Source organism: Microbulbifer maximicatervae (SeqCode) (assembly GCF_052467385.1).
Window position 1 is genome coordinate 1,325,172 of the sequence record NZ_CP174311.1, and the last position, 230,686, is coordinate 1,555,857.

Consider the following 230,686-nt stretch of genomic DNA (forward strand, 5'->3'; position numbering starts at 1 on the left):
CAGTGGGAAGGCCAGGGCCACTATCAATGCCCAGGTTGGGCCCAACCAGTCATCCCCGGAAAGTTTGGTCAGTATCAATGTCGGAATAATGACATTGAAGGCGATATTGCTGAGAAACCCTTCCTTTTTAGGCTTCTCGGGAGATGTCGTGGTCGAATTCGTTTCGGTCATACTCAATTCCGGTGATAATGCCCGCTGGAAACTGATGGGGCTGATAGCCCGTTCAATTTCCCCGCTGACAAAACTACTGTCAGACTTCGGCCCTGGCGAGTCACCTGTGAGTGACTGCTAGTTCGGGCCTTATCCCTGAAAACGCCGAGTGCCGCATAGACAGCGCAATAGGGCGATTGTTCCTGAAAAGACGGATATGGCGATCTTTTTCATCGTCGAACTGAGTGAGAGCCTGTTGTTGAAGACCCTTTCAGCCGATTTGAATACAGACCTGGTAGATCTGCACTGCCACAGTACCGCGTCTGACGGTATTTTAAGTCCTGCGCAGCTGGTGTCGAGAGCGAAATCCCAAGGTGTGACGATGCTCGCCCTGACCGACCACGATACGGTGGATGGTGTGCCTGAGGCTCAACAGGAAGGTGACTGTTTGGGCGTAGATGTAGTTGCGGGGATTGAGTTCTCCAGTCTTTGGGGGCGCAGACCCGTACATATTGTAGGCCTGAACATCAATCCCGAATCGGGGCCTCTGCAAGAAGCCATTCAGCTGCGTGAGCAGTTGCGCGAGGAACGGGCAGAGCGTATCGCGGAGAAGCTGGAAAAGCGCGGTTTTAGCGGTGCCTTGGAGGGTGGGCGTGCCCTGGCGGGCGACTCGGTACTGGGTAGGCCCCATTTCGCACGATGGCTGGTGGAAGCTGGGCATATAGACGATACCGGTAAGGCGTTTAAGCGTTACCTGGGGGCTGGCAAAGTAGGAGATGTGAGAGTTGAGTGGCCCCAGTTGAGTGAGACCATCGCCACTATTCACAGTGCTGGTGGTTATGCGGTATTAGCCCACCCGCTTAAGTACGGATTGACGCGCACCCAGTTATTGCGACTGCTGGGAGCTTTTCTTGAAGAAAATGGGGATGCGGTAGAGCTGCTGTGCGGTCGGCAAAACCCGACACAGACCCGAGAGTTAAAGAAATTGTTACTCTCGGCTGCGGAAGCAGCGGGCAAGTCGATGCCATATTGCTCTCTTGGCAGCGATTTTCACCAGCCGGAGCAGCCCTGGCGTGAATTGGGTTGTGTCAGGTTGCCCGCAGACGTCGAGCCGGTGTGGAATCTGTGGCACACTCTGCACCGGGAACAGCGGGGTCACGTTTCGCTGCCCTGATTCCGGCTTGTGAATTGGGGGCCATCGCCCGGCTTTAAGCCTGGTGGATGGCAGTGAGGTATTTTCAATCGGTAAGGCTTTTGGGGGGCTTTGTGGCGCAGTTTTTTCAGATTCATCCGGATAATCCTCAAGGCCGCCTGATCACTCAGGCAGCAGAGATCGTCGCCCAAGGGGGCGTTATTGTTTTTCCCACCGATTCAGCTTACGCCATAGGCTGTCGACTGGGAGAGAAGCTGGCGGTTGAGCGCATTCGAGGAGTGCGCCAGCTGGACAAGCAGCACAACTTCACATTGATGTGCCGAGACCTATCGGAGCTGGCGACCTATGCCAAGGTCGACAACCAGATGTTTAGGCTGTTAAAGAATCATACGCCGGGTTCCTATACCTTTATTATGCCGGCGACCGCCGAAGTGCCGCGCAGGTTAATTCATCCGAAGCGCAAGACCATCGGTATTCGCGTGCCGGATAATCCCATCGCCCTGGCCCTGATTGAAGAATTGGGCGAGCCGTTGATGAGCTGTAGCCTGATTATGCCCGGCGAAGAACAGCCCCTAACCGAACCTTACGATATCCGCGATACCCTGGAGCACCAGGTGGAATTGGTTATCGATGGCGGTTTCTGCGGGTTGGAGCCCACCACCGTGATCGACCTGACGGGTGATGAGCCCCAACTGATTCGTCAGGGATGTGGGGCAACTGACGAAATACTCGGCTGAAAGCTGCGGCGCCGTGTATAATCGCGCGTTTGCACGATTGAGGGTGGGGCAGGGTGTCCAGTGATGAGTTACTAGCAGAGGTCGAGGAGCAAGTGCTGGCCGAGGTTGCGGCGAGCGATGATGAAGCTCCTGCCCAGGCTGGCGATGCGGAATCGCAGGGCCAGGACTCGGATGAGGATTCCCCCCTGGCTTTGGTGCAGGGCGAAATCTTTAACGACCTCCCGCAGGATCTCTTTATTCCACCAGATGCTTTGGAAGTTGTTCTGGAGGCTTTCGAGGGGCCTCTGGATCTCCTGCTATACCTGATTCGCCGCCAAAACCTGGATATTCTCGAGATCAACGTCTCCGACATTACCCATCAATATATGGCGTATGTGGAGATGATGACGGCAATTCGCTTTGACTTGGCCGCCGAGTATCTGGTAATGGCCGCTATGTTGGCGGAAATAAAGTCGCGGATGCTGTTGCCGCGACCGCCTGAAGCGGAGGAGGAAGAAGGCGAGGACCCCCGGGCGGCTCTGATTCGCCGTTTGCAGGAGTATGAGCGTTTCAAAACTGCAGCTGAGGATCTCGATGAAATCCCCCGTGTTGGCCGGGATGTCCATCAGGCCAATGCAGAGGCTCCCGATCGCAGTATCACACGCCCCGACCCTGAAATTGACTTGAAAGAAGTCCTGGTCGCCTTGGCTGATGTGCTGCGGCGTGCGGATATGTTTGAGAGCCATCAGGTTGAGCGGGAGAAGTTGTCCACCCGCGAGCGTATGACCCAGGTGCTGGATAAGATCCGCCACGGCCAGTTTGTGCCCTTTGTCAGCCTGTTTACCGTTGAGGAGGGTCGCCTCGGTGTCGTAGTGACCTTCCTAGCAGTGATGGAGCTGGTAAAAGAGTCTCTGGTGGAGCTGGTGCAGAATGAAGCATTTGGCCCGATCCACGTGCGAGCTCGCGCTGCTACCCACAGCAGTGAAAGCGAAGACGGTGCTGATAGCGAGCTTGAGGATCAGACTCTCGAAGAGGTTGAAGATCCAGAGGACGCTGTAGAGGCCTCGGATAAAGCGTCGGAAATGTATTCGAGTTAGAAAATAGAAGATGACAATCGCCCCCGAATTACTGCGCAAAATCGTCGAAGGCGCCCTGTTGGCTGCTGGTCAGCCTCTCAGTGAAGAAAAACTGTTGTCTTTGCTGGACGAGGAAGAGCAACCCTCCAAGACTACCCTGAGAGATGTGCTTGAAGAAATCGCCCAGAGTTGTGCTGACCGAGGGTTTGAACTGAAGAAAGTCGCGAGTGGTTGGCGTTTTCAAGTGCCGGAAGACCTGGCTCCATGGGTGAATCGGCTGTGGGAGGAAAAGGCGCAACGGTATTCCCGTGCAACCTTGGAGACCCTCGCCATTATCGCTTATCGACAGCCGGTAACCCGTGGTGATATCGAGGATATCCGCGGCGTTGCGGTGAGTTCGCATATTGTTAAAACCCTGCTGGAGCGCGGTTGGATTAAAGTTGTGGGGCAGCGGGACGTGCCCGGTAAGCCGTCTCTCTACGCAACAACCCGGGAGTTTCTCGATTATTTTAATTTGAGCACCCTGGATGATTTGCCGACTCTGGCGGAGATCCGCGATATCGAGAGTCTGAATCAGATTCTGGAGCAGGAAGGTTTGCCTCCAGAGCCGGTTCCCGAGGAGGGAGAGTCCGAGGTGGACAATGGTGCTTTGGAAGATTCTGAGTCAGGGCAAGACACCGAGGCAGAATCCTCTACTGAAGCCCCTGCGGCTGAACACGAAGATATAGACGATGCCCTGGTAGAGGCTTTGGCTGAGGAAGTTGCTGCTGAAGCATCAGACGCCGAGACCGAGACCGAGACCGAGACCGAGACCGAGTCTGAGCCCGGAGTAGATGCCGATGCAGTGCCCGCCGAGACGGATGCAGAGGAAGATCCAGTGGAAACTGCGGCAGCAGAGATCCAGTGGGAAATGGAGCAGGAAGACTCTGAAGGTAATTCGGAGTTGGATGTAAATGTTGATCTAAGTGAAGAGAGTGAACTTCACAGTGATGAGGGAAGCAGCGCTGAATCGCTGCAAGCAGAAGAAGAGAGCGAGAACTCTCTAACGGCAACGTTACCACCCAGCAGTATGTTTGCCGAAGACGACACAGCTGAAGAGGTCGCCGAGGAGTCGGTGGAGGCAAATGCTGATGTCGATGAAGATTCCAAAGAAGTAGTACAAGTGGAAAGCACCACCCCATGAGTGATGGTACCCCGCCAGCAGGCGAGAAATTACAGAAAGTATTAGCGCGCACCGGCCTCGGTTCGCGCCGTGAAATGGAGCGCGCAATTGATGCGGGCCGCGTAACCGTAAATGGAAAAGTGGCGGAGCTTGGCGAGCGCGTAACTGACGCGGATCATATCGAGTTTGATGGTAGCCGGCTGCCTTCGGCAGAGCAGAATCGCTGCCGGGTAATACTCTACAACAAGCCGGTTGGAGAAATATGCTCCCGCCATGACCCGGAAGGCCGCCCGACGGTCTACGATCGCCTGCCGAGACTGAAAACCGGCCGCTGGATTTCTGTTGGGCGTTTGGATTTCAACACCAGTGGTTTGCTGCTGTTTACCAATAGCGGAGAGCTGGCCAATAAATTAATGCATCCCTCCTCGGTAATCGACCGCGAATACTTGGTTCGAATCCAGGGTGATGTGGATGAGGAAATGAGGCGGCGTCTGCTCAAGGGCGTGTTGTTGGATGATGGGTCGGCGCGCTTTACCGACATCGTAGAGAGTGGCGGTGAAGGTAAAAACCGCTGGTTCTACTGCGTAGTGATGGAGGGCCGCAACCGCGAGGTGCGTCGTCTGTGGGAGTCCCAGGGGGTTAGAGTTAGCCGCTTGAAGCGTGTGCGCTACGGCAGCGTCTTTATTCCCTCCCATGTGCGCGTCGGGCAGTGGATTGAGATGGAGCCCCGCGAGATCGATGACCTCTGCGTAACGGCGGGAATGCCGAAACTGGGCCAGCGCCCATTGACCCAGGGTGAGAAACAAAATCTGGAGCGCCAGCGCAGGAAGTTGCGCAAGTCACCGGCGCCAGCCGCGCGACGCAATCGACCGAAGTCGGTTTAAACAGAAAAAGCCCGCAAATTGCGGGCTTTTTTGTATTTCAGTAATCGCTACTGTTAATTGCTGAGTGTTACTGCTGGTTCTCCGGTGTTTCTCCAGCTTCCTCTTCATTCTGGTCTCGCAGCTCACTGGGGACACCCTGAGGGCCGTCACCCATTGCATCATCCACATCGGACGGAATATCTGAAACTGAATCGGTGGAGGTTCCGTCGGAGGTGCTATTTTCAGGTGCTGTTTCAACCAGGTTTTTTAGTTTTTCCAATCCTTGTTCATAAGACTCTCCCACCATTTTTTTCACTGCCAGGCCCATCCAGCGTTCTCTGGGGCCACCGCCGGTATCGCTGTGGAAGTTCCAGGTAAGAAGGGTGCCGCCATCCTTTGGTTCCAGTTGGAATTCTGCCGTGGCCTGGCTGCCATCACCAAAATTCAGTTTGGTGGCGACTAAAGAATCTCTCTTGCTGGCGAAGATAGTTTGACTGCCGCTTCCGGCTTTGGAGTTTTCGCCGCGCCAACTCATTTTGGCGCCGACGCCTTCCTGGGGACCGCTGTACTCATAGAGTACCGAGGGGTCGATGTGGCGCCATGGGGACCACTCGTTGAATTTGTGGAAATTATTAACGTAGGGGAAAACCACTTGTGGCGGTTTGTTGATAAATACGCTGCGATGAACAGTGACTTCGCGTGGGAATAAGTATCCCGCGAGCACGAGAATTACCAGGGCAATAAGAATATAAATAATCCAGCGCATAGCGGGTTCCTTTGCTATTTGCGGGTGCAAGGAAGCAACCGCCAGAAAACTCTGGCGGTAGAGATGCTTATATTAGCTGCTGCGATGCTTAATCGTCGGCAATATGTAGCAGGGGGAGCTTAATCTCAACACACAGGCCCGCATCCCGGCTGTTTTTGGCGCTGATTCTTCCCTGGTGATGCAGGATGGTGCGCTGGGCTATAGCGAGTCCCAGTCCAAAGCCACCACTTTCCCGGGTGCGTGCACTATCTGTGCGATAGAAGGGGCGGAAAATAGCCTCCAATTCCTCATCTGCCACGCCGGAACCTGAGTCAATGACTGAGATGGTACAGGATTCTGAGGATTCTTTAATCGACACCTTGACCCGGCCGTGCTCGGGACTGTACTTGATTGCGTTGCGCAGGATGTTCTCCAGGGCAGCGGTCAGGGAGCTGCCCCGGGTTGCGACAAGGAGCTCTTCCCCTTCGGAGCGAATTTCAAAGGATAGGTCTTTGTCAGCAGCTTCGCTGTGGAGGTCTTCCGCCAGGGCGCTTATCAGGGCATTTACTTCCACTACGTCATCCAGGGGGCGCTGCTCCTGGCTGCTAATAGGAAGTGATAGCACGTCGGCAATAATATCTTCCAGGTAGTCCGCTGCCTTGCCGATTTTATCCAGTTCTGTGTCGAGCCCGTTTATTTGCTTTTGGCGGGCGATGGCCAGTGCCACTTGCAGGCGCGCTAGTGGCGAGCGCAGTTCGTGGGAGACATCCTTGATCAGGCGGCGCTGCTCGGACATCGATTCTTGAAGCTGGGCGGTCATGGAGTCGAAGTCCAGGGCCAGGTCAGTCAGTTCATCATTTCGAGACTTTAGGGACGGGGTCACGCGGTAGTCCAGTTCGCCGGCAGCGACGCGCTTGGTGGCGGCGCTCAGCTGTTCCAGTGGGCGGCTCAGGTAGCGGGCCAGCCAGTAGCAGGCTAGACCCGAGGCAATCATGGAGAGCAGCAACATCGGCCAGAAATTGCGCCACAGGAAGCGCAGCAATAGGCCTTCCTTGCTATCCCCAGCAACGACGACGATACGCAGGGGGTCTCCGGTGCGCAGCGGCAGGAAGAAGCCTACAGTGGGCTTGTTATTTACCAGTTTGTGAGCTTCGCGATTGCGGTAATCAAGACTGTCGATCAACGAGCCCATATTTGATGGCACTTCGCGACCGAGGATGTCGTTGCCTTGTTGATCAACCGCATAAACCCGCCGTTTGACTTTTTTGGGGGCTTTCTCGAGCCAGTGCTGGAACTGTTCGGGACCGTGACGGCGGGCGATTCGCATATTTCGCATGACCTCGCGAAATAGGGCGGGGCCCTCCCAGCGTTCCTCTTGTCGGGGATCGCCGAATTCACCGAAGTGGGTAATGTAAATGGCGGCTACAACCATCACCATGGCGGTGATCCAGGCCCCAAAGAACATTTTCCAGAAGAGACTGCGCATCGTGGAAAACCTATTGCTTGCTCTGGGTGAGCATATATCCGGCACCTCGGATATTGATAATTAGGTCGCGGCTGGCACCTTTATCCGCGAGCTTCTTGCGAATGTTACTGACATGGACATCGATGGAGCGGTCGTAGGGCATCAGCTTACGGCCAAGGGCACTTTCAGTGAGAACCTCTTTGCCAACCACTTCGCCGGCATGCTGAACCAGTACCTTGAGCACGGCGAACTCTGCGCCAGTCAGAGCCAAAGCCTGATCGTTCCAATAACCCTGATGCTCTGCAGGCAGTAGTCGAATCTGGCCGCTGCTAAGAGTGTCGTCGCTCTCTTCAGCTTCGACTCGGCCGCGGCGGAGTACTGCGCGCAGTCGGGCCGCCAATTCCCTGGGATTGCAGGGTTTGGGCAGGTAGTCGTCGGCACCCATTTCCAGGCCGACGATACGATCCACAGTGTCCCCCTTTGCAGTAAGCATCAAAACCGGTAGGGAGCGGCTTGCTGCTGACGCCTCCTCCCTAAGTTTGCGCAGTACTTCAAAGCCATTGTGAACGGGCAGCATGACGTCCAGAACCAGAGCGTCAAAGCTCTCGCTCTGGGCGAGCTCTAGTCCCCGGCCACCATCATTGGCTGCGGTTACCTGAAAACCCTCTCCGGTAAGGTACTCCCTTAGCAAGTCGGTGAGTTCGGTGTCATCGTCGATTAAAAGGATGCGGCTCATGGCGTTCTCTCAGTTTCTGTGTGGCCATTATATGCAAAGCGCTGGCGCTGGTTACCGCTGGCGATAGGGCTTTTTACCGTTCTTAACAAATGTTTACCGGTGTTTTCCCCCGTTTACACAAGCTGGGCTTACTATGTAGTCACTGAACGCGAACATGAGGACGTAGGAATGAAACACTGGAAACAAGCAATGGGAAGCTTGGCCTTGGTAGGTGTTCTGGTTGCCCCTGCGGCACTTGCTTTCGGCGGTGGTGAAGGTGGTCAGGGGCGTGGATTTGAATATATGGTCCGCCAGCTTGAGTTGACCGAAGGCCAGCAGGCACAGTTAAAGGCCAACCGGGAGAGCAACCGCGAGGCGAGAATGGCACAGCGCGAGCAAATGATCGAGCTGCGCAAGGAATTAAATGCGGCGATTGAGTCGGGCGCTGACCAGGCGACACTGGATCAATTGGGCGAAGAGCTAGGCAAGCTAAAGCTTCAGGAGATGCAGAACCGCAACGAAATGAAAGAACAGTTTAAGGCCATTCTGACTGATGAGCAGAAGGCCAAGCTAGAGCAGCTAAAGAGTGAGCGCAAAGCGCGCCAAATGAAACGGCGCGATGAAAGCTCTGCAAGCCAGGATTCAGAGTCCTAGGCCCCCCAACCAAAGACTCCTTGTGCGATCCGCTGGGTGCACCCTTCCCCAAGGCCCAGCAGGTTCATAACCCTTAGCCCCCGCTGCCCCGGGGGCATTTTTCTTTATTCCTGCCGAAACCTGATCAGATAGGTAACTTGCTGAGCCCGGTTATTGCTGGGAGAATACGCCGCCTTGTAATTTAGTATGTAGCGGCCCGGATTGGGCGGAGAGGGTTGACTGTGAGTAAAATCGGCTTGTTCTATGGCAGTGATGAGGGTAATACCGAGTCTGTAGCTTTGCGCATCCGCGCCCGCCTTGGCGAAGACAATGTAGACCTGTTTGATATTGCCGATGTCACCCAGTTGGATATTGCTAATTATCAGTATCTTATCTTTGGAATCCCTACCTGGGACTTTGGTCAGATTCAATCTGACTGGGAAGAGTTCTGGGAGGATGTGCAGGAAATCGATTTTAGCGGAAAGACCGTCGCTTTATTTGGCCTGGGAGACCAATTTGGGTACGGCGACTATTTCCTGGATGCGATGGGCATGCTCCACGATGTTATTGTGGAAAAAGGAGCCACTATAGTCGGTCACTGGTCCACTGAAGGCTACGAGTATGAAGCCTCAAAAGCTGAAGTCGAAGGTGGAGCAAAGTTTGTCGGCCTGGCTATTGATGAAGACCAGCAGGAAGAGATGACCACAGAGCGGCTGAATCGCTGGTGTCTGCAAATAGCTGAAGAGCTTGCCCTTGATAGTGATGTTCTTGAGTTGGATGACTGATTCGTTATGAAAAGCTCTCTGTTGTTCAGCGAGTTTTGGCCCTGGCTGGCAGAGCATACAAATTGCATCGTCAGGGCCGGAAGTAGTGATTCGGTAGTATACGATGATGATGACTACCACTGGCGCTTCACCGCTGAAGATGCCCGTACCAAGTTGGTTCAGGTAATGCGCGGTAAACGACCCGTCGCCGAGCTGTTTATTGAGCCTGAACATATAGCCGCTGTGCGTATTTCTCCCGGGGAGCGGGGAGAGTACAACTTTGACCTGGTAGCAGAAGTCCAGGGGCGCGAGCAGGTTGTTTATTACTTTGTTCTGACTCACTCACTGGAAGATGTGGATACGAAACAAAATCCCTCCTCAGCCGCTCTCCATTAAAAACCTCTAAATGTTGTGGAAGTTATACTAGTCAGCCCTGTATAACTTCCGGATTAAATTTCCAATTTAAATTCTATCCCTCTCTTTTATTTCCCTTCACAACCATTAATTTGAAAATTTTTTTATAGTCGGTGCATTTTGTAAGCTGTATTCATTATAAAAAGCGCTTGTTGTGAGTTCTTAACAAAGGTTTACCACAGTTATCCCCCGTTTACACGGCGCCCACTTACTATGTGCTTACTGAATGCAAACGAGAGGGTTGAACGATGAAAAACTGGAAAACTGTAGTAGGTAGTTTGGCTTTGGCTGGCGTTGTAGCAGTACCAGCCGTTGGCATGGCATGTGATGGTAAAGGACGTATGGATGGTCGCGGCCATGGACCAGAAAAAATTGCTAAAGAGCTGGACCTGACGGAAGCTCAAAAGGATCAACTGAAGGAGCTTCGCGAGTCCAACCGTGAAGGAAAAATAGCTAAGCGCGAAGAAATGCATAAAGCGTATGAAGAGTTGCGTGAAGCAATACGTTCCGGTGCCGATCAGCAGACACTGGAAAGCCTGGGGGCGGAGATTGGCAAACTGGAAGTCGCTAAAATGCAGAGCCGCAACCAGATGCGCACTCAATTTGAGTCTGTATTAACAGATGAGCAGCTCGCCAAGCTGGAAATCCTGAAGGCTGAAAAAAAGGATCGTCATATGAAGAAGTGGAAGGCGTATCGCGATCACGGTTAAGTGGGTAGCCTGCTTGAGGTGACTGAGCAATTGAAAATATGTAGCCCCTAAATTAACTGGGGCTACATTTTAATTGAACTCTTTACCCTTCGCTAGATTGCTTTTCGCTAGCCCCAACACCAATATGTTGATCCAGGAATTCTAATAGTTCTGTATAGAGTTTCATTCTATTTTCTTCGGTATAAAAGCCGTGTCCTTCATTTTTTACAAATAGAGTTTTAATCGGTTTGTTTTCTTTTCTAAACTCCTTTACTAGCATTTCTGCATGCTCAATGGGGGCTCGCTCGTCTTCCTCTCCATGAATCAAGAAAACTGGTAAATTAAGTTTGCCGGCATTGTGTACAGGAGAGTTGACTTTTAGAAACTCCTTATCTTTACTAAGTGTCTTTTTAAGGTAAGCAACGCCGCGATCTCTTCTCTTAATATCCCCTTTTGTGTACATCATCTCCAAATCGTATACGCCTACATAACCTACAGCACATTGGTATAAATCAGGGTTGCGGATAGGATTCATCAGAGCCGAATAACCCCCAAAGCTAGCGCCATAGATGCAAATTCGATCAGGGTCTGCATATCCTTTCCCTATGGCCCAATGAACGGCGTCGGCAATATCTTGTTGAATTTTTCCTCCCCACTCCCTGAGTCCTGCTGAATAAAACCCCTGGCCATAACCAGTGGAACCACGAAAGTTAACTTGAAGTACAAGATATCCATTTTGAGACAGAATTTGTGCATTGCGATCATACCCCCAATAATCACGTGAATGAGGGCCGCCGTGAGGTAATACAACCATAGGGTTTAATTTTTCAGAGCCCTGTGGAAAGGTGAGGTAAACTCCTACTTCTAAATTGTCCTCTGTAGTGAAGCTGCCAGCGAGCATTGGATTGAGCTGGTCGGGTTTTAGCCATTCAGCAGAAGATATTAAAAAATTAACGGATGTTGATTTCAGGTTTACCAAGTAATAGTCGCCTGGCAAGCGATCACCGTATACCTTCATTACACCTAAAGAACCATCGGCGGTGAAGCTTGTAAACGTTACATGAAATCCCTGAAACGCCTGTTTCAATCCTCTAAATAGTGAAGAAAAACTGTCATCCTCATCAAAAAAATGTTCAGTTGGGTAGTCTGGCTGTAGATAAACGCCTAAAGGTTTATATGAGGCTGGGGAATAGATGATATCGTGTATATCTGATCTTTCATGCTGGAAAACCAAAGAGTAGTCTTCAGATCCAGGTTTTAACTTTACTAAGGCTTCGGTTTGAGATTTTTGAGGGATGGTTAAGTAAGATTCGCCGGTGTCTGTGTCAAAACCGACTGGAGTTCCAGATTTTAGCAGAGGAGTTTTAATTCTGTGCCAATCGTTCTTTTCTCTGATAAATAATTGATATTTGTTATTTTTGTCAGTGCCGTCTGCGAAGAGAAGGTTTCCTGCACCGTCAGTGTAAGCGCGCCCGTCAACTTGTGGAAGCCTTGCAATACGCTTTTTCACCCCTGTATATATGTTGAGTTTTGCAACCTCACCCCTGGATTCCTGGTTCCTTGCCCAAGGGTACGTGGAAATTAGTATCTCTTTCTTTTTTTGAGGGAGTGGATCGATAATTTTTGCATGTGCACGAGTAGTTTCAGCTTTTTTGAATAAGGATCCGACTTGGTTCTCGCCTGCAAGATGCCCAAAAATATTCTTCCCGAATGAGCCATCGTAATTAATAGCATAAAGTGAGCCGTAAAAAACAGGAGTCTCCAGAGCTGACTGTCGTGACATTACTTCAGCTACTACTCTTTCATTGTTTGCCCAGTAGAAATCACCGACCTCCTCCTTACCTCTAAAACGTAAAAGACCAGTAATTTTTAGAGGGGTAATAGACATGAATACCAATATACGCTCACCTTCGTGTAATTTTCTCACTGCTAGGTGGGAGCCCGCTGGAGATATTTTCACATCTTCAATATTTGCATGTCGTATGAGATCTTCTAGGGGTGCTGTACTGGAAAATACAAATGTAGGCCAGAGAATTAGAACTAATATTAGTCTGCGCATAAATTCCTCCTTGTAAATTATAAGGATAATTATGCGTTAGATTTAGTGTGGAAAATAGTGGTGAATTAGGGCGGGCCTTTAAAGCCCGCCAGGAGGGGGTTAAATTAATTGGTACGAATGATTAGTTTTTTGCTAAGTCTTTACTTTCCCTATCGGGTTTGTGCTGATCAAACCAATATAGAATCGATGCAACTTTTGCCACTAACTGACTTGGCCTGGCAGCGATACTGTGGGATGCCCCTGGAATGCGAACCATGGCAGCGTCAACGTCATTAAGTTTTAGTGCTTGATAAAACTGTTCTGTTTCTGACATCGGTGTGCGGTAGTCCTCTTCCCCGGTTAAGAGCATGGTGGGAGTGGTAACGTTTCCGACATAGGTGAGCGGTGAGCGACGGCGGTATTCCTCAGGTTTCTCCCAGGGCATCCCTGAGAACCAATAGCTAGTAAAAAACCTCGAATAATCAGCAGTTAAAACGAAGCTCTCCCAGTTGATGACAGGCTTGGCAACAACAGCAGCCCTGAAGCGATCGGTTTTGCCAATAATCCAGGCTGTCAGTGTACCCCCACCACTGCCACCTGTAACAAAAAGCTGCTCTTCATCAATATAACCTTGAGCAATTACTGCATCGACGCCAGAAATCAGGTCGTCGTAATCCTGGCTCGGGTAGTTATGGTGAATTAAGTTGGCAAATTCATGGCCGTAGCTGGTGGAGCCACGGGGGTTAGTGTACAGAACAACATAACCAGCAGCGGCAAATAATTGGACTTCGGCGGCAAATCTGGGGCCGTAATTAGAGAAGGGACCACCGTGAATTTCCAATAGAAGGGGATACTTCTTCTCGGGGTCGAAATTGGGTGGGTAAGCGACCCAGCCCTGAACATCTCGGCCGTCAAAGCTCGATTTGTAGTTGATCTCCTCAATATTTGCCATCTCGCGCAGTGGCATCAGGTCGCCATTGAGCTCGGTGAGTGCCTGGGTTTTGCCGTTGCGCGCTAGAGCCAGTTCGGCGGGATTTTGAGGGGTTGTTTGTGTGTAGGCGATGTCCCCGCGTTTGGAGACTGCAAAATTGGCACCGGAGTATGGGCGTCCCAGCGAAAGGCCTCCAGCGTCGCTGGCCATTAGGGTTTCGCTGGAACCAATTTTCTTGATGGCAATTTTGGTGGAGCCGTGATCGTCGTAGCTATAGGCAATTCGCTTGCTATCGCCCAGCCAGTGGAAGTTGGAGATGCTGCGATCCTTGGCAGTTTTTATTTTACGGGACTCCCCGCTATTGATATCCAGAATGTGCAGAGCATGTTGTTGATATCCGAGCTTTTGATCCTCAAAACCTAAATAGGCCAGCTTCGTACCATCTGGAGACATCTGCGGGTGATGGTCGGGACCATAACGTTCGGTAATTTGCTCGATACTGCCGTTTTTTAGGCTTACCTTGTAAATTTCCGAGTTCATCAGCTCGATTTCGTGATCGGGATGGCGATTGGCTGAGAAGTAAATTGCATCGTTATTTTTACTCCAGGCGAGACTGCTGTGGTGATCGTACTCGCCTTCTGTAAGCTGGCGAGGGGTACCGCCCTCTCGAGGGATCACAAAAACCTGTACATGCCCTTGCTTTAAATAGCCCATGCCATCTGAACGATAAATGCTGCTGTCGATAAACTGTGGTGGCTTAGCCCACTCTGCGCCTTCCGGGGCACTGGGAAGCTTTACTGGCAAAGGTTTGCTTTCCGGTACGAACATAGTGAAAGCTATTTGCTTACCATCCCGTGACCACTGGATATTGGAGGGGGATTTTGGCAGGTGAGTAATCTGCAGATTTTGGCCATTATCTAACCACAGCAGGTGGATCTGCGGGCTGCCACTGCGGGTGCTGATAAAAGCGATGGTCTTCCCGTCTGGGGATAGCTGTGGGGAGTAATCGGAGTAGTCCCCAGAGGTCAGAGGGCGGTGATCTTTGCCATCGGTACCGATACGCCAAAGGTTCGCGCGCTTGCCGTCTTTCATTTTGTTCATTGAGTTGCGGACGTAATAAATACTTTTCCCGTCACTGCTGAACTGAGGGCTACTCGCGTATTCGAGGTTAAATACATCCTCGTAACTAAAATTGGGTAGTTGGTTATCAGCGAGCGCAGGGCTGGCGATAAACATCGCTGCGACAATTTTTATTAGCCGGTTCATGATCTTTAGGCTCCTCCTTCTTGTTTCCTAGAGGATACCTGAGGAAGGGGGGGGTAAAGGGAGTGATCCGTTGACTGGTGTGCTCGATGGGATAATCCGTGATGGAGCAGCAGGATGGCTGACCTGCTACTCCGTTATTTGGCCGAATATACCTGTAAAATTTTGAATTAGTTGGTTGCTAAGTCCTCGCTTTCATTTTCTCTATCGGGTTTGTGTTGATCAAACCAGTAGAGGGTCGAAGCTACTTTAGAGATTCTCTTGCTGGGTCTATCGGAAAAGTTATGGGATGTGTTTGGAAGGCGCACCATAGCCGCCTCTACATCATTTAACTTTAGTGCTTGGTAAAACTGTTCGGTCTCAGATATCGGGGTGCGATAATCGTTTTCTCCGGTCAATAGCATGGTCGGTGTAGTGACATTGCCAATATATGTGAGTGGAGAGCGGCGTCGATACTCCTCGGGGGCCTCCCAAGGCATCCCGGAAAACCAGTAGCGAGTAAATATTTTGGAGTAATCGGCAGTTAGAACAAAGCTCTCCCAATTGATTACCGGTGCGACAACTACCGCAGCCCTGAATCGTTCAGTTTTACCAATAATCCAGGCCGTCAGTGTGCCGCCGGCACTCCCACCTGTGACAAATAATTGATCCTCATCGATATAGCCTTGGGCGATAACTGCATCGACACCTGCCATTAGGTCATCGTAATCCTGGCTAGGGAAGTTGTGATGGATCAGGTTGGCAAACTCATTGCCGTAGCTGGTAGAGCCACGAGGGTTAGTGTAGAGCACGACATAGCCTGCGGCGGCAAATAGTTGCATTTCGGCAGAAAAGCGCGGGCCGTAGTTAGATAGTGGGCCACCGTGAATCTCAAGTAACAGGGGGTATTTATTTTGGGGGTCGAAATTTGGGGGGTAGGCTATCCAGCCCTGGATATTGCGACCATCGAAGCTGGATTTATAGTTGATCTCTTCCACATGGGCCATATTGCGTAGAGGTATCAAATCACTGTTGATCGCCGTGAGAGTTTTTATCTTGCCGCCACGAGAAATTGCAAGTTCTGCGGGAATTTGAGGTGTGGTTTGTGTATAAACTACGTTTCCATGTTTGGAGACAGCAAAATCTGAAAAACTATAGGGCGCGCCTAGTGTCAGTCCACCGGCGTCATCCGCTATCAAGGTTTCCTTTCCGCCAATTTTCTTAATGGCAATTTTGGTTGAGCCATGATCGTCATAGCTGTAAGCAATATGCTTACTGTCAGCGAGCCACTGAAAATCGGAAACGCTACGATCGCTGGCAGTTTTTATTAGCTGGTTTTTTCCACTAGCGAGGCCGATCACTCGCAAAGTGTTTTGGTGGTAGGAAAACCGCTGATCTTCAAAGCCTAAATATGCTAGCTTTTTTCCGTCGGGTGAGATTTGAGGTTGAAAATCGGGGCCAAATCTTTCGGTTACTTGCTCAATATTCCCATCGTCGATATTTACCTTGTAAATTTCTGAATCCAGCAGTTCAATTTCATGATTTGGGTGGCGATTTGCTGAAAAGTAAATGGCCTTATTATTTTTGCCCCAGCTGAGTTGGCTATTGTGCTCGTAGTCCCCACTGGTGAGCTGGCGGGGAGTACCTCCTTCACGGGAAATCATGAAAACCTGTGAATTGCCCTGCTCTAAGTATCCCTGGCCCTCAATGCGATATAAGCTCTTGTCGATAAACTGAGGTGTTTCCTCCCACTCGCCCCCTTCTGGTGGTGTGGGAAGCTCCACTGGCAGCGGTTTGCTCTCGGGCACGAACATGGTGAAGGCGATATGCTGACCATCGTGTGACCACTGGATATTTGATGGGGCTTTGGGTAGATGGGAAATTTGCTCACTTTTACCATTATCCAGCCACAATAAATGTATCTGGGGCTTTCCACTCCTGTCGCTGATAAAGGCAATGGTTTTTCCATTTGGAGATAGATGTGGCGAGTGGTCGTGAAAATCTCCCGAAGTTAAGGGGCGATGATCTTTGCCATCATCGCTGATATACCAGAGGTTTGCCCTTGTGGTATCTGCCATTTTGTTCAGGGAGTTGCGCACGTAATAAATATTTTTATCGTTAGTGCCAAACTGTGGGTCGCTGGCGTACTCCAGGTCGAAAATATCCTCGTAGCTAAAATTGGGTGAATGTTCATTTGTATTTGCGTGGGTGGAAAATGCCGGGCTTGCAATAACTGCCGCAGCGATAAACTTTATAAACCTATCCATGGTCCGTGAGCTCCTTTTTATTATTAGATGCAGCATACCGAAGGGGTGTCAACAGAGGAGATAAATACGCTGAAGTGTAGTATTGAAGGGATAGTCAGTTTATTTGGCGGATAAACCTTTTGGAGTTTTACTTTCTCAAAAAGGAAAGCCGGGGCAGATCAAAATTAAACTTGGTGCTTTCGTCTTTTTTGAGCCTGTAAAATAAGCCAGATTAATCGAAATAGTAGCTATGTTAATACTTTCCGATAAATATCTTTGAGGGTATCAAACTGGTCGATCCCAACCATTTCGTCACACTGTGTGAATAGTAGTTTTTCGGGTTCTAATTCGGTAACCACAATTCTGGTGGGCACGGTACTAATGGGACCTGGGTGTGTATTGGGCTAACGGAACAAAGGGTGACCTACCACTACGATAATAGCGGCTGTATTGAAAAGGAGGTGAACTACGGTACTTGGTGGCTTTAGGTTTCACTCTGCCATGTGTTGGCCGTTTCCTCTACGAAACTTCGATAGCTTCGCGGGCCCTGCGGCAAAAGTGCGGCCTGAGCCTCGAGATCTTCCTGATGGATTGGATGGCCGTTTGTTTTGAACCAGCGATGCATGACCAGAAGATCGAAATTCAGCCACGGAGGCACCATGGTTTCGATGCTGTTGGCAAATTCTTCCGGCGTTAGGTCAGGGTAGATGACGGCGTGACCAAGTGCTATGGACCAGAGTGCGGCGGTTTCATTGCCGTTAGGGGCATCCAAACTCGACAAAAGAAATACTTCGTTCTTCGCCCTTATGTCTAAGAGTGCTGACGCTGCTGCGAGCGCAACATCACGGATATCAATACGTGCAACCGGGTGGGGCCCCAACGGCGTTGCATAAGCACCTGCAGTGATCACATCCTTCTGAACAAGATCATTCTGAGCGAAGTAGGTGGGCCGTAGTATCGTGTGCGCGATCCCACTTGCTCGCAGCGCTGTTTCAATGGCGAATTTTCCACCCGCATGGGGAATCATCGGTGCGCGAACTGCAAGATCGCTCGATAGATAAACGATGTGTCTGGGGGGTGATTCAGCGGCGATCGCCAGTGTGGAGAGGCCTTGATGGGTCTCCTTGGGACTATTTGCGATGAGTAGAAAGATACTCTCAACTCCCTTAAATGCGGACCTCAGGGTGGGAGGGTCGTCCATATCGGCAATGACTGTACCAATATCATCGGGGAGACTTGCGGCATAGGCAGTCGATCGTGTGGCGACCCGGATCTTTGCCCCACTCGCATACAAGATCGGAATGAGGGCCCGGCCGACGTTTCCTGAGCCGCCAAAGATAAGGACAGTCATCGATGTAATCCATTGATGCTCAGGGCCAGACTGCGCAAAAGAATGCGCGAAAAGGTTTGTCGGCGTGCCACCCTACCGGGGCATTCAATGGTAGGAAGAAGCTGTCGCCGGCGTGGAAGGTCTCTTCGCTGTTTGACGTTGTGACCCGTACCGACCCCTCCAGCATACATATCAGCTCGCTCCGACTGAAATCTGTGATATCGCAACGACAAGGGCCGGATATTAATGTGCCGACCTGGATCCTGCCATCACCAGACTCGTATGCCAGATGCCGGGCCTGGTGTGGCTCTAGAGCGCTGAGACTGGTCTCTCTGCAGTCGTCTTCTGAAATATTTGGAAGCGGGCGCACGACTCTCAGCTTAGATGGATCAGTCTCTGCAGGATACTCATCATTGAATAAATTGATAAAGTACTTGCGGTAGTATACCGGCATGTCCCATGCGCAATTAAGGCCTTGCGGGAGGAAAAACGGCTCTCCAGCAGAGATAACTTCTTTGTGTCCTGTTTCGTCGATAATGCCGACGTGGCCCTCGATCAGAAGCATAAACTCAAAGAGTGGATAGGGATTGAGCCCCGTGCTGCTTCCGCCAGAGCAATCCCATGTCCCAGTGCAGAGGCCGTTGCGCTCAAAGGCTTTATACCCTCGCTGGATAGGTGTCGGGCCGGTAAGAAAAAAGGGGGGGATGACAGCCCAGGACTCAAGGCCTTTGCCACTTGGGTTGTGCGGGTCCAACTTGATTACGCTTTTCATGGCGTCTTTCTCGAGGGCTCGAGATGGTGGCAGGAGCCGCGCGACTCGAGAATCAGTGAGCGGTTGGTGGTCGTCGGCGCGATTCACTAAGTATCTCTGCCGCAACTCATTTAGTAGTCTAAACCAACTTGGCGATAGATGTAGCTCTCGATAAATTGTGTCGGCCCGAGCCACCGCGCACGGTCTAGAGCAATGGGGGGCTTGTATTGGCAGAGTTGGTAAATACGCTGAATAGTAATATTCAAGAGGTAGCCAGTTTTTGGCCAGATAAACCTGCAGAAGTTTTGCTGCCCCAGCCATGAAAACTGGGGCCTCGCAAAAGAATACTTTGAGCTTTCGCCCTTTTCGAGCTTCTAGGGGGGCGGATTAATTTAAGTGAGTAGCTCTTTTAAGACTTCCCGATAAATATCTTTGAGGATATCCAGGTGGTCGGCCTCAACCCTTTCGTCCACTTTATGGATAGTGGCATTTACCGGTCCCAGTTCTACGACCTGGGCTCCGGTAGGGGCAATAAAGCGGCCATCGGAAGTGCCGCCGGCGGTCGATAGCTCCGTTTTTTCCCCGGTGATGGTGAGAATTGCCTGCTGGGTTGCCTGAACCAGTGGGCCTGCGGCAGTGAGAAAAGGCAATCCGGATAATTTAAAATTCGCCTCGTACTTGAGGTTGTGCTTATCCAGGATTGCGCGGGCCCGAGTCTCAAGGTCTTCGGCTGTTAATTCAGTGGAAAAACGCCAGTTGCAGAGTAAATCCACTTCGCCGGGAATAACATTGGTTGCGCCGGTGCCGCCATTGATATTGGAAACCTGGAAGCTGGTTGCGGGGAAGAATTCATTCCCCTGGTCCCACTCTTCGGCAGCGAGCTCGGCGAGAGCAGGGGCCAGGGTATGTATCGGATTCTCGGCCAGGTGAGGGTAGGCTACATGGCCTTGGGTGCCGAGAACTTTTAGTTCCAGGCCGAGTGAGCCCCTGCGCCCATTTTTTATAATATCGCCAACCCGTTCACTACTGGATGGCTCGCCGACGATACAGCAGTCAATCTTTTCTCTCTGCTCCTCGAGCCACTCGACAACCTTAACGGTGCCGTTTGTTGCGGGGCCCTCTTCGTCGCTGGTGATCAGAAATGCTATGCGACCAATGTGGTCTGGGTGTGCCGCAATGAACTCCTCACAGGCAACCACCATGGCTGCCAGGGAACCCTTCATGTCCGCCGCACCGCGGCCATATAGAAAACCGTCGCGAATTTCAGGCTCGAACGGGGGGCAGCTCCAGTTTTCTTCTGGGCCTGTGGGTACGACATCGGTGTGTCCGGCAAAGGCGAGCAGGGAGCCTTCACTAGAGCCATCGCGTACTGCCCAAAAATTATCGGTGTCACCTCTGCGCAATTTTGTTACCTGGAATCCTATTTTTTCCAGGCGCTGGATCATAAGGTCCATACACCCCGCATCTTCGGGGGTGACAGAGCGGCGGCGAATCAGGTCGAAAGCGAGTTGGAGGGTGGGAGTCACTTGGGCTTTCCTTGTATAGGGAGATGGGCCGCAAAGAGGCGGCTAGAGGGGTGGGATGCAGCAGTGCGGAACTGAAGTTCCGCACTGTGCAATTTTAATTGCTGTGTAGAGCTTCATTGAGCTCGATAGCACTCTTGTTGGTGAGACATTCCACTGCACCATTAGTGGAGTTACGGCGGAATAGTAAATCGGATTTTCCGGCCAGGTCTCTGGCCTTGATGTGCTCTACCAGCTTGCCGCTGTCATCGAGCAGGGCGATTTTAGTTCCAGCGGTAATGTAGAGCCCAGCTTCTACTGTGCAGCGGTCGCCAAGGGGAATGCCGATGCCGGCATTAGCGCCGAGTAGGCAGTTATCGCCTACCGAGATAACGATATTCCCGCCGCCGGAAAGCGTGCCCATGGTGGAGCTGCTGCCACCGAGATCGGAACCGGCGCCGACAAATACCCCGGCGGAAATACGGCCTTCAATCATGCCGGGCCCTTCGGTGCCAGCATTAAAGTTAACAAAGCCCTCGTGCATGATTGTGGTGCCTTCCCCAAGGTATGCGCCCAGGCGCACTCGAGCGGTGTGTGCGATACGAACCCCAGCCGGTACTACGTAGTTGGTCATTTTGGGGAATTTATCCACGCAGGAGACATCCAGGTACTCACCTTTGAGCCTTGCATCCAGTTGTCGCTGCGGTAATTCCTCGAGATCGATGGCCCCCTGGTTGGTCCAAGCGACATTAACCAGCTTGCCAAAAATACCATCGAGTTTGGTCTCATGGGGTTTTACCAGACGGTGGGATAGAAGATGTAGCTTCAGGTAGGCCTCGGGCACTGACTGCGGGGCTTCGTCAGTAGCCAAAATAACTACTGCGAGTGGTCTTTGGGAATTGGCAAATTGCTGCAGGATTTCCGCCTGGTCAGCGGCGCCTGCACTGTGGAGAGCATCGGCTAATTTCTGTAGCTGGGTGGAGTCCAGAGGCAGGCTGTGATTTCCCTCTGCCACGCCGAGCGTTTCAGTAACCGCGTTAGCGATTTCTGCACTGGGTTTAAACAGGGGTTTGGGATAGTAAACTTCGAGCCAGTCGCCCTTGCTGTTACAGGTGCCGACACCAAAACCGATGCTGTAAATATTGCTCATGGTGGTTATCTCCTAATTCGACTAGCTTTGCAGTTGTTCGAAGGTCGCCTCTTTAAAACCGAAAAGGGTTTCCTTTGAGGTGGTGGTGACCGGGCGTTTGATTAAGGTAGGGGTCGCACTGGCCAGATCTAAGGCGAGTGCATTGTCCATTTCGTTTTTCTGTTCATCGCTCAGTTCACGCCAGCTCGTTGAGCGGCGATTTAGGACCTCTTGCCAGCCAAATTTATCCAGCCATGCTTGAAGGGGGACATCTTCCATGCCGTCTACGCGAAAATCGTGAAAGCGATAATCGACTCCATTTTTCTCCAGCCATTTGCGGGCTTTTTTTACGGTGTCACAGTTTTTAATGCCGTACAGAGTAATCACGGTTACGCCTTTTTGGTTTTCTTGGGGTTTTTACGGTTGGGGTAGCAGGTTGTGCAGATTTCACAGACGGTGCCGTCGCAGCCCCGCGCAGAGCAGAACTCGCGACCGTAGAAAATAATCTGCAGGTGCAATTTATTCCACTTGTCTCTTGGGAACAGTCGCTTCAAGTCTTTTTCCGTCTGGGTGACATTTTTGCCATTCGTCAGGCCCCAGCGCTGGGCCAATCTGTGAATGTGGGTATCGACGGGAAACGCCGGGTGCCCAAAAGCCTGTGACATAACCACGCTCGCCGTCTTGTGTCCGACCCCGGGCAGGGTCTCCAGCGCGGCCATATTCTCGGGCACTTCGCCATGGTATTCGTTGATCAGGATCTGCGAGAGCTTGCTGATGGCTTTGGATTTTTGCGGTGAGAGGCCACAGGGGCGAATGACTTTTTGGATCTCCTCTACTGGGACCTGCGCCATATCCCTGGGGTTGTCTGCCAGCTGCCAGAGCGCAGGGGTTATCTGGTTGACCCGCTCATCGGTGCATTGAGCGGATAGGAGTACCGCAACCAACAGGGTATAGGAGTCTTTGTGATCGAGAGGAACGGGAGTTTCCGGGTAGAGTTCCTCCAGGCGCTGCAAAATATAAGTGACGCGCTCTTGCTTGAGTAGATTTTTTACTGCCATTGTTAAGGTATGCCTGGGCGTGGGGTTCCTGTATGTGCTCGAGTTGTCAGTTGTTCTTGAAAAGTGAGTTGGCCTTACCTGCAAAATGCCTTTATGCGGTGCGCAGCGTCGATGCACTCTTGCAGTGTCGCTACCAGTGCCAGACGCACATACTCGCGACCGGGGTTCAAGCCGATGCTATCGCGGGCGAGAAATGCACCGGGAAGTACCGTGATATTTTGCGCCTCATAGAGTTCCCTAGCAAAACGCTCACCATCCTCGACCTTGGGCCATAGATAAAAGCTTGCCTGTGGCTGTTGTACCTCTAGGCAGCCGTCGAGAATTTCGAGAACTGAAGAAAACTTTTCACTGTAAAGCGCGCGATTCTGGCGGACGTGTTCCTCATCCTGCCAGGCTGCGATCGAAGCATATTGATTGGGCAGCGGCATGGCGCAGCCGTGGTAAGTTCGATAGAGCAAAAACTTTTGCAGCAGATCGGCATCACCGGCGACGAAGCCCGAACGAAGCCCGGGTAGATTAGAGCGCTTTGATAGGCTGTGGAATACTACACAGCGGCGAAAGTCTGTTCGCCCGATTTCCTCACAGGCCTGTAATAGCCCTGTCGGCGGTGATGACTCGTCAAAATACAGCTCCGAATAACACTCATCGGAGGCGATGGTGAAATCGTAGCGATCTGCCTTCTCTATCAGCTGTTTGAAATCTTCAATTTCGAGAAGGGCGCCGGTGGGGTTGCCGGGAGAGCAGAGGTAAAGCAATTCGCATTGCTGCCATACGGATTCCGGCACCGAGGTGAAATCTGGTTTGAATTGGTTTTCTGCCACACAGTTAATAAAGTGCGGCTGCGCCCCGGCGAGAAGGGCCGCGCCCTCATAGATCTGGTAGAAGGGGTTGGGCATCAGGACTTTGCTGCCTGCGGAAACGGTCGCCTGGGCGAATGCAAAAAGTGCTTCTCGGGTCCCGTTGACCGGCAGCACCTGGTTATCTGCGCTCACATTGGAGAGCTGAAAGCGCCGGCTCAGCCAGTCGGCGATCGCCTGCCGCAGGGGCTCTATTCCCTTGGTCAGTGGGTAGGCGGCAAGCTTGTCCAGGTGTCGAACAAGCTCGGCACTGACAAACTCCGGTGGCGCATGCTTGGGCTCACCGATGGATAGTGCAATATGCGGCTTGTCCGCCGCTTGGAGGCCCTCTTTCAGGGCTTGCAGCTTGGTAAATGGATAGGGCTGCAGCTGTTCCAGATTTGGGTTCATGGTCGTGAGCGGGCCTCGGGCTTTTTTTCTGTTAGGCTTCTTGGTTGTTCAGTTCCAGGCAAATGGCTTTTTCCAGTGCGCCGTTGGCCTCGATGTCGGTAAGTGGTGATCCCTCGGCATCGGTAATGTGAAAAATATCTTCGACTCGTTCGCCGAGTGTCGAAATTTTTGCATTGTGCAGGCGCAGATCGTGGGAAATAAAAATTCGCGCGATGCGGGCCAGCAAGCCGGGTCTGTCGGCACTGGTAATTTCCAGGGTGCTGTAATGATCGCCGGGTTCAGTGGAGAGATGAGCCTGGCTTTTCAATTCAAACATTTTAAGACGGCGGGGCGTACGTCGCTGAATGATCTTTGAGTAGTCCTCAACCAGGGCTAATTCCTGCTGTAGTGTGTCGCGAATCTGCGCTAGGCGCTGGGGTTCGTCCAGTAGCGGTTGGCCCGCTTCATCCAGCACGTAAAAAGTATCCAGCGTATAACCGGAGGCAGAATTGTACAGGCGCGCATCGTGAACGTTCAGGTTGAGCATATCCAGCCCGGTAACCGCTGCGGCAAATACGTTGGCTCTATCAGGCGTGTAGACAAAAACCTGGGTAGCGCCATCGTGCTCGCCGGGCCCCGAGTTTCGCGTTAAAACCAGGGTGTCTTTTTGGCTGGTGTCGGGGCTGCTGTGCAGATCGTGGATGGCCGAAGTGTGCCAGGTGATATTGTCAGCGGTCTCGCGAACAAAATAATCATCCCCCATTTGCGCCCAGATATTTTCCACCGAAACTTGCGGAAGTCCCATAGCGTCCAGTTTTTCCATTGCCTGGCAGCGGGTTTCCTCGATGATTTCTTCCCGGTCGATGGGGTTTTCCAGGCCTCGGCGCAGGGCGTGCCGGGTGGCCTGGTAGAGCTGGCGCATCAAGCTGGCCCGCCAGCTGTTCCAGAGCTCCGGGTTGGTGGCATTGATATCTGCGACTGTGAGGGCGTACAGGTAGTCCAGGTGTTCGCGGTCACCCATCTCGCGGGCGAAAGCGTGCACGACTTCGGGATCACTGATGTCCTGCTTCTGTGAAACCTGGCTCATCAATAGATGCTTTTCTACCAGCCAGCAAACCAGACGCCGGTCGCGGGCGGGCAGGTGATGGCGCTGGCAGAATTCCGTCGCATCCACAACGCCCAGCTTGGAGTGGTCGCCACCGCGCCCTTTGGCGATATCGTGGTAGAGGCCGGCGATATACAGCAGTTCCGGTTGGCGCATGCGCTCGAGAATTTCCGCTGCAATCGGGAATTTTTCCCGCGCCTCGGGGCTCCGGAAGCTGCGCATATTGCGCACAACTTGCAAGGTGTGGGCATCCACGGTGTAGATATGGAATAAGTCGTGCTGCATTTGCCCGGTTACCTGCCCAAATTCTGGTAGGTATCGCCCGAGAATGCGGTAGCGGGTCATTCGAGAAAGCTGGGTCGACAAGCCCCGGGGTGAGCGAAGCAGCTGCATAAACAACTGGGTATTTTTCGGATCTGCGCGGAACTGGTCGTCGATCAGGTGTCGGTGTTCGCGAATCAGGCGGATGGTGGAAGCCCGTACTCCGCTAATATCCGGGTTGTTGGCCATCAGCACGAAGATCTCTAGCAGGGCCGAGGGCTCCTGGTTAAATACCTGGGGGTGGGTAACCTCAATATTGCCGTCGCGCAGTTGGAATCGCTCATTTAGCGGAATGACCAGCTGGCTGCCTTTGCGCTGAAGGATGGCTTCGCCGAGATATTGGAGAAGTACATCGTTCAATTCCTGCAGTGCCATCACGATGCGGTAGTAGTTGTGCATAAATTGCTCAACGGCGAGCTGGGTGTCGCTATCTACATAACCAAATTGCTTCGCCAGTTCTCGCTGGTAGTCAAACAGCAGTCGCTCTTCCGCGCGGCCGGCGAGCAGGTGCAAGCCGTAGCGCACACGCCAGAGGAAGGTTTCCCCGGACTGTAATATGGCGAACTCTTCCTCGGTAAAAAATGCCTTTCCCTGCAGTTGCTTCAGGGTGCGCACTTGGAAAAAATATTTGGCAACCCAGGCAATAGTCTGGATATCCCTCAGGCCCCCGGGAGAGTTCTTAATATTGGGCTCAAGAATATATTCAGCAGCCTGCTGATTGCTGTGCCGCTTTTTCTGTTCGGCGAGCTTGGCTTTGAAGAATTCTTCGGTAGGCCATAGCCTTTTGTGTTCCATTTGTGCAGTTAGTTGCTCGCCAACAGTGCTGTCGCCGACAACTGTGCGGGATTCGGTGAGGTTGGTGGCCACGGTGATGTCCTTCGCGGCCAACTCCAGGCACTCCTCGATGTTTCGTACAGAGTGGCCGATATCCAAGCCCAGGTCCCATAAAAAGGCTACCAGGCGCTCTATGTTGTCGATGGTATCCGGGGTTGGGTGATCGCTGGAGAGGATGAGTAAATCGATATCGGAGTGGGGGTGCAGCTCTCCGCGCCCGTATCCGCCCACAGCGAGAAGCCCGATACCGCCCCTCCACTCGAACTGGTGCCAGGCGTAATGCAGAAGGCAGTCCACAAACAGGGCGCGCTCGTGTACCAGTGTGACAACGTCCTCTCCCTCGCGAAAGCGCTCTGCCATTTGCCGTTCGGCTGCGCCGACAGCATCTTTGAATATCTCCAGAGTGGGTTTGTCGCCGGAGCTTAAATCCCTGCGAAAACGAGACTGATCAAAGAAAAACAGGGGGCGTTCAAAGTAGGGAGGGCTGACCGGCTGCATGGGAAGTCCGTTTGGCTCTTGGGCTGCCGCAGGCGGGGCGGCTTGGGTTCGGTTTGCGGAGATTCGCTACTGTGGTGCCGCGAGTATTGCAATTATTCCTCGCGGCACTGTCAGTACGGCTTTAGAAGTTCTCCTCGCTACGCGCTGTGAGTACTTCTACCCCGTCGCTAGTCACTGCCATGGTGTGTTCCCATTGGGCGGAGAGACGGCGGTCCTTGGTTACTGCAGTCCAGCCATCTCCCAACACTCGTGTGGCCGCTTTGCCTGCGTTAATCATGGGTTCAATGGTGAAGGTCATGCCCTCTTTGAGCACTTCACCAGTTCCCGGCTGACCGTAGTGAAGAATTTGTGGGTCTTCATGGAAGACATCGCCGATGCCGTGTCCGCAGAAGTCGCGTACCACTGAGTAATAGTTTTTCTCAGCGTGCTGCTGGATGACGTGGCCAATATCGCCGAGGGTGGTGCCGGGGCGGACAATTTCGATGGCCTTGTACATGCACTCCTGGGTGATTTGTACCAAACGTTCAGCGTGGGCGGCGGGCTTGCCGGCAAAGAACATCTTGCTGGTGTCACCGTACCAGCCATCTTTGATAACGGTCACATCGATATTAATGATGTCGCCCTTCTTGAGAATTTTGCTCTCGGAGGGGATACCGTGACACACCACTTCGTTGACGGAAGTGCATATAGATTTTGGGAAGCCGCGATAACCGAGGCAGGCCGGGATCGCCTTTTGTACCTTCACGATGTGTTCGTGGCAGCGTCGATCCAGTTCTTCGGTAGTGACTCCTGGAACGACATACTCGCCAATCATTTCCAGCACCTCTGCGGCGAGGCGGCCTGCGGTGCGCATCTTGGCGATTTGTTCTGGGGTCTTAATGGCTGAGGTCATGCGTATCCTTTGTTTCTGGGTTGGGGCGGGTAGCGCCCAAGAGGCGGGCTATTGTAGCGGATTGCTGGCTGTAGGACACATTTTGCCGCTATTGGCGCAAGGATGGCCCAGGTGTCCCGCCAATAGCATTGAGGCGTGATCATTTGCGCGAAATCGGTGCCAATTCTTCACTATGAGGTGCACTTGTGGTATAAAGCGCGCCGCCTGGGGATACTCCCTGGGCGAGTAAAAGCCGCACACGCATCGACACATGTGTCTGGGTGCTCTGAAAGGGGTTGACGCATGGGATACGTGGAGGACTAACCCGTATATATAGAGGTTTATTATGCCGCAAGTAAGTATGCGCGATATGCTGCAGGCTGGTGTTCACTTTGGTCACCAGACCCGCTACTGGAACCCGAAGATGGGTCAATTCATCTTTGGTGCCCGCAACAAGATTCACATCATCAACCTTGAGCACACTGTACCGGCTTTCAACGAAGCCCTGCAGATCATCAAGGGCATGACTGCTCAAAAGAAAAAGATTATGTTTGTTGGCACCAAGCGTGCTGCACAGAAGTCTATCAAAGAGCAGGCAGAGCGTTGTGGCCAGCCTTACGTCAGCAACCGCTGGCTGGGTGGTATGCTCACCAACTACAAAACCATCCGCGCTTCCATCAAGCGTTTCCGTGAGCTGGAAGCCCAGTCTCAGGACGGTACTTTCGAGAAGCTGACCAAGAAAGAAGCTCTGATGCGTACCCGTGCCATGGATAAGCTTGAGCGCTCCATCGGTGGTATCAAGGATATGGGTGGCCTGCCTGACGCGATCTTCGTAATCGACGTTGAGCACGAGCGCATTGCTATCCAGGAAGCTAACAAGCTGGGTATCCCCGTAATCGGTGTTGTCGACACCAACAGCGATCCCGCTGGTGTTGATTACGTGATCCCCGGTAACGACGACGCTATCCGCGCAATCAAGCTGTACACCACAGCTGTAGCCGACGCAGTACTTGCTGGCGCTGCAGAAGCTGGTAACACCGTTGCGAAGGACGAGTACGTCGAAGCTAACGATGACGAAGCCGCTGCAGAGTAATTTGCAGGGCTAAGTGGTGTAACACAGTCGTTTTACACTGCGAACTCAAAAAGGGGCCCGAATTACGGCCCCTTTTTTCTAATTTTTAGTGACAGAACCCCGAGGATTGAATCATGGCGATTACCGCGTCTATGGTAAAAGAACTGCGCGAGCGTACCGGCCTGCCGATGATGGAGTGTAAGAAAGCTCTGACGGCTGCTGATGGCGACATCGAAAAGGCGATTGAAGACCTGCGCAAAGCCTCCGGCCTGAAGGCCGCTAAGAAAGCTGGCCGCACCGCTGCTGACGGCGTTGTTGCCGCTAAAGTTGCAGAAGACGGCAGCTACGGCGTACTGGTTGAAGTGAACTCCGAGACTGACTTCGTTGCTCGCGATGAAAACTTCCAGGCGTTTGTTGCCAAGGTTGTGGAGAAGGCATTTGCCGATCGCCAGCAAGACGTAGCTGCCCTGATGGAAGGCGAGCTGGAAACTGCTCGTGAAGCACTGGTTCAGAAAATCGGTGAGAACATCGGCGTGCGTCGTATCGAGCTGGTTGAAGCCCCAGTTGTAGGTGCTTACGTTCACTCCAACAACCGCATCGCTGCCCTGGTAGCTCTGAGCGGTGGAGAGATCGAGCTGGCCAAAGATGTTGCCATGCACGTGACTGCGGTTAACCCGCAGGTGAACAAGCCGGAAGATATGCCTGCTGACGTCCTGGAAAAAGAAAAGGACATCATCAAGGCTCAGCCGGATATGGAAGGCAAGCCGGCTGAAATCGTAGAGAAAATGATGGGTGGCCGCATCAAGAAGTTCCTGAAAGAGAACAGCTTGGTAGAGCAGCCTTTTGTTAAGAACCCGGACGTAAGCATTGGCAAACTGGTTAAAGATGCCGGTGCCGATGTGGTTTCCTTTGTTCGCTACGAAGTGGGTGAAGGTATCGAGAAGGAAGAGGTGGATTTCGCAGCGGAAGTTGCGGCCCAGGTTAAGTCCTCTTCTTAATCGCATATTATTGGGTGCCCTCGGGCGCTCAATCGCAGTGGGGTGCTTCCGCTGGGGTTTCTTACCCACAGTGGAGCACCCCTCTGTGTAAATGACTGAAATTGTTGTAATGTTCAGCGGCAAGGCCTGGCCACTAACAGGTACATTGAAGGGGACTAACGAATGCCCGGTATTAAAGACCGCAAGTATAAGAGAATTTTGTTAAAGCTCAGCGGCGAAGAGCTGATGGGTGATCAGGGTTTCGGTATCAGTCCCAAGGTGCTGGACAAAATGGCCCTGGAGATTGGGCAGCTGGTCGGTATTGGGGTCCAGGTGGGTTTGGTTGTTGGCGGCGGCAACCTGTTCCGTGGGGCTGCGTTGAGCGCTGCAGGTCTCGACCGTGTGACCGGTGATCACATGGGAATGCTGGCCACGGTAATGAACGCCCTGGCACTGCGCGATGCCCTGGAAAGATCTGACATCTCCTCGAGAGTGATGTCTTCGATTCAAATGAGCGGTATTGTCGATCACTACGATCGCCGTGCGGCTATTCGCTACCTGGAGCGTGGCGAAGTTCTGATTTTTGCTGCCGGTACCGGCAACCCTTTCTTTACCACTGATTCTGCAGCTTGTCTGCGCGGTATCGAAATTGAAGCCGAATTGGTTTTGAAGGCGACCAAGGTCGATGGCGTCTACTCTGCTGATCCCAAACTCGACCCGACAGCAACTCGCTATGACCAGTTGACTTACGATGAGGTTCTCGACAAGAAGCTCGGCGTGATGGATTTGACCGCTATCTGCCTGTGTCGCGAACACAATATGCCTGTACGTGTATTCCGCATGGATAAAAGCGGAGCGCTGTTAAATATTGTGGTTGGCGGCGTGGAAGGCACCTTAATTGAAGAGGAAGTGAAATCGTGATTGAAGATATAAAAACAGACGCGAAAGCTCGTATGGGTAAGGCACTTGATGCCCTGGCTGGAAATTTCAACAAGATTCGCACCGGCCGTGCACACCCGAGTATTCTCGATGGCATCCACGTCTCCTATTACGGTTCTGATACTCCGTTATCTCAGGTTGCCAATGTTACTGTTGAGGATGCGCGCACTCTTTCCGTAACTCCCTGGGAGAAAAACCTGGTCCCGGATATCGAAAAGGCCATTATGAAGTCCGATTTGGGCCTCAATCCCAGCACAGCTGGTGCGGTTATCCGTATTCCAATGCCTATGCTGACCGAAGAGACCCGCAAGAACTTCACTCGCCAGGCAAAAAGTGAGGCAGAGACGGCGCGGGTTTCCATTCGCAATATTCGTCGCGATGCGCTGGCGGACGTGAAGTCACTGGTCAAGGACAAGGAAATTTCTGAGGACGATGAGCGTCGCGCAAGTGACGACATTCAGAAAATTACCGATCAGTTTGTCGCTGATGTGGACAAAGCACTGGCAGCGAAAGAAAAAGACCTGATGGAAATTTAATGAGCATCGGTGGTACCGAGCTACATGCTCCCGGCCCACGTCACATCGCCATTATTATGGATGGCAATGGGCGCTGGGCTGCCCGAAAGGGCCTTTCCCCTTCAGCCGGCCACAAGGCCGGTGTCGAGCGTATCCGCGACCTGCTTTCAGCTTGTAAAGCCCGCGGCGTTAAAGCGCTTACTCTGTTCGCCTTCTCCAGCGAGAATTGGCAGCGCCCTCCGAAGGAGGTCGAGCTGCTGATGAGCCTGTTTAATTCCTATTTGCGCAAAGAGGCCCGGCGGATGCGGGAGGAGGGGGTTCGCCTGAGAGTTATTGGTCGACGGGACCGATTCTCTCCTCGCTTGCAGCGCGCTATAGCCGAAGCGGAAGATATCACCCGCGCAGGGACTGAGGGCGACCTGATAATTGCGGCTGATTACGGCGGGCGCTGGGATATTGCCCAGGCGGCCCGTAGATTGGCTCAAGAGGTTGCCGATGGTACGCGCTCCCCAGAGTCGATTACTGAGGATGTACTTGGTAAGTACGTACGGCTTCAAGATCTGCCACCGGTAGACCTTTTGATCCGCTCCAGCGGTGAGCAGCGTATTAGCAACTTTATCCTCTGGCAGGCCGCTTACAGTGAATTCTATTTTACTGATACGCTTTGGCCCGACTTTGACGAAGTCGAACTGGATAAGGCTATCGCAGAATATGAGTTACGTGATCGCCGCTTCGGCGGTCGCGCGGAGGGGGATGACGCGATCGCTCAGGCGTGATCCGGGCAAGTCTGCGGCGCCAGGCTTGCGATACAAATTGGTTGGAAATCTTTGCCGACACGCTCTTGATCTGTACAGAGTATCCAGACAGAGTGGTCAAGTTACTAACAAAGGGGTTTGCGGTGCTAAAACAAAGAATAATTACTGCTTTGGTGCTATTGGCACTGTTTATGGGGGTATTGTTTTTACTTCCAATGCAGTGGTTTTCACTGATATTTGTGGCGGTTATCTTGCTGGCGGGCTGGGAGTGGGCCAACCTCTCGAATTTGAATCGAGCCTTGCGCTTCGTTTTTTTGGCCGCATTAGGGTTAACCCTAATGGTCACGGCTCAATACGTCTTTTCAATGAATTTTGATGATCCAGATATCGATCGCGGCCGCCAGATTCTGGCCGTGGCCTGTGGTTGGTGGGCGCTCGCTTTCTTGTGGGTGCAGAGCTACCCGTCCAGTGCTGCTCTGTGGGGCAACCGGTGGGTACGCGGCCTGATAGGCCTTGTTGTGTTAGTTCCAACCTGGTTGTCACTGGTAGTTTTGCGGGGCTTGGATCACGGAGCCTGGCTGGTTCTTTATGTGGTGGCGATCGTTGCAGCGGCGGATGTCGGTGCTTATTTTGTCGGCCGCAAGTTTGGTAAGCGGAAGCTGGCTAGAGAAGTTAGTCCGGGCAAGTCCTGGGAGGGCTTTTTCGGTGGCTTGGGTGCTTGCTTGATTTTGGCCCTCGTAACTTCCTACCTATTTGAGCTTCCACTGAAAAATACTGTCTTGTTCACTTTTGGTGTCTTGGTTACTGCACTGGCTTCAGTTATTGGGGACCTGGTGGAGAGCATGTTTAAGAGGCACAGAGGGATTAAGGACAGTAGTCATATGTTACCGGGGCACGGTGGCATCCTCGATCGGATAGATAGCCTTTCCGCGGCTCTTCCAGTGTTTACGATGGCCGCACTAGCGAGCGAGCTGCCGAAATACTTGTAGAGGCGTTTCCGCTCCATTTTTGTGTTTTATTCGCTAGCGCCCAGCTTAATGCTGGGCGTGCAATTGTTTGGTGGCAGCAATATTGCTATCAGAGGTACGAAAAGGGCCTATGCAAGTAATTCCCCCGCAACAAATTACCGTTCTCGGCTCCACTGGTTCGATCGGCGTGAGCACTCTGGATGTGTTGGCGCGACACCCGGAAAAATATTCTGTTTTTGCCCTTACCGCCCGTGAAAGGGTTGCCGACCTTGCTCAGCAGTGTCGGCGGTTTAAGCCTCAATATGCTGTTGTTGTCGATGAGGCGCGAGCTGAAGAGTTGCGAGTACTGCTTGGCGATGAAGTGGATACGGAAGTCCTAAGTGGGGTGGAGGGTTTGTGTCGTGTTGCCTCCGATATTCTGGTCGATACAGTCATGGCGGCGATTGTAGGGGCTGCGGGATTGCGCCCAACCTTGGCGGCAGTAGACGCGGGCAAGAAAGTGTTACTGGCGAACAAGGAAGCGCTTGTTATGGCGGGCCCAATATTTCAGAGGGCCTTGAATAAGAGTGGTGCGCAACTGTTGCCGATTGATAGTGAGCACAATGCAATCTTTCAATGTTTGCCATTCCCCTGTGAGGATCTCGGAGCTGCGGGCGTGGAAAAAATACTGCTTACGGGTTCGGGCGGGCCATTTCGCACACGGGCTGCGAATGAGTTGGGGGCGGTGACGCCGGATGAAGCTTGTGCACACCCCAATTGGTCGATGGGCCGGAAGATTTCTGTTGACTCCGCCACAATGATGAATAAAGGGCTCGAATTTATAGAAGCGTGCTATTTGTTTAATGCGCGCCCTGAGCAGATTGAGATAGTCGTGCACCCCCAGAGTATTATTCACTCGATGGTACAGTACCGGGATGGCTCTTTACTGGCGCAGATGGGTAATCCGGATATGCGCACGCCTATTGCCCATGCCCTGGCTTTTCCCCAGCGCATTGATGCAGGGGTGCCGGCTTTGGACCTGATTGCGCAAGGCAGGCTAGATTTTGAGGCCCCGGATTTTAATCGTTTTCCTTGTCTGCGTTTGGCGCGAGAGGCTGTAAATGAGGGAAAAAGTGCTCCAACAGTCTTAAATGCAGCGAATGAAATTGCAGTAGAAGCCTTCTTGGAGGGACGTTTAGCATTTACTGATATTGCATTAGTGATAGAAAAAGTGATGAATAGGGCTCCCGTTGTTGAACTGTCGGGGCTCGAGGCAGTCGAAGCCATTGATTTCAATGCGCGAGAACTGGCCAAGCAGGCGCTTGCCGCCCTCTAAACACATTGCCCGGCGTATAATGGCCGCTAAATTGCGTATGACAAGAAGTTGTAGCTGAGTATGGATCTAATTCAGACGGTAATCTGGGCCTTGGTGGCTCTCGGTGTACTGGTATCTTTCCACGAGTTTGGGCATTTTCTTGTAGCACGTCTATGTGGTGTTAAGGTGCTACGCTTTTCTGTGGGGTTCGGCCGCCGGTTGATCTCCCGCTATGATCGCCACGGTACCGAATTCACTATTTCCGCTATCCCCCTCGGTGGTTACGTAAAAATGCTCGATGAGCGCGAGGGGCCTGTAGCGGCTGAAGAGCTGGATCAGGCGTTTAACCGCAAGAGCGTATGGGCGAGGATGGCGATTGCCGCTGCCGGCCCTGCCGCTAACTTTCTTTTGGCGGTAGTCTTTTTCTGGGCTGTGTTCCTCGGTGGAACAGCGGGCCCCGTTCCTATTGTGAAATCCGTTGAGCCCGGGAGTATTGCTGCGTCGGCAGGCCTTGAGTCCGGGCAGGAAATTGTTGCTGTTGATGGTGAGGCTACCCCCACTTGGCAGGCCCTCAATTGGCGCCTGGCAAACCGCCTGGGTGATAGTGGCACCATAGAATTCTCTGTGCGCTATCCGGATTCCAACCTCGAATACCATATGGTGGCGGATATCAATCGCTGGCTTGCCGGCCGTGAAGTTCCCGATCCGCTCGGGGAGATTGGACTGCAGCTCTGGACTCCACCGGTGAGTATGACTCTTCATAATGTAGTGGAGGGGAGTCCGGCAGCCTCAGCTGGACTCAAGGCTGGAGACAAGATTGTCTCGACCGATGGCCGTGACTTTTCATCTTTTCAAAGCTGGACCGATTATGTGAGAGCCCGCGCTGGTGTTCCAATGGATATCACTGTCGAGCGTGGAGGCGAACCGCTGACGGTGTCCGTAACACCGGCGGAGATCAAGCTGGATAGTGGTGAAACCATAGGGCAGGTCGGAGTGCAGCCGGTATCAGAGACTTGGCCCGATGATCGAGTACGGATTTACCACTATGGGGTGGGCGGCGCTTTAGTAAAGGGCTTGCAGGAGACCTGGGATAAAACAGTCTTTACCCTGAATAGCTTGAAGAAACTATTATTTGGTCAACTTTCGACCAAAAACTTGAGTGGCCCCATTACCATTGCTAAAGTGGCGGGTACTTCCGCGGAAGCGGGATGGCAGTCATTCCTGTCATTGCTGGCGTTGCTCAGTATTAGTCTTGGTGTACTCAATCTGTTGCCTATCCCGGTACTCGATGGTGGTCACCTCCTTTACTACGGTATTGAGGCGATCAAGGGGTCCCCTGTTTCAGAGAGGGTGCAGGTGATTGGTTTACAAGTGGGCATGGCCCTGGTGCTCTGCATTATGGGGCTGGCTCTGTACAACGATATTTTACGTTTGTAGTGCCCTGGATTAACTTTTTTCCGGGCTGATAATGTGAGTGAGATTTTTATACGTGTGAGACGTTTTGTCTTGGCACGATTTTGTTGTGAGTAAAAGCGACTCGGAAGCGGTATGAAGTATTTGCTGAAAGCGATCTTTCTGGGCCTGGTGCTGCCTCTCAGCGCTTTGGCACAGTCGTTCGTTCTCAGCGATATCCGAGTAGACGGGTTACAGCGGGTTTCTGCGGGTACAGTTTTTTCAGCGCTTCCTATTCGGGTAGGCGACGAAGTTGAGCCTGGCGAGATTCAGGATGCAACCCGAGTATTGTTCCGTACAGGTTTTTTTGAAGATATTCAGATTGGCCACGAAAACAGCGTTCTTGTTATTACCGTGAGAGAACGACCGGCTATATCAAAGATAGATATATCAGGAAACAAAGCGATTGCCACTGAGGATCTACTGAAGGCGATGCAGGAATACGGTCTCGCCGAAGGCCAGATCCTAAAGCGTTCGACCCTCAGGGGGTTGACCCAGGAGTTTGAACGCCAGTACGTGGCGCAGGGTCGATATGGCGCCAGTGTTAAAGCGGAGCTCAAGGAGCTGCCGCGCAACCAGGTTGAACTACGGGTTGCTGTTGATGAAGGGGCTGTTGCTGCGATTAAGCATATTAATGTTGTAGGAAATCGTGCCTTTTCTGATAAAGAGCTGGAAGAGATTTTTGAGCTTAAAACTACAGGCTGGCTCTCTTGGTTGCGCAGTGATGATAAGTATTCTAGTGAGAAACTCACTGGTGACTTGGAGCGCTTAAAGTCCTATTACCTGGATCGTGGATATCTTGATTTCCAGATTGATTCGACACAGGTATCTCTAGGGCCGGACAAGAAAAGTGTATTCATTACCGTTAACGTGATTGAGGGTGGTGTTTACACGGTTAGTGAGGTGGAAATTGCTGGAAACCCGATAGTAGCGGAGGAGGAAATCAACCGCCTGCTATTGGTACGAGAAGGTCAGCGGTTCTCCCAAGCGAGGGTGACGACCACTTCAGACTATATTGCTAAACGCTTGGGTAACAAAGGTTACGCTTTTGCCGAAGTGAATGGTGTTCCTGAGGCCAATGAAGAAGAAAGTACAGTAAAAATTACCTTCTTTATTGATCCGGGAAAGCGCACTTATGTGCGACGTATTAGTTTTCGCGGGAACACTCGCACCGCAGATGAAGTCTTGCGGCGTGAACTGCGCCAGATGGAGTCAGCTTTGGCTTCCTCTGCGCGTATAGAACAATCCAAAGTGCGTCTTGAGCGCCTTGGATACTTGAAGGTAGTGAAAGTTGAAACAACTAAGGTGTCCGGCACCTCAGACCGGCCCGATGTTGATTACATGGTAGAGGGGCAACCCTCTGATTCTGGGGGAGCGGGGCGCTAGTTTGCGTTGTAACTCCTGGATTGCGAATAAAAACACCTGGAATTAGTAGATGAAACATTTCCTGAAAGCGGCTTCTCTTAGCCTGGCACTGCCTCTCAGTGCTTTAGCACAGTCATTTGTAGTTGATGACATCCGTGTGGAAGGGCTGCAGCGCGTCTCTGCCGGTACCGTATTCTCAGCTCTCCCTGTGCGAGTAGGGGATGAGGTGGAGACTCTGGAAATCCAGAGTGCCACTCGGGCACTGTTTCGCACAGGTTACTTTGAGGATATTCAAATAGGCCAGGAAAATGGTGTCCTGGTCATTACTGTGCGTGAGCGACCTGCAATTTCCAAGATCGAAATTACGGGCAACAAGGCGATTGCGACAGAAGACCTGTTGAAAGGCATGCAGGATAATGGCCTTTCAGAGGGGCAGATCTTCAAGCGCGCAACCCTAGAGGGGTTGGCTCAGGAGCTGCAGCGTCAATATGTTGCCCAGGGGCGCTATGACGCCAGTGTGAAAACTGAAGTAAAAGAGTTGCCACGCAACCAGGTCGAGCTTCGCGTAATTGTTGATGAAGGCTCAGTAGCCGCGATTAAGCACATCAATATTGTGGGTAACAAAGCGTTCTCCGATGAAGAGCTTGGAGAGATTTTTGAGCTGCAAACCACCGGCTGGTTGTCGTGGCTGCGCAGTGATGACAAGTATTCCCGCGAGAAATTGACCGGCGACCTGGAGCGTCTCGAATCCTATTATCTGGATCGTGGGTACCTGGATTTTAAAATTGACTCCACCCAGGTCTCCTTGAGCCCCGATAAAGAGAGTGTTTTTATTACCGTCAATGTATTTGAGGGCGATGTTTACACCATTAGTGAAGTGGATCTGGCCGGTGATCCTGTAGTTCCTGAGGAAGAAGTTAAGCGTTTGCTACTGGTACGGGAAGGGCAGACCTTCTCCCAGGTTCGGATGACAACAACCTCGGATTATATTACCAAGCGCCTGGGGAATGAGGGTTATACCTTTGCTGAGGTTAATGGTATCCCTGAGCCGAATAAAGAAGAGAAAACGGTAAAAATTACCTTCTTTATCAACCCCGGCAAGCGGGCTTACGTTCGTCGAATTAACTTCCGAGGAAATACTCGCACCACAGATGAGGTTTTGCGCCGCGAGATGCGTCAGATGGAGTCAGCCTCTGCTTCCTCTGCCCGTATAGAGCAGTCTAAAGTCCGTCTTGAACGCCTGGGCTACTTCAAAGAAGTTGAGGTGGAAACCTCAGAGGTACCGGGTACATCCGATCAAATTGACGTTGAATACACGGTTGAAGAGCAGCCTTCAGGGTCTATCGGCGGCACAATTGGTTGGGCCCAGAGTAGTGGCTTGGTACTGGGAGCCAATATCCAGGAAAATAACTGGTTAGGTACCGGTAAATCCGTAGGTATTGGGATGAATGCCTCCACCTACCAGACTTCTGTGAACTTCTCTTACCTTGACCCTTATTTTACACCGGATGGTGTGAGCCGCGGCTTTAATGTCTTCTACACAGAGAATGATTACTCCGAAGTTAACCTTTCTGACTACAACACCACGACTTATGGTGGTGGTGTTAGTTTTGGTTACCCGATGTCGGAAATATCTCGTGTCGGCCTTAATGTGAGCTTTAACCACCTCGAGTTATCTACCGGCTCAGGTACTGTCCAGGAGATTGCATCAAGCCCAAGCCTTCTTGATGGAGTCGCCCTGAAGGGAATTACAGAAGATAACTATGATTTGATTCTGGAAGCTCTTGCAGAAGATGAGACCCTCGATCTTGCGATGGATATTGACGATAGTCAGTTTAATACTACTTTTGACGGATTTATCGATCGCTACGGAGACTCGTTTGACAATGTTGCTTTAACAGCATCCTACGCCCGCTCCACCTTGAACAGAGGAGTTTTAGCGACTCGAGGAGCCTCACAGAATCTCTCTTTGGAATTTACCGTTCCCGGCAGTGACCTCGAATATTACAAGCTGGTTTACACCGGACAGTATTTCCGACCACTGACTAAGAGCCTTACCTTGCGCTTGCGAACCCGATTGGGTTATGGCGATGGATTTGGTGATCTTGATGAGTTGCCTTTCTTTAAGAACTTTTACGCAGGTGGTTTTGGCTCCGTACGCGGATTTGAGCGTAACACTCTAGGCCCTCGTTCCACACCTTATGAATACTATTCGGCTCTTGGCTGTGCCACTGAGGACGGGGAGATTACAGAGTATTGTTATTTTGTCGACGATGATGGCGATTTAGTAGTTAGCTCTTACGATGACGCCGATCCATTTGGCGGTAATATCCTGATTGAAGGTAGTGCAGAGGTAATCTTCCCATTGCCCTTTGTTAAAGATCAGCGTTCCTTACAAACCGCTTTCTTTGTTGACGCGGGTAATGTATTCGATACCAGCTGTGGTGATACCCAAATCAACTGTTACGATGTGGACTTTGGTAAGATGAATGTCTCTGCGGGGATAGGCTTGACCTGGATTACCGGTTTTGGCCCGCTGACATTCAGTTTGGCGAAAGCTCTTAAGAAAAATGATGATGACGATGTGGAAGTATTCCAGTTCACTCTGGGTAACAGCTTCTAAATTTGTCAGATAAAATGAATTAGGCGTATATCAGCGCAATTAAAATAAAATCTATTGGAGAGACCGACGTGCTTAAGAATGTAAAAATTGTTGCAGTATTACTTGCAGGTATGACCTTGTCCGGCGCAGCGCTGGCGCAAACCAAGGTTGCGGTACTTAACCTACAAGCTGCGATCATGAGCACAGATGCAGCGAAAACCAAGGTTAACTCCTTGAAGACCAGTTCTGAATATTCGAAGCTGCAGAGCAGTGCCGAGTCAATTCGTTCTGAACTGCAAAAAATGGCTGAAGATGCCAAGAAAAATAGTGTGACCTGGTCCGATGAGCAAAAGACTGAGTACCAGCGCAAGATGAATTTCCAGCGCTCAGATTTTGAGACAACGGTGAAAAAATTGCGTGCAATGGAAGCTCAAGTGGGTCAAGAGATCCAGGCTTCTATGGGACCAAAGGCCAGAGATGCCCTGGACGCACTGATTAAAGAGCAGAAGCTTGACGTAGTGCTGGATTCCAATACTGCCTACTATGTAAGTCCTAGCGTCGACCTCACAGAGGCTGTTGTTAAGCGTATGAACGCAGCCAAGTAAGTCGATAGTCTTATATGAAAGATAGCTTTTCTCTTGCCCAGTTGGCGCAAGAGCTGGGGGCCGACTTGCGGTTGGCGCCCGGTTCAGATTCCAATCAAAAAGTTCAGGGTTTAAATACACTGCAGGATGCCGGTGCAGAGCACTTGGCTTTCCTCGCAAGCCCTAATTATCGACGCTTTCTGAAAACGACCAAAGCTGCCGCAGTGCTGGTATCGGAAGAGTTTGTTGAAGAGTGCCCGGTAACGGCTTTATGTGTTGCGGACCCCTACTTGGCCTTTGCTCGAGCAACAGCCCTGTTCGATACAACTCCTGAAGCACCTATTGGTATTCACCCCTCTGCAGTGGTTCACCCCACGGCAGAGATTGGTGCTGGTGTCAGTGTGGGGCCCGGCTCTGTGGTCGAGGCCTACGCAAAATTGGAGCCTGGAGCGATTGTTGGTGCTAACTGCTATGTTGGCGAGGGCAGTTTAGTCGGTGCAGGAACACGCCTGTATGCCGGCGTTGTTTTTCATCATAACTGCTCTATCGGTGCACACGGTATTATTCACAGCCAGACGGTTATTGGAGCCGATGGCTTCGGGTTTGCGCCCAATAAAGGCAGCTGGGTGAAAATTCACCAGCTTGGTGGAGTGCAAATTGGCGAAGATGTGGAAATTGGAGCCAATACCTGTATAGACCGTGGGGCTTTGGGCGATACGGTGATTGGGCGAGGAGTCAAGATCGACAATCTGGTCCAAATCGCGCACAATGTGAAGATTGGTGACTACACGGCCATAGCCGGGTGTGCCGTAATTGCCGGTAGTGCTGAGATAGGGAAGCATTGTCTTCTCGGTGGCTGTAGCCGTATTAACGGGCACATAACGATTGCAGATGGCAGTCAGGTGTCGGGTAACACGTTTGTTACTAAGTCGATAAAGGATACTGGTAGCTACTCTGGAGCGCTATCCTTTGCCGATAGTTCTACCTGGCGTCGTAATGCTGTGCGTTTTGGTCAGTTGGATCAAATGGCGCGCAGATTGAAAGATTTGGAAAAACAGGTTCAGGCACTGTCCCAAAAGAGTGGGACAGACGATTGAACTTTAGTTATTAATTAATTTGGCTTTGTTGTTTTCGGGGCGTTTTACGCCCCGAAGTGGTTTCTGGGGGCATTTGGAATGATGGATGTACGTGAAATTCGCGAGTATCTGCCGCACCGTTATCCTTTTTTGTTGGTGGATCGTGTAGTAGAACTCGAAGAAGGGAAGTATATAAAAGGCTATAAAAACATTTCTGGAAATGAAGAAGTTTTTAATGGCCACTTTCCGGAAATGCCTATTTTCCCGGGAGTGATGATTGTTGAAGCCCTGGCTCAGGTCTCGGGAATCCTCGGCTTTAAAACGTTTGGCAAAAAACCGGAAGATGGATATCTGTATCTGTTCGGTGGGGTTGATAAGGCGCGCTTTAAGCGTCAGGTGATCCCAGGTGATCGTCTTGAGCTCGAGTCTGAAGCGGTATCTGTTCGCAGAAATATCTGGAAATTCGCTTGTAAAGCCAGTGTTGATGGCGAGCTGGCAGCTTCTGTTGATATCCTATGTGCCGTCAAAAAGGTTCAGTAATTCTGTAAAGCTCGCTGGAGAGTTAGATTCAGGATTTTCCGGGTAGCCTTTGTTTTTAAGGGTACAGGTTACCCAGTACGATTAATGCCGAGGAGTAGATCCCAGAATGCAGACAAGTATCCACCCTACAGCTATTGTCGACTCTACGGCAGTAATTGGTTCCGGGGTGAGTATTGGTGCTTACACCATTGTTGGAGCCGGCGTAGAGATAGGTGATGGCTGTGATATTGCCTCTCATGTGGTGCTTAGTGGGCCGACCAAACTGGGGAAGAACAACCGAATCTACCAGTTTGCTTCCGTAGGGCAGGATACCCCGGACAAAAAGTATCGTGGTGAAGAGACGACACTCGTTATTGGCGACAATAACGTGATTCGCGAGGGGGTTACGATCCACCGTGGTACCGTTCAGGACCGAGGTGAGACCACTATTGGTGACGAAAACCTGATCATGGCCTATGCCCATATTGGCCACGATAGTGTTGTTGGCAATCACACTATTATGGTGAATAACTGTGGTTTGGCCGGTCATGTTGTTGTTAAGGACTGGGCGATTCTGAGTGGTTATAGTTTGGTTCACCAGAACTGTACTGTGGGAGAGCATGCTTTCCTGGGAATGGGCGCTGCTATCGGTAAAGACGTTCCTGCTTATGTTATGGTTGCCGGAAACCCTGCCGAAGCAAAGACCATTAACTCAGAAGGGCTGCGCAGACGGGGCTTTTCTAGAGAAGATATTGCCCTGATCAATAAAGCTTACAAGACCGTTTATCGTCGCGGTCTTACTATGCAAGAGGCGCTGCAGGCCTTGATGGAGTTGCGCGAACAATCTCCAGTTATTCAGCCGTGGATAGAGTCTTTGCAGTCTTCCACTCGCGGCATTGTTCGCTAATTCACTTCTCTTTGGAGCTGTTTCGTGCGGCTCCGATTGCACTTTATGCAACTCCCATTTAATTCCAACGTAAACAGCTCCCCAAGAGGAGGGATTTAGGCGTGTCAGAAAAAAATAAGCCGATACGAATTGGTGTCGTTGTCGGTGAGGCGTCAGGAGATATCCTCGGTTCTGGTTTGATGGCCGCATTAAAAACTCGGCTTCCCAATGTAGAGTTTGAGGGGATTGCCGGGCCGCGCATGCTGGAACTGGGTGCTAAAAGTTTATTTCCTATGGAGCGGCTGTCGGTAATGGGGCTGGTAGAGCCTTTGAAGCGCCTTCCGGAACTGTTGAAAATCCGCAGATCTCTCCGTCGCCACTTTACTGATAACCCTCCCGATCTATTTATTGGTATAGATTCCCCGGACTTTACATTGACTCTTGAGGCTGCACTCAAGGCTGAGGGTATCCCCACCGTCCATTATGTCAGTCCTTCGGTTTGGGCCTGGCGGCAGGGTCGAATTAAAAAGATTGCGCGGGCTGTCGATCACATGTTGACCCTGCTTCCATTTGAAGCGAATTTCTACCGAGATAACCAAGTACCGGTGACCTTTGTTGGCCACCCTTTGGCTGATGAAATTCCCCTGCAAGTGGATGTTGCCGGCGAACGCAAAGCATTGGGCTTTGAGAAAGACGACCGGGTAATTGCCCTGTTGCCTGGCAGCCGTGGAGGTGAGGTTCGCATGCTGGGGCCGTTGTTTCTGCAGACGGCCCGATGGTGCCACCAGCGTCACTCGGATATTAAATTTGTTATTCCCGCTGCTAACAAGCAGCGTATGGATGAGATTCAAGAGCAGCTAAAAGATTATCCAGAACTCCCTATTACTTTACTTGAGGGGCAATCGAGACGAGCCGTTTCTGCGGCAGACTGTGTGCTCATTGCATCGGGTACAGCAACCCTAGAGACAATGTTGCTTAAAAAGCCCATGGTCGTTACCTACAAGCTGGGTAGATTGACATCTATGATCGTCTCGCGGATGTTGCATACCCCATGGGTTTCGCTGCCAAATTTACTAGCCCAAAAAGAACTGGTACCGGAAATTTTGCAGAATGATGCTATTCCAGAGAATCTTGGTGCGGCGGTGATGCAGTACTTTGAAGATCCGCTTCTTGGGGATCATTTAGAGCGCGAGTTTTTCGAAATGCATCAACAGTTGAGACGCAATGCTTCTGAGCGGGCTGCTGATGCCGTGGTGGGGCTGCTGGAAGCTAAGCCTGAATCTGCCGAGTAGTATAAGTTATGAGTAGTAAAACAGAATTGCCCCCCTATGTTTGCCCTTTCAAGGGTGATTTGATTGCAGGTGTCGATGAGGTTGGGCGCGGCCCCTTAGCTGGTGATGTAGTTGCCGCAGCTGTGATTCTTGATCCTAACAAGCCAATCGCCGGGCTTGCCGACTCCAAAAAGCTGACTGAAAAAAAGCGCGAGCAGTTGTTTGATGAGATTTGTGAGCGAGCGCTCAGTTACTCCATAGCTCGTGCAACAGTTGAGGAAATTGACCAGCTAAATATTTTGCAGGCAAGTTTACTGGCGATGCATCGTGCAGTTGCACAGCTATCCGTGCAGCCTGAATTTGTGTTGGTGGATGGCAATAAAAAACCGAACTGGGATTACCCTTGCGATACCGTTGTAAAGGGCGATGGTCGTGTCGCTGCAATTGGGGCGGCATCTATTTTGGCTAAGGTGACCCGTGATAGGGAAATGGTAGTGCTGGACTCTGAATATCCCGGTTACGGCCTTGCAGGTCATAAAGGGTATCCCACCAAGGCGCATATGGAAGCTTTACAATTGCAGGGTCCCACTCCAATACACCGCACCAGCTTTGCACCGGTAAGGCGCTTGCTAGAAGAAGTTGAGTGATTAACGGCTGTAGCGTTACTTGTCGATTCGCTTGATTCTGGCCCGGGTAATCATCTTGTCTGAGACCTCCTCAATTTCCACCAGGTAATTGAGGATGTACAGGCTGATATTGCCGTCGGGGATACTCTCCAGGTGTTCCATTGCCAGGCCGTTAAAGGTTTTCGGCCCGTCGGTGGGCAGTTCCCAGCCAAGGGTGCGATTAATATCGCGAATAGAAGTGCCGCCCTCGATCATGTACCAGCCATCTTCTATAGCGACTATCTCCTCGTCATCGCTGGGTACTGGACTTGCGGTGAAGTCGCCGACAATTTCCTCCAGCAGATCTTCCAGGGTAACGATACCCATTACCTCTCCGTACTCATCAACTACCAGCCCCATGCGGCGCTTGGTTTTCTGGAAGTTCATCAGCAGTGTGGGGAGTGGTGTTGCCTCGGGTACGAAGTAAGGCTCATCGGTGAAGGAGTTGAGCCGCGCTGCCGTTAAATTTTCTGGTCCGTCGCGCAGTATTTGCGCCGCTTTTCGCAGGTGAAGTATGCCTACTACTCGATTGATGTCACCGCGATATACGGGGAGGCGAGTGTAGGAACTTTCCGCTAGCTGCTGCAGGATCTCTTCGGCGCTGTTTTCCAGGTCAACGCCCATGACTTCATTGCGCGGAATCATGATGTCTTCAACGGTTGCTTGGTCCAGGTCCAGCACGTTGAGCAACATGCCTTTGTGCTTGCTGGGAAGCAGGGCGCCTGATTCGAATACAACGGTTCGGAGTTCTTCGGGGGCCAGGTGTTCCGCTTCGCTATTCGCTTTTGTTTCGACTCCCAACATGCGCGCCAGGCCGTTGGATATGCCACCAATCAACAGCACCAGGGGAGTGAGCAGCCATTGCAGTGGGCGCAAAATAAATGAGGCGGGGAAAGCAATTTTTTCCGGGTGTAGAGCGGCAATAGTCTTTGGCGTGACCTCAGCAAAAATCAGTAGGGCAAGAGTTAAGACTATGGTGGTGAGTATTTCTCCGTATATCTGCGCGAATACTGAGCCGGCGATTACGGATACAAGAACGTTAACGAGATTGTTGCCGATTAGAATTGAGCCGATCAGCTTGTCTGGGCGTGCGAGTAGCTCGGTGGCGCGCTTTGCCCCGCGGTGCCCGCTTTTGGCTTGGTGCCGCAGACGATAGCGGTTAAGCGCCATCATGCTGGTTTCGGAGCTGGAGAAGAAGGCGGATATCAGTATCAATAGGGCCAGCAAACCGAATAGCAGGCCCGTGGGCATCTCGTTCAAGGGAGAACTCTTTTTATTTCCAAGCGGAGATATTGGAACATATTGCCGACCTCCGCAAGCTTTGCAGTCGTATATTCGATTACCCGCGCTGGAGAATGACTTCCATAACCAGCTTACTACCAAAATAGGCAAGTAGTAGGGCGGCGAAAGCGCTTAAGGTCCAACGCACAGCGGTATTGCCTCTCCAGCCCAACCTCCAGTGTCCCCATAGGAGTATGGTGTAGAGAACCCAGGCGACCATAGAGAGGATGGTTTTGTGTATTGGCCCCTCTTCAAACAAATTGCCAACAAAGACGAAACCGGTTAGCAAGGAGGCGGTGAGCAGTAGTTGCCCGAAAGTGATCAGGCCAAACAGCAGTGATTCCATGCTCTGCAATGGTGGCAGAAGACGGGTGGCGCCTACCGGCCTGTGGTTGTGCAGCTGCTGGTTGAGGTAGTAGAGGTAGATCGCCTGAAGGGTAGCCAGGGTCAGCAGCGAATAGGCAGAAATAGACAATAGAGCGTGTACCGCAATGCCGGCAGAGATCTGTTGATGTGGCGTTACGGTGCCCCAAATATGGGATGCGGCAAATTCAGTGGCGGCTCCCACTGGTGCGAAAATAAGAATAAGTAGCGTAAGTGGCCGGCCAACGGCCAGGATCAATAATAGAAAGTTAACTACCCAGGAAATCAGCGAGAGCATTGCCAGCAGGTCAAAGCGATAGCCTTCGGGTGAAAAGAGAACGTGTCCCAGGGATATTCCGTGGGTGACAAGTGCACCCGCCAAAAGGCTGAGAAGCAGTTTGGAATTCGGCTGTTGTTTTCGGGCCAGAGCCGCACCTGCAACTATGGTTGTGGCCAGGTAGAGAGCGATAGCTGTCCAGTGGGCGAAAGCCGCCATGGGTAAATCCGTGTCTTCATTATTGCGTTAGGGCAGGAGTGTGTCATAGCCAGTTGAAACAAGGAAGACTTGCGATATTTCGGCTGTGGCGAGACCTGGGCTATACTGCCGCGCCTCAGAGAGGGAGTTGCAGTTTGCTCCCCCCTAATTTCGCGCCCCTCCGCACTGGGGTTGAGTCCGTAAACGGAGAAATCGAGACGAATTTATGTTCGATAACCTGAGTGACCGCTTATCGGCGGCCTTAAAGAAAGTTACCGGTAAAGCGCGCCTTACGGATGACAATATCCGCGATACTTTGCGCGAAGTGCGCAAGGCGCTGTTGGAGGCGGATGTCGCCCTGCCAGTGGTTAAGGCATTTGTTCAGCAAGTGCGCACCGCTGCGGTAGGACAGAAGGTTAGCAAGGCTCTCAACCCGGGCCAGCAGTTCGTCAAGATTGTTCAGGATGAGCTGGTTAAGGTGATGGGTGCGGCTGCAGAGCCTCTCAACCTCGCCGTGCAACCTCCGGCGGTAATCCTGATGGCGGGCCTTCAGGGCGCTGGTAAAACCACCAGTGTGGCCAAACTGGCCAAATACCTGCAGGAGCGTGAAAAGAAAAAAGTCATGGTGGTGAGTGCGGATGTCTACCGCCCCGCCGCTATCAAACAGCTGGAGACCCTGGCCGGTGAAGTGGGGGCACAGTTTTACCCCTCTACAGCTGAGCAGAAACCGCTGGATATTGCCAAGGGTGCTGTGGACGCTGCCCGCAAACAATTTGCCGATGTGCTGATTGTGGATACTGCCGGTCGACTGCATGTGGACTCCGAGCTGATGGATGAGATCCGTGAGCTGCACAGTGAGTTGGACCCGGCGGAAACCCTGTTCGTGATCGACGCAATGATCGGTCAGGATGCGGTAAATACCGCAAGTGCCTTTAATGATGCACTGCCGCTGACCGGTGTGATTCTCACCAAGGCCGATGGCGATGCCCGTGGTGGTGCCGCTCTCTCCGTGCGTCACGTCACAGGCAAGCCAATTAAGTTTATCGGTGTTGGTGAAAAGACCGACGCCCTGGAAACCTTTCACCCGGATCGTATCGCCTCCCGTATCCTGGGTATGGGTGACATTCTGTCTCTGATTGAAGAAGCAGAGCAGAAGATTGATAAAGAGAAAGCCGAAAAGCTGGTTAAGAAGGTCCAGAAGGGTAAAGGCTTTGACCTGGAAGACTTGCGCGATCAGCTGCAGCAAATGCAAAACATGGGTGGCTTTGGCTCCCTGTTGGAGAAAATGCCCGGCATGGGCGGTGTAGCGCAGGCTGCACAACAGGCCGATATGGGCAAAGAATTTAAGCGTATGGATGCCCTGATTTCCTCCATGACGCCGGCCGAACGCCGCAATCCTGACCTTCTTAACGGTTCGCGCAAGCGCCGCATCGTTGCTGGTTCTGGCACCCAGCTACAGGACTTGAATCGCCTGCTCAAGCAGCACAAGCAGATGGGCAAGATGATGAAGAAGCTCAAAGGCGGCGGCATGGGCAAAATGATGCGCGGCCTCGGCGGCCTGCCCGGTATGGGCGGTGGTATGCCTGGCGGTATGGGCGGTATGCCTGGAGGCCTGCCACCGGGCCTCAAAAAGAAGTAGAGAACCGCAGTTCTCCGGGCGGCTTGGCGACCCTATACAAATCTGGGGTGGTACATTAGAATACGCCGCCTTTCTGCCGGCCCTGCTGCCGGTAAAAAGTTGTTGTGGTGACTGCTTAGTGCGGTTGCCTAGTGTTGAACCTATAGGAAAGTTACATGGTAACCATTCGTTTGGCCCGTGGTGGTGCTAAAAAGCGCCCGTTTTATCATCTGACCGTTACCGACAGCCGCAAATCTCGCGACGGTCGTTTTATTGAGCGTGTTGGTTTCTTCAATCCGGTTGCCCGTGGTCAGGAAGAGCGTCTGCGTGTTGATCGCGAGCGTGTTGATTTCTGGCTGGGTCGTGGCGCGCAGGTTTCTGACCGCGTCGGCAAGCTTCTGAAAGAATCTGCTTAATTTGCGCGTAAGTGGTGCTCCTGTGACAGATAACGGAAAACCTTCCGAAGAGTTGGTCACGGTTGGGCGCGTTACTACCGTTTATGGTGTGCGCGGCTGGGTCAAGGTTCACTCCTATACCGAGCCGATGGACAACATCCTGCAGTTCCCTAATTGGCGCTTGCAGGGGCCGAAAGGTTGGGAAGCTCTCGAAATTGACGCTGGTAAGCGTCACGGCAAGGGCTTGATTGTACATGTGAAAGGCATTGATGACCGCGATTTGGCGGCTCGACTTTGCCAGCGCGATATTGCTGTAGCTCGTGAACTGATGCCTGAGCTTGAGCATGGTGAGTATTACTGGCACCAGCTCGAGGGGTTAAAGGTTGTCAGCCATTTCGATGGCGAAGATCACGACTTTGGTACCGTCGCTCGCATGATGGAAACTGGCGCCAACGATGTAATGGTGGTGCGCGGTGGAGCGGATAAGCGCGAGCGCTTGATTCCCTACCTACCTGATCAGTTTATTACCAATATTGACCTGGAAGTCGGTGTAATAACCGTCGACTGGGACCCGGCTTTTTAAGGCGTAGGAGCGATGACAAAACGAATCGCTCTGGTAAGCATTTTTCCGGAAATGTTTGCCGCATTGACCGAGTATGGCGTCAGTGGACGGGCTGTGAAAGATGGCCTTTTAGAAGTTCGCTGTTGGAATCCTCGGGACTTTACCAGTGACAGGCACCGGACTGTGGACGATCGCCCTTATGGTGGCGGACCGGGAATGGTGATGTTAGCTGAGCCCCTTTACCAGGCTCTCGAGGCTGCTCGAGCTTGGGCTGGTGAAGATGGTGAATCTGTACGCAGTATCTACATGTCTCCCCAGGGTCGACAGCTCGATCAGGGTGGAGTGGAGCAGCTGTCTGCAGCTGGCAACCTGGTGTTGTTGGCGGGGCGCTACGAAGGTGTGGATGAGCGTATCGTCGAATCTATGATCGACGAGGAGTGGTCCATTGGTGACTATGTCCTCAGCGGTGGCGAACTGGCTGCTATGGTGATGGTGGATGCTATTACCCGCTTGATTCCCGGCGCACTTGGACACAACCAATCGGCGGTTGAGGACTCTTTCTCCTCTGGCTTGCTGGACTGCCCACACTACACCCGACCGGAACAATATCGGGGAGTAGCGGTACCGGAAGTTTTGCTTTCCGGCAACCATGAAAGAATACGCCGCTGGCGCCTGAAACAGGCATTGGCGCGCACGCAACAGCGACGCCCGGACTTATTGCAAGGGTTGGCGCTGAGCGATGAGCAGAAGTTGTTGTTGGATGAGATCCAGCGGGAACAGAAGCTCGAAGAAAATTGAGGCCGAATTCGCCGGGAGGCGCGAGTAGTTCGGTGAACTAGCTGAGAAGCTACACAATCTGTATTTGGGAGCGATCCAAATGACTAACAAAATTATCCAGCAGCTGGAGCAGGAACAGCTGAAGAGCGAAGTACCTCCCTTCGCACCGGGCGACACTGTAATCGTTCAGGTAAAAGTAAAAGAGGGCAACCGTGAGCGTCTGCAGGCGTTCGAAGGCGTGGTTATCGGTAAGCGCAACCGTGGTCTGAACTCCTCCTTCACCGTGCGTAAAATTTCCCACGGTGTTGGCGTTGAGCGTACTTTCCAGACTCACAGCCCGATGGTTGACAGCCTCAAGGTTAAGCGTCGCGGTGACGTGCGTCAGGCCAAGCTGTACTACCTCCGCAGCCTGACTGGTAAAGCTGCACGTATCAAAGAGAAGCTCAACTAAGCTCTCCTTGATAGCAGAAAAAGGCCGAAGCGTACGCTTCGGCCTTTTTTGTATGTGGGTTACGAGCAGCTTATTTGGTGTCCCAGATTGGGTCTGCTTGCCTTAACTGACATAAATGGACACGGGCTTGCCCTGGCGCGGGGATACAGTCAATTTCGCTAAAGCGCTCACGTCTTGCGGTGTTTTGCGTAGTCCAAGGTGACTGGATATGTTAAAACGTGCCAATTAGGTTCGCAGCGGCAAAGAGCTGCCATACTGGCTGGAACTGAAGGCCGATGATTAAGTCGAAGCCCAATGAGAATTTAAGGAGCAATTGGTAATGACGCTTATCAAGAAGCCGCTGGCAATCGCTGGCGCGCTACTCAGTCTGGTGGGCTCTGCAGCGTTGGCAGAAGTCGATACCAACGTTGTAAAAACCATCAAGACACGCCTTGAGGCGAGTAATCCCAAAGCAACCTATGGAGAGGTACGGGAGAGTCCAATTGAAGGGCTTTACGAAGTGGATGTCGATGACGGCAACACGACCCTGTTCGTCTCTGCTGATGGCAATCACTTTGTTTACGGCGATCTCTACCAGGTGAAGGCTGGCGGTGTTGCCAACCTTTCCGAGCAGCGTAGAGCGACACGCCGCGCTGCGGTTATGGGCTCCCTTGATACAGAAGATATGATTGTCTTCTCCCCGAAAGGTGAAACCAAGGCAAGCGTTTATGTATTTACCGATGTGGACTGCGGTTACTGCCGCAAGCTGCACCAGGATGTGCCCGAGCTGAATAAGCGCGGTATCGAAGTGCGCTACCTGGCGTTCCCGCGCGGTGGTCTTAACTCCCTGGGATATCGCAAACTGGCAACTGCATGGTGTGCGGAAGACAGCAACAAGACGCTGACTGCACTTAAGAACCGTGAAAACGTGCCTTTGGATGTCTGTAAGACAAACCCGGTGGCAGCTCAATACAAGTTGGGCAACGAGGCTATCGATGTGCGCGGTACGCCGACTATCGTGATGGAAGATGGTCGGGTTGTTCCCGGTTACTTACCACCGGATCGCCTGCTTAAAGAGCTGGGAATCTAAGCCCGGCTGATAGCTAAAAAAACCGGCAGCCGAGAGGCCGCCGGTTTTTGTTTTTAAGCGGGGTTTTTAATTTCTACTTTTCTCGGCTGGGTCATATTCTCCGGCGCGAGGATATCGTTCAGTTCCTCCTCACTCAGTAACCCCTCATCAAGAATTAACTGCTTCACACTGGCTCCGGTAATTAGTGCCTGCTTGGCGATGCGGGTGGCATTTTCATAGCCAATAAACGGGTTTACCGCAGTAATCAGGCCGATACTGTTCTCAACCAGTTGCAGGCAGTGCTCTTCGTTGGCAGTGATGCCGCTCACACAGCGATCCGCAAGCGTGGTCATGGCTTGGGTCATCAGGCGCATGGACTGTAGCAGGTTAAAGGCGATCACTGGCTCCATTACATTGAGCTGCAACTGACCGGATTCAGCAGCCAGGGTAATCGTGAGGTCGTTGCCGATCACCTGGTAGGCGACCTGGTTAACCACTTCGGGAATAACCGGGTTGACCTTGCCGGGCATAATGGATGAGCCGGGTTGCATCGGCGGCAGGTTAATTTCATTGAGGCCAGCGCGAGGGCCGCTGGAAATCAGGCGTAAATCGCTGCAAATTTTCGAGATCTTAACGGCGATGCGTTTCATGACACCGGAGAACATCACGAAGGCGCCCATGTCGGAAGTGGCTTCCACCAGGTTTTCTGCGCAGACAAAATCGATGCCAGAAATTTCTGACAGCGCGTTAACAACCAGCTGGCGATATTCCGGGTCCGTATTAATGCCGGTGCCGATTGCGGTACCACCCATGTTGATCTCTTTGAATAGAGCGACCAGCTCCTTAACTCTGTCGACATCTTCGCGCACAGTGGCGGCGAAGGCGGCAAACTCCTGGCCCAGGGTCATAGGTACCGCATCTTGCAGCTGGGTGCGCCCCATTTTAATTACTGAGGCAAACTCTTTGGCCTTCTTGTCGAACTCAACGCACAAGCTCTCCATGGACTGAACCAGGTCGCTGTAGCTGAGCAGAATGGCCAGGTTTATCGAGGTTGGATAAACATCATTGGTAGATTGCGACAGGTTTACATGGTTGTTGGGGTGTACTTTTTTGTACTCGGCTTTGTTGTGACCGAGTAATTCCAGCGCGCGGTTGGCAATCACCTCATTGGCATTCATATTGGTAGAAGTGCCGGCGCCGCCCTGAATCATATCTACCAAAAATTGATCGTGCAGTTTGCCATCGATAATCTCGTCACAAGCAGTGGCAATGGCATCTTGCAGTTTGGGCTCCAGGTAGCCGAGCTGTCCATTGGCGCTGGCTGCAGCTTTTTTTACCATCGCCAGTGCTTTTACCAGATTGGGGAAGTGATTCAGGGTAATTCCGGTAATCTGGAAGTTTTCCAAAGCACGCAAAGTTTGAATGCCAAAATAGACATCGGCCGGTACTTCGCGCTCACCCAATAGATCTTTCTCCAAGCGGGTTTCTGCACCTGCACTAAAAACCGGCATTGGTTTGAGTGTGTGGAAATCGTTGGTCATCAGTTTCTCTTCTCTTCATCATATGGGCCTGTGTGGGGTGGGGTAATATCCCCACCTCCCGCAAGCCTCGTGTTGGGGTAATTTAGTAATTAATTGGAAAGTATTTTTAGAGTGGTGTCGCAAAGAAACTCTGCGGCCCCTCTGTAGAGGTTGCGCGAATATTCTCGCGAATATTTTTGTTGATCTCTTCGGACTCAGGACCAAAAACACCACATAATTTCAGTGCATTTTTTATGCTGATGTTGCGACCGAGAGATTCGAGAACTACTTTTGTGCAGACGGGCTCACGCCTGTCACTGGCGGATGCTCCCAGCTTTAATCCGGATAGATAGCTGACTCGGCTTTTATAAGTAGGGTATAAAATAGTTTGTGCGATTTCATTGTGAGTCAACGACTCATAGCCGACTAAAAAAATACGATCGGCAAGAAAGAGCAGCATGCCTTTATAGCGGGATTTATACCACTCATCCCTGTCCGGGTAGCGCATTCGTTCGAAGCGCTGAAAGTAATATCCATCACCATCCGACTCAATATGCAGCAGGCTGCGAATAATATGGTCGGAAAAGGTCATAGAATAGTGATATTCAAAATAGAAACCCAAATATTTATCGGCTCGTCCCTGGGATTCCCGCATCAGGATATCAATATCGCGATTGTAGGGCCTGGCTGGGAGACTGTCGGAAGAAGGTACATTGCGCACGCGAACAATTTGGCTGAATTGCTCGTGGGGCATCACGATTTCATGGGGCTCTACACCAAAAAAATGACATATCTTTCCCAGGGTATACTGGGAGGGTTGAGTGTTACCGTTGAGATATTTATTGAACTGGGCACGATTCACCCCAATTCGCCGGCACACCTCGGCTATGGATGGGTAGAAGCTGCACAGAAGGCGGAGGTTTTGCGAAAAATCGTTGCTCATCGGTATTTTGCTTCTGGATAGAGGTTATCCCTTCAATCCCTGTTAATCACTCGGTCCCTTTTAAAAGGCGAAGCCATATGGCTTCGCCAATAGTTCCAGTTTCTATCAGTTGGGGTGGTTGCACTCACCGCACAACGGGCGCTGTAATAGGGTTTTAATTTCCGTATCGGAATAGCCCATTGCCAATAGGTGGTTGAGCTTTACAAAACAGGCTTCGCTGGTCATATCCAGACCACCTATAACACCGGCATCAAGCAGTGCGGAGCCCGCAGCGTATTTACCCAGATCCACCTGGTGCTCCAAACACTGGGACACTGCTACACAAATAGTGCCGAGCTTTGAAGCCTTCTCAAGCTGCTCAGTAAATGCACTGTCGTCAGTCGGCGCATTGCCGGTGCCGTATGTTTCAATAATCAGGCCCTTGGGGCGGCTCTCTAAAATTTTCTCAATCAGTGAGGGAGATATACCGGGAAATAGTTTCAGTAAAATCACTCCGCCATTGGCATTGGTGGGAATCTGAAACTGCGGTTCACCGGTGGGCACCAGCAGGGCGTTGTGGTCGATATTGACCTGGATACCCACTTCCCCGAGGCAGGGGTAATTGGGGCTGCTAAAAGCATCCAGTGAGCCAGAGCTGACCTTTACTGCACGGTTGCCGCGTAGAAGTTTGCCGTTGAAGTAGAGGCAGACCTCCCTGATATCGTCGGACCCGCTTAATAATAGCGCCGCAATTAAGTTGTTATAGGCGTCGCTACGCATCTCCCGCAAGGGAATCTGGGAACCGGTGACGACCACAGGCTTTTCTATGCCTTGCAGGGCAAAGGACAGTGCTGAGGCGGTGTAGGCCATGGTGTCGGTGCCGTGCAACACCAAAAAGCCTGAGTACTGGCTATAGTTGTCGCGTATCAGGCTGGCAATGTGATACCAGTCCTTTGGTCGCATATTGGCGCTATCCAGCAGTGGGTCGAGTGCCTGGAAATCGTATTGTGGAAGCTGGCCGATAACATCTTGTAAGAGGCGGCCCAGAGCGCCTTCCAAGTCGGCGTCAGGCACATAGCCCGATTCGCTTCGGCGCATTCCCAGGGTTCCGCCTGTATAAAGGATTAGGGTTTTCTTCATTACTCGACCACTATCTGAGTCCGGATTCAGTACGCCCCTATTTTGTGCAAAGGCGCGGTGGATGCAATTTCGCAGGTTGCTGTTACCTGATGCTAGTAGATGCTTCTATAGCATCTACTGAGGACGCTGTTGGTTTCAAGAGGTGATTTTGGGTGACAGAAGTTTCGACTCTACTCTAGCTGGAAGCGGTGCCTTTATGGCGCAATTATATTGACTTTTTTACGTTCCGCTCGGTAAGGTTGATGATCTTTTGTCAATTTTATTTGCATTTATTGCGCGACTTCCTGTGGTGGCACTTTCTATGTAATCGGGGTAGATCCCGGTCTGGTTCGCTGCCCTTATAGTTGCGCGGAGGAACATTGTGAGCGCAACAGTGGAAGAGACTGCGGAGGCGGAGGCTCAGGTGGTTGTAAAAAAGGCACCTCGTGCCGTGCGGATCGGTATCTGTGGCTTGGGTACTGTCGGCAGTGGAACGGTGAATGTATTGGCGCGCAATGGGCGGGAAATTGCAGCCCGTTGCGGTCGCGCCCTGGTCATTGAGCAAATAGGTGCGCGCCGCGATAACGCACACTGTGATACCAGCCAGATAAACGTTACCCGGGAAATTTTCGATGTCGCCAATAATCCCAACGTGGATATTTTGGTGGAGCTTATCGGTGGCACCACGGTAGCGAAGGAACTGGTGCGTACAGCGATTGAAAATGGCAAGCATGTTGTCACCGCCAACAAGGCGTTGATTGCCGAACACGGCAATGAGCTGTTTGAGCTGGCCGCAAAGCACAATGTCACCATTGCCTATGAGGCGGCAGTAGCTGGCGGTATTCCTATTATTAAATCCCTGCGCGAAGGATTGGTGGGCAACCAGGTGCAGTGGCTCGCCGGAATTATTAATGGCACCGGCAATTACATCCTCACTGAGATGCGGGAAAAAGGGCGGAGCTTTGATAAAGCTCTGGCCCAGGCCCAAGCATTAGGATATGCAGAAGCGGACCCCACTTTTGATGTGGAAGGTATCGATGCTGCTCACAAGCTGGTGATTATGGCTTCCCTGGCATTTGCTATGCCGCTCGCTTTTGACAAGGTGTACACCGAAGGCATCAGCCGGATCTGTAGTGAAGATATTCGCTACGCCGATGAGCTGGGATACCGTATCAAGCATCTGGGGATTGCGCGTCGCACCGACAAGGGCGTGGAGTTGCGGGTGCACCCGACCTTAATCCCCCAGCGCCGCCTGATCGCCAACGTAAACGGCGTTATGAATGCGGTGCTGGTCAGCGGCGATGCTGTGGGACCAACCCTGTATTACGGCGCTGGTGCGGGCGATGAAGCCACGGCATCGGCAGTGATCGCCGATCTTGTTGATGTGGCCCGCACTCTTGAGGCCAAGCCGGAGCACAGAGTGCCGGCAGCGGGTGTCGCTCTTGCGAACCAAGGGGGAACCCAGGTTCTGCCGGAAGAAGATGTTATTACCAGTTATTACCTGCGTATCGCCGCCCACGACAAGCCCGGTGTTATGTCTCAGGTGGCCACCATTTGCAGTGATCAAGGCATCAGCATCGAGGCTCTGATCCAGCACGAACCGGTTGAAGGTGAGGCACTTGTCCCGGTGGTGATTTTGACCAGCCGGGCCGATGAAGCCAGCCTCCGCCAAGCGGTTGCACAAATAGAGGCGTTGGAAACGGTCGAAGGTGAAGTCGTCAGGATTCGTGTCGAGAGCCTCGGATAAACCTCGCGGGCGCCGAGTGACATAACCCCGGGCTCGGTGCCCCAATCAATAAACTCCCCAGCCAGCGATAAGAGCCAAGAAATACTGTGAAATTTGTCAGCACACGCGGCAGCGCGCCGTCTCTCTCCTTCGCCGATACTGTACTAACAGGTCTTGCCAGCGATGGAGGCCTCTATGTTCCCGAGACTCTGCCGAAGTTTTCTCGCGAGGAAATTGCCTCTATGGCTGGGCTCGATTACGAGCAGCTGGCCTTTCGCATTATCCAGCCGTTTGTGGGGGATGATCTCAGTGATGAAGAGCTGAGCGGTATTATCGGGCGTTCCTACAAGCACTTCCGCCACAAGGCTATTGCCCCGCTGGTGCAGACAGATACCAATGAGTGGGTGCTCGAGTTGTTTCACGGGCCCACCCTGGCATTCAAAGATTTTGCCTTGCAGTTCCTCGGTCAACTCTTTGATCACCTACTGAAAAAGCGCGGTGAAAGAGTGGTGGTTATGGGAGCAACTTCTGGGGATACCGGTTCGGCCGCGATCGAAGGTTGCCGCCATTGCGACAATATCGATATTTTTATTCTGCACCCCCATAACCGTGTGTCTGAAGTCCAGCGACGCCAGATGACCACAGTGCAGTCGGACAACGTATTTAATATCGCTCTCGAAGGTAATTTCGACGATTGCCAGAATATGGTGAAAGCGAGTTTTGCAGATCAATCATTCCTGCCCGATGGACGCCGCCTGGTAGCGGTTAACTCCATTAACTGGGCGCGGATTATGGCGCAGATCGTCTATTACTTTTATGCTGCCCTGCGCCTGGGGGCGCCGGATAAAACCGTTAATTTCTCCGTGCCCACCGGTAATTTTGGCGATATTTTTGCCGGTTACCTCGCGAGGCAGATGGGATTGCCTATCGACCAATTGGTAATTGCGACCAATGCCAACGATATTCTGCATCGTTGCATCAGCGGCAATGACCACACTCCCAAACCTCTGGTGCACAGCTTGTCTCCCAGTATGGATATTATGGTGTCGAGCAACTTTGAGCGATTGCTGTTTGATCTCTACGTTCGCGATGGCGCGACGGTTGCTGAATTGCTGGCGGATCGCAGCCAACCCATGCATTTGAGTGAATCGGCCCTGGGCAAAGCGAGAGAAGTTTTCTTCTCCAGTCGGGTGGATGACAAGCGCACGGTTGAAGTGATCGGTGAGACCTTCAGCTCCTGCGAATATCTGCTCGATCCGCATACAGCTATCGGGGTTGAAGCCGCACGACAGGTGCGTCACTCCACCGAACAGCCCATGGTTTGCTTATCTACCGCACACCCGGCAAAATTCCCCGATGCCGTGGCCCAGGCCCTGCCAAAAAAAGAGATTCCCCTGCCGAGTCATATGCAGGATCTCTGGCAGCGGGAGGAGCGCTTCAAGGTATTGCCCAATAACTTGTCCCAAGTACACGACTATATGGCGACGATGCTGTCAGAAGGCAGTTAATCGGCACACTGTTGTGCAATAAGCGGCAACCGATTAGCTATTAGTTTGCTGAGAAATACATTGAGTACAAAAATTCAGCGACGGCCAGTGGATTTGTCTACTGGCCGTTTTGCTTCTGAAATACCAAAAATATTGCAGCGTGTCCTGTTGGGGCGGGGGATTGTCAGCGAAGAAGCGCTGGATCACAGCCTCTCTCAATTACAGAGCCCACAGAGTATGCGAGGGCTGGAGGCTGCCGTTGCCATGCTGGTGGATGCTATCCACGGGCAAAAGAAAATCCTTATCGTGGGGGATTTCGATGCGGATGGAGCCACCAGTAGCACCTTGGGGGTGTTGGCCCTGGGTGCAATGGGCGCGCCGGGAGTGGAGTACCTGGTGCCGAATCGCTTTGACTTCGGCTACGGGCTGACTCCAGAAATTGTCGAGGTAGCCAAAGATTATCAGCCCGATCTGCTGATCACCGTAGATAACGGTATTAGCAGTATCGAGGGCGTGGCAGCGGCAAAAGCTGCTGGTATGAAAGTGATTGTGACGGATCACCACCTGCCCGGCAGTGAGCTGCCGCAGGCGGATGCCATCGTAAACCCGAACCAGCCGGACTGTGACTTTCCCAGCAAGAACCTCGCCGGAGTGGGGGTGATCTTTTATCTGCTCAGCCGCTTGCGCACGGCCCTACAGCAGAGTGGGTGGTTTGAGCAGAGCGGTATCGCCCCGCCCAATATGGCCGAGTACCTGGATTTGGTCGCCTTGGGTACTGTGGCCGACCTGGTCCCACTGGATCACAACAACCGGATTCTGGTTCATCAGGGCATCGCCCGTATCCGCGCCGGCCGCTGCCGGCCCGGAATTGCCGCCCTGATGGAGGTTGCCGGGCGCGACCAGCGCAGGCTCTCCACCACAGATATTGGTTTTATTTTGGGGCCGCGTATTAATGCGGCTGGCCGTCTCGACGATATCGGCACCGGTATCCGCTGCCTGCTCACCCGCGATCCCAGTGAGGCGCGGGAGCTGGCCGGCGAGCTGGACGCCCTGAACCGGGATCGCAAAGCGATCGAGCAGGGGATGCAGCGGGAAGCAATGGCGGCCCTGGATGAGTTGCGTCTGGAGGGCGAAATTCCCTGGAGTTTGTGTCTGTACGATGCCCACTGGCACCAAGGTGTGGTGGGTATTTTGGCCAGCCGCATCAAAGAGAAATTCCACCGCCCGGTGATCGCATTTGCTGAGGGTGATAACGGCCTGGTGAAGGGCTCTGCGCGTTCGATTCCCGGGCTGCATATTCGCGATGCCCTGAGTGACGTAGCCGCCGCTCATCCGGACCTGATCAGCAAGTTCGGTGGCCACGCCATGGCGGCGGGGCTGAGCCTACCCCAGGAAAACCTGGAGGCTTTCCGCAACGCTTTTGAGCAGGTGGTGCGCAACCGCCTGAATGAAAATCAGCTGCACGCGGTTATCGACTCTGACGGTGAGTTGGAATCTGGGGATTACACTTTGCACACGGCAGCCATGTTGCGCGCTTGTGCGCCCTGGGGACAGGCGTTTCCAGAGCCGGTATTCGACGGTGAATTCCTGTTGCTGCAACAGCGCATTGTCGGCGAGCGCCATTTAAAAATGGTGGTGGCGCCGCCCCAGGCGCCGCAATTAGCGCTGGATGCTATTGCTTTTAATGTGGACACCGAGCAGTGGCCGCAGCCCACGGAAAGAGTGCGCTTGGCTTTTAAGCTCGATGTTAATGAATTTCGCGGGCGGGAATCCCTGCAATTAATGGTGAGCCTGTTAGAAGCGGTATAGGGCGCACTTTGTATTTGGCTGTTGGGAAAAACATGGAGTTTTTTGCAACAGCTCCCAAGTTGTTTGGAAGTAAAAAGTAGTGAAACGTAAACAAGTCCAGGCCGAAGTCTTACTGTTATTAGCCGCTCTCTTCTGGGGCGTTGCCTTTGTGCCGCAAAAGATTGCCATGGCGGATATTGAGCCGCTGGCATTTAACGCATGGCGTTTTATTCTCGGCGGTTTAATCCTGATCCCTATCGTTTACTGGTTGTCCTCCCGTCGCGATGCCCAGCCCGGTGAAGCCGAAGGGCAATCGGTGAATCACACCTGGCGGGCCTGCCTGCCCGGTGGCGCACTGTTGGGTTTTTGGCTGTTTCTAGGCGCGGCACTGCAACAGGTGAGCCTGCTGTATACCACTGCCGGCCGCGCTGGATTTATTACCGGTTTTTATTTACTGCTGGTGCCGGTGATCGGTTTGTCCCTGGGGCATAAAACCAATCGCTGGACCTGGATGGGAATTGGTCTCGCTTTGTTCGGTCTCTATTGGTTGGCGGACTTCAGTGAAGAATCCCAGCTGGTGGGCGACTTAATGGTATTTGCCAGCGCCTTTGTTTTTGCCATCCAGGTATTGACGGCAGATCGACTGGTAAAACGCTACGACGCTTTGCGGCTCGCCTGTATCCAGTTCCTGGTGTGTGGCCTTTTGTCCGCCGTAGCTTCGCTATTTACCGAAGAGGCGACACTGCAATCGGCGATCGATGCGGCTTGGCCTATCGCCTATATGATGATTTTCTCCACGGCACTGGCGTTTACTTTCCAGCTCTTGGCCCAACGCTACGCCGCGCCTTCTCACGCTACCGTAATTATGAGCCTGGAGGCAGTTTTTGCCCTGGCGGCGGGCTGGCTATTCCTCAATGAAATGCTCAATACCACGGAGTTAATTGGCTGTGGTTTGATGCTGGCGGGGATGCTGGTCAGTCATTACGGCAACCACAGCGGTACTCACCACTAGGAATATCAATGGAATTATCGACACTGGCACTCTTTGTTCCCGCAAGCTTCTTTGCCTCGGTCACACCGGGGCTCTGCATGATGCTATCGCTCAGTCTGGGAATTACCCTGGGCGTGCGTCAGACTCTGTGGATGATGGTGGGAGAGTTGATCGGTGTTGCGTCGGTGGCGATTACCTCTGCACTCGGTGCTGCGGTATTGATGGTTCAGTATCCGACTTTATTTCAGCTGTTCAAATACTGCGGGGCCGCCTATTTGGCCTGGATAGGCGTGCAGATGTGGCGCTCCCGGGGGCAGCTGGCTCTGATGGATCAGGGTGATACGGTCGACGCTAGCCGACCATCGCGAAGAGCGCTGGCACTACAGGGTTTTGTTACAGCTGTGGCCAATCCCAAGGGTTGGGCGTTTTTTATTGCGTTATTACCGCCATTTATTAACGATACCAAACCCCTGGTACCCCAGCTCTCAGTCTTGTTGGCGATATTGCTGCTTTTGGAGGCGTTGTGCCTGCTGATTTATGCCAGTGGCGGCCAGGCCCTGAGTCGATTGTTGGAGCGGTCTGAAAATGTGCGTTTGGTTAATCGGATTTCTGGTACTTTGATGCTATCGGTGGGAGCCTGGTTGGCGTTATCCTGACACGGCTATTTATCGCTTTATGGAGGATGTTCTGTGCTGAAAAAACGGTTGTCATTCTTATGGGTATGGGCCCTGATTATCTCGGTGGCGGCTTGCGGCCAGTCGAGGGAGGAGAAAGCGATGGAGAACGAGGTTGAGAACACACCCGGCGCGGTGGAGCCCGAAGTCGCACCCACGCCTCCTGCAGCGACTATGAGGCCAGGGGAAATGGTGTGGATTTACCGCGGCAGTGGCAGCAAGCAGTGTGAAGGGGGTGGTATGACTCTTCAGCAGAGCCAGGCCAAGTTGAGTGACAATGGGGTGAAGGTGCAAGAGTCCCGCTGTGGAGTCCGCACCGACAGGATGTTCCCCGCCGTATGTGGCGCACCCACAGGAGATATCCTGATGCACTTGGTCGGTATGGATGCCCTGGATGCCTCAATTGAGCTGGGATATAGCCCCGCGGAGAAAGTGCAGTATCAGTTTGCTGCCTGTCGGGACAACAGTGCCTGATTTGAAACCTTAAGTGGGGTAATCGTGAATATTTCCCAGGCCGCAGAGAATTCGGGGCTCAGTGCAAAAGCCCTGCGCCACTACGAAAATATTGGCCTGGTGGTGCCCGGCCGCTCTGCTAATGGCTATCGGGATTACTCCACTGCCGATGTTGAAACCCTCTGCTTCGTGCGCCGCGCGCGGGCCTGTGGCTTTACCACTGAGGAGGTCCGGGCGCTGCTGGGGTTGCGGGATAACCCGGAGCGCCACAGCCGCGAGACCAAAGACCTGGTCAATCACAAGCTCGGGCAGCTCGAAGAGCAGTTGCAGACCCTGCTGGGGATGCGCGCAACCTTGCGGGCCTTTGCCGATAGCTGCGCCGGCAATGAGTCCCCAGACTGCGCAATTCTGGAAAAGCTCTCGGGACAGACCGCCTAGTAGAGGATTTGCCGCCATATCAGCCCCTATCTGACTGGAAGGACCCCCGCGCGCTGCGGTAGAATGCGCGCCGCTTTTTATTTTGTCCGGACACCGAAAGTTCATGGAAATCAATCCCCTCATCAATCAATTGAAAGACCTCGAAGAGCGCACCGACGTTCTTAGGGGGTATCTTTGACTACGCCAGCAAGAAAGAACGCCTTACCGAAGTAGAGCTGGAGCTGGCTGAGCCGAGCGTCTGGGACGACCCCAGCCGCGCACAGGAACTGGGGCGCGAGCGCTCCTCCCTGGAAACGGTGGTCAACACCATCGAAAACCTCGACTCCGGCATCGCCGATTGCCGCGAACTGTTGGAAATGGCCGTCGAGGAAAATGATGAGGACTCCGTAGGGGAGGTCTCCACTGAGATCGAAGGTCTCCAGCAGCAGCTGGGGATTCTGGAATTCCGCCGTATGTTCTCCGGCGAGAACGACGAGAACAACGCCTATCTGGATATCCAGGCCGGCTCCGGCGGTACCGAGGCCCAGGACTGGGCGGAAATGATCCTGCGTATGTACCTGCGCTGGGGTGAGGCCCACGGCTTCAAGACCACCCTGGAAGAGGTCTCCGCGGGGGAAGTGGCCGGTATCAAAAGTGCCACTGTGCATTTCGCCGGCGACCACGCGTTCGGATGGCTGCGCACAGAAACCGGTGTACACCGCCTGGTGCGCAAATCGCCGTTTGATTCCGGCAACCGCCGTCACACTTCTTTTAGCTCGGTATTTGTGTCACCGGAAATCGATGACAATATCGAGATTGAAATCGACAAGTCCCAGGTGCGTGAAGACACCTACCGCGCGTCCGGCGCCGGTGGTCAGCACGTGAACAAAACCGATTCTGCGGTGCGTTTGACCCACACAGAATCCGGTATCGTCGTGCAGTGCCAGAGCGAGCGCTCCCAGCACCAGAACCGCGATAAAGCCTGGAAAATGCTGCGCGCAAAAATGTACGAGCAGGAAATGCTCAAGCGCAACGCAGAGAAGCAGGCCATGGAAGACAGCAAGGCCGACATCGGTTGGGGCAGCCAGATCCGCTCTTACGTGTTGGACGACCAGCGTATCAAGGACCTGCGCACCAATGTCCAGACCAGCAACTGCCAGGCAGTACTGGACGGAGACCTGGACCAATTTATCGAAGCCAGCCTAAAAGCCGGCCTCTGATTTAAAGTCTCCACTCTCACCGCGCCCCTCGTCGATGAGGGGCAATATCAATCACAAAACTGATAGATCACCATGACTGATATCCAGCAAGACGAAAACAAACTGATCGCCGAGCGCCGCACCAAGCTTTCCGCTCTGCGCGAGAAGGGCAATGCTTTCCCCAACAGTTTTCGCCGCGAGAACCTCGCTGCCGACCTGCAAGCTGAGTTCGGCGATAAACAGAAAGAGGAGCTGGAAGAACTGGGTAAACGGGCGTGCGTAGCAGGGCGAATCCTGGCTAAACGCGGACCCTTTATGGTGATCCAGGATGTGTCTGACCGCATCCAGCTCTACGCCGATAAAACGGCACAGAAAGATATTAAAGAGCGCTTCGGTGCCTGGGATATCGGCGATATCGTCGGCGTAAAAGGCACTCTGCACAAATCCGGCAAGGGCGACCTCTACGTCAACTGTGAAGAGTACAGCCTGCTGACCAAAGCGCTGCGCCCGCTGCCGGAAAAATTCCACGGCATTGCCGATCAGGAAATGCGTTATCGCCAGCGCTACGTGGACCTGATCGCCACGCCGGAAGCCCGCGAAGTGTTCCGTGTGCGCTCCAAGGTGATCGAGTACATCCGCGATTTCCTCAACGCCCAGCAGTTTATGGAAGTGGAAACGCCCATGCTGCAAGTTATTCCCGGCGGTGCCAGCGCGCGTCCGTTCGTTACCCACCACAATGCGCTGGATATCGATATGTACCTGCGTATTGCCCCGGAGCTGTACCTGAAGCGTCTGGTCGTGGGTGGTTTTGAGCGGGTTTACGAGATCAACCGCAACTTCCGCAACGAGGGCCTATCCACGCGCCACAACCCCGAATTCACCATGCTTGAGTTCTACCAGGCGTACGCGGACTACAACGACCTGATGGACCTCACCGAGAAGATGCTGCGCGGTATCTGTGAAGATGTACTGGGCTCCACCACTGTGGAATACCAGGACAGCAGCTACGACTTCTCCAAGCCGTTCGCGCGTTTGTCTGTGTTCGACTCCATCCTGCACTACAACCCGGAACTCACTGCGGCCGATATCGACAATATCGAATCCGCCCGCGCGGTAGCCGAGAAGCTGGAAATCCCGCTGAAAGATAGCTGGGGCCTGGGTAAGGTACAGATCGAGATCTTCGAGAAGACTGTAGAGCACCGTCTCGACCAGCCGACCTTTATCACTGAGTACCCAACCGAAGTGTCTCCGTTGGCTCGCCGTAACGATGACAATCCGTTTGTCACCGACCGCTTTGAATTCTTCGTAGGCGGCCGCGAGATAGCCAATGGTTTCTCCGAGTTGAACGACGCGGAAGATCAGGCTGAACGCTTCAAAGCCCAGGTTGCGGAGAAAGATGCCGGTGACGACGAAGCCATGCACTACGACGCCGACTATATCCGCGCGCTGGAATACGGCCTGCCGCCCACCGCTGGTGAGGGCATCGGTATCGACCGTCTGGTAATGCTGTTTACCAACTCTCCGTCGATTCGCGACGTACTGCTGTTCCCGCATATGCGCCCTGAAGCGAACGACTAATCGCTTCTCACTGCCGGGTAGTTTTACCTGCCCGGCAGTATTTCCTCCCCCTATGCCGCAGATTTCCTCACTCTGAAACTTCCCTCAGCTCTATCTATCCTTATTCATTGGTGCTCTATCGGGCCTCGAATGATTTGGAGCGGTTGCTGCTATGACACAGGGACAGGCGAAAGAGAAAAGCGCAAGGCAAATATTGGCGCTAACGCTCTGTAGCTTTATCTCCTGTACCGCCGCTGCGCAAAGTTCGGAGCCTGCACCGGCTGCCAGCCTAACTTCCAAAGATCCCGATGACTGGCGCTTCCTCGCCACTCCCTACCTTTTCCTCCCGCTTCGCACTAAAGGGACTTCCACTGTTGCTGACACCAGTGTCGATATAGACCTGGATTTAAGCAAAACCCTGGAGCTCCTCAACGCTGCATTTTCTGTGCGCCTGGAAGCCTGGAAAGGGCGCTTTGGGGTAGTGGCGGATCTCTACTATGTGCATCTCAGATTGGATAAGGGAGCAACCATAACCCCGCCACGAAACCCGCAGCTGGATATCGATGTAGATATTGATGTAGAGGTGGATGCTCGCCAGGGCTGGATAAATGCCCTGGCGGGTTACAGGGTTCTAGAAGGGAACCTGGCTAATAGTGGGCGAAAGTACTTTGTTGATGTGGGAGCGGGTTTGCGCTGGAACCGATTAAAGCAGGAAGTGAAAGCACGAGCGGGAATTAACATAGGCCCCAGGCCCGAATTTAGGAATCGCCTTGGAGGCAAACAGAGTTGGTGGGAACCTACACTATCTGCGCGAGGCGCAATCGGAATTACTGAATGCCTAACCGTTGCTGTACGCACGGAACTGGGAGGCTTTGGCGCTGGGGGTGATGACTTACAGTGGAATCTACTAGCCGGATTCGACTGGCGCGCCTGGAAGACAACCTCACTGCGTTTTGGGTATCAGTATTACAGTATTGATTATTCCGATCGACTCTCTGATGGGCGTTTTGCTTATGATATTACTCAACATGGGCCGTATATAGCGGCGACTTGGCGGTGGTAGTTGAGTGAGTTCAGTTTATGAAGAGACTAAGTTCATTAGAGTCATAAGTTTAAAATCAAAGAGTTAGATATTTATTTGGTGCTTGTGATAGTGGCCATATAGAACGCATTTTTTATTTAGCTCTATGGTCCCATTTGTGTTTACCTTATCGGCTTCATAATTAAAAGTAAATGTGAGGAGCGAATTTACATTTGAAACCGTAGTAAAGATAATAGTGGTTTGGATAGCTATTATATAAATGTTAGATTTGAGGGGTATATATGGAGCTTCCATCGGTCCTAGATATTAAGGATTACTCGGAATTAAATTATTTTGATAAAAAGCAGCTCAAAGAGCTAATTGATGAATGTGAATTTATTATTGATGATCAGTATGATCAGTATGATCAGTATGATCAGTATGATCAGTATGATCAGCTTTCACCAGAGGCCTATTCATGTGTAGAGGGGCTTCTGGAGTACCTTCAGTATAAAGTCGGTGGAGAGGCTGCATTAAAAGCGATAAAGAAAAAGGCTGTCGAGGATGTTCGGCAGTGGATGTATATTCATCCAAAAAATCTAACTCCAGAAGATGATAAAAGAGCTGTCGAAAGTGGGTTAATTGCAATTCGATTGGGGTGTGGATGGGTAGTTGATGCGTATGAGGCTACTACAAATATACCGGGTCACGAAATTGAATGGGCAGCAATATCATCTATGCCAAACGTGATTTGTGAAGACTCAAAGGCGTTTTCTCAGCTTAAATTAAATTTAGGTAGAGAGCTGACAGAGGAGGAAATTATGAGAGTTGTAAGCCTTTCTGAAGGCTTGGTCAATAGTTATATGGCAAATGATGGAAAAATGAGGGAGTGGTGATCTAACAGAGTGGGCCATGCTCAGCTGCTTTACAGTTTTGATCTCCACTCCGGTTCGCAAGCGCATCTGCGGTATGGCGCATGCGCTAACTAGTAAAAATATTCTCATGACATTAAATGATTTAACAGTAAATTTTTCTCATATTAACAAGGGAGACCTTCTATCCGATTGGGAATGGCTTATTGGTAAGGGTAAGTTACCTATAGTTATTACCGCTCTTGGCGATGCGTTTATTCAAAACGTAAAAACCAATGAAGTGGAGTTTTTGAGTACTACACTTTGCCAAGTCGAGTTCATCGCAAAAGATGGAGAAGAGTTTCTCTCAAAATTACAAGACTCTGAATTTGTTAGCGGTTTTATGGGGGCAAAATTTGTACGTAGCTTGATTGAATCAGGTAAGTCACTTTCTAAATATATGATTTACAGCATTAAGATACCTCTATTTCTTGGTGGTGAAATTGACGTAGAAAATTTTGAGATAACTGATATCGAAGTCCACTTCTCAATATCAGGACAATTTCATAAAAAAGTTCAGGGTTTGCCAGAGGGCACTCCAATTGAAAGTGTTACCTTGGCCAAGCCAAAAAGGAAGTCTTGGTGGAAGTTTTAGGGCTAACAAGGTAGTACAATCGACTGCAAAGGTATCATCTAATTGAAATGGTATACGTAGATACAACGATGGATATATCTCAGTATTACGATGAAGCTAAGAAAATAGGAAAGCTAGTAGAGCCCCAGGCACCTTATGTTTTGGCTGTATTAGATTATCCTCCTGAGGAGGATAATCCATCCTCGTGGGTACCCAAAGTTCAAAACGCTTTACTGAATTTCTATAAAGAATTTCCATCTTCAGATGAAGCAGAGAAAGCGCTTAACTTGTACATTCAGGGCGCCATAATGGAAGATAGAGCAGAGCATAACTTACTGGTTAAAATAGGAGCTTCCTGCTTGGTTTTAGGAGTGGCTATCGGATGGGTTATTTGGAGTTAACTTCCTATAACTGGCGCATGCTGTTTCTGATGTTGCGGCTAGACAGCGTGCTCTATGCTCAAGTTTAAATGTCTAGGTAGAGAGTGGAAATAATTAAGTATCCTTTGGCTAAATCTGTACTATTTACAATTTTATATACGATACTGAACATAGTGTCTATCAATGTTCAGTTTATTCCTGGAATAATTACATGGATTTTTTGGGGAGTTGTTGGCCCATTGATAGCCATAGGGGCTGTATGGTTTTATCACTGCAAATCGATGGGTGGAGAAAAGTATTGGGTACAACTGTCCATCGGTACTACCCTGTATTATTTGGCGCTAGGTATAATATCGTTTAATTATATAGGCGGTTTATGGGCGTCGGTGTAGCTTAATAGTTAATTAAGTAATGCAGCCATTAACATAGCATTATACATATTTTGTGAGGTTGCTGCGCTTATTGTTGTTAGTATTTACACAGTCCAGACTGTGTCTGACTGCAATGTTAGTAGTGAACAAATTATCTAAGGTCTTCGAGAATATGGAAATTGATAAAAATGGTGCCCGAAAAAGAGCTGATGAAATTAAGCCTTATCGCTGTAAAAATCTGATAGCTGTTCTCGAGTGCCCGATGGATATGAAGAACATTGGAGCGGTTATTAGAAACGTCAATGCATTAGGCGTTGAAAAAACGTATATTGTTGATCCTCGCAAGCTAATACCCGATGACTGGCAGGAAATGAGAGAAAGGAAATCACTCTCGAAGCCGTCTGTCTCTGCGATCAAATGGAGCTTCGTAAAGCGTTTTGATAGTACCGAGGAATGCCTGGATCATTTGGCGAAAAACAGATTTATCTCGATTGTCACCTCTCCCCATGTAAAAGGAAAAGACAGCTTTATATTGCATGAGGCTGATTACACTCAGCCAAAACTGGCTGTTTGGTTTGGTAACGAATCTAGAGGTATAAGTGATCTTGCAGTCGAGAATAGCGCTTTCTGCGTATCCATTCCAATGTTTGGAATGATTGAAAGCCTGAACCTCGGAACAACTTCTGGAATTGTATTATATGAAGTTACTAAGCAGCGCCGCGAGTACCAGGAAAAGTACAAGAGAGCAAACCGTAGCGACTAATAAAGTGATGAAATTGACGTCCTATTTGTGTGTTTTTTGCACGATGGCTGCATTCTTTTCCTCAAATAGATAAAGAAACTTTCCCCATTGAATAGGCGCCTACCTTTCGGTCGCAATTACTCTTGGGTAACTCATAAAGCAAGCAAAAATTATTTCGTCTTTAAAGTTACCCTCAAAACGAGAAAGTCAAAATTACTTTAATATGAGCAGGATAGAGTTTAAGGAGCTAACTCAAGTGAATCGAGACGAGCTGTTAGCTGTACTCAATAAGGATTCACTTAGGGAGCACTTAATTAAACATGAATACTTTGATGACCAAAGCCTTAATGAGTGGATCAAGTTTAAGTTAGAAGTAGATTCCCTGACTGGGTGCCGTGTTCGACTAATTTACATCGGTGGAGTATTAGCTGGGTGGTGTGGTCTTCAACCTGACGATAGCGGTTTTGAGATGGCTGTTGTCATATCCCAACAGTTTTGGGGTTCTGGGCTCTCGGTATTCAAAACAATGATCGGTTGGGCTAAGGAATTGGGGCATAAGGAAATAGTGTGTCATTTGCTTGACAGTAGGCCGGAATACAGAGCTTTGAAAAGAATATCCAAAACAGTACATAAAGCTGAGCTGTTGGGCCGATGTTTTACGACATACTGTATCGAACTTGATAAATATGTACAGAGTAAATTATAGCTGATCGGTGAATCGTTTCTTTCTTGTTACATGAAAAAATAAGCTATGACTTGGATCTTGGTTTCAGATATTTTTGGTCGTACAAAAGCGTTAGAGCGATTTGCAGCTGATCTTCCTGGTAGTGTAGAGATAGTTGATCTGTATAATTCAGAATTGATGAATTTTGATTGTGAGGTTGAGGCGTATTCATATTTTACATCAAAGGTTGGGCTCGATAAATACGTTGAAAAATTATCAGAGAGAATCGGCGCATCATTTGGTCATGTGAGTTTAGTAGGTTTTAGTATTGGTGCATCGGCCATATGGAGGTTATCTGATCATCAGGTTTGAGTAATGTTTCAGGGTCAATTTTATTTTATAGTTCACAAATTCGCCATTACGCCAAAATTGATCCTATATTTCCTACGCACTTGATATTCCCGGCGATGGAGCCTCATTTTTCTGTATTAGAGGTCATGCAGACGTTGAAGCAGAAAGAGCAAGTGGAGGTCCATCATTCCACTTACCTTCATGGCTTTATGAACCCCGGGGCGCTAGAACAGCTTACGGCTAAGGGTGTTAGCGTACATCTCAATACCCGGCTAGTTAAGGAAGGTGCAATTTACCGTTCTATGAATACTCAAGAAACTTTCAAGGCAGACTTGGTTTATGAATGTGTAGGTATGTCGCCAAATACCGAGTTTCTAAAAACAGAATTACCCGGAGTGTTAGATAAGATGGGATTAATTAAAGTGGACGAATATATGCGGGTTAGAGGTTATTCTAACCTTTATGCGATAGATGATTGCTCTACTATGGATGAAAATAAGCACGGCTATATAGCAAACGTTCAAGGAGGCATCTTAGCGAGCGTTATCATTAATCAAGCCAAAGGTAAAAGGTTAAGCCTTATAAAACACCTAGTTATGCCATTGTTACGCCGACCGGTACAGAGACAGGTGTAGCTCAAATGCCCTTGAGAATCAATTAAGAGGTAGTCTAGAGCTAATTATACCTGCTAGATGCGTATGAGGCGGCATAGGGGGTGTTACTGCCATTAATAGTAGTTTATTTACGTAGGTAGGTTCCCCCGTCTGAGTTGATCACAGAAAACCAGATGGTCTTTTCTTCTTAATTTGCGGTATTGCGTATTTACTTTCTTCAACGTAATGTTTGTGCCGAAAGTATGAGAATGTAAGAAGTGAGCTCCAGCTCGTATGAGTTTCTACTAGGTGCCCGTAAGGGCTGGCGAAGGCCCAAGCTTATGGATGGATCCTTTCGTGTGATGAATATTTTTCATAGGCTGCAATCTCAATGGGAAATTGAGCATAGGTAGGAGGTCTGTATGTTTATAGGAGAGGTGTCAAGAAGGACGAATCTCACTGTAAAGGCGATAAGATTTTATGAGGAAAAAGGCCTCATTGCCGTTCCTAAAAGGCAGGGCAGATATAGAGTCTATACGGCAGAAGATGTTGAAATTCTTACTTTGATCTCAGAAGCTAAAGCACTTGGGGTGACTTTGGCTGAGTTAAAGGATGTTATTCGGTACCATAATGGAGAGGTTGATTGGGCTCGAATCAGTGTCTTTCTGAAGAAAGTAAAAAGAAAAATTGAGGCTGAATTGGAATCACTTTCTAATAAAGCTGAAAAGGTTGATCAATGTATTGCGTCTATAGATTCCTGTCATAAAAGCCTTGACCCTCCCCTTAAGGGGAGACGGTAGACTTTTCATCGTGTTTTTAAGCAATAGTATGACGAGATGAAAAATATCCTACTTTTAAATGGCAATCCAAAGAAGAACAGTTTTGTTAAGCAGTTGAGCGATGTCTATGAGTCTGAAGCAAAGAGACAGGCTAATGTTCGTCGATATAACCTGTCGGAAATGGACTTCAATTCGAATTTAGAGTTTGGGTACGATGATTATCAAGTATTGGAGGATTGTCTATCTGAATTTCAAGAGACTCTTAAATGGGCACAGCATATTGTTGTGGTGTCGCCTATTTGGTGGGGCGGATTGCCAGGAAAGCTCAAAGGCTTGATTGATCGATCTTTTCTTCCCGGAATTACCTTTAAATTTGAGAGTGGTAGTGCAGAACCCATACAGCTTCTTAAAGGCAAAACATCAAGAATAATTTTGACAATGGATGCCCCTATAGAATATTTAGAAGAACAAGCAAAGCCAGTATTAGAGCAGCTTGATCGATTTACTCTTCAATATTGCGGCTTCTCGAAAGCAGAGGTTAATTTATTTGGTTCAATGATTATGTCTGATAAGAATCAACAGGGTTCCTGGTTGAAAGCTGTTAAGGAACTTGGTGCTAGCTGTATATAACCTAGAACAAATCAATCTATGTTAATTACGACTTCCTAACGACAATCAATACGCTTGACGATATCTTATCTTCAATCGGTAGAGATCTAAGAAAGTGTATTTCAGGCAATGTATCTAATTGAGCTGCACTTTCTACCAGATTGATTTCTATCTGGTAGAAAGTGCAACAGCCATTGGGGCTATAGTATCGCTCATTCTTAATCCCGCAGGATGAAAATTGATCATTCGGTTGGTGTTAGAAAATAGTACTCGCTACTCAGTTGTTTAAACCATCATCTATTTCTTTTGAGCAAATTTGTAGATTTACTTACGCCGAATAGATGAATATCTGAGGCGTATTTATGTAGGTTTAAGATCGTCGTGTCCCGATAATTCTCTCTATAATTGGGGCCCCGGTGTAGATTGGCAATACGAAATGAGCCGCAAGGTCAGTATATATGGAAGACAAAAGGGAGATCCGAACCCTCGGTGTAGAGCCACTTTTGAGTATATTTCATACAAATATTTGGCTGATCACACCTCTTATCTCAAGAATCAGGGTAAATTCATATGGACGTCAGGTGTTATAAAGCTTGAAAAGATACATTGGTTGCTTATTACTTCATGTTTAAGCAAGGATATGTCATGAGGCACCTTTGTACTTCAATTGCTTTACTCTCACTCCTAACTCTGAGTGTTAACAGTTATAGTCAGGATACACCGACAGCTCTTGAAGGGCCCTATCTTGGACAGAAACCTCCTGGGTTAACTCCAAAGTTATTCGCTCCTAATCCCTCGAAAGAGTATCGGGATTGGGGTGGCTACTTCACGCCTGATATGCAGGAGTACTACGTTACAAGAAGATATTACCAAAGTGGTGAGTCTTCGAAAGTTGTATTCAAGCTTGAGGGGAATCGTTGGTATGAATCGGAAGTGGCCTGGGGTGGCTCTATCTCGCCTGATGGTCAAACAATGTATTCTAGAAATCGATATAGAGAGCGCACTGACAATGGTTGGTCAGAACCTAAAAGCCTGGGGCCACTATTTGAAGACTTTCGTATCATGCGCCTTACGGCTTCTTCAAAAGGAACCTTTGTATTTGATGAAGTAGGTTCAAATGGAGATGGTATTCTTCGCTATTCGCGTCTGTTAGATGGTAAGCGTGAAGCGCCAAAACCTTTTGGAAAGCAGATAAATACAGGGAAATGGACTGCTCACCCATTTATTGCCCCTGATGAGTCCTACATTATCTGGGATAGTGAAAGAGAGGGTGGATATGGTGATAGCGATATGTACATCAGTTTTCGCCAACAAGATGGCTCATGGGGTGCGGCTATTAACTTCGGTGATAATATCAATACAGAAGGGGAAGATGGTGGTGGATATGTAACGCCCGATGGGAAATACCTTTTTTACTGTCGGCGTTGTACTCCACCGAATTTTGAAATAATGTGGGTAGATGCGAAGTTTATTGAGGCCCTTAGGCCTAAATAAAATTTACACTCAGCTACGCCTAGTTCTCTGTATCTATCATTATTTTGCTAAATTTAAATTCTTTAATGATATTTCCGGTCTTCACGATACATGAAGCCCCGGTTGATCCCGCAGCAACCTGTTAAGTTGTATAGAATCCTTTCACCAAGTAAGAAGGTGAGCGCCACACCAAGTATGTGAGCGTTCACCTTTATGTGTTAGCCTCTATTAGCCACAAACTACCGAAAACTTGAAACAATGTTGATAGAAATCAGGTTAGATAAAGGTTTGTGCAAATAGATATGCGCACCACAAAAGCCTGTTCTTTCTGATAACCTTTTATCTATTTGGAGCGGAAGTTCAGCCTGAGACATTTGTTGTAGAACAGATAGCTAATACCGGAGTTAAAATTAGCTGGAGGGATTGTTCAGTGCGAATAGATGTTCTTTTGGGACTCTATGATCGGTTAAAATCTATACAGGGTGATGTAGATGTCTCAGATATATGGGCTTTGTATCTTTCTATTACTAAAAAAGGAGTGTCTTTTTGACTAAAGGTGAATGCAATTGTGGAGAGATAGCTTATGAGATACAAGAATCCCTCACAGATTTATATATGTGCCACTGTTCAATCTGTCGTCGTTCCACAGGGAGTGGCGCTATTACTGTAGCTATTGTGCCTACCGAGAAGTTTAGTTGGGTTAAAGGTAAGGAGAACCTTAAGTATTGGTCTAAGCCCGGGCATGATTGGCATACAAATTTTTGCGCTACTTGCGGTTCTACTCTGCCCGGAGATAATGATTCTTTAAATACTTACATTCCTGCAGGAAGCTTGGTGGATGGTAACGAGAATCTAAAAGTGGTTCATCATTTATGGGTTGACTCAAAGGCCTCTTGGGAAGTAATAGGTGACGCCGGGAAGCAGCATCCCAAGGGGTTTGAATCTTAAATTATTTAACGTCCTGGTTTATTGCGCTTTGTATTTTTGCTCATTATTACGTGTGTAGTGGCAGGGAGGTTAATTTTGGAGTGAGTTTTGTCTCTGGAACTTGGGAATACAAATCAGTTTTAGGTGTATTACTACTGGGGTGTAAGGAAAGAATACACCGCACTCGAGACACGCTGTGAATACATCCCTGTAAGCTCCTAATCGGCATCCATGCCTCATAGGGTCTCGAGAGCAGTGTATTATTTCCTTCTCCCTTTTTAGTATCTCGGGTGTAATAGCCAGAGAGGAAACTCATTCTTCTGTTCAGGAAATTGCCGAAACAAGCTCATATCCTCTATCTAATGTCCAAATAAAAGCAATTGCGCTGCAGAGTCCAGCAACAGAATAACGTATCCGGATTTCCCATTCCTTTTTCCACAGCCTGGCTAAATAGGCAAGGGGCCATATGGCAAGAATTATGAGTACTTGCCCGGCTTCTACCCCCAGGTTGAAGGCCAAGAGGCTTTGCCAGATATTCGGGGAGTCAACTTGGAGTATTTCATGTAATACAAATGAAAAACCCAGGCCGTGGAGTAGGCCGAGCATGCAGGTGCCGATAAAAATTGTACTTTCGCTGCCTGTGATCTTAGTGTCTTCCCTGTGTAGTGATATCCAGGCCATATAGATTATGGATAGGGCGATACCGGTTTCTACCATAGGTACGAACCAGCTGACTGTGGGAACAAAGCCAAAGAATCCGGCTGAGAGGGTGATACTGTGACCGATGGTAAAGCCGGTAGCGCGCCACAAGAGTAGGGGTAGGCTGAGTGCACCGAGGCTTAGGCAGAGTACAAACAACACGTGGTCCAGCCCCTTCAGGATATGGGCGATGCCCTCCGCCAGAAAAGTCTTCACAGCGTCTATTGAGGAGTGGGTAATCAATAGTGCCTCTTGCATAAGACCGCGTGAGCGAAAGACCTGGGTCTTACCTGGGTTGTAATCCAGTACCAGGTTGGCGGTGTCTTCCTGGTTGGGGAGGCCGGGGTTAAGAGAGCTGGATAGTTGGTATTCTCCAAGGGGAGCTTCCAGAGGGTAGAAGATCTGAATATCAACCAAGGTGTCACCCACATACAGCCTTTGATTGGTGTCTTCAGGTAAGTATTGGTGCAAAAATGCCTGCTGTGCCTCCTCCAGCGTTGCAAAGTCCGGTTCATTTCCTATCCGATACAGGCGCACGGCTTTTACATCGCCTTTTATCTGCTTGTCAGTATTGCGGAGAAAAGTGGCTCTCTCTGCAATATTACCGAGTCCTAGAAGCGCTAGCTCCAGCTGTTGAAAGTCGACATAGTGGACCAAGTCACCTTGATCCAAGGAGTTTTTGGTATATGGGGCGGGTTGTGGGAGTTTGCCTGTATAGGGGTCGCGCCTCAGTCCTGTTTTATCTGCCAGTAAATAGGGCATAGGCACTCTCATATATAGGTTGGCACCACTGGCTGTGTGCTCTATATGGAAAATCCGTACATTGAGGTTGAGAAGGAAATGCGCTTGTGCTTGCCCGCTGATGCTGGATATGAGGAGATATAGAACAATCATCGCGGGCAACTTGAGTGTGCTGTTTTTCATGGCTCTAGCTATTTCTCTATTTTATTCTTACCGTACGGATAGGGGAGTAAATCCAGCGATTTTCCAGTGGTTATCAGACTGGATAATTGCGATATTGGCCCGGGTCTCTTGCGGTCTTTGTTCAAAGTGTCCCCAGCTTCGGTCCTCTACTACCGCTTGCCAACTTGTAATCAACTGGAATCCTTTGTTGCCATTCAGGTTAATTTGACTGGAGTACTCTACTTTTAGATTTGTAATAGCACCGATTGATCCCAAGCTACCACTCGCTGTTTGGGGGCGATAAATTTGTGCCAGATTTGAATAGGTATTTTCGAAGCCTTCATTGGTAATCAGGTTTTTCAGCTTTAATTCCAGATTGATCGGTAGAGGCTCTTTAAATGCGGCTGCAACTTTTAACAGTAGCTGTTCTGTTACTTGGCCCAAGTCCCGTTTTTTAGCGGTTCCAGGGAGGTTTACCCGGTATTCTTCTGGAAGATTGAGGTACAAAGCGCCAGCTGAGATTATTATGGCGGTATAGATAATAGTTGAACCCTTGCGGCCTATAAGTGAGTGTTTTGTGGATAGCGTCAATACAATTATCGTAATAATAAGAAATGAAAATAGGATAGCCATAGGGACCGCCAGGCTAGGGGTTTCTATTACAAGTGGATCGCTATTTGGAGGTCGGTAATCGTATAGGTAGTTGTGCCACTGAATATCAGGAAATGAGGGAATTACATGGGTGGGGAATGGGCCTGTGGGGTCCTGAATAATGGTGGGAACGGAGTTGATTGTATCGGTGAATAGATTCCAGTCTACGGTAACACTCTGGGGCAGTGCATCGATGGAAAATTTTTCCCGGTAGCCAATCATCACTGAGCCCATTTCAATAGTGTCATTCTCTGAAATCTGTGAGTACCCGCTATTATTTGCGCGAAGAAAAACAGTCTCAATGCTGTTCGGCTGTGAGGGTGCTTGATCAATAGAAGTTGGATTTTTATTATTTAGATAGCTGCGTACTGTGTGGTGCAGGAAGGCTTTACTTTCTGGTGTTAATGGTTGCCAAGCATCGAAAGGCTGATTAGTCCACTCCAGTAAGTCCTTGGTGCGCACGAGTATCTCATGGCGTATCTGGCGGGGCTCTACGTAGAGGAAAGACATTAGTGGGTAGCGGTTATGCCGACTAATATTGGTGTTCTTAAAATGTGTATTCCATGGGTCTTTCCAGTCGATAATGAGTGGTTCAGGTTGGGATAGGTAGTGAAAGCCGCTGATAGGTGTTTGCCCGTGGCGACTGGTAAAGCCAATTGTCACGGATGCCAGCTTATCACTGCCGATGGGTGGTTTTAGTTGCAGGTCTGAAAGTCCACCGATTGGATATTTCAGCTGAGTTAAAAGAATCTTTTTATCTGCCGGGAAATCCGGCATTTTTATGCCGGTGCGGGGATCGGTTTGCCCAGCAAAAGGGGAAATTCTAGGTTTTCTCTGGGCTACTCGAATTGAGATGAGTTTGTGCTTAATGCTCTTATTTCCAGAGAGTACTTGAAAATCGAAAGATTGCTGGGTTTTTGCTGATTGTGCCAGTCGATAAATGTCTGCTGTATCTTCAATTCCTGGCCAAAATAGTTTGGCATCGCTTGCTGATATCTCGAATCTAATGTTTAGGATATTTTTTTGTATATCGATCTCCGCGATGTTGTTGGCGGTCTCAGCGCCACTTAAACTGATGAAATCAGCCTTGCTGGTTGTTGATAATGCACTGCTGAATAATATCAGGACCAGGCTGATTAGTATTTTTTTGAATGATAAATAAAATTTCGTTTTGGGAGTCATGTGTTGCTTGAGCAGAGTTGATCAGTTGCACATTATTCGTTTTTGAAGGTGGGTTAATTTAGTCTGGTACTTCAAGATCAGTACCGAAGGCTATATTGACTTCCCCATAGATTTTCCCAATCAGCTTTGTATAAATTACTTTTCCGCCATAAATAGTAGGTACGAATACAACCTCAGTAGGGGCAGCTGGTAACTTTTCGGAATCCGGCTTGGTACTGCTGGGGTCCCAAGTCGGAAAATTCACTTGCCGGTTACTGATGGCCCATTCCACTCTGAGGGCGCCGAGATCGCCAATGTGGTTGCTGCACTGATGCTCGACATGAAATGTTAATTTATCGCTGTTACCCAATGCCGGCAGGAAGTAGGTGGTGGCTTGCTTTGGGCGAGGGGAGACTATACGAGTGCCCGGGAAGTAACCGTCCCCGATTGCCGAAGTCGTATTTTTCTTTTGTAGTTCTTGAGACCAGAGAGCGGCACTGAATCCGGATGCCAGTAACAGAAGAGTAATACTGAAAAGCTGCGATAGGGTTTTAGTCGGAATCATCTTCTTGTATAGAGTTTACTTATGGGTTTTATGTCTTTAGGCAGCTTAGTTGATGATTCAAGTCACAATAGGAGAGTAGATTGGTATGGCGTGGAGTTTCGTTTTGAAACTTGAGTAAGTTGGTGTTGCCAGTTTTGGGGGATACGGGGATTTAATTGATGACGACTAGATGATTCGGCAGTTCATCTTTAATGGTGCTGGTGGGTATCGCTTCATGAAGTAGATCTCCGCATTGCTCAATACATGCCAGTAATGCCTCTCCAGCTTTTCCCCGCTTGATTTGTTGCACAAAATTTTCAACTACTCTCTGCCAGTTGTCATTGGTGATATGTTGGGCAATGCCTCTGTCGGCCAGTATTTCTACATAGTGTTCGGCTTCTGAAACAAATATCAGTAGCCCGAGTCGATCCTTGGTTGCGTGTAAATCCTGCTCCAGAAATTGCCTGCGAGCTAAGTTTGAAGCTCGCCAGAATTTTATTTTCTTTGGTACCAAGCGCATGGTGATGGGGCGCCAGCGGAATATTACTGCCAGGACAATAAATAAAATCCACTGAAGCGTCACCGCCTGTTGAAGGTTGATCCAGAACGGCAGAAATTCGATCAGAGGGGAGACTAACAGTGTTAGGAATGCGGCCCATAGGGTAGAGATATAAAGGTAGTTGTCCGCTTCCTTGGCGATCACAGCCATGACTTCAGCGTCGGTGCGGGATTCTACGTCCTTGATCGCCTCTGCTACCTGGCGTTGATAAGTATTGGTGAGCATTACCATCCTCCCGATGCGCCCCCTCCGCCAAAGCCTCCGCCGCCCCCGCTAAACCCGCCCCCAGAGCTGCCGCCGGATAGACCTCCGCCAAAGCCACCTCCACCATAGTAGCCGCCGTAGCGCCCCCGCTTAAAAATGCGGCTCTTTACAGGTGAACCCAGTGCGGCACTGCCGAAGAGGTGTAGCATGACCAGCAGAAGGAACAGGCCTACCAGTACAGCAATTCGACGCCCCTCTTTGGTTTCTACGGGTTCAGCGACATATTCATTTTTCGTCGCGGCGATAATTGATCGAACCCCTGCATTGATTCCGCCGCTAAAATCGCCATTTCGAAACTCTGGCAGTACTTTGGTTTGGATAATATTTGCCGCCAGTGCATCGGTTAGGGCTCCTTCCAGGCCGTAGCCTACTTCGATACGGACCTTTCTATCATTGGGCGCAATCAGGAAAAGCACTCCATTGTCTTTGTCTTTTTTTCCTAGCTTCCACTTGCGTGCCAGTTGGTTGGCATACTCCTCTATAGTGATGCCCTGAAGCTCGGGGATGGTGGCGACAACCAGCTGATTGTCGCTGTCGCGCTCATACTGCTGTATCAACTCAGTAAGTTGGTATCTCTCATCGGCCTTTAACAACTCTCCCTGATCTACTACCCGGCCGGACAGCGCTGGAAACTGTACATCGGCCCAGGCTGTTAAGGCACAGACCAGAGCGATCAGGATGGTTATGGCAAGACTGGGGCGGTTCATTTTGGGGTCGATGGCGCCTGTCTATTGGAAGTTGAGGAGCCTCTAAATAACTCCGTAATGCCTCTGCGGGTCTTGAAGGCTGCAGATGTTAGGCGCAGCTCGCCGCGAATGGCCGTAGCCCTTTGCAAGAGCTGCAACGCAGCAGCTGTGGCCTTCAAGGTCCGCCCTTCGGGGCTTGCAGAGCGATTCACACTCCGCGTTACGACTTCTTGAAAGGTCTAGACATTCCTGCGAAGCCGCGCCTTGATTGTGAACCGCTCTGCATGCCAGAGGTATCATAGAGTTATTCAGAGGCTCCTTAACCTCAGGTGCCTTATCGGCATCTTCACTGGTGGCTTCGAAAGTTTCTCGAAGCGGCATATCCCTGTAGAGCACGGCATGCCAGATTCTTCCTGGAAAAGTGCGCATCTCGCGGTTGTAGCGCTCTACAGCCTGGATATAATCCCGGCGCGCGACACTGATGCGGTTTTCGGTGCCCTCTAACTGAGATTGCAGTGTGAGGAAGTTCTGGTTGGCTTTGAGGTCGGGGTATCGCTCTACCACCAACATAAGGCGGGATAGCGCGCTGGTTAACTGGCCTTGTGCTGCTTCGAACTGTTGCAGCTTGGCTGGGTCATTGAGAAGGTTGCCGTCAACCTGGAGAGAGCTGACTTTGGCTCTGGCCTCAGTGACGGCTTGTAGGGTTTCCCGTTCGTGGGATGCGTAAGCTTTTACGGTTTGCACCAGATTGGGAACCAGATCGGCACGGCGCTGGTATTGGTTTTGAACCTGGGCCCAGGTGGCTTTAACCTGCTCGTCATAGGTTGGGATATTGTTGACACCACAGCCGCTGAGGGTGGTTGCCAGCAGCAGTAGCAGTGAGCTCTGCCAAAAGGGCCAGCCGCTGGGGAGCGCAGAGGTCATGCGGAATATCCTTATTCTCACGTGAACCCATCAAGAATAGTCCGCCTGACTCCCGGCGCTGGAGAAGGCATCACCATGGAGCCAAAATGGCGTTAAAAGCAACAATATTTAAGGCCAAAGTCCAGATATCCGATATGGACAGGGATTATTACGCCGAACATCCGCTCACTTTGGCGCGACATCCCTCGGAAACAGATGAGCGTATGATGGTGAGGCTACTGGCTTTTGCACACAATGCGGCAGAAACGCTGGAGTTTACCCGGGGATTGTCCTCCGATGAGGAAGCGGATCTCTGGCAAAAGAACTTGAGCGGGGAAATCGATCTCTGGATCGAAGTGGGGCTTCCCACTGAGGAACGAATTCGCAAAGCCTGCAACCGCTCGAAGCGCGTTATCGTATACAGTTACGGGCGCCGTGCAGCAGCAATCTGGTGGCAGAAACAGGCCAGCCAATTGGAGCGCTTTGATAACCTTACCGTCTACCATTTAGCCGCTGATGCCACTGAGCAATTGGCGGCTATGGCTGAGCGCAATATGGACCTGAGTGCAACCATTCAGGATGGTCATATCTGGCTCGCTGATAGTGACAACAACGCGGAGATTACTCCGGAAACCTGGAAATAGGAGCAGACAACTTAATGCCTTCTTTTGACATTGTATCTGAAGTGGATAAGCACCAACTCACCAACGCTGTGGATCAGGTGAATCGCACTATTACCAACCGCTTCGACTTTAAAGGTGTGGATGCGGAAGTGGAGATGAGTGAGTTCTCCCTGGTAGTTCGCGCTGAAGTGGACATGCAGGTAGACCAGATGGTGGATATGCTGCGCGGCGCACTGATCAAATGCGATATCGATCCACTGGCGATGGATGTAGGTGATAAAGAGCAATCCGGCAAGCAGGTCAAATTGGACGTAACCCTGAAAAATGGCCTTGACAAAGAACTGTCAAAAAAGATTGTTAAGCTGATCAAAGATGAAAAGCTCAAGGTGCAGGCTGCCATTCAGGGTGAGCAGGTGCGTGTTACTGGCAAGAAGCGCGATGACTTGCAGCAGGTGATCGCCTTGTTACGCGGTAAAGAGCTGGAACAGCCATTGCAGTTTAATAACTTCCGCGATTAATTGGTTTTGCAGTGATCAAGCGTACTCTCTTCAGTGTTCTATCCGTGCTGTTGTCGCCACTGGCGATAGCCGCAGAAATTACCCCGGCTAGGTTGCTGGCCAGCTATTGGGTTGATAGTAGTGCAGGCCTGGATATTTCCGGCTTAAGTTTTTGTTCTGGAGATCTGCTGGCAGTCTCCGATAAGAATTCTGAAGAGATCTACACGCTTGAACTTCGCGATGGCAGTGCCGACCTGGTATCACATCTTCGCTTAAGCGGCCTTGGGATACCGGAGCAGGATGAGCCTGTCAGCGCTTGGGAGGGCTTCAAGGAGTTGTTCCGCCCGGCAGAAGATCTGGACTTTGAAGGTGTTACCTGTAGCGATGGCCAGGTCTATCTGGTCAGTGAGCATTACAACCGTATTGCCATCGTAGATATCGAGGGAAACGCACGCTGGCAGGAGCATAGCTGGTCGGCATTAGCCAGGTCCCAGGGGTTTCTACAGAAGACCAATGCTTCCAGCGAGGGGTTGGTGAAAGCCGACGCTACTTTCTGGGTAGCCATGGAGCGCGAACCCCGCGGTCTGTTGAGGCTTAATGCAGATGGCGAGGCCAGCACACTGACTCTGCCTCAAGTAGATGGTCTGGACTTTGCTGGCCGTTCAGAGGACTTGGCGGGATTGGATTACCACGACGGCGCACTCTTTACCTTGGAGCGCAACGCCCACGCCGTGTGCCGCAGGGCACTTCCTAGCCTGGAAGCAGAGTGGTGCCTGGATTATCGCGCCCTTGAAGAATCTCCCGAGCGGGTTTATGAAGAAACCCGCTATGGAAAGGGCGAGGGGCTGGCAGTCGGAGAGCAGGGTATTTTCGTTATCCTCGACAACAATAATATCGGCCGTGCCCAGGCGCCTGACGACAAGCGCGCGCTTCTGTTGCATCTGGCAATGCCAGATGAGGCCAGTAGGCTGCAATAATTGACTCTGTCTGGCGCCGTACTTTCCGGGAGTCGGCGCTAATCCCATCCCTTTAGTTCTCTCCCGTTCAACAAGTCCCTCCATTTTTAAAATATCTTCTAGTCACTAGCGCTAAAATTGTTTAGAGCAATTGGGGTAACTATGCTGTGTACCAATAGCTATTGGGACCTTACAGCTTGGTAGTGTCTGTTGGCCGCAGGGAATCTCCCGGTTCTTAAATCACTTTGGCGATAAATTGGAAGGATCGTGATTAAGCGTATTTTTTTAACTATCGTATGTGCGCTCTTGTCATCCTTGGGGCTGGCAGCTGAAATTATTCCCGCCAAAAAAATATCTCACTACTGGGTGGATGATAGTGCCGGGTTAAGCATATCTGGACTGAGTTTTTGCGATGGAAAAATGGTTACGGTGTCGGATAAGCAATCCAGGGAGATCTACCAGATAGTATTAGGAGATAGGAGTGCAACCTTGGAGCCTTATATCAAGCTGGCTGGGCTCCGGGTTCCGAAAAAAGATAGGCCTACTAATTTATGGTATTTTCTACTGGAACTTACTCGCCCAGCCGCAGCGATGGATTTTGAAGCCATCACCTGTGCCGATAATAAATTCTATTTGTTGAGTGAACGTTACAACCGCATAGCCGAAATAAATATGGAGGGAAAGGGGCATTGGTTAGAAAATATGTGGTCGGCTACGGCTAAAGCCCAAGGCTATATGCACGGGTACAATCTCTCCGGTGTAGGGCTACAGAAGGTGGGCGATGACTTTTGGATGGCTATAGAGCGGGATCCCCGTGCCCTGGTAAAACTCGGCCCCAAGGGAAGTGTACAGATTTTTACACCGCCGCCAGTAAAAGGGCTGGATTTTCGTGATGAGTCGGAAAATATGGCAGGCCTCTATTACTATGATGGGGCTTTGTGGACCCTGGAACCTAATGCCTATGCAGTTTGCCGCAGGGAATTACCCAGCTTGAAAGCTGAGTGGTGTCTGGATTACTGGGAACATGAAAACTCCTCTGAACTGGGCTACGAGGTATCGCGGACCGGTGGCAAGGGAGATGGTTTGGCTATTGGAGAGCGGGGCGTTTTTATTGTGTTTGACAATGATAACATCAGCCGTATTCACGACCCTCAGGATCGCAGAGCACTCTTATTACATCTGGCTCTACCAGATCAATCTGACTAAATACCAATAGAGACTTTCTATTATTGGGGTTCGAATAGTCAGGTAGTGTTTAAAGGGGGATGTAATGATCAAGACAGTTTTCCTCGCAATTAATTTCATATTTTTAGCATCCGTGGGAATGGCTGCTGAGATTTTTTTGGCTAAAGATATTGCTGATTACTGGATAGATAATAGCTTGGGTGTAGGTCTATCTGGTTTGAGTTTTTGTGGCCAATTAATAACGATCTCTCCTAAAGAATCGGAAAAAATATATAGAATCAATTTACACGGTCAGAGTGCGATATTAGAAAAATACCTGAAAGTTAGCGGCCTGCCTCCGCCCAAAAGGGGAGTAGCCGATAATGTTTCTCACTTTGTTATGGATTTATTGCGGCCTAAAACCGCAATGCGTTTTGGTGGAATATGTTGTAGAGACGACGGTACATTTTTATTGAGTGAACGCCACAATCGAATAGCAGAAGTGGACACAGATGGGAGTTCACGCTGGATTAATAACAAGTGGTCATCAGCAATAGAACACCTGGGTTATTCGCTGAGATACAATAATGGCGGGGAGGGGATAGTTGAGGTTGGCGATGACTTGTGGGTAGCTTTAGAGCGGGAACCCAGGGGATTGTTAAAGGTGGGAAATAAAGGAGAGTTTCAAGTTTTCTCCTTGCCTTCTGTAGTGGGGCTGGATTTTGGGGACCACCCGGAGAATCTGAGAGGACTTGATTATCATGACGGCGCTCTTTTTACTCTTGAAAGCAACGCATATGCGGTATGTAGAAGAGCTCTGCCGAGCTTGCAAGCTGAATGGTGCTTGGTTTACCGTGAGATTGAAGAATCCCCGGAGCACGCCTATGAAGTGTCGCGATTGGGGGGAATGGGGTCTGGAGTTGCTGTAAATAATCAGGGAGTATTTGTGGTTTTCAATAACAATAATATTAGTCGTGCCCGTGATCCTCAGGATCGCCGCGCGCGGTTGTTACATTTGGCTTTCCCCGACGGTAAACAATAGGGACATATAGTAGGTGGTAGTTGAGAAGTTACCGGCACTGCTGGAGGAAATACGGGCTTGTCGCCTCTGTGAAGAACAACTTCCTCTAGGGCCGAATCCAGTCTTGAGGGCTGCAGCGTCTGCACGCCTATTGATCGTCGGCCAAGCCCCGGGCACCAAGGTCCACGCGACCAGTATTCCCTGGAATGATCCCTCAGGAGATCGCCTGCGAGATTGGCTGGCGATCGACCGGGACACCTTTTACGACGAATCCCAGATTGCCATTATTCCCATGGGCTTCTGTTACCCCGGTCGAGGCAAGGGCGGTGACTTGCCGCCGCGACCAGAGTGTGCCGCCACTTGGCATCAGAGCCTAATGGCACAATTACCCAACTTGCAACTGTCGCTGTTGGTGGGACAATACGCCCAGCGCCATTACCTCCCGCACTGGTATGGCAGTATTACCGAGAATGTTCGACATTACCGTGATGCACTGCCAGCGGGATACTTTCCCTTGCCGCATCCAAGCCCGCGCAACACCCTGTGGCTGCGTCGCAGGCCCTGGTTTGAGGAGGAAGTTGTGCCCGAGTTACAACATCATGTTAAAAAGATATTGAAGGTTTAAGAATGCCGGTTCCGGACAAAATAAAGATCCATCCCTCTTGGTACGATGTTTTGGGCGGGGAGTTTGACCAACCCTATATGGCCCAATTGCGTCAGTTTTTAAAGGGGGAGAAGGCTGCCGGCAAGAAGATCTACCCAGCCGGTGGCCAGATCTTTAACGCCTTTAACTCCACACCTTTTGATCAGGTAAAAGTCGTTATCCTGGGTCAGGACCCATACCATGGCGTTGGCCAAGCCCATGGCCTGTGTTTTTCTGTGATGCCCGGAGTACGCATTCCCCCATCGCTGCAAAATATTTTTAAAGAGTTGCACTCCGATATGGGTATTCCTCCTGCACACCACGGTTGCCTGCAACCATGGGCAGAGCAGGGCGTGCTTTTGCTAAATGCCACCCTTACTGTTGAGGACAGCAAGGCCGGCGCCCACCAGGGGCAGGGTTGGGAGCAATTTACGGATGCGGCGATTCACAAGCTAGCGGAACAGCGTGAAGGGCTAGTCTTTGTTCTTTGGGGGAGCTATGCCCAAAAGAAGGGAGGCTTTATCGACCGCAATAAGCATTTAGTGTTGCGTGCTCCACACCCCTCCCCTCTATCTGCGCACCGGGGTTTCTTTGGAACCCGTCCTTTTTCCCAGGCAAATCACTGGTTGCAACAGCGTGGCGAAAAGCCTATTGAATGGGCTTTGCCAGAGGCGGGTCAATTGAAGAGAGTTGCGGTAGAGCTTTAGACGTTCCGGTACATACTCTTCTTCAAAATGTTTCCGCTTATCTGATACTTGACAAGGTTATTATTACGACCTTGTCATTTCTTGACTTCTGCCTTCTCTTTTTACTTTACTATTTATATTTATCTACTGTATATAATATGACCACCTCTGTGTTATATAAATAAAGAAATTTTCGAATATAAAGACTGGATTAATTAGCTTGGTTGATGAAAATATAATACATTATTCTCATCATAGAATGTTTATATTAATTTAAAAATTATTTAGTAGAACCCTTACAGATTTTTAATAAAGTAGTGAGTAATCTTCAGATAGTTTGTCAGTAAACACTATATACTTTTTATTAAGGTTGGAGAAATTTATGCAAATTATGGCTAAGAAGCAATTGAGCGGGACTTGTAGAAAGAGGTTTTGTGGAGGCAGTATTGAGGAAATAGCACGGCTTAATAAGAAGTATGGAATCAACATGAATGAAAAGAATGATTCATAGTATAAGCTTACTAAGGAAAAGATTCCGAAGCATCACATCAGTAGTATTAGTTTAATAGGGCGGGGCCTAAATATTTTCGGGATGTAACTAAAAAGGCTTGAAGTATTAATTGTAAAACCTATTAAAATTTAAGTCCTATCTGAATTTTCTTTTACTTCTCAAATAAGAGGACATAACTTTCTTATATCGATAAAGATTTTATTTGTGGCCAAAATTTGATCTGTCAGCACATAGCATGAAAAGTTTGCTTTTATCGTATTTAGTTGCCACTAATGAGGGCTGATTCACAAAAGAAGCGTTTGCTTTTATAGTTGGTACACATTTCAAGCTACTTTAGCGCTCTCTTTATTTACTGCAAGAGTATTTTCTCCTAGTCTCACAACTCACCTGTACTAATCAGGTGAAAGAGGAACGTTGTATTAGGGAGTAAGTGTGGAAGTTGTAGCTGAGAGGGAAAGCTGTCTCTCCTGTCTTTCTGTTGTTGCAAGATTTAATCAGCTTGCAGTTAATCCTGAGAAGCTCCAGCGAGAGTTCCCTGTTGGAAACCTGGCAGCTCACGATGTTATAAAGGCCGCTGCCTTTCTCGGCCTTAAAGCTAAGAGTCATCGATACTCTAGTGAGAAATTGGAAAGCTTGCCGTTTCCTGTGATGCTAGTGGATTCAGCAGGAACCTGTACGATTTTAGCTGGTGTACGGGATGGCAAGGCGCTACTACAAAAAGTTGGGCAGAAAAGTCCGATTATGCTATCGGTGGAAGAGCTTCCTTTTGATGAGAATAAGCGGCTTTTGATATTCTTATTCCGTAAAAAGGGAATTTTATCATCTGTAGAGCGAAAATTTGATATATCCTGGTTTATCCCCTCCATTCTTAAATATAAGAAACTATTAGGCCAAGTATTACTCGCGTCATTCTTTATTCAGTTATTTGCACTGATCACGCCGCTATTTTTCCAGGTGGTAGTGGACAAGGTACTTGTTCATCAAGGCCTGACTACCCTGGATGTGTTATCTCTCGGCTTCTTGGTGGTATGTGTATTCGATGTGATTTTAAATGGGTTGAGAACCTATCTATTTAGTCATACTTCAAATCGGATAGATGTGGTATTGGGTTCTCGTCTATTTAATCACCTGTTGCGTCTTCCTATTGCTTATTTTCAGAATCGTCGAGTGGGAGATACTGTAGCCCGGGTTCGCGAGCTGGATTCTATACGCCAGTTTATCACGGGGTCAGCGCTTACTCTTTGTGTAGACCTGTTTTTTACTCTGGTCTTCTTTGCCGTGATGTTTCTTTATAGCCCAACACTGACTTGGATAGTATTGGGCTCCCTACCTCTCTATGTACTATTGTCGATCATTATTACGCCGATTTTGAGAAATCGATTACATGAAAAATTTAAGCTGGGTGCGGAAAATCAATCATTTCTTGTTGAAGCCTGTAACGGGGTTGAAACCTTAAAAAGTATGGCGGTGGAACCGCAAATGCAGCGGCGCTGGGAAGAGCAGTTGGCAGGCTACGTTAACGCTTCCTTTAGGGCTTTGAATCTCGGTAATGTTGCCAGCCAGTGCGCCAGCTTAATCAATAAATTGGTAACCGTAGGTATTTTGTGGGTGGGTGCTCACTTGGTTATTGCCGGTGAGCTGAGTGTCGGTATGTTGATCGCCTTCAATATGATTGCAGGGCGGGTTAGCCAGCCAATTTTGAAGTTAGTGCAATTGTGGCAAGACTTCCAGCAGGCGGGTATTTCCATTAAGCGCCTGGGAGATATCCTCAATACACCTACGGAAGCTGGACATGACCCAAACCGAACCACTCTGCCCGCAATTCGAGGAGAGATACGATTTGAGCATGTGAAGTTTCGCTATGGCCCCGATCGACCGCTGGTAATTGACGGTATTCAATTATCAATAAGGCCTGGGGAAATAGTGGGTATCGTCGGTAAATCCGGTTCGGGAAAGAGTACTTTGACCAAGCTGGTTCAGCGTCTCTATGTCCCAGAGGCGGGCCGCGTCCTGGTAGATGGCGTTGACTTGGCACTGGTAGACCCGGCTTGGTTGAGGCAAAAAGTAGGCGTTGTATTGCAGGAAAGCTTCCTGCTCAATCGTACTGTTCGCGACAATATTGCTTTGGCAGACCCCGGTGCTCCTATGGAAAAAGTAGTAGCTGCTGCCAAGCAGGCGGGAGCCTACGATTTTATTCTTGAATTGCCGGAGGGATTCGACACGGTAGTGGGAGAGCAAGGTAGCTCCCTCTCTGGTGGCCAAAAGCAGCGGATAGCCATAGCGCGCGCTCTGATGGCAGATCCCAGGATATTGATCTTTGATGAAGCTACCAGTGCTCTGGACTATGAATCAGAGGCCATAGTACAGGCAAACATGCGCCAGATTTGTCAGGGTCGCACAGTGCTGATTATTGCCCATCGACTGTCTGCGGTGCGCGATGCCAATCGCATTGTTGTTATGGAAAAAGGCAGGATTGTAGAGCAGGGCAGCCCCAAACAATTAATGCAGAAAAAAGGACACTTTGCTCGCCTTAATGCCATGCAGTCTAATTTGCGGGAGGTAATATGAAGCGTTTCCTCTCTTTCTTGAAATTCAGTCGCTGGATAAAAAAGCGGGACTCAGTACTGGAGTTTGTTCCGGCTGCACTGGAGGTGGAGCAATCACCGCCAAACCCACTGGGATTATGGCTAATCAATACTATTTGTTTGTTTTTTACTATTGCTATTCTTTGGGCCATTTTTGGCAAGATTGATATTGTTGCCATAGCGGAGGGAACCGTAATTCCCGACGGTAAGGTGAAAACTGTTCAGGCAAAAGAGTTATCGGTAGTTCGAAACATCCATGTAGAAGAGGGTAGCCGAGTTAATGCAGGAGCCCCTCTAATTACCCTGGATGCCACTAATGCAACTGCGGATAAGGATAGGTTAGAGGGAGAGCTGGCTGTTTCCCGTGCGCGCCTGGTAAGGGAGCAAGTATTCAGCACTTATTTGCCTGAATTGCGCGAAGGCCGGGGGAGTGTAATAGAAAAGGCCTTGATTACCCTGGAAAAGGAGATGGCTGAAGCTGGCGCGAAGGATCAATTACGCTTTCAGCGCACTCTATTAAGAGGGTATTTCTCTGATTACCTTGCTGAAGTTAATTTAATCGATCAGCAGGTTTCCTCAAAGCATCAAGAACTCAGTATGTCGCGTGCTCTAGTTAGAAAAGCTGAGAAGAAACTGCCCATTTTAACCGAGCGCACTGACTCCCTGAGAAAGTTGCTGGATCGGCAAATGGTGGCCCGGGATAGATACCTCGAGCTGGAACAGCAGCGTATTGATGCAGAGGAGGAATTGGCGCTTGAGCAGGAAAGAATTGGCCAATACCAATCTCAATTGAAAGAGCTTAATTTACAAGCTTCAGCTCTACTAAGTAACGCCCTTTATAAAAGTTACTCACAGCAGGAAGAGTTGGAGCGTAATATTACAGTACAAAATAAGGAATTGGAAAAAGCAAAACTGCGCAGTGAGCAGCAGGTAATCCGAGCACCTATAGCTGGCACTGTACAAGAGCTTGCCATCCATACCGAAGATGCCGTTCTAGAGCCCGCCCAAGCTCTGATGCAGATAGTACCTGCTGGCAGTACTTTACAAGTCCAGGCTTGGATATTGAATAAAGATATTGGTTTTGTTGAAGAGGGGCATCCAGTAACGGTGAAGGTGTCTACTTATAATTTTACCAAATATGGAACTGTCTCGGGGGTTGTTACTAATCTCTCAAAAGATGCCGTAATGGATGAAGAGCAAGGCTATCGCTATCTATGTGATATCGAACTGGATACCCAAGAGTTAAAACAGTCAAATCAGACGGCTCTTTTGTTGCGTGCGGGCATGCGTGTTGTGGCAGAGGTAAAAACAGGAAAGAGAAATATTTATGAATATTTTACTAAGCCTGTTCGGGAGTCATTGGAAAGTAGTTTTGTTGAGAGATAATTTGAATGTTGTTTGTAGGTAATTTATTGAGGCCACATTTATCAATATTCTGTTTTATTAATAGACGTATATTATGGGGCTGCAAGGTAAGGGAGTTGGGGAAGATATGTTTTTCGAGTTACCGATAAATTGATGCTTGGTGTGGGTTTATGAGTGCTTGAAGGGTTGATGCGTATGATTAATAGATTTGAAAATTTTGAATGGGTCATGAAATTTTAACCTCTGCTTTAAGATTATTTGGTGGCTGGAAGAGTCTAGGTGTGAATAGCAAAATGTCTATGCCGGCAGTAACGGATTGGAAATGTATGGTGTTGACTTTATTGGTTTCTTTAGGTGAGGCCTTTATGGCGATGCCAGCTGATGATGTTTCTATGGCTAAAGGTGGGGCTGAATATTAAGTGTTTGTCTGCTGTTCAGGTCTGTTTCTGTTTTATAGATTTTTATAGGTATTAATTAAGATATTAATGATTGGAGAGGCAAAGGTGAGTGGTCACGTTATTGGTTCAGCTGTTCTATTTGTAGCGCTAGCTTTTTGGTCGTTAGGTATGTCTGCCGCAGAAAAAAATATGGGTCCGAGCTTTGATTGTAAGAAGGCTTCAACGAATGTAGAAAAAACGATCTGTGATAATAGCCATTTATCATCTTTGGATCGCCATTTGCACGATATCTATAAAGGTAAGAGATCTATTCCGAGCATTCGAGATAGTGTGAAAAAGTCACAGATCGATTGGCTTCGCAATGAAAGATCAAGGTGTGAGTATATAGATGAAGGTATTTCTAGTAGTGATATCTCCAGCCGATTTTTTTGTTTGAAGAAAGTGTACGAGAAAAGAATAGAAGATCTATATTTGTTAAAGGGTGTCTCCATTTCAGGCTCTAAAGATACAATTGTTTTTGATTTGATAAAAGGAAGTCAGTATCCATTGTGTAGGGGTTATGTGGATATGTTAAATCAGAGTAATTATATGGCAGAGCCTATCTGTGAGCGAAAAATAATTCCTGAATTTTCAAAATTTAGCAGTATTGAGTGGGAGGAGGTTAAGGATAAGGAGGAAATACTTAGAATTAGTAAAGATCAGTTGGAAGCTAGGTATCTTTGGCCTCCAGGGCGGAAAAAAAATGTAGAAAAAGCTTGGTTGAAAACTAAAAAGAGAATGACCTCCGGAGATTGGCCAGTTTTATATAGGGCGCATATTGATAAGAATCATGATGGTCAAAAAGATACTGTGTATAAATTTACATTTGAAAGCCCGGAACTAGCCAAGCAGGGTTTATGCACAAATTTTAATTCGTATTTTGTTGTTTATGATGATCCGAAAGAAGAATATGATGCATTTGATTATAGGAAGGCTGTTTCGATTGCGCCGATTAGCATTAAGAATGAATTATTTAGCTATGATGGTCGTGTATTTCAGGATTATTGGCAAGGGTTTTCTTTTCGATATCACTTGGTGGTAGGTGAAGTCTCTCCATCTTCAAATCAGATTTGTGGAATTAATATCGTAGAACAAGGAGTATCTGACTAATGATAACAGTTCAAAATCAATTGACAGACGAACAGTATAAAGAATTACGCTGGGATGTGATTCGTTATATGGAGGAGATTGGAGGAAATATTAGCTGGGATCCTTATGTTGATTCTGCTACACCGCCTCAAACGACCATTGGTGTAGGGTTTAATATCCAAGGGAATCCTGATTTAAAACTAGAAATTTACGAGCTACTTGGCTTGGATTCGGTGGCTGATGCTAATTATATAGCCCAACTGAATACGGCGATCGATCGAAATGAGATAGATACGCTACACGATATTATGGCGGACCGATATAATGCCACTGCGCCAGAAGAGCGTGAAGGTATGCCAAATTCATTTATAATTCCTCATGATGATCTTGAGGCTGCAGAGCAAAGAATTCGCAATATTTTTGATAATGAAGCTGGTGATCCTGTTGCTCCCGCTACTGGAACCTTTGAAGCGAGATTGGATACTTGGCTAGGCGCTGAAAATTTGGTGACCTCAAGTGAGCGTGTTGCCTTGTTGTCATTGATGTATAACAATGTATTACCTACTAGTACAAATTTACAAACTGCAGTACGTAACGATGAGAGAATTCGTGCTTGGTTTGAAATTCGCTATGCAAGCAATCCAGCGAATTCGGGAAAAAGAGACAGTGGACTTGCTAAGCGTCGTGCTTATGAGGCCGCTCTATTTGGCTTGTATGATGATCGCTCCAAGGAAGATCAGGGGCGGGATATATATAATTTTTTAAATTCTGCTGATCCCTACCAGGGAAGTCAGAGAGTTATTGATAGAATCATCGCTTATGAAAATCACACAGGGTCTGGAAATCATCAGTTAAATAGTTGGATTAATGAAGGTACAGTTCGGGATTACGATATCTCAGATTCTTCCTTGGTTCAGCAAGTATCTTTTCAAACCCTTTTCCTCCCTATTGCAAATGAACTGGCAGAACTCTATGCCACAGAAGGATTGGATATAACTGATGAATCGTTTGATGTAATACAAGTATTGGTTTCAGGGGCATCAATTGATAATCAGGTGGTAATTGGTCTGGAGACCAACAGTGCGATTCAGGCAACGAATATAAGTGAGAGTAGCAATGGAGACGACATATTAATTGCTACCGATGAATCCGGGCAAGTCCTGAATGGTGGTGCAGGTAGTGACATTCTTATTGGCGAATCTGGAGTAGATTCATTAAATGGTGGAGCTGGTGGGGACGTTCTGATAGGTAAAGAAGGAAGTGATAATCTCTACGGTCAGGATGGCTTCGATACCCTTATAGGTGGTGAGGGGCAGGACACCCTTGTTGGGGGGGCAGGCGCTGACTATTTACTGGGTGGCGATGGCGGAGATATATATGAATTTGGAAAGGACGATGGTGTAGATACGATCAGCGATTTATCTACTGGAAATACCATTAAATTAGATGGTGGTAACATTCCTGAAATGACTGGTGTCTCGATATCAAACAAGATATACGAAAATGAAGATGGCAATGTTCGACTGGTAAGAACTGATGAAGGATTTATTGTTGTTTATGGTGATGCTTCGGAGTCTGTTTCTGCACTTCAGGTGACAGGCTTTGAAGGCGATTTTGGAATAACCTTGAGCAACTATGAAGAAGAAGATGTTACCCAGCCCGCAGTGGATTTGAATAGTGTGATGGTGGGAGATAGTAACCTGGGAACAGATGAAGATGAAGATTGGCTGGAGTTTGATCACGAATTCAGAGATGCAGACTCTAATTTACAACCGTACTTTTTCGATGCCAGCCTCATCAGCACAGATAACCCCGATTTTCCTGAAGATTTCAATACGGCTAGCTGGTTCTTTGACGGCGGCGATATGAATGACACTCTGGTAGCTGGCGCAGAGAGTTTTAACCCCCGTCTATTTGGTATTGGTGGGGACGATACCATTGTTATCGGAGCCTCGGGCTGGGCTTGGGGGACCGGGGGCCAGGGTAATGACTATATCAGGCTTACCGAAGGTCAGGGCCACCTGTTTGGAGATTACCACATGCCGCAGAATTATGAAGATGTGCGTACCGATGATGGCGAAGGAAAGGATACTTTAATTAGTGAATCATCGGATTTTAAAACACTGGATGGTGGTGGGGGCAACGATATATTGATTGCCGATGCCGGCGGTGACGGCTGGCTAATGGGAGGGAGTGGTTCCGATATAATCCAGGGTGGAATGGGAGATGAGTATATTTATGGTGATGGCCGGATAACTTTGGAGCAAACCGATTCGGGGATCACCTATTCTAGGCGGCTTCAGGATACCTTCGATTCCAGTAAAGAATACGATGATGTGATAGATGCAGGCGAAGGAGAAAACTTCGTCGTAGGGGGCGCCGGTAGTGACATTATTACAAGTGGAGATGGCGATGATCATATCTGGGCTGATATCGGTAGCACTCAGGCTTTTGGCCCTAATTTGTTGCCGCAGGATGTTCCTGTCGATTTACATGGTGATGATGTCATCTATGCCGGTGATGGCAAGAATCTAGTAGTTGCCGGTGGAGGAAATGATGTTGTTTTTGGTGGTGCAGAAGTGGATTGGATTTGGGGCGACGATCCCACCCATGATGTTCTGGAAAGTGGAAACGACTATTTGAACAGTGGTGCCGGCAATGACTATATTCAAGCTGGCGATGGTAACGATACCTTAATTGGCGGGGCTGACTCCGACGTTCTGCGCGGTGGTGAAGGAAACGATACTTATATATTTAACTCTGGCGACGGTCTTGATTTAATCGTGGATGATGACGGTGAGAACCAGATAATAATTAACGGTGTTTCCCTGAAAAACGCCCAGCTCTATCAATTTGGAGCGCTTACATACGGTGCTCCCTTAAACTTGTCAATCGCCTACGGAGAGGGAGATATGCTGAATCTCTCAGAGGGCGCACTCCAGTCCAGTACAGTGATTATGGGCGGAGCTTCTTATGACTTATTCGATCTCCGCAACGCTTATATTCAGCAATGGCTGAGCAGATCTCAGACCTTGCTGGAAACTGTTTCTGAAAGCTCGACTGACTCTTCTACAGGTGCTTCGGAGACAGTAACCGAGCAAAGCTCGAGCACTTTTACTGCTCAAACACAAGTAGTTGCTGCAGAATCAACATCCACTTTGACTGCTTGGTATGGTGGCCAGCTAATCACCATTGACTCTAATGCTGAAGGGATAGACCCCCAAGATCCTAGTACTTGGTTGCAGCAGGGGGCTAAATCTTTAACTGGGATACTCACTTTTTACACTGATACAGAAGGCACAATTATGACCGGTGTATCGGATGGGGAGGGTGGCACATTAACGCCGGCTGGTGCAGTGCTGGAATATCGGTTGACGGCCGATGGCTCCCTCTACACACGAGAACCTGATTTCTCCGATGGTGCCGAAATCGCTCCGGGCCAAAACAACGAGGAGCCGACAGGGGCTGAGGGTGACACTTCTGGTATCGACGCCGACGATGAAATCATTGATGGTACTTTCGGTGATGATAGCTTTAGTGGTGGTGAGGGTATGGACCTTATCCGAGGAGAAAGCGGTGCCGATGTGATTGATGGTGGTGCCGATAAAGATATCCTGCTCGGAGGCATCGGTAACGATACATTATTAGGCGGTGACGGTGATGACTCCCTTTATGGGGAGGATGGAGCGGATCAACTAGACGGAGGTTCTGGAAATGATTACCTCGATGGTGGTGATGGAGATGATGCTATCGAAGGTGGAGACGGTAATGATTTGCTCAGGGGAGGGGCTGGCAACGATACATTAAGTGGTGGTGCAGGCTCAGACCAGTACTTTTTTGGTCTTGGTGATGGCCAAGATACTATTGACAATACGGGTGATACTGGAACAACAACCATTGCCTTCTCAGAGGAAATTGATTCCAACGACATTCAGGTTATTCGGAGCGGCAATGATTTATTCTTGAAGGTGGGTGATGGCACCGATTCATTGACTGTGAAAGACTACTTTCTTTCTGATGCTACTACGGCAGCTGCTGTCGATACTATTCTGTTCAACAGTGGTCAGGCTAGCTGGACTGTTGATGATGTTAAGGCATCAGCCCTTATTGGCGATGATACAAATAATACACTACAGGGCTATAACAACAGCGATGATACTTTGATTGGTGGTGCTGGTGATGACCTGCTCACTGGTGGTGCCGGACAAGACAGCCTTGAAGGTGGTGTCGGTGATGACATTCTACAAGGCGGTAGTGGCGATGATATCTACTTGATTAACCTCAATGAAGGTGCGGATCAGATTGTTGAGCTGAGCGGGGAGAGTAATAAGTTACAGTTCGGGGTGGATATAGCCGTTGAGGATGTGAAAGCTATCCGTGATGGTGACGATCTTGTTCTATCTATTGTCGATGGTTCCAGCTCCGTAACTGTTGCTGGTTATTTTGGAGCTGCTGGAGAAACGCTGTCTGAGATTGTATTTGAAGATGGTACTAGCTGGGGGCTGTCACAGGTTAAACAATTAGTGCTTACTGGTACCGACGCAGCAGATATTATAACGGGGTATGATTCCGACGATAGTTTGGATGGTGGGGCCGGTGATGACTTACTGACCGGGAATGGTGGCAATGATACTTATCTGTTTTCTGCTGGAGATGGAGCTGATCAGATAGTTACCGGTGAGCAGGACTCTACTACCACAGAAACTATTCGTTTTGACGATACTGTTGCCGAAGAGTCGGTTGATGTTGTTCGCAATGGCGATGATGTGATTCTGCACTATGGAAATAGCGATTCGATAATCGTAAAGGATTTCTTCGTTGAAGAAGGAACAACGGCTTCCGCCATAGATCAAATAGAGTTTAGTACTGGTACTGTATGGTCAGTAGGTGATCTCAAAGCAAAAGTGCTACTAGGTGATGGCGAATCAAACACTATTGAAGCATATAGTTCTGATGATTTGCTTATTGGTAATGGTGGCGATGATACTCTTATTGGTGGCAGTGGTAGCGATACTTATCAATTCTCGATAAGTGATGGTTCAGATTTAATTACGGATAGCGCTGGCGATCAGGACCGTATTGATTTTACCGATGTAAACCCTGAAGACGTCTTGTTACGTCGGGATGGTACTGACCTTTTAATCACCAATGTTTCTACTTCAGACACTATTCGTGTACGAGATCAGTTTGCGATAGTAGCAGGTGCCGTTAGTGTATCAGGTATTAATAGCATTGCATTTGCAGATGGTTCAGTTTGGGATTACGAGCAAATAAAACAAAGCGCATTAGCTGGTACCGATGAGGCTGATGAAATTTTTGGTCATGCAGATGCAGATACTATCGATGCCGGAAAAGGAGATGACACTATCTATGGTGCCATTGGTAATGACATTATTTCTGGTGGTGAAGGTGCTGACCAAATCTATGGAGAAGATGGAGATGATGATCTTTATGGTGGCGAAGGTAACGACTATCTCGACGGTGGTTCTGGCTTCAGTCGTCTCTATGGTGATACCGGTGACGATACGCTGATTGGAAGCGGCGAGCTAAACGGTGGTGACGGCAATGATACCTTGAATGGCCAGGGCAGTGACCTGCTGATTGGTGGTACCGGAAATGATGAGCTGAAAGGGCTTGCAGAAAGTGATGTATATCGCTTCAGTGCGGGAGACGGTGTCGATCATATTGATGATCAAGGCGGTGATTCAGATCGCTTGGAATTTACTGACGTGAACCCAGAAGATCTTGTTTTACGCCGTGACGGTAACGATTTAGTCATCACTAACTCCGTTTCTGGAGATAGCATCCGTATCACGGACCAGTTCTCATCTCAGGCCCAATCCGTGGCTGGGTCCGGCATCGACAGCATTGTTTTTGCTGATTCAATATCCTGGAATTATGAAGAAATAAAACAGCAAGCACTTCTGGGTACGGATGGAAATGACAATATTTATGGCCATGCTGATGATGATACTATTGTAGCTGGAAGCGGTAGCGATACTGTTTATGGTCAAAATGGTAATGATGTCATCTCTGGTGCTGCGGGCCAGGATCAACTGTTTGGCGGCATTGGAAATGACGAGATTCACGGTGGCGAAGATGCCGATACAATTAATGGCAACAGCGGTGACGATCAGCTTTACGGTGATGAAGGGAATGATGTTATTGAGGATTACTCTGGAGCAAATACGATTTATGGTGGTGAAGGTAATGACCAGCTGAGTGGTAATGGTACTTTATTTGGTGACGCTGGCGCTGACACATTAACCGGCTCGGGGCTGTTGGATGGCGGTGAAGGCAATGACATTATTAGCGGTGAGGGTAGTGATACCTTAATCGGTGGTGCTGGTGATGATGTTATTTCTGCCTACAGTTATTTCGGTACTCAAAATAACAATATTCTCGAAGGCGGTACAGGTAACGATACTTTATATGGTTCGTTTGGTGACGATGAGTATCGCTTCAATTTGGGAGATGGGCAGGATATCTTGACTGAGCGTCGCGATGGTGAGGATTGGAGTAATATTGATCCATCTTCAGACTCTATTCGATTTGGTACAGGTATTTCCCAAGCCGACTTGAAATTTGAACGGCATGGCAATGATATGTTGATTGCTCATAGCAACGGTTCAGATTCTATTCGTGTTACCGATTGGTTTAGCGGCCTTACGGATCACCATAAAATCAATGAGATTATATTTGATGATGGCTCTACTCTAGACCTAGCTCAAATAGAAAGCCGTGTGATTACTTATGGCACCTCTGGAGATGACACTCTGTGGGGTTATAGAGAACTGAGTGAACACCTTATTGGCGGTGAAGGAGATGATCGTTATGTCTACTATCCTGGTGGTGGCCAGGATGTAATCGATAACACCGGCGGTGGTGAAGATTGGCTCTTCTTTAATGGTGGGATTGGCCGGGATCGCTTGAGTTTCCAGCGTGAGGGTGATGACTTACTGATACTGGTTGATGAGGATTCAGAGCAGTCTGTCCGAATACTGAATCACTTCTTGGGTGGTGATTATGCGATTGATTATGTCCAGCCCAATGGAGATGATCCCTTGAGTCAGGAGTTCGCACTCACTGGGAGTGAAATTAACCAGATTGTTGCTGCAGGTAGTAGTGACTTTGATGCGGTTATCGAAGGCACGTCAAGTGATGATGAGAATCTGCAGGGTACATCGGGCAATGATCAAGTTAATGGGCTTGAGGGCAATGACACTTTATTTGGGATGGCGGGTGATGATGAAATTCTCGGTGGAGAGGGGAATGATTACCTCAGCGGAGGAAACGGTCTAAATAGTAACTCTGGTGATGATGTGCTCTACGGTGAAGATGGAGATGACATTCTGTCCGGGGAGGATGGTGATGACCTGCTTGTTGGTGGTGTTGGAGATGACAAATATTACTACGGTGCCAATGGTGGTATGGATACCATCGATAACACAGGCGGTGGTACTGACTGGGTCTTACTCAACGATGGTATTTCCAGGGATCAGCTCAGCTTCCATCAGGATGGTGATGACTTAGTTATCCTTGTTGACTCTGATTTGAGCCAGCAAATTCGCGTGCTGAATCATTTTCAGGGGGGAGACCAAGCCATTAGTTACGTTCAGCCGAATGATGGTGGTTACGCGATTTCGGCAGCAAGTATTTCAGATTTACTTGAATCACTGCCTGGTACTGATGATGGTAGCGGAGAAGGCTCGGAAGGTGACTTCGATTCTAGTATTGAAGGTACTGGTATTGGTGAGCAGTTGGTCGGTACATCTGGCAACGACCAAGTTAAAGGTCTTGCTGGTGGTGACATCTTGTACGGTATGTCGGGTGATGATGAATTACTTGGCGGTGCAGATAATGATCGTCTGATTGGCGGAAATGGTGGGAATAGCGGTTCCGGAAATGACACCCTCTACGGTGAAGATGGTGATGACATCTTGTCTGGAGAGGATGGCAATGATCTGCTTGTCGGTGGTCTGGGCAATGACCAATACTATTACGGTGCTAATGGTGGGGTGGATACGATCGATAATACCGGCGGTGGTACTGACTGGATTCTCCTCACTGACGGTATTGCGAGGGAACAGCTTAGCTTCCACCAGGATGGCAATGACCTGATTATTTTGGTCGACTCTGATTTGGAGCAGCAGATTCGGGTTCTGGGACATTTTGAAGGCGGTGACAAAGCTATTAGTTATGTGCAGCCAGATGATGGTGGTTACGCTATTACAGCGGCGACAGTTTCTGATTTGCTCGAGTCTCTCCCGGGCACTGATAACGGTGGTGAAGCCGGTGGAGGTGAGGAGCCTGATGGGGGTTTCGATAGCGTTGTTGAGGGTACAAGCAGCGGTGAGCAGCTGGCTGGGACTTCTGGAAATGACCAGGTAAAAGGCCTTGCTGGTGATGATATCCTGTTCGGTATGTCTGGCGATGATGAGCTGCACGGTGGAGCTGACAATGACAGGCTAATCGGAGGAAATGGCACAAATAATGCGTCAGGTGATGATGTGCTTTATGGTGAAGAGGGCGATGACGTTCTATCCGGTGAGGACGGTAATGATTTGCTGGTCGGAGGCCTTGGCGATGATCACTACTATTACGGTTCAAATGGCGGTATTGATACTATTGATAATACCGGTGGCGGTACGGATTGGATTCTGCTCACCGACGGTATTGGCAGAGACCAGCTCAGCTTCCACCAGGATGGTGATGATCTCGTTATTCTTGTCGATGCGGACCTAAATCAGCAGCTGCGAGTTCAAGGGCACTTCTTGGGTGGAGATAATGCCATCAGTTATGTTCAGCCCAATGATGGCGGCTATGCGATACCTGCTGCAAATATTCCCGCCCTTCTTGAGGCGCTGCCAACTCCGGATGTTGTTGCTAGCAGTAACTTTATGTCTACTGCTTTGGTTGAGCCTAGCCAGGAAGAGGTTGTTGAATGTGATGGATTTGAGGTCGGGGTTGATGAAAGTTCTATTGTGACATCTGACTCAGCGCTTCAAGCGGATATGACAGATAGCCTAGTCAATGCTATGGCTGCTTTCGGAGGGGAGCCAATGGGGGAATCTCAATTTTATAATGGTTCTAAGGACGAAGTAGAAACAGTGATTGCCTGCAGTTTCCAGGCGGCTTAATCTAGAAATTGGCGGCCCTAGTGGTCGCCTTTTCTACTTCTATCTCGGCTTGATGAGTTTAAGTGGAGGTGAAAGTCGTATAATAATATTTTTCCTATCCGTTTGGTGTCCTAGTCATTGCTTTCAATGATACTGATAACAGGTCTATCACCTTAAGGCGTATAAGTGATTATTTTATGCTTGGTTCGTATAGGGTAATTAATGCTTGACTAATAGTTGTCAATTATCAGTGGCTAAAAATGACAGTTCTCTGCTTCGGTATTATATTTTGTTGAGGACTTTAGATGCTTGAAAAGTAATCAGGCTATTATCTATTTTTGGCTCTTTTGGAGTTATTTATCTGTCAGATAAAACATAGCTTATGAAATCTAAGGTGGAATTGCTATGAAAATGATGACCTGCAAGGAGTTAGGTGGCGCCTGCGATGTGGAGTTTCGTGGGGATAACTTTGAAGAGGTGGCGGAGCTTAGCAAGATGCACGGAATCGAGATGTATCGAAAAAATGATGCACAGCACTTGCAAGCTATGAAAAAAATGCAGAATTTGATGAAAGATCCAGAATCAATGCAGAAGTGGTATGAGTCAAAGAGGGCGGAATTTTCAGCTCTCCCGGATTGTAAATAGAAAAATTAGTATTTTATGGGTGGAGATTGATTTGGTCTAATAATCCTATCTATTTAAGATTGGCGACCCTTCACAGGGTGCCTCTTTTTGGTTTCAACGGCCTTCCAAAGAGGTCGCATTAACAACCGGGCAAACGCAAAGCCGACAAAAAACAAGTTACAGATATAGGCTAAAAAATAAGGGCCAAACTCTCTTTCGAAAAATATGCCAGTAGCGTTGAGGGTGCTGACGATAACTACCGATGAAGCGATACTGAAAAGCCCATAGTAGGTAACTTTCATTACAATAGACACAAATTTGAAGTGTCTTTTTTTCCACAGATAGACAATAAAGCCTGTGGTGGCTATTCCCATCAAGGAGCTGCTTGTAGACCAAACATAGCCAGCATCGATACGGAAGTTCAAAAGTGCCAAAGAAAAGGCGGCGAGCAGTGCGCTGAATAGGCTGATATAGACAATCATGGCCAGGGACACCACATGACCCCTAGAGATACTCTCTATTCTCCTTGACTGAAAAGTGGCAACCATTGCCGCAAATCCTGCCAGCACTATGGATATTTCAATAATGACAAGCAATTGATCGATTTGTACCGACAGTTTTTCCATCTTCCGCTATTGTCCCAAGCAGAAAGGTTAAATAGGAAAGTTGATAACAGTATATGAGTGAAATGGAGAGCTGGTAAGTTGTTTCCCGTCTCACAATTAGCTTTATTTTAACCCGCTTGCTATATGGTTTATAATTGTTGTTAGGTGTAGGTGTCCAATGGTTGGCGCCACACTTTTAGCTGAAAATCAGCCGGACGCCGCCGTTTTCTCCTTGTCGATTCGGCCTAGTTCATTTTCTTTAACAGCTACCCATAATGGGCGCATAAGCAGTCTTGAAAATGCATAACCGACGACAAATAGGTTGCAAACAAAGGATAAAAAATACGGCCCATATTCCCTGTTGAAAACGATCCCTAGCGCATTCATGATATTGATAATAACTACTGAGCCGGCAATGCCGAAAAGAAGGAAATAGGTAACCTTGGCAACAATTGAAACAGATTTGAGTCGTTTCTTTATCCATAGGTAGCCGATAGAAAACGACGTAGCCACACTCATGGCAAAACTGCTTACTGACCACAGGGTGCGATCAGCGAGATCAAAATTGGATAGAGTCAGGGTGAAGGCAGCCAGTAATGCGTTGATCAAACTGATATAAATAATCATCGCGAGGGATACAATTCTTCCTTTGCCAAGATTTCTGCCTTTTCTGGGTTGGAGCGTGCCAACTATTGCAGCAAAGCCTGCCAGAATAATACAGCATTCAAGAACGACAATTAGTTGGTCTAACTCTTTCAATATTGCCTCCCTCTACTGCTTTATTAAGCTGGAATTTTGACGCCTAGGGGAATATCTATAAATATAGTAGCGGTAGTAAGCTGCGTTTTGAGTGGTGCAAACCTTTTTGCTTTCCAGAGTTTTTTTCTGGTTGTTAACTCATAAACAAAAAAGGCGACTAAAAAGCCGCCTTTTTGATTAAAAGTAATTTTTCTGTTTAGGCCAGCGGATCGGCATCTGCATCATAGGGGAGTTCCTCGATATCCAAAGTGCGGCCATCTTTCAGGTGTAAGGTTTCACCTGCGGCCACTTTGGCGATGGTGAGTACGGCGAGTAGCTGAATGCCTTCTTTGCTATGGCAGGCTTCCACCAGATTGCCAATACTTTGTTTTCCATCTCCAAAGATCTCCATGCCCGATTCAGGGAGATCCCCCGAAGCGCAGCTGGCCCGGTAAAGGCGACGTTTGGCGGCGCCGCGGAATTGCATACGGGCAATTACTTCCTGGCCGGTATAGCAGCCTTTTTTAAAACTCACGCCACCGAGCTGGTGCAGGTTGGTCATCTGCGGGATAAACATCTCTGTCGTGGCGGCGTCCACCTGGGGGATACCGGCTTCAATTTGACGCATTTGCCAGCAGTCATAGCCGGTAGCTTCACACTCTGGTGATAGCTTTTGCCACAGTTGCTGGACCTTGCTGGTGGGTACCAGGATGGCTAGTTGCAGGTCGGTAATACATTGGGCAATGCAGCGCTCTCCTTCGAAGTCAAATAGCTTCACCTCGCCGACAGAGGGTTGCTCGAAGCCCAGTAGTTTGGAGGTGCGCTCTGCCACATCGCGCCCCTGCAGGCCTAACCAGTGGGTTTCATCACTGATGTCGTGCAGCTCTGTTTTGAAAAAGACGGCGTACTTGGCCAGCGCTTGCTGGGCGATGGGGGCCAAATCCTTTGGCAACCGGAAGATGAACTCACTTTGCGAAAGTTTCAGTGCACTAAAAGCACTGATCATACGCCCCTTAGGATTGCAGTGAGCTCCCAGGGTGCTGTGTTCATCGGGAAGGTTGATCAAGTCACAGGTGAGCTGCCCCTGTAAGAACTTCTGGCTGTCGGGTCCGGTAATGGAAATAGCTCCGATTGGGCCCAGGTCCAGCAGGTGCAAACTCTGAGGGTCTTCGCGACTAGTGAGAGGGAAGTGAGCTTTGCTGCCCTCCCAAATGGCGCCCTCGTTGCTGAGAAAATCCTGCCACTGTTGCTGATCCATAATCCTGCCACCTGCATTTGTATTCGGGGCATAATTTGGGGGTCCTTCGCGCCCTTTTCAAGTTTGGTGGGGCAGGGGGTATACTGCGCTTTTTATCTGGTTGGAAAGAAGTATGGATCGCAACCGCCTGTTTTGGGCCAGTCGCCGTGGCATGTTGGAATTGGATCTGGTTTTGCTGCCGTTTCTGGATAATGTTTACGAGACCCTGGAGCCAGAGGATCAGCAGCGCTATATCCGCCTGCTTGATGAGCAGGATCAGGATCTGTTCGCCTGGTTCTTGCGTCGAGAAGACCCGGCTGACCCGGACTTGAAGCGTATAGTGCAAATCATCCGTGACAACACCGGACTCCAGGAATAGCTCGACACCCCCGCTTTATGAGCGCAGCGCCCGCTTAAGTTGCGTCGTTGCGCCTTCCTTTCTTTTGCATTTGCTCCTTTTGCTGATCACCCTTCTGGCGATCTTACTCGTCTGGTTGTGTAACCTGCCTTCAGTATTATCTGGGCTGGTGAGCCTTTTTGTTGTGGTTTACGCCGGAATAGAGTGGCGCAAGGTAAAAGCTGTGAGAGGCCATTTATCGACCCGCGAGCGAAGGTGGTTTTGGCACCCTGATGGCGCAGATCGTCGCGAATTCCAGTTTGTAAATGAGCTGGTGTTGTGGTCTTGGTTGGTGGTGATTAATGGTCGGGACAGGGCTGGGCGCCGGCTCCGTTTGGTGTTGGCCAAGGATATGCTGGCGCCGCAGGATTGGCGCAGGCTACAAGTGGCACTGCGCTATTCCCGCTAGTTAGCTGGGTTGCCGTGGCGGGCCCAGTTGGCTAAAAATTGGTCGGTTAAATAAATTGGCGTTGGCCGGCAAAGTTCTCTGGCACCAAAATCGTGTCCATAGCAAGTTCACGCAGTTGGGGGTAGTCGAGGGAGTAGTGCAGCCCCCGGCTCTCGCGGCGATCCAGGGCCGAACGAATAATCAATTCCGATACCAGGGAGAGATTGCGCAGTTCAACCAGGTCGCTGCTGATGCGGTAATTGGCGTAGAACTCGCGAATTTCTTTCTGCAGCAACGTTACTCGGTGTTGCGCGCGCAAGAGTCGCTTGCGGGTGCGCACAATGCCTACGTAGTCCCACATAAACCTGCGCAGCTCATCCCAGTTATGGGAAATCACTACATCTTCATCGGAATCGGTGACTCGCGATGCATCCCAGTCGGGAGATGGGCGGGGCGCCTGTACCATACCCAGGTGCTCATCGATATGCAGGGCTGCTGAACGAGCATAAACCAGACACTCTAACAGCGAGTTACTGGCAAGGCGGTTGGCGCCGTGTAAGCCGGTAAATGTCGTTTCGCCAATGGCGTAGAGCTGGTCCAGATCTGTACGCCCATGGCGATCGACCATAATGCCGCCACAGGTATAGTGAGCTGCAGGCACCACTGGAATAGGCTCTCGGGTGATATCAATGCCATATCGAAGGCAATTGTTATAAACCGTTGGGAAGTGATCGCGTACAAACTGAGGATCTTTATGGGAAATGTCCAAATAGAGGCAATCTGCCCCCAGCCGCTTCATTTCGTGGTCGATAGCGCGGGCGACGATATCCCGTGGCGCCAACTCTCCTCGCTTGTCGAAGCGGTCCATAAACCGGCTGCCGTCGGGAAGCTTGAGTACAGCGCCTTCACCGCGTAAAGCCTCTGTTACCAGCAGGGCTTTGGCCTTGGGATGGTAAAGGCAAGTGGGGTGAAATTGATTGAACTCCATATTGGCCACGCGGCACCCGGCGCGCCAAGCCATTGCGATTCCATCGCCGCTGGCGCCGTCCGGGTTACTGGTATAAAGGTAGGCCTTGCTGGCCCCCCCGGTGGCCAGGACGACGGCTTTAGCCTGGATCAGCTCGACCTCATCGTTGCTCTTGTTGAGTACGTAGGCGCCGGCACAGCGAAATCGGCCTTTATCTGGATCCGGCTGGCGAATTAGATCGATGGCAACGTGGTGTTCGAAACAATCGATATTGGGGCTGTTTAGCACCTTGGTGATCAGGGTGCTGTGTACCGCTTGGCCGGTGGCATCGGCGCTATGAATAATGCGCCTGTGGCTGTGCCCCCCCTCTTTGGTGAGGTGGTAACCCTGTTCCTCGCGGGTGAAGTCCACCCCTTGATCGATTAACCAGCTGATCGCAGCAGTGCTCTCCTCTACGGTAAAGCGCACTGAAGCGGGGTGGCAGAGTCCTGCACCCGCGTCTAATGTGTCTGCAATATGCGACTCAACCGAATCCATCTCATCCAGCACTGCAGCGATGCCTCCCTGGGCGAACCAGGTGGAGCCATCTTGCAATCTCTGTTTGGAGAGCAGGGCCACGCGATACTGGGAGGCGAGATGCAGGGCCAGTGTAAGGCCTGCTGCACCGCTTCCAATTACGAGAACGTCGTAGTTTGCCTGGGCATTCATAGATTTCAATTATGTTTAAGGGTCGCGTAGTATAGCGCCTCCTGATTATTCGTCGATTTGACGTGGAACTTATGTCCTATTGTCATTGTCATCAACACAGTAAAAGAAACGCCTGCGCCGGTGGCCCCGCAGTCAAATTTTGTGGCGCCCGCAGTGTGGCTGGATATGGGAGTTGGGGATGACAGCGCATCAGGCGTCAACGAGTGACCGTGAGCTGGTAGAACGGGTTCAAAAAGGGGACAAACGCGCTTTTGATCTTCTTGTACTCAAGTACCAGCACAAAATTGTTGCTGTAGTGAGTCGGTTCATTAAGGACCACAGTGAAGTACAGGATGTAACCCAAGAAGCTTTTATTAAGGCTTATCGTGCTCTTGCCAATTTTCGCGGCGAGAGTGCTTTTTACACCTGGATGTATCGGATTGCGATCAATACCGCCAAGAATCACCTGGTTTCCCGCAGTCGTCGGCCGCCATCTTCCGATGTTGAACTGGAAGATGCTGAGTTTTACTCGGGCGCTGACCTGCTGCGTGATAACGAGACACCTGAAAGTCAGATGTTTCGCGACCAGCTGGAAGCGGCGGTGCATCGCGCTATTCGTGCACTGCCAGAGGATCTGCGCTCAGCGGTAACGCTGAGAGAGCTTGAGGGACTGAGCTACGAGGAAATCGCCGAGGTTATGGGATGCCCGGTGGGAACTGTGCGCTCTAGAATATTTCGCGCACGGGAGGCGATAGACCGGACAGTCCAGGCCGTGATGGCCGGCGAGCCGGAAACACTGGGTGATAGGGGTTAAAATTGCGGAAAATTTTCCCAGTCGGGGAAACCAACTGCTCAGACTCCGGTCATAACATGTAACCAAATATGGTGCTTGTGGGCACCGAATAAATGATTGCACAAGAGGGTTAACCCCTATGTCCCACGGGAATCATCAGGAACGTCTTAACGAGTCGCTCTCGGCGCTCATGGATGGCGAAGTCAGCGAACTGGAGCTGCAACGGCTTCTGAAGGCCAGCGCGGCCTCTGAAGAGTTCGGTGAGCGCTGGTCGCGTTACCAACTTGCGGCGAGTGTTATGCGCCGCGAACAGGTCGCGCCGGTCGACATCGGCCTTGCAGCGAGTATTTCTGCGGCCATCGATGAGGAAGAGCCTCTGTCGCAAAACGGCAATGGGGGATCTGCGGTTACTGGCAATTTGGTCAACAATCGCTGGTGGCGTCCGCTGTCCCGTGGTGCTGTTGCTGCGACGGTGGCCTTTGCTGCCATTTTGGGTGTGCAGCAAATGACAGATTCTCCACAGAGCGCTATTCAGGGGGCAAACCAGCCGGTAGCTTCGGTAGAACGGGAGGCTCAGCCGGTCGTTCAGTCTGCACCGCAGCCTTCCGGTTTCTATGTGCCCGCCCCTTCCACACGCTCCGTGAGTACTGCGGCTCCCCGCTTTGTGCCGGAACAACGCACCGGTGTTGTGGGGCAGGCCGTAATTCAGCAGGCCCCGACTCCCGAGTTGATGCGCCACCTGAATCGCGTAATGATTCAGCACTCAGAACAAGCCGCTCATGTGGGCAGTCAGGGCATGGTTCCCTTTGCTCGCGCCACTTACGGCGAACAGGTTGGAATGTAGTGTGACGAAAGTCGAAACCAGGGGGCGCCGAATTTTCAGCGGGATTCTCAAGGCCAACGGGCTACTGTTGGCCTCCTCGCTGTTGGCACCCATGTCATTTGCCCAGGTTGACACTGGGGTCGAACCCAGTGCCCCCATCACCATCAATCTCGATATGAGTACTGCTCCCGCAGCAGCCCCAGCTGTAGTGGAAGTTGCTATGACAGATGGGGGCTCGGCTGAGGTGGAAAGTCCTGCCGCAGTACCGGCCGATCCAGCAACTGCAGCCCCGGAAGGCGCTGTTGGTTCCGTGCCGGCGCAAGAGGGGGTGACATCTGGTGTAGTTAATCTCAATCCTGCGAATCTCAACCCTGCAGCGCAGAGCGGCCTGGTAAGCCCGGGTGTAGTGAGTAGCAACGAGGTTGAGCATTGGCTAGCCAAGCTGGCAAAAGCAGTAACTGAGCTTGAATACAGTGGTCTGGTGACCTTTGAGCATGCGGGCCTCCTGGAGACCTTGCAGGTGGTTCACGCGGTTCGAGAAGGTGAGCAGGTAGAGCGCGTGCGCTACCTCAGTGGTGAGCCTAGAGAGTTGATTAGCCACGGCAGTGCCGGAAATTGCGATGTCAGTGCTTCGCCAAGAAATCGTGCTACAGCATGGAACTCGGCGGGCCAACAACAGGCTCAGCGCGCCTACCAATTTATCTTGCGGGGTGAGGAGCGAATCGCGGATCGCGATGCTGTTGTGATTGAGGCGCGACCGAGGGATCGCTATCGCCTGGGCTTGGTAGTGAGTCTCGATAAACAGACTGGGCTGCCGTTGAAGACCATGCTGGTTAGCACCCAGGGCCGCGTACTGGAGCGTTACCAGTTTGTACAACTGGATCTCTCCCCTGTAGAGGATGCCGCACTACAGGCGGTCTCCAATAATGCCCGGCGCATCGATAATCGGAATGAGTGTACGGCTTCACAGAGCCGCTGGCAGGTGGGCTGGTTGCCCGACGGTTTCAGGGTAGTGTCCGTCAAGCCGTTATCTGATGGCGATATGATGGTGTTTAGCGATGGGCTGGGAGTGTTCTCTGTATTTGTCCAACGCCTCGGTCCAGAACTTGAGGGCTTTAAAGGTCGCGCAATCCGCGGAGCTACAACAGCCTATATGGACCGTCTGGAAATTGAAGGCGTTGCTTACACTGTAACAGTGGTGGGTGAAATCCCCGAAACTACAGCGCGCCGTGTCGCCAGCTCAATTACCGCAAAGAGTTAAGTGAGCATATAGGTGCTTCAAGAGCGTGGCCGGGTGGTGGCCATAGAGTCCGATGCTATCTGGGTGGAGACCACCCAGAGTAGCGCCTGTAATGGCTGTTCTACCAAGTCCAGCTGTGGGACTGGATTGCTGGGCGATCTGTTTTCTTCTTCGACCCGCGTTAAACGCGTTAAAGTAGCTCTCAACGGTTTTTCTGCTGATAAAATCCACCTCGATGATGTGGCAGTAATTGGTATTACCGAGAATGCCCTGACCAGTAGTGCCTTGCTGGTTTACCTCGTCCCCTTGATGTCCCTGGTGCTAGTTGCACTGATTGGGGATTCGCTCTTCGCTGAGCCCGGTGCTGTAATCGGGGCCTTGATCGGTCTGGTCTTCGGTGCTTTGGGCGTTCGCTGGTACAGTAGGTCCCAGTCGCAAAACCCCACCTACACCCCAGTACTGCTGCAGATTGAGCCCTCCCAAAAGAAATAGTCCGCCGCCTCCGTCTTCGCCAGCTAACCCTAATCTCCCTGACCTAAACTGAGAGTTCCATTTATTGCCTGGAGGCTCTGCCAATGAGGGCTCGCTGTTTTGATGAGCGCTGGCCTCTACGTACTGCATTTGTCATCTCTCGTGGCGCGCGCACTGAGGCTCAAGTTGTGGTGGTGGAGCTTAGTGATGGTGAAGTCTCTGGCGTCGGTGAGTGCACGCCTTATGCTCGCTATGGAGAAAGTGCTGCCTCTGTTTTGCACCAGCTGCAGCCGATGCTCAAAGAGGTGAGTGATGGGTTGACCCGAGAGCAATTACAGCTGCGTATGCCTGCCGGAGCGGCGCGAAATGCGCTGGATTGTGCGCTGGCAGATTGGGAGGCTAAAAAAGCGGGGCGTCCACACCCGGCTCCGGATTTTCTCCCTACCGTACAGACATTAGTTGTTGATAGTCCCGAGGCAATGGCAAATGCTGCGAAAATTGCTGTGACTGCGGGAGCTGATGTTCTCAAGTTGAAACTTGATGATCAACATGTGCAAGAAAGGGTGTCGGCAGTACGCTCAGCAGCACCGGATGCCAGGTTGGTGATTGATGCCAATGAGGCATGGCGAAAAGAGACCTTGTTGCAGAGATGTCATGATTTAAGCAAGCTGGGGGTGGCGATGCTTGAGCAGCCACTTCCAGCGAGTGAAGATGAATTTTTGGAGAGCTTTGAACACCCGCTGACGATTTGTGCGGACGAGAGTTGCCATACTCGGGAGGATCTGCCGAAGTTGCTTAAACGCTATGAGATGGTCAATATCAAGTTGGACAAAACTGGCGGGATTACCGAGGCCCTGGCACTGGCAGATGAAGCGACTGATCTCGGCCTGGAAATTATGCTGGGATGTATGCTGTGTACCTCTCGGGCTATCCGCGCAGCCTGGCCCTTGGGAAGTCGAGCTAGCTTTCTGGACCTGGATGGGCCCACCTGGCTGGCCAGCGATGTGGAGCCCCCTCTGCGTTTCAAGGCGGGTAGAGTTTATTGGTCGTAAGTCAGCAGATCGATTAGCGCTTGCAGATAGTCTTCACTTGCCGCATCAGCTGATATTGGAGGGAATTCAAGGGTAATACAGGGTAGTGTTTGCTCGGCACACCAGGTGCCGAATGATCCTGGGGTCTGGTAACCCACATCCCCAACCAGAGGCAGCTTGAAATCACTGGCAAGCTGCATGCCCAGAGGGCTGTTGCTGGGATCCTCGACACAGGCAAGGGGCTCGTGAATGGAAACGGTCCAGGTCGGTCCCAGTTTTGCAAGCAGCTGGCAAAGTGCAGAGGTCTCGGGTTCAGAGGCGGCGCTATCACCTGTACTTAACCGAACATCGCGTTTTTCCGCAGCACTGTTCCACCGGTAGACATTGCCACCGCCATCCCAATTTGCAGTGGCAAAGTTGCGGTTGAGATCTACGCCGCGTGCGTTGGCCCTGGTGCCCAGCTGGCAGCCATCCGGATTGACAGCGAGGATTACGTGATGTCTCAATGAATTGGCGGCGAGGGCCCGCAACGCGCAGGATAGAGCGACGACTGCGGCGACTTCATCTCCGTGGGTGCCGGCCATTATAAGGCCGTGGTGGGTGCCGGTTTGTGCGGGAAAGTAGAGTAGAGGGGCACCCAAAACACTTTGGCCGTAGAGCTCAGTGGGCAGGTGAAACTGACCGCGTTCTGGGCGCGGGCGCATTTCGGACATCGTTAACTCTTTACACAGTTTTACAGTCTGTTGTAGAACTTTGGTGACTAGATCGCCACTAAGTCGTTACTGAGAGTCCCTAAGGGGCTGGACAAGCCAAGGCTCGCCCTTGAAAGGACTCGAAAATCCAATGGTTTCATATTAGAAGGGATCACTAGGGGTAACAAACCTATGGTTAAACGTTGTACACAATATCTACTGGTTCTGTGTCTGTTGGTTTCCGGGGCTGCCAGTGCCCGCGGACTACCCGAACTTACGGAGTTAATCGAAGATAACTCTCCGGCAGTCGTCAAAATCAACACGGTTGATCGCAACCGCACTAGTCGCAGCAGCCAGCCGCAGCTTCAGCAGGAAATTCCCGATATCTTCCGCCACCTTTTCGAGCCGCGCCAGCGCCAGCAGCGTCCGGTAGCGAGTATGGGTTCCGGCTTTATCATCTCTGAAGACGGTTATATCGTAACCAATAATCACGTGGTCGATGGTGCAGACCAGGTAACCGTTACATTGACTGATCGTCGCGAATACGAGGCGCAGGTTATTGGCAAGGATGTGCGCTCCGACCTGGCCCTGTTAAAGATCGACGCGGAGGACCTGTCGTCAGTACGCTGGGGGGATTCCGAAGAACTGCAGGTGGGAGAATGGGTTGTCGCTATTGGCTCTCCCTTCGGCTTGGACTACTCGGCAAGCGCCGGGATCGTCAGTGCGATGGGGCGCAGTATCCCCAATGAGAGCCGCGAGAATTACGTTCCTTTTATCCAGACAGATGTTGCAATTAACCCCGGAAATTCCGGAGGCCCGCTGTTTAACCTGGATGGCGAAGTAGTGGGTATCAACTCGCAGATCTATACCCGCAGTGGCGGTTCTATCGGGCTCTCCTTCGCTATTCCCGCAAGCCTTGCCCAGGATGTGGTTGCCCAGTTAAAAGAAAAAGGGCGGGTGGATCGCGGATGGCTCGGAGTGGGAATCAGTAATGTCGACCGCAATATGGCGGAAGCCATGGGCCTTGGTAAGCCCGCCGGCGCCCTGATCGATCAGGTGAGCCCTGGGTCGCCCGCAGCTCAAGCGGGAATTATGCCCGGTGATATCATTTTGCGCTTCCATGGTCAGAAGATAGGAGTTTTTGGTGACCTGCCGCACGTTGTAGGCCAGATTCGACCGGGTACACAGGCCCAGGTGGAGTTGATCCGCAATCGTAAACCCGAGCGCCTGAGTGTTACTGTCGGCACCCTGCCGGGTTCTGAAGATGAAGCGAGGCAAGTGGCAGCCAATCCCAGCTCTGGAGTGGGTGGGCGCCTGGGAGTCGTGGTTGAGGAAATTCCCGATATTCTGAAGCAGCGCTGGAATGTGGAAACTGGGGTGCTGGTGAAGCAAGTGATTCCAGGCAAGCCCGGTGCCAAAGCAGGTTTGCGCAGTGGCGATATCATCGCGCAACTTGGTTTTGAAGAAGTTGGCGACATTAGTGACTACAAAACTGTCGTCAAGGATCTGCCGGAGGATGAGCTATTGCCGATTCGCTTCTTCCGCGCCGGGCAGTCCACTTTCCGTACAATTAAGATCGAAAGCTAGCCGCTTTCCAGCGATTGGTGGCCCATTGGGCCACCTAGCTCTCACCTCTGTCCATGAGTTCTGTTAGACTTGCGCCACACAGTTGGCACTATAGCCAGCTAATCATTTGATTTTGCAAGGGTTTTTATTCCGCAGTGGCCACAGATCTCTCTCATATCCGCAATTTCTCCATTATTGCCCATATCGACCACGGGAAATCTACCCTGGCTGACCGCTTTATCCAGGACTGTGGTGGCCTCTCCGATCGGGAGATGGCTGAACAGGTGCTGGACAGCATGGAGCTCGAGCGCGAGCGTGGGATTACCATCAAGGCGCAGAGTGTGACGCTCGACTATGAAGCGCGCGATGGTAAGACCTATCAGCTGAACTTTATTGATACCCCCGGACACGTGGATTTTTCGTATGAAGTGTCCCGTTCTCTGGCAGCTTGTGAAGGCGCGCTACTGGTGGTAGATGCCGCCCAGGGCGTTGAGGCCCAATCGGTTGCCAACTGCTATACAGCCATTGAACAGGGGTTGGAAGTTATCCCTGTCTTGAACAAGATGGACTTGCCCCAGGCGGACCCTGAAAAGGTTGCCGAAGAAATTGAAGATATTATCGGTATCGATGCCGCCGAAGCGACTCGTTGCAGTGCTAAGTCTGGCCTCGGTGTTGAGGATGTACTGGAAGATCTGGTGCGCTTGGTACCACCGCCGGAAGGCGATGTCGATGCTCCTCTACAGGCGCTGATTATCGACTCATGGTTTGACAGCTACCTGGGCGTTGTTTCCTTGGTGCGTGTTGTCCAGGGCACCCTGAAAACCAAAGAAAAGATTGTCACCAAATCTATCGGTCGTGCCCATGTTGTGGACAGCGTGGGAATCTTTACACCCAAGCGCCACGAAACCGGTGTACTTCGCGCAGGTGAAGTGGGCTTTGTGGTTGCAGGGATCAAGGATATTCATGGCGCTCCTGTGGGCGATACGCTGACCCATGCTAAGGGCGCCGATGACATTGATATGCTGCCGGGCTTCCAGAAGGTTAAGCCCCAGGTTTATGCAGGCTTGTTCCCGGTTAGTTCAGATGATTATGAGGCTTTCCGGGATGCGCTGGAGAAGCTGTCGCTGAACGATGCCTCCCTGTTCTACGAGCCAGAAACATCCGATGCGCTGGGCTTTGGTTTCCGTTGTGGCTTCCTCGGCATGCTGCATATGGAAATCATCCAGGAGCGTCTGGAGCGGGAATACGATCTGGATCTTATTACCACAGCGCCGACCGTGGTTTATGAAGTTGAGCAGTCAGATGGTGAGATAGTGATGGTAGATAATCCATCGCGCTTACCCGATGTAGGCTCCATCGAAGAGATGAGGGAGCCGATTGCCGAGGTGAATATTCTTGTACCTCAGGAGTATCTGGGCAATGTCATCACTCTGTGTGTGGAAAAACGCGGTATTCAAAAGGACATGCAATACGTAGGTTCACAAGTGTCCCTGCGCTATGAACTGCCGATGAGCGAAGTGGTTATGGACTTCTTCGACCGCCTCAAATCCGTAAGCCGCGGCTTTGCCTCTTTGGATTACAGCTTTGTCCGTTTTGAAGCGGCCAAGTTGGTGCGACTGGATATCCTGATTAATGGTGACCGAGTGGATGCTCTGGCGCTGATTGTCCACCGCGATAATGCGCAGCAGAAAGGCCGCGCAATGGCGGAAAAGATGAAAGAGCTGATTCCCCGTCAGATGTTTGATGTGGCGATCCAGGCGGCTATTGGTGGTCAGGTGGTTTCGAGAACCACGGTGAAGGCGCTGCGCAAAAACGTGACGGCCAAATGTTACGGTGGTGATGTTACTCGTAAGAAGAAGCTGCTGGAGAAGCAGAAAGCGGGTAAGCGCAGAATGAAGCAGTTGGGCCGTGTTGAAGTGCCGCAGGAGGCATTCCTGGCGGTACTGAAGGTGGATCAGTAGGGCTTCGGCCCTGCGCCACGATGAAAAATAAGGGATAGTAGAGAAAAGTAATGGATATAAATTTACCTCTGATTCTGCTGTGGTTGGTTGTGATTAGTGGCGGAATCTGGTTAGTTGACAGTCTGTTTTTCGCCCGTCAACGCAAGAAGAATGTCGGGGACCAGCAAGAAGATCCGATCGTTGTCGAGTACGCGAAGTCTTTCTTCCCGATTCTGGCGATCGTATTTGTTCTGCGCTCTTTTATTGTCGAGCCCTTCCAGATTCCTTCAGGTTCAATGATTCCAACATTGGAAGTCGGGGATTTTATTCTGGTCAACAAGTATGCCTACGGTGTGCGCTTGCCAGTGTCCCGAACCAAGGTAATGGATGTGGGTGAGCCCAAGCGCGGCGATGTCATGGTGTTCTTTCCACCCCACAATAACGATACTTACTACATCAAGCGGGTGATTGGGTTACCCGGTGACAAGATAGAGCTGAAGAACAATGTGCTCTATGTCAACGGTGAGATGGCTCGCCAAGAATTGATCCGGGCTATCCCGCCAAGTAACCCGCAAACAGAAGTCATGTGGGAAGATCTCGATGGCTATCGCCACGAGATGCAGAAAAGTGTCCGCCCCCGGCAGTACAGTAACTTTAGTGGTGTAGTGCCGGAAGGGCATTATTTTATGATGGGCGATAACCGCGATAACAGTCTCGATAGCCGGGAGTGGGGCTTTGTCCCAGAGAAGGATATCGTCGGCAAAGCTTTCGCCATTTGGATGCACTGGGACAAGTTGCTCAGTTTGCCCAGCTTTAAGCGTGTAGGCTCAATCCAATAAAGAAACCAGCCGGGCGTTAGCCCGGTTATTTATAAAGGATAGAGGGCATAGTTATGGGTAGTAAACTCAACCTTTCACTGCAGCAGCAGCGCGGTATGAGCTACTGGGGTTGGCTGCTGATTATCGCGATGTTGGGATTTGCTTTGACCTGTGTGTCCAAGATGGCACCGGCCTACCTAGATGCTCGTTACGTTAACGAAGGGCTAAAAACCCTCGGTCAAAACCCAAACCTGGAAGAAATGACCACGGGTCAGATTAAAAAAGAGCTGAACCGTTTTTTCCTGGTAAACAATGTGCGCGGAGAGCCTACTAAATCTGTGCAGGTAGTTCGTGGCGCAAAGGGTTCTGTTGTGAGCATCAATTACGAACTGCGCCAGCCGCTGATATACAACGTAGATGTTGTGATGAAGTTTAATAAACAGCTCGACACTGCGAAGCCGGAGCTTTGCTGTGATGCGCTGATCGATCTGGAGCAATTCCGCAAACGTGACTGATCTTTTATTGGAACGCCTTTGCAAGCGCCTCGGCCATGATTTTGATCAGGCCGAGCTGCTTGAGTTGGCTCTTACTCACCGATCCCACGGGAGTCGTAATAATGAGCGCCTGGAGTTTCTCGGCGACTCGATACTCGGGTTCACTATCGGCGCGGCACTTTACGAGCAGTTCCCCAACGGGCGCGAGGGGCAGTTGAGCCGCTTGAGGGCACAATTAGTTAGCGGTGAAACCCTGGCAAAACTTGCGCGGGAGTTGGAAATTGGCGATTGCCTGCGCCTCGGTGAAGGTGAAATGAAAAGTGGCGGCTTTCGTCGGGCATCGATTCTGGCCGATGCCGTAGAGGCTCTTATTGGGGCCATCTATCTGGATGCCGGTTTGGAGGCTGCGCGCGCCCGGGTACTTGAGTGGTTTGCATTGCGCTTGCAGGGCCTATCATTAGAGACCGTGAAGGATCCCAAAACTCGCTTGCAGGAGTGGCTGCAGGCTCGAAAAAAACCTCTGCCGGAATATAAAGTCGTAGATGTTTCTGGCGCTGAACACGCACAGCACTTTGTAGTGGAGTGCCGTGTCAGTGGCCTTACGCAGCCCGTAAAAGGCGAAGCCAGCAGTCGCCGTAATGCTGAAAAGACTGCGGCGGTGGAAGCTTATAAGCTCCTCACCGGGCAGGACTAACCTTACAATAGAAACGACGCGCCGGATCCATTTCCCGCATCGTAATGATAGCCTCCTGTATCACTGGGGGCGCTTCTGGCTCCGGGGCTTCCCGGAGACCTCCAACTCTTTCGGAGAAATTTCTTGAGCGAACAACCTTCTCGCTGTGGCTATGTCGCGATTGTCGGCCGCCCCAATGTGGGAAAATCCACACTGTTGAACCACCTGCTGGGGCAGAAACTCGCGATTACTTCGCGCAAGCCGCAGACCACCCGCCACAATATGCTCGGTATTAAAACCGAAGGTCCAAACCAGATTATTTTTGTCGATACACCGGGCCTGCACTCCGATCAAGAAAAAGCGATTAACCGCTATATGAACCGAGCTGCCGCCAGCGCTGCGCGGGACGTGGATGTAGTGGTGTTTGTTGTAGAGCGCACTCGTTGGAGTGAGGCAGACCAGTTGGTGGCAGATAAGCTGCGCGGTATTAAATGCCCATTAATTATCGCCGTGAACAAGGTGGACCAGCTCGAAGATAAAGCTGATCTACTGCCCCAGTTACAAGCCCTGGCTGAGGAGCATCCGAAAGCTGAAATTGTTCCCATATCAGCCTTGCGCAACGTAAATCTGGATACTCTGGAAGAGGTTATTCTGAAGCACTTGCCTGAGGGGCAGCATTTCTTCCCCGAAGATCAAGTGACCGACCGCAGCTCGCGCTTTCTCGCAGCAGAAATTGTTCGCGAAAAGATTATGCGTCAATTGGGTGCCGAGGTTCCCTACCAAGTTACTGTGGAGGTAGAGGAGTTTGCCCAAGAGGGTAAGGTCTTGCATATCAGCGCTGCTATTTTGGTTGAGCGAGCGGGCCAAAAACGTATCATCATTGGAAATAAGGGCGAGCGAATCAAACAGATTGGCAGCCAGGCTAGAGAAGATATGGAGCGCTTGTTTGATAGCAAGATAATGCTCAATTTGTGGGTGAAGGTGAAATCTGGTTGGTCTGATGATGAGCGGGCTCTGCGCAGTCTCGGTTACAGAGACGAGTAATCATCAGGGCAATTTCCTCTGCACCTATGAAAACGCCTCAACCGCCTCAACCCGCATATATCCTCCATTCGCGGCCCTATAAAGACTCCAGTTTGATCCTGGAGCTTTTCACTCCCGATTACGGCCGGCTGGGCTGTGTCGCCCGTGGGGCCCGCCGTGACAAGCAGCGCCGCCAACAAGCGTTGCAGCCTTTCACCCCGTTGCTTGTCACATTGATGGGAGCTGGTTCACTTAAAACGCTCGGTCCAGTCGAAAATGTTGGTGTACCACTATGGCTCAAGAGCCGAGCGGTTTATGCGGGCCTTTATGCCAATGAACTGATGGTAAGGCTCCTTCCCGAGGGCGAGGCGCATTACACGCTGTTTGCAGCTTATCAGAGCCTGCTGGAATCTCTGTCCCAGCTGGAGGGACTCTCCAATGCTGAACTGAAAGGTCCGCTTCGTCGCTTTGAGTTACAACTGCTCCTGGAGCTCGGTACCTGCCCGTCCCTCAATATTAGCGGCCTGCAAGGAGACCCTGTAAGTGAAGATGGGGTTTATCGCCTGGATGATGAGTGGGGTTTAATTCCTGTTCACCGCTCCAAAGATGAGAGGCTGGGAGAGTGTTTTTTTTCAGGTGCCGAACTATTGGGGATGGACAGCGCTATGAATGGGGGTGTCTGGTCAGGTGAAGCTTTAGCACCTGCAAAGCGCCTTACACGATTATTGTTGAGGAAAGTATTGGGGGATAAGCCTTTGCAGAGCAGAGAGCTTTTTCGACAGGTTTACGGAAAAAAATGATTGTTAGTATTGGCACCGATATTTGTAACTACGACCGTATCGAGGTGGCGTGGCAGCGCTTTGGTGATCGCTTTGTTGAGCGTGTTCTTAACAGTGCGGAGAGGAAGGACTTTTATGCTATGGCTGAGCCCATCCGTGCTGCATATCTGTGCAAGCGATTTGCGGCAAAGGAGGCTGTAGCCAAGGCCTTGGGCACTGGGATTGGTGAAGGGGTTTCCTGGCAAGACATCGATGTCCGTCGCCGCAAGGGAGCTGCACCGCAGGTGGTGCTGGCGGGTGCAGCTGAGGAGAGGGCCGAAAAACTTGGTGTGGACAGAATCCACCTCAGCCTGTCTGATGAAAAAGACTCGGCCCTGGCATTCGTCGTATTTGAATCCTGCTAGGCAACTACCTCCAGGCCAAAGAGCGCATCCAAGTCTTGTTCAGAAGCCCACTCGCGCAGGGCCCGGATCTCCCTGAGAACAGCATTGAGTTTGCGCTGGTCAAAGGCTTGGGCATCGGACCCTTGGATAGTGCGCAATGCCTCTTGTAACACGCAAGTTGATTCTCTCAAGCGTGAAACTCCGCAATAGCAGCAGCCACCGTGCATGCGATGAGTGAGTTCGAACATGCCCTTGTAATCCCCAAGGTTGTACAACCTTTCCAGTTCTCTCTCATCTGAACTGAGACCGTCAATCAACATGCGCAGCATGTCCCTGGCCAGCTTGGCATCGCCGTTGGCGAGGGTCAGGCATTCGCCAATGTCTACCAGGCGCATCTCCTCAATCTTCACTTTTTCTGCGGCCTGGGGAGTGATGATCTTAAGCCAGCGCTTGATCATATGGGAGAGCTGGGCCTCGCTAACAGGCTTGCTTAAGTAGTCGTCCAGTCCCGCAGACAGCAGGCGTGCTTTTTCTTCGGCGCCGGCGTGGGCGGTGAGGGCAATGATTGGAGTACGGCGGCCGGTCTCCTGCTCACGAATCAGACGTGTAGCTTCGATACCATCCATTTCGGGCATTTGAATATCCATAAACACCAGGTCGAAAGCTCCCTGCTGCCAGAGCTGTAGAGCTTCTTCGCCGCTTGCTGCAATAACGACTTCTACATCTTGTGCTCGCAGAAGTTCGCCGACCAGTCGGCGGTTTGCCGCGTGGTCATCCACTGCCAGCACGCGCGGTGGTGCGGGCCACGGTAGCGCCTGTACCCCGCCACTAACCCGCTGCTGCCCCTGCTGTGGTACTGCTCGTTTCAGGGATCGCAGCAAATTGTCTCGGGTGACGGGTTTGCTAAGGAAAGTGAGAGTGCGGGTGCGTAGTTGGTCGTAGCAGCGACGCAATTCAGCGGGTGGGCCCAGTACGATCACGCGGCACTGATAGGTATCAACCAGCGACTGCACTTTGCTACTGAAATTATCAAAATCACCTTTGGCTGTAGCTGTATCGATAATAACAGCATCCGGTAGGGCATCGTGCCGCCACATTTGCTCGATTGCCGGTTGCAGAGTATCGGTATCGCCGAGTTCTATGGGCTCCACTTGCCATTGGCTGAGTAGCTGGGCTACCTGGGTCCGTGTAACTGGGTTGGGGTCTGCAAGTAATATTCGGCAGCCGGGATATTGAATACGCGGATACATGCCGCGATTGCGTTCAGCCTGGAGGGAAATTTGCACCCAGCAGGTACTGCCGTCATTGGCTGTTTCTTCAATACCTGTACAGCCGCTCATTCTCTCAACCAGGCTCCGGGCTATAGACATCCCTAAACCATTTGCACTGATTTGTTGGGTGAGCTGTGGGGACTTACTGGTAAGGATGCTCTCAATTTCCCGGCGACCGGCCTCGTCAATACGGTTACCCAGGCCGGTAACCGAGATACGGAGTACAAGTTCTGAGTTATTAATGCTATGTACTGACAAGCGTACGGGAATATTGCCATTCGCTGAGCTACGCACCGCGTTACCCACCAAGTTTGTGAGTATTTGCTTAATTCGCAATGGGTCCCCGATTAAAGTGGGAGGGAGTTGAGAATCGATCAAGGGCACCAGTTCCAGGTGGTGCTCATAGGCATTTGGGGCCAGTATTTGCAGGGTCTCTTCAAGTAGTAAGCCAAGGTCCATAGGGATATGGTCAAGGACCAGGTTGCCAGATTCGATGCGGGAAAAGTCCAGGATGTCGTTGATGGTGGTCAACAGGTTTTCCGATGAGCGTAAAATGGTTTGCAGGTAATCCTGCTGTAGCTCATCAATTCCAGTTTTTAACAACAGGTTGGTAAAACCGATAATGCCATTTAAAGGTGTGCGAATCTCGTGACTGGTATTGGCTAGGAACGTCGATTTAATCCTGCTTGCTTCCTGCGCCCTTTTACGTGCTAAGTCCAGCTCAATATTTTGTTCTTCCATACTGTCCAGGGATTGGCGCAGGTCATCCATAGACTGGAGCAGGTTGGCTTTGTATTCCTGTTGGTAACTGGACAGGTTTTCAGCCATCTCGTTAATTTGGTTTCCCAGTTGAGCGAGTTCTCGATTCTCCGTTTCATGGGTGCGTCGATCAAACTCACCTCTGCCAATCGCCTCCAGAGTATGCCCCATTCTAATCAGGCTGTGAGCAAAGCGCTCAGACATGATGACCGACCATGCCAGGGCGGCCAGTGTACAGAGAATCAACCCTACCAAGCCTACGAGTAAAACTTGGTAAGTTCCCACTAGGAAATAGGGGCGATGTAGCTCAATACTTATCCAGCAGGTTGTGATATCACCTTTCAAAGGTTGTAAAACCTGAAGGGTCTCGTCATCTTCAAAAATAAAGGGTTCGCGCTTGTTAAGAGTTTCCTTGCTAATGGGGGTGCGTGGACGCGGCCCGACACTGGCGAGCAAGCTGAGTCCGGTGCTGGGGTTGAGGGCTAGCTTGGGGCTGGGTTCGGTGGAGTAGACATGAACAGACCTGACCATATCTTTTTCCAGCATAAGTGCCAGCAGACTTTTGCGCAGCCATTCCATTCTAAGTTCAGCCGGATGGCCCCCGCTCATCTCAATTAGTTCAGCTAATTGCTCGGCGCTGGCTCTACCGTGGCTCAATAGCAATTGGCGACGATCGTGCATTTGCTGCAGGGTGAAAACGAGAGCGAGAAGCAGGGACAGGATTAGTGCAGGTGCTACAGTAAGGCGAAATACCAGGGTTCTTAAGGATCGAGGTTGCTCTGGTTCCTCGATTGAGAGAATAGGGTTGCCTGGGGCCATGTTAAGAGGGGCCTTGTACGATTATTTTTCCCTCATTTTACCGTTATGTACATCTGAGCGCACTCATTCACTTATCAGAAAACACTTCTTTTTTGTCACAATATGCGCGTTTTAGAGGCTCAAAGATTCACTTTGCCAAGATTAGATAGCGCGGCATAGCCATCTGAATAATACCGCTTCAGGTATATCTCCCTTAATAACCTGGGTAGGGAGTAGACCAAAGTAGACGGTATTTAGTGCATAGTACCGCTTGCTGTACACTTGGACTCCGCGAGATTTTTCTGGAATTTATTGCATTATGGATTATCCAACAATTGCTGACTGCGTAGGCAATACCCCGCTGGTTAAACTACAGCGCCTGCCAGGTGATACCAGTAATACTGTTTTGCTCAAGCTGGAAGGCAATAACCCTGCGGGTTCGGTAAAAGACCGCCCGGCACTTTCAATGATCAACCATGCGGAAGCTGCAGGATATATTTCTCCAGGAGATACCCTGATTGAAGCCACCAGCGGTAATACGGGAATTGCCCTGGCAATGGCTGCAGCGATTAAGGGCTATCAAATGATATTGATTATGCCAGACAGTGCTACCGAGGAGCGCAAGGCTTCAATGACAGCTTATGGCGCTGAGTTGATATTGGTTAGCGCTGAAGAAGGTATGGAGGGTGCGCGGGACTTAGCTTTGCAAATGCAAGAGGATAAGAAAGGATTGGTACTGAACCAGTTTACCAATAGCGATAATCCACTGGCCCACTATGAGGGAACCGGTCCGGAGATTTGGCAGCAGACCTCTGGAACGGTGACTCACTTTGTCTCCTCAATGGGTACAACCGGTACCATTATGGGATGCGGGCGTTACTTGAAGGAGCAAAATCCCGATATTCAAATCGTGGGATTGCAGCCAACTGAAGGCTCCAGTATTCCGGGGATTCGCCGTTGGCCGGAGGCATACTTACCTAAGATTTTTGTTCCTGAGCAAGTGGATCTGGTCATGGATATGGACCAGCGAGAAGCTGAGGATATGACTCGCAGGCTGGCGAAAGAAGAGGGTATTTTTTGTGGCGTTTCCTCTGGAGGGGCGGTAGCCGGTGCTTTAAGGCTGTCTGTGCAGCTAGAAAATGCGACGATTGTTGCAATTGTCTGTGATCGTGGAGATCGTTATTTATCTTCAGGACTTTTTGCCTCCCCAAAATAGTTCTTACTTTTTATTCTCTAATTTATCTTATTTTATTGATCAATGCTGGAAATAAAGTGCTTTAACTCCAGCATTGTGCCTGATATCTACTAACAAAAACTTTGTGAGATTCGCAGCTTTGTAAAGTGATTCGCCAATCAATTTACAATCATCTCTTTTGCCCCTTTTTTTGGGGGGAGCCTCTAATCCTCCTGCTATATGTGCATTGCCAGTTAAAAAAAGCAATAACTAAGCCGGTAAAGACAAAAAACTGATAGTTTGTAAAGTTCGGTAAAGCCTTGTTTTGTGTTCATGTAGAGGTGGAGAAATTCACTTTTAAGTAACAAATGCAACCTGTTCACTTCTCTCGATATTCCCCAATATCACAATTTTAGTTTTCTATAGGCATTGGTTTTCCAGGTTTACTGTTGGTTAAAAGGTCAACAAGCTGGACAAGACTTATACCCTCCCACTCAAATTGGTACGAAAAACTGCTGAATTTCGCGCAGCTTATTGAAATGTATACAGAAAATCATGGACTTTGGTGAGTTCAAACCTATGATAGAGAAGCGCTTAATCCAGCATGAGCACTGAGTAAATGTGCTGCTAAGCCAGGTAACGACAAAATTATGCCAATAACACAAATGACTCTTGTTAAAACATGGTTCAAGTAAGAAAGCATCATTCCTTTGGTGGAGAAGGTGAACTCGACCTTGAATCCTGGTTGCGCCATGTACAGAAACTCGCGGGCCTGGATGGTTCTGCGATAGTAACTTTGCGGCGCGCAGCTGAGGTGAGTGCCGAAGCAGAACAGCGCGCGATTGAGGCGGAAAATATCTGGGCTGAGGGCGCTAGCAGTTTTGCCACTGGCCTTGAGATGGCTGAGATTCTCGCCGACTTACAAATAGACTCGGAAGCACTTGTCGCGGCGGTGCTGTACCGTGCCGTACGTGAAAAACGCCTGCCACTGCAAGCTGTGGAAAAAGAATTTGGTGAGCGAGTTGCCAAGCTGATTCGTGGCGTTTTGCGTATGGCTGCGATTCGCAGTCGCAGCGCAGATACCGGAGAAGAGAGCCCGAGTGGTGCGGTAGAGGAACATTCAGAGAATATCCGGCGTATGCTGGTAGCATTGGTCGACGACGTGCGAGTTGCTTTGATCAAACTCGCTGAGCGTACCTGTGCTATTCGTGCTGCAAAAAACTCAGAGCCGGCTAAACGCCAAAGAGTTGCTCGTGAAGTGGCCGATGTTTATGCACCCCTTGCCCACCGCCTGGGAATTGGTCATATCAAATGGGAATTAGAAGATCTATCTTTTCGCTATCTTGAGCTGGAAGATTACAAGCAGATTGCTCGCTTGCTGGATGAGAAAAGACTGGCTCGGCAGCAGTATATCGATGAGGTATTGGAGCTATTGCGCTCTGAACTCGAGCGCGCCCATATTGAAGGTGATGTCTACGGGCGGGCAAAGCATATCTATAGTATCTGGCGGAAAATGCGCCGGAAAAATATCGGCTTCTCCCAGGTTTATGATATTCGCGCAGTGCGTATTCTTGTCCCAACTGTAAGGGATTGCTATGCGGTTCTGGGTATAGTGCACAACCTCTGGCGCAACATACCGAATGAATTCGATGATTATATCGCCTCCCCCAAAGAAAACGGTTATCGCTCTCTGCACACGGCTGTAATTGGCCCCGAGCGAAAGGTGCTCGAGGTTCAGATCCGAACTTTTGCTATGCATGAAGAGGCGGAATACGGTGTTTGTGCTCACTGGCGTTACAAGGGCACTGATCTTAAGAGCGAGAGTAAAGATAGCTACGAGCAAAAAATATCCTGGTTGCGTCAGGTGCTCGACTGGCATGAAGAGGTGGGAGGTAACCCACTACAAGATGATTTGCGCTCCAGTGAGGCAGATTCACGTATTTATGTATTTACCCCCGGCGGTCATGTTGTAGACCTGCCTCGGGGTGCAACACCATTAGATTTTGCCTACAAGATCCATACAGAAATTGGTCATCGTTGCCGCGGGGCTAAAGTAGATGGCCGAATCGTGCCGCTCAACCACCGGTTGGAGACAGCCAATCAGGTTGAAATCCTCACAGGAAAACTCGAAGCTCCGAGTCGCGATTGGCTCTCTTCGGGCATGGCCTATATCACTACCTCCCGTGCGCGAGCCAAGATTATTCACTGGTTTAAGCAGCAGGCTCGGGATCAGAATATCGCCGATGGCCGCAGTATTCTCGACCGGGAATTTAAGCAGCTGGCGCTGAGTGATTTCGATTTCGATAAGTTGGCAGCCAAGCTCAACATGCATTCCCTAGAGGACCTCTATGCGGCAGTGGGTGCCGGTGATATAGGCGTGGGTCAGGTTCTCAACGCAGCCCAGCGAATGGTGAAGGTCGACAATGTGCCTCGGGTACCATCGCTGACGGCTCCAGTTGCCCGGGGAGAAGGCAAGGCAGATGTCTATATCGACGGAGTGGGTAATTTGCTCACCCACATTGCCGGCTGTTGTAACCCCGTTCCAGGCGATGAAATTATGGGGTATATCACCCTTGGGCGCGGGGTTTCTATACATCGTAAAGACTGCGCAAATATGCTGCGTATGCAGGTTGAGGAGTCTGAAAGGGTACTCCAGGTAAGTTGGGCGGAAAAACCCCGTGAACTTTACGCCGTTGAAATTATGATCGAAGCCTACGATCGCCAGGGCCTGTTGCGGGATGTCACGGTGATGCTGGACAGTCAGAAAATTAATATTACCGCTATGCAAACCCGCTCTAATAAGAACAAGCATACGGTAGAAATGATCGTGACTGCTGAGATCCACAACTTTGAAGAGTTGAGCCAAGTTTTACATCGGATCAATCAACTGCCCAATGTGGCAGCGGCAAAGCGGCGAATTCTGCGCTGAACGCTGAGTAAGGAATAACGTGGAAAAGAATTACTCTGTGGAGGACCTCCTCCACTTGATGGCTCAGCTTCGCAGCCCTGAGGGCGGTTGCCCTTGGGACCTGAAACAGGACTTTGCCAGTATTGTCCCCTCTACGATTGAAGAGGCCTATGAGGTAGCAGAGGCTATTGAGCAGGAAGACTTTGAGCACCTGCACGAAGAGCTCGGAGATCTACTCTTCCAAGTCATTTTTTATGCCCAGTTAGGGCGTGAGAAAGGCCACTTTGATTTCCCCCAGATTGTTGACACTTTGGTACGCAAACTAGTGCGCAGGCATCCCCATATCTTTCCAAGTGGAACCCTCTACGGCGACCGCTCTGCCGAAGCTCTTGATGAAGCTGAAGTAAAGAGGAATTGGGAGGCGATTAAAGAGGCCGAACGCACTGCCAAAGGGGACGCAGGAACCCTGGCAGGAGTAGCTGTGGGGCTGCCGGCTTTGACGCGTGCGGCCAAATTACAGAAGCGCGCCTCCCGTGTCGGTTTTGACTGGCCCAATATTGATGGTGTCCTTGATAAGATTGAGGAAGAAGTTGCAGAGCTGCGAGAGGCTGTGACAAATGGGGATACGGAGCATGCAAAGGAGGAGCTGGGGGATCTGCTTTTCTCTTGTGTGAATGCATCCCGCCACCTGAAGGTTGATCCTGAGGCAGCTTTGCGGGGGTGTAGCAGGAAATTTGAGCGGCGTTTTGGTTATGTTGAGTCCAGTTTACACAGTGAAGGTCGGCAAGTATCAGAGGCAACGCTGGAGGAACTGGACAGACTTTGGGACAAGGCCAAAGTTCAGCGGGAGCCCGGTGCTGATAGCTAGGGATCTTAACAGGCTTACATAGAGCGGAGCTTTAAGCCCCTTTTAGTACTCTGTGGTTTGTATGGATTGTGGGGGTATCGGTAGCAATCTTGCCCAATCTGAGGTGTGAGTGTAAGGTAGCGCTCTTTTAGCGCGGCGGCTTTTGGTTCGTCGATAGTATTGGAGGCTTACTGAACATGCGAATTATTCTCTTGGGCGCGCCGGGAGCCGGCAAGGGCACTCAGGCTCAATTCATAACAGAGAAGTTCGGCATTCCGCAGATCTCCACCGGCGATATGCTTCGCGCTGCGGTGAAGGCGGGTACCCCTCTTGGCCTACAGGCCAAGGATGTTATGGACGCGGGAAAATTGGTTTCTGACGACCTGATCATTGCGTTAGTTAAAGAGCGCATTGCCCAGGAAGACTGCGCTAAAGGGTTCCTGTTCGATGGCTTCCCTCGCACCATTCCCCAGGCTGAAGCCCTTCTGGAAGCCGATGTACATATCGATCATGTTCTGGAGATCGCTGTTGACGATGAAGAAATCGTAAAGCGTCTCTCGGGCCGCCGGGTTCATGAAAACTCTGGTCGCGTCTATCACATCGTATACAACCCGCCCAAGGCTGAGGGTGTCGATGATGTGACTGGCGAGGCACTGATCCAGCGAACAGATGATACTGAAGAAACTGTTCGCAACCGTTTGGCGGTTTATCACGAGCAGACGGCACCGCTGGTAGGCTTCTATCGCGAGCTGGAAGCGCGCTCTCCTGAAGCGGCTCCCAAGTACAGCAAGGTAATGGGTGTTGGCGGTATGGATGAGATTCGCGAGAAAGTGTTGGAAGCTCTCAGCTGAGATCATCGCTAACATTTTTTAAAAGCCCCCACTTGGGGGCTTTTTTGTATCTCCAGAAGTGATATAGAGCGAGTTGATCACGGCGGTATTGGCCTGGCAGTATGCGCTCTTCCCTGCCCGATAACTGGCAGGATTTCTTGAAAGGATAAGATTTCTAACGGGGCGGTTTATGTCTACGGCAATAATTTTGATGAATTTAGGTACTCCAGCTGAGCCTATACCTACAGCAGTAAGAAGTTTTTTGCGGGAATTCCTTTCAGATCCGAGGGTTGTCGAGATACCGCGGCCAATCTGGCTGACCATATTGAACTGCTTGGTACTGCCTTTTCGTCCACAACGTATTGCCCCTGCCTATGCGGAAATATGGAATAGCAGTGCAGATGAAACAAAAGTGGAAGGATCGCCGCTTCTCTACTATACGCAGAAGCAAGCAGAGCTGTTGCAGCAGCGTTTAAAAGCAAAAGGTTGCGATGTCGCTGTTGAATATGCCATGACTTATGGTGAGCCCCGCCTCGACAACACCATAGAAACTCTGCGCGAGAAAGGTTTCGAGTCTTTTATAGTGCTTCCCCTATATCCCCAATATTCGGCTACCACAACTGCAGCAATTTATGATCAGGTGGCGCAAATTTTTCGCAATAGTCGCGATATTCCGGATATTTCTCTGATTCGAGATTATTACCAAAATCCGCTCTACATAAAATCCCTGGCCAATTCAGTAAAAGAACACTGGGAAAAAGCAGGGCCAGCGGAAAAATTGTTACTTTCATTTCACGGTATCCCAAAAGCCAATGTTGATAAGGGGGACCCCTATTATCGCCATTGCATGGAAACCGCACGGTTATTAGCGGATGAACTAGAAATCAGTGAGGATAAGTGGCAAGTCACATTTCAATCGCGCTTTGGTAAGGCAGAGTGGCTACAGCCATACACCGATAAGACCCTTATTGAATGGGGTAAAACAGGAGTTAGTAGTGTCGATGTAATTTGCCCGGCTTTTTCTGCGGATTGCCTGGAAACATTGGAAGAAATTTCGGTAGAGAATCGCGCTAATTTTATTGATGCTGGGGGCAGTGACTACCGATATATTCCTGCATTAAATTTGCGTGAGGATCATATAGAGGCGCTTGCGGAAATTGTGCAAACTAAGCTCAATGGGACAAAATAATTTCTACCAAAGTGCTAAAACGGGACCCAAAAGTGAAAATTGATAAGAAAAATATACTTTTTTTATAAAAAGTTTCTCATTTTTCGCTTTTTTACTTGCAATGCCGGGTATTTTTATTAACTTTGATAAAGTTGTATCGAAATAGGCGGTGCGGCGCTCTGCATAAGTAATAAAAACGGCCGATTCCAGTTTTTATTCGATAGCTAAAAGGCAATGCTGCCGGCACACTTTTGGATGTACTTCTTCTTTCAGTGAGGAGACAAGGGATGGCAAGAGTAGTAAAAAAAGGTACACGCGCGAAACGAGCAACTAGTGCGACCGCAGCGTCGCCAGCGGTCGTGAAAGCGCAGAAGGCGGTAGATTCAGCGACTAAATCGCTGGATGCGCAAATGGACCGTGTTGCTAAGGCTAAGGCTCGAGCGCAGAAAAGTAATGCGGCAACAGCGAAAACTTCGCTGGCCAGTGCCAATAGTAAGGCAAAGGATTTGCGCGCCAAGCTGGCAGCGGCAAAGATGGATCTTGCCAAAGCTAAGGCTATGGATGCCGTACATATGGCTGAAGCTGCTGCAAAAGAAAAGGTGGAAAGTCTCTCTAAGAGCCTCTCCAGCAAAGCAGATAAAGAGTTAGCTGCCGCACTCAAGGCATTTGAAACACGCTGGGTAAAAACCAAAGAAAAGGCTCATGCCAAGAAATTGAAGGCTGCTGAGAAGAAGGCTGAAGCTAAGGTTAAAGCAGCTGCAAAGAAAGCTGCCGCTAAAGTTAAAGAGTTAGAGAAGAAGGCTAAAGCCAAATTAAAAGCCGAAACTCAAAAGGCCAAGAAGAAACCTGCAGTCAAGGCCACAGCAGCGAAAAAGCCTGGACGCCCCAAGAAGGCCGCCACAGCGACGGCGAAAAAAGCCGGTCGTCCAAAGAAGGCAGCTTCAGCAGCTAAGCCAGCAAAAAGAGTCGGACGACCCAAGAAAGCGACTGCGACAGCAGCTGCTAAGAAGGCTCCAGCCCGTCGCGGCCGTCCACCGAAGGCTGGTGCTGCCCGTCGAGGCCGGCCACCGAAAAAGGCCGCCTAGGGTCATAAATATGGGCTCAACGATGTGAACTTTGGCAGGCTCCTCATAAACCCCGGTTAGTCCGGGGTTTTTTAGTTGCGGGTTGCGATATTGGGCATGACTCCCCTCCGCTCCCGTGCCACAATTCCCTCCCTTTTTATGACCGGGATTAAGAACGCTGTGAAAATACTTGCCCTGGATACAACTTCGGGCGCCTGTTCTGTTGCTCTCATATCTGATGGCCAGCTGATTGAGCGTTTTGTACAGGCAGAACGCGATCACACCCGTCGCCTTTTGCCAATGGTGGATGACGTTCTCGCAGAAGCCGGCATAAAGCTGGCAGGCCTGGATGCTCTTGCTGTCAGCCGCGGGCCGGGGTCATTTACTGGTCTCCGTATAGCAATTAGTAGTGTGCAGGGGTTGGCTTATGCTGCAGATCTACCGGTGGTTCCGGTTTCCAGCCTCGCAGCCCTAGCACTTGGAGCTCGGCGATCGCACCCGGACTGGGGAAAGTCACCCGTCGTGGCAATGCTGGATGCTCGTATGCAACAAGTATATTGGGGGGTTTACTCCAGTGACTCTCCCTGCGATAGCTTGATCCCGGAGGCGGTACAGAACCCGGAGGAGGTTCTGCTGTCTTTAGAGAAATCGGAGATTTGTACTCCGATCTATGGGGCGGGCCCGGGATTACATTATGAGGCTTTTGAAGGGGCGTCATTGGCTGCCGTTGATCAAGCCAGCCTCATTCATGCTCGGGATATAGCGCAGCTGGCAGTACCACTATGGGAGCAGGGTCATACAGTGACCGCTGAAGAGCTTGAGCCTGTTTATTTGCGCAATGAAGTGACTTGGAAGAAAAGACAAAAAATCCGATCTTAATAACATATGGAAACATTTCAGATTGTAATTTTGGCCCTGATACAGGGGCTGACAGAGTTTCTGCCCATCTCCAGTTCCGCGCACTTGATCTTACCTTCTGAGGTATTGGGTTGGCAGGACCAGGGGCTGGCCTTCGATGTTGCTGTTCATTTTGGCTCTTTACTGGCAGTAGTTTTCTATTTCCGCAAAGATATTTGGGTGCTGATTAGGGATGGTCTAGGAGGATTTACGAATAAACAATTTACCGATGAGGGGCGGCTGGCCTGGTTAATTGTTCTCGCTACTATACCTGTGGGACTGATAGGCCTGGTATTCAAAGGGTTCATAGAAACTCACCTGCGTTCAGCCGGTGTTATCGCTGCTACGACTATTGGTTTTGGTATTTTACTCTGGTGGGCTGATGCAAAGGGGCGCAGGGTCGAATCTCTAGCCCAGTTAAATTGGAAAAAAGCACTTCTGATTGGCTTATCACAGGTGTTGGCCCTGATCCCTGGCACCTCCCGCTCTGGTATCACAATGACTGCTGGTTTGATGCTTGGCATGAAGAGAGAGGCTGCAGCGCGCTTTTCGTTCCTGATGTCTATTCCTGTTATTGCCCTCAGCGCTATTTTGTTAACGATTGAATTACTTGCGCTGGAAAGTGTTCCATGGAATGACTTGCTGCTTGGTACCGTTTTATCTTGTATTAGTGCTTATTTGTGTATTCATTTTTTCCTTCAATTTATTAGCCGCATTGGGATGGCTCCATTCGCGATTTATCGCTTGGTTCTCGGTGTAATACTTATTTGGATGGTATGGGGGTAGAGGAAATGGCAACAGTTGCATTTATTGGCTTGGGGGTGATGGGATATCCCATGGCGGGGCATCTTTCTAATGCTGGCCACATGGTGCGAATTTACAATCGCACTGTTAGCCGTGCGGATCAATGGCTACAAGAATATGATGGAGAGAGCTTTGCAACGCCCGCTGAAGCCGCAAAGGGCGCGGAGGTTGTTTTTGCCTGTGTAGGCAATGACAACGATCTCCGCCAAGTGGTGACAGGAGAGCAGGGGGCATTCACGAGTATGGATGACGGGGCTTTGTTTGTAGATCATACAACAGCCTCTGCCGATGTTGCTCGGGAATTGGCAGTTGCAGCTGGCGAAAAGGGAATCGGTTTTCTGGATGCCCCTGTCTCTGGAGGCCAGGCCGGCGCTGAGAATGGTGCTTTAACGGTTATGTTTGGGGGAGATAAGGCAGACTTTGATAAAGTGCAACCTCTTATCGACTGTTATGCGCGGGCGAGCAACCTGATGGGGCCAGTAGGTAGCGGCCAGCTGTGTAAAATGGTCAATCAAATTTGTATCGCGGGTGTCGTTCAGGGGCTTGCTGAAGGTTTACATTTTGCCAAGGCAGCTGGCCTCGATGGAGAGCAGGTTGTCAATGTGATATCCAAGGGGGCGGCACAGAGCTGGCAAATGGAAAACCGCTCAAAAACTATGTTAGCTGGCGAGTATGACCACGGTTTTGCTGTGGACTGGATGCGTAAGGATTTGGCTATAGTCCTTCAAGAGGCACAACATAACGGAGCTTTACTGCCCGTAACTGCCCTGGTAGACCAGTTTTATAGTGAGGTACAAGCTATTGGTGGAGCTCGTTGGGATACTTCCAGCTTGTTTGCACGATTAATGAATGTGCGCTCTTTCGATTAATCCCTCCAATCAATAGCTACCGGGGTTAAGCTTGATCCCGGTGCCGCTTCTTCTTGTTACTATTTAATGAAAGTTTTATTACTCTCCGCTTATGATGCGGACAGTCACAAGCGTTGGCGTAAAGGGCTGGTAGCGGCATTTTCTGATTGGCAATGGACCGTACTAACCTTACCACCGCGATACTTTAGCTGGCGAATTCGCGGTAATAGCCTTTCCTGGGGCCGAGGGGAAACTGCGCAAATATTGAAGCAGCGTTGGGACCTTATTGTTACAACCTCAATGACCGATCTAAGTGCCTTGCGCGGTTTAGTTCCTGAAATCGTTAGGGTGCCTACAGTTGTATATTTTCATGAGAATCAATTTGCTTACCCAGTGAGCTCTGATGCGTTTCGATCGGTAGAACCCCAGTTGTTGAATATTTATACGGCCTTGTCCGGTGATCTGGTCTTGTTCAACTCTGAATACAACCGCAGTACCTTGTTAGGAGGAGTAAAGAAATTACTCAAGCGCTTTCCTGATTGTGTTCCTCCCGGAATTTGTGAGGAGATTGAGGAAAAGTCGCGAGTTCTTCCTGTGCCAATAGAAGACATCGTTTTTGATAGTGCGAAAACTGAAGAGGCCTTTTCCTGGAGCTCCTGCGCAGAGAGCATTTATGGGGGCGAGATAGGTCAAGATACTTTGATTATCAGTTGGGCGGCCCGTTGGGAATATGACAAAGGCGCGGACCGATTGCTGGATATCCTTCGGGGCTTGAAAGCCAGAAATGTTAAGTTTCTTGTTAATCTAATGGGGCAGTCATTTCGTAATAGCCCTGCTGAGTTTACTCAAATACAAGAAGAGTTTGCCGACCATTTATTGGTGCTCGGGTATCTCGAAAGCGCTAAAGACTATCGTCAAGTACTGCGACATAGCCATATATTCCTTTCTACGGCTTACCATGAATTCCAAGGGCTGGCGGTGATGGAAGCAGCTATTCTCGGTGCGACTCCACTGGTGCCAGATGAACAGTGCTACCCAGAGTTCTATCCCGAAAACTTCTGTTATTCAGACTGTAATGATGCAGTAAAAAAGCTGGAATCAATGTTTTTGTCAATTCTATCGGGTTCAAAATTAAAAAAAGTTGATTTAAGTAATTTCTCAGGGAAAGTGATTTGGGCAGAATATAGGAAGCAGTTCTTAAATCTGGTTCAGAGTTAGGCCGGCTACTATAGAAGTCGGGTCTATAAAGGCTCCCAAAGTTATTGGTGAGTAAAAGCAGCGCCCTGAAAATTTCTAATCAGGGCCCGTTAAGCGAAATCCTAGCTAATTGGATACATGATCTATTGCTTTCAATAGCCCTTTATCTGGGATGTTACTGGGAAGAATACAAGAAGGAATATCTGAATGGCCAAGATTTTTACCATAAAGTAAGTTGCAAGCCATAATCTTGTGGCCCTCAGTTGTTGGGTGTACCGGGTCTCCAGTTGGGACAATATTTCCTTGGTCTGCTAAGAAAATATTTTTGGTATTGGAGGCCTCTGATAGTGACTTCTTGATTTTTTGATTATAAAAGTCCGTACAGTAATTTTTCGGATCTTGTCCGTCTAAATCACTTCGACGAGGGATAGTTGAAATTATGAATGCAATTTTCTCAGTTGGAATATCTATGCTCTCAAAGTAATTTTGTATTCTATCTGTTATTGATATGCCTTGAATATTATTGGGTGATGATATTATCTTACTAACGACCATATTTAGCTTCTGGGCGGATTCACTATTTTCTTCTATAGGAAGGCTACAATCAATCGCATTATTCATGCTAAGGAAGGTGATGTCGTTAGTCCCGAGCTGTATAGGTATGACAACGCTATCCTCAGAGGTTATATCCCGCGTTAAATTGCAGGCTTGATTAGTGAGCCAGCCAGAACTAGTTTCGCCCTCCCTGCACATTTCGCTGAGAAATTGATTGAAGTTCTTGATGGAATTGAGGCAGTTGGTGAAATTGTAGCCCGGGGTGATTTGATGGCCTATCGGATCAAGGTAGCAAAGTAAATCGCTGGTTGTAGCTCCAGGTATCCCAGAGTGCCAGTAATTCTTGGTCTGTTGAGACATATCGTCAGGGCCTGTTGGTCCAGTGATAGTGCCAATCGTTTCTAGTTGTTTTCCATTGTATTTTAGAATTAGCTGCTCACTGGTAGATTCTTGATCTATAGGAAAGATTGAGTTGCCATCGGCTGCTTTGGCAAGATAGTTCCAGATCTGGCTACGAAATCCGTTTGAATTATAAGGGAGTGTTGTCATGCCGTAAGTAATCGAATCACCAATAAACCATAGCTTAATACTGCTACTATCTGAATGTTCATGGGGCTGATTGGGGGGCTGACTAGGTTGTGAAGGTTCTGTTGTGAGTGTACCCGTGCAGTTGCCAATTATAATTGGTGGGGTGTTTTCTCCAGAGTAATTTGCATTAAACCCAAAAGCTCGTGCCTCTCCTGCGGGAATAGATGATTCACTAGTAACAGTTATAGTCCCGTTACTTTCTGCGACTTGTGCATTCCAGAAGTTTGTGATTGATTGGTTACCTTGCCAGTTCCACTGTAGCTGCCATTTATCGAGAGAAGTCTTTCCTTTATTATAAATAACCACATTTGCCATAAAGCCACTTCCCCAATCGTTTTGCACTGCATATTCCACATTACACTGGCCTGAAGGTTCACCGGGTTCTTCCGGTATAGTAGGGGGAGTGTCAGGTTTGGGCTGTTGTGGTGGGATTTTCGATGATTCAAACCATTTTAAGGCATAGGTTCGAAATTTACTTTCTGACGGAAGGGAGGAGTTTTCCATATAATAGTTATCTAAGAATGCTCTCGCGTCCTTATAGTACTCTTGGTGAGTCTTATAAATCTCCTTTTTATTACCATCCTTGTCAATCAGCCAGTAGCCAGCGAATTCATTGATCCAGCTATCATACTCATTGTCATACATTTGCCAGTACAAAATAAATGGAGCACCCCACTGGAGTGCCGTTTTTATTACATTGCGTGATAGCATATCCTGGGCTTCGCCAGAGCGGGCTCCCCAATCCTTAAACCAGGACTCTCCGTAACCATATTCGCCAATGAAAACCCGCTTTTCAAATGGTAGCCCAGATTTTTTGGGAAGATTTGAGTTGATAAATTCTAGAGCTGAAGTTAACTCACTATGTAGAGTGGCAAAATCTGAATGCTTTTCTTTGGTAGTGAGATCGTAAGCTGAATAAGATACCAAATCTACATTAGTATGGGGAAGTACGGCATTGGTTATCCGTTCTTTGCCCTGCATTGCAGATTCAACCCTATTGACCTCAATATAGTGATATAAGTTAACGTCAGAGTGGGTGATATTTGCCTTGGCATCGTCAATGGCTTTTTGTCGAATATTGATCCAGTCAATTAGACCCTGTAAACGCTTAGGAGGGATAGTTTCCTGACTGTCATCTCTAGTACCATCAGTTTTTTGAACCAGGTTCCAATCGCCTTCCCAATGCCCAATCATGAATGTCTTACCGGAGCCGTTATATTCAGTTAGTAAATATTCAGCCAACGAATAAATTTTGTCATATTGCCACTTTAGCTCTTCTTCACTCATTCCTTTGTTATCCATCCAGGAACCGGAGTCCTCGACCCAAAACATGTAGATGGAGAAATCCATTTCCAAGACTTGCTGAAATTCTGGTATTTCTTCCAGCATTTGCTTGAATTGATAGTCGAGTCCAGAGTGACTTAGCTCGCTATATAGGCTCGGAGAAAGGGCTATCTTGAGTAAGTTAGAGCCCATTGAGTAAATGGCTTCAGCACTTTCAACAAGTGATCCCTTATCTGTAAATGTATACCTGGGGTTTATCGTTTGAGTGCCTAAAATAAAATTGTATTGTGAAAGGGGGTCTAACAGGTCTCGTGAAGGTGGGGGCGGATCTGGTTTATTGATGGTGTTGTTGCAACTAGCGTTAATATGAGCAGGCTTCTGTTCACCACCCGAGTAGCGAATATTAAAACCAAAAGATTGGGCTTGGCCAATGGGTACTTTTATATAGCCTTGTTTTCCAACTACAGAGATCAGGTTTTCATCCTGGGCTGAGGTAGCATTCCATATATGTGTGACTTCTTGGTCTGAGGGCCATTGCCATGAAAGTTCCCAATCACTTATTGGCTCGGTACCTGTATTACGTACAACCACTGAAGCCATATATCCGTCTTCCCATTCGCTCTGTATCGTCATTTGTACATCGCACTTTTGACCGGCCAGGGATGGTAGGGATAAGAAGGTCAATATGGTAAAAACTGAGAGGGGGAGAAGTTTAGCGTGCATTATATATGTATCTATATGGATTACTGCAGAGTAGTCGGATATTGATAGCTACATAAAGTTCACATATTTATAGTCAGGGGCGTCAAATGCTAAAAGGACCGATTATTAATGTTATTCAACTTCCACCTTATTTCATGTCAAGAGAACTTTGAATGTTAAGTACAGGTGTTTGCCTAATTAATTGTTAATTTAATTGTTTTTGTGAACAAGTGGTCAATCTATGGAATATAATTGGAAACTGATTGAGTGCTAATTTTGAATGGCGAAAATTTTTAACATTTCCTCTCTAAATGTAATTCAAATCCCCTAATCTATCCTTTCTTTACACTCATTTTTAGATTGTACTTGCTTGAATTGTAAATATTTAGGTTTGCTGTAGTTCAGAAAATCTTCGTATATTTAAAATTATTTTACTTTCGACTCTAAATTAACGGATTTATGGCGGGCAATTACTCTGCGGGTGCTACCAAATACAGCCAGTTAGGGTATTCTGAACATGCGTACTAGAGCTGTACTCTCAGTTTTAGTGTGCTGACAGCAGGGAGGTTATGGCTACTATGAGTATTTTTAAAATAATAAAGCCGCTTTTCAGGATGAGATAATAAAAGCCAAGATTACATTGGCTAACTATCTAGAGAGTCGCGTCCGAGTTGATCGGAAGTGGCTTATTCAGGTATCAACTTTCAACGAAAAGGATACGCCTTCACTTCTGTGAACTGGCGAATGTACTCCTGCGTGTATAGATTCTGGAGAAAAAATGAAAAAAATAATTAATGGTTACGTCATTGCTTTAATAGTATTTATTGGAGCTTCTTCCACTGTTAAAGCATCTGACTGGCGTGTTGGTGTTGGTAAGTATGATATAACTGGCCCGGCAGCAGATGTTGGAATGGTAGGATATGGAGAAACGGGGCAGACAACCAAGGGAATTCATACCCGTTTATGGTCCCGCGCATTCATAATTTCTGATAGCTCTGAAAATGAGCGTTTGGTATTCGTATCAGCAGATCTGCAAGGTATTCCGCAGGGCGTGAAGCAGGGTGTCGTTGATAAATTAAAAAATCTCTATGGTAATAGTAAGTACACCGAAAAGAATGTGATGCTGACTGCTACACATACCCATGTAGGTCCTGGCGGGTATGATCATTATGTCATGTTGAATATGAGTGCTCTCGGTTATGCGGAAGATAACTATGACGCTATTGTTGATGGTATTTTTCAGTCAATCGTTGAAGCAGATAGTGGACTAACTCCAGGTGATATCTTTATTGAGCAGGGGATACTACTCGATACCAGTATCAATCGAAACCCAGACCCTTATTCAGAAAATACTGATGCAAGCGACTATCAATACGATACCAATAAAACCATGACCCAACTCAAGTTGGTTGATGCCAACAACAAAGCACTGGGAGTTATTAATTGGTTTGCAGTACACAATGTCTCTTTAGGGACAGGGCAGCGGCAACTTAGCGGGGATAATAAGGGGGCGGCGAGTCAGTTGCTGGAGTCTTGGGCTGCCGAGCAGGGTGCTGCAAGTCAATTTACTGCGGCATTTGCCAATAGTAATTTAGGTGATGCGTCTCCGAATATTTGTGGCCCTAGGGATGGATGCGGAAATTCTGAGTATGAAAGTTTACTTTTATCTGCTGAAAAGCAAGTTGCAAAAGCTCAGTCTCTTTACCAATCAGCTACTGTGAAACTTGAAGGTGGATTAGATTATCGACATCAACATATCTATTTCCCTGGCTATACTGTAGCAGGTGAATTTACCGGTGAGGGGCAAATAGATATTTGTGAAGGTGCTGTTGGCTGGTCATTTACTGCAGGATCAAGTTGGGACGGTCCCAGCAATATTGATGGTATTTTTGAGGGAATGTCTGTTGAAAATGAGGGGGTGGATTGGGATAGAGATGTGGGACTATTCGAATCAGCGATTAATGGTTATCCACTTTTTGGCCTGATGAGTGCATTTTCTGCAGCCGCTGTATATGAGGATACTCAGGATGACCCCTGCCAGTACCCCAAACCTACATTTGTACAGCGTGAGGTAATAGGCCAAGCACTTTATACCCCTTACCTACCTTTCCAAATGTTTCGCATAGGCTCACTTGCTTTGGTCGCCGCGCCGGGTGAAATGACGACTATGGCAGGCCGACGTCTTGAAGCAGAAGTCTTGTCAGCTTTTGAAGGAAGCGGTGTAAACACTGTGGTGATTGCCGGTTTGGCAAATGCCTATTCCGGTTACATAACTACCCCTGAAGAGTTTGATAGGCAGCACTATGAGGGAGCACATACCATATACGGCCCCAATACCCTTGCAGCCTATAGACAGATTTATACCGAAATGACACATGCTATGGTCAATGGCGTAGATATTGCTGCAGGGCCTACTCCGAAAGATCTGTCTGATGACCAAATCATTAATGTAATTGGGGTTGTTTATGATGACAAACGCCTGTGGGAGTCTTTTGGTCAAGTCTGGGATGATGTAGGTACCAGCTACAGTGCTGGCGATACTGTATCTGTCACTTTCCGTTCTGGCCATCCCCGTAATGACCTGAAGACTGAGAGTACGTTCATTGAGGTACAGCGTAAAGTTAATGGTAGTTGGGAAACTTATCTTACCGATGATGATTTGGATACACGCTTTATTTGGACGCGAGATACAGCTATTGATTGTATGGCCTGTTCTTTTGCTGAAGGACAGTGGATCATTGGAGAGGATACGCCATCAGGCACTTACCGAATAAAGCACTTTGGTAACTGGAAGAGTGGTTGGACTGGAAAGATTTCCAGCTATTCAGGTAAGTCGAGTAGCTTTACTGTTAGCAATTAGTGCTCATTACAGATCGGTTGGATAATCCAGCCGATCTATTATGTCTATACCCATAACAGACGTACCTTTATATATAAATATTCGACTGCTGAATCGTTATCAATTTTGTATTATATTATTTGAGCGAATACTATAATTTACGCTGACAATTTAATGGGACTCAAGTGCTCTCTTTGAGATTAGTTTACCATCCATAACTTTAAACTATATTTAATGTCGCTAAATGGTACTTTTTTGTCAGAATATGCCGCCATATATCGCTTGACTGTGATTTTCTTTCTTTGACCCTAGTCAAATTTAATTGCACTATATGCAGTGTACTCTCCTGTAATCGTTTTTTCCTATCGCAACAATACAAATTAAGTTAGCTTTCACCTAATTTCTAGTTACTCCGAAAGATGGTGGTATGTTAGGTATCCTGGAGGATTGGCTTAGTAGCTATTAGATAGGGATTATAACTATTTCGTTTAGATCATTTGAAAAGTCTTTAGATGTGGATGAATTATGGTTTTCCTATTGGTATAGCTTTTGATGTTGCTATTTTGACTTTTAATATTTTGCTTGTGATAGTGAAGACTTGAATGTGAATCGAGAGCTTATTGTTCCCGGCTTTGAAACACGCACTACTAAACTTCACACTCATTGTCAAAATTTTGGACGTAGAAACTGTTCTTGGTTCAGCCGATTTTTTAAAACCGATGTAAGAAGGCTGAAATATATTTCTTTGTCCTTTGAAAGAAAAATCGTCCCAGTAGAAATGATTATGTCGAAGTTGAGCACCTAGTTTAGGTGCTTTGAATGGATTCGTTTTTTGATGACCGCAGAATAGTCGGTCAGCGGTTGATAGGATTTAACTTTTGATACAGCTCTATATCGAAAACTCTCAGGGCTCTCGTTATGCGGTGCGGCCTGGATGGATATGCCAGACGGGTCCCTCTAGAAAGATTGATGCTGCTGAATTATTGAGGATGTTCGATACTAACACTCTTCAGTTAGTGTATGACCAGTACCTTGGCTTATACACAACCTTTGCGCCAGATATAGACCCTGAGCAAGAGCGTCCCCCATCTCAATCGCGATTAAGTAATGTGCCTGGCTATCTTAATGAGCGGGATAAAGCCATTTATCGGGCATTGGCTCAGAATCAACTGATTATTGAAGAGGCCCCATTGCCATATTCGGCATTGGGGGATCTACAAACAGAGTTGGTTGCTAAGATTCGTATGGGCTTGCAGAAAATTATTACGCAGGAAGTTGCAGATAAGGCTTTTATTAGCCAGCAAACTGATTGGAGTTGGGTGAAGCGTGTAACAACTGCAAAAAAGAAAGTAAAAGAAACTGACAGCTCTGTGTGGCGCTTATCGATTTGGTCAAAGAGTGCTGTTGATGTTGAGAAGATAGTAAGTCCAGCACGTCAATCATTTGAGTTTAGCTCTGCGGCAATCAATTATGTCTTATATGAAGAAACTCCAGAAGAAGAAGCTGATGAATGTGTAACCTCCCTGTATCGAGGTGTGATTGATGTACTAGGCTTTAATCCCAGTTCTGTTTCAAAAAAGCAGCTCCGCTTGAGTTTCAACATAGCCGAGGTTATTTATAGTGACCCAACTCTTCGGGGAGCAGTTTTTCATTTTGCCCAGGACTACATTAAAACACAACATAGCTTGCAGCACACAAACTTAACTGCAAGTGGTACTTTTGAGATCATTTTGACTATAGCACTTGCGGCATTGACTGAGGGAGATGTAGCTATAACATCCTTAACTAAGAATAAGCGCTTAGTGAATGCTTTTCGTAATATTGGCGATTTAATGTTTGATTTTGCCAGGACAAAAAAGCAAAGGAAAATACTTGCTAAAAATTCAGGATATCCGACAGTAGGCAAAAGCACTGCTGTATCCGGAAAGAAAACCCCCAAAATAGCTGCACCCCGAAAAAATAGTCGAAATTTAGTGCAAGTCAAAGTGGGTAACGAGCTGCGAGAAAATAAAAGGGGTAGTGAACAAGCTTTCACAGTGCCCCATGATGTAAAGTCTGAATTTTATAAGATAAATTGTGTCAGGGATTATTCATATGATACTGATAACCACATTAGCGAAGTAGGTGAAAATTATAACTCCGATATATGTCAGAGCGATAATGTTACTGGTGAAGTAACTAGGTCTGTAAATCTAAAAACTGGAGAGGTTCAGTTTACTTTAGAAGATTTTGTATTGGAGGGGTCACTACCCTTATCGGTAACTCGTACCTATCGCAGTAGTAATTCAAGAAATTTCGGATTGGGTTGTGGCTGGACTCATACATTTAGCGAGCGCTTGGTTTGGCGTCCAGGCAAACCCATACTCTTCTTTGATTCTGAAGGTAGAATAATTAGCTTGCCAGCTCCCGGAAATAGCTCGCGCAGTCATAATATTTATGAGAGATTAACTCTCACGCGAGTAAACGATGAGCATTGGATCATTACGACATATGGAATTTCCAATGGAGTACAAAGACATTTTAAAGCTACTGGTGAAACTGGTGCGTTAAAGCTCGCTGAGATTCGGGATGATAACGATAACTTTTATTTATTCAACTACTCAGGGGATTATTTAAGATCGGTCGAGAGTAGTTCCGGTGAAATTTTATACATTAGCTCGCTTGATGAATCTCCTGAAAGTCACCTTATAAATACTTTGACAAAAGAAAATAATTCGGGAAGTTCTGAGGTAGTAGCTCAATATGTCTTTGATAGTGAAAATAATCTGACTGAAGCTGTAGACAGTGTTGGCAATAATGAAAAGTATGTTTATCACAAAGGCCTTATTAAACAAAGAACTTTAAAAACTGGTTATAGTTTCTATTTTCAGTGGGATGCTGAGGGTAGTTCAGCTCATTGTATACGGCAGTGGGGGGACCCTATTGACGAAAAAGCTGCTTACAGTTATCAATTTATCTGGGAGGAAAGTGGTCACGGAGCAACGATGTGTGACACGAGAGGCGGGCGGCAACGTTTTCACTTCAATAATCGCGGATTACTCACGTTCCATCAAGATGCTGAAGGTGGAGAAACGTGGTATGAATACAGCGAGCTAGGTCACGTTACAAAGGTACGGCTACCCAGTACTGATGGGACTATACGTGAGGAGTTATTCCGATATGACAATCAGGGTCGCTTGACCGAGAAGATAGATGTGGCCGGTAATAATTATCAAATTGAATATAACAATGAAGGTCTCGCCACAAAGTATACTGATCCATCAGATAGCAGTTGGCAGTATAGTTACAACAAAAAAAGACAGCTGGTGCTAGCTGAAGACCCGTTCGGCAACCAAGTGAAATATGACTATACCTCTGCTGGCATGATTAATTCTATTAGTGACTCATTAGGTAATGTTACGAGTTATCTGTGGGGAAGCAGCAATAAGCTATTAAGAATAAGTTGCCCCTTCGGACGATCTATTGATTGTAGATATGATGTTGATATTCGCACGGAATTGTTAACGCCTGCTGAGACGAAAGAGGCTTCTTGCAAGAATGAGGATCAGGGTCGGATCAATGTTAAGGTTGCTCAAAAAGATACAGATATTCAGTGCAGGTTTAACCAGCATGGATTAGTTTCAGAAATGTTAGATAAGGATGGGAATTATACGCGTTATTCTTATAACGCACTCCATCAAATAAAGAGCAAGACTAGTTCCAGTGGCAGTCAATTAGAATATCATTATGATGGAGAGGGCAATTTAATTTGCCTTATAAATGAAAAGGGTGAGTGTTATCGGCTGAAATATGATCTCAATAACCGATTAATAGAAGAGGAGGATTTCTATGGTCGTGTTACCCACTATGCATATAATGTCGCTGGCCACTTAGTAAATTCTACGGAAGTAATTGCTTCTCAATCAGGCATTGGTACCGATATCTACTTTGAACGTGATTTGCTGGGCCAGTTAATAAAAGAAACTACGCTAGAGGGCGTTAATAGCTTTAGATATAATTGCCTAGGGCAACTGATCGAAGCTAAAAATAATTACTGTAGTCTGAAGTGGGAATATGATGCTAGTGGTCGTATTGTAGCGGAATGGCAAGATGATGGTAAGCTCAGTTATAAGTATGATATTTTAGGTAATCTTACGGCAACTTCACTACCCAGAAAAGAAGATGTTAAATTTATCTTTGATCATTCTGTGGAATCTGAGAATTCACCCTTCTCCTCAGTAAATGGAAATTTCAATTCTTTGTTGATAAAAACAACCGAAGGGTTGAAACCTCTGGACAATTATGATCCTCAGGTTTATGTGCAAGGCTTTATTGTCAGTAAGTTTGAAAGGCCAATTGATACAGTTACAAATATTTTGAATTTATTGCCGAATAGTAGCTGTTCACTTGCCAGAGTTAATTATTCCGGCAAGGTTAATAAAAATATCTTTAATGTTCATAACTTTTGTAAGAGTGATTCAGATCAGTTTCTTGCCTTCTTAATTTATGACCCCGCTGATAGTCTCCTAGGTAAGCTTAACTCGACGAGTAAGCTTGATAGTCAGATTCCTGGCAAAGAAGTTATTGAGAATAGAATCGTTGATAATGGCAATATATCCCGTGGTTATACCTCTTCTACAGGTCGTGTTGAAGAAGTTGGAGGGGAGGGGGCACAGAGGATTCGATACCATTATAATTGTCAGCAAAAGTTGATAAAAATAGAAAATCTAAAAGTAGAAAAAGGTGTAGAGAAATTTCAGGATGTGATTCGGTATCAATACGACCCCTTGGGGCGATGTGTAAGAAAAGAAAATTATGATGGTTGTGTCAGATTCTTTTGGTCTGGTGATACGCTTATTCAACAGCTTAAGAATGACGATCAAAGTAAATGAAGTATTATTTCGTAAAGGCTTATAAGTTGTCTGTGATATAGGGGGTTAACTCGAAAGCTTGAATACGTTAATTTGCGTAAGTTTTTACAGCAGTATTGCATTTTGAGATAAATCATATTCAGTGCTTCTTTACATGAAGACAAGTTGCTGTCCTTTTTAACTTATATAAGTCTATGCGGGTTAAATTGCTAGATAGGGCTTTCGGCAACATAAAGGGCAATAGCTTTAGTGTGTTATTTTCCATAAATAATGAAAACTCACTTTCTGAAGTCTTGGCTATCCTGCCAAGGTTGTCGGTAGTCATTGCTTATCCGCCCTGGAAGTAGCAGATTACCATGCGTAGCCTGAAACCTATCTATATTTAATAACCCTCGAAAGTCCCAGCTATGGGGCTCAGCACCCAACCGACTGTAACAATATGTTAGAGAGCTTACTAAGCCTGGGGGTATTTGAGTCGATAAATTATTTAAATTTCTATGAGATTATCAATATTTTGATGCTCATATGAACGAATAAGTAAGTGGTACGGCGGTACACTTCTTGCGGGCTTTTAGGTCGTTATACGATAGAGCGAAGGCTTTAGGCGATAAATGTGAGTTTCTTTTGTTTCTTGCCTTGAATCAATTCATATTAGCTGAGATGAATAGGACTTTAGATATTTACAGCTCCTTTTACTAGGAATGATTATCTTTTTCCTTTAATGGCGTTAGGTCTTTGAAGTGGCTCTTCTGTTGATGTGGCTGGGTAGTGTTTCTTTGTTGTAATTATTGGCCGCAATCAAAGTTTATTTGGCAGGATGCAGGGCTGTTTCATATACGACTATATATTCCGAAAAAAAATATCGTTATTACTTTACAGAATAGAAAAAGCTGGTACCTTAGGGTCAGGATTGCTTAATTATACAGGATTAACAGTTTGTGATGTTGGTTCTGAAGGTGCCTTATTAAATAGCATTTTTATGTATATGGATGATGAGAGTATGGCTGATGGATAGTGTGTTTGCCTGTAGTCTCTAATTGGGGTAAGAATCATCGTGTGATCAATTCTCACTATTGGGTAGTAGCCACCTGGTATATTACTCGGATCAAGTGAAGAATTAACTTATTAGTAGTGTTTCCAGTTAATCTGGATTTTATTTAGGTTTTATTAAGCTTCCGCTATGGCGTTTTTTCACCTTCCTCTGAGGTGGTTGGGCTACCCAAGATAGTATTCCTGAAGTTTCTTTTAATAAGTTAGTAATCCGCACAGTGATTTTTGAGTTTGGTATATAGTTTTACGCTTATTCTGCAATTTAAAATGAACTGTAAAAAGAAAGTATCTATCGTATTTTACCCTGGGGCACACTCATTAGATGTAATGGGGCCCGCAGAAGTGTTTTCGCTGGCAAATCAGCAGCTAAAGGATAGGGGTTTTAGTTGTGATGATCAGTATGAGGTCGAATTCTTAGCCGAAGATGGAGATACCAAGGAAATCTCATCAGGTTTAAGGATATGCTCAGATAGATGTTTTACTGATTCAAGAGGAATTCATACTCTCCTTGTGAGTGGTAATCTTAATGCTGCTGATGATTTGAATATCAGTGAATGTTTGAGTAGATGGCTTTCTCTTCAGTCTGGTTTAGTTAAGCGTATAGGCTCTATTGGCAATGGAGCTCTGATTCTCGCAAAAGTAGGTTTGCTAAATGGTCGGCGTGCCACTACCCATTGGAGATATATTGATCAGCTGAAGAGATTCCCAGAAGTGGATGTCGATTCAGAATCTGTATTTGTCAAAGATGATCATATATATACTTCTGCAGGTGTTAGTGCGGGGGTTGATATGGCTTTGGCAATGGTAGAGGATGATTTTGGTCGTGGTATTGCTTTAGCTGTTGCTCAATTAATGGTCTTATATCTCAAGAGAGATGGAGATCATAAACAAAGTAGCACTTATCTTATGAGCCAGTTAAAGAGTGATCGTTTTTTAGAGCTGGTGCAATGGATTCATAGTAATTTGGATAAAACTTTATGCGTTAATAGTCTCGCGGAAAAGACATCTATGAGCCCGAGAAACTTTGCTCGCTGCTTTACTCGGGATATGGGAGTAACTCCAGGTCGATTCGTTGAGAAAATTCGCATTGAAAAGGTTTGCCAGCTTTTAGCAACTCAAGCGTTAACTCAGGAGCGTATAGCTACTATCTGTGGTTTTAAGTCTCAAGAGCAGCTTAGAAGGGCATTTCGCCGAAATAAGGGTATGTTGCCGAGGGAATACCGTCGAAAGTCGTCGTGAGATAATTTATGGGACAGTCTATTCGGTAGGGCTGTCTCATTTTCATAAAAGATATTTTTATCCTTGATGTAAATATAAATAACATTTTCTGTTAGAGATTTTTGTTCTTCTTACCTAATTCTTGCTTGTCTTTCCTTTTGTAGATGCCTCCACTAGATTTACATCTGGGAAAAAATCTTTTAGCTGGCTTTTTATTCTTACTCGATAATTTACACAGCTTGATTCTCTCCATTATATAACCTTGCTAGGGTTGATTGAGTCGCTCCCATGAATAGGAATTAATTTGTTGTGTTAACTAGAAGCTCCAATTTTCACCGGTAGACTGCGAGCTTCTCGGTCTCTATTAGGACCAGGCCGGTAGCAATTGGTAAGTGATATAGCATAAAATCATATCCCGATATATATAGGTGTGGTGAAAAAATAGTGATAGATTTGCGGCTAAATAAAATTAGACCCATGAACGGAAGCCCTTTAGTGGTGTAGATATTCTGGGAATCTAATATTGTTGGTGCGTTGTGGGAGTCGCGATCATACCCTTCGCAATATTAAATTTCTGAAAAATTTATAATGTACCCTTAATTATGGTGGATATATTGAAAGTTAGATGCCTTAGAAATGGGAAAAGCAGGTGCTGCAGCGAGAAGTATAGTTAGAATTTAATCTAAGATTTCTGGCCTGACAATTTCCGACATCTAATCTTCAGTATTAATTGACATATAATTAGCTACTCAGTCTAAGCTTTTCTATAAAAGATTGCCTGAGAGAATTTTTTGGACATCAAAAACAATCTTTCAAGGTGTGCAGTAGCGATTGCCATTTAGTATGCCTCTCAGCTTGCAGATATACTTACTTTACCTATTAATGGATATGCTTTTAAGGGATACAAATTATTAGCTCTAGCCTTATTAGTTGCACTCGCTTATGAACCAAATCTCCTCTTGGGCATTTCTGCGCTTGGAATAGCCTATGTCAATAAAGCTGATAGATCTGATTACCCTGGACTACCGGAAGTTGATATATAGTGGCCTAAATAGCTTAAGACCGCCCATATAGAGTGGCGGTTCGATGTATAGGATGGAGAGGTAAGATGGACTATCAATCTTCTAAAAGCCCGGTACTTAATCTGTGGGGGCGACTTGGCGGCTCGGCATTGGGCCGCTGGCTGGTGTCTAAATTAGTGGCACTTAAGGCACCGTATTTTCGTTCAATCAAGCCGCGTTTCCTGGAATTATCACCGGGTAAAGTGGAGGTTTTACTGAATAAGCGTTGGAGCGTGACAAATCATATCGGTACTGTACATGCTATCGCTATGTGTAACGCCGCTGAATTAGCTGGCGGTGTTTGTTTGGATGTGTCTTTGGATCGACGCTTTCGCTGGATACCAGTAGGGATGGAAGTCAAGTACTTAAAGATGGCGAAGACTAATCTACGAGCCGTTTGTGAGTATCCAGGGTTTAAAACCATTGAGGCTGGCGATGTTGTTATGCCTGTGAGCGTTATTGATACTAATGGAGAGGAAGTATTTCATGCCGATATTACCATGCGTGTATCAGAGCGCCCCAACGCGAAGTAGTAGAGTTGTCATTTGAGGTCAACTCTTGGTGTATTTTCAAGGGGAATTGCCTTACTTTGAGCTTGAATATGGAGAAGAGTATGCAGGCTGGGAGGGGATGAAGTGTGCTCTACTCATAAATCTCGTAGAATATTTCTTTGTTCAGTCTTGATGTATTTGGAGGGTTTATGAGATTGGCTTGGCAGATAGAAAAGTCGACATGCCTCTTTGGTGGTGAAAATAAAACTGCTACGGAGCATGAGTTACACCGATCGGAAAGTACTGCCTTGGCGAATGATGATATTTATCAGGACCTTTCCGAGGTATTACAGCTCGCAATTTCCAAGCTTGATGAAAATGTAAGTGATACTTCTCTGTACTTCCTGATTAGTTGGGAGTCTGTATCTGCTTCTATGACGGTATCTGTAGTTGATGATAGCCGAAGCAATGACTCTAAAGTAGTTGTGCACTGTCACTTTGCTGGACTGGCTTCCCAATATGATGCTGAGCCGAAGAGGCAGGAAGCTTTGGTTAAATGGTCGGATGAACTTAGGTTTTGGTGTAAAGAGTATCTATCTACTGATCAAGGTTTTTCACAGTTTTCTCTGGTTGCATTGTTCGCGACAGGCTCCAGAGCTACTGCTGTGATTCTTTAAAATGTAGCTGAAAACGATGCTTATATAGTGTGAACAACTAGGGCGGGGAGGCGAGGCTTAAAATGCCCTCCCTGTACAAATAACATAGGAAATGGAGATTTCTATGAATGTTTACTATTTGTGTATTGGGCTCTTAGCGGCATTATCCTTTCTGCTCGGCGCCTTGGTTACTGTTGGGCGCGGTAAGTATGAGGTTTTAGTTGGGCATTCTTTCGACCCCGATAATACCCTACACAAATGGGTAAGGGCCCATGCAAATACAGCAGAATATGCTCCCCTCTTGATGGTACTTATTTACTTAGTGAGCTTAGGGCAGTCTTCTACCTGGGTTTGGTGGTTTGTTATTCTGCTGACCGCCTGTCGATTTCTTTTTGTTGCAGGCATCTTATTTCCCTCCACTATGGCAAAGCCTAACCCAATGCGCTTCTTGGGTGCCGTAGGCACTTATATCTTTGGATTGGGGCTTTGCTTGGCACTGGTGCAGCAAGCCCTGAGGTTTTGAGTTGGTTGCAAGCGCTTTCAAACCTTATATTGGTTGGTGCTTAAACTGATCAAAATCGATTGGTCTATCGATAGCTTTTAACTTTTTGCCAGCCGGCAAAAACTGTTTACGATCCTGGCTGTATAAAAAACAACCTAACAAGTTTCCCTGCAGGGTGGTTGACCGAATGCGACGCTTGTCGCACACTAGCCCTGACTGTCACACGGGAAGATAAAATGAAAAAGGTAAAACCGTCCCCATCAGAACTTGCGCTGTTGAAAGCCCTTTGGAGGCGAGAACCGCTGAGTGCCAGAGAGTTACATGATCGGGTAGGACCTGAATTGGGTTGGTCATACTCCTCTACTCGAAAGACACTAGATCGGATGCGGGATAAGTCGTTTGTGGCTCAATCTGAGATCCATGGAATCCATGTTTATAGCCCTGCGATTGAGAAGGTGGAAACTCTGGCGTCATATGCAAAAGATTTCGCTGAAAGAGTATTAGAGCTTGATGGTCCCCTTCCTGTGTCGATGTTTGCCGGCAGTAAGTTAATGAGTGATAAAGATATCGAGGAGCTTCAGGCAGTACTCGATTCCTGGCCTGACTCTGAGCCGGTCAGCAAGGATGGTGAATAGGCTATGGCCGAGATAGTCTCTACAGTTCTACCATTTGCACTGGATTTTCTAGCTACTTCTTTCTTCTCAATATTGTGGGCGGGGTTGGTTTTCATTGTTATTTGGCTGGCAACAGCTAGAAATAAAGACAGCTTTAATGCGATATACCATTGGCGAAGTTTCTGGTTGTGTGCAATGGTTGCTGCCGGTTCCCCATTTTTTCTTGCGCAATTGAGCGATCAGTTAACGTTGGGTATTGCTCCGGATCTGAATTTTGAATTACCGCCAGCTTATGAGGTTACCTCTATACCACCAATTAACGTAGTTCTGCATGAGTATGTATCTACCTCTTTGAGTTCTGTTGAATTACTGGCTTTTCTTTGGTTGCTTATATATCTGTGCGGGGTGTTTTTTACCTTATCTAAAGTGGTAGTAAGTCAGTTTTTCTATGGCAAGAAATTGCGTTTAATAGCAAATAATAAGCTTTCTATTGGTAAATTTGACCAGTTTTTTACTTCATCTCAAAGTGATTTTCTAATCAGAAGTAAAACTCAGGTGTTTATAACACACTCAACGATTACACCATTTGTGATGCAGCTATTCAGTCGTAAATTGGTGCTTCCCTCCTATATTTTATCAATGAATGAAACGGAGCGTCATCTAATCATTGAGCATGAAATTATGCACTTGAAAAGGCTTGACCCCTTGTTGATTCTGATTGTGCATATATTTACTTGCATCCTATGGTTCAATCCCTTCTTAGGTTGGATGAAGTCTCGATTCAGCTGGGCGATAGAGTTGGGGTGCGATCGCGAAGTTCTAAAGTCATGTAAGCGAGAATTATACCGTGTTTATGCACAAGCAATGATTGACACTCTTCGACGGAACTCTTCACAAAGAACAAGTGACTGGGTTGTAGCTTTCTCTTTCTCTGGTGGTAGGAGTCAGGCTCCTTTTTTCCGACGCAGACTTTTGAATATTATGGAAGCCTCAAGGGCGGGGGCTAATAATGGCGAGTTAGGTGTCTATTTACGCGCTATGTTGTTCTGCAGTTTTTCAACCATTTTAATACTCGGAGGGCTACTGTTAAAACCGGGATTAACAATGGCTTCAGTGGAGATTACCAAATTGACAGTCCCGGTTGAGAGTGCCCGTATTAGTAGCCCTTTTGGTGATTTCAGTAAAATTCGCAAAAAAACCCATGAAGGTACTGACTTTGCGGCACCGATTGGTACTCCGGTGGTTTCAGCTGAAAGTGGTGTTGTAATAGTCTCTACTGATGATTATAAGCATAAAAATTATGGGAAAATCATAATTATTGATCATGGTAATAATACGAAAACTCTGTACTCCCATTTAAATGAGCGGGAAGTTGAGGCAGGGCAGTCAGTACGTGCCGGCCAGGCGATAGGAACTGTGGGTATATCAGGGCGTGTAACAGGGCCACATCTTCACTTTGAACTTATCAAAGAAGGCAAGCGAATCAACCCAGACACTTTGCTTGCGAAGTAAGGGGGGAGTGTGATTTATTACTTAAGAAAAGTAGGGTTACCCGTGAGGCGATTAACTATTTTCTTTCTGATCGATATCTGGAGGATGGCTTTGTTGCTGGTTCTTTTATCGATTCAATTACTGGCGATAGCAGGGCCGTTATTGGAAAACCATTCCAATGTTAAATCGGTACAATATGATTTATCTTTTACAATGCCCCTACTCAATGATCTATCCTTGGTACATCAAGATGAAGGGATGCAGCGTAGGGAGGTGGCCCCTCCATATAGAGTTGAGGAAGAATATCTAGAGCGCACAAAAAAAGTTCAACTAGCTAAAAACCAAGGGGTTTTATCACTATTGGTGGATAGTGGAGTCGATCGTGCAGAAGCGTATAAAATAATTCAGGCTTTATCGGAACATGTCAATGTCAGTATCCTACCAGTTGGTAAGGAATTTAACTTAACAATAGATACCACTGGAAAGCTTAATAAGCTTACCTTGGTTGTTGGCTTTGCAGAGAGTTTGGAGTTGGTTAGACATGGAGACAATTATAGAACTAATCAATTTGAATCTCCTGTCGATGCCAGGAAATACTATGTTAAAGGTGAAATTTCGGGCAGTTTATACCAAAGTGGAAAAGAGTCTGGCCTATCTAATTCTGTACTCACAAAACTAAATGAAATATTTAGTTATTCCGTAGATTTTCAACGGCAGATTCGAGCAGGTGATCAATTCTCTGTTTTCTATGATACCTTGTTCAATAGCCAAACTGGAAAGGAAAAACTAAATAGAATTTTATTTGCTGAGCTTATTCTTAGTGGAGAAAAGATAAGTTTATATCGGTTTTCTACTGAGGGACCTCAGGGGGTGGATTATTTTTACCCTGATGGCCAAGGCTCTAGAGGGTTTCTAATGCGTACTCCGTTAGAGAATGCAAGGTTGTCATCTTATTTTGGGCGTCGCAAGCACCCAGTCCTAGGGTATACCCGAGTACATAAAGGTTTGGACTTTGGAGCCCCTTTGGGCACGCCGATATTGGCTGCAGGTGATGGTATTATTGAGCGAGCTTCTTATTTTGGTAGTTTCGGCAACTATATTCGTATTCGCCATGGCTCCGGGATAAAGACTATTTATGCGCACCTTAAGGGGTACGCGAAAGGAATTAGTAAAGGGGGAAGAGTAAAACAGGGGCAGGTAATCGGTTACCTTGGCGCTACAGGTCGTGTGCAGGGGCGTCACTTGCACTATGAGATTCATAAAAATGGTACGGCTGTTGATCCATTAAGGCTTGACCTCCCTATTAGTAAGGGGCTGGTAGGAGATTCTTTAAATCAATTTTCTCAACAGGTTCAAAAGATTCAAGATGAATTGATAAAGTACGCTCAACCAAATCAGTTTGATTCATAATTAAGCTTTTCTTTATCTTTTTTATTTCTCTCTCACCTTATTATATTCAGGGTTTAACTGAATTACATTTTGTTGGTAGCGAATTTTTTCTTAAAGCAATATTGAGTATAAAATTAAACTAGGTTAAATATGATTAGAGCTATTCTGCTGATAGCCATTCTGGTGCTGTCTAATTCACTAATTGCAGAGCCCCTCATTACCAAGGTTTCTGAATCTTTTGAGTTAAGTGGATCTAAAATATACACAGTTGACTCTGATATTCTCAAACGCAAATACGACTTATATGTGAAGTTACCATCAGGTTACTCGAACGATGACAATAAAAATAAGACCTACCCGATAATTTACCTTAATGATGGGCCTCATACATTTAAGGTTGCCTCGGGTGTTACACACTTTAAGGATATGGATAAAGCCATCGTAGTTGCTATTTCATTCGCTCACGGAGAAAACGGGCAGTATAGTCGAGTTCGAGATCTCACGCCCGTAGTCGATAGTGGGTGGAAGCGTTATACAACTGGTGGAGCCAGTAAGTACTTACAGTTTATTGAAAAAGAAGTAATGCCCTTTATTGAGGGGAGTTTTAGGGGGGATCCCACACGTAGGATTCTTTCAGGTCATTCATTGGGTGGATCTTTTGGTGCTTGGGTATTACTTACCAATCCACAGTTGTTTTCCACTTATATCCTGACAAGTCCTTCTCTTTGGTTTAAGGATGAAATGATCTTTGATTTGGAGAATAAATATGCAAGCCATAACAACACACTGCCTGTAAACGTCTATATTGCCACTGGCGCTTTGGAGACAATACAAAAGAGCCACATGCGTAATGATATGGTAGATGGGCATAAGAGATTTCTTGCTAAATTACAGTCGCGTAATTATCGTGGATTAAAGCTTAGTGGAGAGGTGGTGAGCGGTACGGACCACTATTCCACTTTCCCGGTGGGGTTGGCAAAAGGTTTAAGGTGGGTATATCAGGATTTGTGGGCAATATAATAATTCTCGCGGTAAAAGAAGAGCTATAGCTGCCCGCGACAAATGGTAGATCTGTTGTGCTATTGGAATTATGCGCGTTTGCCACTTTGTCCGGTCATTACTGCCGCGCCAATCATATGGGCTAAACGTAGAGCTTCAGGGACATACCCAGTGTCAGTGGTTTGCTCTAACACCTGGGCGGCAATCCCCGGTTCACATCCCTGCACTTGAAAATGGAAGTTATTGTAGTTATGGATACTCCCAGCTTTCATCAGGGTCTCTTTACGCAGTAGATAGTCAGGAAAATTTTGCAGCGCTTTATCAATGGCTTGAATGTCTGGTGGTTTTCGCATTAACGCGATACAAGGGCGCTGTAAGATATCGGCCAGCTTGGGCAGATCAATAATATTGAAACCACCCACTGCTACTCCATCGGTCAATACGACATTTACCTGGCTGTAGAATTTACTTTCTTTCAGCAGTGTGGCAAGAGTTTCTGTAGCTTCCATCCCATCTTTGCTTACCTGCCCCCAAAGCATTCCCTCAAAGCGAGTTTTGGTGCAGATAATACCGCTTACTTTTACCGGCGCGCCCCTTCGTTTTTCAAAAGGGGCGTCATCAAAACCGATAACTCGGATCTGCTTCCTTAATCGTAATAATTCTGCCAGAGGCTTCATTATTTCTTGTTGCCCTGAAGAAATAAGTAGGGAAATAACTTTAGTTTTTCCTCATGGCTTAATGATTCCATACGACGGATATTATTTTCTGGAATACTCTCTGGATCTGGATATAGATCAATCATTTTTTCCAGGTTCTCTTCTCTCAGCAGGTGTAAGATAGGATAGGGTGCGCGATTAGTTAGGTTTTCCGCATCGGCGGCTGCAGTGCCAGCAAATTGATAATCTGGGTGGAAGCTGGCTAATTGATAGGTTCCTACATAGTCGTTGCGTTCCAGTAACCACTCTGCTAAATCCAGGAACTGGTTGTAGTCGCTGAATTTCCCTAGGTGATTAGGGATAATCAATAAGGTGGTAAGCAATTCAGATTCCGAAGTGGTATCGAGCCGACGTAATTCCGACAATAGATCACTGAGTAGCGCCTCGTCTCCTGTGGCAGGACTCACCTTGAGTCGAATTTGCCCTGCACGCAGAGGTTTGCGTGCGAAAGGGCAGAGGTTGAGACCGACAACCACATCAGTAAGCCATTGTTCTACCGCCTGAGTAACAGCTTTTTCCATTTGACTGCTTACCACATAAGATCATCGGGGATCTGAAAGTCTGCATAGGGATCATCTTCATCTACCACTGCTGAACTTTCAGCAGGCCTGATTACGATATCGCTATTGCGCTCCGCAATTTTCTCGGCAATAACCCGTGGAACCAACTCAAATTGTTCTCCCTGGACAACAATCATCAGGCGCCCCGCAATCAAGTGATCCCTTAATTCTTCGCTGACATAGATGGTTTTGATTTTTTTGTCGAAAGTGAAGTTATAAGTAATTTCACCAGAATAAGGTTGGCGATTTTTTTCCACCAATTGCTTGATTTGCGCGGCAATAGCTTTCTGCTGTGCAGCCGCATCGCGCTCAGCATTGAGGGCGCGATCACGAGCGGCTTTCTCTGCTTGAGCCTTTTGTGCTGCTAGCTTTGTTTCATCAATCTGGGGTTGTGAAGACTTCTTCGCAACTTTCTGTTGCTTCCGTTTATCTTTGCTGATTTGTTTGGCTTTCTTTTTATCGACAAGTCCTGCTTGGAGTAGTTGGTCTTGCAATGAGGCCATAGTCTCTTCCCCGTGAAAGTCTAAAGTTTCGGCAGCCTTTACAGGTATGCCTGATCAAATTTTCACCAACCATATGGGTTGATAGTTTGTGAGGGTATTTTACCTGAAGATGGTCCAACTACCGCTAAAGATTTTTATGGTGTCCAAGGCTTACCGGAGGTAGCAGTTGCGATGATTTCATCGGGTTCCTTGCCGTCACTCAGCATTTGAGCGCCCCCTGGAATTACCAGGGCTGAGCCAGTAGCAATAGCCACCCGCTTGCCACTGGGAGTATCAATGTTGCAAGAGGATACTCTCAGCTGCCGGCCGCGGTGGAGTACCTGCGCCTCCAGAATCAAGTCGCCACTGTTGAGCTTGGCTGGGCGAGCAAAGCGGATATGCATGTCCAGAGTAGCGAATATAGATCCTGCAGGCAGTGTGGAGTAGACCGCGCCTCCCATGGTGAAATCTGCGGCCCATGCCAAAAGTCCACCATATATAGAAAGGGTCCCATTGGAGAACCAGGGAGAGGAGGGCATAGTCGAGATACAGCGACCATTTTCAACCTCTATTGCGCGGTAACCTGTGAGCATCCAGATAGGGTGAGTTCGCCCCTCACTAATCGTGGTTCTCTGCAGTTCGATAGGGACTTGCTCCGGTAAGTGTGCCATGTCGCAAAAGAACGTTTTTGGAGGAGGGCGAAGATAAGGGTCAGGTGTATCTGTTGGTCCTAGGTCGGGAATTGGAAGCTCCTGATCTGGGTTGACTGGAAAGTCGGCAATAAGGCAGCGAGTGCTACCGAAAGCGAGGGTTCTCCCCTCCTGATCGTTAATCTGAATACTTGAGAGCCCCACCTGGTTGCCTGAATGAACGGTCGTAGCTCTACCAACAATATTTTGTGTACTGCTAGTGATGGGTCGAATAAAGCACATATTTAATTCTGATGTGCTCAAGACTTTACCAGCTGGCAAGGTTGTCCATATTGCGGAGGCCAAGGGGGCGTCTGCAAACATCGCATAGATACCCCCCCAATAGATCCCGGTCCCATCAGCTAGCCACGGCGTAATAGGCATAGAATAGGTGGCCTTACCAAGGCCGGCCTCGGTGGGAGTCATACCCGTTAGTCGCCAAAAAGGGGGCCCGGGTAAGCTGCCGCGAATGTAACGTTTAAAGGTGTCGAGACCAGGTTGCTGCAACGCCCTGAGGTCACAGATGGCACCACGATGGACTTCGTCGGTGATATTGGTCATCCCCCAGCCTCCAGTTGCTTCTAGGACAAGGGTAATGTGAGGGTTTGTTGGATGCGAGAAAGGGAGAAAGCTGCGGAAGAGTCTTTTACCCTAACAGCGCAGCTATCGATCGGCGGATACTGGTTATGGAGCTAAGTTGGGTAGTTTGGCTACGATATGGGTATTCGGGATAGGCTGCCCCTCCATAAATAGATTTATCGCATCCTGGACTTCAGGAGAAGCCATTAATAAATTATGCCCTGCATTTTCGACTGTTACTTTAGTGGCGTTTTTGAACCCTGAAATGGCTTCATATTGACCTTCCAGATAAGTTCTTCCGTCCAAGGTCCCGCTAAATAGTAATACCGGAATATTGCTGACTGGCTTTTCTCGAAATTTATCCCCAAGGTCTAACTCTGGCGCCAAATTATCGTAGTGCAGAGAGAAATTTAGGTAGTCTTTCAGTAGAGATTTTTGTGCCTGCTCAACAACCTGTGCTTTACGCTTCATATCAATTCCAGAGGCTATATCCATCGCCGTAGGCATCGGGCGCAGGGATATGGGTATGCCTGGTTGCAGAAATTCATCGGGGAAGTAACGTCTGGGCACCTTGTCGAAACTTAATGTAGCTCCTTGGTCCAAATCGCGATAAAACCTGAGTAGATGGCTGACACTTTTAGGGTCCGCAATGAATGCCGAGGCTAGTTGTTGCATATCCCTACGCTGTAGGAGGGATTCGACTTCCCTGCCATCCCGTTGAGGCATTTTAATTTTCAATGGTTGTGACTCAAGTTTTTTATGGACTCGGCTTATAAGTGCTTTAATATCTGGATAGGCTTTTTTGCTGCGGGTTGCTGATTGACTGCCTGTTGTAGACGGTTTAGATAGTAATCTGTTCGGGCGGGCAGCTTGATGGTTTGGTCCAAACCCTCTGCACTGGATAAAATTAGCTTATCAATAGAACCTTCGATCTCCTTTACCGCTGCCAAAGAGAGATGGCTTCCATAAGATGTTCCCCACAATACTATTTTCTCTGCACCCAAATGGCTCCGTATGGCATCAAGATCTCGGGCATTTTCGAGAGTATTATAGGCATTTAGGTTTACACCAGTAAGCTCCCAAAAATGTAAGCACTCTTTTAGGGCTTTGCGGTGGTAGTTGATATACTGGGTATCGGTGATTGGTTCAAGGGAAGGTACAATTTGCTTGGATTCACAATTGGGAAGGTCATTGGAGCGGCCGCTACCACGTTGATCTAATGCGATAACATCACCAAATTGTCGCAACGCCATAAACATATCAAAGCGATAGTTAACGGCCGTAATTCCTGAGCCACCAGGGCCGCCTGCCAGGTAGATTATTGGTGGGCCCACTTTCTTTCCTGTTGCAGGAAACCTTACATATTGGAGGGTGATATTACGGCTATCTTTCTTAGTGCGATCTTCTGGTACCTCAATAAAGCCTTGATAGCCCTCTGCAGTTTGTTTGCTCCATGTAGTAAAGGTGTGCGGTTTTTCATTGTTAATGGACTTTGCTGATCCGCTGACAGGGCTCAGTGATAGCATTATTATTAGCGGAGCGAAAAGATGTGCTTTTTTGGCATTATTTTTCATTGTTTCGATACTTCCTTATTGTCGAACTTAGGCGAATGTTATTGTTTTAGATTGGGCTCTTATTTTCAAGTGGATAAATAGTTTATTCGAGAGCTCATGGGGCTTTTCTCGATATAGATACCCCGTGAATATCGGTAATATAAGCTATTAACCTCTCACTAGGGGTTTCGATTTAATTAGGCTGTCAGACAGAAGTCCGGAAAATAGTAGGTGGATGTTTAAACCCCAGTACTAATGGGCTTATAGGGTCCGTGCAAGGTTATAATCAATGATAGGCAATATTGCTACTCTATGAAAGCTAGCTTTCCTTAAATTCACTATATAGCAATTAAGCTCTTGCTCTAAAATAACTAAAAAATGGTTCTACGCCTGGGGTGGCAAGTGTTCAGGTATTATGGGTTGTTATATAAAATCATTATGCTCAGATTCATGGGGCGCCTCTGATGTAGATATTTTACCTGAAGCAGGGTGTCTGAGAGAGGATCGTATGGCGATTTGAAGTTTATCATCCCTAGATAATAGCTTTGGTAAAGTGAGGCTATAGTGTCAATGAAAAAATGCCAGCTATAACAATAAGGATAGCCTTTTTATCTTTGGTTTGTTCATCACACCTATGAGATTTTTATAAATTTTAGTGGTTGTATATCGTTGATATAAAAGACCTTTGTATTGATAAAACTGTCATCTAGTAGCTCATATTTTTATTGCTCTTACATTCTCGTTCTGTATAGCAAGCCAAGTCCTAAATGGCAGTAGTTGGAAATGAAGTGCCATGATTTGCTTCTGGAATAATGAGCAGTCGGGGGCTTATCTCTAGCCTTCTTCAATGACTAATTTTCTTTGGGGCTGCCTCGCTCCCCTTACCATGTCGTTGCGAATTTGGCTTTTTTCTGGAGTTTCTATAGCACCAAATCCAATAAACACCTTTCGGTAATTAGAGCTGAAAGTAGCTTTCATATTAAAGATTCTTGCACGATCGTGCCACACCGATATCCTGCTGAGGATATAGTCATCAAAGCCGCTTAGCCTGGTAAGCAACATATATGTGCCAAATAGCCCGCCTAGAGAGTGCGCTATAAAGGTGTGTCCGATGTCAGATAGGCTATGTGATCTTGCTAGGAGGGGCAAAATGACGTCATGAATAAAAGTGGCATGCGCATAGGCCTTGCCAGTTAAATATTTCCAGTTTTTATCGCTGATGGGGGTAAAGTCCCGAAGACGGCTGGCATGATTTTTGACCCTTTTGAGTAAGATAGTCCAACTAAAATGACTTCCTGCAGTTTGCCAAAATCCATCGGCACTTGAGTTGTACCTGAAGTGGCCTGAAAGGCTGAGTCTGCATCTGTCATAAGCACTAAAGGATATCGTTAGTCGAGGGTACTTTCGTAACTCTTAGGTAACTTAACGTAAAGTGAATAGGACCTAGTACTGATAGGATCTTTAACTCCAGGCTGCTGCTTCGAGGAATTTGGAACGGTGAGATGTCTGCGTTCAATGAAAGTGAAGGGGCTGAACAAAGGCTGAGAGTGCAAAACAAGGTTGCTTAGGGCCCTCTCAGGGCTTTAGCACGGATAAAACGCTTGTACTTTTTGTATAGTGGCTTGACAGGCTCTATAAACGAAAGTGTCATTTTCTTTCCCAGTTGCGACTATGCCGGCGTGAACAAAAAGTCAGGAAAGTACTCTAGCATATAGAAATGATTCATCTTGAAAACTGTTCGCATAAGATTTATTCAAAAGATAGCAATTTTTTTTGTAATAAGATAAAGAGTATGAAGCTCTCAATGTTTCTGTGGAAGTGTAAAAATCTACTTTACTACTACAAAAACGGAAGAAGTAAGTAATTCTATTTTTATATTTCGTAATGTAACTTTTTCATATCTACAATTATCCAAGTACTTGTTCCATTTTCCCCTCTTTTATTTTCCCTCCTTTTGAAGGTTAATAGTCTACGATTTGATTAGCCTTTAGGCGCTGAAGTTCATAGTAATACCTCTCTATGCTTGTAATTTAGGCGTTACTTTTTTCCAGTCACTGGAGGTGGTCGTTTATCGTATGTTTTTTGTCTACTCTCTGTGTTTTTAGGGGAAGTTAACTTTAGTAAAACTAAAGACTTATATCGGTTTAGCTAGTTGATACTCGATTTTGAAAAGAAGGCTGGTTTTGTACTACAAAAATAATTTGACCAAAAAATAATTGATCGATGGTTTGTTTTGTTCATTGTCTCTAGAGAGCCTCTGTAAGTTGTACTAAGTATTGCAAAATTTTCCAGAAGCTCAGGGAAACCGGTCGGTCACGCGAGATGGTTTACTAGAAAAATGGAAAACTTTTATCAGGATGATGTGACGCAGTGGGTTGGTGAGTATGGATTGGATTTGAAACGTTACTTTTCTTCCCGAGTTAATCTATCTGATGTTGATGATCTAGTTCAGGAGGTTTTTATTCAGTTATATATTCGTATCAAAAAGTATGGAGGGCAAATCGAAAACCCAAGAATTTACATTTATGCCATGGCAAGAAATCTTTTGATTAGTCATGGTAGGCGTCAAAAGTCTAGGTGTGGAGGGTTACATGACTCTATTGATCACAAAGTCGATATCCCTTACATGATTAGTCCGGAACGGACGGTGATGGGAATACAGGCTTATACCCGAGTTCTGGAAGCTATTTTAGGATTGCCGCCAAGAGCTGGTACAGCTTTTCGCTATCATCGCTTTGAGGGAATGACTTATCAAGCAATTGCGGAGCAAATGGGAATCTCTAAGGATTCGGTTAAAGAATTAATACAGCGTGCTTTGACCAAGGTTAGGCAGGTGGCAGAGGAAGCTCCTTGATGGCGCAAAATAGGTCATATTGTACTGTAGGTTGTGACCTTTTTTCGAGTAGATGTCTAACGGGACAACAAGTTCAACTAGAAATTTTTTGGTGAGTGATTCTGCTAGCGCTACGCCAGAGGTTTGGCTTTTTAGTTCTAACTGTTGCAGCTTTCTAAATATTTAGTTGATAATTCTGCTTTAGCCCGCCAAAAATCAAGTTTATTTTTTATCCCCCCTTTCTTTTAGCTCTCGCGTCTTAAATGTTGTTGAGCCTGAAATAGGTTTATATCAGGTCAATAACCCAATAATACCGACAATAAAGAGAGACGTAGTGTGATGATGAAACCTGTCAAAAAGAAAACATTGATTGCACAAGCGATTTATCAATCTGGACATTCATGCCAAATTACTCCCTGGTACAGCTCCATTGTTGCCTCTTTGGCATTTGCAGTTGTTCCTACCATTTCCAGTGCCCAGGAGAGTGAAGAAGGTAAACACCCAAGACAGGTGATTGAGGAGATCACGGTTACTGCGCAGAAGATTGAAGAGAGTATTCAAGATGTGCCCATTGCAGTATCTGCACTCAGTGGTGACAGTATGGATGACCTTAAAATTGAGCGGGGGGAAGAGTTGCTACGAGCTGTCCCAAATGCCAATTTTTCTAAATCCAACTTCAGCACCTATAACTTCTCTATTCGCGGTATAGGCACTAAAGCTGTTTCTGCTGCTTCAGACCCGGCGGTTGCTGTGAGCTTCAACAATACTCCTTTAATTCGCAATCGATTATTTGAGCAAGAGTTCTTTGATGTGCAACGGGTTGAAGTCTTGCGTGGCCCCCAAGGTACACTTTATGGCCGCAACGCGACAGCTGGCGTAGTTAATATGTTGCCAATTATGCCTGGAGATGAGTTTGCCTCTGAGATCAAGGCGGAGGTGGGCAGTTATAACACCAAGCGCGCCAGCGGAATGTTTAATATGCCATTGGGGGAGACCATGGCGTTGCGTTTCTCCGGGGCCATGACTAAGCGTGATGGTTTTGATTACAACACTTATACCGGTAACGATGTTAATGACCGCGATCTATATTCTACTCGTGCAATCTTTGAGTGGGAGCCCAGTGAATCCTTTAGTGCCAATTTAATATGGCAACACTTTGAAGAAGATGATCGGCGCTCACGCACGGGCAAGCAACTTTGTACAAAAGATCCAGGCCGAACACATATTGGTGATACTGAACTAACAGGCTTTACGCCAGTGTTTTTTAGTCAGGGTTGTCTGCCTAGCTCGATTTATAGTGATGACGCTTACAGCGCACCCAATGCCCAGGGTTTTGCAAGCGTTTTGGCTACCGGGTTAATTGTCACGAGCTATGGCCAGGTTATTGACTGGTTTACTGACCCTTATGCGAATTCAACGCAGTCACGTGATCTTCGTAAAATTGAAACCAGTTATGATCCGGTATTCCGCGCAGAGAATGACTTAGTGCAACTGAACTTCGAATGGGGCCTGACAGACTCTCTTACATTTTACTCTCAGTCGACTTATGCTAAGGACGATTACTATTCATCCCAAGATTATAATCGTTATGTTTCAGATCCCATCTTTAATGATGGGGGTAATTTAGAACCTACACCGGGGGGAGTTTTTACTGATCCACAGTTGGGACCCTCTGAAGGACTGTTGGCAGTTGATATTAGTCGATCAGATAATAAACAGTGGAGCCAGGAATTCCGATTGCAGACATCTTTCGATGGTCCTTGGAATTTTTCAGTGGGCACAAACTATTTAGACTTTAAAACCCAAGATGACTATTTTGTATTCAATAATATATTTAGTATGGTGGCGCAATATCTATATAATGCCGACCGCGATGAAAATTTCAACTTAGTATTTCAAAACTGTACTGATCCAGAAGTAAATGTTGGTTCAGATTGTATTTATGTTGACCCTAATTCGATAGAAAACATTGATGAGGAAGGACATAACTATTTCTTGAGCCGAAATTTGGTGGAAGTTAATTCTTGGGCATTATTTGGTGAAACTTATTGGCAAATTAATGATGATGTAAAGCTAACTACCGGCCTTCGCTATACAAATGATCGCAAGCGCTCTACTCCAGTACCCAGTCAGCTGTTGTTAGGTACTTTTTATGATCCGGTAACGGGGGAAGTCTCCTCCGGTGAAGTCTCCGGGGGGCTTGTCCATCGAGGCTATCCGGAAGGTGATCCGGCTACTCAGAACTGGAAGGAGTACACCGGGCGTGCAGTTTTGGACTGGAGAACGGATCTGCCCTTTACGGATGAAACTATGCTCTATATGTCCTTTGCGCACGGCTATAAAGGTGGTGGTACTAACCCTCCCCGAGCCGAGGTTGATCCAGCAATAGTACAGTTTCAGCCCCTGGAAGATTCTTTTGAGCCGGAGTTTGTCAACGCAATTGAGTTTGGCAGTAAGAACATTCTTTTCGATGGTAGCTTATCGCTTAATGCTAGTGCCTTTTACTACGATTATACCGACTATCAAGTCTCTCAAATTGTTGACAGAATTTCTCTCAATGAGAATTTTGATGCGGAAACTATGGGGCTTGAGCTTGAGCTGGCTTGGCAGCTTACAGATGCAACACGAATAGATATGAATTTAGGGTACCTAAAAACCCGAATTGCAGACGGAGAGGAATCTGTTGACGTGATGGATCGTACTCAGGGCAATGAAGATTGGGTACTGGTTCGTCCTAGCATCCAGGTGCCGTCTAACTGTATTGCACCTGTGGATTTAGTTGAAGCGGTTATGGCTGCGCCTAATATTTTCGCTATTTGGTCGCTTTGTGCGGGTTCCGCCCAGTATGGTTCATTCTCTCCAGAAATCGAAGTCTCGGATGCATTGCGCCATGATATCAATTATGGAGTTGATCCCTACAACCCGCTAACCGATGCACCTAATGGGGGGCGTGGTTTTGCTGCTGATTTAAGTGGAAATGAGTTGCCCAACGCACCACGTTTCACCGTTAATTTCGGAGTGGAACATACGATTCCTATTGAGAATTGGGATTTAACTCTACGAGCAGATTACTACCGCCAGTCGGAAAGTTATGCTCGTGTATATAACACTGAGTATGATCGTTTGAAGGCTTGGAGTAATCTCAATGCTTCAGTTAGCCTCAGCAATCCTGACTCTGATCTATATATGCAGCTCTACGTGAAGAATATTTTTGATGATGCGCCTATCACTGATATGTTCACTAATAGTGATGATTCAGGTCTTACTACTAATGTGTTTACATTAGAGCCTCGTATTGTTGGCTTAAGTGTTAGTAAAGGGTTTTGATTAATCCGGTGAAATCTGTGATTCATTGTTTAGATTTGATTGAATGAATATGTAGGTTGGTGAGGGGATTTCTTGCCAACCTATTTTTGCATTTTTATAGATGTCTTCTGAAGTCTAGCGGTCTTGGCTTTAGGGGGCGCTGCCAGTTTTCGTACTGCATATGAGTTTTGGGTTACAAAAATAGTCATTGATTATTGTTGGCAGGTATATAAATTAACTGTTTCCGTAATGCTAGTGTTGTTAGCATCTAGGGCTATTAATTAAGGCGGGATAGACTTAGAGGCTGTATAGCTGAAATGAGAGCTTGTTGAAATTACACTATTAATTTTCCTTTAGCTGTCTGAACCTGCGCTGGGAGTTTTGGCGCTGTTGAAGATAGTTTTTCCATTGGCTGATTCAATGATCTTATGAGGTCTCCAGCATATTCACCGACTGTCGTCTTAATAAGTCTATTTTTAATGAACATGGTATTGCTCATGCACTTATAGGATAAATCGTGAGGTTCCATCTTGCTGAAAAAATCAATTTATTTTCATCATTTACTTCTTGCTTTCAGTAAGGTTAAGAGCTTTTATTTTGCGCTTTGCTGTAGTGAAGCGAATGTTGAAATTCCAGTATCGAGGTATCGGCGATAAATCCTGGAAGGCCAAATAATGGATTGATTGTATTTTATGGTTGGCTTTCATTTGTTAGTAAGCTCAGTTAAGTAGGGTGTCCAAGGTCATCCCTCTCAGTCAAATTTCCAAAGAATATGGGTTTTGCTTTATTAAAATTCACATGCCTTGATTTAGTTAAAAATTCAATTTAATCGATAAAATGGATTTATAGGCAGATTAAGTAGTTGTGATGGAGGATTATGGGTTAGTAATGATAGTGCCACTTACGGTACATGGGGAAACCGGCTGCGTTATCGTTAGGAAACTCAGCCTCATCGGAAGCGATTTCCCCAATTAGCGTATTGGGCGGATATGTCCTTGCTCTTACAGTTCGTTATCAGCTTTTCTTATAAAGCGTCATAGACTTGAAATAACTTATGGAGCTCTGGTGTCGGGGCAATTGAATTGCCGGTTGGCACCAAAAGATAAGATGCGCCAGGTCGGGAGTATTTGCCCATAGCGGACCACCTGCTATCGGCTTCTACACCTTGTAGGCTGTATTTGCTGCCCTCTGGGCAATTTTGTTTGGTTTTTGCTCTCCCTGCTCCAGATTCATATTGCTATACTCCGCGCCCTTGAAAGCCCCCTGTCTTTATATGGAGAACTTGATGTCTGATTCACAGTGCGATATTGGCTTTATCGGCGCCGGTGTGATGGGTAAGAACCTGATCCTGAACCTGGCCGACAATGGCTATAGGGTCTGTGCCTTTGATTTGGATCACAACCGGCTGAATGCGCTGCTGGAGCAGGACAAGAAAGAGCGTGGAGACCTGCCTGCGCGTGTTGAAGCCTGCAACTCTTACACAGAGCTGTTGGCGAAGGTTAAAGCCCCGCACTTGATTATTCTCTCGGTTCCGGCTGGAGACCCCGTTGATGATGTATGCAGCAAGTTGCTCGATGCGGGCTTAAAGGCTGACGATATCGTTGTTGATACTGGTAATAGCCTGTGGACCGACTCTGTGGAGCGGGCTAAACGGTATGAAGGCAAATTGATCTTCTTCACCACCGCAGTATCCGGTGGCGAAGTGGGAGCTCGTTTTGGGCCATCCCTGATGCCCAGCGGCGACCGTTATGCCTGGAGTCGTATTGAGCCAGTTTGGCATGCTATTGCCGCCAAAGTGGATAAAGCCAGCGGCCAGCCGATTGAACGCTTTGAGCCTGGCAATCCGGTTCGCGAAGGTGAGCCCTGTGCGGCTTATATCGGCCCGATAGGCTCAGGCCACTATGTGAAGATGGTGCATAACGGTATTGAGTATGCCGATATGCAGATGATCTGTGAGGCCTACCATGTGATGCGCACGGCGCTGGGTATGGCCCCAGAGGAAATTGCAGAAGTATTCCGCGAGTGGAACCGAGGCCCGCTGAACAGCTATCTGATCAATATCAGTGCAGAAGTGCTTTCTACCTTGGACTCCGTGACAGAACAGCCGCTGGTAGACGTTATCCTCGACCGTGCAGGCCAAAAAGGTACTGGTCTGTGGACAGCCATGAGCAGCCTGGAAGTGGGCTGTCCGGCCCCGAGTATTGCCGAAGCGGTTTACGCCCGTTCATTATCTACCCGGAAGGTATTGCGTACCCGCGCAGCGAAGAAACTGCAAGGGCCTGAGTTGACACCAGTGGCTCCAGAGCAACGGGAAGAAGTGATTGCACAGCTGCACGACGCTCTCTACTGCGCAAAGATCTGTGTTTACGCTCAGGGCTTCGATTTGATGAAGCTGGCTGCGCGGGAGCAGGGATGGCAGTTGAACTTCTCTGAAATTGCCAGAATTTGGCGTGCAGGTTGCATCATTCGAGCAGTGTTCCTGCAATCTATCAGCGATGCTTACGATCGAGATTCCAAGCTTTCCAACTTGCTACTGGATGATTTCTTCACCCAGCAGATTGCCGATCACCAGGCCAACTGGCGCCAAGCGGTGGCGAGCGCCACTCTGAATGGTATTCCGGTGCCGGCCCTGTCATCGGCGCTCAATTACTACGATGCCTTCCGCACCGAGTCGCTGCCGGCGAACCTGCTACAAGGACAGCGTGATTTCTTTGGAGCCCATACCTTTGCGCGTGTGGACCAGCCTGAGCAGCGCAAGTATCACGTCCAGTGGACCGAACCTGGCCGCCCAATGGTTGAGATCTGATTGGTGGGGTAGGGGGCAGGTGATACGTGCCTTTCAGGTACGCATCATAATGTGAGTTCCCTAAAGAACGACCTCTTCTACCTCTTTGGCCAGGGCCTCCGCTTCTTGGCGGCTGGCTTTGGCGACCAGTTCCTCAACGCTAGCCGACTCGGTGTTGACGCCACCGAAGGCGGAGAGCAAGTCTTTGGTCAGGGCTGAGATCTCCAGAGTCATCACCGCAAAATCTGCATCAAATCTCTGGGCTGCACTTTCTGCATCGGCACTATCGGCCTTCTCCAGAAGCTCGTCACTGAACTTGATACGCTTTAGGGACAGCTGATCATCTACCAGGAATTCAACGCCCCCACGCCAGGTCAGCCCCAGCTTGTGCACTTGTAGTCCCGCCACCAAGTGATTGTGAATTTCCTCTGCACAGAGGTCCTGGTTTTTACAGCGGATAACACTGCCGCTGTCTTTGGGATCGCGCAACTCGCATTCGTGGCCAAAATCAAACTGATGCGGTGCTTCAGGGGCACTGAGCCAGTGGGTCATCGTTTGCTGTGGCAGGTTCTTAGCGGAGAGTGGTACCACGGCAAGGCTACTGATAGCCTCGCGGAGGTTCTCCAGCAGTTCCTCGGCGGCGGAGGCAGAAGAGGCGTCAACCACTACCCAACCATCCTGAGGTGCAATATAGGCATATTGCAGACGGGAGCGAGCGAATGCCTTGGGGCGCATTTCAAGGAGAATCTCGTCTTTAAGGTTTTGCCGCTCCTTGCGACCTACCTGCCGGGCTTCTTTTTCAGAAATAGCTTGTGCCAGCTCTTCAACTTTCTCATTGACTACCGCAGCAGGAATCACTTTTTCTTGCTTCTTAGCACAGACCATTAGGTAGCCATTCGTTGCGTGCACCAACTGGCTGCCGTGGCGCCCTAGTGGAGGCACCCACCCATAGCGAGTGCTGTCCTGACTGCCACAGGGAACAAATGCATGGGGCTCCAGCAATTCGTTCAATTTTTCAGCATCCAGGGAAAATTCTTTCGTCAAACGATAAATACGGAGGTTTTTAAACCACATACATCAGGCCATCTGTTTTCAGTTGCGAGTGCGGCCTGCATTATGCGGAAACCGGGGCGGGGCAGCTAGAGCCTGTTAACACTTAATTGATGGGTTCTTTAAGTTGTTATCAAGCTCCAGAATATTACTGGTCCAAGGCGGTGAAAATTTGTTCAGCCGAACTTGTCAGGCCTGGCTGAACAAAGGTTTATTTGAGAATACTGTCTATTGCTTTGCCACTATCCTGCGAGAACTCTTCTGACTTATGGCCGAGCAGTTGTAGTGCGGTTGCGGCTATCTGATCCTGAAAAATGGCTTCTCCCCTGGATACTTCTCCCAAGGCTTTAATGTCTGGGCCCAGTGCGGCAATCCAGATTTCATTGGAGCCGGGTATACCCGCTTTGTGGGGGTGGTCTTCTTTACCGAAGTATTGGGTCAGGGCTGGGCCACTGGCGTGGTGGGGCCAGGATTCAGCGGTGTTGCCGCGCCCGTGGTCAACGGTAATGAGTAGATTGGTATTGTCTCGGTATTGATCAAGAGATTGCAGTGTCTGCCAGAGTTTGGCGAGTATCATGTCGCTCCGATGTGCGGAGTGGAGATACTGGTGATATTCCTCATCGTGGGCAAAATCGTCGGTTTCACCCAGGGCAATGTACATTACCTTGGGCTTTTTGCTAATTAAGTACTCTTTTGCAAATCCATAGGTAAATGCATCGGGCCGCACGTTTTCCCAGAAAACCGGCAGTTGCCGCTGCAAATCATTGAGAAACCCTGCTCTTTGGCTCAATTTTGGCCAATCGGCAGCTTCCAGCCCCGCGTTAATGTAAATACCACTGCGATCACGATTAAGTATCGAGGAGAATACCCCCCAGCTACCGAATGCAGCGATTTGGCCTTTGTACTCAGATTTGCTGTTTAGCCACTCGAGAAAGGTAGTATTGGCATTGGGGGTTGGGTCATTACTATTGATTTTGGGGTCGGCGGAGCCGGTTAAAATCTCATTGTAACCGGGATAGGAAAACCACCAGCTATTGGTAACTTGTGCTTTAGACCCCTTGTCGCGATTGCCAATTAAAACCCCTTCTTTAGCCACTGTTTGCCAGATAAAAGGCAATAATTTTTGACGTTTTTCGATGAGTGAATCGCCGTGAAAGTGATTGATAAGGTCTTGTTTATTTTCAGTGAACTCTGTGTGGTTGAGAAGTTCAGGGTCATAACCGGAGAACACTTCCTGCCAGCGCAAGCCGTCGATAGTAACTAATACGAGGTTGTCTGCGGCAAGGGATTGAGTAGAAAGAAACAGGGTCAGGGTTGCTGTAGTCAATCTGTTCATTGAAAGAGCTCTTTGCATATTTTTGGATCATTTATATTTGTCGCAAATAATCAAAATTATTTTTCGACTATATTTATTATTTATTGCACTTTGTTTTTGAATCTACTGCTTGACTAAACATACGCACAATCGGCTGGCATTTCCAGCCGATTGTGTGGCTGCCAAAAAAATCTTAAAAATCAATAGTTGCAGAGAGTGAGGCTGTCCGTGGAGCACCAATCCAGGCACCGCCAGAAACGACAGTTCCTAAGTAATCCTCATCCAGTAAATTATTTATCACTAAATTCAGGTTGGCTCCCCGTAGTGCCGGGCTAAATTCTCCCAGATTCATGCCCAGGTAGGCATCGACAACTACATAGAAGTCAGCTGTCCAGCTATTGTCTAAGTCGACAAAGCGATCTCCGGTAAACTTACTGGAGATGCCACCGTAAAATATTTCAGAATTCCAATCCAGGCCAATCACATAGAGTTGATCAGCTATTCCGACTACGTCATTCCCTGGTGTTATTCCTTGAGTTTCATCTACTGCTGAGTTTCCTGAGCCAATATAAGTAGTGTCCAGCAGGGTATAGGATGTATAGAGATTTAGAGTTTCTGATAAATCGTAGTCCAGGAAAAGTTCCAGACCATCAGATTCGATTCCGCCGGCATTAAAATAGGTCCCATTGGTACCTATCAAATAGTTATTACCTGCGGAAGTATTGTTATCCAGGAAAATGATCCGGTTTTCAAAATCATTTTGAAAGTAGGTGGCAGTTGCCGAGAAATTATCGGCGGTATAGCGAAGCCCTAGCTCTGTGGTCTCTGAGGTTTCCGGTTCGATATTGTCGAGATCTGAATCGGGCCGCTCTAATACGCTGTCTCCAATCGCCTTAAAGTTTTCAGCGTAGCCTGCGAACAGCTCTGCACCTTCCAGGGGTGTTTCCCAAATCAAACCGGCGGAGAGCAGGATATCTGAATCAGAGTCAACACTTGCATCGGAAGACTCCTGAAACAGATCTTCCCTTTCAACATCGACAAAGAACTGCTTGGCGCCCAGTGTCAAAGTGAGAGTGTCGATGGTCAGGGAGTTCTGTAAATACCACTTTGTGCTGGTTGAGGGATAACTGCGGTCGTATTGCACCCAGTAGGGTGTTGAATTGAAACTGGCACCCTGAGTTGCATCAGTGATTTTGTGCCAATCGCGGTGTTCGTCACGGGTGGAGTCTTCATACCAGAGGCCGCCTCGTAGCTCATTGTCCAACCCGGCGATGGTGGTAGCGTATGTAAAGTCTAGAGTCAATCCGGCACGCTCTTTCTCATAATGAGTGTGCCGATAAGACATCGCGGGTATGGCGCCTTCTGCATAGCAATCTGGACTGTAGGCTGGTCCTGAATCGCCATAGATATTGGTGACTGACGCTGTACATGTTTCATCGTAAGTAAGGGCATTGCCATTGGCATCAACAAAATAAATGATGCCCGACTGGCTACCGCCATAGGCAGTTGAGCCGCCGAGGAACTCGGACTCGCCCTGTTCGCTGTCATCTGTAATATCAACCAGGTAAGGGGGCACCCAGTCCCCACGGCCTTCGTTGCTGTGGTAGTAGAGTCCGGCCTGTAGATTGAATGAGTCTGTCAGGTCAAAATCGAACTGGGTGTAGGCCAGCAGGTTCTCGCGCAAGGTAGACCAGCCACGGCGATAGAGTTGATCGATATAGGGAATACCGGACCAGTTGCCGGTAAGGAAATCGTTTTCAGGGTACTCTTCAAATTGGGCGTCCGAATAGACTCGTTGATAATTATCTTCGTGGATATCGTCGTAAGATATGTAGGCCTTGATGGTACCAGCTTCCAAGCTGGTCACTAGTTTTGCCGCGATGTGCTCTCGTTCATTCTCAGCAGTTTCAGTAATCCAGTCGGTCGCTTCCTGGTTAGAGTATGAGATCCAGGCTTTGCTGTTCCCGGCAAAAATACCAGTGTCATAGCGAAAATATACTCTCTGTGCATCAAATTCGCCTGTGGACAGTTCTATTCGACTGCGCTGTGTGTCCAAAGGATCATCAGTACGATAATCAATAGTGCCTCCCAGGGCTTCGTGGGAACGTGAAGCGATATCTGAAGTGCCCTGTGATACTTCTACTGAACCGATATTACCCGGATCAACAAAGCGGTTTGCTTTTGAGCCTCCACCGTAATTCGAACCGCCATTGGGAATACCATCGATGGTGGTGCCAATTTGCTGTTCATCTAAGCTGTTAGTAAATCCGCGAATACTGATATTGGTTGACCAGTCGTCAAAGCCGTAAGTATCTCCTTCATTGACTGAGACACCGGGGAGGTTATCGATCAATGCATTAACGCTGGTGATAGAGGACTGTTGCTTGCGCATTGCCTCAGATACTTCGCTGCTGTTAAAAGTGCTACCGGAGCCCAGAACCATTACTTCTTCAATTTGTGCGTTGCTGAGGTCTTCAGCGGTCACGGGACTGGCACTCATTATTGTGGCCACTGAAATGGCGGCTGCCAGGTAGGTCTTTTTAGTATTCATCGGGATACCCCAGTTTGTAGTGATTCAGCAAGTGTTAACCAGCCTGGTTAGTGGCTTGGGTTATTTGCGCGCGTACATTGACGCGTCTTGATGAATAATTCTTTACAGGGGGGTTAAACTCTTTTTACCCGTTGGTGAATGCTCAATAAATCCTGAGAGCCAGAAACATGAGCTGTTTCAGACTGACTGAATAGTGTCCTTAGTAGTGGGGGTGATCCGGTGAGTAATCTTGATTGAGTGTAGGGGGGAGGGCTGAGTTACCTCAGCCCAATTTAAACAGAAATCAGATAGCAGCTTTCAAGGAAATGCCGGTGCAAGCTTCAATTGTTCCCCAAAGAACTCCCAGAACTGCATTCCAGACTTTCTCAATGGTGACTAACAGGAGTCCACGTAAAGTGTTGGCGAAGTTCTTGGCCATATCCTCCAGGGAGTCGAGAAAGTAATCTTGCAGGTCGCCAGATATTTCATCAGATGCAATTGCTTTAGCAATCATTTTTGTTTGCTGAGCCATTGCGGATAACTGGCGCTCGGAAAATCCCCTGAGTTCAGAAATATCACTGTTGATTACCGCAGAAGCTGCCCCTTTGATATCGGCAACGAGTTGGTTAACGTCAATAGACATAGTAATTTCCTCAGCGATTCAGAAAAGACTCATAGGTGAGTGCTTGGTCCATGGAAACAACAATTTCATTTTTGAATAGAGAAACAGCGGTTGCGTTTAGGCCCTTATCTTCATCTACCGTGCGCATCATGTTCAAACTCTCTGAAATTTTCTCCAGTGACGCAACACTGGGGGGTTCCCGCTCAAAGCTAATATTCCTGCCAGAGGATTCCAAATAGTTGTTAATCTTTTTGAGTAGTTTACTTTCAGGCGCAGGGCGGGTTTTCGATTGCATTGCCAGCGCATCTACTTTGCCGATCAATGCATGGTATCTCTCATCTCTTTTTAAGTAAGAATCTTTGTTGGTTCCACTGGAAACTGAAGAGAAAAATTCCATTATCTCTACATTGACAGTGGTTAAATCTGAGTATAGCGCGGCATCATAGCGCGGCGCCATTTGTGAGCATCCGCTAACTAGAATGGTAAGAATGGCTAAAACTGCAAAGATTGCTTTTGGCTGCCTTATCATGACAACTCCCCCTTTAATTTTCATTTTAATAGTTCAATTCGGCTCTTTTCAGCCGCCTAAGGGGTGGCTGAGAGATATTCAGTTATTTCCAATTTTCTCGTCTGGGTACCCATTTATACTGGTTCCAATATCTCGTGCGAGGTCGGCGAAATACTGGGATCATTTTTCTTTTCAAAGTAAGTCAGCAGTAAGCGAACAGCCTCCTGATTATCGAAATATCGGGAGTGAACTCGAGCTGCCAGTTTGTCCGGAAAAGTACCGTAAGACCCGATAATTCTCTCATAACAGTGGTGGCGTGCTGGGACCGCAGAACCACTGGCAAACCAGTCTGAGTGAGACTTGATATCAATCCACTCGATTAGATCTTTTCTTTGTGACAGTTGTTCTACTTCATTCTGCAGCCAAGGAGCTTGCTTACCCAGAACTTCGATTAGGGACCCCATTGTTAGGATACGGATAGGTTTACCGATTGGCGGAAGATCGGCAAAAAGGTCTACAGTAACAACACTGCCAAAACTGTGTCCGACAATTGTTACGGAATCGTAGTCGTATAGTTTAATACTGTTTTCGAGCTGTTCTCTGACCCGTCGGATAATCTCAAAGCGGACTGCAGGCTTGCCCTTGGCCGCCGGCTCATTGGTGAGATAGCGCTTACAAAAGTCAGAAATATCTACTAGTAAGGTAACCGGCATAACGGCAACAACGGCAGTAGCAATCAGCCAGATCCGCCAGCCCCCTATATACTCAACACCTTGCTTGAGCTGTTGTACTGCGGGATAAAACGGGCTGTCACTGGTGGGCTCAACAGCTTCGACAAACAAAATGATGGTACCAATGTACCAAACAATAAAGGCTAATGCTGAAAGGGTTAGACCAAATGTCAGGTACTTTCGTTTAAGCACCCCTTTCCAAATATGGAGGTTGGCCAGCCAGAACCAGATTAGGGAGAAGCCTCGGGCTAAGCGGACTTTCAGGCTCTGCTGGGTAATGCTAGGAACCAAGTCGTTCCAGTAAGCTTCAACCAGATCAAGCTCCTGTTTACCGTTGACCCTCAGGCGGTTGATGCCGGCAGGGACGGTAGGATCAGAAATCTGAGTGAGAGGCATACGCTCACTGGCTGCGATCATTCCCTCGGTGAACTCTGACAGTTGGGCGGTGCTGGTGACTCGTGTCAGTCCGGGCACCAGCATAATTAAGCTTCTTCTCATTGTTATTCCAATTGGCTCTATTCTGGAGATATAACCTTCTGCCAAGGTTTGCTCCTGCCTTTGTTTTTTCTGTGTGAAAATGGTTTCAGTAAGTGAGTATTTCCATATATAAGTACGCGAGCCAGTAGCTAGCTGTGGTGCATCTCAGTGGTGAAATTTTGTGCGATAGTCAGCTTTACACTAATCGAAGGACATTGGACATAGAGATATGTCAACTGAGTGTTACTCGATTTATATGTGATACAAAACGAGATGTAAATATAGAAAAGAAAAAGATTTATTGATTGGAGGGGGAAAAGCCGCTTCGTGGCTCTTTTCTTAAATTGCTTACCGGAAGTTATCCCATCGCGGCTAAGGGGGGAGACTAGCGAAGGTGAAGAACTGTCGCTGCTTACACCGCACTCTGTGGAGGAATCAGAAGCGACAGGTTAAAATTTACTCTACGGTTTCTTTTTGTAGTTCAACTAAAATAAATTCGTTGCCGTAGAGATCTTTAAAGTGGGCAAACTCTGCACCCCCTTCAGAAGTGGGTGGCTTGCTGAAGTGAACGCCATTTTTTGCAAGTTTTTTATACTCTCTATCAAAATTATCTGTATAAATAACGGCACAAGGCTGCCCTGCAGTTTGTGCTCCCACTTTCTTTTGCTGGCTTTCAGAAGTTGCCTGAAGTAACCATATACCCATATCTTTTTGTGCCGGAAGTCGAATATGAACAAATCGATGTGGTGCTGCTTGAGAGTCAATAAATACTTCAAACCCCAATTTGTCACGATAAAAGGCAATAGCTTCTTCATAGTTGTTGACTAGGATTACCAGTCTGCCAATTGAGTTCATTAGGGGCTCCGTGATTGGCCTTATTGCTACTTCGATAAGAGGGGGCATTTCTTTCTGGTTAATAGGTGTACAGTTTTTCAAATAGTTTTTATTTGAGTGGCCTATACCAAAATGAATGCTTTTAGCGTGAAGCTGATAAGCTGTAAAAGTTTACTGAAGTTACAAGATATTTGAACTGTAAATGTTGAAAGCGGTGTCAGTTTCTGGACCTTTACGCCAAGGTTGCCAAGTATTGGAATGAAAGACAGTCTCACCATTGTTGGCCATCTATGATGGAAACCGGACTTTCTATTGTTTATAGCCGATTATAGTGACTGTAAACGATCAGTATATTAATTAATGATTTCGAGGGATGGTTGGCAAAGTGAAAAGGATTTCATGTTTTTCTAAAGCTATAAACTCCGTTATGGTTTTTGTTGTTGTAGTGCTGTGCCTACTCGAGCCCAGGTCTTCGATTGCTTGTACCCGAATACTCTATGAAACTGGTGATAAGACCTATATTACTGCCCGTAGCATGGACTGGAGTGATACCGATGCAGCTATGGCATTTTGGGTTTTTCCTCAGGGGATGGAGCGCAATGGTGGCTTGGGCCCAAAATCTATTACTTGGACATCGAAGTTTGGCTCAATTGTTATCAGTATTTACGATGCGGCTACAACTGATGGGCTCAATGAAAAGGGCCTCGTAGGCAACCTTTTATACTTGGCTGAGGCAGATTATGGGAGTGCTGCCGATAGGGATAAGCCGACTATCTCTGTTGGGGCCTGGTTGCAATACATCCTGGATAACTACGCAACGGTTGATGCTGCGGTAAAGGGGTTAAAGAGTGACCCATTCACTGTGGTTGGCGCAGACCTTCCCAATGGGAGACCGGCAAGTACACATATTGCAATTTCAGACCCCAGTGGTGATTCCGCTATTTTTGAATATCTTGATGGTGTGCTAAAGATCCATCACGGTAAGCAGTTTACGGTAATGACTAATTCTCCTCCTTATGATCAGCAACTGGCAATCAATTCCTATTGGAATTCAATTGGAGGCCAAAACTTTCTACCGGGTACAATTAGTGCGGCGGACAGGTTTGTACGGGCGAGTTATGCTTTAAAAACATCACCAGAATATAAAAAGTATCGCGATGCATTAGCATCCGCATTCTCCCAAATTCGTGCTGTCAGCGTGCCGCTGGGAATGGATGATCCAGATAAACCCAATATAGCCTCAACATTGTGGCGGTCGGTTATTGATCAAAAAAGTAGCCGCTACTATTTCGACTCTGTTATTAATCCATCAGTAATTTGGTTGGATATGGATAGTGTTTCTATTGAGCCGGGATCTAAAGTAATGACAATGAAATTAGATACTCCAATGGATACTGGTGGGGAAGTGGCATCTAAGTTGAGTCCTTCAGAACCCTTTAAGTTCCTCGCTCCAGGTAGCTGAATAAATACGATAACGAGAAGAGTCTAAGTCAATGCATGAATCATTTACTGTTCGGGAGATGACACGTAAAGAAGTGGGTTTACTGGTTGACTGGGCTGCACTTGAAGGCTGGAATCCGGGGTTGCACGATGCAGAAATTTTCTGGAAAACAGATCCAGAAGCTTACATTGCGGCGGAAGTTCGGGGTGACTTGATTGGAGGAGGGGCAATTACTGCGTACGGTGATGATTTCGGTTTTATGGGATTCTTTATCGTTAGGCCTGAATTCAGAGGTCATGGGTTTGGTAATAGACTTTGGTATATTCGACGGGACCGCTTAAAAACCCGGTTGAGGCCTGATGCAAGCATCGGTATGGATGGGGTATTTGCGATGCAGGATTACTATGCCCGCGGCGGTTTTAACTTCTCCCATCGGAATCTCCGTTATCGAGTCGAGCTTTCTGCTTTTGAGGGTGTGAGTACTCAATGCCCTGATGAAGTTATCCAGCTTAGTGAAGTTTCTTTCGATCAAATAATTGCTTACGACAGGACCTGCTTTCCCGCAAGTAGACGGGTATTTCTGAAAGCATGGATTTCCCAGCCAGAGGCTCTGAGTTTGGGCTATGTCCAATTTGGAAGTCTTTGTGGCTATGGTGTAATCAGGCGTTGCCGCAATGGATGTAAAGTCGGTCCTCTGTTTGCAAATAGCTATAAAGTGGCAGATACGTTGCTGAAGCGACTGGTCTCATTTGCAGATGATGGACCTATCTTTCTGGATGTGCCGGAAAATAATCCTGCGGCTATGTCGCTGGCCAAGCACTATGGAATGGAGGAAGTTTTTGGCTGCGCAAGGATGTACCTGGGGCCAATGCCGGATATTGCGCGGGACCGAATTTTTGGTGTAACGACATTTGAGCTGGGTTGATGCACAAGAGAAATCTGGAGGGTTACGCTGGGCGTCCACCTCATCCCCGTTGGCCTGATCAGGCCCGCATTGCAATTCAGTTTGTCTTGAACTTAGAGGAGGGATCAGAATCCACCAAGCTAAACGGCGATAGCCAATCGGAATCTTACCTACATGAACTTCCTGGCAGGCCTGCACGGGTTGGAGGGCGGGATTTCAGTGTAGAGAGTATGTATGAGTATGGTTCTCGCGCTGGTGTCTGGCGGCTTCTCGATATCTTTAATAGTTACAACGTACCTTTAACAGTTTTTGCTACCGGTCAGGCGTTAGAGCTTAATCCGATTTTAGCGCTGGCCCTGGTTGAAGCGGGACATGAGATTGCTGGCCATGGATACCGGTGGATTGATTATAAAGATACTCCTAAGGGTCGAGAAAAACACGATATTCAGCTCACTGTTAAGATAATCGAGCAGTTAACCGCTAGGCCTCCGTTTGGGTGGTATACAGGCCGGGTAAGCTCCCATACTAGATCATTGGTACGAGAAATTGATGGATTACTGTATACGTCAGATTCCTACAGTGATGATTTGCCATTCTGGGAACAGAAATCAGATTCATTGGTGGTGATTCCCTACACCTTGGTGAATAACGATATTCAGTACCTGCTGCCCAGTGGGTGCACGACTGCCGATGATTTCTTTTTATTGCTAAAAGGCGCTTTCGATCAGCTTTGGCGGGAAGGGAGCGTGAGTCCTAAGTTGATGAGTGTTGGACTACATGGGCGAGTCAGCGGCCACCCTGCCAGGGCTGCTGGAGTTTATCGTTTCTTGAAATATATCCAGCGATTTGAACCCATTTGGATTTGTCGCCGCAACGAGGTAGCGCAACATTGGATCTCCAATTTCTCTACCGCTAGGTAACTTGGGCGGTAGCTTTCCAAAGCGTTTGTGTGTGGAAAGTGTATGCGGTAACTATACCGGCCTCTTGTTGTGCAGATTTCCATTCTTCAGGGGTGATTTTGCTCTGTGCAATTAACTCTGCGGATACAGGCTCTATAAGTCCAATGATATTTTCCAGTAAGTTTTTACACCTAATCCCGTCACTTTTTCCATTGGCATTGATCACATGGGGTGAAACTACAACTTCGCTGATCTTTAGGGAGGATAGTACTGGAAAAAGATTAACGGCTATTTCAGGAGAACCGCGCCCATTGCCGTAGGCCAGCGTATTACGTGCACGGAAGCATTTCATTAGGTTGAACTTGTCGGGGCCAGTGTAATAGGTTGCGTCGTAAGGCTCGTGAATGATAAGTCTGCCACCGGGGCGTACAACGCGAATCATTTCTTGCAGCATGGTTTTTGGGTTTGGAAGATGTATCAAAACCAAGCGTGCAAAAGCTGCATCTACCGATGAATCTGCTAACCCTGATTTTTCTGCATTACAGAGCTTAAATTCTGTGTTGCAAAGCCCCAACATTTGGGCTGTTTGCTCGGCTTTGTTTAACTGGGCAGGCTGGATATCGAGGCCAATATAACTACCAGCGGATACCTCTTGCGCAATCCAGAGATTGGCGCCTGCACCACAACCAAACTCTGCTACTTGATAGTTTGAAGGAAAATGTATGTCTTCTGTATCCCCGTAGATTTTCCTCTGTAACAGCAGGCGTTTCTGCTCTGAGGCTTTTGCACCAAGTGAATAACTCTCCTTCATTTTCCCGGGGCACCTGTGGAGTTAAGAAATATTAAAATAGCCCAGTGGCTCTCTAACAATAGCTAGAAAGCAGTTTTTAGTGTGGTTGATGCGTTGGGTGTAGTAATTGGAGGGCGGTGTGGAAAGGCAAGGTGTCGGGCCTCGGGGTAACCCGAGGCCCGATTGGGCAATTAGTCGCGAGTGGGAATTGCCTGGACCACTTTAATAAAGTAATCCCAGAAATTGGCGACACTCTGGATATGTACCTTCTCTTCAGGAGAGTGAGCGCGGCGAATGGTTGGGCCAAAGGAAACCATATCCCAGTTGGGGTAGGGTTTGGCCAGCAATCCGCACTCCAGGCCGGCGTGAATAACTTTTACTTCAGCTTCCTCGCCAGTCATCTCTTTGTAGACATCCTTCATCATCGCCAGCAGCGGTGATTCGGGATTTGGTGTCCAGCCAGGGTAGTCGTTGTCCAGTGTTGTTTCTGCACCTGCCAGCTGGAAGGTGGCGGCGACATTGAGGCCGTGTTGGTCGCGGGCACTGTCAGAGAGGCTGCGTACAAGACATTGGATTTTTACTCGATGCTCACCGTTCTCCTCCATTGTTACAACACGGGCCAGATTGTTGGATGATTCAGCAATGCCTTCGAGAGCAGTGCTCATTCGCTCAACACCATTGGGGCAGCAGCGGATTGCGCGAATAAGGGTCAACTGGCTATCTGCGTCGAGGGTGTTGGCTGGAGTTTCGGTAGCTTCCAGGGTGATGTCCAGTGCCGCTTCATTGTCCAGTTCACGGGCAACTTGAGCGCTTTCGCTTTTTACAATTTCCTGTACTTTATCGACCGCTACTGAAGGCACGACAAGGGTTGTGAAGGATTCGCGGGGAATCGCATTGCGCAGGCTACCGCCATCCAGGCTGGCAATACGCAGCTCGGGGACCTGGGTTAGAGCGGCGTGGATAATGCGGTTTGCGATCTTGTTGGCATTGCCTCGGCCTTTGTCGATATCCAAGCCTGAATGCCCGCCACGGAGGCCGCGAACAGAGAGTTTTACTGCTTCGGCACCGGGCAGGATCGCTTCTGGCGTATAGGGCAGGCTGACATTGACGTCGACACCGCCGGCACAGCCGATATACAGCTCACCTTCATCTTCAGTATCCAGGTTGAGGAGCAGGTCAGCTTCAAAGTAGCCAGGCTTAAGATTCTTGGCGCCGGTCATGCCCGCTTCTTCATCGATTGTCAGCAGGGCTTCCAAGGCGGGGTGGGGAATATCAGTAGATTCCATCAGGGCCAGGATTGCGGCAACGCCAATACCATTGTCTGCGCCGAGTGTGGTGCCTTCCGCAGTTACCCAGTCTCCATCCACGTAGGGTTTGATTGGGTCAGTGAGAAAGTCGTGCTCAGTGTCGGCATTCTTCTGCGGCACCATATCCACATGGCTCTGCAGGGCCAGTGTCTTGCGGTTTTCCATACCAGGAGTGGCCGGCTTCTTGATCACAATATTGCCGATTTCATCCAGCTGAACGCCTAGGCCGCGTGCTTTAGCGAAGTTAACGATATGCTCCACTACGCGGTCTTCATGTTTGGATGGGCGTGGAATTTCACAGAGCTTGGAAAAGTGTGCCCACAGTGGAGTTGGGTTCAATTCAGCAATATTGCTCATGAGTGGCCTCGATTTATTCTATTGGTGCCGGAGCTATAAGCTAGCTGGCCGATCAAAGGCGGTGGGCTTTGGCCCCCGGCAGGAAAGCCCGGCGAGCGCCGGGCTTGGGTAAATGTGCAGGAATTTATTTCTGGGCCGCGTCGGCAGCCTCAGTTTTTTCAGCGTTCAGTTCAAAGGCGATGCGTCGTTTGTCTACATCGACAGACGCTACTTTAACTGAAACTTCCTGTTCTAGGTGGAAGCGTTTTTCATTGTGTGTAAGAACCAGGTGCTTGCCATCGAAGGTGGGCAGGTTCTTCTTATCGCCATTCATGCGCACAAAGCCGTCAATACCAAAGTCGTCGAGTCGCACGCCGATGCCTGCGCCGTTTACCAGGGTAATTTTCCCTGTAAATTCCTGGCCAACTTTCTTCTCGATAAATTGAGCGTAGAGCCATTGCTCCAGGGCTCGGTTGGCCTGGCGACCGCGAATCAGGCTTTCCTGCAGGGATTCAATTTTATCATCGGCCAGTGTGGAGGCTTTCTCTCCCTGCGCAGCAGCGCGCAGAACGCGGTGGTTGTGCAGGTCGTTGTACTTGCGAATTGGCGAGGTGACGGTGGCGTAGGCCTCGAGGCCCAGTCCCAGGTGAGCCCCTACCTTGTTATCGAGCTGGCCCGGGCGCAGCATACGCTTGAGCACGGCTAGCAGGTTGTTCATCTGCGGCTCTTCATGGTTTTCCAGGTGCTTAACCAGTGCAAGGTAATGCTCCAGTTGCCCCAGATCGGCCTCTGCATGCTCAGGTAGCAGTTCTTTCAGCAGGCTGCGAACTTCTCCCATGCGCTCTTCGCGGAAGCCCAAGTGAACAGAGAAGCAGCCCTGCTCAATCTCGGCGAGTTTGCCACCCATGCTGATATTGGTAGCGAGCATGGCTTCCTCGACCATTCGCTGAGCGATATTGCGTTCCTGCTTTTCGATACGCTCGATCTTGCGCTGATCGTTCAAGCGGATTTCATAGTCCGGGCGATCTTCCATTGCCAGTGAGTGGCTGGCACGGTATGCGGCGCGCGCTTCGTAGATCGCCGCCAAATTACGCAGACTGTCCTGTTGCTCCTGGGGCACGGCGGAGTCGTCACCCTCAATAAAGCGGCTGACTTGTTCATAGCTCAGTTTGTGCAGGGAGCGAATAGCGGCAAATTCATAGCGGCTATTACCAATGGTGCCATCGTTATCGATATCGATATGGATAACCAGGGCGGGGCGCAGCTCGCCGGGAACCAGGGAGAACAGGTTCTCACACAGGTTGCGGGGCAGCATGGGTAGGGTTTCGCCCGGTAAATACTGGCTGTGGGCCCGATTAAACGCCTCTTTATCCAGGGGGCTGTTCTCATCAATTAGCGACGATGGGTCTGCAATAGCAATGTGCAGGGTCCAGCCCCCGTCACGGCTGCTTACGGCCAGAGCGTCGTCCATATCGCGAGTGGTTTCCGCATCGATAGTTGCGAAGCCCAGCTCGGAAAGTTCGGTGCGCTCACCGGTAACTGTTGTCAGTTTCTCCGCAATTGTGTCCGCCTGCTTTTGTGCAGCGGCACCAAATTGCTCAGGCAGCTTGAATTGGGCGACAACATAGGCGTGTTCGATACCGGGCATATCGGGCTTGCCGATAACGGTTTCCACCTTGGCCTGGGCTCTGCCGTCTTTAAATGGATGGCGGTTTACTTTGCAGGCAATAAACTCTCCCGGCTGGGCCTTGCCGCGAGCCTTGGGAGGGAGAAAAATCCAGCGGGACAGGCCATTTTGCGTGGGCTGGATAAAGTGGCCCTGGCCGCGCTGTACATACTGGCCAACAAGGTAGTCGAGCTGGCTGTCGATCAATGCATCGAGCTCCGCCGCGAGTTTACCCTTGTTCTCCTCTGAGAGACTTACTCGAACCCGGTCACCGGGAAATACACGCTCCATTTCATTGGGAGGCAGGAAGGCTTCCCTCCCGTCATCCAACTCAACGAAGCCAAACTTGCCGTTACTGCCGCGAACCCGGCCTTCGGCAAACTCCTTACTGGAGCGAATATCTGTTTTCAGTTGCGAAAGTTGTTTTAGAGCGTCGGCATTCAGCATCGAGTTTATCTCTATGGGTCGATTTGGGCGCGGATTCTACCAGACCATACGCAGAGGATGTAACGCGCTTAGGCGGTGGAAATGATCTTAGTTGTCAGTGTTGTGAGGTTTTCAAAAATTTTTGAAAAAGTAGACATATTAAGGAAGGCTTCAAAAAGTGGTTCTTTGCCAGAAGATTTATACAGGAATCGTGTTCTCTTGAGGGGCAGTTATAGGAAATTTATAAGAGAGCCGCCAGCGGTAGGAGAGGGCCCGGTATTCAATGCCAATTGATGGAGAAATAAGAGCGTAGAGCTAGCCGCCTAGATTAATGACTGGGCGGCCCAAGTTATTCCGGGGCAAACGAATATCCTAAAAATGATATTTTGGTGTGATGCTTTAGCTATTCTAATGCTCATGTGTGCAAAATATGCAAACTTTGTCTGTGGGAGCTGGATATAATCTTATTCCAGATAAAAACAGATAAGGGCTGTGGTTGTTCCCCAGCTGTAGAACCGGCCTTCCGGAGAGGAACAGTTAATGAGTATTTTTTCCCATTCCGCCTACGATAAACACGAACAAGTGGCGTTTTACCAAGATGCAAAGAGTGGCTTGAAGGCCATTATCGCGGTACACAATACGAATTTGGGTCCCTCACTGGGTGGCTGCCGTATGTGGCCCTACGCCGACGATGGCGAGGCCCTGAATGATGTTCTCCGTCTTTCCCGGGGTATGACTTACAAGTCCGCAATGGCCGGTCTCAAGCTGGGTGGTGGCAAGTCCGTAATTATTGGTGACCCGCGCAAGGAAAAGACTCCTGAGTTACTGCGCGCTATGGGTGAATTTATTAATACCTTGGGCGGCCGTTATATCACTGCTGAAGATTCTGGCACGAGCGTGGCGGATATGAGTGTTATCGGTGAGACAACCGAGTTTGTCTCCGGCCTGTTTGCGGGCTCCGAGTATGGTGGTGATCCTTCCCCTTCGACTGCTTACGGTGTGTTTGTCGGCCTGAAAGCTGCGGTAGAACACCGCTGGGGCAAGACTGACCTGACCGGCTTAAAAGTCTCTATTCAAGGCGTGGGCAACGTCGGTTTCCGCCTGGGTAAACTATTGAAGGATGCCGGTGCGGAACTGTTTGTCACCGATATTTTCCAAGACAATATTGATCGTGCGGTTACAGAGCTTGGTGCCATAGCCGTAACTGCCGACGAAATCTTTGACCTGGACGTAGATCTGTTTGCCCCCTGTGCGATGGGTGCAATTCTCAACGATGACACCATCAGCCGTTTGAAGGTTCAGGCGATCGCTGGCGCGGCCAATAACCAGTTGGCGGAAGAGCGTCACGCTGAAGTGCTTCGCGAGAAAGGTATTTTGTACGCACCGGACTATGTCATTAATGCTGGCGGTATTATCGATGTTTACTACCAGCAGAAAGGCGATTACGACGCTGCAGAAGTGCGCGCTCATATCGAAGAGATTGGCAACACTATGAAAGAAGTGTTCGAGCGTGCCGATGAAACCGGCCAGACCACCGCTCACGTAGCGGACCGTGTTGCCGAGGAGCGCTTTGGTCACCATACGGTTGTAGGCGAGGCCGAAGACAAGTCTGGTACTGTGGCAGCGTAATGTTTTCAGCGCAGGAGTAGAGCTGGTGACCTGATTCCTTGGGCGATTGTCATCTCGCTTCTCTCTGTGATGTATTGATTTGGGCACTTCGGTGCCCATTTTTTTGCCTGGAATATTTGCTAAATTGCGGTTGGTAAAAGGTTTTGCTGACACTCTGGAGGAAAGCTGGCCTAAACTTGCCATCCTGAAATTGCGGTTTTTTAAAAGGGAGTGACAATATGGACTTGCGTCCGCTACTTATCAGCGTTGCCATCGCTATTACTGGCCTTACCGCTTGCGGAAAGTCTACCGATGATACGCCTCATGCGCTTTCGGTGGATAAGGAAGCAGCAGCCAGTAGCAAGGCTGCTGCATCCGATAAAGAGGCGTATGTCCCGCCACCCAAGTTGGAGATTCCTTTCCATAGGGAAGTATTGCCCAATGGCCTGACGGTGATTGTGCATGAAGACCACAAAGCCCCCGTTGTTTCTACCAATCTTTGGTACAAAGTAGGCTCTAAGGACGAGCCGCCAGGTAAAACCGGATTTGCTCATTTATTTGAGCACTTGATGTTTAACGGTAGCGAAAACTTCCCAGGGGAATATTTCGAACCCTTCCAGCGCTCTGGGGCCACCGATATGAATGGCACCACTAGCAATGACCGCACCAATTATTTTGTCACCGTGCCCAAAGGCGCCCTGGATATGGCGCTGTGGATGGAGTCCGACCGAATGGGGCATTTTAAAGGTGCAATTACCCAGGAGGTTTTGGATGAGCAGCGCGGTGTTGTAAAGAATGAAAAGCGCCAGGGGGAGAATGCACCTTATGGCAAAGCGTTCGATATTATTGCCAAGAGCACCTTCCCCAAAGGGCACCCCTATTCGTGGACGCCGATTGGCTCGATGGAGGACCTGAATAACGCCAGTCTTGAAGATGTCAAAAAATGGTTTGAAGACCATTATCAGCCTGCTAATGCCGTTTTGGTGATTGCGGGTGATGTTACGGTCAAAGATGCGATGGCCAAGGTACGCAAGTATTTTGGTGATATCCCGAGCACTGGAGTGCAACCGCGCATTAAGAATTGGGAACTACCTACCCAGGTGAAAAAGAGGGAGGTGGTTTACGATCAGGTGCCCCAAACGCGAATCTACAAGGTTTGGAATGTGCCTGCAGTGGGTAGTGAAGTGGAAGATGCGCTGGAATTAATGACTTCCCTTCTCGCCAATAGAAAAAACTCTCTTCTTTACCGCCGTTTAGTTCGCGATGAGCAAGTGGCCACCAGTGTCAGCGCTTTTTATTATGGCCGTCAGCTTGCAGGGCAGTTGATGATTATTGTCGACGTGAAACCTGGGCAGTCTGTAGAAAAAGTTGAAGACTTACTGAATAAAGAATTAAAGCAATTCGCAAAAAATGGTGTGAATGCGGATGAGCTGCGCCGGGTTAAACAGAGTGAGTTTGCCGGGCTGGTAAAGGGGTTGGAAAAAACCGGTGGTTTTGGTGGTAAGAGTGACATCCTTGCCCAGTCGGAGTTTTATTTTGGCGATCCCGGAGCCTTGATAGAAGGCGTGGAGGATTATGCAAAAGTATCCGCTCTCGAAGTTCAAGAAGTGGCTGAGCAGTGGTTGAAAGAGGACTCCTACACCTTAATTATGGAGCCGAAGCAGAAGTATACGGCAGCGGCGGAGGGTGCTGACCGCAGCAAGCTCCCCGAGGTAGACAAAAATGTAGAGCTGGAACTGCCAAAACAAAAAGAATTTACCCTCAAAAATGGATTAAAGGTTGTCCTGGCCGAACGTCATGATACTCCCGTTGTACTGATGAATCTGCAATTTCGCAGTGGTGCCTCCGCAGATAAAAATAAGCCAGGTCTGGCTTCAGTTGCGGCGCAAATGCTGAACGAAGGTGCGGGTGATCTGGATAGCCTGGAATTTAGCTCTCGCTCAGAAGAGCTTGGTGTAAATATTGGTGGTGGTAGCGGCCTTGATTATAACAATATCAGCATGAGTGCCCTTAAGACGCAGCTGGAGCCATCGCTGGAGCTATTTGAGAAGGTGGTTACTGAACCTCGTTTCCCAGAGTCTGACCTGGAGCGGGTTAAGTCCAATCGCCTGGATGCAATAGCCCAGGAAAAAGCCCAGCCTCAGGGCCTGGCTATGCGTGAACTGCCGCCGCTACTATTTGGAGAAAACCACCCTTATGGCTCTCCCTTGACGGGATCGGGTACTCCCGAGGGTATTAAGTCCATAACCCGTGAGGATCTGGTTAATTTCCAAAAGACCTGGGTGCGACCGGATAATGCAACCCTGACGATCGTGGGCGATGTTACTGAAAAAGAAATAGAGCCTCTGCTGAATGAAACTCTCGGAAAGTGGACTGCTCCTAAATCAGAGCTTCCCAAAATTGAAGTTGCCAAGGTGCCCCGCCCGGAAAAGGCTCGAGTTTATTTGCTCGACCGCCCCGGCGCACAACAGAGTTATATCATGGCAGGTCTGCTGATGCCGCCTTGGCAGCCGCAGGGAGCTGAAGCTTTTGATGCGATGACAAATATTATTGCCGGAAAGTTTACGTCCAGGGTCAATATGAATCTTCGTGAGAACAAGCATTGGTCCTATGGTGCCCGCGCGGTTTCCCTCGATACAGAAGGGCAGCGTCCTTATATCCTCTTTGCTCCTGTGCAAACTGATAAAACAGCTCCAGCCATTAAGGAATTGGTAAAAGAGTATGAGGAATACTTAGGAGAGCGTCCTATTACTGCAAAAGAGCTTGAGGACTACCAGAATGACGAAGTCCTGAAGCAAAGTGCTCGATTCCAGACCAAAGGGCAATTGCTTTCCAGTATTAATTGGCAGGTGGAGAAGGGGCTTCCAGAGGAATATATTGCCGAATATCCACAGCGGGTTTCAGCACTGAATAAGGAAAAAGTAGAGGCTTCCGCGAAGGAGTATCTTGCGCCAGATCAATTCACCTGGGTGATTGTTGGGGATCTGAGTAAGATTAAAGGCGAGGTTGAAGCCTTGGATATTGGCCCCGTTGAGGTGCTTCCTGCAAAGGACTGATTTGAATTATTTCCCCGCCCTGTTTGGGCGGGGAAATAGGGTTTAAGCTTTAAAACTGGGGCGCTCTTTAAGTTGTTCACGCCACCTGATTAGATGAGAGTGCTTGGACGGATCGGGTCGAAGGTTTTGAACTTTGCCGAAATCCAGTCCGCAAACCATGCTGATATCGGCCACTGAAAAATAGTCACCAACCAGGTATTCATGGTCTGAAAAGTGGTTGTCGAGGGTATCCATAAACTTCAAGGCTCGCTTGCCTGAATCCTCACCAAAATCGGGGTAAACATTCATCCGGTCCTTAAAGAAACCGGAAACGTGCTGGAAACACATCCCGACAGGAAACATAAGGTTAAAGTCGGCACGGCGATTCCACATTTCCACCAGTGCTTTTTCCTTGGGGGTGCGGCCGAAGAGTGGTGGCTCTGGGTGTAGCTCCTCAAAATAACGCTGAATGGCCACTGATTCCGCAATGTAAGTGCCGTCATCCAGCTCCATTACGGGTACTTTTTTATTGATATCTTTGCTTCGAAACTCTGAGCTAAGATTTTCCCCTTTTGTAATATCTATTCCGACATATTCTGCATCTAACCCCTTTTCTGCCATAAACATGCGAACACGTCGACAGTTTGGTGCTGCTGCGAACTCATAGATTTTCATAGAGGCTTCCTCTCGCCTGGGTAATTGCGTAGATTGTGCGATCTTGGTAAAGGACGTTAAGAATCTAAAAGAGATCTACTGGGGACGACAATGACAACAAAGACCAACCGAAGCTACTTTGTCAACCGCGCAGCCGCCGTGGCTTTGTCGGTATTTGCCGGGCTTTTTAGTTTACAGGCTGGGGCCGAGAGCATCGCAATTTACGCTGGCAAATTATTTGATAGCAGTAATGGAAAATTATTGGAAGACCGCACCATTCATATTGTCGATGGGCGGGTTGAGTCAGTACAGAAGGGGTTTGCCAAGCGCGATCGAGAGCGCTTGGTCGACTTGAGAGAATATACGGTATTGCCAGGTTTGATGGATATGCACAGCCATCTCACTTACGAGTTTGGGCCGCGTGCTTATATGGAGTCTTTCAGCTGGAATACTGCCGATTTTACCTTGCGCGGCGTGGATGCTGCTCATCGCACTCTACAGGCTGGATTTACCACGATTCGAAATCTTGGTGATCACGACAATGTGACTGTGAGTTTACGTAATGCAATCAACAAAGGCCTGGTGGAAGGTCCGCGTATTTATACGGCGGCAAAGACAATCGCAACTACCGGTGGGCACGCTGACCCCACCAATGGGCTAAGGCAGGACTTGATGGGGAACCCTGGCCCGGTGGATGGTGTTATTGATGGGCCTATCAGCGCGCGCAAAGCGATTCGTCAACGCTATAAGGACGGCGCTGACCTGATCAAGATCACCGCGACTGGTGGAGTCTTGAGTGTGGCAAAGAGCGGCCAGAACCCTCAATTTATGCAGGATGAGTTGGAGGCAATTGTTGAGGCTGCTAAGGACTATGGTTTCACAGTTGCAGTACATGCCCACGGTAAGGAGGGAATGATCCGCGCAATTCGTGCTGGAGTGGACTCCATTGAACACGGCACCTATATGGATAATGAGGTGATGGACCTGATGCGCCGTAACAACACCTGGTTTGTGCCGACTCTAATGGCTGGCGAGTGGGTGACAGAAAAATCGGCGATTGAAGGCTTCCTGCCGGACCTGGTGCGCCCGAAAGCTGCGACAATGGGGCCTTTGATGCAGGACACTTTTAGTCGCGCTCACAAGCGCGGAGTGAATATTGCATTTGGAACCGATACCGGTGTTACCCGTCACGGCGATAATGCCCGTGAATTCTTATTGATGGTGCAGGGTGGAATGAGCCCGGCAGATGCACTGCGTTCAGCGACTTGGAACGCGGCCCAACTACTGCAAGTACAGGATGAGCTGGGTAGCATTAGCGAGGGCAAGATAGCTGATATTATTGCTGTGGCTGGAAATCCCCTGGAAGATATTTCGGAAATGCAACGGGTTCTGTTTGTAATGAAAGAAGGCGTTATTTACAAAGAATCCAGCGAGCTGCCAAGCGATGTGTTTCTTGAGCAAGATATCAGCGGTTAGTCGGTAGGGAAGAATGGCAGTGAAACAGCAAGGCTGTTGTGCTGTTTCACTGCTGGCAAGACATTAGCTACTACGGGGCAGCAGGGAAGAATCGAAATACGCTGTGAATATATTCAAGCCCCGAATGGCCCCAAGCACCGTGTATCCTTCCTGCCTCCGTATGTGAGTAGCTATTGCTCCGTATTAGTCCTCGAGTTCGTATACCAGATCCAGATTGACGGTAAGAGTGGTTTCTCCCGGCGATATAGGGGTGGAAGCGCTGTCTGCCATCTTGGCCCTTTCAGTGAACATCATGGGGCGTGGCATACCGCCGTTGCCATTTTCTGAAATACTGACAATGCGACGCACTTTTGTACCCAGAGCTTTTGCGTACATTTCTGCACGTTCCTGGGCGTCTTCAAGGGCTTTTTCCCGGGCTTTGGCTTGAACTGGAGCAGGTTCACCAATTTCGAAGCTCGGACCGTTGATCTGGTTGGCTCCAGCGGCAGTAAGATTGTCCAAGACCTTGCCGAGTTCATCCAGTTTGCGAACCTTCACGCTTACGGTATTTCGCGCGGTGTAACCAGTGATCCGAGGTTTTTTGTTTTGTTGGTACTGGTAGCGCGGAGACAGGTTAACGCCTGTGGTTTGAATATCTTTCTTGTTGATACCCGATTTTTTGATGGCGGCCATTAAAGACTCCATCTGATTGGCGTTATCGCGCATTGCCTGTTTGCTGTCCTCTGACTCGGTCACCACTCCGACAGAAATTTTTGCGATATCAGGAACCTGACTTGCCTCCCCCCGTGCAGCGATGGATACCATGGTCCCCCGGTCTTCTGGAGCCCGCTCGTTACCACAGGCGGTGGCGAGCAGGGCGAGAAGGGAAATTACTGAAATTTTTACTGCTTTCATAACGCTTCCTTATCCATTGAGTGCTGATTATTGTGACGAAAATGGCGCCATTATTTTATAGATTGAATCCTGAACCGCAGCTGAGCCCGTGTGCCTTTTAGGTGTGAAATATGCTCTAGCGGCGGTAGTAAAAATCACTCCGTTCTCTTAGCTCTGAAGCTTTAAGAGTTAAAAACCTGCTGGTAAGTTTCATCCTTATCGTGATAGATGGCGAATCCCAGCCTGAGAAACTGTTGTCGGCGATCACACAGAACTGCTCGAGCCTTGAGTTCTTCCTGAACCCTCTGTGAGATTTCTGGTTGTGAGCAGTTAAATGTGAAAAAGTGGCCGTGACCTTCTTCCAGGTCATGACAAATCAAGTTGTTGCGATTCAAGATGGGATGGTCTGAGTTATCCATGCTATTCAGGAATCGGGTTTGCGCATTGAGAACATAGCTGTGTATTTTCTCGATGGTAATGCCTTCGCGATGGAATAAATCGAAAATAGCCAGGGCTTTGTAGAGTGTTGAATAGTCCATGGTCGCCCCGGCAAAGCGCAGCCAATTGTCGCTATATCCGACTTCTCCCGAGCGATTCTCCAGCTCAGCCATTTCTGCGAACCAGCCGGTATTTACAGGGCGCAGTGTACAGTTCGCAGGAATTGTCATAAAACACAGGCCTTCACCGGCGCCTAGGTACTTATATGATCCTGCCGTAAAAAAAACCTTGTCTGCAACGGTTGAAAGATCGATTGGGCGGGCAAAAAAACCGTGATATCCGTCGATAACGAATTGTGTGTCGTGCGGTTTCTGTGCCGCAACCTCCAGCAGCCGGGGAAATACCACACCGGAGTCAAAAAATACCAGGCTGGCATAGGCCAGATGGTATTCATTTTTATGTAGTTCGGTTTCAAATCTTTCCGCCAGGGTGGCGTAGGGTTCTTTGGCAACTCTCGTTACCTCTACTTGAGGACGCTCTTCCAGACGTTGTAATTGGCGAGTAAAACTGTAGAACTCTCCGTCTGTAGTGAGAATGCGCAATGGTTTACTGGGATCGAATGAACTCAGTAGCCGATACACTAGTTCATGGGTATTTGGAGCTATAGCGATCAAGTCTGCCCTGGGTAGGTTGAGGGATTTTGCGATCGCCGCTTGCCATGAGGGTATCTTCTCCTCAAAAATTGGCCCCCATTTTTCATCGGCCAGAAGTGCTGAATCGCGCCAGTACTGCTGTACTGCATCAAGGGTAACATCGGGCCAGTAGTGGTGGGAGTGGCAAGCCATGTGCAGCATGGAAGAGGGGCTGCCACTGGGCGCCTGAAGGAACTCGCGATAGAATTTTTTATACATATGCGTTTAGCTTTAAAAAGCCGATTTATTTGTTATGGGCTGATTGTAGAGCTTGGCAACAAGAAGGAGTAGAGGGTGAAGTACTTACACACCATGGTTCGCGTAACCAATCTGGATGAATCTCTGGCGTTTTACTGTGAAAAGCTGGGCCTGCAGGTCGTTAGTCGAAATGATTATGATAAAGGGCGTTTCACCCTAGTGTATCTCGCAGCTCCCGAGGATCTTGAAGCGGCCAGGGAGAATAAGGCCCCGACACTGGAACTCACTTACAATTGGGACCCGGAAAGCTACACTGGCGGGCGGAATTTCGGACACTTGGCATATCGGGTAAATGATATTTACGGGGTGTGCCAACGCATGATGGATCAGGGAGTGGTTATCAACAGACCCCCGAGAGACGGTCATATGGCATTTCTTCGCTCCCCAGATGGAGTTTCCATTGAGTTGCTGCAAAGTGGAGAGCCTCTCCCACCACAGGAGCCCTGGATGTCTATGGAAAATCAGGGTGAGTGGTAGTCCGGGATAGTTGAAACCTGAGATAAATTTTGACGGCCAAGAAAAAGAGTAAGTGAGTGAAAAATACCAGTTGTATTCTACTGGCCGGAGAGACGGCTGCGCGGCGCATACGTGAAGAGGGATTGTCCCAGAGGCAATTTTCGACGCTGGTCGGCGCTTCCGGCGGTCCCAAGTGGCTGGTGATTAGCCAGTTGGATCGGGTATTGATGGGGGAGTTTTTCAAGGCGCGGAGCGAGCCAATTGTCACCTTGGGATCATCTATCGGTAGTTTTCGCAACATGTGTTACGCAATGGCAGAGCCGCTGTCAGCACTTGAGCGATTAGAGCATCACTACATCTACCAAACCTATTCTGACAAGCCCTCCCCTGAAGAGATTACTGCCGGCGGTCGCAAGATGCTGCAGGCAGTGTTGGGTGCTGAAGGTGCTCGCGAGGTAGTGGAAAATCCCATTTGGCACAGCCACTTTGTGGCGGTCAGGGGCAGGGGGCCACTGGCCAGTGAAAACAAGGCGCTGTTGGCGCCGGCATTACTCGCCTCGGCACTGGCAAATGCTGTATCTCGCAACAGCCTGAGCGCTTTTTGGGAGCGGGTGGTTTTTCATTCGCAAAAGTCGGCAGGCATTCACTTCCAGACTCTGAGCACCGAAAATATTCCGCTGACCGAGCAAAATACCTGTGCTGCTGTACTGGCCAGTGGCTGTATCCCTTTGGTAATGACAGGGGTGCAGACACCGGAGGGAGCTCCACAGGGTAATTATCGCGATGGCGGTATCACCGATTACCACTTTGATCTGCGCTTCCGCCACCCCCGGGGCCTGGTGCTCTACCCGCACTTTTTCCCCTATATGGTGCCCGGCTGGTTTGATAAAGGGCTCTCTTGGCGACGGGTTCGCGGAGATGCCATGCAATCCACTCTGGTTGTGGCTCCTTCGCCCAAATTCGTTGCCTCCTTGCCTTATGGCAAAATTCCAGACCGCAATGATTTCTACAAGCTCGACCGTGAAGACCGTTTGAAGTACTGGGGGCGGGTGGTTGATCTCAGTCGCCGGGTGGCAGATGATTTTTATGAAATTTGGCAAAGTGGCCGGGCGGCTGAACATTTAATTGAGGTGGGTGCGGAGGATGTCCCTCATATGTTGGAGCAGGTTAGGGCAGCATAGGTATGGCGCAGGAATTTAACAGTCCCCAGGAAGAGTACCGCACAACCCAGGAGAGGGTTTATTTTCAGGTGCGGGATGCCATTCTGCGGGGAAAGTTTTTGCCGGGTAGGGCGATTACTATTCGGGGCCTGGCCTCGGAGCTTAATTGCAGTCCAATGCCGGTTCGCGAAGCGTTGCGCCGCCTGACTTCGGAGCGGGCCCTGGAGCTGTCAGATACCCGCCGGGTCAGGGTACCGACAATGACCCCGGAAAAACTGGCAGAGATTTGTGCCGCTCGCGTGGCCCTGGAGTGTCAGGCCGCTGAACAGGCACTGCCATTGGTCGGGGATGCTGAATTAGCGCAACTTCGGGAGCTGGATGAGCGTGTAACAGAAGCTCTCGCTCAGAAAGACATCGAGCGCTATGTAACCACTAATCTGGAATTTCACTTTACCCTTTATCGCCTGGGGCAGCCCCATATCATCCTGTCCCTTATCGAGAGCCTGTGGCTACAGACAGCTCCCCTCCAGCACTTGGTTTTCCAGCGCTTTGGCGTGCAGGAGCTGCCAGACCGGCATCAAGATCTGCTCGAAGCTATTGCCAGTAAAGATGAGTTGAAGGTGCGCAAAGCCATTCAGCAGGATATTGAAGAGGGGCTCGGCTCTATCTCTGCAGAGGAGCTGCTGTAGCGGCTCCTTCCCCCCCCAGTTGACTATTTAGTTTCCACTTTTTCTCCTCGCACTGGCGCAATTCGACCTTATGTTTTCGGTAAGGGCAGATAGACCTTGCGCTTCTGTCGATGGCCCCACTAGAATGTGATCACAAATTAGTGGTAACGATTTGGCCTTTTGAGCCCGATTGGTGGGCGCTGAGCAAGGCCTGTGAAAGCCAGGAGAGAAATATGAACAAGACTGAGCTGCAGCAACACGACCGTGAGCACCTGCTACACCCATTTACTGACTTCCATGACTTGGGCCAGCAGGGGACCCGTGTGATTACCAGCGCTGAGGGCGCTTACATCACCGATATTGATGGCAACAAAATGCTTGATGGCATGTCAGGCCTCTGGTGTTGCAACCTCGGCTACAGCCGCAAAGAAATCAGCAATGCGATCTACGAGCAGCTGAATACCCTGCCTTTCTATAACAGCTTCTTCCAGTGCACTACGGTGCCTTCGATTGAACTTGCAGACGCCCTGGCTGAAGTGACCCCGGCGCATATGAACAATGTGTTCTTCACGGGTTCCGGTTCCGAGGCAAATGATACTAACCTGCGCCTCATCCGCCGTTTCTGGGATATCCAGGAAAAGCCGGAGAAGCGCATCGTTATTTCCCGTAAGAATGGCTATCACGGCTCTACCATTGCTGGTGCCAGCCTGGGTGGTATGAGCGGTATGCACAAGCAATTCCAGCCGCTCGACTACATTGAGTACGTACAGCAGCCCTACTGGTTTGGTGAGGGCGGCGATATGTCTCCAGAGGAGTTTGGTATCCAAGCGGCTCGCAGCTTGGATGAGAAAATCCAGGAGTTGGGCCCGGATAATGTTGCGGCGTTTATCGCTGAGCCAATCCAGGGTGCTGGCGGCGTAATTATCCCGCCGGAAACCTACTGGCCGGAAGTCAAGAAGGTGCTGGACCAGTACGACATCCTGTTGGTGATGGATGAAGTGATTTTTGGTTTCGGTCGTACCGGTGAGTGGTTCGGTGCCGACTATTACGGCATGAAGCCCGACCTGATGACTTTCGCCAAAGCAGTAACCAATGGTTACTTCCCCCTGGGCGGTACCATGGTGAGTGATCGTGTCGCTGAAGTGATCAAAACCAAAGGTGGCGAGTTTACCCACGGTTACACCTACTCCGCGCACCCGGCTGCCTGTATGGCAGGTCTGGCAACTATCAATATTCTGCGCAACGAGAAGATTATCGAGAATGTCCGCGATGTAACCGGCCCCTACCTGTCCAAGCGCTGGGCTGAACTGGCGGAGCATCCGATCGTTGGCGAAACCCGCAGTTTGGGTATGGTCGGTGCCTTGGAGCTGGTAAAAGATAAGGCCAGCCGCGCTCGTTTTGATGATGACTGCACCGCTGGTGCGGTATGTCGTGACCTGAGTATCAAGCACGGTTTGGTGATGCGCGCCGTTGGCGATGCCATGGTTATCGCACCACCGCTGATTATGACCACTGAACAGGTCGATGAGCTGGTAGAAAAAGCGCACCGCGCCCTGGACGACACTGCTAAAGCACTGGCGTAACATAGCGGCAAGATACTCTGTTGCAGAGGCGGTCTGATACCCCGTTTTCCATAGTTTGAATGGAAAAGCGGTGTTGGGCCGTCTCTGCGTTTAGATTGAATCACCCCAGGCACCTTATGTCTCAAGAAAAAGAATTCACCGCCCAGCCCGATCTGCTGGAGCAGTCGCAAAAATTCCTGGCAGAGCACTCGGACCTAAAGTGGATCGAAGGCTTTATGTTCGATATCAATGGCGTGCCGCGAGGGAAGTGGTTGCCGGCAGAAGCTGCGGAGAAATTGCTCAAGGGCAGTCTGCAAATGCCGCGTAGCGCGGTCAGTCTCGATATCTGGGGGCGGGATATCGAAGACAGTCCGCTGGTATTTGCCAGTGGAGACAGCGATGGCGTTTGTCTGCCAGTTTCGCCTATTAGCCTGGCGCCCTGGCATCGCGAGTCCACTGCCCAGCTGCATATGCAGTTGCATGAGGCAGATGGCTCCTCTCTCTATGCCGATCCCCGCAGCCAGTTGCAACGCGTGGTAGAGCGTCTCGGCAAACTGGGTTATACCGCCGTGTGTGCGACCGAGCTGGAATTCTATCTGCTCCGCGATGAGGTGGATCATCTGGCGCGTCCGCGCCCGGTTAGCGATAACGACGCCGAGCTGGTGCCTTCCACCGACGTTTACGATCTGTCCGAGCTCAATGCACAGCGACACTTCTTTGCCGATGTGCGAGCTGCTTGCGAGGCGCAGGGTATTCCCGCAGATTCAGTATTGTCGGAGTGTGCGCCGGGACAGTTTGAAATCAATCTGTTGCACAGTGCCGATCCCGTTAAAGTGGCAGACCAAACATTACTGTTTAAGCGCTTGTTAAAAGGAGTGGCGCGCAGTCACGGCTTCCGCGTGAGTACCATGGCCAAGCCTTTCGGGGATCAGGCGGGTAACGGAATGCACGTGCATATGAGTTTGATCGATGCCAATGGAAAGAACGTTTTTGATGACGGTTCTGACACTGGCTCCGATTTACTGCGTTATGCCGCAGCAGGAATGCTGGCGACTGCCAACGATGCGATGGCGTTTTTCGCACCTCACAGCAATTCCTATCGCCGCTTCCAGGAGAGCTCTCACGCACCGTTGAATCTCTGCTGGGGCTACGATAATCGCACTACAACTTTGCGTGTGCCCGCCAGCGATCCTGTGGCGCGGCGTATCGAGCACCGCATTGCGGGGGCGGATGTTAACCCCTATCTGGTGTTAGCTGCGATTCTCACTGGTGTGTGTCATGGCATTGAGAACCAGATGGAAGCGCCTGCACCTGTGGAAGGCGATGCTTATCAGGTGGAGAGTGAGAAGTTGATCAATACCTGGAGTGGCGCACTGGAGCGCTTTGAGCAGAGCCCCTTGTGGCGCGAGTATCTTGATCCGCGCTTTGTGGAATTGTTCTCTCTGTTGAAAAGACAGGAGCAAGTAGAGATAGCTGCCCGCGTTACCGATGTTGAATACCAGAGTTATCTGCATCGGGTATAAACATTGGCGGTGTGCTTTAGCGCCGATTGCCGTTTTAGTGAACGGCTTTCACGACAGGAGAGTTAGTGGGGGTATTTCCTCTGCTATACCTAAATTTAAGTGCGTAATGTGCTTGAAACTCTCCTCCTGAAAGTGTGTTCGAGAAATCTGGCCCGCCTTTTGGCGGGCATTTTTTTATTCTCGATTGACTTATTTCCACTTCCTGTTCGCATTAATCCCTTCTTTTAAAGTCGCCATGGCTTGAGTGTATCGAATGACACGGTGTGCGGTTGCTGGGCTTTTGTTGCTATTTTGGCTTGCGAGCACACATCCTTGGGCCAGGATACCAAGAGTGTGGACCGCTTCCGCCTAGCAGTCATTTCTCCGCCAGTGTATTCTTCCGCTTTACCAGCGAGACACCCCAGACGGTCGGCTCTTAGACGTTGGCATTCGCAGAATGTCTGTGCGAGAGCGGATAATGTTATGGGGTATAAGAATATTGCAGATGGGGAAACTATGACCGCCTTGGGAAATTGTGCAGACGGTCCAACGGCTGGCGAGACGCAGCCACTAAAAATATGCCTTTTGGGGTATCGCAGCAATCCACATAGTGGTGGTCAGGGCATCTACCTGCGCTACCTGAGTAAAGCACTGGTTGATGCTGGTCACTCCGTGGATGTTATTTCTGGCCAGCCCTATCCAGAACTCGATGAGCGCGTAAAACTCATCAAAATGCCAGGGTTGAATCTCTATGAAGTTGAGCGTCCAGCGCGGGCCTTGAAACCTCGCCACCTGCTCTCGTGGGCGGATTTTTTTGAATGGTGGAGTAAGCTTACCGGCGGTTTTGCCGAGCCTTATACCTTTGGCCGTCGGGTAAATAAATACCTGTGCAAGCACGGCAAACAATACGACATTGTTCACGATAACCAATCACTGTGTTACGGCTTGCTGGATATCGAGAAAAATGGATTGCCTGTTGTCGCGACAATTCATCACCCCATTACCCGGGATCGTCAACTGGCATTAGATGCCGCCCCCGATTGGCGTTTTCGTTTGCTGGTACGTCGTTGGCATAATTTTTTGAATATGCAGATCAAGGTATCGCGGAAGCTTCGCCATATCGTGACCGTTTCCAGGCAATCTGAGCGGGATATTATCGAGCAGTTTGGCGTAGCTCCCGAGCAGATTCACCTGATTTACAACGGTATTGATACCGAATTATTCAACCCAGGGGCAGAGAATAAGCGCTTGCCTCTGCGAATTATGACCACCGCATCGGCAGACCAGCCGCTTAAAGGTCTGCGCTTTTTATTACAGGCGTTGGCGGAATTACGCCAGGAATATGAAAACATAGAGTTGTTGGTGGTTGGCAAATTACGCGAAGGTGGCGCCACGGAACACTTGCTTCACGATCTGGATCTTCAGGATAGGGTTCAGTTTGTCTCCGGTATTTCTAACGAAGAACTGGTCGATAATTACCGCAAGGCTACAGCGGTAGTTTGCCCATCGCTCTACGAAGGATTTGGTTTACCTGCCGGAGAGGCAATGGCATGTGGTGCTCCGGTAGTATCCAGTGACGGGGGTGCTTTGCCTGAGGTGGTTGGGGATGCAGGAATCGTGGTCCCTGCAGGAAATCACGAAGCTTTGGCCAATGCCCTACGCCAGGTTTTATCCAGCGAAGCGCTGCGAATAGAACTCAGTGAGAAAGGTCGCCAGCGCATTGAAAGTAAATTTTCCTGGAAAATCGCTGCAGAGAGTTTGGTGAAATATTACCGGGAAATTCTCGGACATACATTGGCGGAACAGCCCAGTAGTCATGAAATAGAAACTCCGAATATGCGCAGTGCGGAGGCGGCTTGATGATTACTGTAGATCCCCAGCATTTAAATCTTCGCCCTGGCCAAAAAGTCCTCGACTTGGGGTGCGGTGAAGGGCGCCATTCCATTCACTTGATGATCACCGATGAGGTTGATGTTTACGGCATTGACCTGTGTTTTGATGATGTGCGCACTGCCAGTGAGCGAGCGGAACCTTTCCGCTCTCCCGAGCATTCAAAGGGTCGCTTGCAGTTCGGAGTTGCCAATGGCTTGCAACTACCATTTGCCGATGGGAGTTTTGATGTGGTTATCTGCTCAGAGGTACTTGAGCATATCCCCGATTACAAGTCTGTCCTGGCTGAGATTAACCGGGTATTAAAACCCTCTGGTATTTTTGCCGCGACAGTACCGGCATTTTTTCCCGAGTGGGTGTGCTGGAAACTCAGCGATGAATACCATCAGGTTGAGGGTGGGCATATCCGAATATTCCGCGAGCGCGAGCTGCGAGAGGATATTGAAAGGCTGGGACACCACTATTTTGCCCGGCATAAGGCCCATGCGTTACATGCACCTTACTGGTGGTTAAAGTGTTTGTTTTGGGACAAGCCCGATTCCCGTTTGGTCTCTGCCTATCACCGCCTGTTGGTGTGGGATCTGATGAAGAAACCAGCCTTTACCCGGATTCTCGAAAAACTATTGAACCCGCTGTTGGGAAAAAGTATCGCTCTCTATTTTGTGAAACCTGCCGGGTCGACACAACGAGTAGATACGCCTCTCTCTCTGCCTGAGGGAGCTGAAGCATGAGTAAAGTTTCTGTGCCGGCAAAAGCTTCTGGTCTTTTCCCTGAAGGATTTATCCAGGATAGCGCCGCCTATATTCTCTCCCAACAGCTCCCCGATGGTTCAATTCCCTGGTTTAAAGGGGGTTATGCCGATCCCTGGGATCATGTTGAGGCCGCTATGGGGCTCGCCATTGCTGGAGAGTTCAGTGCTGCTGAAAACGCCTATTGCTGGTTGGCTGAGATTCAGCTGGAAGACGGCAGCTGGTGGGCCGCTTATAAAGATGGCGATATTGACAACCGGGAGCGCCGTGAAACCAATTTTGTTGCCTATGTGGCAACAGGAATTTGGCAATACTTTCTGATTAGTAGAGACACACTGTTTTTACAGCGCTATTGGCCGATGGTGGAGCGTGCAATCGAGTTTGTATTGCGTTTGCAAACGGAATTTGGCGAAATTCATTGGGCGGTAGATTCAGAGGGTGCCCCTATGGAAGATGCCCTGATCACCGGTTGCTCCTCCATTTATAAAAGTCTGGAATGCGCAATTAATATTGCCCACCAGCTAGGGGTTGCTCGCCACCAATGGATACTTGCCCGGGAAGCTCTGGGTGATGCGCTGCGCAATAAACCGGAGCGCTTTGATCGCACCTGGGAAAGCAAGGCGCGCTTTTCAATGGACTGGTTTTATCCCGTATTAACCGGTGCCTTTTCTGGTGAGGCAGCGCAGTTGCGTCTTCAGCAGCGCTGGGATGAGTTTGTCGTGGCTGGTTTGGGTTGTCGTTGCGTCAGCGATGAGCCCTGGGTGACGGTGGCTGAATCTTGCGAACTTACTATGTCCCTAATCGCTGCTGGCCAGCGTTCGCGGGCGGAAATTTTGTATCGCGGTTTGCACCGTTGGCAGGATAAAGATGGGGGCTACTGGACCGGTTATGTCTACCGGGATGAGGCCATCTGGCCGGAGGAAAAAACCACCTGGACTGTAGGGGCCATGCTTCTGGCTGCCGATGCGCTCGCCGGATTAACGCCAGCGAGCGAGCTGTTTACATCGGTGCGCCTGACCCTAAATGCGGCGCAGGATTCCCAGGGTGTCGACAGTTTCGACGAGCTCGAATTGAGCGGAAGCCAGGGCTAGTTTGTAAATATCGTAGGGCGCTTGGCCGCCATCGGCGGGGTCCGGGAAAATGTCGTGGATAGCCAGGTAGCCACCGGGCACGATATGGCGGGACCAGCTGCGATAATCGGTCATGGCCGCTTCCAGGGAGTGGCCGCCGTCAATAAATACGAGACCCAAAGGGGTATTCCAGCAGCGTGCAGCTGTTGCGGAGGGGGCGACGACGGGAACAACCCAGTCATCCAATTCAGCCGCGCGAATATTCGCGCGGAAAGTGCGAAAACTGTCCATTAAATTGGCCTGGCCATCAAACAGTTCGGGATCGTGATACTCCTCTCCGGGCTGGTGCTCTTCAGATCCTCGATGGTGGTCCACGGCGAACAGGACGTTATCGGTCAGCTTACAGGCACTGGCCAGGTAAATTGATGATTTGCCGCAGTAGCTGCCCACTTCAAGACAGGGACCCAGTGAGCTGGCTTCAGCTGCCAGGTGGTAGAGAGCTTCCCCTTCATGGGCGGCGAGGAAACCTTTAATTGCTCGAATATCAATAGGTAGATTTAGGGACATGGGTAAACGCTTGCTATTTTTCGTGGCCGAAACACTAAACTGCCGCTAGTACAAAAGCAATTGGGTTTTTACTCAGGGCTCCGTAAATACCATAAAATATAAGTAGAAATTAAATTATGCGTAAGGATCACAGGCCCTATTGGCTCAAGCGACTGCAGCTGCGTTGGCGAAAATGGCGAACAGAGTATTTCCTTCTGCCACAATTCGATGCGGTTGGGGTTGAGCCGGAAGTAATGGACCCGGGTTCTGTCCATGTTTTTGGCGGAAATATTCGGCTCGGAAATTATCCTCACTTAATCTCCAACAACGAGAAGTGTATTCGCTTTACCACTTTTGGGCACAAGGGGGGAGAGGCATTTATTACTATTGGGGATTTCGTATTGATCTCTCCAGGGGTACGTATTTCTGCGGCTCAATCTATTGAGATTGGCGATGCCTGTATGATCGCAGCCAATGTGTATATTTCCGATTCTGATTGGCATGGGCTCTACAATCGCACGCGGCCCTTCCGTTGTACCTCCCCGGTGCGCCTGGGTAACAATGTTTGGATTGGAGATAGTGCAACCATCTGCAAAGGTGTCACTATCGGTGATAATTCTGTAGTGGGAGCCGGCAGTATCGTCACCAAGGATGTCCCCGCAAATATGGTTGTTGCAGGCAATCCGGCAAAACCCATTAAATCAATTAATCCCAAGCGGCGAATGATTACCCGCGAGGCATTATTTGCCGATGCCTTTCGCCAAGCGCATAATCTGGATGAATTGGATAAGATGATGTTGGGTGGGAACACCTTATTGGGCTGGTTGCGCTCGGTATTCTTTCCCCGCCGTAGCGATTGAATGTGCAAGTATTAATAAAATGAAAAAAAGAAAAAGTATCGTCCTGATTGGAATGCCCGGCGCCGGTAAAAGTACGCTGGGGGTGTTGTTGGCAAAGGAGTTAGCACTGGGGTTTACAGATACTGATGTTCTGATCCAGTCCAGAGAGGGCAAGACTTTGCAGCAAATTATGGCTGAAAGTGACTATCTTAATCTCCGCGCCATTGAAGGGGAGGTATTAGCTGAGGCCACCCTCCCCAGTGATGTTATTGCCACTGGCGGAAGCGCAGTCTATAGCGATGAGGGTATGGCGAATCTACGCAGTCAGGGTGTGGTAGTGTTTCTTCAGTGTTCAGCGGAGGAACTGCGCCGGCGTATCCACAATTATGAAAGCCGAGGCATAGCGAAGGCGCCCGGGCAGTCTTTTGCGGACTTATTTGAAGAGCGACAGGCCCTTTACCGGCAATATGCAGAAATAACGGTGGATTGTGACAGTAAATCACTGCAGGAAACCCTTGATCATTTACTTAATGCGCTGCGGGAGCTTGCAGAGTAACCGAAATTTTCTCAGTAAGCCCCATGCGTTAAAGCAAGGGGCTTTACTTTTCACACTTTTGGCTTAAAGTGGCAGCTGGGTGGTGTACTTCACCTGCTTGAGGGCAAAGGTGGAGTTGACTGAGGCCACGTTTGGCAGGTGTACCAGGGAGCGTTTCAGTAATTGCTCATAGTGTTCCACACTATCCACTACAACGCGCAGGACATAGTCTTTGTCTCCGCTGGTGGAATAGCACTCTACCACCTCCTGGACATCCTGAACTGCTGATTCAAAGTTGTTCAGGGATTCCTCATCGTGATTGTGGATGGTAACGTAGCAGTATACGGTAACACCCAGATCCAATTTGCGTGGGTCCAGCAAGGTAACACGGCCACGGATAATACCTTCGGCTTCCAACCGCTTGATTCTGCGCCAGCAGGGAGTATGCGAAAGACCGACTTTATCGCCTAGCTCTGCCATGGAGTAATCTGCGTTCTCCTGCAGCGCTCGCAGAATCTTACGGTCAAAATCATCCAGGTCTGTCGAACGCTTCATAAAGACTCCTATCCTATAAAAATTATCTATATCGAAACTTCTATCACAAATTTACGCATATTTGCGTGAATAAAGCAATGCTCTATTGCGCTTAACGAACTAGTATGACCTGACTAAACCGTTTCGGGATAGGTGCAGTGTGCCCTCAGCCGCTCTGGGACTTTGCGGCAAATATAAAAACAGGCGCATCTGACCACGGAAAACGGACTATTCGGAAGAATAATGACTAATAACTCGAACCGGGTTTCGAGAAGAATAATTAACCGGAAGTAGGTGTATGACTGAAAAAGTAACCAGTCCTCAAAGTACGGCGGATTCCCAAGTAAAAAAACAGGTTTCATTGGACGACCGCTACACCATGCTCAAGGGCCGTGTGCTCCTTTCAGGTATCCAGGCCCTTGTGCGCTTACCTATAGACCAGATGCGAATGGACCGGGATCGCGGCCTCAATACCGCGACTTTTATCTCCGGTTATCGGGGGTCTCCCTTAGGTGGCTACGACCTGCAGTTATCCAGGGCGAAAAAACTGCTGGGAGAGTACAACATCCGTTTCCAGCCTGGCGTCAATGAAGAGTTGGCGGCTACGGCAGTTTGGGGTTCCCAGCAGGTGGGCTTGTTCGAGGGCGCAGAAGTGGATGGCGTCTGCGGGATTTGGTATGGCAAGACACCGGGGGTCGACCGCTCCTGCGATGCATTTCGCCATGCCAACGCCGCTGGCTCCTCTCCCAAAGGTGGCGCACTGATCGTTGCTGGCGATGACCACGGTTGTAAGTCATCCTCCTATCCAGGGCAGTCTGAATTTGCCTTTGTGGATATGCATATTCCAGTACTTAACCCCGCCACCGTGCAGGAAGTGTTGGATTATGGTCACTACGGGCTGGAGCTATCCCGCTTTAGCGGCTGCTGGGTGGCAATGATCACCCTGGCAGAAAATATGGATAGCTCTGCGACCGTGGAAGTGGACCCTGAGCGGGTTAAATTCCACTACCCGGATATTGAACGTCCCGAGGGCGGCCTGAATATTCGCAAGCAGGACAACCCTCTCGAGCAGGAAGAGCGCCTGTGGCGCTACAAGCGCCCTGCTGCGCTGGCTTTTGCCCGCGCCAATAAACTCAACAAGGTTGTACTGGAAAATCCTGAGGCGAGCCTCGGCATCGTCACCACCGGTAAGGCCCATCTGGACTTGATGCAGGCCTTCGAAGATATGGGTATCGATGAGCAGAAGGCCAAGCAGCTCGGTATTCGAATCCTTAAAGTGGGTATGACCTACCCGTTGGATGTGCCGGGTATCCAGGAGTTTGCCCGTGGCTTGGATACGCTGCTGGTGCTTGAGGAAAAACGCAGTTTGATGGAAGTACAGCTGAAAGAAGAGCTGTACAACGTCCACGTGAAGGACCCGAATTTCCCGCGTATTCTCGGTAAAGTGGATGATAGTGATCAGCCGCTGATGCCCGCTTATGGCGAGCTGTCGCCAGCGATTATTGCCCAGGTATTGGGTTTTGTTTTGGGTGAGGACAAGTTGGATGAAGGCGGCAAACACCGCTTGATGCGCCTCAATGCCCTGGCTGAACGTATTTCCCAGCAGACTGGCTCAAGTGTGTCTCGCTTGCCTATGTTCTGTGCCGGCTGCCCCCACAACCGTTCCACCAAGGTGCCGGAGGGAAGCCGTGCCCTGGCAGGTATTGGTTGTCACTATATGGCCCAGTGGCTGGACCGGGAGACTTATACCTTCACCCAAATGGGTGCCGAAGGAGTTAACTGGGTAGGGCAGGCGCCGTTTACAACTGAAAAGCATGTCTTTGTAAACCTGGGTGATGGTACCTATTTCCACTCCGGTATTTTAGCTATTCGTGCTTCCGTGGCTGCCAAGGTCAATATCACTTACAAGATCCTGTTTAACGATGCAGTCGCCATGACAGGCGGCCAGCCCCACGATGGTGAGTTGGCTCCGGATATGATCTGTCGCCAAGTTTTGGCAGAAGGGGTTCAGAAAGTTGTCCTGGTGATGGATAACCCGGATAAATACAAGGGGGCGCTGTCCTTCCCCAGTGAAGTTGAAATTCATCACCGGGATTACTTGCCCGTTGTAATGGATGAGCTGCGTGAGGTTGAAGGCTGTACCGTTATAATTTACGACCAGACCTGTGCCACCGAACTTCGCCGCAAGCGCAAGCGCGGGCTACTGCCTAAAGCCGAGGGGCGCCCCTTTATCAACGAGCTGGTGTGTGAAGGCTGTGGGGACTGCGTCCAGCAGTCGAGCTGTATCGCTGTTGAGAAAGTGGAAACGGCGCAGGGTGATAAACGCAGGGTGAACCAAACCGGCTGCAACCAGGATATGTCCTGCGTTAACGGCTTCTGCCCCTCATTTGTCACTGTGAAGGGTGGCAATATTGCCAAGGGCGCCGGGGTAGGTGACGTGTTGCGAACTGAAGCGGCCAAGTTGCCCTCGCCACAGCTTCCGGGCTTACAGCAGCCGTATAACTTCCTGGTTACCGGCGTTGGCGGTACGGGTGTAGTGACCATTGGCGCCTTGCTAGCGATGGCGGCACATATCGAGGACAAAGCGTGCAGCACCCTTGATCAGACCGGATTGGCTCAGAAGGGCGGAGCGGTTTACTCCCATATTCGCTTTGCGGCTGCGCCCGAGTCTTTGCAGGCGGTACGTATTTCCGACGGTCGTGCCGATGCCCTAATGGCCTGTGACCTGATTGCAGCCGGCAATGTGGCAGCATGTTTGGTTAAACTGGATAAATCTCACAGTCGCGCGGTAGTGAATACCCACTTGAGCCCAACGGCGGCAACGGTTCTCGGGCGTGAGGATGTCCACTCACCGCAAGCGGTATTGGATACGGTGAGTGGCGCGGTTAATGAGCTCAGCTCAGTAGAAGCGCATCGCCTCACCAAGGCAGCTCTGGGTGATACGCTCGCCGCCAACATTTTTATGCTCGGCTACGCCTGGCAGAAAGGGTTGATTCCGCTAACTGAAGCCTCCCTGCTGGAAGCGATCCGCTTAAACGGTGTCGCTGTGGAAGGAAATCTGCAGGGATTTGCTGCAGGGCGGTTGGCGGCAGAAAATCGCAACGCTCTGGACAAACTGTTAACCCACGAAAAAGTTGCAGTAGAGGTACCACAAACTCTTGAAGCGATTGTGGCTCACCGGGTGGAGCACCTCACAGGTTATCAAAATACGGACCTCGCCGAGCGTTACCGCAGTTTGGTCGATACGGTGAAATCTGCTGAGATTTTAAAAGTGCCCGGGAATGTCCAGTTGGCCGAGGTGGTTGCGCGCAATTATGCAAAATTGCTTGCCTATAAGGATGAGTACGAGGTGGCTCGCCTATATACCGATAGCCGCTTTACCGAATCGCTAAAAGAGAACTTCAGTGGTGACTTTACCCTGGAGTTCAATTTGGCTCCCCCTTTACTGGCGCGCTTCGATAAAGCCTTGGGGCGTCCCCGCAAAATGAAATTTGGCGGTTGGATGTATAAGGCATTTGGTGTTTTGGCGAAGCTGAAGTTCTTGCGCGGATCGGCGCTTGATATTTTTGGCTATACAGCTGAGCGAAAAATGGAGAGGGCACTGATTAGCGAATATGAAGAGTTGGTTAAGAAAGTTCTGGGCCAATTAAATTCGCAGAATCACGCTGCTGCAGTTGAGCTACTTCAATATCCGGATATCATCCGGGGCTACGGCCCGGTGAAGGAGGCCAATATTGAGAAAGCGAAAGAACAGCGAAATATCGCATTAAATCGATTTGAAAACCCGGTTCGGGATATAAAACTTTCAGCGGAAGTTGAGGTTTTTGACCCAGCTAAGGCACAGCAAGTAGGTTAATTGCCTGTTTGATAAAGTGGCTTGAGGACTGTCTTGAGTCACTTTATACCCCCCTACCAAACCCCTTGTAATCGTATGGCGAATTGGTTGGTTTTATCTCCAGTAAAATCGTCATCGCCGAGGGTGATGTTCATCATTACCCGGATTTTTGGGTTGAAATAGTAATTGACCCCAAGTGTAAAATTACTGGCTCGTAGCTGGCGAAAATCCCGATTCTCTATAGCGGTATATCTTGCGGCAACTTCCCAGGCACCCTCTGGAGGAGATGGCTTGATAGATTTAAATACTCCGATCTTGGAGTCGTAGGGTTTATGTTGGCCGGTAATTGCCCAGCTTCCCATAATGTACCAGGCATGAACATCCTGCCCGCCAATAAAGCATCCGCTTATGGGATCGCAAAAAAAACTTGGCGGAAGACCGAAGAATTCCTCATAGGTCAATTCAGAGAGGTATATCTTCCCCGTGAAATGACCATACGCATATTCCGCTTGGCCGAATAGAGGGCCGTAAGTCGCAGCTAGCTCGAAACCGGTAGTGTTGACTCTGCCCCCACCATCCCCAAGGAAGAACTCATCGTCACCAAACTCGCCAAAAAAATTATCTGATCCGCCAGGTGTGATTGCTATCAGCTGCTCCGGCCCTCGTCGGCCCGCATAGGCAACTTCAGCAACGATATCGGGACTGTCTTGATTCGCTTTTTCGTAGCTACGGTATACACCCAGGTGAACTGTTGATAAGGCATCGTTAATTGGGGCCCAGGTCAGTCGGGTTGCTGCGCCAAACCCAGAATTTCTGGGGTCACCGGGGTCTCGTAAATTGAATAACGTAAAACCAAATGTATAACAGCACCAATGCGTATGCCAGTCGATACCCTGTTGACGTCCACGTCCAGAATAAATACCTGCAGCGCTGGTAAATGCCCGCTCCATAAGCACTAGGTCATTGGAGCTTGTCAGCTCATTGATTGAGCGGCTGGGTTTAAAATTGCCGATGGTTAGTTTTCCCGTATAGAACTTTGTTGCTAAGTAGACATCCCTCAACCCTCCAGCTCCATCATCAGCAAAGTCTCTTTCAAGCTTATAGTTCCACTTCCATAGATTGCCTTTCATTGTCAATCTAACCCGACGGAAGTCGGTTGTATTGACCGGATCTTCTAGGTCTTTGTCAAAAATGTATGTATCGAAGTGAATCCTTCCGCCGAGTTGTGCGGAGAAATCCCCATCGTCAGAGACAATTTTCAGCCCGCCTTTTGTCTCGGCTTCATCAGCAATAGCCGGGAAGCTAAAAAAAAGAATTGATATGGCACAGTATGCTCCCCAGCATTTCATCGGACGCCTCTAGTTGAGAGTTGTCATTGGTCACGGGAAAAGTGCTATTCGAGTTTAGCAATAGAAAAGACTTTGGACGGGGAGGGGGGATGGGACGGCGCAGAAAATCTGCGCCGAGGGTTACTGGATAGTTGATTAAAGGCGTTCTAATTTGTAACCAGTGTCGCCTAGAAACTCGATAACACTGCGTTCGCCCACCAAGTGGCCAGCGCCGACAATGACAAACAGAGACTGGTAGTTTGGCCCCTTGAGGGCAATTTTCTCAGCCATCCTTTCATTGCGATTAAAAAAAAGTGTGTCATAGAGCGGCTTATATTCAGGGTTTTCAGTTAGGCCGTTGAGGATAATAAGGCGATTCAAAGCTTCTTCATCTCCTCGCTTCCATGCGTTGGTAAGTTTGGGTAAAAAGGTTGAAATATCCCCAATTTGCTCAAGGGTTTGCTGGAAGAGGAGCGCAGGGTTGTCCAGGTCATTTAACATCTTGAATTGTTGCAAGACGCCTTCCAGCTCCAGAACAGATTTCCCATCTTTTTTTGCTTTTTGTAAAAAGTGCCTATCAATGCCTAGTTCTGGGTTGAGGCCGTGGGCTTGCATCTCAATCATGCTCATAGAGATCATGGCTATGGCGGGGCGCTGCCGGATAAACATAGCCTCGGGCATACTACGCTTGTGCATCCACGACTTTAGTTGGCTGTATAGCGCGGGTGGAAGTTCGTCTTTTAAAGTTCGTTCACCTTGGTAGATAGACTCCATCATGATTCGCTGCTGTAACAGGCTGTCGCCTTCTGCAGCGAGAATGTCAGCCTCGACGGCAATGGCATCACTATTGGAGTAGGCCTGTTCAATTTTTGATCTTAGAGGGTAAAAGTCCTCAGTTGCCAAGTGAACCGAGCCTAATAAGTAAACGGTTTTATTATCTTTAGTTGCTTTCCAGAAGATGCCTTTATCGCTCTCAGCGGCTGAAGCTCCTATTGTTAGTAGAAGCAGTGTAAAGGCGAGAAAGTAACTTATTTGTCGCTGAAGCATTGTCGGGTCCCTGAGTAATTTGCCTTTGCAAATACTATCATTAACACCTTCAGGTACCAGAGGGGCTTTTAGGCATCAAGTCACTGACTTGTAAATTAGTGATGATTTACTGGGAAATTATCTTATTGGAAGTCAAAATAGACCTTTTGGTCTGTTTCACGGAAGTCAAATTGAAAGTTGTACAGTTTTTGCCCAGTCTAGAGCCTGGGATCACAGCAACTCTTGCGCTTGAGTTTGCAAATGAACTGGTCAAAAAAGGCCACGAGTCCCTGGTGATTTCTACTGGTGGACCATTGGAGGCGCGGTTTCGTTTGCACGGTAGTGACTTTATCAGCTTTCCAAAAATCAGTGAGTCAATTTGGTCTTTGCGGCACAAATCCCGCCTGCGTAAGATTCTCGCAAGGTTGCAACCGGATATTGTCCATACCTATGGTCGCTCAACGGCTTTTCTAGCTTGGCGCGCCTTAAAGGGTGAGTCAGCTACAAGTCGCCCTAAGCTGGTGCCCCTCGTGGATCAAGATTTTCCCAACAGTTATTTCAATAAAGGTGTGCTGTCAGGAGATGGAATTATCGCAAGCTCCCGAGGGGTTGCAGAGAACCTGAAGAAGTCCTCCCCCAAGATTGCAGAAGACTCGATAGAGGTTATTTATCACGGTATCAATATTCGCGAGTTTGATCGTGAAAAACCGGTAGCGAGCCAGTGGCAAATGAAGCTTTTGAATAGTTATCCCCAGCTGGAAGGGAAAAACTGGTGGTTAATGCCGGGAGAGATCTCTGCAAGTGGGGGCCAGGAGGAGTTTTTACATTTGTTGGCGCAGGCTGCGGCACAAAGCGATGATATTCACGGAGTGATTGCAGGAGCTTTAGTTGAAGATGATTTGCGCTATCTGAAAAAACTTGAAGGGCTCGCACAAGATTTGGACCTCGGTAGTAAGGTTACATTACTCGGTGAACGCCGTGATATGCGTGAACTGTACGCAACTTCTCAGCTAGTTTTTCAACTCGCCAGCGAGAAAGACGGGAACGCAAAACATTCCAAGGAGGCACTGGCGATGGGGCGCCCGGTAGTTGCTTATTCCGAAGGTTGTACAGGGGAGGTTTTGCAGAAATACTTTCCTGAAGGGGTGGTGGAGAAAGGTGATCTGAAATCTTTAATTGAGGCGAGTTTGAATTTGGTAAGCAAGCCAAATAACCTAAACCCTCAAGAGTTTAGCTATGCAGCTTCAGCTGGAAAAACCATAGACTTTTTTCAGAGCTTGCTTAATTAAATTAAAAGCAATCTTAGTCGTTAGCAATCTTGAAAGTATTGAATGGTTGAATTTCTAAAAGTTAAGGTGCCCGTTCAAGGAGGCGAAATCAAAACCGGGATTGGGTGTATTGGTTCTGGCGTTTGAAAAATGACTGTATCTTAAAGAAAGGACGTGGCCTCTGGAAAAACGGTACCCGAAAGCAAAGTGCAGAGAAAAGTTTAGTTTGGTGCTCAATCCAATATTACCAAAGTTCTTTTGGCTTAAGTAGGATGCTCCTGCGCCTGCTTCAGCAAAGCCGCCCCGTAATTCACCTCGGGGGTACCAGCGCAAAATAGGTTTAATTTCGAGAATATTTTGTTGCTGTTTCTCGCTGTGGTGTTCAATTCGCATATGGGAGTAGCTGCCTTGACCCCACCATTGAAGTGAATTGTCGCCAAGGCTAAATGAAGACAGTAGATAGGAGTAGCTGAATCCAGCCATTTCTGAGGCCGAAATTGAGCGATACTGCATTAACTCATTTCCTAACCCTTTACCTGCGCTTGCAATGAGCTCGGATTCTGCTTGGATCGGTGGGGCTAGAAGTAGTCCGCCGACAAAAAAATAGGTACAGCATTTAAAGGCACAGTATTTTTCGTTGAAGACCGCTAACTTACGCATAACTTCGCAGTACTAACTGATAGAACTGTTTTAAAGACTAGTGGGAAAGGGTTCGATGGCAAGCTCTCAGGAGAGGCTTGCCATCGACTTCTTCCTTTTCTAACGCCACTGCCGCTTCAATTGTCGAAGTGCGTCAGAATGAAGTTGTCGCGCGCGCTCCTGACTAAGCCCCAATTGCTCACCAATAACTCGAAAAGAGCAATCTTTGTCAGAAATTAATCCATACCTCAAGTTGAGGACTGTCCTTTGTCGTGCGGGGAGGCGGGCAACAGCTTCACGGAGGCGTTGAGCTAGCTCCTGGTTAGTTACAAGCTCATCGGTATTGTAAAGTTCATCAGCAGGTGCGTAGTCCAGTCGGGTACTGCTCTGGTCGTCTGCGACTGGGTCATCGAGAGACCCAGTTGGTCCTGGGAGTTTTAATAAGCTCTGGATTCTCTCAATATCTAGTCCTGTGTGGCGGGCCAGATTGTCATCGGATGCAGGTTGCCCCTGAGCGCGTACTTCACCAATGGCTCTGTAAATCGCTCTTAAATCATCCTGGACATTGGCTGGTTGTCGGACAAGATCTTCGTTGCGCCTTAAAGCTAATTGAATTTCTTGCTGAATCCACCAGTAGGCATAGGTCGAAAAGCGGTATCCCATTTGTGGTTTGAATCGCTCAATGGCTTTCATTAATCCAACATTGCCTTCTTGAATTAAATCGATAAAGGGAACTGATGGGTTGCGAAAGCGTTTTGCGATGGCAATAACCAGGCGCAGATTACATTGGATCAATTTTTTCCGCTGTTGTTGAAAGCGCTGTAGGAGTCCGGTTAACCTGCTGCGGCCGCGCCTATCCAGGAACTTGCTGGTGAGAAGGATTTCAGTGTGGGCAATTATAAGCCCATGGTCGTAGGCGCCTGTGCTTCCACGCTGCTCCACTCCTTCGCTGCGAAGCTGGACCAACTCGGTGCCGCTTTCCTGAAGGTTGGAAATGAGCTTCTCTTCCAGGTCGCGTAATAGACAGGTGGTACTGTGCTCTTCCTCCGGAGTTAATAGCTCAAGCCTGTAAAGGTGCTTGAGATAGCTCTGCATTGGGGTGGTGCCGCTCTCGGAGAGGGTATCACCCGCTGCGTGAATCTCTTCCGTGTCAGGGTCTCGCTCGACCTGGGGGTCGGGCTCGCTGGCACCCTGGCAGGAGTCAGAGAGTGGTTCGCCTGTATCCTTCAGCCATTCTTCATCCCTTGAGTAAAAATGTTCTCGGGACAAGTGCTTAAACCTTCTGTTGGCTGTGTGAACGAAACTTGTTGATCAGTCTATTAAGCTGTCGAGTGACGCCTATTTCTACTTACTATAGATGTATCAGTAAGCTCAAGAAGGGAAAAATGGGACTTGAAGGTTCTGTTTTTCTGGAAGCGGGGGCAGTTATATCTGCCCCTCTAGAAACTCAGCTTTTACTGGGCGCGCTTGACCCTTACTTTTCGGCCACCATCTTTTGCTTGCATAAAGAAAGAGCCAAGCATTGCTTTCTCTACGACTACTAAGCTTCCAGTTTTCCAATGGATCCTACTATCGTCATTCTGGCGCCATACTTGGCCATTATCCAGTTTGATTAGGGACTTGTGATAAGCGCCTTTGGTTATTGAAACAATTCTAGCTTCGATAAAGCTAGGCGTTTCGGTTACTACGCTCTTCTGTTTCTTTCCAAATTCGTTTTTTGCCCGGTCTTTCAGAGAGTCGGTCAACATGTCATAGCAAGATAACCGCTTTATGTCAGCTTCAATACGACTACATTTTGCTAACTCTTCTGTTAATGGCGTCGCGAAGACGGGGGAATTGCTAAGCATAGAAAATGCAATAAAACAGGTTACAAGTATGGCTTTCATAGTGTTTGGGGCGCTTCTAGTCGAGAGATGTCATCCAATTCTGCCTTACGCGACTTGCTTGAACAAATAGAAATGCAGATGGGTTCACACTTTTTTAGCTGTCAGCATGAAAGAATTTGAAGAGCCACACATGCTGGCTGTCTACTAATTATGGGGATCGAGATCAGTTTGTGGAATATTGCCGTTTTTAGTAGTTGTTGTTTGACAAATGTGATTATCAGGGCTTTTAATTAAAAGCTATTTGCTGTGAGTTGCTTATAAAATTAGACTATCCAGGGGCGGGGAAATGAAAGGGTTGCTAACACCTGTAGCACTGTTTGCTGTTGTGGTTGGGTACGTGTCTTGCGAGGGAATAAGCCTTGCGGTATCTGATCGATCTGCAGCTTATGCTGTCGGGGTCGCGCTTAGTGAGCGGGATGATCAGTCCGTTGACTACAACCAGTACTCGGGAGATGCTCAAGATATAGAGCTGTTTGATGGCTCCAATATGATGGAGTTTGAAGGCGATGTATTTGCCGATGCTCCCGAGCATATGCCTCCAATTGGAGAGGGGGCGGACTCAAAAGACAGTGATGACAAGGGCTTCGGTGAGTAGCTATCAAGTGCAATGCCAATAAGGCTTACATGGACAAGTGCCCGAGACCGAAGCCCGGATTCTTGTCCAGGAGACGGGGTCTCTATTTCTTCTGGGCGCTAAAATGCTTCCCGCTTACGCCGTTACTGTCTCTACCCATTAAATAGAGGTAGGTGGGCATAATATCTTCTGCAGAGGTTACCGACTGTGGGTTTTCTGCTGGGTAGGCAGTTGCTCGCATTGTTGTACGGGTTGCCCCTGGGTTTAGGGAGTTGACCCGGGTATTGGAAACCCCTTCCAGTTCATCGGCGAGTACCTGCATCAGCCCTTCAGTGGCAAACTTCGATACTGAATAGGCCCCCCAATAGGCTCTCCCTTTAACCCCAACGCTGGAGCTTGTAAAGACAACAGAGCCGGCTTCTGATTCCTCTAGCAGGGGCAGCATTGCCTTTGTTAGTCCAAATGCCGCATTAACATTCACCTGCATTACCTGTTGCCAAGTGTTGAAATTGTAATTGCCGATAGGGGTGCGTTGCCCGAGCAGGCCGGCATTGTGCAGGAGTCCATCCAGGCGGCCAAACTCGTTGCGAATAGCTTCTGCGAGGCTCTCGAAATCCTCTATTTTTGCCGTACCCAGGTCCATGGGGAAAATAGCCGGCTGTGGTCCACCGGCAGCCTCGATTTCGTCATAGACTGCTTCTAACTTGGGAGTTGTACGGCCTAGCAAAATTACTGTCGCCCCGTAAGCGGCAAAAGTCTTTGCTGCAGTTTTACCTATGCCGTCTCCGGCACCGGTGATAAGAATAATTTTGCTCTTTAATAGGTCGGAGGGCGCTTGATAGTCGCCAACAAAGTCTGACATGAAATATCCCGATACTGTCACCGGGCTTGGGTGCCCGGTATTGCTTCAAGTTTCAAAAATAGTGTTGTTCTAGAAGGGGCCAAATTTCATTGGCGGAATTTACCAGGTGGTCTGCCCCCCAATTGGCGGGGTTGTCTGTAGAGTCAATATAACCATACCCGCAAGCGATAGTTGGCATACCAGCCTTTTGGCCGGCGATGATATCGCGCTTGTGGTCGCCGATATAAATTGCTTCAGCGGGAGCGCAGCCAATCTGGCTGCAGGCTAAAAATAGGGGCTCGGGGTCCGGCTTGGATTTGCTGACGTGGTCAGGGCAAACAATTGCAGAGGCTGGCGGTAGATGGGTAAAAGCCTCCATCAGAGGAGTGGTGTAGGCCTCCGGTTTATTGGTGACAATCCCCCAGGGAAGGTTTTTTTCAACCAGGTTGTCGAGCAGATTGTCGATACCGGGGAAAGTGGTCGTCTTCTCTGCAAGATGTGCCAAGTAGAGGTCCAGCAACCTTTGCAATAATCCTGGGAAGGCGGGGTCACCTTCTTCTTTGTTAAACCCCAATGTGACTAGCGCCCTGGAACCATTGGATACAGTTCCCCGGATCGTCTCGTCAGGCAGTGGAGGTAACTGTTCCTGTTGGCGCAGTTGATTTAATACAACAATAAAATCTGGCGCAGTATCAAGCAGGGTACCATCCAGGTCAAATAAAACGGCTTTCATTTTGCAGTTCACTTATTCTGGTTTGCTGGCATACATCAAATAATTGACGTCGACATCCCGGGGGTTCAATTTGTAGCTTCGGGTAACCGGGTTATAAGTCATACCGGTTATATCGTGCGCTTCCAGGGACTCATCGCGCAGCCAGGCGCCCATTTCTGAGGGGCGGATAAACTTACTGTATTCATGAGTGCCCTTGGGCAGTAAGCGTAGGACATATTCTGCTCCGACTACGGCAAACAGCCACCCTTTAGGGGTGCGGTTGATCGTAGAGAAAAATAGCTTGCCGCCAGGTTTTACAAGTTTTGCGCAGGCGCGAATGACAGAAGAGGGGTCTGGTACATGCTCAAGCATCTCCAGGCAGGTAACAATATCAAAGCTCTCGGGCGCTTCTTCTGCCAGGTCCTCTACTGCCACTTTGCGATAATTGACGCTGACGCCACTTTCGAGGGCGTGGAGTTTGGCGACATTGAGTGGGGCTTCCCCTAGATCGATACCAGTGACATCGGCTCCCCTCTGCGCCATGGCTTCAGCCAGGATGCCACCACCGCAGCCCACATCAAGGAGCTTCTTACCGGCAACCGGAGCATACCGGTCAATGTAATTTGCACGTAGTGGATTGATTTCGTGTAGTGGTTTGAACTCGCCTTCCTTGTCCCACCAGCGGCTGGCAAGTTGCTCAAATTTGGCGATTTCTGAGGGATCTACATTGCTCATGAACTTCTCTGCAAACTCCGTCGCTCGTAACCGGCATTTTTCAGTGATTGGGCCGGAATCAGTTATCTAGCGTAAATTTCCGCTGATTCTATCACGCCATATTTGCGCCCGCTGGATAACCTCAGTTTCGTTTAAGGTTTGTAGCTGGCGCTCCTTTAAAAGTTGTCGCCCTGCAACCCAGACATCGCTGACATTGTGTCCTCCGTTGGCATAAATCAACTGGGACACTGGGTCATGCAAAGGCTGCTGTTCTAGACCGCCGAGATTGATAGCAGCAATGTCTGCGCTTTTGCCTACTTCCAGGCTTCCGGTTATATCTTCAATTCCCAGTGCTTTGGCTCCGTTGATGGTCGCCATGCTCAGTGTCTGATGCGCGGGTAGGACTGTTGCGTTCCCGCTAACAGCTTTTGCCAGTAGTGCGGCTGTGTTGGCTTCGGAGAACAGGTCTTGGGTGTTATTGCTCGCAGCGCCATCGGTGCCAAGGGATACGTTGATGCCGGCTTCCAGCATGTCATAGGCTGGGCAGAAGCCTGAGGCGAGCTTGAGATTAGATGATGGGCAGTGAGAAACATGGGCGCCACTTGAACTCACTAGCTCAATGTCTCGTTGATTAGTGGCCACCATATGTACACAAAGTGTCTGCGGCCCCAATAGCCCAAGGCGGAATAGCCGCTCGGTGGGCCGCTCTCCATTAGCTTTCAGGGCGCTTTCAACTTCAGCGTGGGTCTCGTGGAGGTGCATTTGCATGGGGATCTGCGCTTCGGCAGAGCAGACTGCAATTTTCTCCAGTGTTTTATCCCCCACGGTGTAGGGGGCGTGAGGTGCAAATACCACCTCAATTCGATCGTGCGCACGGTAATCATCGCGTAACGCCAATCCTTTGTGCAGAGCCTCGTCGCTATTGCGGCTCCAGGGGGTTGGGGCATCCAGCACGGGGAAGGCGATATGGGCCCTGATTCCGCTTTCCCGCGCAGCAATGGCGACGGCTTCCGGGAAGAAGTACTGATCAGAAAAAGTAGTAGTACCAGAGCGCAGCATCTCGGCAATCGCTTGCCGGCTGCCGTCAGCTACAAATTGCGGACCTACCCAGCGTTGCTCTGTCGGCCAGATGTGCTGCTCCAGCCACTCTTTAAGTGGGCGGTCATCAGCGTAGCCGCGCAATAGCGTCATGGGCGCATGGTTGTGAGTATTAATTAACCCTGGAATTAATGCGTGTTGCCCCAGGTCGACTTCATCTTTTGCCTGAAAACGAATTGAGGCCTCAGCTGTGGGTACCAGGGCAGAGATTTTGCCCTTCTCTATCGCGAGCGAACAGTTTTCGTACACTTTTTTCTCGGGTACGACGGGTATGATCCAGCGTGCGTGGATCAGGGTATCGACAGCTTGTTGCATGAGGACTTATCTGGTGGCTGCTGTGGGGGTGTTTTACTGTAGCCGCAGTCAAAGGGGGCGACAACTGTGGTTTGGGTTGCAGTTTTATATCTCATAGTCCTGCGGCTCCAAACATCTCAAACTATGGTAGAATCGCCCGCTTATCCCGGGCACAGTACGTACGCCCGCGCTATAAAAGGAACGCCGTAAGCCATGGGCGAATTAGCCAAAGAAATCTCTCCGATTAATATCGAAGAAGAACTCAAGCAGTCTTATCTCGACTATGCCATGAGCGTGATTGTCGGGCGCGCACTGCCGGATGTACGCGATGGCCTCAAGCCGGTACACCGCCGCGTGCTCTACGCGATGAGCGAGCTTAAAAACGACTGGAATAAACCGTACAAGAAATCAGCGCGTGTCGTTGGTGATGTAATCGGTAAGTATCACCCGCACGGAGACACTGCGGTCTACGACACTATTGTGCGTATGGCGCAGCCGTTTTCTATGCGTTACACCTTGGTAGATGGCCAGGGTAACTTCGGCTCTATCGATGGTGACAGTCCAGCTGCCATGCGATACACCGAGATTCGTATGGATAAGTTGGCCCACGAACTGCTGTCCGACCTCGATAAAGAAACTGTTAATTTTGTCGATAACTACGATGGCTCCGAGCAAATGCCGGAGGTATTGCCTTCGCGTGTGCCGAACCTCTTGGTCAATGGTTCCTCCGGTATTGCGGTGGGTATGGCCACCAATATTCCTCCCCATAACCTGGGTGAGGTGATCAAGGCTTGCCTGGCTCTGATCAATAATTCCGAGTTGACCGTCGACGACCTGATGGAGTACATCCCCGGGCCGGACTTCCCCACGGGCGCCATCATCAATGGCCGCGCCGGTATTCTCCTTGCTTACCGCACTGGCCGTGGGCGCATTTATGTGCGAGCCAAAGCAGATGTGATCCGCGATGACAAGACCAATCGCGAAACCATCATTATTACTGAGATCCCCTTCCAGCTGAATAAGGCGCGCTTGATCGAGCGTATTGCTGAGCTGGTGAAAGAGAAAAAGATCGAGGGTATCTCTGAGCTGCGCGATGAGTCCGACAAAGACGGCTTGCGCGTAGTGATTGAGCTTAAGCGGGGAGAGCTGGGTGATGTGGTTCTGAATAACCTCTATTCCCAGACCCAGCTGGAAAGCGTCTTCGGTATCAATATGGTGGCCCTGGTCGATGGCCAGCCCAAGGTATTGAACCTCAAAGAGCTGCTCGAGCACTTTATTCGCCACCGCCAGGAAGTCGTTACCCGCCGTACGGTCTACCTGTTGCGTAAAGCCCGCGAGCGCGGTCATATTCTGGAAGGTCTGGCGATTGCCATCGCCAATATCGATCCGGTAATCGAGCTGATCAAATCTTCCGCCACACCGGCAGATGCCCGCGAGGCGTTGCTGGCTAAAGGCTGGCCTGTGGGCAATGTACAGCAGTTCCTGGAGCGGGCTGGTGCTGATGCCTGCCGTCCAGATGATCTGCCGCAAGAATTTGGTTTGCGCGACGATTCTTACTACTTGTCCCCGGCCCAGGCCCAGGCAATTCTTGAATTGCGCCTGCACCGCCTGACGGGTATGGAGCACGATAAGCTGCTGGCAGAATACCAGGATCGACTGGAGCAGATTGCTGAATATCTGCATATCCTCGGTAGCTTCGAGCGTCTGATGGAAGTGATCCGCGAAGAGTTAGAGCAGCTGTCAAAGGACTTTAACGATGAGCGTCGTACCGATATCGTTGCGTCTCGCCAGGATCTGACTGTTGAAGACCTGATTACCCCGGAAGACAAGGTAGTAACTATCTCCCACGGTGGTTACGCCAAGAGCCAGCCTCTGACCGATTACCAGGCCCAGCGCCGTGGCGGTATGGGTAAATCCGCGACCCAGGTAAAAGACGAGGACTTCGTCGAGCATCTATTGATCGCTAACTCCCATGACACCCTTCTGTGCTTCTCCAATAAGGGCAAGGTGTACTGGTTGAAAGTCTACGAAGTGCCTACCGCTGGCCGAGCCTCCCGTGGTCGCCCAATGGTTAATATGCTGCCCCTGGAAGAGGGCGAGCGTATCAGTAGCATGATGCCGGTGTCTGAGTACGACGAAAATCACTTTATCTTCTTCACCACTGCCAATGGCACCGTGAAGAAAACCCCCCTCACCGCTTTTGCCCGCCCCCGCAGTGTTGGTTTGCGTGCAATTGAGCTGGAGGAGGGCGATCGCCTGGTAGCCACTGCGATTACCGATGGTGAGCGCGATGTAGCGCTGTTTACCAGCGCCGGTAAGGCAGCGCGCTTCTCCGAGTCCAATGTGCGCTCTATGGGCCGTGTTTCCCGTGGTGTTCGCGGTATTCGTATGCAGGAAGGTCAGCAGGTTATCGCTATGGTTATCCCTGAAGAGGGGGGCTCTGTGATGATGGCTACTGAGAATGGTTACGGTAAGCGCACAGCTATCAGCGAATTCCCCACCAAGGGACGCGGTACCCAGGGTGTTATTGCGATCGCGGAAAGTGAACGTAACGGTGCCTTGGTTGGGGCCTGTCAGGTGCACCCAGGTGAGGAGATGATGTTGATCTCCGATCAGGGCACTCTGGTGCGTACCCGTGTTGATGAAGTCTCTGTACTTGGGCGCAACACGCAGGGGGTGCGAGTGATTCGCCTGAAGACTGGCGAGAAGCTGGTTGGTCTCGGTCGCATTGAAGAGACCGAAGATGACGGTGAAGAAAACGGTGGGGAAGAGTGACCCACCGCTCCAGACCACTAAGAAAGGCTGCGTTTATCGCGGCCTTTCTTGCCTTTGGCTCCCACGAAAAACGCTAAAGGCGCGATATCTATCCCCCTGAATGGCAATTTGTGCGTAGACACATCTAGTTGTATTTGAAACCTTTTTTGTATTGTGGAAATCAGCTCATGAGGAAGTTTAATTTCTGTGCAGGCCCTGCCGCTTTACCGCAGCCCGTACTGGAGCGGGCGCAAAGGGAGTTGCTCGATTGGCAAGGGCTCGGTTGCTCTGTAATGGAGGTCAGCCACCGCTCTCCAGAGTTTGTTGAGGTAGCTGAGCGGGCCGAACAGGACCTCCGCGATCTGCTCAGTGTGCCGAGCAACTACAAAGTGTTGTTTCTTCAGGGCGGGGCAACTGGGCAATTCAGTGCCGTGCCCTGGAATCTTCTCGGTGCCGGCTCATCCAAAGCTGAATTTATACACTCCGGTAGTTGGGCGGCCAAAGCGATTAAAGAAGCTCGCCGCTACGGTGAGGTAAATGTGGTTGCATCCAGTGAGGATCGCAACTTCAGCTATGCACCTGCGGCAGACAGCTGGCAGTCGAGTGGTGATGCGGCTTATTTCCACTATACCCCTAACGAGACGATTGGCGGTGTTGAGTTTGGCTATGTGCCGGAAGTGGAGTGCCCGCTAGTGGCGGATATGTCCTCAACTATTTTGTCTCAACCGATTGAGGTGGAAAAGTTCGGCGTTATCTATGCCGGCGCGCAGAAAAACATTGGCCCCTCAGGTATCGCTGTAGCCTTGATTCGGGATGATTTACTCGATCGCTCACTGGAAAATATTCCTCGCAGTTTGAGTTGGAAGGTGGCGGCAGAGGCGGGCTCTATGGATAACACGCCACCTACTTTCGCTTGGTACTTATCTGGTCTTGTCTTTCAGTGGTTGAAAGATCAGGGGGGTGTTGATGCGATGGCTAAGCAGGCCGATGTTAAATCCAAAATGCTGTACGACTTCCTCGACAGCAGTGACTTTTTCTCCAGTCCGGTTGAGGAGGGAAGTCGCTCCCGCATGAATGTGCCCTTTGTGTTGGCTGACGACCGCCTGGATAAGCAGTTTTTGATTGAGTCAGAAGAAGCGGGTTTGTTGAGCTTAAAGGGGCACCGCTCTGTGGGTGGTATGCGCGCGTCGCTATATAACGCCGTTCCCATGGAGGCAGTGGAAGCGCTTGTGGCATTTATGGCGGATTTTGAAGTGCGCAAGGCTTAGGTGGTTAATTCAATCTTGATGATTTCTAGAGAAAGTAGATAAACGAATGGCAGAGGAAACTGTGAGTGGTGACCAGCGACTGCTGGAGCTGCGCAATCAGATCGACAGTATTGATGGAGAGATTGCTCGCTTAATTAGTGAGCGGGCTCGCTGCGCCCTGGAGGTTGCAGAGGTTAAGAAAGCTACTGGCGAGGATGCTCTCTATTATCGGCCGGAGCGTGAAGCACAAGTGCTGCGCAAGGCTATGGAGCGCAATAATGGTCCGCTGACTGATGAAGAAATGGCGCGACTGTTTCGCGAAATTATGTCGGCCTGCCTGGCCTTGGAAGAGCCCGTCAAAGTGGCCTACCTGGGCCCTGAGGGTACCTTTACCCAGCAGGCGGCATTAAAGCACTTCGGCAACTCTGCTCAGAGCCGGCCGCTGGCGGCAATTGATGAAGTTTTCCGTGAGGTAGAAGCAGGTGCCGTCAGTTACGGTGTTGTGCCGGTAGAAAACTCTACCGAAGGGGTGATCAACCACACCCTGGACAACTTTATGCACTCCAACCTGAGTATCTGCGGTGAGGTGGAGCTGCGTATCCATCATCACTTGATGATCTCAGATGTAACGCGCCCAGAGTCAATCACTCGTATTTATTCCCATGCGCAGAGTCTGGCGCAGTGCCGCAAATGGCTTGATGCCCATTATCCCAATGTGGAGCGTGTTGCAGTTGCCAGCAATGCGGATGCGGCCAAGCGCGTTAAGGGTGAGTGGAATGCTGCGGCGATAGCTGGCGATATGGCAGCGGAACTCTACGGGCTGAAGGTGCTGTCGGAGAAAATAGAAGATCGCCCGGATAATTCCACCCGCTTCTTGATTATTGGTACCCAGCAAGTGCCTGCGAGTGGGGATGATAAGACCTCATTGATGGTATCAATGCGCAATGAGCCAGGTGCTCTGCACGATCTTCTGGAGCCGTTTCGTCGCTACAGTGTCGATTTGACTCGGGTAGAGACCCGGCCATCGCAGTCTGGCAATTGGACCTATGTGTTCTTTATCGATTTTAGCGGCCACCGCGATACCCAGGGAATTGCCGAGGCGCTAAAAGAGGTTGGAGGCTGTGCCTCAGATCTGAAAGTACTGGGTTCCTACCCTCGCGGAGTGCTGTGATGGCGCAAGCTCAAATTGGCCGGCTGCTGGTTGTTGGGGTCGGTTTAATTGGGGGGAGTTTTGCTCTTGCACTGAAAGCTGCCAGGGCTTGCCGAGAAGTTATCGGGGTCGCTCTGGAAGAGAGTGTCTGCGATGAAGCCAGGGCGCTCGGTATTGTTGATCGGGCCAGCACCAGTCTCGAGCTGGTATTGCCGCAGCTGGAGCCGGGCGATTTGGTGTTTGTGGCTGTGCCGACACTGGCGATTGAGTCTGTATTCGCGCAGCTGAAAGAACACCTGCCGGCGGGAGTCACTGTGACAGATGGTGCCAGCGTAAAAGGTAGCGTGGTGACAGCGGCAGAGAAAGTGTGGGGGAGTGCTCCAGATTTTCTGGTGCCAGGGCACCCAATCGCTGGTTCTGAAAAAAGTGGTGTTACCGCGGCGAGAGATGACCTCTATAGGGATCACCGCATTATCCTGACGCCGCTTGCGAATACAGGGGCTGCTCATTTGCAGCTTGTAGAGCGAGCATGGCAGGCCGTGGGAGCTGAGCCCCTGACAATGTCAGTGGAGGAGCACGACGAGGTTCTGGCTGCTACGAGCCATCTTCCCCATGTCATCGCTTTTAGCCTTGTGGACACTTTGGCCCACGATGCGGAAAACGAAAATATCTTCCGCTATGCGGCGGGAGGCTTCCGTGACTTTACTCGTATCGCTTCCAGTGACCCGGTTATGTGGCGAGATATTATGCTCGCCAATCGGGATGCCATCTTAAAGGCCATCGACCTGTACAGCCTCAACCTTTCTTCCCTGCGCGACGCTATTGCCTCCGGTGATAGCGCTGCCCTGATGGGGGTTTTTACTCGCGCCAAAGCGGCACGGGATCACTTTACCAAAATGTTGGCAAAACAAGCGTATTCGGAACCTATGCAAGAACAAGAGATTACTTTTATCGTGCAGCCGGGCGAGGCTGTAAATGGCAAGCTCAGGGTGCCGGGGGACAAATCCATGTCGCACCGCTCTATTATGCTGGGCTCCCTGGCCGAGGGAGTTACAGAAGTTGAGGGCTTCCTGGAGGGTGAGGATGCACTGGCAACCCTGCAGGCTTTCCGCGATATGGGGGTCGTAATTGAGGGACCGGACAATGGTCGGGTTGTAATTCATGGTGTGGGTCTTAATGGCTTGCAGGCACCGCCCGGACCGCTATATCTCGGCAACTCCGGGACCTCCATGCGCCTGTTGGCTGGATTGCTTGCCGGACAGGATTTCGACGTAACACTCACTGGTGATGAGTCCCTGTCAAAGCGCCCGATGAATCGCGTGGCTAATCCTCTGCGTGAGATGGGTGCAAATATTGAGACTGGCCCGGAAGGTCGTCCGCCGCTTTTGATTAAGGGTAGTAGTGCGTTGAAAGGGATCGATTACCCGCTGCCGATGGCTAGTGCTCAAGTGAAATCAGCGGTATTGCTGGCTGGGCTCTATAGTGAGGGTCAAACGTCTACCGTTGAGCCGGCGCCCACTAGAGATCATACCGAGCGCATGTTGCAGGGCTTTGGTTATAAGGTGGAGCGGGATGGTGCTCAGGCTAAGTTGGTGGGCGGTGGCTCACTGAAATCCTGTCGCATCGATGTGCCTGCCGATATTTCTTCAGCCGCATTCTTTATGGTTGCTGCCGCTATCTCTCCCGGTTCCGATGTTGTGCTGGAGCATGTGGGGATCAATCCCACCCGCGATGGGGTTATCAATATCCTCCGTGCAATGGGCGGCAATGTTGAATTGCTGAATATGCGCGAAGTGGGCGGTGAGCCGGTGGCGGATATTCGTGTTCGCTATGCGCCCTTGAAGGGAATTCGCATCCCTGAGGATCAGGTGCCCCTGGCGATTGATGAGTTTCCCGCATTGTTTGTTGCGGCAGCTTGTGCAGAAGGTGAGACCGTCCTGACTGGTGCGGAGGAGTTGCGGGTCAAGGAAAGTGACCGGATTCAGGCGATGGCAAATGGCTTGATTGCACTTGGGGTAAAAGCTGAGCCAACACCGGACGGTATCGTGATCCAGGGCTGCAAAGAGGGTGTGGTATTTTCTGGAGGCACCGTCGATAGCTTGGGGGATCACCGTATTGCTATGGCGTTTGCAGTGTCATCGCTGCGCGCAAAGGATACAATCCGCATCCTTCACTGCGCCAATGTGGCGACCTCATTCCCGAACTTTGCCGAACTGGCAACGGGCGCGGGTCTCAAGTTGCAGTTGGCGTGACACGGGCATTCAGGTTTGGGCGGTTGTGGTTCGCTTGAGTGCATCCGCCAGAGATGTTGAGTTGTAAAGAAAATATGAGTGATACAAACGGGTTGCCACCAGTAGTTACCATTGATGGTCCCAGTGGTTCGGGTAAGGGAACCATTGCAAAGCTTTTGGCTGATCGCTTGAGCTTTTCCTTGTTGGACTCCGGGGCCCTTTATCGGGCTGCCGCTTTGGCCGCACTTAATAAGGAAGTTGATCTCTCCAATGACAAGCTGCTGACCGAATTGGCGAAAGATCTCGATGTGCGCTTTACCGTGAGTGCCGGTCAGTTGCAGGTGTGGCTGGAAGAGAGTGACGTCACCGCAGATATCCGTATGGAGCGGGTAAGCATGGCCGCTTCCAAGGTCGCGGCAATTCCCGGTGTGCGGGCAGCGCTACTGCAACGCCAGCGGGACTTCCGCCAGCCCCCCGGCTTGGTTGCCGATGGTCGGGATATGGGCACTACCGTGTTTCCCGACGCGCCGGTCAAGGTTTACCTAACCGCCAGCGCTGAGGAGCGCGCTAACAGGCGTTTCGCTCAGTTGCAGGAAAAGGGGGTTTCTGTTAGCCTCCGCGACCTGCTGGAGGACATCCGTGCCCGAGATGCACAGGATATGAACAGAAAAGCCTCCCCCTGGCTCCCGCTGAGGATGCGGTTGAGCTGGATAGTACGGGGGTGAGTATCGATGAAGTCCTCGGAAAAGTGCTCGATTTGGTTCAGGACCGTATTTCACCCTGAAGTTCGGGCAGTAAATAGTTTTCTAACGACAGCGGCCGGGATCAGCCAGAATCGCCCGGCCGTTATCGTAATCCGACCCGCGTGCTGGCAGCGCGGTTGGGGTCGCGGCTGGCGGTTGACTAGACTTAACAGTTACCAACGGCTGGACCCAGCACTATAGGTAATGTAATGAGCGAGAGCTTTGCTGATCTATTTGAAGAGAGCCTGAAAAGCGTTGAAATGGCACCGGGCGCAATTGTTACTGGTGTTGTAATCGACGTAGATAAAGACTGGGTTACCGTTCACGCGGGCCTGAAGTCTGAAGGCGTTATCCCTGCTGCACAATTCGCCAACGATAAAGGTGAAGTTGAGCTGCAGGTGGGCGACGAAGTACAGGTTGCCCTGGAAGCTGTAGAAGACGGTTTCGGTGAAACCCGTCTGTCCCGCGAAAAAGCCAAGCGCGCTGAAGCCTGGAAAATCCTCGACGCAGCTCACGCAGCTGACGAAGTGGTTAAAGGTGTTATCAGCGGTAAGGTTAAAGGTGGCTTTACTGTTGATGTTGCCAATATCCGTGCGTTCCTGCCCGGCTCTCTGGTTGACGTTCGTCCGGTTCGCGACACTGCGCACCTGGAAGGTAAAGAGCTCGAGTTCAAAGTTATCAAGCTGGACTCCAAGCGCAACAACGTAGTTGTTTCCCGCCGCGCCGTTATGGAAGCTGCCACCTCCGAAGAGCGTGAAGCTCTGCTGGAAAGCCTGCAGGAAGGCATGAGCGTCAAGGGTATCGTGAAGAACCTGACCGACTACGGTGCTTTCGTAGACCTGGGCGGTATCGACGGCCTGCTGCACATCACCGATATGGCTTGGAAGCGCATCAAGCACCCGAGCGAGATCGTGAACGTTGGCGACGAGATCGAAGTAAAAGTACTGAAGTTCGACCGCGAGCGCAGCCGTGTATCCCTTGGCCTGAAGCAGTTGGGCGAAGATCCTTGGGTATCCATCAAGCAGCGTTACCCAGAGAACAGCCGCGTGAAGGCGGTTGTAACCAACCTGACCGACTACGGCTGCTTTGCCGAGCTGGAAGAAGGTGTGGAAGGTCTGGTACACGTTTCCGAAATGGATTGGACCAACAAGAACATTCACCCGTCCAAAGTTGTCCAGGTTGGCGACGAGGTAGAGGTGATGATCCTGGATATCGACGAAGAGCGTCGTCGTATCTCCCTGGGTATCAAGCAGTGCCAGGAAAATCCGTGGGATGCCTTCGCGCGTAAATTCGCTAAGGGCGACAAGATCTCCGGTAAGATCAAGTCCATCACTGACTTCGGTATCTTCATTGGTCTCGACGGCAGTATCGACGGTCTGGTTCACCTGTCCGACATCTCCTGGAACGAAGCTGGCGAAGAAGCTGTTCGCAAGTTCAAGAAAGGCGACGAAATCGAGACTGTTATCCTGGGCATCGATTCCGAGCGTGAGCGTATCTCCCTGGGCATCAAGCAGTTGGAGTCCGATCCGTTCTCCGACTACGTTACCACCAGCGATCGCGGCAGCATCGTTGTAGGTACTGTTAAGGAAGTTGACGCTAAGCAAGCAGTAATCACCCTGGCGGACGAAGTAGAAGGCGTGCTGCGCGCTTCTGAAATCAGCCGCGACAAGGTTGAAGATGCTCGCAACGTTCTGAAAGAAGGCGAAGAAGTAGAAGCTAAGATCACCAGCGTGGATCGCAAGAACCGCGTGATCAGCCTGTCTATCAAAGCCAAAGACCAGGACGACGAGAAGCAAGCTATCAAGGATCACAGCAAGAAGCAGTCTGAACAAGTTCAGCCCGCTACTATCGGTGACCTGATTAAGGCGCAAATGAACAACAAAGACTAATTGTCTTTGAGTGTTCACAGCTCCAAATGGATCATTTGGAGCGACCCGAAAGCCGGACTGGGGTTGCCCAGTCCGGCTTTCTATTAGATGATTGGTGCTCTACTCCAGAATAATCAATGACTTACAAAGGTTGCGGAGCGCATGACCAAGTCCGAACTGATCGAAAGGATTGCGTTGAGGTTGGATCAGCTGCCAGTTAAGGATGTAGAGCTGGCGGTAAAAGTGGTGCTCGACACCATGTCAGATGCCCTGTCCCAGGGTGAGCGTATAGAGATACGCGGCTTTGGTAGCTTTTCTCTTCACTATCGAGCCCCGCGTACGGGTCGGAATCCCAAAACTGGGGACGCGGTTGATCTCGCCGGGAAATATGTCCCGCATTTCAAGCCTGGCAAAGAGTTGCGCGACAGAGTGAATCGAAGTATGCACGATGAGGCAAGTATCGAAGTATGATTAGACTCCCTGGCAGCAGTGTGGATACTGCCATTAATCGGGGTGAGCTTCGTCGTTAATCGATAAAGTTTTTTGTGGAACGTGGAGGTTCCCTTGTCATTTTTGCGTTGGCTGACACGCATCGTCTATGGGGTCGTCGCCCTGCTTTGCATCGCTTTGGGGATTTATTTCGCAGTTGCCAATCCGGAGACTATCAAGCCAAATATTGTGGGCTATCAATTGCCGGCGGGAAGTGTAGGCTTTTGGTTGATTGGTTTCTTGTTGCTGGGGTTGTTGCTTGGTTTTGTCGTTAGTCTGCAGCCTGTTTATGCCAAGCGTCGCCAAGTGCGGTCGCTCGAGAAGCAATTGAAGAAAATGGAGCGGGAATTACACACCGCCCACCGCAAGGCTTCTGGAGACTGATTTGCTCGATTTTACCTATTTCTTTTTCCTGCTTGCGGCAATCGCGATCGGCTGGGTGCTGGGGCGAGGCAGCGCCAAAAAGAAAGTGGCGGATTATAGTGAGCAAGAGCATGCGCTGGTGAGGTCTTACGCCCAGGGCTTAAACTATTTATTGAGTGAGCGCCACGACGATACTATTGATAAATTTATTGACTCTTTGGAAGTAAGTCAGGCTACTTTTGACACCCACCTGGCTCTTGGCAGTCTGTTGCGCCGAAGAGGGGAGTACGATCAGGCGATTCGAGTCCATCAAAATTTACTCGGGCGCCCGAGCTTGTCCAGGGTTAGTCAAAACAAAGCTCAACTTGAACTTGCCTGTGACTATATTTCTGCTGGCTGGCTGGATAGAGCTGAGCGCCTGCTGCAGGAGTTGGTTGAGACCTCTCAGGAGTTAAAGGCTGTTAGCCTGGAGCGTCTGATTGAAGTCTACCGGGATGAAAGGGAGTGGGCTAAAGCGATTCACGCTGTAAACCTATTGCATGGCCGACGGTTCAAGCGTCTCTCGGCTGACTGGGCCCCGGTTCAGGCTCATTTTTGTTGCGAATTGGCAGAGGAGTCAATAGCGGCAAAGGATTACCTAAGTGCGAGGAAGCATATCGATTCTGCTC

The 230,686-nt window shown here is 49.2% G+C and carries 193 protein-coding genes and 2 pseudogenes (2 of these 195 only partly in view); 131 read left to right on the top strand and 64 right to left on the bottom strand.

Annotation, left to right across the window (positions count from 1 at the left end):
- On the bottom strand, positions 1-171 hold the beginning of the coding sequence (locus tag ACJJIR_RS05805) for a VC0807 family protein (protein WP_282933704.1). 549 nt of this gene lie to the left of the window's left edge; only the first 171 of its 720 coding nucleotides appear in the window; its start codon is at positions 169-171; its stop codon lies beyond the left edge, outside the window.
- A 148-nt stretch (positions 172-319) separates the two neighbouring features.
- On the opposite strand from ACJJIR_RS05805, the gene ACJJIR_RS05810 reads away from it, so the two are divergent.
- The 5 genes from ACJJIR_RS05810 to rluB all read left to right on the top strand — a co-directional run bounded on the left by ACJJIR_RS05810 (position 320) and on the right by rluB (position 5,141).
- Complete coding sequence (locus ACJJIR_RS05810; RefSeq protein WP_444907627.1) at positions 320-1,324, top strand: PHP domain-containing protein; 1,005 nt, start codon at positions 320-322, stop codon at positions 1,322-1,324.
- A gap of 92 nt (positions 1,325-1,416) precedes the next feature.
- The gene (locus tag ACJJIR_RS05815) at positions 1,417-2,040 is read left to right on the top strand and encodes an L-threonylcarbamoyladenylate synthase (protein ID WP_282933701.1); all 624 of its coding nucleotides are present in this window, start codon (positions 1,417-1,419) and stop codon (positions 2,038-2,040) included.
- A gap of 53 nt (positions 2,041-2,093) precedes the next feature.
- On the top strand, positions 2,094-3,116 hold the full coding sequence (locus ACJJIR_RS05820; protein WP_444907628.1) for a segregation and condensation protein A: 1,023 nt from the start codon (positions 2,094-2,096) through the stop codon (positions 3,114-3,116).
- 10 nt (positions 3,117-3,126) lie between these two features.
- Positions 3,127-4,278, top strand: coding sequence for an SMC-Scp complex subunit ScpB (gene scpB / locus ACJJIR_RS05825; protein WP_444907629.1), 1,152 nt, complete (start codon positions 3,127-3,129; stop codon positions 4,276-4,278).
- Entirely contained in the window at positions 4,275-5,141 is an 867-nt protein-coding gene (gene rluB, locus ACJJIR_RS05830) for a 23S rRNA pseudouridine(2605) synthase RluB (protein ID WP_444907630.1), read from the top strand. Before scpB ends, rluB begins: the two co-directional genes overlap by 4 nt.
- A 67-nt stretch (positions 5,142-5,208) precedes the next feature.
- On the opposite strand, the gene ACJJIR_RS05835 is transcribed toward rluB, so the two are convergent.
- From ACJJIR_RS05835 to ACJJIR_RS05845, 3 genes are all read right to left on the bottom strand, one after another.
- Positions 5,209-5,886, bottom strand: a complete 678-nt coding sequence (locus ACJJIR_RS05835; RefSeq protein ID WP_444907631.1) for an SRPBCC family protein — start codon at positions 5,884-5,886, stop codon at positions 5,209-5,211.
- A gap of 88 nt (positions 5,887-5,974) precedes the next feature.
- Complete coding sequence (locus ACJJIR_RS05840) at positions 5,975-7,351, bottom strand: ATP-binding protein (RefSeq protein ID WP_444907632.1); 1,377 nt, start codon at positions 7,349-7,351, stop codon at positions 5,975-5,977.
- A gap of 10 nt (positions 7,352-7,361) precedes the next feature.
- Positions 7,362-8,066 (bottom strand): response regulator, encoded by a 705-nt coding sequence (locus ACJJIR_RS05845; RefSeq protein WP_413662835.1) that lies wholly within the window; start codon positions 8,064-8,066, stop codon positions 7,362-7,364.
- Positions 8,067-8,234: 168 nt separating this feature from the next.
- Between ACJJIR_RS05845 and ACJJIR_RS05850 the strand changes: the two genes are divergently transcribed.
- The 4 genes from ACJJIR_RS05850 (at position 8,235) to ACJJIR_RS05865 (ending at position 10,566) form a co-directional block, all read left to right on the top strand.
- Complete coding sequence (locus ACJJIR_RS05850) at positions 8,235-8,699, top strand: Spy/CpxP family protein refolding chaperone (protein ID WP_444907633.1); 465 nt, start codon at positions 8,235-8,237, stop codon at positions 8,697-8,699.
- 221 nt (positions 8,700-8,920) lie between these two features.
- A complete protein-coding gene (locus tag ACJJIR_RS05855; RefSeq protein WP_444907634.1) occupies positions 8,921-9,463 on the top strand; it encodes a flavodoxin in 543 nt (180 codons plus the stop codon).
- Between the two features lie 6 nt (positions 9,464-9,469).
- The gene (locus tag ACJJIR_RS05860) at positions 9,470-9,838 is read left to right on the top strand and encodes a hypothetical protein (RefSeq protein ID WP_444907635.1); all 369 of its coding nucleotides are present in this window, start codon (positions 9,470-9,472) and stop codon (positions 9,836-9,838) included.
- Positions 9,839-10,104: 266 nt separating this feature from the next.
- On the top strand, positions 10,105-10,566 hold the full coding sequence (locus ACJJIR_RS05865) for a Spy/CpxP family protein refolding chaperone (protein ID WP_444907636.1): 462 nt from the start codon (positions 10,105-10,107) through the stop codon (positions 10,564-10,566).
- An 82-nt stretch (positions 10,567-10,648) separates the two neighbouring features.
- Here ACJJIR_RS05865 and ACJJIR_RS05870 read toward each other — a convergent pair whose 3' ends face one another.
- The 12 genes from ACJJIR_RS05870 to map form a co-directional block, all read right to left on the bottom strand.
- A complete protein-coding gene (locus tag ACJJIR_RS05870) occupies positions 10,649-12,604 on the bottom strand; it encodes an alpha/beta hydrolase family protein (protein WP_444907637.1) in 1,956 nt (651 codons plus the stop codon).
- Positions 12,605-12,725: 121 nt separating this feature from the next.
- Positions 12,726-14,780: a S9 family peptidase gene (locus ACJJIR_RS05875; protein ID WP_444907638.1), complete on the bottom strand. Its 2,055-nt coding sequence runs from the start codon at positions 14,778-14,780 to the stop codon at positions 12,726-12,728.
- Between the two features lie 167 nt (positions 14,781-14,947).
- On the bottom strand, positions 14,948-17,023 hold the full coding sequence (locus ACJJIR_RS05880; RefSeq protein WP_444907639.1) for a S9 family peptidase: 2,076 nt from the start codon (positions 17,021-17,023) through the stop codon (positions 14,948-14,950).
- Positions 17,024-17,486: 463 nt separating this feature from the next.
- Positions 17,487-18,353: an SDR family oxidoreductase gene (locus ACJJIR_RS05885; RefSeq protein WP_444907640.1), complete on the bottom strand. Its 867-nt coding sequence runs from the start codon at positions 18,351-18,353 to the stop codon at positions 17,487-17,489.
- A gap of 19 nt (positions 18,354-18,372) precedes the next feature.
- On the bottom strand, positions 18,373-19,104 hold the full coding sequence (locus tag ACJJIR_RS05890; RefSeq protein ID WP_444907641.1) for a cupin domain-containing protein: 732 nt from the start codon (positions 19,102-19,104) through the stop codon (positions 18,373-18,375).
- Between the two features lie 371 nt (positions 19,105-19,475).
- Positions 19,476-20,609, bottom strand: coding sequence for a succinyl-diaminopimelate desuccinylase (gene dapE / locus ACJJIR_RS05895; protein WP_444907642.1), 1,134 nt, complete (start codon positions 20,607-20,609; stop codon positions 19,476-19,478).
- Positions 20,610-20,703: 94 nt separating this feature from the next.
- Positions 20,704-21,735: a 2,3,4,5-tetrahydropyridine-2,6-dicarboxylate N-succinyltransferase gene (gene dapD / locus ACJJIR_RS05900; protein ID WP_444893179.1), complete on the bottom strand. Its 1,032-nt coding sequence runs from the start codon at positions 21,733-21,735 to the stop codon at positions 20,704-20,706.
- Positions 21,736-21,756: 21 nt separating this feature from the next.
- On the bottom strand, positions 21,757-22,101 hold the full coding sequence (locus tag ACJJIR_RS05905; RefSeq protein ID WP_108734022.1) for an ArsC family reductase: 345 nt from the start codon (positions 22,099-22,101) through the stop codon (positions 21,757-21,759).
- Between the two features lie 2 nt (positions 22,102-22,103).
- The gene (gene nth, locus ACJJIR_RS05910; protein WP_413662821.1) at positions 22,104-22,772 is read right to left on the bottom strand and encodes an endonuclease III; all 669 of its coding nucleotides are present in this window, start codon (positions 22,770-22,772) and stop codon (positions 22,104-22,106) included.
- Between the two features lie 74 nt (positions 22,773-22,846).
- Positions 22,847-24,019, bottom strand: coding sequence for a succinyldiaminopimelate transaminase (dapC, locus tag ACJJIR_RS05915; protein WP_444907643.1), 1,173 nt, complete (start codon positions 24,017-24,019; stop codon positions 22,847-22,849).
- 31 nt (positions 24,020-24,050) lie between these two features.
- Positions 24,051-26,756, bottom strand: coding sequence for a [protein-PII] uridylyltransferase (locus tag ACJJIR_RS05920; RefSeq protein ID WP_444907644.1), 2,706 nt, complete (start codon positions 26,754-26,756; stop codon positions 24,051-24,053).
- A gap of 121 nt (positions 26,757-26,877) precedes the next feature.
- Entirely contained in the window at positions 26,878-27,648 is a 771-nt protein-coding gene (gene map / locus ACJJIR_RS05925) for a type I methionyl aminopeptidase (protein WP_282933678.1), read from the bottom strand.
- 325 nt (positions 27,649-27,973) lie between these two features.
- On the opposite strand from map, the gene rpsB reads away from it, so the two are divergent.
- The 16 genes and pseudogenes from rpsB (at position 27,974) to rnhB (ending at position 44,549) form a co-directional block, all read left to right on the top strand.
- Complete coding sequence (gene rpsB / locus ACJJIR_RS05930; RefSeq protein ID WP_282933677.1) at positions 27,974-28,720, top strand: 30S ribosomal protein S2; 747 nt, start codon at positions 27,974-27,976, stop codon at positions 28,718-28,720.
- A gap of 113 nt (positions 28,721-28,833) precedes the next feature.
- Complete coding sequence (tsf, locus tag ACJJIR_RS05935; RefSeq protein ID WP_282933676.1) at positions 28,834-29,697, top strand: translation elongation factor Ts; 864 nt, start codon at positions 28,834-28,836, stop codon at positions 29,695-29,697.
- Positions 29,698-29,859: 162 nt separating this feature from the next.
- A complete protein-coding gene (gene pyrH, locus ACJJIR_RS05940; protein WP_282933675.1) occupies positions 29,860-30,597 on the top strand; it encodes a UMP kinase in 738 nt (245 codons plus the stop codon).
- On the top strand, positions 30,594-31,151 hold the full coding sequence (frr, locus tag ACJJIR_RS05945; protein ID WP_282933674.1) for a ribosome recycling factor: 558 nt from the start codon (positions 30,594-30,596) through the stop codon (positions 31,149-31,151). Before pyrH ends, frr begins: the two co-directional genes overlap by 4 nt.
- A complete protein-coding gene (uppS, locus tag ACJJIR_RS05950) occupies positions 31,151-31,906 on the top strand; it encodes a polyprenyl diphosphate synthase (protein ID WP_444907645.1) in 756 nt (251 codons plus the stop codon). The genes frr and uppS overlap by 1 nt, the downstream gene beginning before the upstream one ends.
- 122 nt (positions 31,907-32,028) lie before the next feature.
- The gene (locus tag ACJJIR_RS05955; protein ID WP_413662816.1) at positions 32,029-32,874 is read left to right on the top strand and encodes a phosphatidate cytidylyltransferase; all 846 of its coding nucleotides are present in this window, start codon (positions 32,029-32,031) and stop codon (positions 32,872-32,874) included.
- Between the two features lie 109 nt (positions 32,875-32,983).
- Positions 32,984-34,168 carry a 1-deoxy-D-xylulose-5-phosphate reductoisomerase gene (gene ispC, locus ACJJIR_RS05960; protein ID WP_444907646.1) on the top strand — a complete coding sequence of 395 codons (1,185 nt, stop codon included), beginning with the start codon at positions 32,984-32,986 and terminating at the stop codon, positions 34,166-34,168.
- 60 nt (positions 34,169-34,228) lie between these two features.
- Positions 34,229-35,584, top strand: coding sequence for an RIP metalloprotease RseP (gene rseP / locus ACJJIR_RS05965; protein ID WP_282933671.1), 1,356 nt, complete (start codon positions 34,229-34,231; stop codon positions 35,582-35,584).
- A gap of 111 nt (positions 35,585-35,695) precedes the next feature.
- Positions 35,696-36,973: pseudogene (bamA, locus tag ACJJIR_RS05970) on the top strand (outer membrane protein assembly factor BamA); the annotation flags it as partial.
- 61 nt (positions 36,974-37,034) lie between these two features.
- The gene (bamA, locus tag ACJJIR_RS05975; RefSeq protein WP_444907647.1) at positions 37,035-39,587 is read left to right on the top strand and encodes an outer membrane protein assembly factor BamA; all 2,553 of its coding nucleotides are present in this window, start codon (positions 37,035-37,037) and stop codon (positions 39,585-39,587) included.
- A 68-nt stretch (positions 39,588-39,655) separates the two neighbouring features.
- Entirely contained in the window at positions 39,656-40,171 is a 516-nt protein-coding gene (locus ACJJIR_RS05980; protein ID WP_413662813.1) for an OmpH/Skp family outer membrane protein, read from the top strand.
- 14 nt (positions 40,172-40,185) lie between these two features.
- A complete protein-coding gene (lpxD, locus tag ACJJIR_RS05985) occupies positions 40,186-41,247 on the top strand; it encodes a UDP-3-O-(3-hydroxymyristoyl)glucosamine N-acyltransferase (protein WP_444907648.1) in 1,062 nt (353 codons plus the stop codon).
- A gap of 78 nt (positions 41,248-41,325) precedes the next feature.
- Positions 41,326-41,766, top strand: a complete 441-nt coding sequence (fabZ, locus tag ACJJIR_RS05990) for a 3-hydroxyacyl-ACP dehydratase FabZ (RefSeq protein ID WP_108734005.1) — start codon at positions 41,326-41,328, stop codon at positions 41,764-41,766.
- A 106-nt stretch (positions 41,767-41,872) separates the two neighbouring features.
- A complete protein-coding gene (gene lpxA / locus ACJJIR_RS05995) occupies positions 41,873-42,652 on the top strand; it encodes an acyl-ACP--UDP-N-acetylglucosamine O-acyltransferase (RefSeq protein ID WP_444896539.1) in 780 nt (259 codons plus the stop codon).
- Positions 42,653-42,753: 101 nt separating this feature from the next.
- Positions 42,754-43,923, top strand: a complete 1,170-nt coding sequence (gene lpxB, locus ACJJIR_RS06000) for a lipid-A-disaccharide synthase (protein ID WP_444907649.1) — start codon at positions 42,754-42,756, stop codon at positions 43,921-43,923.
- Between the two features lie 8 nt (positions 43,924-43,931).
- Positions 43,932-44,549 (top strand): ribonuclease HII, encoded by a 618-nt coding sequence (rnhB, locus tag ACJJIR_RS06005; RefSeq protein WP_282933664.1) that lies wholly within the window; start codon positions 43,932-43,934, stop codon positions 44,547-44,549.
- A gap of 15 nt (positions 44,550-44,564) precedes the next feature.
- On the opposite strand, the gene ACJJIR_RS06010 is transcribed toward rnhB, so the two are convergent.
- Positions 44,565-45,827, bottom strand: a complete 1,263-nt coding sequence (locus tag ACJJIR_RS06010; RefSeq protein ID WP_444907650.1) for an HlyC/CorC family transporter — start codon at positions 45,825-45,827, stop codon at positions 44,565-44,567.
- Positions 45,828-45,906: 79 nt separating this feature from the next.
- Complete coding sequence (locus tag ACJJIR_RS06015; RefSeq protein ID WP_108734000.1) at positions 45,907-46,707, bottom strand: cytochrome C assembly family protein; 801 nt, start codon at positions 46,705-46,707, stop codon at positions 45,907-45,909.
- Positions 46,708-46,912: 205 nt separating this feature from the next.
- Between ACJJIR_RS06015 and ffh the strand changes: the two genes are divergently transcribed.
- From ffh to ACJJIR_RS06045, 6 genes are all read left to right on the top strand, one after another.
- Positions 46,913-48,325 (top strand): signal recognition particle protein, encoded by a 1,413-nt coding sequence (ffh, locus tag ACJJIR_RS06020; protein WP_444893186.1) that lies wholly within the window; start codon positions 46,913-46,915, stop codon positions 48,323-48,325.
- A gap of 155 nt (positions 48,326-48,480) precedes the next feature.
- Positions 48,481-48,720 carry a 30S ribosomal protein S16 gene (rpsP, locus tag ACJJIR_RS06025; RefSeq protein WP_108733998.1) on the top strand — a complete coding sequence of 80 codons (240 nt, stop codon included), beginning with the start codon at positions 48,481-48,483 and terminating at the stop codon, positions 48,718-48,720.
- 22 nt (positions 48,721-48,742) lie between these two features.
- Positions 48,743-49,282, top strand: coding sequence for a ribosome maturation factor RimM (rimM, locus tag ACJJIR_RS06030; RefSeq protein ID WP_108735295.1), 540 nt, complete (start codon positions 48,743-48,745; stop codon positions 49,280-49,282).
- Between the two features lie 12 nt (positions 49,283-49,294).
- Complete coding sequence (gene trmD / locus ACJJIR_RS06035; RefSeq protein ID WP_444907651.1) at positions 49,295-50,059, top strand: tRNA (guanosine(37)-N1)-methyltransferase TrmD; 765 nt, start codon at positions 49,295-49,297, stop codon at positions 50,057-50,059.
- A 73-nt stretch (positions 50,060-50,132) separates the two neighbouring features.
- Positions 50,133-50,489 (top strand): 50S ribosomal protein L19, encoded by a 357-nt coding sequence (gene rplS / locus ACJJIR_RS06040; protein ID WP_282934563.1) that lies wholly within the window; start codon positions 50,133-50,135, stop codon positions 50,487-50,489.
- Between the two features lie 319 nt (positions 50,490-50,808).
- Complete coding sequence (locus ACJJIR_RS06045) at positions 50,809-51,558, top strand: DsbC family protein (protein ID WP_444907652.1); 750 nt, start codon at positions 50,809-50,811, stop codon at positions 51,556-51,558.
- A 53-nt stretch (positions 51,559-51,611) separates the two neighbouring features.
- Here the strand turns inward: ACJJIR_RS06045 and aspA are convergent, their stop codons facing one another.
- From aspA to ACJJIR_RS06060, 3 genes are all read right to left on the bottom strand, one after another.
- Entirely contained in the window at positions 51,612-53,078 is a 1,467-nt protein-coding gene (aspA, locus tag ACJJIR_RS06050; RefSeq protein WP_444907653.1) for an aspartate ammonia-lyase, read from the bottom strand.
- A 106-nt stretch (positions 53,079-53,184) separates the two neighbouring features.
- Entirely contained in the window at positions 53,185-54,000 is an 816-nt protein-coding gene (locus ACJJIR_RS06055; RefSeq protein WP_444907654.1) for a helix-turn-helix domain-containing protein, read from the bottom strand.
- 105 nt (positions 54,001-54,105) lie between these two features.
- Positions 54,106-55,119 carry an asparaginase gene (locus ACJJIR_RS06060; RefSeq protein ID WP_444907655.1) on the bottom strand — a complete coding sequence of 338 codons (1,014 nt, stop codon included), beginning with the start codon at positions 55,117-55,119 and terminating at the stop codon, positions 54,106-54,108.
- A 403-nt stretch (positions 55,120-55,522) separates the two neighbouring features.
- Between ACJJIR_RS06060 and ACJJIR_RS06065 the strand changes: the two genes are divergently transcribed.
- From ACJJIR_RS06065 to ACJJIR_RS06165, 21 genes are all read left to right on the top strand, one after another.
- A complete protein-coding gene (locus ACJJIR_RS06065; protein ID WP_444908404.1) occupies positions 55,523-56,845 on the top strand; it encodes a homoserine dehydrogenase in 1,323 nt (440 codons plus the stop codon).
- Between the two features lie 86 nt (positions 56,846-56,931).
- On the top strand, positions 56,932-58,332 hold the full coding sequence (gene thrC / locus ACJJIR_RS06070; protein WP_444907656.1) for a threonine synthase: 1,401 nt from the start codon (positions 56,932-56,934) through the stop codon (positions 58,330-58,332).
- Positions 58,333-58,392: 60 nt separating this feature from the next.
- Complete coding sequence (gene recJ / locus ACJJIR_RS06075) at positions 58,393-60,120, top strand: single-stranded-DNA-specific exonuclease RecJ (RefSeq protein WP_444907657.1); 1,728 nt, start codon at positions 58,393-58,395, stop codon at positions 60,118-60,120.
- Between the two features lie 79 nt (positions 60,121-60,199).
- Complete coding sequence (locus ACJJIR_RS06080) at positions 60,200-61,111, top strand: DMT family transporter (RefSeq protein ID WP_444893194.1); 912 nt, start codon at positions 60,200-60,202, stop codon at positions 61,109-61,111.
- Between the two features lie 8 nt (positions 61,112-61,119).
- Entirely contained in the window at positions 61,120-61,746 is a 627-nt protein-coding gene (locus ACJJIR_RS06085; protein WP_444907658.1) for a LysE family translocator, read from the top strand.
- A 33-nt stretch (positions 61,747-61,779) separates the two neighbouring features.
- Positions 61,780-62,238 carry a hypothetical protein gene (locus ACJJIR_RS06090; protein ID WP_444907659.1) on the top strand — a complete coding sequence of 153 codons (459 nt, stop codon included), beginning with the start codon at positions 61,780-61,782 and terminating at the stop codon, positions 62,236-62,238.
- A 24-nt stretch (positions 62,239-62,262) separates the two neighbouring features.
- Positions 62,263-62,655, top strand: a complete 393-nt coding sequence (locus ACJJIR_RS06095; RefSeq protein WP_444893197.1) for a MerR family transcriptional regulator — start codon at positions 62,263-62,265, stop codon at positions 62,653-62,655.
- Between the two features lie 103 nt (positions 62,656-62,758).
- Positions 62,759-63,854 (top strand): peptide chain release factor 2 gene (gene prfB, locus ACJJIR_RS06100; protein WP_413662795.1). Its coding sequence is split into 2 segments (ribosomal slippage): positions 62,759-62,830 and positions 62,832-63,854, totalling 1,095 coding nucleotides; the frame shifts between segments, so codons are not numbered across the junction.
- A gap of 72 nt (positions 63,855-63,926) precedes the next feature.
- On the top strand, positions 63,927-65,411 hold the full coding sequence (gene lysS, locus ACJJIR_RS06105) for a lysine--tRNA ligase (protein ID WP_444907660.1): 1,485 nt from the start codon (positions 63,927-63,929) through the stop codon (positions 65,409-65,411).
- A gap of 151 nt (positions 65,412-65,562) precedes the next feature.
- Positions 65,563-66,453, top strand: coding sequence for a hypothetical protein (locus ACJJIR_RS06110; RefSeq protein WP_444907661.1), 891 nt, complete (start codon positions 65,563-65,565; stop codon positions 66,451-66,453).
- A gap of 260 nt (positions 66,454-66,713) precedes the next feature.
- Positions 66,714-67,307: a hypothetical protein gene (locus tag ACJJIR_RS06115; protein ID WP_444907662.1), complete on the top strand. Its 594-nt coding sequence runs from the start codon at positions 66,714-66,716 to the stop codon at positions 67,305-67,307.
- Positions 67,308-67,323: 16 nt separating this feature from the next.
- Positions 67,324-67,917, top strand: coding sequence for a T6SS immunity protein Tdi1 domain-containing protein (locus ACJJIR_RS06120; protein ID WP_444907663.1), 594 nt, complete (start codon positions 67,324-67,326; stop codon positions 67,915-67,917).
- Positions 67,918-67,985: 68 nt separating this feature from the next.
- Complete coding sequence (locus ACJJIR_RS06125; protein ID WP_444907664.1) at positions 67,986-68,297, top strand: hypothetical protein; 312 nt, start codon at positions 67,986-67,988, stop codon at positions 68,295-68,297.
- A 522-nt stretch (positions 68,298-68,819) separates the two neighbouring features.
- Positions 68,820-69,410 (top strand): TrmH family RNA methyltransferase, encoded by a 591-nt coding sequence (locus ACJJIR_RS06130; protein WP_444907665.1) that lies wholly within the window; start codon positions 68,820-68,822, stop codon positions 69,408-69,410.
- A 235-nt stretch (positions 69,411-69,645) separates the two neighbouring features.
- Complete coding sequence (locus tag ACJJIR_RS06135; protein WP_444907666.1) at positions 69,646-70,095, top strand: GNAT family N-acetyltransferase; 450 nt, start codon at positions 69,646-69,648, stop codon at positions 70,093-70,095.
- 45 nt (positions 70,096-70,140) lie between these two features.
- On the top strand, positions 70,141-70,425 hold the full coding sequence (locus tag ACJJIR_RS06140) for a hypothetical protein (protein ID WP_444907667.1): 285 nt from the start codon (positions 70,141-70,143) through the stop codon (positions 70,423-70,425).
- On the top strand, positions 70,422-71,039 hold the full coding sequence (locus tag ACJJIR_RS06145; RefSeq protein WP_444907668.1) for an FAD-dependent oxidoreductase: 618 nt from the start codon (positions 70,422-70,424) through the stop codon (positions 71,037-71,039). Before ACJJIR_RS06140 ends, ACJJIR_RS06145 begins: the two co-directional genes overlap by 4 nt.
- Before the next feature lie 380 nt (positions 71,040-71,419).
- Entirely contained in the window at positions 71,420-71,797 is a 378-nt protein-coding gene (locus ACJJIR_RS06150) for a MerR family transcriptional regulator (protein ID WP_444907669.1), read from the top strand.
- A gap of 36 nt (positions 71,798-71,833) precedes the next feature.
- The gene (locus ACJJIR_RS06155) at positions 71,834-72,406 is read left to right on the top strand and encodes an NAD(P)H-dependent oxidoreductase (RefSeq protein ID WP_444893205.1); all 573 of its coding nucleotides are present in this window, start codon (positions 71,834-71,836) and stop codon (positions 72,404-72,406) included.
- 603 nt (positions 72,407-73,009) lie between these two features.
- Entirely contained in the window at positions 73,010-73,879 is an 870-nt protein-coding gene (locus ACJJIR_RS06160) for a TolB-like translocation protein (RefSeq protein ID WP_444907670.1), read from the top strand.
- Positions 73,880-74,404: 525 nt separating this feature from the next.
- Entirely contained in the window at positions 74,405-74,806 is a 402-nt protein-coding gene (locus ACJJIR_RS06165) for a GFA family protein (RefSeq protein ID WP_444907671.1), read from the top strand.
- 303 nt (positions 74,807-75,109) lie between these two features.
- Here the strand turns inward: ACJJIR_RS06165 and ACJJIR_RS06170 are convergent, their stop codons facing one another.
- From ACJJIR_RS06170 to ACJJIR_RS06195, 6 genes are all read right to left on the bottom strand, one after another.
- Positions 75,110-76,408 (bottom strand): HupE/UreJ family protein, encoded by a 1,299-nt coding sequence (locus tag ACJJIR_RS06170; RefSeq protein ID WP_444907672.1) that lies wholly within the window; start codon positions 76,406-76,408, stop codon positions 75,110-75,112.
- 27 nt (positions 76,409-76,435) lie between these two features.
- Positions 76,436-78,220, bottom strand: a complete 1,785-nt coding sequence (locus ACJJIR_RS06175) for a hypothetical protein (protein ID WP_444907673.1) — start codon at positions 78,218-78,220, stop codon at positions 76,436-76,438.
- A 58-nt stretch (positions 78,221-78,278) separates the two neighbouring features.
- Positions 78,279-78,764, bottom strand: a complete 486-nt coding sequence (locus ACJJIR_RS06180) for a hypothetical protein (RefSeq protein WP_444907674.1) — start codon at positions 78,762-78,764, stop codon at positions 78,279-78,281.
- Between the two features lie 151 nt (positions 78,765-78,915).
- Positions 78,916-79,527: a TPM domain-containing protein gene (locus ACJJIR_RS06185; protein ID WP_444907675.1), complete on the bottom strand. Its 612-nt coding sequence runs from the start codon at positions 79,525-79,527 to the stop codon at positions 78,916-78,918.
- Entirely contained in the window at positions 79,527-80,273 is a 747-nt protein-coding gene (locus ACJJIR_RS06190; RefSeq protein WP_444907676.1) for a TPM domain-containing protein, read from the bottom strand. The genes ACJJIR_RS06185 and ACJJIR_RS06190 overlap by 1 nt, the downstream gene beginning before the upstream one ends.
- Before the next feature lie 42 nt (positions 80,274-80,315).
- Positions 80,316-81,176 (bottom strand): LemA family protein, encoded by an 861-nt coding sequence (locus ACJJIR_RS06195; protein ID WP_444907677.1) that lies wholly within the window; start codon positions 81,174-81,176, stop codon positions 80,316-80,318.
- Positions 81,177-81,262: 86 nt separating this feature from the next.
- Between ACJJIR_RS06195 and ACJJIR_RS06200 the strand changes: the two genes are divergently transcribed.
- The 13 genes from ACJJIR_RS06200 (at position 81,263) to ACJJIR_RS06260 (ending at position 102,496) form a co-directional block, all read left to right on the top strand.
- Positions 81,263-81,799 carry a YaeQ family protein gene (locus tag ACJJIR_RS06200; protein ID WP_444907678.1) on the top strand — a complete coding sequence of 179 codons (537 nt, stop codon included), beginning with the start codon at positions 81,263-81,265 and terminating at the stop codon, positions 81,797-81,799.
- A gap of 14 nt (positions 81,800-81,813) precedes the next feature.
- A complete protein-coding gene (locus tag ACJJIR_RS06205) occupies positions 81,814-82,296 on the top strand; it encodes a YajQ family cyclic di-GMP-binding protein (RefSeq protein ID WP_108733959.1) in 483 nt (160 codons plus the stop codon).
- An 11-nt stretch (positions 82,297-82,307) separates the two neighbouring features.
- On the top strand, positions 82,308-83,252 hold the full coding sequence (locus ACJJIR_RS06210) for an SdiA-regulated domain-containing protein (RefSeq protein ID WP_444907679.1): 945 nt from the start codon (positions 82,308-82,310) through the stop codon (positions 83,250-83,252).
- Between the two features lie 246 nt (positions 83,253-83,498).
- The gene (locus ACJJIR_RS06215) at positions 83,499-84,437 is read left to right on the top strand and encodes a hypothetical protein (protein WP_444907680.1); all 939 of its coding nucleotides are present in this window, start codon (positions 83,499-83,501) and stop codon (positions 84,435-84,437) included.
- 64 nt (positions 84,438-84,501) lie between these two features.
- Positions 84,502-85,437: a hypothetical protein gene (locus ACJJIR_RS06220; RefSeq protein WP_444907681.1), complete on the top strand. Its 936-nt coding sequence runs from the start codon at positions 84,502-84,504 to the stop codon at positions 85,435-85,437.
- A gap of 13 nt (positions 85,438-85,450) precedes the next feature.
- On the top strand, positions 85,451-86,041 hold the full coding sequence (locus tag ACJJIR_RS06225) for a uracil-DNA glycosylase family protein (protein WP_444907682.1): 591 nt from the start codon (positions 85,451-85,453) through the stop codon (positions 86,039-86,041).
- A 2-nt stretch (positions 86,042-86,043) separates the two neighbouring features.
- The gene (gene ung / locus ACJJIR_RS06230) at positions 86,044-86,766 is read left to right on the top strand and encodes a uracil-DNA glycosylase (protein ID WP_444907683.1); all 723 of its coding nucleotides are present in this window, start codon (positions 86,044-86,046) and stop codon (positions 86,764-86,766) included.
- A gap of 922 nt (positions 86,767-87,688) precedes the next feature.
- Positions 87,689-89,824, top strand: a complete 2,136-nt coding sequence (locus ACJJIR_RS06235) for a type I secretion system permease/ATPase (RefSeq protein WP_444907684.1) — start codon at positions 87,689-87,691, stop codon at positions 89,822-89,824.
- Complete coding sequence (locus ACJJIR_RS06240) at positions 89,821-91,227, top strand: HlyD family type I secretion periplasmic adaptor subunit (RefSeq protein WP_444907685.1); 1,407 nt, start codon at positions 89,821-89,823, stop codon at positions 91,225-91,227. The genes ACJJIR_RS06235 and ACJJIR_RS06240 overlap by 4 nt, the downstream gene beginning before the upstream one ends.
- Before the next feature lie 200 nt (positions 91,228-91,427).
- Positions 91,428-91,625, top strand: coding sequence for a hypothetical protein (locus tag ACJJIR_RS06245; RefSeq protein WP_444907686.1), 198 nt, complete (start codon positions 91,428-91,430; stop codon positions 91,623-91,625).
- 84 nt (positions 91,626-91,709) lie between these two features.
- On the top strand, positions 91,710-92,753 hold the full coding sequence (locus tag ACJJIR_RS06250) for a lysozyme inhibitor LprI family protein (RefSeq protein ID WP_444907687.1): 1,044 nt from the start codon (positions 91,710-91,712) through the stop codon (positions 92,751-92,753).
- Positions 92,753-101,872 carry a calcium-binding protein gene (locus ACJJIR_RS06255; protein WP_444907688.1) on the top strand — a complete coding sequence of 3,040 codons (9,120 nt, stop codon included), beginning with the start codon at positions 92,753-92,755 and terminating at the stop codon, positions 101,870-101,872. The genes ACJJIR_RS06250 and ACJJIR_RS06255 overlap by 1 nt, the downstream gene beginning before the upstream one ends.
- 384 nt (positions 101,873-102,256) lie before the next feature.
- Positions 102,257-102,496 (top strand): DUF1059 domain-containing protein, encoded by a 240-nt coding sequence (locus ACJJIR_RS06260; RefSeq protein WP_444907689.1) that lies wholly within the window; start codon positions 102,257-102,259, stop codon positions 102,494-102,496.
- Positions 102,497-102,549: 53 nt separating this feature from the next.
- Here ACJJIR_RS06260 and ACJJIR_RS06265 read toward each other — a convergent pair whose 3' ends face one another.
- The 3 genes from ACJJIR_RS06265 to ygfZ all read right to left on the bottom strand — a co-directional run bounded on the left by ACJJIR_RS06265 (position 102,550) and on the right by ygfZ (position 105,076).
- Positions 102,550-103,101, bottom strand: a complete 552-nt coding sequence (locus tag ACJJIR_RS06265) for a hypothetical protein (RefSeq protein WP_413662757.1) — start codon at positions 103,099-103,101, stop codon at positions 102,550-102,552.
- A 186-nt stretch (positions 103,102-103,287) separates the two neighbouring features.
- On the bottom strand, positions 103,288-103,839 hold the full coding sequence (locus ACJJIR_RS06270; RefSeq protein WP_444907690.1) for a hypothetical protein: 552 nt from the start codon (positions 103,837-103,839) through the stop codon (positions 103,288-103,290).
- Between the two features lie 196 nt (positions 103,840-104,035).
- On the bottom strand, positions 104,036-105,076 hold the full coding sequence (gene ygfZ / locus ACJJIR_RS06275; RefSeq protein WP_444907691.1) for a CAF17-like 4Fe-4S cluster assembly/insertion protein YgfZ: 1,041 nt from the start codon (positions 105,074-105,076) through the stop codon (positions 104,036-104,038).
- Positions 105,077-105,188: 112 nt separating this feature from the next.
- On the opposite strand from ygfZ, the gene ACJJIR_RS06280 reads away from it, so the two are divergent.
- Positions 105,189-105,434, top strand: coding sequence for an FAD assembly factor SdhE (locus ACJJIR_RS06280; RefSeq protein ID WP_282931952.1), 246 nt, complete (start codon positions 105,189-105,191; stop codon positions 105,432-105,434).
- Between the two features lie 79 nt (positions 105,435-105,513).
- A complete protein-coding gene (locus tag ACJJIR_RS06285; protein WP_444907692.1) occupies positions 105,514-105,861 on the top strand; it encodes a protein YgfX in 348 nt (115 codons plus the stop codon).
- Positions 105,862-105,907: 46 nt separating this feature from the next.
- On the opposite strand, the gene nadB is transcribed toward ACJJIR_RS06285, so the two are convergent.
- Positions 105,908-107,515, bottom strand: a complete 1,608-nt coding sequence (gene nadB / locus ACJJIR_RS06290; RefSeq protein WP_413662753.1) for an L-aspartate oxidase — start codon at positions 107,513-107,515, stop codon at positions 105,908-105,910.
- 178 nt (positions 107,516-107,693) lie between these two features.
- On the opposite strand from nadB, the gene rpoE reads away from it, so the two are divergent.
- From rpoE to ycjG, 5 genes are all read left to right on the top strand, one after another.
- The gene (gene rpoE / locus ACJJIR_RS06295) at positions 107,694-108,308 is read left to right on the top strand and encodes an RNA polymerase sigma factor RpoE (RefSeq protein WP_282931954.1); all 615 of its coding nucleotides are present in this window, start codon (positions 107,694-107,696) and stop codon (positions 108,306-108,308) included.
- Positions 108,309-108,426: 118 nt separating this feature from the next.
- Positions 108,427-109,131 carry a sigma-E factor negative regulatory protein gene (locus ACJJIR_RS06300; RefSeq protein ID WP_444907693.1) on the top strand — a complete coding sequence of 235 codons (705 nt, stop codon included), beginning with the start codon at positions 108,427-108,429 and terminating at the stop codon, positions 109,129-109,131.
- Between the two features lies 1 nt (position 109,132).
- Positions 109,133-110,371: a MucB/RseB family sigma factor regulatory protein gene (locus tag ACJJIR_RS06305; RefSeq protein WP_444907694.1), complete on the top strand. Its 1,239-nt coding sequence runs from the start codon at positions 109,133-109,135 to the stop codon at positions 110,369-110,371.
- 12 nt (positions 110,372-110,383) lie between these two features.
- Complete coding sequence (locus tag ACJJIR_RS06310) at positions 110,384-110,842, top strand: SoxR reducing system RseC family protein (RefSeq protein ID WP_444907695.1); 459 nt, start codon at positions 110,384-110,386, stop codon at positions 110,840-110,842.
- A gap of 83 nt (positions 110,843-110,925) precedes the next feature.
- Positions 110,926-111,873: an L-Ala-D/L-Glu epimerase gene (ycjG, locus tag ACJJIR_RS06315; RefSeq protein ID WP_444907696.1), complete on the top strand. Its 948-nt coding sequence runs from the start codon at positions 110,926-110,928 to the stop codon at positions 111,871-111,873.
- Here the strand turns inward: ycjG and mpaA are convergent.
- Positions 111,861-112,565 (bottom strand): murein tripeptide amidase MpaA, encoded by a 705-nt coding sequence (gene mpaA / locus ACJJIR_RS06320; protein WP_444907697.1) that lies wholly within the window; start codon positions 112,563-112,565, stop codon positions 111,861-111,863. The genes ycjG and mpaA overlap by 13 nt on opposite strands.
- Before the next feature lie 171 nt (positions 112,566-112,736).
- On the opposite strand from mpaA, the gene ACJJIR_RS06325 reads away from it, so the two are divergent.
- The 8 genes from ACJJIR_RS06325 (at position 112,737) to acpS (ending at position 120,241) form a co-directional block, all read left to right on the top strand.
- Positions 112,737-114,131, top strand: coding sequence for a Do family serine endopeptidase (locus ACJJIR_RS06325; RefSeq protein ID WP_413662747.1), 1,395 nt, complete (start codon positions 112,737-112,739; stop codon positions 114,129-114,131).
- 134 nt (positions 114,132-114,265) lie between these two features.
- The gene (lepA, locus tag ACJJIR_RS06330) at positions 114,266-116,071 is read left to right on the top strand and encodes a translation elongation factor 4 (RefSeq protein WP_413662746.1); all 1,806 of its coding nucleotides are present in this window, start codon (positions 114,266-114,268) and stop codon (positions 116,069-116,071) included.
- Between the two features lie 50 nt (positions 116,072-116,121).
- Positions 116,122-116,889 carry a signal peptidase I gene (gene lepB, locus ACJJIR_RS06335; protein WP_413662745.1) on the top strand — a complete coding sequence of 256 codons (768 nt, stop codon included), beginning with the start codon at positions 116,122-116,124 and terminating at the stop codon, positions 116,887-116,889.
- A 53-nt stretch (positions 116,890-116,942) separates the two neighbouring features.
- Complete coding sequence (locus ACJJIR_RS06340; RefSeq protein WP_444907698.1) at positions 116,943-117,383, top strand: DUF4845 domain-containing protein; 441 nt, start codon at positions 116,943-116,945, stop codon at positions 117,381-117,383.
- Positions 117,376-118,056, top strand: a complete 681-nt coding sequence (rnc, locus tag ACJJIR_RS06345; RefSeq protein ID WP_282931964.1) for a ribonuclease III — start codon at positions 117,376-117,378, stop codon at positions 118,054-118,056. Before ACJJIR_RS06340 ends, rnc begins: the two co-directional genes overlap by 8 nt.
- A gap of 123 nt (positions 118,057-118,179) precedes the next feature.
- Positions 118,180-119,079, top strand: coding sequence for a GTPase Era (era, locus tag ACJJIR_RS06350; protein WP_282931965.1), 900 nt, complete (start codon positions 118,180-118,182; stop codon positions 119,077-119,079).
- 92 nt (positions 119,080-119,171) lie between these two features.
- On the top strand, positions 119,172-119,858 hold the full coding sequence (gene recO / locus ACJJIR_RS06355) for a DNA repair protein RecO (protein WP_444907699.1): 687 nt from the start codon (positions 119,172-119,174) through the stop codon (positions 119,856-119,858).
- Positions 119,855-120,241 carry a holo-ACP synthase gene (acpS, locus tag ACJJIR_RS06360; RefSeq protein ID WP_282931967.1) on the top strand — a complete coding sequence of 129 codons (387 nt, stop codon included), beginning with the start codon at positions 119,855-119,857 and terminating at the stop codon, positions 120,239-120,241. The genes recO and acpS overlap by 4 nt, the downstream gene beginning before the upstream one ends.
- Here acpS and ACJJIR_RS06365 read toward each other — a convergent pair.
- A complete protein-coding gene (locus ACJJIR_RS06365) occupies positions 120,238-123,069 on the bottom strand; it encodes a response regulator (RefSeq protein ID WP_444907700.1) in 2,832 nt (943 codons plus the stop codon). The two genes, acpS and ACJJIR_RS06365, sit on opposite strands and share 4 nt — an antisense overlap.
- Positions 123,070-123,367: 298 nt before the next feature.
- Here ACJJIR_RS06365 and cysM point away from each other — a divergent pair, with 298 nt between their 5' ends.
- From cysM to ACJJIR_RS06415, 10 genes are all read left to right on the top strand, one after another.
- Entirely contained in the window at positions 123,368-124,264 is an 897-nt protein-coding gene (gene cysM / locus ACJJIR_RS06370; protein WP_444907701.1) for a cysteine synthase CysM, read from the top strand.
- Between the two features lie 640 nt (positions 124,265-124,904).
- Complete coding sequence (gene relA, locus ACJJIR_RS06375) at positions 124,905-127,151, top strand: GTP diphosphokinase (RefSeq protein ID WP_444907702.1); 2,247 nt, start codon at positions 124,905-124,907, stop codon at positions 127,149-127,151.
- A 19-nt stretch (positions 127,152-127,170) separates the two neighbouring features.
- On the top strand, positions 127,171-127,998 hold the full coding sequence (gene mazG, locus ACJJIR_RS06380) for a nucleoside triphosphate pyrophosphohydrolase (RefSeq protein WP_444907703.1): 828 nt from the start codon (positions 127,171-127,173) through the stop codon (positions 127,996-127,998).
- Positions 127,999-128,174: 176 nt separating this feature from the next.
- On the top strand, positions 128,175-128,828 hold the full coding sequence (gene adk, locus ACJJIR_RS06385; RefSeq protein ID WP_282931972.1) for an adenylate kinase: 654 nt from the start codon (positions 128,175-128,177) through the stop codon (positions 128,826-128,828).
- A gap of 169 nt (positions 128,829-128,997) precedes the next feature.
- Positions 128,998-129,996, top strand: coding sequence for a ferrochelatase (hemH, locus tag ACJJIR_RS06390; protein WP_444907704.1), 999 nt, complete (start codon positions 128,998-129,000; stop codon positions 129,994-129,996).
- Between the two features lie 266 nt (positions 129,997-130,262).
- A complete protein-coding gene (locus ACJJIR_RS06395; protein WP_413662735.1) occupies positions 130,263-131,060 on the top strand; it encodes a hypothetical protein in 798 nt (265 codons plus the stop codon).
- A 159-nt stretch (positions 131,061-131,219) separates the two neighbouring features.
- Complete coding sequence (tsaB, locus tag ACJJIR_RS06400; protein ID WP_413662734.1) at positions 131,220-131,918, top strand: tRNA (adenosine(37)-N6)-threonylcarbamoyltransferase complex dimerization subunit type 1 TsaB; 699 nt, start codon at positions 131,220-131,222, stop codon at positions 131,916-131,918.
- A gap of 6 nt (positions 131,919-131,924) precedes the next feature.
- Complete coding sequence (locus tag ACJJIR_RS06405; RefSeq protein ID WP_413662733.1) at positions 131,925-132,722, top strand: undecaprenyl-diphosphate phosphatase; 798 nt, start codon at positions 131,925-131,927, stop codon at positions 132,720-132,722.
- Between the two features lie 5 nt (positions 132,723-132,727).
- Positions 132,728-133,609, top strand: coding sequence for an NAD(P)-dependent oxidoreductase (locus ACJJIR_RS06410; protein ID WP_413662732.1), 882 nt, complete (start codon positions 132,728-132,730; stop codon positions 133,607-133,609).
- A gap of 66 nt (positions 133,610-133,675) precedes the next feature.
- Positions 133,676-134,806 carry a tRNA-queuosine alpha-mannosyltransferase domain-containing protein gene (locus ACJJIR_RS06415; RefSeq protein WP_444907705.1) on the top strand — a complete coding sequence of 377 codons (1,131 nt, stop codon included), beginning with the start codon at positions 133,676-133,678 and terminating at the stop codon, positions 134,804-134,806.
- Positions 134,807-134,911: 105 nt separating this feature from the next.
- Here the strand turns inward: ACJJIR_RS06415 and ACJJIR_RS06420 are convergent, their stop codons facing one another.
- Entirely contained in the window at positions 134,912-137,935 is a 3,024-nt protein-coding gene (locus tag ACJJIR_RS06420; protein WP_444907706.1) for a cellulose binding domain-containing protein, read from the bottom strand.
- Between the two features lie 757 nt (positions 137,936-138,692).
- Here ACJJIR_RS06420 and ACJJIR_RS06425 point away from each other — a divergent pair.
- The 10 genes from ACJJIR_RS06425 (at position 138,693) to ACJJIR_RS06470 (ending at position 155,095) form a co-directional block, all read left to right on the top strand.
- The gene (locus ACJJIR_RS06425; RefSeq protein WP_444907707.1) at positions 138,693-140,774 is read left to right on the top strand and encodes a neutral/alkaline ceramidase; all 2,082 of its coding nucleotides are present in this window, start codon (positions 138,693-138,695) and stop codon (positions 140,772-140,774) included.
- Between the two features lie 968 nt (positions 140,775-141,742).
- Entirely contained in the window at positions 141,743-145,624 is a 3,882-nt protein-coding gene (locus ACJJIR_RS06430; protein ID WP_444907708.1) for a DUF6531 domain-containing protein, read from the top strand.
- Positions 145,625-146,920: 1,296 nt separating this feature from the next.
- Positions 146,921-147,892, top strand: a complete 972-nt coding sequence (locus ACJJIR_RS06435) for a GlxA family transcriptional regulator (protein ID WP_444907709.1) — start codon at positions 146,921-146,923, stop codon at positions 147,890-147,892.
- Positions 147,893-148,979: 1,087 nt separating this feature from the next.
- On the top strand, positions 148,980-149,465 hold the full coding sequence (locus tag ACJJIR_RS06440) for a hotdog fold domain-containing protein (protein WP_413662726.1): 486 nt from the start codon (positions 148,980-148,982) through the stop codon (positions 149,463-149,465).
- A gap of 167 nt (positions 149,466-149,632) precedes the next feature.
- A complete protein-coding gene (locus tag ACJJIR_RS06445) occupies positions 149,633-150,100 on the top strand; it encodes a hypothetical protein (protein ID WP_444907710.1) in 468 nt (155 codons plus the stop codon).
- A gap of 103 nt (positions 150,101-150,203) precedes the next feature.
- Complete coding sequence (locus ACJJIR_RS06450; RefSeq protein ID WP_444907711.1) at positions 150,204-150,602, top strand: MAPEG family protein; 399 nt, start codon at positions 150,204-150,206, stop codon at positions 150,600-150,602.
- Positions 150,603-150,817: 215 nt separating this feature from the next.
- On the top strand, positions 150,818-151,216 hold the full coding sequence (locus ACJJIR_RS06455; protein WP_444907712.1) for a BlaI/MecI/CopY family transcriptional regulator: 399 nt from the start codon (positions 150,818-150,820) through the stop codon (positions 151,214-151,216).
- A gap of 3 nt (positions 151,217-151,219) precedes the next feature.
- Positions 151,220-152,707 (top strand): M56 family metallopeptidase, encoded by a 1,488-nt coding sequence (locus ACJJIR_RS06460; protein WP_444907713.1) that lies wholly within the window; start codon positions 151,220-151,222, stop codon positions 152,705-152,707.
- A gap of 90 nt (positions 152,708-152,797) precedes the next feature.
- Positions 152,798-154,096, top strand: a complete 1,299-nt coding sequence (locus tag ACJJIR_RS06465) for a M23 family metallopeptidase (protein WP_444907714.1) — start codon at positions 152,798-152,800, stop codon at positions 154,094-154,096.
- A 129-nt stretch (positions 154,097-154,225) separates the two neighbouring features.
- The gene (locus tag ACJJIR_RS06470; protein ID WP_413662720.1) at positions 154,226-155,095 is read left to right on the top strand and encodes an alpha/beta hydrolase; all 870 of its coding nucleotides are present in this window, start codon (positions 154,226-154,228) and stop codon (positions 155,093-155,095) included.
- Positions 155,096-155,163: 68 nt separating this feature from the next.
- On the opposite strand, the gene ACJJIR_RS06475 is transcribed toward ACJJIR_RS06470, so the two are convergent.
- From ACJJIR_RS06475 to ACJJIR_RS06500, 6 genes are all read right to left on the bottom strand, one after another.
- The gene (locus ACJJIR_RS06475; RefSeq protein ID WP_413662719.1) at positions 155,164-155,751 is read right to left on the bottom strand and encodes an endonuclease dU; all 588 of its coding nucleotides are present in this window, start codon (positions 155,749-155,751) and stop codon (positions 155,164-155,166) included.
- Positions 155,751-156,311 carry a DUF1415 domain-containing protein gene (locus tag ACJJIR_RS06480; protein WP_413662718.1) on the bottom strand — a complete coding sequence of 187 codons (561 nt, stop codon included), beginning with the start codon at positions 156,309-156,311 and terminating at the stop codon, positions 155,751-155,753. The genes ACJJIR_RS06475 and ACJJIR_RS06480 overlap by 1 nt, the downstream gene beginning before the upstream one ends.
- Positions 156,312-156,319: 8 nt before the next feature.
- The gene (locus ACJJIR_RS06485) at positions 156,320-156,853 is read right to left on the bottom strand and encodes a DUF2058 domain-containing protein (RefSeq protein WP_413662717.1); all 534 of its coding nucleotides are present in this window, start codon (positions 156,851-156,853) and stop codon (positions 156,320-156,322) included.
- A gap of 134 nt (positions 156,854-156,987) precedes the next feature.
- A complete protein-coding gene (locus ACJJIR_RS06490; RefSeq protein ID WP_413662716.1) occupies positions 156,988-158,082 on the bottom strand; it encodes a PaaI family thioesterase in 1,095 nt (364 codons plus the stop codon).
- A gap of 123 nt (positions 158,083-158,205) precedes the next feature.
- Entirely contained in the window at positions 158,206-158,826 is a 621-nt protein-coding gene (locus ACJJIR_RS06495) for an alpha/beta hydrolase (protein ID WP_444907715.1), read from the bottom strand.
- Between the two features lie 44 nt (positions 158,827-158,870).
- Positions 158,871-159,674 (bottom strand): alpha/beta fold hydrolase, encoded by an 804-nt coding sequence (locus ACJJIR_RS06500; RefSeq protein WP_444907716.1) that lies wholly within the window; start codon positions 159,672-159,674, stop codon positions 158,871-158,873.
- A 2,317-nt stretch (positions 159,675-161,991) separates the two neighbouring features.
- Between ACJJIR_RS06500 and ACJJIR_RS06505 the strand changes: the two genes are divergently transcribed.
- From ACJJIR_RS06505 to gnd, 3 genes are all read left to right on the top strand, one after another.
- On the top strand, positions 161,992-162,507 hold the full coding sequence (locus tag ACJJIR_RS06505; protein WP_444907717.1) for an RNA polymerase sigma factor: 516 nt from the start codon (positions 161,992-161,994) through the stop codon (positions 162,505-162,507).
- Positions 162,508-162,825: 318 nt separating this feature from the next.
- Positions 162,826-165,813: a TonB-dependent receptor gene (locus tag ACJJIR_RS06510; protein WP_444907718.1), complete on the top strand. Its 2,988-nt coding sequence runs from the start codon at positions 162,826-162,828 to the stop codon at positions 165,811-165,813.
- Positions 165,814-167,077: 1,264 nt separating this feature from the next.
- A complete protein-coding gene (gene gnd / locus ACJJIR_RS06515) occupies positions 167,078-168,598 on the top strand; it encodes an NADP-dependent phosphogluconate dehydrogenase (protein WP_444907719.1) in 1,521 nt (506 codons plus the stop codon).
- A 60-nt stretch (positions 168,599-168,658) separates the two neighbouring features.
- On the opposite strand, the gene rdgC is transcribed toward gnd, so the two are convergent.
- The 7 genes from rdgC to ACJJIR_RS06550 form a co-directional block, all read right to left on the bottom strand.
- Positions 168,659-169,651: a recombination-associated protein RdgC gene (gene rdgC, locus ACJJIR_RS06520; RefSeq protein ID WP_444907720.1), complete on the bottom strand. Its 993-nt coding sequence runs from the start codon at positions 169,649-169,651 to the stop codon at positions 168,659-168,661.
- A gap of 187 nt (positions 169,652-169,838) precedes the next feature.
- The gene (locus tag ACJJIR_RS06525; RefSeq protein WP_444907721.1) at positions 169,839-170,963 is read right to left on the bottom strand and encodes an alkaline phosphatase family protein; all 1,125 of its coding nucleotides are present in this window, start codon (positions 170,961-170,963) and stop codon (positions 169,839-169,841) included.
- A 172-nt stretch (positions 170,964-171,135) separates the two neighbouring features.
- Positions 171,136-173,493 carry a TonB-dependent receptor domain-containing protein gene (locus ACJJIR_RS06530; protein ID WP_444907722.1) on the bottom strand — a complete coding sequence of 786 codons (2,358 nt, stop codon included), beginning with the start codon at positions 173,491-173,493 and terminating at the stop codon, positions 171,136-171,138.
- 283 nt (positions 173,494-173,776) lie between these two features.
- Entirely contained in the window at positions 173,777-174,115 is a 339-nt protein-coding gene (locus ACJJIR_RS06535) for a hypothetical protein (RefSeq protein ID WP_413662708.1), read from the bottom strand.
- 10 nt (positions 174,116-174,125) lie between these two features.
- A complete protein-coding gene (locus tag ACJJIR_RS06540; protein ID WP_444907723.1) occupies positions 174,126-174,647 on the bottom strand; it encodes a hypothetical protein in 522 nt (173 codons plus the stop codon).
- An 89-nt stretch (positions 174,648-174,736) separates the two neighbouring features.
- Positions 174,737-175,831 (bottom strand): alpha/beta hydrolase family protein, encoded by a 1,095-nt coding sequence (locus tag ACJJIR_RS06545; RefSeq protein ID WP_444907724.1) that lies wholly within the window; start codon positions 175,829-175,831, stop codon positions 174,737-174,739.
- 435 nt (positions 175,832-176,266) lie between these two features.
- Positions 176,267-176,665, bottom strand: a complete 399-nt coding sequence (locus tag ACJJIR_RS06550; RefSeq protein ID WP_444907725.1) for a VOC family protein — start codon at positions 176,663-176,665, stop codon at positions 176,267-176,269.
- 406 nt (positions 176,666-177,071) lie between these two features.
- Here ACJJIR_RS06550 and ACJJIR_RS06555 point away from each other — a divergent pair, with 406 nt between their 5' ends.
- From ACJJIR_RS06555 to ACJJIR_RS06565, 3 genes are read left to right on the top strand one after another with little or no spacing between them, the layout of a single operon-like run.
- The gene (locus ACJJIR_RS06555; RefSeq protein WP_444907726.1) at positions 177,072-178,106 is read left to right on the top strand and encodes a bile salt hydrolase; all 1,035 of its coding nucleotides are present in this window, start codon (positions 177,072-177,074) and stop codon (positions 178,104-178,106) included.
- A 31-nt stretch (positions 178,107-178,137) separates the two neighbouring features.
- Positions 178,138-179,010 carry a GNAT family N-acetyltransferase gene (locus tag ACJJIR_RS06560; RefSeq protein ID WP_444907727.1) on the top strand — a complete coding sequence of 291 codons (873 nt, stop codon included), beginning with the start codon at positions 178,138-178,140 and terminating at the stop codon, positions 179,008-179,010.
- Positions 179,010-179,909: a polysaccharide deacetylase family protein gene (locus tag ACJJIR_RS06565; protein WP_444907728.1), complete on the top strand. Its 900-nt coding sequence runs from the start codon at positions 179,010-179,012 to the stop codon at positions 179,907-179,909. Before ACJJIR_RS06560 ends, ACJJIR_RS06565 begins: the two co-directional genes overlap by 1 nt.
- Here ACJJIR_RS06565 and ACJJIR_RS06570 read toward each other — a convergent pair.
- The 3 genes from ACJJIR_RS06570 to ACJJIR_RS06580 form a co-directional block, all read right to left on the bottom strand.
- Entirely contained in the window at positions 179,902-180,699 is a 798-nt protein-coding gene (locus ACJJIR_RS06570) for a class I SAM-dependent methyltransferase (protein WP_444907729.1), read from the bottom strand. The genes ACJJIR_RS06565 and ACJJIR_RS06570 overlap by 8 nt on opposite strands.
- Positions 180,700-180,869: 170 nt before the next feature.
- The gene (locus tag ACJJIR_RS06575) at positions 180,870-182,342 is read right to left on the bottom strand and encodes an aminoacyl-histidine dipeptidase (protein ID WP_444907730.1); all 1,473 of its coding nucleotides are present in this window, start codon (positions 182,340-182,342) and stop codon (positions 180,870-180,872) included.
- A gap of 124 nt (positions 182,343-182,466) precedes the next feature.
- Positions 182,467-184,434 carry a VacB/RNase II family 3'-5' exoribonuclease gene (locus ACJJIR_RS06580; RefSeq protein ID WP_444907731.1) on the bottom strand — a complete coding sequence of 656 codons (1,968 nt, stop codon included), beginning with the start codon at positions 184,432-184,434 and terminating at the stop codon, positions 182,467-182,469.
- Positions 184,435-184,953: 519 nt separating this feature from the next.
- Here ACJJIR_RS06580 and ACJJIR_RS06585 point away from each other — a divergent pair.
- The gene (locus ACJJIR_RS06585; protein ID WP_413662699.1) at positions 184,954-186,042 is read left to right on the top strand and encodes a Glu/Leu/Phe/Val dehydrogenase dimerization domain-containing protein; all 1,089 of its coding nucleotides are present in this window, start codon (positions 184,954-184,956) and stop codon (positions 186,040-186,042) included.
- A 218-nt stretch (positions 186,043-186,260) separates the two neighbouring features.
- Complete coding sequence (locus ACJJIR_RS06590) at positions 186,261-189,077, top strand: M16 family metallopeptidase (protein ID WP_444907732.1); 2,817 nt, start codon at positions 186,261-186,263, stop codon at positions 189,075-189,077.
- A 42-nt stretch (positions 189,078-189,119) separates the two neighbouring features.
- On the opposite strand, the gene ACJJIR_RS06595 is transcribed toward ACJJIR_RS06590, so the two are convergent.
- Positions 189,120-189,731, bottom strand: coding sequence for a glutathione S-transferase family protein (locus tag ACJJIR_RS06595; protein ID WP_444897963.1), 612 nt, complete (start codon positions 189,729-189,731; stop codon positions 189,120-189,122).
- Between the two features lie 90 nt (positions 189,732-189,821).
- Here ACJJIR_RS06595 and ACJJIR_RS06600 point away from each other — a divergent pair, with 90 nt between their 5' ends.
- Positions 189,822-191,186, top strand: coding sequence for a metal-dependent hydrolase family protein (locus tag ACJJIR_RS06600; protein ID WP_444907733.1), 1,365 nt, complete (start codon positions 189,822-189,824; stop codon positions 191,184-191,186).
- A gap of 183 nt (positions 191,187-191,369) precedes the next feature.
- On the opposite strand, the gene ACJJIR_RS06605 is transcribed toward ACJJIR_RS06600, so the two are convergent.
- Positions 191,370-192,080 (bottom strand): SIMPL domain-containing protein, encoded by a 711-nt coding sequence (locus ACJJIR_RS06605; protein WP_444907734.1) that lies wholly within the window; start codon positions 192,078-192,080, stop codon positions 191,370-191,372.
- A 161-nt stretch (positions 192,081-192,241) separates the two neighbouring features.
- A complete protein-coding gene (locus ACJJIR_RS06610) occupies positions 192,242-193,408 on the bottom strand; it encodes an aminotransferase class V-fold PLP-dependent enzyme (protein ID WP_444907735.1) in 1,167 nt (388 codons plus the stop codon).
- A gap of 75 nt (positions 193,409-193,483) precedes the next feature.
- Between ACJJIR_RS06610 and ACJJIR_RS06615 the strand changes: the two genes are divergently transcribed.
- The 8 genes from ACJJIR_RS06615 (at position 193,484) to ACJJIR_RS06650 (ending at position 202,525) form a co-directional block, all read left to right on the top strand.
- A complete protein-coding gene (locus ACJJIR_RS06615) occupies positions 193,484-193,924 on the top strand; it encodes a VOC family protein (protein ID WP_444907736.1) in 441 nt (146 codons plus the stop codon).
- A 56-nt stretch (positions 193,925-193,980) separates the two neighbouring features.
- Positions 193,981-195,084, top strand: coding sequence for a hypothetical protein (locus ACJJIR_RS06620; protein WP_444907737.1), 1,104 nt, complete (start codon positions 193,981-193,983; stop codon positions 195,082-195,084).
- A 2-nt stretch (positions 195,085-195,086) separates the two neighbouring features.
- Positions 195,087-195,752, top strand: coding sequence for a GntR family transcriptional regulator (locus ACJJIR_RS06625; RefSeq protein WP_444907738.1), 666 nt, complete (start codon positions 195,087-195,089; stop codon positions 195,750-195,752).
- A gap of 212 nt (positions 195,753-195,964) precedes the next feature.
- Positions 195,965-197,314, top strand: coding sequence for an aspartate aminotransferase family protein (locus ACJJIR_RS06630; RefSeq protein ID WP_282932024.1), 1,350 nt, complete (start codon positions 195,965-195,967; stop codon positions 197,312-197,314).
- A gap of 116 nt (positions 197,315-197,430) precedes the next feature.
- Positions 197,431-198,816 carry a glutamine synthetase family protein gene (locus ACJJIR_RS06635; protein WP_444907739.1) on the top strand — a complete coding sequence of 462 codons (1,386 nt, stop codon included), beginning with the start codon at positions 197,431-197,433 and terminating at the stop codon, positions 198,814-198,816.
- A 462-nt stretch (positions 198,817-199,278) separates the two neighbouring features.
- Positions 199,279-200,655, top strand: coding sequence for a glycosyltransferase family 4 protein (locus tag ACJJIR_RS06640; protein WP_444907740.1), 1,377 nt, complete (start codon positions 199,279-199,281; stop codon positions 200,653-200,655).
- Positions 200,655-201,416, top strand: coding sequence for a class I SAM-dependent methyltransferase (locus ACJJIR_RS06645; RefSeq protein ID WP_444907741.1), 762 nt, complete (start codon positions 200,655-200,657; stop codon positions 201,414-201,416). The genes ACJJIR_RS06640 and ACJJIR_RS06645 overlap by 1 nt, the downstream gene beginning before the upstream one ends.
- Positions 201,413-202,525, top strand: a complete 1,113-nt coding sequence (locus tag ACJJIR_RS06650; protein ID WP_444907742.1) for a prenyltransferase/squalene oxidase repeat-containing protein — start codon at positions 201,413-201,415, stop codon at positions 202,523-202,525. Before ACJJIR_RS06645 ends, ACJJIR_RS06650 begins: the two co-directional genes overlap by 4 nt.
- Here ACJJIR_RS06650 and ACJJIR_RS06655 read toward each other — a convergent pair.
- A complete protein-coding gene (locus tag ACJJIR_RS06655) occupies positions 202,454-203,071 on the bottom strand; it encodes a class I SAM-dependent methyltransferase (protein WP_282932028.1) in 618 nt (205 codons plus the stop codon). The genes ACJJIR_RS06650 and ACJJIR_RS06655 overlap by 72 nt on opposite strands.
- 116 nt (positions 203,072-203,187) lie before the next feature.
- Here ACJJIR_RS06655 and ACJJIR_RS06660 point away from each other — a divergent pair, with 116 nt between their 5' ends.
- Positions 203,188-203,910 carry an acyltransferase gene (locus ACJJIR_RS06660; protein ID WP_444907743.1) on the top strand — a complete coding sequence of 241 codons (723 nt, stop codon included), beginning with the start codon at positions 203,188-203,190 and terminating at the stop codon, positions 203,908-203,910.
- Between the two features lie 19 nt (positions 203,911-203,929).
- Positions 203,930-204,445: a shikimate kinase gene (locus ACJJIR_RS06665; protein WP_444907744.1), complete on the top strand. Its 516-nt coding sequence runs from the start codon at positions 203,930-203,932 to the stop codon at positions 204,443-204,445.
- 63 nt (positions 204,446-204,508) lie between these two features.
- On the opposite strand, the gene ACJJIR_RS06670 is transcribed toward ACJJIR_RS06665, so the two are convergent.
- Complete coding sequence (locus ACJJIR_RS06670) at positions 204,509-204,979, bottom strand: Lrp/AsnC family transcriptional regulator (protein WP_020413378.1); 471 nt, start codon at positions 204,977-204,979, stop codon at positions 204,509-204,511.
- A 277-nt stretch (positions 204,980-205,256) separates the two neighbouring features.
- On the opposite strand from ACJJIR_RS06670, the gene ACJJIR_RS06675 reads away from it, so the two are divergent.
- Positions 205,257-208,814, top strand: coding sequence for an indolepyruvate ferredoxin oxidoreductase family protein (locus ACJJIR_RS06675; protein WP_444907745.1), 3,558 nt, complete (start codon positions 205,257-205,259; stop codon positions 208,812-208,814).
- A gap of 53 nt (positions 208,815-208,867) precedes the next feature.
- Here ACJJIR_RS06675 and ACJJIR_RS06680 read toward each other — a convergent pair whose 3' ends face one another.
- Both ACJJIR_RS06680 and ACJJIR_RS06685 read right to left on the bottom strand, forming a co-directional pair.
- Complete coding sequence (locus tag ACJJIR_RS06680; RefSeq protein ID WP_444907746.1) at positions 208,868-210,142, bottom strand: OprO/OprP family phosphate-selective porin; 1,275 nt, start codon at positions 210,140-210,142, stop codon at positions 208,868-208,870.
- A gap of 135 nt (positions 210,143-210,277) precedes the next feature.
- The gene (locus ACJJIR_RS06685) at positions 210,278-211,168 is read right to left on the bottom strand and encodes a TraB/GumN family protein (protein WP_444907747.1); all 891 of its coding nucleotides are present in this window, start codon (positions 211,166-211,168) and stop codon (positions 210,278-210,280) included.
- A gap of 170 nt (positions 211,169-211,338) precedes the next feature.
- Here ACJJIR_RS06685 and ACJJIR_RS06690 point away from each other — a divergent pair, with 170 nt between their 5' ends.
- Positions 211,339-212,436 carry a glycosyltransferase gene (locus tag ACJJIR_RS06690; RefSeq protein ID WP_444907748.1) on the top strand — a complete coding sequence of 366 codons (1,098 nt, stop codon included), beginning with the start codon at positions 211,339-211,341 and terminating at the stop codon, positions 212,434-212,436.
- A gap of 54 nt (positions 212,437-212,490) precedes the next feature.
- Here ACJJIR_RS06690 and ACJJIR_RS06695 read toward each other — a convergent pair whose 3' ends face one another.
- The 3 genes from ACJJIR_RS06695 to ACJJIR_RS06705 form a co-directional block, all read right to left on the bottom strand.
- Positions 212,491-213,075 carry an acyloxyacyl hydrolase gene (locus ACJJIR_RS06695; protein WP_444907749.1) on the bottom strand — a complete coding sequence of 195 codons (585 nt, stop codon included), beginning with the start codon at positions 213,073-213,075 and terminating at the stop codon, positions 212,491-212,493.
- Between the two features lie 99 nt (positions 213,076-213,174).
- Entirely contained in the window at positions 213,175-214,323 is a 1,149-nt protein-coding gene (locus ACJJIR_RS06700) for a sigma-70 family RNA polymerase sigma factor (RefSeq protein ID WP_444907750.1), read from the bottom strand.
- Between the two features lie 185 nt (positions 214,324-214,508).
- Complete coding sequence (locus ACJJIR_RS06705) at positions 214,509-214,940, bottom strand: hypothetical protein (protein WP_444907751.1); 432 nt, start codon at positions 214,938-214,940, stop codon at positions 214,509-214,511.
- Positions 214,941-215,226: 286 nt separating this feature from the next.
- Here ACJJIR_RS06705 and ACJJIR_RS06710 point away from each other — a divergent pair, with 286 nt between their 5' ends.
- Complete coding sequence (locus ACJJIR_RS06710; RefSeq protein ID WP_444907752.1) at positions 215,227-215,535, top strand: hypothetical protein; 309 nt, start codon at positions 215,227-215,229, stop codon at positions 215,533-215,535.
- An 82-nt stretch (positions 215,536-215,617) separates the two neighbouring features.
- Here the strand turns inward: ACJJIR_RS06710 and ACJJIR_RS06715 are convergent, their stop codons facing one another.
- From ACJJIR_RS06715 to ACJJIR_RS06730, 4 genes are all read right to left on the bottom strand, one after another.
- On the bottom strand, positions 215,618-216,376 hold the full coding sequence (locus ACJJIR_RS06715) for a YciK family oxidoreductase (protein WP_444907753.1): 759 nt from the start codon (positions 216,374-216,376) through the stop codon (positions 215,618-215,620).
- A 52-nt stretch (positions 216,377-216,428) separates the two neighbouring features.
- A complete protein-coding gene (locus tag ACJJIR_RS06720; protein ID WP_413662676.1) occupies positions 216,429-217,088 on the bottom strand; it encodes an HAD family hydrolase in 660 nt (219 codons plus the stop codon).
- Positions 217,089-217,100: 12 nt separating this feature from the next.
- Complete coding sequence (gene ubiG / locus ACJJIR_RS06725) at positions 217,101-217,802, bottom strand: bifunctional 2-polyprenyl-6-hydroxyphenol methylase/3-demethylubiquinol 3-O-methyltransferase UbiG (protein ID WP_444907754.1); 702 nt, start codon at positions 217,800-217,802, stop codon at positions 217,101-217,103.
- Between the two features lie 66 nt (positions 217,803-217,868).
- A complete protein-coding gene (locus tag ACJJIR_RS06730; protein WP_444907755.1) occupies positions 217,869-219,194 on the bottom strand; it encodes a TRZ/ATZ family hydrolase in 1,326 nt (441 codons plus the stop codon).
- 192 nt (positions 219,195-219,386) lie between these two features.
- Between ACJJIR_RS06730 and gyrA the strand changes: the two genes are divergently transcribed.
- The 9 genes and pseudogenes from gyrA to lapB all read left to right on the top strand — a co-directional run.
- Entirely contained in the window at positions 219,387-221,948 is a 2,562-nt protein-coding gene (gyrA, locus tag ACJJIR_RS06735) for a DNA gyrase subunit A (protein ID WP_108733855.1), read from the top strand.
- A gap of 167 nt (positions 221,949-222,115) precedes the next feature.
- Positions 222,116-223,195, top strand: coding sequence for a 3-phosphoserine/phosphohydroxythreonine transaminase (gene serC, locus ACJJIR_RS06740; RefSeq protein ID WP_413662673.1), 1,080 nt, complete (start codon positions 222,116-222,118; stop codon positions 223,193-223,195).
- A gap of 46 nt (positions 223,196-223,241) precedes the next feature.
- Complete coding sequence (gene pheA, locus ACJJIR_RS06745; RefSeq protein WP_282932042.1) at positions 223,242-224,345, top strand: prephenate dehydratase; 1,104 nt, start codon at positions 223,242-223,244, stop codon at positions 224,343-224,345.
- On the top strand, positions 224,345-226,576 hold the full coding sequence (locus tag ACJJIR_RS06750; RefSeq protein WP_444907756.1) for a bifunctional prephenate dehydrogenase/3-phosphoshikimate 1-carboxyvinyltransferase: 2,232 nt from the start codon (positions 224,345-224,347) through the stop codon (positions 226,574-226,576). Before pheA ends, ACJJIR_RS06750 begins: the two co-directional genes overlap by 1 nt.
- 74 nt (positions 226,577-226,650) lie before the next feature.
- Positions 226,651-227,339: pseudogene (gene cmk / locus ACJJIR_RS06755) on the top strand ((d)CMP kinase).
- Between the two features lie 168 nt (positions 227,340-227,507).
- The gene (gene rpsA / locus ACJJIR_RS06760; protein ID WP_413662670.1) at positions 227,508-229,187 is read left to right on the top strand and encodes a 30S ribosomal protein S1; all 1,680 of its coding nucleotides are present in this window, start codon (positions 227,508-227,510) and stop codon (positions 229,185-229,187) included.
- Between the two features lie 141 nt (positions 229,188-229,328).
- Positions 229,329-229,637 (top strand): integration host factor subunit beta, encoded by a 309-nt coding sequence (ihfB, locus tag ACJJIR_RS06765; protein WP_282932044.1) that lies wholly within the window; start codon positions 229,329-229,331, stop codon positions 229,635-229,637.
- 93 nt (positions 229,638-229,730) lie between these two features.
- A complete protein-coding gene (locus ACJJIR_RS06770) occupies positions 229,731-230,039 on the top strand; it encodes a lipopolysaccharide assembly protein LapA domain-containing protein (RefSeq protein WP_413662669.1) in 309 nt (102 codons plus the stop codon).
- A gap of 1 nt (position 230,040) precedes the next feature.
- A protein-coding gene (lapB, locus tag ACJJIR_RS06775) for a lipopolysaccharide assembly protein LapB (protein ID WP_444907757.1) crosses the window boundary here: on the top strand, positions 230,041-230,686 show its 5' portion. The gene runs 548 nt beyond the window's last position; the window shows 646 of its 1,194 coding nt (coding positions 1-646); the start codon lies at positions 230,041-230,043; its stop codon lies off the right edge, out of view.

Excerpts from the sequence above, each read along its gene's own strand:
- scpB (WP_444907629.1), top strand. The coding sequence starts at position 3,127 with ATGACAATCGCCCCCGAATTACTGCGCAAAATCGTCGAAGGCGCCCTG.
- rluB (WP_444907630.1), top strand. The coding sequence starts at position 4,275 with ATGAGTGATGGTACCCCGCCAGCAGGCGAGAAATTACAGAAAGTATTA.
- ACJJIR_RS05835 (WP_444907631.1), bottom strand. The coding sequence starts at position 5,886 with ATGCGCTGGATTATTTATATTCTTATTGCCCTGGTAATTCTCGTGCTC.
- ACJJIR_RS05840 (WP_444907632.1), bottom strand. The coding sequence starts at position 7,351 with ATGCGCAGTCTCTTCTGGAAAATGTTCTTTGGGGCCTGGATCACCGCC.
- ACJJIR_RS05845 (WP_413662835.1), bottom strand. The coding sequence starts at position 8,066 with ATGAGCCGCATCCTTTTAATCGACGATGACACCGAACTCACCGACTTG.
- ACJJIR_RS05850 (WP_444907633.1), top strand. The coding sequence starts at position 8,235 with ATGAAACACTGGAAACAAGCAATGGGAAGCTTGGCCTTGGTAGGTGTT.
- ACJJIR_RS05860 (WP_444907635.1), top strand. The coding sequence starts at position 9,470 with ATGAAAAGCTCTCTGTTGTTCAGCGAGTTTTGGCCCTGGCTGGCAGAG.
- ACJJIR_RS05865 (WP_444907636.1), top strand. The coding sequence starts at position 10,105 with ATGAAAAACTGGAAAACTGTAGTAGGTAGTTTGGCTTTGGCTGGCGTT.
- ACJJIR_RS05870 (WP_444907637.1), bottom strand. The coding sequence starts at position 12,604 with ATGCGCAGACTAATATTAGTTCTAATTCTCTGGCCTACATTTGTATTT.
- ACJJIR_RS05875 (WP_444907638.1), bottom strand. The coding sequence starts at position 14,780 with ATGAACCGGCTAATAAAAATTGTCGCAGCGATGTTTATCGCCAGCCCT.
- ACJJIR_RS05880 (WP_444907639.1), bottom strand. The coding sequence starts at position 17,023 with ATGGATAGGTTTATAAAGTTTATCGCTGCGGCAGTTATTGCAAGCCCG.
- ACJJIR_RS05885 (WP_444907640.1), bottom strand. The coding sequence starts at position 18,353 with ATGACTGTCCTTATCTTTGGCGGCTCAGGAAACGTCGGCCGGGCCCTC.
- ACJJIR_RS05890 (WP_444907641.1), bottom strand. The coding sequence starts at position 19,104 with ATGAAAAGCGTAATCAAGTTGGACCCGCACAACCCAAGTGGCAAAGGC.
- dapD (WP_444893179.1), bottom strand. The coding sequence starts at position 21,735 with ATGAGCAATATTTACAGCATCGGTTTTGGTGTCGGCACCTGTAACAGC.
- nth (WP_413662821.1), bottom strand. The coding sequence starts at position 22,772 with ATGGCAGTAAAAAATCTACTCAAGCAAGAGCGCGTCACTTATATTTTG.
- dapC (WP_444907643.1), bottom strand. The coding sequence starts at position 24,019 with ATGAACCCAAATCTGGAACAGCTGCAGCCCTATCCATTTACCAAGCTG.
- ACJJIR_RS05920 (WP_444907644.1), bottom strand. The coding sequence starts at position 26,756 with ATGCAGCCGGTCAGCCCTCCCTACTTTGAACGCCCCCTGTTTTTCTTT.
- map (WP_282933678.1), bottom strand. The coding sequence starts at position 27,648 with ATGACCTCAGCCATTAAGACCCCAGAACAAATCGCCAAGATGCGCACC.
- rpsB (WP_282933677.1), top strand. The coding sequence starts at position 27,974 with ATGCCGCAAGTAAGTATGCGCGATATGCTGCAGGCTGGTGTTCACTTT.
- tsf (WP_282933676.1), top strand. The coding sequence starts at position 28,834 with ATGGCGATTACCGCGTCTATGGTAAAAGAACTGCGCGAGCGTACCGGC.
- pyrH (WP_282933675.1), top strand. The coding sequence starts at position 29,860 with ATGCCCGGTATTAAAGACCGCAAGTATAAGAGAATTTTGTTAAAGCTC.
- uppS (WP_444907645.1), top strand. The coding sequence starts at position 31,151 with ATGAGCATCGGTGGTACCGAGCTACATGCTCCCGGCCCACGTCACATC.
- ispC (WP_444907646.1), top strand. The coding sequence starts at position 32,984 with ATGCAAGTAATTCCCCCGCAACAAATTACCGTTCTCGGCTCCACTGGT.
- rseP (WP_282933671.1), top strand. The coding sequence starts at position 34,229 with ATGGATCTAATTCAGACGGTAATCTGGGCCTTGGTGGCTCTCGGTGTA.
- bamA (WP_444907647.1), top strand. The coding sequence starts at position 37,035 with ATGAAACATTTCCTGAAAGCGGCTTCTCTTAGCCTGGCACTGCCTCTC.
- lpxD (WP_444907648.1), top strand. The coding sequence starts at position 40,186 with ATGAAAGATAGCTTTTCTCTTGCCCAGTTGGCGCAAGAGCTGGGGGCC.
- fabZ (WP_108734005.1), top strand. The coding sequence starts at position 41,326 with ATGATGGATGTACGTGAAATTCGCGAGTATCTGCCGCACCGTTATCCT.
- lpxA (WP_444896539.1), top strand. The coding sequence starts at position 41,873 with ATGCAGACAAGTATCCACCCTACAGCTATTGTCGACTCTACGGCAGTA.
- rnhB (WP_282933664.1), top strand. The coding sequence starts at position 43,932 with ATGAGTAGTAAAACAGAATTGCCCCCCTATGTTTGCCCTTTCAAGGGT.
- ACJJIR_RS06015 (WP_108734000.1), bottom strand. The coding sequence starts at position 46,707 with ATGGCGGCTTTCGCCCACTGGACAGCTATCGCTCTCTACCTGGCCACA.
- ffh (WP_444893186.1), top strand. The coding sequence starts at position 46,913 with ATGTTCGATAACCTGAGTGACCGCTTATCGGCGGCCTTAAAGAAAGTT.
- rpsP (WP_108733998.1), top strand. The coding sequence starts at position 48,481 with ATGGTAACCATTCGTTTGGCCCGTGGTGGTGCTAAAAAGCGCCCGTTT.
- trmD (WP_444907651.1), top strand. The coding sequence starts at position 49,295 with ATGACAAAACGAATCGCTCTGGTAAGCATTTTTCCGGAAATGTTTGCC.
- ACJJIR_RS06045 (WP_444907652.1), top strand. The coding sequence starts at position 50,809 with ATGACGCTTATCAAGAAGCCGCTGGCAATCGCTGGCGCGCTACTCAGT.
- aspA (WP_444907653.1), bottom strand. The coding sequence starts at position 53,078 with ATGACCAACGATTTCCACACACTCAAACCAATGCCGGTTTTTAGTGCA.
- ACJJIR_RS06055 (WP_444907654.1), bottom strand. The coding sequence starts at position 54,000 with ATGAGCAACGATTTTTCGCAAAACCTCCGCCTTCTGTGCAGCTTCTAC.
- ACJJIR_RS06060 (WP_444907655.1), bottom strand. The coding sequence starts at position 55,119 with ATGAAGAAAACCCTAATCCTTTATACAGGCGGAACCCTGGGAATGCGC.
- ACJJIR_RS06085 (WP_444907658.1), top strand. The coding sequence starts at position 61,120 with ATGGAATTATCGACACTGGCACTCTTTGTTCCCGCAAGCTTCTTTGCC.
- lysS (WP_444907660.1), top strand. The coding sequence starts at position 63,927 with ATGACTGATATCCAGCAAGACGAAAACAAACTGATCGCCGAGCGCCGC.
- ACJJIR_RS06110 (WP_444907661.1), top strand. The coding sequence starts at position 65,563 with ATGACACAGGGACAGGCGAAAGAGAAAAGCGCAAGGCAAATATTGGCG.
- ACJJIR_RS06115 (WP_444907662.1), top strand. The coding sequence starts at position 66,714 with ATGGAGCTTCCATCGGTCCTAGATATTAAGGATTACTCGGAATTAAAT.
- ACJJIR_RS06120 (WP_444907663.1), top strand. The coding sequence starts at position 67,324 with ATGCTCAGCTGCTTTACAGTTTTGATCTCCACTCCGGTTCGCAAGCGC.
- ACJJIR_RS06125 (WP_444907664.1), top strand. The coding sequence starts at position 67,986 with ATGGATATATCTCAGTATTACGATGAAGCTAAGAAAATAGGAAAGCTA.
- ACJJIR_RS06130 (WP_444907665.1), top strand. The coding sequence starts at position 68,820 with ATGGAAATTGATAAAAATGGTGCCCGAAAAAGAGCTGATGAAATTAAG.
- ACJJIR_RS06140 (WP_444907667.1), top strand. The coding sequence starts at position 70,141 with ATGACTTGGATCTTGGTTTCAGATATTTTTGGTCGTACAAAAGCGTTA.
- ACJJIR_RS06150 (WP_444907669.1), top strand. The coding sequence starts at position 71,420 with ATGTTTATAGGAGAGGTGTCAAGAAGGACGAATCTCACTGTAAAGGCG.
- ACJJIR_RS06155 (WP_444893205.1), top strand. The coding sequence starts at position 71,834 with ATGAAAAATATCCTACTTTTAAATGGCAATCCAAAGAAGAACAGTTTT.
- ACJJIR_RS06160 (WP_444907670.1), top strand. The coding sequence starts at position 73,010 with ATGTTTAAGCAAGGATATGTCATGAGGCACCTTTGTACTTCAATTGCT.
- ACJJIR_RS06170 (WP_444907672.1), bottom strand. The coding sequence starts at position 76,408 with ATGAAAAACAGCACACTCAAGTTGCCCGCGATGATTGTTCTATATCTC.
- ACJJIR_RS06175 (WP_444907673.1), bottom strand. The coding sequence starts at position 78,220 with ATGACTCCCAAAACGAAATTTTATTTATCATTCAAAAAAATACTAATC.
- ACJJIR_RS06180 (WP_444907674.1), bottom strand. The coding sequence starts at position 78,764 with ATGATTCCGACTAAAACCCTATCGCAGCTTTTCAGTATTACTCTTCTG.
- ACJJIR_RS06185 (WP_444907675.1), bottom strand. The coding sequence starts at position 79,527 with ATGCTCACCAATACTTATCAACGCCAGGTAGCAGAGGCGATCAAGGAC.
- ACJJIR_RS06190 (WP_444907676.1), bottom strand. The coding sequence starts at position 80,273 with ATGAACCGCCCCAGTCTTGCCATAACCATCCTGATCGCTCTGGTCTGT.
- ACJJIR_RS06195 (WP_444907677.1), bottom strand. The coding sequence starts at position 81,176 with ATGACCTCTGCGCTCCCCAGCGGCTGGCCCTTTTGGCAGAGCTCACTG.
- ACJJIR_RS06200 (WP_444907678.1), top strand. The coding sequence starts at position 81,263 with ATGGCGTTAAAAGCAACAATATTTAAGGCCAAAGTCCAGATATCCGAT.
- ACJJIR_RS06205 (WP_108733959.1), top strand. The coding sequence starts at position 81,814 with ATGCCTTCTTTTGACATTGTATCTGAAGTGGATAAGCACCAACTCACC.
- ACJJIR_RS06220 (WP_444907681.1), top strand. The coding sequence starts at position 84,502 with ATGATCAAGACAGTTTTCCTCGCAATTAATTTCATATTTTTAGCATCC.
- ung (WP_444907683.1), top strand. The coding sequence starts at position 86,044 with ATGCCGGTTCCGGACAAAATAAAGATCCATCCCTCTTGGTACGATGTT.
- ACJJIR_RS06240 (WP_444907685.1), top strand. The coding sequence starts at position 89,821 with ATGAAGCGTTTCCTCTCTTTCTTGAAATTCAGTCGCTGGATAAAAAAG.
- ACJJIR_RS06245 (WP_444907686.1), top strand. The coding sequence starts at position 91,428 with ATGGGTCATGAAATTTTAACCTCTGCTTTAAGATTATTTGGTGGCTGG.
- ACJJIR_RS06255 (WP_444907688.1), top strand. The coding sequence starts at position 92,753 with ATGATAACAGTTCAAAATCAATTGACAGACGAACAGTATAAAGAATTA.
- ACJJIR_RS06260 (WP_444907689.1), top strand. The coding sequence starts at position 102,257 with ATGAAAATGATGACCTGCAAGGAGTTAGGTGGCGCCTGCGATGTGGAG.
- ACJJIR_RS06265 (WP_413662757.1), bottom strand. The coding sequence starts at position 103,101 with ATGGAAAAACTGTCGGTACAAATCGATCAATTGCTTGTCATTATTGAA.
- ygfZ (WP_444907691.1), bottom strand. The coding sequence starts at position 105,076 with ATGGATCAGCAACAGTGGCAGGATTTTCTCAGCAACGAGGGCGCCATT.
- ACJJIR_RS06280 (WP_282931952.1), top strand. The coding sequence starts at position 105,189 with ATGGATCGCAACCGCCTGTTTTGGGCCAGTCGCCGTGGCATGTTGGAA.
- nadB (WP_413662753.1), bottom strand. The coding sequence starts at position 107,515 with ATGAATGCCCAGGCAAACTACGACGTTCTCGTAATTGGAAGCGGTGCA.
- rpoE (WP_282931954.1), top strand. The coding sequence starts at position 107,694 with ATGACAGCGCATCAGGCGTCAACGAGTGACCGTGAGCTGGTAGAACGG.
- ACJJIR_RS06300 (WP_444907693.1), top strand. The coding sequence starts at position 108,427 with ATGTCCCACGGGAATCATCAGGAACGTCTTAACGAGTCGCTCTCGGCG.
- ycjG (WP_444907696.1), top strand. The coding sequence starts at position 110,926 with ATGAGGGCTCGCTGTTTTGATGAGCGCTGGCCTCTACGTACTGCATTT.
- mpaA (WP_444907697.1), bottom strand. The coding sequence starts at position 112,565 with ATGTCCGAAATGCGCCCGCGCCCAGAACGCGGTCAGTTTCACCTGCCC.
- ACJJIR_RS06325 (WP_413662747.1), top strand. The coding sequence starts at position 112,737 with ATGGTTAAACGTTGTACACAATATCTACTGGTTCTGTGTCTGTTGGTT.
- lepB (WP_413662745.1), top strand. The coding sequence starts at position 116,122 with ATGGATATAAATTTACCTCTGATTCTGCTGTGGTTGGTTGTGATTAGT.
- ACJJIR_RS06340 (WP_444907698.1), top strand. The coding sequence starts at position 116,943 with ATGGGTAGTAAACTCAACCTTTCACTGCAGCAGCAGCGCGGTATGAGC.
- acpS (WP_282931967.1), top strand. The coding sequence starts at position 119,855 with ATGATTGTTAGTATTGGCACCGATATTTGTAACTACGACCGTATCGAG.
- ACJJIR_RS06365 (WP_444907700.1), bottom strand. The coding sequence starts at position 123,069 with ATGGCCCCAGGCAACCCTATTCTCTCAATCGAGGAACCAGAGCAACCT.
- cysM (WP_444907701.1), top strand. The coding sequence starts at position 123,368 with ATGGATTATCCAACAATTGCTGACTGCGTAGGCAATACCCCGCTGGTT.
- relA (WP_444907702.1), top strand. The coding sequence starts at position 124,905 with ATGGTTCAAGTAAGAAAGCATCATTCCTTTGGTGGAGAAGGTGAACTC.
- adk (WP_282931972.1), top strand. The coding sequence starts at position 128,175 with ATGCGAATTATTCTCTTGGGCGCGCCGGGAGCCGGCAAGGGCACTCAG.
- hemH (WP_444907704.1), top strand. The coding sequence starts at position 128,998 with ATGTCTACGGCAATAATTTTGATGAATTTAGGTACTCCAGCTGAGCCT.
- ACJJIR_RS06395 (WP_413662735.1), top strand. The coding sequence starts at position 130,263 with ATGGCAAGAGTAGTAAAAAAAGGTACACGCGCGAAACGAGCAACTAGT.
- ACJJIR_RS06405 (WP_413662733.1), top strand. The coding sequence starts at position 131,925 with ATGGAAACATTTCAGATTGTAATTTTGGCCCTGATACAGGGGCTGACA.
- ACJJIR_RS06410 (WP_413662732.1), top strand. The coding sequence starts at position 132,728 with ATGGCAACAGTTGCATTTATTGGCTTGGGGGTGATGGGATATCCCATG.
- ACJJIR_RS06415 (WP_444907705.1), top strand. The coding sequence starts at position 133,676 with ATGAAAGTTTTATTACTCTCCGCTTATGATGCGGACAGTCACAAGCGT.
- ACJJIR_RS06420 (WP_444907706.1), bottom strand. The coding sequence starts at position 137,935 with ATGCACGCTAAACTTCTCCCCCTCTCAGTTTTTACCATATTGACCTTC.
- ACJJIR_RS06425 (WP_444907707.1), top strand. The coding sequence starts at position 138,693 with ATGAAAAAAATAATTAATGGTTACGTCATTGCTTTAATAGTATTTATT.
- ACJJIR_RS06430 (WP_444907708.1), top strand. The coding sequence starts at position 141,743 with ATGTTCGATACTAACACTCTTCAGTTAGTGTATGACCAGTACCTTGGC.
- ACJJIR_RS06435 (WP_444907709.1), top strand. The coding sequence starts at position 146,921 with ATGAACTGTAAAAAGAAAGTATCTATCGTATTTTACCCTGGGGCACAC.
- ACJJIR_RS06440 (WP_413662726.1), top strand. The coding sequence starts at position 148,980 with ATGGACTATCAATCTTCTAAAAGCCCGGTACTTAATCTGTGGGGGCGA.
- ACJJIR_RS06445 (WP_444907710.1), top strand. The coding sequence starts at position 149,633 with ATGAGATTGGCTTGGCAGATAGAAAAGTCGACATGCCTCTTTGGTGGT.
- ACJJIR_RS06450 (WP_444907711.1), top strand. The coding sequence starts at position 150,204 with ATGAATGTTTACTATTTGTGTATTGGGCTCTTAGCGGCATTATCCTTT.
- ACJJIR_RS06455 (WP_444907712.1), top strand. The coding sequence starts at position 150,818 with ATGAAAAAGGTAAAACCGTCCCCATCAGAACTTGCGCTGTTGAAAGCC.
- ACJJIR_RS06460 (WP_444907713.1), top strand. The coding sequence starts at position 151,220 with ATGGCCGAGATAGTCTCTACAGTTCTACCATTTGCACTGGATTTTCTA.
- ACJJIR_RS06470 (WP_413662720.1), top strand. The coding sequence starts at position 154,226 with ATGATTAGAGCTATTCTGCTGATAGCCATTCTGGTGCTGTCTAATTCA.
- ACJJIR_RS06475 (WP_413662719.1), bottom strand. The coding sequence starts at position 155,751 with ATGAAGCCTCTGGCAGAATTATTACGATTAAGGAAGCAGATCCGAGTT.
- ACJJIR_RS06480 (WP_413662718.1), bottom strand. The coding sequence starts at position 156,311 with ATGGAAAAAGCTGTTACTCAGGCGGTAGAACAATGGCTTACTGATGTG.
- ACJJIR_RS06485 (WP_413662717.1), bottom strand. The coding sequence starts at position 156,853 with ATGGCCTCATTGCAAGACCAACTACTCCAAGCAGGACTTGTCGATAAA.
- ACJJIR_RS06490 (WP_413662716.1), bottom strand. The coding sequence starts at position 158,082 with ATGACCAATATCACCGACGAAGTCCATCGTGGTGCCATCTGTGACCTC.
- ACJJIR_RS06495 (WP_444907715.1), bottom strand. The coding sequence starts at position 158,826 with ATGCCTCAACGGGATGGCAGGGAAGTCGAATCCCTCCTACAGCGTAGG.
- ACJJIR_RS06500 (WP_444907716.1), bottom strand. The coding sequence starts at position 159,674 with ATGAAAAATAATGCCAAAAAAGCACATCTTTTCGCTCCGCTAATAATA.
- ACJJIR_RS06505 (WP_444907717.1), top strand. The coding sequence starts at position 161,992 with ATGGAAAACTTTTATCAGGATGATGTGACGCAGTGGGTTGGTGAGTAT.
- ACJJIR_RS06510 (WP_444907718.1), top strand. The coding sequence starts at position 162,826 with ATGATGAAACCTGTCAAAAAGAAAACATTGATTGCACAAGCGATTTAT.
- gnd (WP_444907719.1), top strand. The coding sequence starts at position 167,078 with ATGTCTGATTCACAGTGCGATATTGGCTTTATCGGCGCCGGTGTGATG.
- rdgC (WP_444907720.1), bottom strand. The coding sequence starts at position 169,651 with ATGTGGTTTAAAAACCTCCGTATTTATCGTTTGACGAAAGAATTTTCC.
- ACJJIR_RS06525 (WP_444907721.1), bottom strand. The coding sequence starts at position 170,963 with ATGAACAGATTGACTACAGCAACCCTGACCCTGTTTCTTTCTACTCAA.
- ACJJIR_RS06530 (WP_444907722.1), bottom strand. The coding sequence starts at position 173,493 with ATGAATACTAAAAAGACCTACCTGGCAGCCGCCATTTCAGTGGCCACA.
- ACJJIR_RS06535 (WP_413662708.1), bottom strand. The coding sequence starts at position 174,115 with ATGTCTATTGACGTTAACCAACTCGTTGCCGATATCAAAGGGGCAGCT.
- ACJJIR_RS06540 (WP_444907723.1), bottom strand. The coding sequence starts at position 174,647 with ATGAAAATTAAAGGGGGAGTTGTCATGATAAGGCAGCCAAAAGCAATC.
- ACJJIR_RS06545 (WP_444907724.1), bottom strand. The coding sequence starts at position 175,831 with ATGAGAAGAAGCTTAATTATGCTGGTGCCCGGACTGACACGAGTCACC.
- ACJJIR_RS06550 (WP_444907725.1), bottom strand. The coding sequence starts at position 176,665 with ATGAACTCAATTGGCAGACTGGTAATCCTAGTCAACAACTATGAAGAA.
- ACJJIR_RS06555 (WP_444907726.1), top strand. The coding sequence starts at position 177,072 with ATGGTTTTTGTTGTTGTAGTGCTGTGCCTACTCGAGCCCAGGTCTTCG.
- ACJJIR_RS06560 (WP_444907727.1), top strand. The coding sequence starts at position 178,138 with ATGCATGAATCATTTACTGTTCGGGAGATGACACGTAAAGAAGTGGGT.
- ACJJIR_RS06565 (WP_444907728.1), top strand. The coding sequence starts at position 179,010 with ATGCACAAGAGAAATCTGGAGGGTTACGCTGGGCGTCCACCTCATCCC.
- ACJJIR_RS06570 (WP_444907729.1), bottom strand. The coding sequence starts at position 180,699 with ATGAAGGAGAGTTATTCACTTGGTGCAAAAGCCTCAGAGCAGAAACGC.
- ACJJIR_RS06575 (WP_444907730.1), bottom strand. The coding sequence starts at position 182,342 with ATGAGCAATATTGCTGAATTGAACCCAACTCCACTGTGGGCACACTTT.
- ACJJIR_RS06580 (WP_444907731.1), bottom strand. The coding sequence starts at position 184,434 with ATGCTGAATGCCGACGCTCTAAAACAACTTTCGCAACTGAAAACAGAT.
- ACJJIR_RS06585 (WP_413662699.1), top strand. The coding sequence starts at position 184,954 with ATGAGTATTTTTTCCCATTCCGCCTACGATAAACACGAACAAGTGGCG.
- ACJJIR_RS06590 (WP_444907732.1), top strand. The coding sequence starts at position 186,261 with ATGGACTTGCGTCCGCTACTTATCAGCGTTGCCATCGCTATTACTGGC.
- ACJJIR_RS06595 (WP_444897963.1), bottom strand. The coding sequence starts at position 189,731 with ATGAAAATCTATGAGTTCGCAGCAGCACCAAACTGTCGACGTGTTCGC.
- ACJJIR_RS06600 (WP_444907733.1), top strand. The coding sequence starts at position 189,822 with ATGACAACAAAGACCAACCGAAGCTACTTTGTCAACCGCGCAGCCGCC.
- ACJJIR_RS06605 (WP_444907734.1), bottom strand. The coding sequence starts at position 192,080 with ATGAAAGCAGTAAAAATTTCAGTAATTTCCCTTCTCGCCCTGCTCGCC.
- ACJJIR_RS06610 (WP_444907735.1), bottom strand. The coding sequence starts at position 193,408 with ATGTATAAAAAATTCTATCGCGAGTTCCTTCAGGCGCCCAGTGGCAGC.
- ACJJIR_RS06625 (WP_444907738.1), top strand. The coding sequence starts at position 195,087 with ATGGCGCAGGAATTTAACAGTCCCCAGGAAGAGTACCGCACAACCCAG.
- ACJJIR_RS06630 (WP_282932024.1), top strand. The coding sequence starts at position 195,965 with ATGAACAAGACTGAGCTGCAGCAACACGACCGTGAGCACCTGCTACAC.
- ACJJIR_RS06635 (WP_444907739.1), top strand. The coding sequence starts at position 197,431 with ATGTCTCAAGAAAAAGAATTCACCGCCCAGCCCGATCTGCTGGAGCAG.
- ACJJIR_RS06640 (WP_444907740.1), top strand. The coding sequence starts at position 199,279 with ATGGGGTATAAGAATATTGCAGATGGGGAAACTATGACCGCCTTGGGA.
- ACJJIR_RS06645 (WP_444907741.1), top strand. The coding sequence starts at position 200,655 with ATGATTACTGTAGATCCCCAGCATTTAAATCTTCGCCCTGGCCAAAAA.
- ACJJIR_RS06650 (WP_444907742.1), top strand. The coding sequence starts at position 201,413 with ATGAGTAAAGTTTCTGTGCCGGCAAAAGCTTCTGGTCTTTTCCCTGAA.
- ACJJIR_RS06655 (WP_282932028.1), bottom strand. The coding sequence starts at position 203,071 with ATGTCCCTAAATCTACCTATTGATATTCGAGCAATTAAAGGTTTCCTC.
- ACJJIR_RS06660 (WP_444907743.1), top strand. The coding sequence starts at position 203,188 with ATGCGTAAGGATCACAGGCCCTATTGGCTCAAGCGACTGCAGCTGCGT.
- ACJJIR_RS06665 (WP_444907744.1), top strand. The coding sequence starts at position 203,930 with ATGAAAAAAAGAAAAAGTATCGTCCTGATTGGAATGCCCGGCGCCGGT.
- ACJJIR_RS06670 (WP_020413378.1), bottom strand. The coding sequence starts at position 204,979 with ATGAAGCGTTCGACAGACCTGGATGATTTTGACCGTAAGATTCTGCGA.
- ACJJIR_RS06675 (WP_444907745.1), top strand. The coding sequence starts at position 205,257 with ATGACTGAAAAAGTAACCAGTCCTCAAAGTACGGCGGATTCCCAAGTA.
- ACJJIR_RS06680 (WP_444907746.1), bottom strand. The coding sequence starts at position 210,142 with ATGAAATGCTGGGGAGCATACTGTGCCATATCAATTCTTTTTTTTAGC.
- ACJJIR_RS06685 (WP_444907747.1), bottom strand. The coding sequence starts at position 211,168 with ATGCTTCAGCGACAAATAAGTTACTTTCTCGCCTTTACACTGCTTCTA.
- ACJJIR_RS06695 (WP_444907749.1), bottom strand. The coding sequence starts at position 213,075 with ATGCGTAAGTTAGCGGTCTTCAACGAAAAATACTGTGCCTTTAAATGC.
- ACJJIR_RS06705 (WP_444907751.1), bottom strand. The coding sequence starts at position 214,940 with ATGAAAGCCATACTTGTAACCTGTTTTATTGCATTTTCTATGCTTAGC.
- ACJJIR_RS06710 (WP_444907752.1), top strand. The coding sequence starts at position 215,227 with ATGAAAGGGTTGCTAACACCTGTAGCACTGTTTGCTGTTGTGGTTGGG.
- ACJJIR_RS06715 (WP_444907753.1), bottom strand. The coding sequence starts at position 216,376 with ATGTCAGACTTTGTTGGCGACTATCAAGCGCCCTCCGACCTATTAAAG.
- ACJJIR_RS06720 (WP_413662676.1), bottom strand. The coding sequence starts at position 217,088 with ATGAAAGCCGTTTTATTTGACCTGGATGGTACCCTGCTTGATACTGCG.
- ubiG (WP_444907754.1), bottom strand. The coding sequence starts at position 217,802 with ATGAGCAATGTAGATCCCTCAGAAATCGCCAAATTTGAGCAACTTGCC.
- ACJJIR_RS06730 (WP_444907755.1), bottom strand. The coding sequence starts at position 219,194 with ATGCAACAAGCTGTCGATACCCTGATCCACGCACGCTGGATCATACCC.
- gyrA (WP_108733855.1), top strand. The coding sequence starts at position 219,387 with ATGGGCGAATTAGCCAAAGAAATCTCTCCGATTAATATCGAAGAAGAA.
- serC (WP_413662673.1), top strand. The coding sequence starts at position 222,116 with ATGAGGAAGTTTAATTTCTGTGCAGGCCCTGCCGCTTTACCGCAGCCC.
- pheA (WP_282932042.1), top strand. The coding sequence starts at position 223,242 with ATGGCAGAGGAAACTGTGAGTGGTGACCAGCGACTGCTGGAGCTGCGC.
- ACJJIR_RS06750 (WP_444907756.1), top strand. The coding sequence starts at position 224,345 with ATGGCGCAAGCTCAAATTGGCCGGCTGCTGGTTGTTGGGGTCGGTTTA.
- rpsA (WP_413662670.1), top strand. The coding sequence starts at position 227,508 with ATGAGCGAGAGCTTTGCTGATCTATTTGAAGAGAGCCTGAAAAGCGTT.
- ihfB (WP_282932044.1), top strand. The coding sequence starts at position 229,329 with ATGACCAAGTCCGAACTGATCGAAAGGATTGCGTTGAGGTTGGATCAG.